Annotated in this window: 224 protein-coding genes and 3 tRNA genes (1 of these 227 cut by a window edge); 65 read left to right on the top strand and 162 right to left on the bottom strand. The window is 68.2% G+C overall.

Features of this window, described 5'->3' with window-relative positions; genetic code table 11:
- Both glpX and ACFQQC_RS13350 read right to left on the bottom strand, forming a co-directional pair.
- Positions 1–81: the 5' portion of a class II fructose-bisphosphatase gene (gene glpX / locus ACFQQC_RS13355; protein WP_376862924.1), read on the bottom strand. It extends 879 nt beyond the left edge of the window; 81 of the gene's 960 nt are visible here — the first part of the coding sequence; it begins with the start codon at positions 79–81; its stop codon lies off the left edge, out of view.
- Between the two features lie 59 nt (positions 82–140).
- Entirely contained in the window at positions 141–596 is a 456-nt protein-coding gene (locus tag ACFQQC_RS13350) for a hypothetical protein (protein ID WP_376862923.1), read from the bottom strand.
- Positions 597–672: 76 nt separating this feature from the next.
- On the opposite strand from ACFQQC_RS13350, the gene phaC reads away from it, so the two are divergent.
- From phaC to ACFQQC_RS13335, 3 genes are read left to right on the top strand one after another with little or no spacing between them, the layout of a single operon-like run.
- Positions 673–2,667 carry a class I poly(R)-hydroxyalkanoic acid synthase gene (gene phaC / locus ACFQQC_RS13345; protein WP_376862922.1) on the top strand — a complete coding sequence of 665 codons (1,995 nt, stop codon included), beginning with the start codon at positions 673–675 and terminating at the stop codon, positions 2,665–2,667.
- Positions 2,664–3,044, top strand: coding sequence for a hypothetical protein (locus ACFQQC_RS13340; RefSeq protein WP_376862921.1), 381 nt, complete (start codon positions 2,664–2,666; stop codon positions 3,042–3,044). Before phaC ends, ACFQQC_RS13340 begins: the two co-directional genes overlap by 4 nt.
- A 35-nt stretch (positions 3,045–3,079) precedes the next feature.
- Entirely contained in the window at positions 3,080–4,240 is a 1,161-nt protein-coding gene (locus ACFQQC_RS13335; protein ID WP_376862920.1) for a serine hydrolase domain-containing protein, read from the top strand.
- 183 nt (positions 4,241–4,423) lie between these two features.
- Here ACFQQC_RS13335 and argC read toward each other — a convergent pair whose 3' ends face one another.
- From argC to rplM, 4 genes are all read right to left on the bottom strand, one after another.
- Entirely contained in the window at positions 4,424–5,356 is a 933-nt protein-coding gene (gene argC, locus ACFQQC_RS13330) for an N-acetyl-gamma-glutamyl-phosphate reductase (RefSeq protein ID WP_376862919.1), read from the bottom strand.
- Positions 5,353–5,568 (bottom strand): hypothetical protein, encoded by a 216-nt coding sequence (locus tag ACFQQC_RS13325; protein WP_376862918.1) that lies wholly within the window; start codon positions 5,566–5,568, stop codon positions 5,353–5,355. The genes argC and ACFQQC_RS13325 overlap by 4 nt, the downstream gene beginning before the upstream one ends.
- A gap of 73 nt (positions 5,569–5,641) precedes the next feature.
- Positions 5,642–6,130: a 30S ribosomal protein S9 gene (rpsI, locus tag ACFQQC_RS13320; RefSeq protein ID WP_376862917.1), complete on the bottom strand. Its 489-nt coding sequence runs from the start codon at positions 6,128–6,130 to the stop codon at positions 5,642–5,644.
- A 2-nt stretch (positions 6,131–6,132) separates the two neighbouring features.
- Positions 6,133–6,606 carry a 50S ribosomal protein L13 gene (rplM, locus tag ACFQQC_RS13315; protein WP_376863231.1) on the bottom strand — a complete coding sequence of 158 codons (474 nt, stop codon included), beginning with the start codon at positions 6,604–6,606 and terminating at the stop codon, positions 6,133–6,135.
- Positions 6,607–6,991: 385 nt separating this feature from the next.
- Between rplM and ACFQQC_RS13310 the strand changes: the two genes are divergently transcribed.
- Both ACFQQC_RS13310 and ACFQQC_RS13305 read left to right on the top strand, forming a co-directional pair.
- On the top strand, positions 6,992–7,663 hold the full coding sequence (locus ACFQQC_RS13310; protein WP_376862916.1) for a hypothetical protein: 672 nt from the start codon (positions 6,992–6,994) through the stop codon (positions 7,661–7,663).
- A 285-nt stretch (positions 7,664–7,948) separates the two neighbouring features.
- Positions 7,949–9,346, top strand: coding sequence for an alkaline phosphatase PhoX (locus ACFQQC_RS13305; protein ID WP_376862915.1), 1,398 nt, complete (start codon positions 7,949–7,951; stop codon positions 9,344–9,346).
- On the opposite strand, the gene ACFQQC_RS13300 is transcribed toward ACFQQC_RS13305, so the two are convergent.
- The gene (locus ACFQQC_RS13300) at positions 9,343–10,413 is read right to left on the bottom strand and encodes a COX15/CtaA family protein (protein WP_376862914.1); all 1,071 of its coding nucleotides are present in this window, start codon (positions 10,411–10,413) and stop codon (positions 9,343–9,345) included. The genes ACFQQC_RS13305 and ACFQQC_RS13300 overlap by 4 nt on opposite strands.
- A gap of 133 nt (positions 10,414–10,546) precedes the next feature.
- Here ACFQQC_RS13300 and ACFQQC_RS13295 point away from each other — a divergent pair, with 133 nt between their 5' ends.
- Together ACFQQC_RS13295 and ACFQQC_RS13290 are read left to right on the top strand one after the other, a co-directional pair.
- Positions 10,547–10,798: a transglycosylase gene (locus ACFQQC_RS13295; RefSeq protein ID WP_376862913.1), complete on the top strand. Its 252-nt coding sequence runs from the start codon at positions 10,547–10,549 to the stop codon at positions 10,796–10,798.
- A complete protein-coding gene (locus ACFQQC_RS13290; RefSeq protein ID WP_376862912.1) occupies positions 10,798–10,998 on the top strand; it encodes a DUF2842 domain-containing protein in 201 nt (66 codons plus the stop codon). Before ACFQQC_RS13295 ends, ACFQQC_RS13290 begins: the two co-directional genes overlap by 1 nt.
- A 7-nt stretch (positions 10,999–11,005) precedes the next feature.
- Here the strand turns inward: ACFQQC_RS13290 and ACFQQC_RS13285 are convergent, their stop codons facing one another.
- From ACFQQC_RS13285 to ACFQQC_RS13250, 8 genes are all read right to left on the bottom strand, one after another.
- Positions 11,006–11,971 (bottom strand): hypothetical protein, encoded by a 966-nt coding sequence (locus ACFQQC_RS13285; protein ID WP_376862911.1) that lies wholly within the window; start codon positions 11,969–11,971, stop codon positions 11,006–11,008.
- A gap of 196 nt (positions 11,972–12,167) precedes the next feature.
- Positions 12,168–12,244 (bottom strand) — tRNA-Pro (locus ACFQQC_RS13280).
- Between the two features lie 55 nt (positions 12,245–12,299).
- Positions 12,300–12,752 carry a MerR family transcriptional regulator gene (locus ACFQQC_RS13275; RefSeq protein WP_376862910.1) on the bottom strand — a complete coding sequence of 151 codons (453 nt, stop codon included), beginning with the start codon at positions 12,750–12,752 and terminating at the stop codon, positions 12,300–12,302.
- A gap of 5 nt (positions 12,753–12,757) precedes the next feature.
- Complete coding sequence (locus ACFQQC_RS13270; protein ID WP_376862909.1) at positions 12,758–13,060, bottom strand: integration host factor subunit alpha; 303 nt, start codon at positions 13,058–13,060, stop codon at positions 12,758–12,760.
- 74 nt (positions 13,061–13,134) lie between these two features.
- A complete protein-coding gene (locus ACFQQC_RS13265) occupies positions 13,135–14,112 on the bottom strand; it encodes a beta-ketoacyl-ACP synthase III (protein WP_376862908.1) in 978 nt (325 codons plus the stop codon).
- Positions 14,109–15,155, bottom strand: a complete 1,047-nt coding sequence (gene plsX / locus ACFQQC_RS13260) for a phosphate acyltransferase PlsX (RefSeq protein WP_376863230.1) — start codon at positions 15,153–15,155, stop codon at positions 14,109–14,111. The genes ACFQQC_RS13265 and plsX overlap by 4 nt, the downstream gene beginning before the upstream one ends.
- A gap of 126 nt (positions 15,156–15,281) precedes the next feature.
- The gene (locus ACFQQC_RS13255; protein ID WP_376862907.1) at positions 15,282–15,794 is read right to left on the bottom strand and encodes a YceD family protein; all 513 of its coding nucleotides are present in this window, start codon (positions 15,792–15,794) and stop codon (positions 15,282–15,284) included.
- A complete protein-coding gene (locus tag ACFQQC_RS13250) occupies positions 15,791–16,321 on the bottom strand; it encodes a ubiquinol-cytochrome C chaperone family protein (protein ID WP_376862906.1) in 531 nt (176 codons plus the stop codon). The genes ACFQQC_RS13255 and ACFQQC_RS13250 overlap by 4 nt, the downstream gene beginning before the upstream one ends.
- 87 nt (positions 16,322–16,408) lie before the next feature.
- Between ACFQQC_RS13250 and ACFQQC_RS13245 the strand changes: the two genes are divergently transcribed.
- Complete coding sequence (locus ACFQQC_RS13245) at positions 16,409–16,885, top strand: outer membrane protein assembly factor BamE (protein WP_376862904.1); 477 nt, start codon at positions 16,409–16,411, stop codon at positions 16,883–16,885.
- Between the two features lie 113 nt (positions 16,886–16,998).
- Here the strand turns inward: ACFQQC_RS13245 and ACFQQC_RS13240 are convergent, their stop codons facing one another.
- From ACFQQC_RS13240 to ACFQQC_RS13155, 18 genes are all read right to left on the bottom strand, one after another.
- Positions 16,999–19,149, bottom strand: coding sequence for a sodium-translocating pyrophosphatase (locus ACFQQC_RS13240; RefSeq protein ID WP_376862903.1), 2,151 nt, complete (start codon positions 19,147–19,149; stop codon positions 16,999–17,001).
- A gap of 177 nt (positions 19,150–19,326) precedes the next feature.
- Positions 19,327–19,752 (bottom strand): hypothetical protein, encoded by a 426-nt coding sequence (locus tag ACFQQC_RS13235; RefSeq protein ID WP_376862902.1) that lies wholly within the window; start codon positions 19,750–19,752, stop codon positions 19,327–19,329.
- A 41-nt stretch (positions 19,753–19,793) separates the two neighbouring features.
- Positions 19,794–20,783, bottom strand: a complete 990-nt coding sequence (thiL, locus tag ACFQQC_RS13230) for a thiamine-phosphate kinase (RefSeq protein WP_376862901.1) — start codon at positions 20,781–20,783, stop codon at positions 19,794–19,796.
- A 5-nt stretch (positions 20,784–20,788) separates the two neighbouring features.
- Positions 20,789–21,313 (bottom strand): transcription antitermination factor NusB, encoded by a 525-nt coding sequence (gene nusB, locus ACFQQC_RS13225; protein WP_376862900.1) that lies wholly within the window; start codon positions 21,311–21,313, stop codon positions 20,789–20,791.
- Positions 21,310–21,774, bottom strand: a complete 465-nt coding sequence (gene ribH, locus ACFQQC_RS13220; RefSeq protein ID WP_376863229.1) for a 6,7-dimethyl-8-ribityllumazine synthase — start codon at positions 21,772–21,774, stop codon at positions 21,310–21,312. Before ribH ends, nusB begins: the two co-directional genes overlap by 4 nt.
- Positions 21,768–22,904 carry a 3,4-dihydroxy-2-butanone-4-phosphate synthase gene (ribB, locus tag ACFQQC_RS13215; RefSeq protein WP_376862899.1) on the bottom strand — a complete coding sequence of 379 codons (1,137 nt, stop codon included), beginning with the start codon at positions 22,902–22,904 and terminating at the stop codon, positions 21,768–21,770. Before ribB ends, ribH begins: the two co-directional genes overlap by 7 nt.
- Complete coding sequence (locus ACFQQC_RS13210) at positions 22,904–23,494, bottom strand: riboflavin synthase (protein ID WP_376862898.1); 591 nt, start codon at positions 23,492–23,494, stop codon at positions 22,904–22,906. The genes ribB and ACFQQC_RS13210 overlap by 1 nt, the downstream gene beginning before the upstream one ends.
- A gap of 52 nt (positions 23,495–23,546) precedes the next feature.
- Complete coding sequence (locus tag ACFQQC_RS13205; protein WP_376862897.1) at positions 23,547–24,176, bottom strand: RibD family protein; 630 nt, start codon at positions 24,174–24,176, stop codon at positions 23,547–23,549.
- Positions 24,176–24,646: a transcriptional regulator NrdR gene (nrdR, locus tag ACFQQC_RS13200; protein ID WP_376862895.1), complete on the bottom strand. Its 471-nt coding sequence runs from the start codon at positions 24,644–24,646 to the stop codon at positions 24,176–24,178. The genes ACFQQC_RS13205 and nrdR overlap by 1 nt, the downstream gene beginning before the upstream one ends.
- Before the next feature lie 6 nt (positions 24,647–24,652).
- Positions 24,653–25,966, bottom strand: coding sequence for a serine hydroxymethyltransferase (glyA, locus tag ACFQQC_RS13195; protein WP_376862894.1), 1,314 nt, complete (start codon positions 25,964–25,966; stop codon positions 24,653–24,655).
- Between the two features lie 37 nt (positions 25,967–26,003).
- On the bottom strand, positions 26,004–26,195 hold the full coding sequence (locus tag ACFQQC_RS13190; RefSeq protein ID WP_376862893.1) for a DUF6898 family protein: 192 nt from the start codon (positions 26,193–26,195) through the stop codon (positions 26,004–26,006).
- Entirely contained in the window at positions 26,196–27,422 is a 1,227-nt protein-coding gene (gene hemA / locus ACFQQC_RS13185; protein ID WP_376862891.1) for a 5-aminolevulinate synthase, read from the bottom strand.
- 175 nt (positions 27,423–27,597) lie between these two features.
- The gene (gene mmsB, locus ACFQQC_RS13180; protein WP_376863228.1) at positions 27,598–28,677 is read right to left on the bottom strand and encodes a 3-hydroxyisobutyrate dehydrogenase; all 1,080 of its coding nucleotides are present in this window, start codon (positions 28,675–28,677) and stop codon (positions 27,598–27,600) included.
- Positions 28,569–29,363, bottom strand: a complete 795-nt coding sequence (locus ACFQQC_RS13175) for a class I SAM-dependent methyltransferase (RefSeq protein WP_376862890.1) — start codon at positions 29,361–29,363, stop codon at positions 28,569–28,571. The genes mmsB and ACFQQC_RS13175 overlap by 109 nt, the downstream gene beginning before the upstream one ends.
- Before the next feature lie 251 nt (positions 29,364–29,614).
- Positions 29,615–30,667, bottom strand: coding sequence for an enoyl-CoA hydratase/isomerase family protein (locus ACFQQC_RS13170; RefSeq protein ID WP_376862889.1), 1,053 nt, complete (start codon positions 30,665–30,667; stop codon positions 29,615–29,617).
- 9 nt (positions 30,668–30,676) lie between these two features.
- On the bottom strand, positions 30,677–31,093 hold the full coding sequence (locus ACFQQC_RS13165) for a PIN domain-containing protein (RefSeq protein WP_376862888.1): 417 nt from the start codon (positions 31,091–31,093) through the stop codon (positions 30,677–30,679).
- Positions 31,074–31,340, bottom strand: a complete 267-nt coding sequence (locus ACFQQC_RS13160) for a type II toxin-antitoxin system Phd/YefM family antitoxin (RefSeq protein WP_376862887.1) — start codon at positions 31,338–31,340, stop codon at positions 31,074–31,076. Before ACFQQC_RS13160 ends, ACFQQC_RS13165 begins: the two co-directional genes overlap by 20 nt.
- A gap of 53 nt (positions 31,341–31,393) precedes the next feature.
- The gene (locus ACFQQC_RS13155; protein ID WP_376862886.1) at positions 31,394–32,533 is read right to left on the bottom strand and encodes an acyl-CoA dehydrogenase family protein; all 1,140 of its coding nucleotides are present in this window, start codon (positions 32,531–32,533) and stop codon (positions 31,394–31,396) included.
- 154 nt (positions 32,534–32,687) lie between these two features.
- Here ACFQQC_RS13155 and hemB point away from each other — a divergent pair, with 154 nt between their 5' ends.
- Positions 32,688–33,698: a porphobilinogen synthase gene (gene hemB / locus ACFQQC_RS13150; RefSeq protein ID WP_376862885.1), complete on the top strand. Its 1,011-nt coding sequence runs from the start codon at positions 32,688–32,690 to the stop codon at positions 33,696–33,698.
- Here hemB and ACFQQC_RS13145 read toward each other — a convergent pair.
- Genes ACFQQC_RS13145 through ACFQQC_RS13125 form a run of 5 tightly spaced genes read right to left on the bottom strand, consistent with a single transcriptional unit; the run spans position 33,695 to position 37,712 of the window.
- Positions 33,695–34,489: an MBL fold metallo-hydrolase gene (locus ACFQQC_RS13145; protein WP_376862884.1), complete on the bottom strand. Its 795-nt coding sequence runs from the start codon at positions 34,487–34,489 to the stop codon at positions 33,695–33,697. The two genes, hemB and ACFQQC_RS13145, sit on opposite strands and share 4 nt — an antisense overlap.
- Entirely contained in the window at positions 34,489–35,277 is a 789-nt protein-coding gene (locus ACFQQC_RS13140) for a TatD family hydrolase (protein WP_376862883.1), read from the bottom strand. The genes ACFQQC_RS13145 and ACFQQC_RS13140 overlap by 1 nt, the downstream gene beginning before the upstream one ends.
- The gene (locus ACFQQC_RS13135; RefSeq protein ID WP_376862882.1) at positions 35,274–36,254 is read right to left on the bottom strand and encodes a DNA polymerase III subunit delta'; all 981 of its coding nucleotides are present in this window, start codon (positions 36,252–36,254) and stop codon (positions 35,274–35,276) included. The genes ACFQQC_RS13140 and ACFQQC_RS13135 overlap by 4 nt, the downstream gene beginning before the upstream one ends.
- Positions 36,251–36,877 (bottom strand): dTMP kinase, encoded by a 627-nt coding sequence (tmk, locus tag ACFQQC_RS13130; protein WP_376862881.1) that lies wholly within the window; start codon positions 36,875–36,877, stop codon positions 36,251–36,253. The genes ACFQQC_RS13135 and tmk overlap by 4 nt, the downstream gene beginning before the upstream one ends.
- A 37-nt stretch (positions 36,878–36,914) precedes the next feature.
- Positions 36,915–37,712 carry a septal ring lytic transglycosylase RlpA family protein gene (locus ACFQQC_RS13125; protein ID WP_376862879.1) on the bottom strand — a complete coding sequence of 266 codons (798 nt, stop codon included), beginning with the start codon at positions 37,710–37,712 and terminating at the stop codon, positions 36,915–36,917.
- 97 nt (positions 37,713–37,809) lie between these two features.
- On the opposite strand from ACFQQC_RS13125, the gene ACFQQC_RS13120 reads away from it, so the two are divergent.
- From ACFQQC_RS13120 to ACFQQC_RS13105, 4 genes are all read left to right on the top strand, one after another.
- Positions 37,810–37,899, top strand: a tRNA-Ser gene (locus ACFQQC_RS13120).
- 182 nt (positions 37,900–38,081) lie between these two features.
- Entirely contained in the window at positions 38,082–39,431 is a 1,350-nt protein-coding gene (locus ACFQQC_RS13115; protein WP_376862878.1) for a tetratricopeptide repeat protein, read from the top strand.
- A gap of 130 nt (positions 39,432–39,561) precedes the next feature.
- Positions 39,562–44,004: a beta strand repeat-containing protein gene (locus ACFQQC_RS13110; RefSeq protein WP_376862876.1), complete on the top strand. Its 4,443-nt coding sequence runs from the start codon at positions 39,562–39,564 to the stop codon at positions 44,002–44,004.
- Between the two features lie 130 nt (positions 44,005–44,134).
- A complete protein-coding gene (locus ACFQQC_RS13105; RefSeq protein WP_376862874.1) occupies positions 44,135–45,775 on the top strand; it encodes a hypothetical protein in 1,641 nt (546 codons plus the stop codon).
- Here the strand turns inward: ACFQQC_RS13105 and ACFQQC_RS13100 are convergent, their stop codons facing one another.
- The 14 genes from ACFQQC_RS13100 to ACFQQC_RS13035 all read right to left on the bottom strand — a co-directional run bounded on the left by ACFQQC_RS13100 (position 45,776) and on the right by ACFQQC_RS13035 (position 58,534).
- Positions 45,776–46,738: a hypothetical protein gene (locus ACFQQC_RS13100; RefSeq protein ID WP_376862873.1), complete on the bottom strand. Its 963-nt coding sequence runs from the start codon at positions 46,736–46,738 to the stop codon at positions 45,776–45,778.
- Positions 46,735–47,847, bottom strand: coding sequence for a GNAT family N-acetyltransferase (locus ACFQQC_RS13095; RefSeq protein ID WP_376862871.1), 1,113 nt, complete (start codon positions 47,845–47,847; stop codon positions 46,735–46,737). Before ACFQQC_RS13095 ends, ACFQQC_RS13100 begins: the two co-directional genes overlap by 4 nt.
- Entirely contained in the window at positions 47,844–49,046 is a 1,203-nt protein-coding gene (locus tag ACFQQC_RS13090) for a hypothetical protein (RefSeq protein ID WP_376862870.1), read from the bottom strand. The genes ACFQQC_RS13095 and ACFQQC_RS13090 overlap by 4 nt, the downstream gene beginning before the upstream one ends.
- A complete protein-coding gene (locus ACFQQC_RS13085; protein WP_376862869.1) occupies positions 49,043–49,915 on the bottom strand; it encodes a HesA/MoeB/ThiF family protein in 873 nt (290 codons plus the stop codon). The genes ACFQQC_RS13090 and ACFQQC_RS13085 overlap by 4 nt, the downstream gene beginning before the upstream one ends.
- Complete coding sequence (locus ACFQQC_RS13080; RefSeq protein WP_376862868.1) at positions 49,912–50,781, bottom strand: hypothetical protein; 870 nt, start codon at positions 50,779–50,781, stop codon at positions 49,912–49,914. The genes ACFQQC_RS13085 and ACFQQC_RS13080 overlap by 4 nt, the downstream gene beginning before the upstream one ends.
- Positions 50,782–50,947: 166 nt before the next feature.
- Positions 50,948–51,187: a DUF2798 domain-containing protein gene (locus ACFQQC_RS13075; protein ID WP_376862867.1), complete on the bottom strand. Its 240-nt coding sequence runs from the start codon at positions 51,185–51,187 to the stop codon at positions 50,948–50,950.
- 14 nt (positions 51,188–51,201) lie between these two features.
- Positions 51,202–52,641 carry an alginate export family protein gene (locus tag ACFQQC_RS13070; RefSeq protein ID WP_376862866.1) on the bottom strand — a complete coding sequence of 480 codons (1,440 nt, stop codon included), beginning with the start codon at positions 52,639–52,641 and terminating at the stop codon, positions 51,202–51,204.
- Between the two features lie 58 nt (positions 52,642–52,699).
- Positions 52,700–53,329 (bottom strand): maleylacetoacetate isomerase, encoded by a 630-nt coding sequence (maiA, locus tag ACFQQC_RS13065; protein WP_376862864.1) that lies wholly within the window; start codon positions 53,327–53,329, stop codon positions 52,700–52,702.
- 5 nt (positions 53,330–53,334) lie between these two features.
- The gene (locus ACFQQC_RS13060; protein ID WP_376862863.1) at positions 53,335–54,675 is read right to left on the bottom strand and encodes an MFS transporter; all 1,341 of its coding nucleotides are present in this window, start codon (positions 54,673–54,675) and stop codon (positions 53,335–53,337) included.
- Positions 54,676–54,756: 81 nt separating this feature from the next.
- A complete protein-coding gene (locus tag ACFQQC_RS13055; protein WP_376862862.1) occupies positions 54,757–55,455 on the bottom strand; it encodes a fumarylacetoacetate hydrolase family protein in 699 nt (232 codons plus the stop codon).
- Positions 55,452–56,513: a gentisate 1,2-dioxygenase gene (gene gtdA / locus ACFQQC_RS13050; protein ID WP_376862861.1), complete on the bottom strand. Its 1,062-nt coding sequence runs from the start codon at positions 56,511–56,513 to the stop codon at positions 55,452–55,454. The genes ACFQQC_RS13055 and gtdA overlap by 4 nt, the downstream gene beginning before the upstream one ends.
- Before the next feature lies 1 nt (position 56,514).
- The gene (locus ACFQQC_RS13045; RefSeq protein ID WP_376862860.1) at positions 56,515–56,838 is read right to left on the bottom strand and encodes a non-heme iron oxygenase ferredoxin subunit; all 324 of its coding nucleotides are present in this window, start codon (positions 56,836–56,838) and stop codon (positions 56,515–56,517) included.
- On the bottom strand, positions 56,835–57,329 hold the full coding sequence (locus tag ACFQQC_RS13040) for an aromatic-ring-hydroxylating dioxygenase subunit beta (protein ID WP_376862858.1): 495 nt from the start codon (positions 57,327–57,329) through the stop codon (positions 56,835–56,837). The genes ACFQQC_RS13045 and ACFQQC_RS13040 overlap by 4 nt, the downstream gene beginning before the upstream one ends.
- The gene (locus tag ACFQQC_RS13035; RefSeq protein ID WP_376862857.1) at positions 57,326–58,534 is read right to left on the bottom strand and encodes an aromatic ring-hydroxylating dioxygenase subunit alpha; all 1,209 of its coding nucleotides are present in this window, start codon (positions 58,532–58,534) and stop codon (positions 57,326–57,328) included. The genes ACFQQC_RS13040 and ACFQQC_RS13035 overlap by 4 nt, the downstream gene beginning before the upstream one ends.
- Positions 58,535–58,695: 161 nt before the next feature.
- On the opposite strand from ACFQQC_RS13035, the gene ACFQQC_RS13030 reads away from it, so the two are divergent.
- Positions 58,696–59,886, top strand: coding sequence for an NAD(P)/FAD-dependent oxidoreductase (locus ACFQQC_RS13030; protein ID WP_376862856.1), 1,191 nt, complete (start codon positions 58,696–58,698; stop codon positions 59,884–59,886).
- Positions 59,887–59,926: 40 nt separating this feature from the next.
- Here ACFQQC_RS13030 and ACFQQC_RS13025 read toward each other — a convergent pair whose 3' ends face one another.
- Entirely contained in the window at positions 59,927–60,703 is a 777-nt protein-coding gene (locus ACFQQC_RS13025; RefSeq protein WP_376862855.1) for an IclR family transcriptional regulator, read from the bottom strand.
- Between the two features lie 193 nt (positions 60,704–60,896).
- Here ACFQQC_RS13025 and ACFQQC_RS13020 point away from each other — a divergent pair, with 193 nt between their 5' ends.
- The 3 genes from ACFQQC_RS13020 (at position 60,897) to ACFQQC_RS13010 (ending at position 64,668) form a co-directional block, all read left to right on the top strand.
- Positions 60,897–61,577, top strand: coding sequence for a DUF305 domain-containing protein (locus ACFQQC_RS13020; RefSeq protein WP_376862853.1), 681 nt, complete (start codon positions 60,897–60,899; stop codon positions 61,575–61,577).
- A gap of 26 nt (positions 61,578–61,603) precedes the next feature.
- On the top strand, positions 61,604–63,451 hold the full coding sequence (locus ACFQQC_RS13015) for an LVIVD repeat-containing protein (RefSeq protein ID WP_376862851.1): 1,848 nt from the start codon (positions 61,604–61,606) through the stop codon (positions 63,449–63,451).
- Positions 63,452–63,564: 113 nt separating this feature from the next.
- On the top strand, positions 63,565–64,668 hold the full coding sequence (locus ACFQQC_RS13010) for a DUF2855 family protein (RefSeq protein WP_376862849.1): 1,104 nt from the start codon (positions 63,565–63,567) through the stop codon (positions 64,666–64,668).
- A 4-nt stretch (positions 64,669–64,672) separates the two neighbouring features.
- Here the strand turns inward: ACFQQC_RS13010 and ACFQQC_RS13005 are convergent, their stop codons facing one another.
- From ACFQQC_RS13005 to ACFQQC_RS12995, 3 genes are read right to left on the bottom strand one after another with little or no spacing between them, the layout of a single operon-like run.
- Positions 64,673–65,476: a DUF1295 domain-containing protein gene (locus tag ACFQQC_RS13005; RefSeq protein ID WP_376862848.1), complete on the bottom strand. Its 804-nt coding sequence runs from the start codon at positions 65,474–65,476 to the stop codon at positions 64,673–64,675.
- Complete coding sequence (locus ACFQQC_RS13000) at positions 65,477–66,115, bottom strand: ChrR family anti-sigma-E factor (RefSeq protein WP_376862847.1); 639 nt, start codon at positions 66,113–66,115, stop codon at positions 65,477–65,479.
- On the bottom strand, positions 66,112–66,717 hold the full coding sequence (locus tag ACFQQC_RS12995) for a sigma-70 family RNA polymerase sigma factor (RefSeq protein WP_376862846.1): 606 nt from the start codon (positions 66,715–66,717) through the stop codon (positions 66,112–66,114). The genes ACFQQC_RS13000 and ACFQQC_RS12995 overlap by 4 nt, the downstream gene beginning before the upstream one ends.
- A gap of 110 nt (positions 66,718–66,827) precedes the next feature.
- On the opposite strand from ACFQQC_RS12995, the gene ACFQQC_RS12990 reads away from it, so the two are divergent.
- Both ACFQQC_RS12990 and ACFQQC_RS12985 read left to right on the top strand, forming a co-directional pair.
- Positions 66,828–68,165 (top strand): NAD(P)/FAD-dependent oxidoreductase, encoded by a 1,338-nt coding sequence (locus ACFQQC_RS12990; RefSeq protein ID WP_376862845.1) that lies wholly within the window; start codon positions 66,828–66,830, stop codon positions 68,163–68,165.
- Positions 68,162–68,953 carry a DUF1365 domain-containing protein gene (locus ACFQQC_RS12985; RefSeq protein ID WP_376862844.1) on the top strand — a complete coding sequence of 264 codons (792 nt, stop codon included), beginning with the start codon at positions 68,162–68,164 and terminating at the stop codon, positions 68,951–68,953. The genes ACFQQC_RS12990 and ACFQQC_RS12985 overlap by 4 nt, the downstream gene beginning before the upstream one ends.
- Here the strand turns inward: ACFQQC_RS12985 and ACFQQC_RS12980 are convergent.
- Positions 68,898–69,491 carry a LuxR C-terminal-related transcriptional regulator gene (locus ACFQQC_RS12980; protein ID WP_376862843.1) on the bottom strand — a complete coding sequence of 198 codons (594 nt, stop codon included), beginning with the start codon at positions 69,489–69,491 and terminating at the stop codon, positions 68,898–68,900. The genes ACFQQC_RS12985 and ACFQQC_RS12980 overlap by 56 nt on opposite strands.
- A gap of 220 nt (positions 69,492–69,711) precedes the next feature.
- Here ACFQQC_RS12980 and ACFQQC_RS12975 point away from each other — a divergent pair, with 220 nt between their 5' ends.
- On the top strand, positions 69,712–70,704 hold the full coding sequence (locus ACFQQC_RS12975; RefSeq protein ID WP_376862842.1) for a helix-turn-helix domain-containing protein: 993 nt from the start codon (positions 69,712–69,714) through the stop codon (positions 70,702–70,704).
- Between the two features lie 78 nt (positions 70,705–70,782).
- Entirely contained in the window at positions 70,783–71,217 is a 435-nt protein-coding gene (locus ACFQQC_RS12970; protein ID WP_376862841.1) for a hypothetical protein, read from the top strand.
- Between the two features lie 25 nt (positions 71,218–71,242).
- On the opposite strand, the gene ACFQQC_RS12965 is transcribed toward ACFQQC_RS12970, so the two are convergent.
- The 20 genes from ACFQQC_RS12965 to ACFQQC_RS12870 all read right to left on the bottom strand — a co-directional run bounded on the left by ACFQQC_RS12965 (position 71,243) and on the right by ACFQQC_RS12870 (position 92,920).
- Complete coding sequence (locus tag ACFQQC_RS12965) at positions 71,243–72,196, bottom strand: hypothetical protein (RefSeq protein ID WP_376862840.1); 954 nt, start codon at positions 72,194–72,196, stop codon at positions 71,243–71,245.
- A complete protein-coding gene (locus ACFQQC_RS12960; protein ID WP_376862838.1) occupies positions 72,193–74,628 on the bottom strand; it encodes a fimbria/pilus outer membrane usher protein in 2,436 nt (811 codons plus the stop codon). The genes ACFQQC_RS12965 and ACFQQC_RS12960 overlap by 4 nt, the downstream gene beginning before the upstream one ends.
- A 3-nt stretch (positions 74,629–74,631) precedes the next feature.
- Positions 74,632–75,399 (bottom strand): hypothetical protein, encoded by a 768-nt coding sequence (locus ACFQQC_RS12955; RefSeq protein ID WP_376862837.1) that lies wholly within the window; start codon positions 75,397–75,399, stop codon positions 74,632–74,634.
- 96 nt (positions 75,400–75,495) lie between these two features.
- Positions 75,496–76,116, bottom strand: a complete 621-nt coding sequence (locus ACFQQC_RS12950; RefSeq protein ID WP_376862836.1) for a hypothetical protein — start codon at positions 76,114–76,116, stop codon at positions 75,496–75,498.
- 2 nt (positions 76,117–76,118) lie between these two features.
- Positions 76,119–76,268: a hypothetical protein gene (locus ACFQQC_RS12945; protein WP_376862835.1), complete on the bottom strand. Its 150-nt coding sequence runs from the start codon at positions 76,266–76,268 to the stop codon at positions 76,119–76,121.
- Positions 76,265–76,852 carry a hypothetical protein gene (locus ACFQQC_RS12940; RefSeq protein ID WP_376862834.1) on the bottom strand — a complete coding sequence of 196 codons (588 nt, stop codon included), beginning with the start codon at positions 76,850–76,852 and terminating at the stop codon, positions 76,265–76,267. Before ACFQQC_RS12940 ends, ACFQQC_RS12945 begins: the two co-directional genes overlap by 4 nt.
- 223 nt (positions 76,853–77,075) lie before the next feature.
- Complete coding sequence (locus ACFQQC_RS12935) at positions 77,076–78,371, bottom strand: MFS transporter (protein WP_376862833.1); 1,296 nt, start codon at positions 78,369–78,371, stop codon at positions 77,076–77,078.
- A gap of 45 nt (positions 78,372–78,416) precedes the next feature.
- The gene (gene gspM, locus ACFQQC_RS12930; protein ID WP_376862832.1) at positions 78,417–78,905 is read right to left on the bottom strand and encodes a type II secretion system protein GspM; all 489 of its coding nucleotides are present in this window, start codon (positions 78,903–78,905) and stop codon (positions 78,417–78,419) included.
- Positions 78,902–80,005 (bottom strand): type II secretion system protein GspL, encoded by a 1,104-nt coding sequence (gene gspL, locus ACFQQC_RS12925; protein WP_376862831.1) that lies wholly within the window; start codon positions 80,003–80,005, stop codon positions 78,902–78,904. Before gspL ends, gspM begins: the two co-directional genes overlap by 4 nt.
- The gene (gspK, locus tag ACFQQC_RS12920; protein WP_376862829.1) at positions 80,002–80,985 is read right to left on the bottom strand and encodes a type II secretion system minor pseudopilin GspK; all 984 of its coding nucleotides are present in this window, start codon (positions 80,983–80,985) and stop codon (positions 80,002–80,004) included. The genes gspL and gspK overlap by 4 nt, the downstream gene beginning before the upstream one ends.
- Positions 80,982–81,569 (bottom strand): type II secretion system minor pseudopilin GspJ, encoded by a 588-nt coding sequence (gene gspJ, locus ACFQQC_RS12915; protein ID WP_376862828.1) that lies wholly within the window; start codon positions 81,567–81,569, stop codon positions 80,982–80,984. Before gspJ ends, gspK begins: the two co-directional genes overlap by 4 nt.
- Positions 81,566–81,922, bottom strand: a complete 357-nt coding sequence (gspI, locus tag ACFQQC_RS12910; protein WP_376862826.1) for a type II secretion system minor pseudopilin GspI — start codon at positions 81,920–81,922, stop codon at positions 81,566–81,568. Before gspI ends, gspJ begins: the two co-directional genes overlap by 4 nt.
- Positions 81,915–82,376: a GspH/FimT family pseudopilin gene (locus ACFQQC_RS12905; protein ID WP_376862825.1), complete on the bottom strand. Its 462-nt coding sequence runs from the start codon at positions 82,374–82,376 to the stop codon at positions 81,915–81,917. The genes gspI and ACFQQC_RS12905 overlap by 8 nt, the downstream gene beginning before the upstream one ends.
- Positions 82,348–82,791 carry a type II secretion system major pseudopilin GspG gene (gene gspG / locus ACFQQC_RS12900; RefSeq protein WP_376862824.1) on the bottom strand — a complete coding sequence of 148 codons (444 nt, stop codon included), beginning with the start codon at positions 82,789–82,791 and terminating at the stop codon, positions 82,348–82,350. The genes ACFQQC_RS12905 and gspG overlap by 29 nt, the downstream gene beginning before the upstream one ends.
- 14 nt (positions 82,792–82,805) lie before the next feature.
- Positions 82,806–84,020: a type II secretion system inner membrane protein GspF gene (gene gspF / locus ACFQQC_RS12895; protein WP_376862823.1), complete on the bottom strand. Its 1,215-nt coding sequence runs from the start codon at positions 84,018–84,020 to the stop codon at positions 82,806–82,808.
- The gene (gspE, locus tag ACFQQC_RS12890; RefSeq protein WP_376862822.1) at positions 84,020–85,531 is read right to left on the bottom strand and encodes a type II secretion system ATPase GspE; all 1,512 of its coding nucleotides are present in this window, start codon (positions 85,529–85,531) and stop codon (positions 84,020–84,022) included. Before gspE ends, gspF begins: the two co-directional genes overlap by 1 nt.
- 4 nt (positions 85,532–85,535) lie before the next feature.
- Positions 85,536–87,575: a type II secretion system secretin GspD gene (gene gspD / locus ACFQQC_RS12885; RefSeq protein ID WP_376863227.1), complete on the bottom strand. Its 2,040-nt coding sequence runs from the start codon at positions 87,573–87,575 to the stop codon at positions 85,536–85,538.
- 44 nt (positions 87,576–87,619) lie between these two features.
- A complete protein-coding gene (locus tag ACFQQC_RS12880; RefSeq protein ID WP_376863226.1) occupies positions 87,620–88,480 on the bottom strand; it encodes a type II secretion system protein N in 861 nt (286 codons plus the stop codon).
- A 199-nt stretch (positions 88,481–88,679) separates the two neighbouring features.
- A complete protein-coding gene (locus tag ACFQQC_RS12875; RefSeq protein ID WP_376862821.1) occupies positions 88,680–91,316 on the bottom strand; it encodes a TonB-dependent receptor domain-containing protein in 2,637 nt (878 codons plus the stop codon).
- An 80-nt stretch (positions 91,317–91,396) separates the two neighbouring features.
- A complete protein-coding gene (locus tag ACFQQC_RS12870; protein ID WP_376862820.1) occupies positions 91,397–92,920 on the bottom strand; it encodes a hypothetical protein in 1,524 nt (507 codons plus the stop codon).
- A 293-nt stretch (positions 92,921–93,213) separates the two neighbouring features.
- Here ACFQQC_RS12870 and ACFQQC_RS12865 point away from each other — a divergent pair, with 293 nt between their 5' ends.
- Positions 93,214–93,870 carry a prepilin peptidase gene (locus ACFQQC_RS12865; RefSeq protein ID WP_376862819.1) on the top strand — a complete coding sequence of 219 codons (657 nt, stop codon included), beginning with the start codon at positions 93,214–93,216 and terminating at the stop codon, positions 93,868–93,870.
- Positions 93,867–94,874: a DUF2891 domain-containing protein gene (locus tag ACFQQC_RS12860; RefSeq protein WP_376862817.1), complete on the top strand. Its 1,008-nt coding sequence runs from the start codon at positions 93,867–93,869 to the stop codon at positions 94,872–94,874. Before ACFQQC_RS12865 ends, ACFQQC_RS12860 begins: the two co-directional genes overlap by 4 nt.
- 57 nt (positions 94,875–94,931) lie before the next feature.
- On the opposite strand, the gene ACFQQC_RS12855 is transcribed toward ACFQQC_RS12860, so the two are convergent.
- From ACFQQC_RS12855 to tpiA, 3 genes are all read right to left on the bottom strand, one after another.
- On the bottom strand, positions 94,932–96,584 hold the full coding sequence (locus ACFQQC_RS12855) for a CTP synthase (RefSeq protein ID WP_376862815.1): 1,653 nt from the start codon (positions 96,582–96,584) through the stop codon (positions 94,932–94,934).
- An 89-nt stretch (positions 96,585–96,673) separates the two neighbouring features.
- Positions 96,674–97,087: a preprotein translocase subunit SecG gene (gene secG, locus ACFQQC_RS12850; protein WP_376862813.1), complete on the bottom strand. Its 414-nt coding sequence runs from the start codon at positions 97,085–97,087 to the stop codon at positions 96,674–96,676.
- 84 nt (positions 97,088–97,171) lie between these two features.
- Positions 97,172–97,921, bottom strand: coding sequence for a triose-phosphate isomerase (gene tpiA / locus ACFQQC_RS12845; protein WP_376862812.1), 750 nt, complete (start codon positions 97,919–97,921; stop codon positions 97,172–97,174).
- A gap of 137 nt (positions 97,922–98,058) precedes the next feature.
- On the opposite strand from tpiA, the gene ACFQQC_RS12840 reads away from it, so the two are divergent.
- Positions 98,059–99,996 carry a peptidyl-prolyl cis-trans isomerase gene (locus ACFQQC_RS12840; protein ID WP_376862811.1) on the top strand — a complete coding sequence of 646 codons (1,938 nt, stop codon included), beginning with the start codon at positions 98,059–98,061 and terminating at the stop codon, positions 99,994–99,996.
- Positions 99,993–101,513 carry an anthranilate synthase component I gene (gene trpE / locus ACFQQC_RS12835; RefSeq protein ID WP_376862810.1) on the top strand — a complete coding sequence of 507 codons (1,521 nt, stop codon included), beginning with the start codon at positions 99,993–99,995 and terminating at the stop codon, positions 101,511–101,513. The genes ACFQQC_RS12840 and trpE overlap by 4 nt, the downstream gene beginning before the upstream one ends.
- On the opposite strand, the gene ACFQQC_RS12830 is transcribed toward trpE, so the two are convergent.
- Positions 101,489–101,683 (bottom strand): peptidoglycan-binding protein, encoded by a 195-nt coding sequence (locus tag ACFQQC_RS12830; protein ID WP_376862809.1) that lies wholly within the window; start codon positions 101,681–101,683, stop codon positions 101,489–101,491. The two genes, trpE and ACFQQC_RS12830, sit on opposite strands and share 25 nt — an antisense overlap.
- Positions 101,684–101,791: 108 nt before the next feature.
- Here ACFQQC_RS12830 and ACFQQC_RS12825 point away from each other — a divergent pair, with 108 nt between their 5' ends.
- The 4 genes from ACFQQC_RS12825 to lexA all read left to right on the top strand — a co-directional run bounded on the left by ACFQQC_RS12825 (position 101,792) and on the right by lexA (position 104,996).
- Positions 101,792–102,382 (top strand): anthranilate synthase component II, encoded by a 591-nt coding sequence (locus ACFQQC_RS12825; RefSeq protein WP_376862808.1) that lies wholly within the window; start codon positions 101,792–101,794, stop codon positions 102,380–102,382.
- A gap of 1 nt (position 102,383) precedes the next feature.
- Entirely contained in the window at positions 102,384–103,421 is a 1,038-nt protein-coding gene (trpD, locus tag ACFQQC_RS12820) for an anthranilate phosphoribosyltransferase (protein ID WP_376862806.1), read from the top strand.
- The gene (gene trpC / locus ACFQQC_RS12815) at positions 103,418–104,209 is read left to right on the top strand and encodes an indole-3-glycerol phosphate synthase TrpC (protein WP_376862805.1); all 792 of its coding nucleotides are present in this window, start codon (positions 103,418–103,420) and stop codon (positions 104,207–104,209) included. Before trpD ends, trpC begins: the two co-directional genes overlap by 4 nt.
- A 94-nt stretch (positions 104,210–104,303) precedes the next feature.
- Positions 104,304–104,996 carry a transcriptional repressor LexA gene (lexA, locus tag ACFQQC_RS12810; RefSeq protein ID WP_141626530.1) on the top strand — a complete coding sequence of 231 codons (693 nt, stop codon included), beginning with the start codon at positions 104,304–104,306 and terminating at the stop codon, positions 104,994–104,996.
- On the opposite strand, the gene ACFQQC_RS12805 is transcribed toward lexA, so the two are convergent.
- Positions 104,990–107,098, bottom strand: coding sequence for a ComEC/Rec2 family competence protein (locus ACFQQC_RS12805; RefSeq protein WP_376862804.1), 2,109 nt, complete (start codon positions 107,096–107,098; stop codon positions 104,990–104,992). The genes lexA and ACFQQC_RS12805 overlap by 7 nt on opposite strands.
- A 61-nt stretch (positions 107,099–107,159) precedes the next feature.
- Between ACFQQC_RS12805 and gltX the strand changes: the two genes are divergently transcribed.
- From gltX to lepB, 3 genes are all read left to right on the top strand, one after another.
- A complete protein-coding gene (gene gltX / locus ACFQQC_RS12800) occupies positions 107,160–108,584 on the top strand; it encodes a glutamate--tRNA ligase (protein WP_376862802.1) in 1,425 nt (474 codons plus the stop codon).
- A gap of 65 nt (positions 108,585–108,649) precedes the next feature.
- On the top strand, positions 108,650–109,951 hold the full coding sequence (gene gltA / locus ACFQQC_RS12795; protein WP_376862800.1) for a citrate synthase: 1,302 nt from the start codon (positions 108,650–108,652) through the stop codon (positions 109,949–109,951).
- 127 nt (positions 109,952–110,078) lie between these two features.
- Positions 110,079–110,864 (top strand): signal peptidase I, encoded by a 786-nt coding sequence (lepB, locus tag ACFQQC_RS12790; protein WP_376862799.1) that lies wholly within the window; start codon positions 110,079–110,081, stop codon positions 110,862–110,864.
- Between the two features lie 3 nt (positions 110,865–110,867).
- On the opposite strand, the gene ACFQQC_RS12785 is transcribed toward lepB, so the two are convergent.
- The 40 genes from ACFQQC_RS12785 to ACFQQC_RS12590 all read right to left on the bottom strand — a co-directional run bounded on the left by ACFQQC_RS12785 (position 110,868) and on the right by ACFQQC_RS12590 (position 146,873).
- On the bottom strand, positions 110,868–111,194 hold the full coding sequence (locus ACFQQC_RS12785) for a hypothetical protein (RefSeq protein ID WP_376862798.1): 327 nt from the start codon (positions 111,192–111,194) through the stop codon (positions 110,868–110,870).
- Between the two features lie 51 nt (positions 111,195–111,245).
- Positions 111,246–112,232, bottom strand: coding sequence for an FUSC family protein (locus tag ACFQQC_RS12780; RefSeq protein ID WP_376862796.1), 987 nt, complete (start codon positions 112,230–112,232; stop codon positions 111,246–111,248).
- A gap of 1 nt (position 112,233) precedes the next feature.
- Entirely contained in the window at positions 112,234–112,932 is a 699-nt protein-coding gene (locus ACFQQC_RS12775) for an alpha/beta fold hydrolase (RefSeq protein ID WP_376862795.1), read from the bottom strand.
- Between the two features lie 4 nt (positions 112,933–112,936).
- Positions 112,937–114,106 (bottom strand): lipid-A-disaccharide synthase, encoded by a 1,170-nt coding sequence (lpxB, locus tag ACFQQC_RS12770; RefSeq protein ID WP_376862794.1) that lies wholly within the window; start codon positions 114,104–114,106, stop codon positions 112,937–112,939.
- Positions 114,103–114,942 (bottom strand): LpxI family protein, encoded by an 840-nt coding sequence (locus ACFQQC_RS12765; RefSeq protein ID WP_376862792.1) that lies wholly within the window; start codon positions 114,940–114,942, stop codon positions 114,103–114,105. Before ACFQQC_RS12765 ends, lpxB begins: the two co-directional genes overlap by 4 nt.
- Positions 114,939–115,724, bottom strand: a complete 786-nt coding sequence (lpxA, locus tag ACFQQC_RS12760; RefSeq protein ID WP_376862791.1) for an acyl-ACP--UDP-N-acetylglucosamine O-acyltransferase — start codon at positions 115,722–115,724, stop codon at positions 114,939–114,941. The genes ACFQQC_RS12765 and lpxA overlap by 4 nt, the downstream gene beginning before the upstream one ends.
- On the bottom strand, positions 115,724–116,188 hold the full coding sequence (gene fabZ, locus ACFQQC_RS12755) for a 3-hydroxyacyl-ACP dehydratase FabZ (RefSeq protein ID WP_376862790.1): 465 nt from the start codon (positions 116,186–116,188) through the stop codon (positions 115,724–115,726). Before fabZ ends, lpxA begins: the two co-directional genes overlap by 1 nt.
- Positions 116,185–117,201, bottom strand: coding sequence for a UDP-3-O-(3-hydroxymyristoyl)glucosamine N-acyltransferase (lpxD, locus tag ACFQQC_RS12750; RefSeq protein WP_376862789.1), 1,017 nt, complete (start codon positions 117,199–117,201; stop codon positions 116,185–116,187). The genes fabZ and lpxD overlap by 4 nt, the downstream gene beginning before the upstream one ends.
- A 12-nt stretch (positions 117,202–117,213) precedes the next feature.
- Positions 117,214–117,807 (bottom strand): OmpH family outer membrane protein, encoded by a 594-nt coding sequence (locus tag ACFQQC_RS12745; protein ID WP_376862788.1) that lies wholly within the window; start codon positions 117,805–117,807, stop codon positions 117,214–117,216.
- Between the two features lie 34 nt (positions 117,808–117,841).
- Positions 117,842–120,178, bottom strand: a complete 2,337-nt coding sequence (gene bamA / locus ACFQQC_RS12740; RefSeq protein WP_376863225.1) for an outer membrane protein assembly factor BamA — start codon at positions 120,176–120,178, stop codon at positions 117,842–117,844.
- A 128-nt stretch (positions 120,179–120,306) separates the two neighbouring features.
- Positions 120,307–121,521 (bottom strand): M50 family metallopeptidase, encoded by a 1,215-nt coding sequence (locus ACFQQC_RS12735; protein ID WP_376862787.1) that lies wholly within the window; start codon positions 121,519–121,521, stop codon positions 120,307–120,309.
- 22 nt (positions 121,522–121,543) lie between these two features.
- On the bottom strand, positions 121,544–122,740 hold the full coding sequence (gene dxr / locus ACFQQC_RS12730; protein ID WP_376862786.1) for a 1-deoxy-D-xylulose-5-phosphate reductoisomerase: 1,197 nt from the start codon (positions 122,738–122,740) through the stop codon (positions 121,544–121,546).
- A complete protein-coding gene (locus ACFQQC_RS12725) occupies positions 122,737–123,555 on the bottom strand; it encodes a phosphatidate cytidylyltransferase (RefSeq protein ID WP_376862785.1) in 819 nt (272 codons plus the stop codon). Before ACFQQC_RS12725 ends, dxr begins: the two co-directional genes overlap by 4 nt.
- Positions 123,555–124,307, bottom strand: coding sequence for a polyprenyl diphosphate synthase (gene uppS, locus ACFQQC_RS12720; RefSeq protein WP_376862784.1), 753 nt, complete (start codon positions 124,305–124,307; stop codon positions 123,555–123,557). Before uppS ends, ACFQQC_RS12725 begins: the two co-directional genes overlap by 1 nt.
- A gap of 29 nt (positions 124,308–124,336) precedes the next feature.
- Positions 124,337–124,894: a ribosome recycling factor gene (gene frr, locus ACFQQC_RS12715; protein ID WP_376862783.1), complete on the bottom strand. Its 558-nt coding sequence runs from the start codon at positions 124,892–124,894 to the stop codon at positions 124,337–124,339.
- Positions 124,895–124,924: 30 nt separating this feature from the next.
- A complete protein-coding gene (pyrH, locus tag ACFQQC_RS12710; RefSeq protein ID WP_376862782.1) occupies positions 124,925–125,668 on the bottom strand; it encodes a UMP kinase in 744 nt (247 codons plus the stop codon).
- A gap of 85 nt (positions 125,669–125,753) precedes the next feature.
- Positions 125,754–126,872: a DUF3089 domain-containing protein gene (locus tag ACFQQC_RS12705; RefSeq protein ID WP_376862781.1), complete on the bottom strand. Its 1,119-nt coding sequence runs from the start codon at positions 126,870–126,872 to the stop codon at positions 125,754–125,756.
- 74 nt (positions 126,873–126,946) lie between these two features.
- Entirely contained in the window at positions 126,947–128,620 is a 1,674-nt protein-coding gene (locus ACFQQC_RS12700; RefSeq protein ID WP_376862780.1) for a ribonuclease J, read from the bottom strand.
- Complete coding sequence (locus ACFQQC_RS12695) at positions 128,617–129,399, bottom strand: type III pantothenate kinase (protein ID WP_376863224.1); 783 nt, start codon at positions 129,397–129,399, stop codon at positions 128,617–128,619. Before ACFQQC_RS12695 ends, ACFQQC_RS12700 begins: the two co-directional genes overlap by 4 nt.
- Positions 129,396–130,145 carry a biotin--[acetyl-CoA-carboxylase] ligase gene (locus ACFQQC_RS12690; protein ID WP_376862779.1) on the bottom strand — a complete coding sequence of 250 codons (750 nt, stop codon included), beginning with the start codon at positions 130,143–130,145 and terminating at the stop codon, positions 129,396–129,398. The genes ACFQQC_RS12695 and ACFQQC_RS12690 overlap by 4 nt, the downstream gene beginning before the upstream one ends.
- Positions 130,146–130,149: 4 nt before the next feature.
- Positions 130,150–131,601, bottom strand: a complete 1,452-nt coding sequence (gene nuoN / locus ACFQQC_RS12685; RefSeq protein ID WP_376862778.1) for an NADH-quinone oxidoreductase subunit NuoN — start codon at positions 131,599–131,601, stop codon at positions 130,150–130,152.
- A 7-nt stretch (positions 131,602–131,608) separates the two neighbouring features.
- Positions 131,609–133,087: an NADH-quinone oxidoreductase subunit M gene (locus tag ACFQQC_RS12680; protein ID WP_376863222.1), complete on the bottom strand. Its 1,479-nt coding sequence runs from the start codon at positions 133,085–133,087 to the stop codon at positions 131,609–131,611.
- Positions 133,088–133,098: 11 nt separating this feature from the next.
- Positions 133,099–135,204, bottom strand: a complete 2,106-nt coding sequence (gene nuoL / locus ACFQQC_RS12675) for an NADH-quinone oxidoreductase subunit L (RefSeq protein ID WP_376862777.1) — start codon at positions 135,202–135,204, stop codon at positions 133,099–133,101.
- A gap of 2 nt (positions 135,205–135,206) precedes the next feature.
- Positions 135,207–135,515, bottom strand: a complete 309-nt coding sequence (gene nuoK / locus ACFQQC_RS12670; protein WP_376862776.1) for an NADH-quinone oxidoreductase subunit NuoK — start codon at positions 135,513–135,515, stop codon at positions 135,207–135,209.
- Positions 135,515–136,141 (bottom strand): NADH-quinone oxidoreductase subunit J, encoded by a 627-nt coding sequence (locus ACFQQC_RS12665; protein ID WP_376862775.1) that lies wholly within the window; start codon positions 136,139–136,141, stop codon positions 135,515–135,517. The genes nuoK and ACFQQC_RS12665 overlap by 1 nt, the downstream gene beginning before the upstream one ends.
- Before the next feature lie 74 nt (positions 136,142–136,215).
- Complete coding sequence (nuoI, locus tag ACFQQC_RS12660; RefSeq protein WP_376862774.1) at positions 136,216–136,707, bottom strand: NADH-quinone oxidoreductase subunit NuoI; 492 nt, start codon at positions 136,705–136,707, stop codon at positions 136,216–136,218.
- Positions 136,704–136,922, bottom strand: coding sequence for a hypothetical protein (locus ACFQQC_RS12655; protein WP_376862773.1), 219 nt, complete (start codon positions 136,920–136,922; stop codon positions 136,704–136,706). Before ACFQQC_RS12655 ends, nuoI begins: the two co-directional genes overlap by 4 nt.
- Entirely contained in the window at positions 136,919–137,152 is a 234-nt protein-coding gene (locus tag ACFQQC_RS12650) for a hypothetical protein (RefSeq protein ID WP_376862772.1), read from the bottom strand. Before ACFQQC_RS12650 ends, ACFQQC_RS12655 begins: the two co-directional genes overlap by 4 nt.
- Positions 137,152–138,216 (bottom strand): NADH-quinone oxidoreductase subunit NuoH, encoded by a 1,065-nt coding sequence (gene nuoH / locus ACFQQC_RS12645; protein ID WP_376862771.1) that lies wholly within the window; start codon positions 138,214–138,216, stop codon positions 137,152–137,154. Before nuoH ends, ACFQQC_RS12650 begins: the two co-directional genes overlap by 1 nt.
- A gap of 6 nt (positions 138,217–138,222) precedes the next feature.
- The gene (gene nuoG / locus ACFQQC_RS12640) at positions 138,223–140,268 is read right to left on the bottom strand and encodes an NADH-quinone oxidoreductase subunit NuoG (RefSeq protein WP_376862770.1); all 2,046 of its coding nucleotides are present in this window, start codon (positions 140,266–140,268) and stop codon (positions 138,223–138,225) included.
- A gap of 40 nt (positions 140,269–140,308) precedes the next feature.
- The gene (locus ACFQQC_RS12635) at positions 140,309–140,764 is read right to left on the bottom strand and encodes a TM2 domain-containing protein (protein WP_376862769.1); all 456 of its coding nucleotides are present in this window, start codon (positions 140,762–140,764) and stop codon (positions 140,309–140,311) included.
- 76 nt (positions 140,765–140,840) lie between these two features.
- The gene (locus ACFQQC_RS12630; protein WP_376862768.1) at positions 140,841–141,374 is read right to left on the bottom strand and encodes a hypothetical protein; all 534 of its coding nucleotides are present in this window, start codon (positions 141,372–141,374) and stop codon (positions 140,841–140,843) included.
- Positions 141,361–141,741 carry a hypothetical protein gene (locus ACFQQC_RS12625; protein WP_376862767.1) on the bottom strand — a complete coding sequence of 127 codons (381 nt, stop codon included), beginning with the start codon at positions 141,739–141,741 and terminating at the stop codon, positions 141,361–141,363. Before ACFQQC_RS12625 ends, ACFQQC_RS12630 begins: the two co-directional genes overlap by 14 nt.
- Positions 141,742–141,743: 2 nt before the next feature.
- Positions 141,744–143,057, bottom strand: a complete 1,314-nt coding sequence (nuoF, locus tag ACFQQC_RS12620) for an NADH-quinone oxidoreductase subunit NuoF (protein WP_331046690.1) — start codon at positions 143,055–143,057, stop codon at positions 141,744–141,746.
- A 5-nt stretch (positions 143,058–143,062) separates the two neighbouring features.
- On the bottom strand, positions 143,063–143,332 hold the full coding sequence (locus ACFQQC_RS12615) for a hypothetical protein (RefSeq protein ID WP_376862766.1): 270 nt from the start codon (positions 143,330–143,332) through the stop codon (positions 143,063–143,065).
- Complete coding sequence (nuoE, locus tag ACFQQC_RS12610) at positions 143,329–143,991, bottom strand: NADH-quinone oxidoreductase subunit NuoE (RefSeq protein ID WP_376862765.1); 663 nt, start codon at positions 143,989–143,991, stop codon at positions 143,329–143,331. The genes ACFQQC_RS12615 and nuoE overlap by 4 nt, the downstream gene beginning before the upstream one ends.
- A complete protein-coding gene (locus ACFQQC_RS12605; protein WP_376862764.1) occupies positions 143,988–145,256 on the bottom strand; it encodes an NADH-quinone oxidoreductase subunit D in 1,269 nt (422 codons plus the stop codon). Before ACFQQC_RS12605 ends, nuoE begins: the two co-directional genes overlap by 4 nt.
- Entirely contained in the window at positions 145,256–145,849 is a 594-nt protein-coding gene (locus ACFQQC_RS12600; protein WP_376863221.1) for an NADH-quinone oxidoreductase subunit C, read from the bottom strand. Before ACFQQC_RS12600 ends, ACFQQC_RS12605 begins: the two co-directional genes overlap by 1 nt.
- A 23-nt stretch (positions 145,850–145,872) precedes the next feature.
- Positions 145,873–146,526 carry a NuoB/complex I 20 kDa subunit family protein gene (locus ACFQQC_RS12595; RefSeq protein WP_376862763.1) on the bottom strand — a complete coding sequence of 218 codons (654 nt, stop codon included), beginning with the start codon at positions 146,524–146,526 and terminating at the stop codon, positions 145,873–145,875.
- Entirely contained in the window at positions 146,496–146,873 is a 378-nt protein-coding gene (locus ACFQQC_RS12590; RefSeq protein ID WP_376862762.1) for an NADH-quinone oxidoreductase subunit A, read from the bottom strand. The genes ACFQQC_RS12595 and ACFQQC_RS12590 overlap by 31 nt, the downstream gene beginning before the upstream one ends.
- A 212-nt stretch (positions 146,874–147,085) precedes the next feature.
- Between ACFQQC_RS12590 and ACFQQC_RS12585 the strand changes: the two genes are divergently transcribed.
- The 4 genes from ACFQQC_RS12585 (at position 147,086) to ACFQQC_RS12570 (ending at position 150,710) form a co-directional block, all read left to right on the top strand.
- A complete protein-coding gene (locus ACFQQC_RS12585) occupies positions 147,086–148,717 on the top strand; it encodes an AbgT family transporter (RefSeq protein WP_376862761.1) in 1,632 nt (543 codons plus the stop codon).
- A gap of 95 nt (positions 148,718–148,812) precedes the next feature.
- Positions 148,813–148,889, top strand: a tRNA-Asp gene (locus tag ACFQQC_RS12580).
- A gap of 172 nt (positions 148,890–149,061) precedes the next feature.
- Complete coding sequence (locus tag ACFQQC_RS12575) at positions 149,062–149,850, top strand: esterase/lipase family protein (RefSeq protein WP_376862760.1); 789 nt, start codon at positions 149,062–149,064, stop codon at positions 149,848–149,850.
- A gap of 26 nt (positions 149,851–149,876) precedes the next feature.
- On the top strand, positions 149,877–150,710 hold the full coding sequence (locus ACFQQC_RS12570) for a hypothetical protein (protein WP_376862759.1): 834 nt from the start codon (positions 149,877–149,879) through the stop codon (positions 150,708–150,710).
- 9 nt (positions 150,711–150,719) lie between these two features.
- Here ACFQQC_RS12570 and ACFQQC_RS12565 read toward each other — a convergent pair whose 3' ends face one another.
- Positions 150,720–151,079 (bottom strand): hypothetical protein, encoded by a 360-nt coding sequence (locus tag ACFQQC_RS12565; protein WP_376862758.1) that lies wholly within the window; start codon positions 151,077–151,079, stop codon positions 150,720–150,722.
- Between the two features lie 244 nt (positions 151,080–151,323).
- Between ACFQQC_RS12565 and ACFQQC_RS12560 the strand changes: the two genes are divergently transcribed.
- The 3 genes from ACFQQC_RS12560 (at position 151,324) to ACFQQC_RS12550 (ending at position 154,908) form a co-directional block, all read left to right on the top strand.
- Complete coding sequence (locus tag ACFQQC_RS12560; protein WP_376862757.1) at positions 151,324–152,928, top strand: DEAD/DEAH box helicase; 1,605 nt, start codon at positions 151,324–151,326, stop codon at positions 152,926–152,928.
- Between the two features lie 109 nt (positions 152,929–153,037).
- The gene (locus ACFQQC_RS12555; RefSeq protein WP_376862756.1) at positions 153,038–154,093 is read left to right on the top strand and encodes a GGDEF domain-containing protein; all 1,056 of its coding nucleotides are present in this window, start codon (positions 153,038–153,040) and stop codon (positions 154,091–154,093) included.
- Positions 154,094–154,131: 38 nt separating this feature from the next.
- The gene (locus ACFQQC_RS12550; RefSeq protein WP_376862755.1) at positions 154,132–154,908 is read left to right on the top strand and encodes a lysophospholipid acyltransferase family protein; all 777 of its coding nucleotides are present in this window, start codon (positions 154,132–154,134) and stop codon (positions 154,906–154,908) included.
- Positions 154,909–154,971: 63 nt separating this feature from the next.
- On the opposite strand, the gene ACFQQC_RS12545 is transcribed toward ACFQQC_RS12550, so the two are convergent.
- The 14 genes from ACFQQC_RS12545 to ACFQQC_RS12480 are packed head-to-tail and all read right to left on the bottom strand — an operon-like array spanning position 154,972 to position 165,394.
- Positions 154,972–155,778: a MetQ/NlpA family ABC transporter substrate-binding protein gene (locus ACFQQC_RS12545; protein WP_376862754.1), complete on the bottom strand. Its 807-nt coding sequence runs from the start codon at positions 155,776–155,778 to the stop codon at positions 154,972–154,974.
- 25 nt (positions 155,779–155,803) lie between these two features.
- Positions 155,804–156,472, bottom strand: coding sequence for a methionine ABC transporter permease (locus ACFQQC_RS12540; RefSeq protein WP_376862753.1), 669 nt, complete (start codon positions 156,470–156,472; stop codon positions 155,804–155,806).
- Positions 156,472–157,461 carry a methionine ABC transporter ATP-binding protein gene (locus ACFQQC_RS12535; RefSeq protein WP_376862752.1) on the bottom strand — a complete coding sequence of 330 codons (990 nt, stop codon included), beginning with the start codon at positions 157,459–157,461 and terminating at the stop codon, positions 156,472–156,474. The genes ACFQQC_RS12540 and ACFQQC_RS12535 overlap by 1 nt, the downstream gene beginning before the upstream one ends.
- Position 157,462: 1 nt before the next feature.
- Entirely contained in the window at positions 157,463–157,846 is a 384-nt protein-coding gene (locus ACFQQC_RS12530) for a HesB/IscA family protein (RefSeq protein ID WP_376862751.1), read from the bottom strand.
- A gap of 8 nt (positions 157,847–157,854) precedes the next feature.
- Positions 157,855–158,256: an SUF system Fe-S cluster assembly protein gene (locus ACFQQC_RS12525; protein ID WP_376862750.1), complete on the bottom strand. Its 402-nt coding sequence runs from the start codon at positions 158,254–158,256 to the stop codon at positions 157,855–157,857.
- Positions 158,253–159,491: an aminotransferase class V-fold PLP-dependent enzyme gene (locus tag ACFQQC_RS12520; protein ID WP_376862749.1), complete on the bottom strand. Its 1,239-nt coding sequence runs from the start codon at positions 159,489–159,491 to the stop codon at positions 158,253–158,255. Before ACFQQC_RS12520 ends, ACFQQC_RS12525 begins: the two co-directional genes overlap by 4 nt.
- Positions 159,470–160,498: a Fe-S cluster assembly protein SufD gene (sufD, locus tag ACFQQC_RS12515; RefSeq protein WP_376862748.1), complete on the bottom strand. Its 1,029-nt coding sequence runs from the start codon at positions 160,496–160,498 to the stop codon at positions 159,470–159,472. Before sufD ends, ACFQQC_RS12520 begins: the two co-directional genes overlap by 22 nt.
- Positions 160,495–161,244, bottom strand: coding sequence for a Fe-S cluster assembly ATPase SufC (gene sufC / locus ACFQQC_RS12510; protein WP_376862747.1), 750 nt, complete (start codon positions 161,242–161,244; stop codon positions 160,495–160,497). Before sufC ends, sufD begins: the two co-directional genes overlap by 4 nt.
- Positions 161,244–161,483, bottom strand: a complete 240-nt coding sequence (locus ACFQQC_RS12505) for a hypothetical protein (RefSeq protein WP_376862746.1) — start codon at positions 161,481–161,483, stop codon at positions 161,244–161,246. Before ACFQQC_RS12505 ends, sufC begins: the two co-directional genes overlap by 1 nt.
- Positions 161,480–161,911, bottom strand: coding sequence for a hypothetical protein (locus tag ACFQQC_RS12500; RefSeq protein WP_376862745.1), 432 nt, complete (start codon positions 161,909–161,911; stop codon positions 161,480–161,482). Before ACFQQC_RS12500 ends, ACFQQC_RS12505 begins: the two co-directional genes overlap by 4 nt.
- Complete coding sequence (sufB, locus tag ACFQQC_RS12495) at positions 161,911–163,377, bottom strand: Fe-S cluster assembly protein SufB (RefSeq protein WP_376862743.1); 1,467 nt, start codon at positions 163,375–163,377, stop codon at positions 161,911–161,913. Before sufB ends, ACFQQC_RS12500 begins: the two co-directional genes overlap by 1 nt.
- Positions 163,378–163,380: 3 nt before the next feature.
- On the bottom strand, positions 163,381–164,517 hold the full coding sequence (locus tag ACFQQC_RS12490) for a cysteine desulfurase family protein (RefSeq protein ID WP_376862742.1): 1,137 nt from the start codon (positions 164,515–164,517) through the stop codon (positions 163,381–163,383).
- Positions 164,514–164,912 (bottom strand): hypothetical protein, encoded by a 399-nt coding sequence (locus ACFQQC_RS12485; RefSeq protein ID WP_376862741.1) that lies wholly within the window; start codon positions 164,910–164,912, stop codon positions 164,514–164,516. Before ACFQQC_RS12485 ends, ACFQQC_RS12490 begins: the two co-directional genes overlap by 4 nt.
- On the bottom strand, positions 164,909–165,394 hold the full coding sequence (locus ACFQQC_RS12480; protein ID WP_376862740.1) for an Rrf2 family transcriptional regulator: 486 nt from the start codon (positions 165,392–165,394) through the stop codon (positions 164,909–164,911). Before ACFQQC_RS12480 ends, ACFQQC_RS12485 begins: the two co-directional genes overlap by 4 nt.
- Before the next feature lie 162 nt (positions 165,395–165,556).
- Between ACFQQC_RS12480 and ACFQQC_RS12475 the strand changes: the two genes are divergently transcribed.
- The 3 genes from ACFQQC_RS12475 to ACFQQC_RS12465 are packed head-to-tail and all read left to right on the top strand — an operon-like array spanning position 165,557 to position 166,937.
- On the top strand, positions 165,557–166,207 hold the full coding sequence (locus ACFQQC_RS12475; protein ID WP_376862739.1) for an alpha/beta hydrolase: 651 nt from the start codon (positions 165,557–165,559) through the stop codon (positions 166,205–166,207).
- Positions 166,208–166,251: 44 nt separating this feature from the next.
- Positions 166,252–166,512, top strand: a complete 261-nt coding sequence (locus ACFQQC_RS12470; protein ID WP_376862738.1) for a type II toxin-antitoxin system Phd/YefM family antitoxin — start codon at positions 166,252–166,254, stop codon at positions 166,510–166,512.
- Positions 166,509–166,937, top strand: coding sequence for a type II toxin-antitoxin system VapC family toxin (locus tag ACFQQC_RS12465; protein WP_376862737.1), 429 nt, complete (start codon positions 166,509–166,511; stop codon positions 166,935–166,937). Before ACFQQC_RS12470 ends, ACFQQC_RS12465 begins: the two co-directional genes overlap by 4 nt.
- A 237-nt stretch (positions 166,938–167,174) precedes the next feature.
- On the opposite strand, the gene ACFQQC_RS12460 is transcribed toward ACFQQC_RS12465, so the two are convergent.
- The 4 genes from ACFQQC_RS12460 to ACFQQC_RS12445 all read right to left on the bottom strand — a co-directional run bounded on the left by ACFQQC_RS12460 (position 167,175) and on the right by ACFQQC_RS12445 (position 170,816).
- Positions 167,175–168,143 (bottom strand): TerC family protein, encoded by a 969-nt coding sequence (locus tag ACFQQC_RS12460; RefSeq protein WP_376862736.1) that lies wholly within the window; start codon positions 168,141–168,143, stop codon positions 167,175–167,177.
- Positions 168,144–168,244: 101 nt separating this feature from the next.
- Positions 168,245–169,198, bottom strand: a complete 954-nt coding sequence (locus ACFQQC_RS12455) for a DMT family transporter (RefSeq protein ID WP_376862735.1) — start codon at positions 169,196–169,198, stop codon at positions 168,245–168,247.
- Positions 169,195–170,400 (bottom strand): exo-beta-N-acetylmuramidase NamZ domain-containing protein, encoded by a 1,206-nt coding sequence (locus tag ACFQQC_RS12450; protein ID WP_376862734.1) that lies wholly within the window; start codon positions 170,398–170,400, stop codon positions 169,195–169,197. Before ACFQQC_RS12450 ends, ACFQQC_RS12455 begins: the two co-directional genes overlap by 4 nt.
- Positions 170,397–170,816: a DOMON-like domain-containing protein gene (locus ACFQQC_RS12445; RefSeq protein ID WP_376862733.1), complete on the bottom strand. Its 420-nt coding sequence runs from the start codon at positions 170,814–170,816 to the stop codon at positions 170,397–170,399. Before ACFQQC_RS12445 ends, ACFQQC_RS12450 begins: the two co-directional genes overlap by 4 nt.
- Positions 170,817–171,113: 297 nt before the next feature.
- Between ACFQQC_RS12445 and tyrS the strand changes: the two genes are divergently transcribed.
- The 4 genes from tyrS to ACFQQC_RS12425 all read left to right on the top strand — a co-directional run bounded on the left by tyrS (position 171,114) and on the right by ACFQQC_RS12425 (position 174,674).
- Positions 171,114–172,370, top strand: coding sequence for a tyrosine--tRNA ligase (tyrS, locus tag ACFQQC_RS12440; RefSeq protein WP_376862732.1), 1,257 nt, complete (start codon positions 171,114–171,116; stop codon positions 172,368–172,370).
- Positions 172,370–172,837 (top strand): thioredoxin-dependent thiol peroxidase, encoded by a 468-nt coding sequence (bcp, locus tag ACFQQC_RS12435; protein ID WP_376862731.1) that lies wholly within the window; start codon positions 172,370–172,372, stop codon positions 172,835–172,837. Before tyrS ends, bcp begins: the two co-directional genes overlap by 1 nt.
- A 153-nt stretch (positions 172,838–172,990) precedes the next feature.
- Positions 172,991–174,142 carry a M23 family metallopeptidase gene (locus ACFQQC_RS12430; protein WP_376862730.1) on the top strand — a complete coding sequence of 384 codons (1,152 nt, stop codon included), beginning with the start codon at positions 172,991–172,993 and terminating at the stop codon, positions 174,140–174,142.
- Positions 174,126–174,674, top strand: coding sequence for a polymer-forming cytoskeletal protein (locus ACFQQC_RS12425; RefSeq protein ID WP_376862729.1), 549 nt, complete (start codon positions 174,126–174,128; stop codon positions 174,672–174,674). Before ACFQQC_RS12430 ends, ACFQQC_RS12425 begins: the two co-directional genes overlap by 17 nt.
- A 227-nt stretch (positions 174,675–174,901) precedes the next feature.
- Here ACFQQC_RS12425 and prfB read toward each other — a convergent pair.
- The 4 genes from prfB to ACFQQC_RS12405 all read right to left on the bottom strand — a co-directional run bounded on the left by prfB (position 174,902) and on the right by ACFQQC_RS12405 (position 180,508).
- Positions 174,902–176,024 (bottom strand): peptide chain release factor 2 gene (gene prfB / locus ACFQQC_RS12420; RefSeq protein ID WP_376862728.1). Its coding sequence is split into 2 segments (ribosomal slippage): positions 174,902–175,954 and positions 175,956–176,024, totalling 1,122 coding nucleotides; the frame shifts between segments, so codons are not numbered across the junction.
- 80 nt (positions 176,025–176,104) lie between these two features.
- On the bottom strand, positions 176,105–178,552 hold the full coding sequence (locus tag ACFQQC_RS12415) for a penicillin-binding protein 1A (RefSeq protein ID WP_376862727.1): 2,448 nt from the start codon (positions 178,550–178,552) through the stop codon (positions 176,105–176,107).
- A gap of 10 nt (positions 178,553–178,562) precedes the next feature.
- The gene (locus tag ACFQQC_RS12410) at positions 178,563–179,297 is read right to left on the bottom strand and encodes an exonuclease domain-containing protein (RefSeq protein ID WP_376862726.1); all 735 of its coding nucleotides are present in this window, start codon (positions 179,295–179,297) and stop codon (positions 178,563–178,565) included.
- Positions 179,298–179,341: 44 nt separating this feature from the next.
- Positions 179,342–180,508: an N-acetylmuramoyl-L-alanine amidase gene (locus ACFQQC_RS12405; RefSeq protein WP_376862725.1), complete on the bottom strand. Its 1,167-nt coding sequence runs from the start codon at positions 180,506–180,508 to the stop codon at positions 179,342–179,344.
- Between the two features lie 517 nt (positions 180,509–181,025).
- Between ACFQQC_RS12405 and ACFQQC_RS12400 the strand changes: the two genes are divergently transcribed.
- From ACFQQC_RS12400 to ACFQQC_RS12390, 3 genes are all read left to right on the top strand, one after another.
- A complete protein-coding gene (locus tag ACFQQC_RS12400) occupies positions 181,026–183,686 on the top strand; it encodes an Rne/Rng family ribonuclease (RefSeq protein WP_376862724.1) in 2,661 nt (886 codons plus the stop codon).
- A gap of 64 nt (positions 183,687–183,750) precedes the next feature.
- Entirely contained in the window at positions 183,751–185,163 is a 1,413-nt protein-coding gene (locus ACFQQC_RS12395; protein ID WP_376862723.1) for a M48 family metalloprotease, read from the top strand.
- 46 nt (positions 185,164–185,209) lie between these two features.
- Positions 185,210–186,007 carry a thioredoxin domain-containing protein gene (locus ACFQQC_RS12390; protein ID WP_376862722.1) on the top strand — a complete coding sequence of 266 codons (798 nt, stop codon included), beginning with the start codon at positions 185,210–185,212 and terminating at the stop codon, positions 186,005–186,007.
- 42 nt (positions 186,008–186,049) lie between these two features.
- Here the strand turns inward: ACFQQC_RS12390 and ACFQQC_RS12385 are convergent, their stop codons facing one another.
- The 5 genes from ACFQQC_RS12385 to ACFQQC_RS12365 form a co-directional block, all read right to left on the bottom strand.
- Positions 186,050–186,322 (bottom strand): hemolysin, encoded by a 273-nt coding sequence (locus ACFQQC_RS12385; RefSeq protein WP_376862721.1) that lies wholly within the window; start codon positions 186,320–186,322, stop codon positions 186,050–186,052.
- Positions 186,313–186,606: an I78 family peptidase inhibitor gene (locus ACFQQC_RS12380; protein WP_376862720.1), complete on the bottom strand. Its 294-nt coding sequence runs from the start codon at positions 186,604–186,606 to the stop codon at positions 186,313–186,315. The genes ACFQQC_RS12385 and ACFQQC_RS12380 overlap by 10 nt, the downstream gene beginning before the upstream one ends.
- Positions 186,607–186,631: 25 nt before the next feature.
- Complete coding sequence (locus ACFQQC_RS12375; protein WP_376862719.1) at positions 186,632–186,910, bottom strand: hypothetical protein; 279 nt, start codon at positions 186,908–186,910, stop codon at positions 186,632–186,634.
- A gap of 47 nt (positions 186,911–186,957) precedes the next feature.
- Complete coding sequence (locus ACFQQC_RS12370) at positions 186,958–187,419, bottom strand: DNA polymerase III subunit chi (protein WP_376862718.1); 462 nt, start codon at positions 187,417–187,419, stop codon at positions 186,958–186,960.
- Between the two features lie 109 nt (positions 187,420–187,528).
- A complete protein-coding gene (locus ACFQQC_RS12365; protein WP_376862717.1) occupies positions 187,529–189,007 on the bottom strand; it encodes a leucyl aminopeptidase in 1,479 nt (492 codons plus the stop codon).
- A gap of 133 nt (positions 189,008–189,140) precedes the next feature.
- Here ACFQQC_RS12365 and ACFQQC_RS12360 point away from each other — a divergent pair, with 133 nt between their 5' ends.
- From ACFQQC_RS12360 to rsmA, 6 genes are all read left to right on the top strand, one after another.
- A complete protein-coding gene (locus ACFQQC_RS12360) occupies positions 189,141–190,274 on the top strand; it encodes an LptF/LptG family permease (RefSeq protein ID WP_376862716.1) in 1,134 nt (377 codons plus the stop codon).
- Positions 190,271–191,401 (top strand): LptF/LptG family permease, encoded by a 1,131-nt coding sequence (locus tag ACFQQC_RS12355; protein WP_376862715.1) that lies wholly within the window; start codon positions 190,271–190,273, stop codon positions 191,399–191,401. The genes ACFQQC_RS12360 and ACFQQC_RS12355 overlap by 4 nt, the downstream gene beginning before the upstream one ends.
- Before the next feature lie 82 nt (positions 191,402–191,483).
- Positions 191,484–193,874: an LPS-assembly protein LptD gene (locus tag ACFQQC_RS12350; protein ID WP_376862714.1), complete on the top strand. Its 2,391-nt coding sequence runs from the start codon at positions 191,484–191,486 to the stop codon at positions 193,872–193,874.
- 100 nt (positions 193,875–193,974) lie between these two features.
- Positions 193,975–195,321 (top strand): peptidylprolyl isomerase, encoded by a 1,347-nt coding sequence (locus ACFQQC_RS12345; protein WP_376862713.1) that lies wholly within the window; start codon positions 193,975–193,977, stop codon positions 195,319–195,321.
- Entirely contained in the window at positions 195,321–196,322 is a 1,002-nt protein-coding gene (pdxA, locus tag ACFQQC_RS12340) for a 4-hydroxythreonine-4-phosphate dehydrogenase PdxA (RefSeq protein WP_376862712.1), read from the top strand. The genes ACFQQC_RS12345 and pdxA overlap by 1 nt, the downstream gene beginning before the upstream one ends.
- Positions 196,323–196,536: 214 nt before the next feature.
- On the top strand, positions 196,537–197,403 hold the full coding sequence (gene rsmA / locus ACFQQC_RS12335; protein WP_376862711.1) for a 16S rRNA (adenine(1518)-N(6)/adenine(1519)-N(6))-dimethyltransferase RsmA: 867 nt from the start codon (positions 196,537–196,539) through the stop codon (positions 197,401–197,403).
- Positions 197,404–197,760: 357 nt separating this feature from the next.
- Here rsmA and ACFQQC_RS12330 read toward each other — a convergent pair whose 3' ends face one another.
- The gene (locus tag ACFQQC_RS12330) at positions 197,761–198,564 is read right to left on the bottom strand and encodes a DUF6624 domain-containing protein (protein WP_376862710.1); all 804 of its coding nucleotides are present in this window, start codon (positions 198,562–198,564) and stop codon (positions 197,761–197,763) included.
- Between the two features lie 319 nt (positions 198,565–198,883).
- Here ACFQQC_RS12330 and ACFQQC_RS12325 point away from each other — a divergent pair, with 319 nt between their 5' ends.
- The 3 genes from ACFQQC_RS12325 to ACFQQC_RS12315 all read left to right on the top strand — a co-directional run bounded on the left by ACFQQC_RS12325 (position 198,884) and on the right by ACFQQC_RS12315 (position 201,688).
- Entirely contained in the window at positions 198,884–199,669 is a 786-nt protein-coding gene (locus ACFQQC_RS12325) for a crotonase/enoyl-CoA hydratase family protein (RefSeq protein WP_376862709.1), read from the top strand.
- 121 nt (positions 199,670–199,790) lie between these two features.
- Positions 199,791–200,333 (top strand): hypothetical protein, encoded by a 543-nt coding sequence (locus tag ACFQQC_RS12320; protein ID WP_376862708.1) that lies wholly within the window; start codon positions 199,791–199,793, stop codon positions 200,331–200,333.
- A complete protein-coding gene (locus ACFQQC_RS12315) occupies positions 200,330–201,688 on the top strand; it encodes a DNA-packaging protein (protein ID WP_376862706.1) in 1,359 nt (452 codons plus the stop codon). Before ACFQQC_RS12320 ends, ACFQQC_RS12315 begins: the two co-directional genes overlap by 4 nt.
- 4 nt (positions 201,689–201,692) lie before the next feature.
- Here ACFQQC_RS12315 and gmk read toward each other — a convergent pair whose 3' ends face one another.
- From gmk to fabF, 4 genes are read right to left on the bottom strand one after another with little or no spacing between them, the layout of a single operon-like run.
- Entirely contained in the window at positions 201,693–202,334 is a 642-nt protein-coding gene (gene gmk, locus ACFQQC_RS12310; protein ID WP_376862705.1) for a guanylate kinase, read from the bottom strand.
- Entirely contained in the window at positions 202,324–203,211 is an 888-nt protein-coding gene (locus ACFQQC_RS12305; protein WP_376862704.1) for a YicC/YloC family endoribonuclease, read from the bottom strand. Before ACFQQC_RS12305 ends, gmk begins: the two co-directional genes overlap by 11 nt.
- A complete protein-coding gene (mltG, locus tag ACFQQC_RS12300; protein ID WP_376862703.1) occupies positions 203,208–204,371 on the bottom strand; it encodes an endolytic transglycosylase MltG in 1,164 nt (387 codons plus the stop codon). The genes ACFQQC_RS12305 and mltG overlap by 4 nt, the downstream gene beginning before the upstream one ends.
- Complete coding sequence (fabF, locus tag ACFQQC_RS12295; protein ID WP_376862702.1) at positions 204,372–205,652, bottom strand: beta-ketoacyl-ACP synthase II; 1,281 nt, start codon at positions 205,650–205,652, stop codon at positions 204,372–204,374. It abuts the gene before it with no gap.
- Between the two features lie 204 nt (positions 205,653–205,856).
- On the opposite strand from fabF, the gene ACFQQC_RS12290 reads away from it, so the two are divergent.
- Entirely contained in the window at positions 205,857–208,121 is a 2,265-nt protein-coding gene (locus tag ACFQQC_RS12290) for a TonB-dependent receptor (protein ID WP_376862701.1), read from the top strand.
- A gap of 7 nt (positions 208,122–208,128) precedes the next feature.
- Here the strand turns inward: ACFQQC_RS12290 and ACFQQC_RS12285 are convergent, their stop codons facing one another.
- The 4 genes from ACFQQC_RS12285 to ACFQQC_RS12270 all read right to left on the bottom strand — a co-directional run bounded on the left by ACFQQC_RS12285 (position 208,129) and on the right by ACFQQC_RS12270 (position 212,008).
- Positions 208,129–209,154, bottom strand: a complete 1,026-nt coding sequence (locus ACFQQC_RS12285; RefSeq protein WP_376862700.1) for a LacI family DNA-binding transcriptional regulator — start codon at positions 209,152–209,154, stop codon at positions 208,129–208,131.
- A 9-nt stretch (positions 209,155–209,163) separates the two neighbouring features.
- The gene (locus ACFQQC_RS12280) at positions 209,164–210,309 is read right to left on the bottom strand and encodes an MFS transporter (RefSeq protein WP_376862699.1); all 1,146 of its coding nucleotides are present in this window, start codon (positions 210,307–210,309) and stop codon (positions 209,164–209,166) included.
- Between the two features lie 261 nt (positions 210,310–210,570).
- Positions 210,571–210,810 carry an acyl carrier protein gene (locus tag ACFQQC_RS12275; protein ID WP_092312098.1) on the bottom strand — a complete coding sequence of 80 codons (240 nt, stop codon included), beginning with the start codon at positions 210,808–210,810 and terminating at the stop codon, positions 210,571–210,573.
- A gap of 181 nt (positions 210,811–210,991) precedes the next feature.
- A complete protein-coding gene (locus ACFQQC_RS12270) occupies positions 210,992–212,008 on the bottom strand; it encodes a polyprenyl synthetase family protein (protein WP_376862698.1) in 1,017 nt (338 codons plus the stop codon).
- 117 nt (positions 212,009–212,125) lie between these two features.
- On the opposite strand from ACFQQC_RS12270, the gene ACFQQC_RS12265 reads away from it, so the two are divergent.
- Genes ACFQQC_RS12265 through ACFQQC_RS12255 form a run of 3 tightly spaced genes read left to right on the top strand, consistent with a single transcriptional unit; the run spans position 212,126 to position 214,086 of the window.
- A complete protein-coding gene (locus ACFQQC_RS12265) occupies positions 212,126–212,884 on the top strand; it encodes a tRNA1(Val) (adenine(37)-N6)-methyltransferase (RefSeq protein WP_376862697.1) in 759 nt (252 codons plus the stop codon).
- A 43-nt stretch (positions 212,885–212,927) separates the two neighbouring features.
- Positions 212,928–213,431: a hypothetical protein gene (locus ACFQQC_RS12260; RefSeq protein WP_376862696.1), complete on the top strand. Its 504-nt coding sequence runs from the start codon at positions 212,928–212,930 to the stop codon at positions 213,429–213,431.
- Positions 213,432–213,474: 43 nt separating this feature from the next.
- Positions 213,475–214,086, top strand: a complete 612-nt coding sequence (locus tag ACFQQC_RS12255) for a TIGR02466 family protein (protein ID WP_376862695.1) — start codon at positions 213,475–213,477, stop codon at positions 214,084–214,086.
- Here the strand turns inward: ACFQQC_RS12255 and ACFQQC_RS12250 are convergent.
- The 3 genes from ACFQQC_RS12250 to ACFQQC_RS12240 form a co-directional block, all read right to left on the bottom strand.
- Positions 214,077–214,568 (bottom strand): MarR family winged helix-turn-helix transcriptional regulator, encoded by a 492-nt coding sequence (locus ACFQQC_RS12250; RefSeq protein WP_376862694.1) that lies wholly within the window; start codon positions 214,566–214,568, stop codon positions 214,077–214,079. The genes ACFQQC_RS12255 and ACFQQC_RS12250 overlap by 10 nt on opposite strands.
- Complete coding sequence (locus ACFQQC_RS12245; RefSeq protein WP_376862693.1) at positions 214,565–215,872, bottom strand: serine hydrolase domain-containing protein; 1,308 nt, start codon at positions 215,870–215,872, stop codon at positions 214,565–214,567. The genes ACFQQC_RS12250 and ACFQQC_RS12245 overlap by 4 nt, the downstream gene beginning before the upstream one ends.
- 98 nt (positions 215,873–215,970) lie before the next feature.
- On the bottom strand, positions 215,971–216,579 hold the full coding sequence (locus ACFQQC_RS12240) for a TetR/AcrR family transcriptional regulator (RefSeq protein WP_376862692.1): 609 nt from the start codon (positions 216,577–216,579) through the stop codon (positions 215,971–215,973).
- Positions 216,580–216,701: 122 nt separating this feature from the next.
- Between ACFQQC_RS12240 and ACFQQC_RS12235 the strand changes: the two genes are divergently transcribed.
- The 3 genes from ACFQQC_RS12235 to ACFQQC_RS12225 form a co-directional block, all read left to right on the top strand.
- Positions 216,702–217,451, top strand: a complete 750-nt coding sequence (locus ACFQQC_RS12235; RefSeq protein WP_376862691.1) for a 3-oxoacyl-ACP reductase family protein — start codon at positions 216,702–216,704, stop codon at positions 217,449–217,451.
- A 158-nt stretch (positions 217,452–217,609) separates the two neighbouring features.
- Positions 217,610–219,277: an energy-dependent translational throttle protein EttA gene (gene ettA, locus ACFQQC_RS12230; protein ID WP_376862690.1), complete on the top strand. Its 1,668-nt coding sequence runs from the start codon at positions 217,610–217,612 to the stop codon at positions 219,275–219,277.
- Between the two features lie 193 nt (positions 219,278–219,470).
- Positions 219,471–223,627: beta strand repeat-containing protein (locus ACFQQC_RS12225; protein WP_376862688.1), on the top strand; the 4,157-nt coding region annotated here is incomplete at its 3' end.

Below are 223,627 nucleotides of genomic sequence, written 5' to 3'. Positions count from 1 at the left end.
GTAGCTGGCGATGGCGGCCAGCTCGGTGACGCGCGCGGCGTCGGCAGCGAGGGTCGATGCGTAGGGGGCCGTGTCGGCCATGGGCGGTCTCCGTGAGCGATGATCCCCGGATTCTGTCGCCCGGGCGATTCTGGAAGGGGTTACTGGCGGTTGATCGGCGGCGGGGCGCGGCCCCGTTCGCGGGCGGCGCGCAGGCGCGCCTCGATCTCGGCCTGGGTTTGGGCGGTGACCGGAGACACCGGGGTGGCGGCGACGCGGTCCCGCACCTCGCGGGCGAAAGTCGAGGCGTCACCCGTGGTCTGCCAGTCGATTCGCGCCGCCTCGCCGTTCAGGGCGCCGGCGCTGACGCGCAGGGTGTTCACCTGCACGGCGATCTGGGTCGGCTCCGGCGCGGGCTCGCCGCGCGGGAAGTCCTCCCAGCGGGGATAGTCCCGGTTCGCCTCGACCAGCGCCTGCACCTGCGGCGCGACCGGCGAGGTCATGTCGGTCTTCGGCGCGAAGGCGGTGCCACAGGCCGACAACAGGCCCGCGCCCGTCAGGACGACGCACAGCGCAGCATTTTTCCGGTTCAGCGCGTTCATTTCAGGGGTGGTCATATGCCATGATCATGACAGGCGGAAGGGCGGCGCGAGTCCTTCTCGTCCAATAATGACGCGCAGCAGGAACCGCAGCATGGCCCGACGCCCGACCGTCCCGCCGCCCGAGGCTCCCTCCGGAGCGCCTCCGAAGGCCCCGCGCCGCGCCGGTCGCCCGACCTCGGCCAAGCCGCCCCGCCCCCGCGCCGCCAGGGCGAAACCCGCGCCGGAAGAGGCGGCTGAACCTGCCCCCGCCCCCGAACCGGAGGCCCGGCCCCAACCGGAAGCAGGCCCGGAAACCGGTCCCGACGCCGCCGCCTTCGGCGCCGAGCAGCGCGAAATGCTCGAAACTTTGTCGCTAAATCTGGCCAAGGCGGCCATGACGGCCCAGAGCGCCATTGCCGAGGCCGCGCTCAGCCAGGCCGATCGCCCCGCCGCCCTGTCGCCCGATCCCTTCAACGTCGGTCCGGCCATGACCTCGGTCATGTCCAGCCTGGCCAGCCGCCCCGACCGGCTGTTCAGCGCCCAGGCCGACCTGTTCAACCGCTACATGGACCTGTGGGCCAGCACCGCCCGCCGCGCCGCCGGCGAGGACGTCCCCTCCGCCGCCATCAAGGACAAGCGTTTCAAGGACCCCGCGTGGTCCGAGAACCCCATGTTCGACATGATGCGCCAGTCCTATCTGGTCACCGCCGACTGGATGAACGGGCTGGTCGCCTCCGTTGACGACGTCGACCCGCGCACCAAGCGCCGCGCCGAGTTCTTCACCAAACTGCTGACCGACGCCTTCTCGCCCTCCAACTTCCTCGCCTCCAACCCGGTCGCCCTCAAGGCCCTGGCCGACACCAACGGCGAATCGCTGGTGAAGGGGATGCAGAATTTCGCCGCCGATCTGGAGCGCGGCCACGGCAAGCTGAAGATCAGCCAGGCCGACGACGGCGGCTTCGAGGTCGGCGTCAATGTCGCCACCGCCCCCGGTCAGGTGGTCTGGCGCGACGACCTGTTCGAGCTGCTCCAGTACGACGCCACGACCGAAACCCAGCACGCCATTCCGCTGCTGATCTTCCCGCCGTGGATCAACAAATTCTACATCCTGGACCTGCAGCCGCAGAACTCGATGATCCGCTGGCTCTCGGCCCAGGGCTTCACCGTCTTCGTCTGCTCGTGGGTCAATCCGGACGTCGACAAGGCCGGCTACGGCTTCGACGACTATCTGGAAAAGGGCGTCTATCGCGCCGTCGAAAAGGTGCTCGAGCAGACCGGCGCCAAATCCGTCAACACGGTCGGCTACTGCATCGGCGGCACCCTGATGGGCGCGGCGCTGGCCCATATGGCGGCCCGGGGCGACGACCGCGTCTCGGCCAACACCTTCTTCGCCGCGCAGCACGACTTCGCCGAGGCCGGCGACCTGCTGCTGTTCACCGACGAGCACTGGCTGGCCGAGATCGAGCAGCAGATGGACGCCGCCGGCGGGGTCCTGCCGGGCGCGGCCATGGCCGAGACCTTCAACTCGCTGCGCGCCAACGACCTGATCTGGTCCTTCTTCGTCAGCAACTACCTGATGGGCAAGGCCCCGCCGGCCTTCGACCTGCTTGCCTGGAACGCCGACCAGACGCGCATGCCCAAGGCCCTGCACATGGACTATCTGCGCTCCATGTACGGCCGCAACGCCCTGACCGGCGGCGACTTCACCCTGGGCGGCGAGACCATCGACCTGTCGAAGGTGACCATCCCCCTCTATTTCCAGGCCAGCCGCGAGGACCACATCGCGCCGATGAACTCGGTCTATCGCTCGGCCCGCGCCTTCTCGAACGCCGACGTGACCCTGACCCTCGCCGGGTCCGGCCACATCGCCGGCGTCGTGAACCCGCCCTCGGCCAACAAATACCAGCACTGGATCAACCCCGCCCTGCCCGCCACCCTCGACGAATGGCAGGCCCAGGCGCAGGAACACCCCGGCAGCTGGTGGAATCACTGGGCCGACTGGCTGCATGAGCGCTCCGGCCCGCAGGTTCCCGCCCGTGATCCGACGAAGGGCCCGCTCAAGCCGGTCGAACCGGCCCCCGGAAGCTATGTGAAAGTGAAATCTTGAAGCGTCTCGACCCCAATCTGCTGCTGGCGCTCTCCACCGCCTTCCCCCTCGCCCTGCTGGTGGCCACCGCCGCCCTGTTCGGCGTGCCGGGGACGTGGATCCGCAACCTCCTGATCGTGGTCCTGTGCACCGGCGGCTTCGTCCTGCTGAATCCGGTCCTGCTCAAGGCGATGAAGATCACGCCGCGCCCGCCGCTGATCCATCCGGACGCCCCGGGCACGGCCGTCTGGGCCGGCCTCTTCCCGCTGATGATCATTGTGGCCGCCGCCGTCCCGGTCTTCTGGCCCGGCCACGACTACGGCCTGCTGGTGGTCATCGCCTCGGTCTGGTTCGCCGCCACGGTCGAGTCCGCCATCAAGGCCATCCGCGCCCGCTGACTCGCCACGCCGCATCGAACTGCTAGGCTGGCCGCATGAAACACCTGCTCGCGCCCCTGATCGCCGCCGCCACGCTCGTCTCAGCCCTGCCCGTCTCGGCCCAGCAGCCGACGCCCGAGACCGCCCCCGCCGGCGTCCTCTTCTGGTCGCCCGCCGACCGCGAGCGGGTGTTCCGCACCATGGACACCGTCCTGCCCCACGCCCCGGTCAGCCGCGGCGACGGCCCGGTCCGCGCCCTGCCCGAGGGCGCGCCGATCGACCTCGACCCGAGCGCCTACATGGCCGACCAGCGCGTCGCCGGGGTGCTGGTGATCCAGGACGGCAAGGTCCGGCTGGAGCGCTACGGCCTCGGCATCGACGCCGACACCCGCTGGGTCTCCTTCTCCATGACCAAGAGCCTGACCTCGACCCTGGTCGGCGCGGCGCTGAAAAGCGGCGCCATCGGCTCGCTGGAGGATCCGGTCACCCGCTACCTGCCCGCCCTCGCCGGCGGCGGCTATGACGGCGTCACCGTCCGCCAGCTGCTGACCATGACCTCGGGCGTGGGCTGGAACGAGGACTATTTCGACCCCAACGCCGACGTCGCCCGCTTCCTGCAGGAGCCCGCCGTCGCCGGTCGTGACCCTGTGGTGAGCTATATGGCCCGCCTGCCCCGCGCCCATCCGCCGGGCACGCAATGGAACTATTCCACCGGCGAGACCAATCTGGTCGGGGCCCTCGTCGCCGCCGCCGAGAACAAGCCGCTGGCCCAATTGCTCAGCGAACAGATCTGGTCCCGCGCCGGCATGCAGGCCGACGCCGTCTGGGCCCTGGACCAGGGCGGGCGCGAGATCGGCGGCTGCTGTGTCTCGGCCGTCCTGCGCGACTGGGGCCGCATCGGCCTGATGGCGCTGGAGGACGGCGTGGTCGGCGGCGAGCGCCTCGTGCCCGACGACTGGTTCGCCCAGGCCGTCACCAAACAGGCCGAGACCGGCACGCCCGGCGAGGGCTACGGCTTCCAGTGGTGGACCCAGGACGACGGCGTCTATGGCGCCTACGGCATCTTCGGCCAGACCATCCGCGTCGATCCCGAGCGCAATCTGGTCATCGTCCTCCTGTCCGCCTGGCCCAACGCCGTGGGCCGCACCCACAGCGCCGCCCGCCGCGCCTTCTTCGATCAGGTGGTGCGGGCCGTGGACGCCGCGCCGCAGGACTGATCCCCCAACGGCTATCGTCATCCCGGGGGCGCGCAGCGAACCCCGGGACCCAGCGGCGCGCGTGAGCGCGAAGCTGTCGCAAGCACACTACTCCAACTTCGACCTTCAGGGTTTCGCCGCCGTCGCGGCGCCGCTCGGTCCCGACTTTCGTCGGGATGACGATAGCAGGGACGGGAGCTGGCCTCAGCTAAGCCCCGCCCCTTCATCCAGACCCAGCATCAGGTTCAGGTTCTGCACCGCCGCGCCCGACGCCCCCTTGCCGAGGTTGTCCAGCAGGGCGACCAGCCGCACCTGTTCCCCGCCACGATCGCCGAAGACGTGCAGGCGCAGCCGGTTGGTGCCGTTCAGCCCCTCCGGATCGATCCCGGTCATGGCCTCGGTCTCCTCCAGCGAGGCGACCTCGACGAACCGCTGGCCCGCATAGGCCTCGACCAGCGCGCCATGCACCACCTCGACCGAGGGCGAGCCCGGCAGGGCCGACAGGTGCAGCGGAACCTCGACCAGCATCCCCTGCCGGTACGACCCCACCGCCGGGGCGAACAGCACCTTGCGCTCCAGCCCGGTGTGCAGGGTCATCTCCGGCACATGCTTGTGCTTCAGCGTCAGGCCATAGGCGCGATAGGCCTCGGCCTCGCCGCTCTCGAACTCGGCGATCATCGCCTTGCCGCCGCCGGAATAGCCGCTGACCGCATTGACCGTCACCGGCAGGCCCGCCGGAATGATCCCCGCCGACACCAGCGGCCGCACCAGACCGATGAAGCCGGTCGGATAGCAGCCGGGGTTCGACACCCGCGTCGAGCCCGCGATCTGCTCGCGCTGCCCCGGCGCCATTTCGGCGAAGCCATAGGTCCAGTCCGGATCGACCCGATAGGCGGTCGAGGCGTCGATCACCCGCACGGCGGGGTTCTCGATCATGCCCACGGCTTCCTTCGCCGCATCATCCGGCAGGCACAGGATCACCGCGTCAGCCGCGTTCAGCGCCTCACGCCGCGCCTCGACGTCGCGCCGCCGGTCGCCCAGCAGCAGCAGCTCCAGATCACTGCGCGCCTCCAGCCGCTCGCGGATCTCGAGCCCCGTGGTGCCGGCTTCGCCGTCGATGAAGATGGTGTGGGTCACTCTACGGGCTCCAGGTAGGCTTCGTGGACGTCGATCGCCTCGCCGTCCTCAAACTCAACGGAATAGATCACGCCGTCCGGAAAGGCGGCGAAGTGACTGCCTTTCGGCCGTGTCTCAAAAACGGCGATGACGTTCGAGCGCGCACCGGGCCGCAACTCAACAGGCGCTGAAGTGACCGTCCGAACGACATCGTCATACGTAAAGCGAGGCATAGGCATCCCAGCCAAAAGAAAAAGGGCGCTCCGGTTTCCCGAAGCGCCCCAAATCCAAACCGCGTGAACGCGATTAGCGCTTCGAGAACTGGAACGAACGGCGAGCCTTGGCGCGGCCGTACTTCTTGCGCTCGACGACGCGGCTGTCGCGGGTCAGGAAGCCGTGCGGCTTCAGAACCTTGCGCAGTTCCGGCTCGTAGTGGGTCAGGGCGTGCGACAGGCCGTGGCGGATGGCGCCGGCCTGGCCCGACAGGCCCGAACCTTCGACGGTGCAGATCACGTCGAACTGGGTTTCACGCTCGGTGACGACCAGCGGCTGGGCGATCATCATGCGCAGAACCGGACGAGCGAAGTATTGCTCCTGGTCCTTGCCGTTGATGGTGAACTTGCCGGTGCCCGGCTTCACCCACACGCGGGCGATGGCGTTCTTGCGCTTGCCGGTCGAATAGGCGCGGCCTTGCGCGTCCAGCTTCTGGACATGGACCGGGGCTTCGGATTCAGCCGAGGCCGACAGGCCCTTCAGGGCGTCGAAGCCGGTGTTTTCGGTGGTGACGTCGGTCATGCTCAGACGCTCCGGGTGTTCTTGGCCGACTTCGAGGCGAAGTCGATGGTTTCGGGCGACTGGGCGGCGTGGCTGTGCTCGGAACCCGAGAACAGACGCAGGTGCGTCATCTGCTTGCGGGCCAGCGGGCTTTCCTTCGGCAGCATGCGCTCGACGGCCTTCTCGAGCACGCGCTCGGGGAAGCGACCGCCCAGGACCTTCTCCGGGGTCGTCGACTTGACGCCGCCCGGGTGGCCGGTGTGACGGTAGTACACCTTGTCGGTGTTCTTCTTACCGGTGAAAACGACCTTGTCGACGTTGGTCACGACGACATAGTCGCCGCAATCGACGTGCGGGGTGTAGTCACCGCGGTGCTTGCCGCGCAGACGGTTGGCGATGAAGGTCGCGAGACGGCCCACCACGACGCCTTCGGCGTCGATGTGGATCCACTTCTTCTCGACCTCGGCCGGCTTCAGCGAAGCCGTGGTGCTCTTCAGCATAACGAGGAGTCCTTGGGAGACGGGCGAAACGGTGTGCTCCCCCGGCTGACCGGAAGAACGGAAGGCGCGCTGATAGAGGAAGCCCGGACGGCGGTCAATGCCGATTTGCGCGGCAGTTTCGGGTTACAACGCTGTAAAACAACAGAAAAGTCGAAACGGTATTAAAATACCATATCGTTTCGGGCGCCTTGGGGCTTGGGGGCGGGTAGGTCGAATGAGGTTCTAGGCTCCAGGGGTCAGGTTTCAGGGGCGCATCCGATCCCAATCTCTTCACCGGCCTCCCAAACCCAGAACCTGAAACCTGGAACCTGAAACCTCCCCTCCCATACGTCCAATTTTGACGTACCGCCGTTCCATAATGCCTCCACACCCGGAGGCTTCCATGACCGACGCAGCCCGAACCGCATCCCCCACCGACCCCGCCGACGCGGGCCTCCACACCGTCCCCGACGAAATCTGGGACCAGGTTCGCGACGACTACCTCTCCGGCTGGTCCGCGCCCGCCTGTTGCCGGCGCTACGGTGTGGGCCTCAGCACCCTGCGCAAGCGGGCGGCCGGCGAGGGCTGGCGGCGGGCCGACCGGCCGTGGAGCCCGCCCAACGGGCTGGAGCACGATGACGAGGGTCTGACGCTGGAGGAACAGTTCGACGGCGATCTGGACCAGATCCCGCTGGGCGAGCTGGCGCTGGTGGCCTTCCAGCGGATGATGCGGGCGGTGCTGCACGGCAAGGCCATGGAGGCCCTGCGCTGGCGCCGCGTCTATACGATGCTGCAGGCCGAGACGGTCGAGATCGAGCGTCGCCGCCGGGCCGCCGAGGTCGAGCGCCTGAAGGCCAACAGCCGTCACAGCAAGGCCTTCGCCGACGCCGTCCTCCAGGGCGCCCGCGCCGACTACGCCGCCGCCCTGATGGAGACGGACGACGCCGGGCCGATAGACGACATAGACGGGATAGACGGCATAGACGGTGTATTTTCACCGTCTCCGGGGGCTCCCCCGTCCCCCCGCATCCTGCCCGGCCTCCCGGGCGGCGCCCCGTTCATGGGCCCGCCATGAGCGCCGCCAGACACCCCAAAATGCTATCGTCATCCCGACGAAAGTCGGGACCCAGCGGCGCCGCGACGGCGGCGAAAGACGGCTGCGTGACGTTCGGGCGCCCGCGCTCTCCCGGCGTTCGCTTCGCGCCCCCGGGATGACGATAGCAAGAAGGAGCCCCCACGCCTCCCTACTCCCTACTCCCTACTCCCTACTCCCTCCGAGACCATCCGCCGCGCCCACTGTCACAGAACCCTGACCGACGCCCGTCATAAGCGCGGCAGTTTTCCTGCCGGAGTGCCTCCCATGCGTTTGAACCGTCGTAACCTCATGGGAACGGGCGGCGCCGCCCTCGCCTTCACCGGCCTGGCCCGGCACGCCTCGGCGCAAGCCACAGCCCCGGGCGAAGAGACCTACGTCAACCAGATCCACGGCTACGGCCCGCTGCGGGAAGACCCCAACAAGCTGCTCGATCTGCCCGAGGGCTTCACCTACCAGGTCATCGCCCAGGGCGGCGACACAATGGACGACGGCCTCTTCGTCCCCGGCCAGCCGGACGGCATGGCCTGCTTCCCGCTGGAGGGCTCGCAGGTCGCCCTGGTGATGAACCACGAGCTCAAGGGCTCCAGCAGCCTGCACCGCAACCTCGGGCCCGGCGGGCTGCATCAGGAGCGGCTGGGCCAGCTGGACGTGTCCAAGGCCTTCGACACCTACAAGGACGGCCGCCCCCTGCCCGGCGGCTGTTCGACCCTGATCTATGATTTGGCGACCCGCCAGTCGATCAGCCACCGCCTGACCCTCGCCGGCACCTCCACCAACTGCTGCGGCGGTCCGACGCCCTGGGGCAGCTGGCTGAGCTGCGAGGAGACCATCGAGACCCCCGCCGACGCCGACGTCACCAAGGCCCACGGCTGGGTCTTCGAGGTGCCCGCCACCGCCACCGGCCTGGTCGATCCCGTGCCGCTCAAGGCCATGGGCCGCTTCGACCACGAGGCCGTCTGCATCGATCCGCGCACCGGCGTCGCCTACCTGACCGAGGACGTGAACGACAGCCTCTTCTACCGCTTCATCCCGAACGTCCCGGGCAAGCTGATCGAGGGCGGCAAGCTGCAGGCCATGGCCTGGAAGGGCGCGCCTTCGGCCGACACCCGCAATCAGGACGGCCAGCGCAGCTGGGCCGTCGGCGACTGGCGCGAGATCGAATGGATCGATCTGGAGGACGTCGAGGATCCCGCCGGCGACCTGCGCATCCGCGGCCACCGCGCCGGCGCCGCCCTGATCGCGCGCGGCGAAGGCATCTGGTGGGGCGACAACGAGATGTACTTCACCGCCACCTCGGGCGGTCCGATCCGCGCCGGTCAGGTCATGCGTCTGGTCCCCGGCCTGAACGGCGCCGCCGACCGCCTTCAGCTGTTCGTCGAGAGCGCGGACAAGAAGGTCGCCAACATGGCCGATAACATCACGATCGCGCCCTGGGGCCACCTGATCCTGTGCGAGGACAACTACTCCTCCGAGATCCGCAACCACCTCAAGGGCGTCACCCCGGAGGGCCAGATCTATGTGATCGCCCGCAACGTCTTCCGCGGCAACTCCGAGTTCGCCGGAGCCTGCTTCTCGCCCGACGGCGAGGTTCTGTTCGTCAACATCATGTACCCCGGCATGACCCTTGCCATCCGGGGGCCGTGGGCGAGCGTGCGGGCCTAGAAGAAGCCCCGCACCCGCGGCCCCGACATGAACAGCCGGGGCTGCGACCGGCGGACCAGCCACAGGTTCACGGTCGCCAGCGCCAGCACCAGGGCGGCGCCCGCCTGATGCAGTCCGCCCAGCCACAGCGGCACGGCGTGCATCAGGGTCACGATCCCCAGCGCCGCCTGCAGCCACAGGGCGACCGCGACCGCGAAGGCGCTCGCGCCCAGCCCCTCGGCCAGCCGCCAGCGCCAGGCCTGCACCGCATAGACGGTGCCGCCGATCAGCAGGGCGTAGGCGAAGATCCGGTGGTTGAACTGCACCAGCGCCTGGTCATGCAGGAAGGCCAGCGCCCCTTTGCCCCACTCCACCGGCGGCAGGACCGCGCCGTTCATCAGCGGCCAGTCGGTGTAGATAAAACCGGCCTTGGCCCCGGCCACCAGCCCGCCCAGCAGGCACTGGAACAGGACCGCGCCCAGCAGGATCGCCGCGCCCCGGCTCCAGCCCTCGGGCGACCGCGAATGCTCCTCGCCGTTCCAGGCCTCCAGCCCGGTCCAGATCAGGCCCATGAAGATGACCAGCGCCAGGCCGAGGTGAACCGTCAGCCGCTCGGGGGCCACGTCGACCCGCTCGCTCAGCCCGCTGGTCACCATCCACCAGCCGATCAGCCCCTGCAGCCCGCCCAGCCCCAGCAGGACCACGCAGCGCCCGATCAGCCGGCGCGGCAGCTTGCGGAACGCGAGGAAGATCAGGAAGGGCGCAGCGAAGACGCCGCCGATCAGCCGTCCCAGCACCCGGTGGAACCACTCCCAGAAGAAGATGCCCTTGAACTCGTCCAGGCTCATGCCCGCATTGACCTGCTGGTACTGCGGGATGGCCTTGTACTTGTCGAAGGCCTCCATCCAGTCGGCGTGGTTCAGGGGCGGGATCCAGCCCATGATCGGCTTCCACTCGGTGATCGACAGGCCCGAGCCGGTCAGGCGGGTCACCCCGCCGACCACGACCATGGCGAACACCATGACCGCCACGGTCCAGAGCCAGATCGCCACCGCCCGGCTTCGATCCCTGCCACCCAAACGCTTCATTCGACGCCTGCTGTTCCGAACGTTACATTGCCGCTAACGCTATTCGGCGCGCGGACCTGTGCGGTATGCCCCCGCAGGACGACGAGCGCGAGTCGCTTTTCGGCGCAGCGTCGCCGCATGGGGAGAAGGTCGTTTGCAGTACGCCGATATCGTCACCGCCGTTCTGGGCGCCTTCGTGCTGGCCTGGCTAGCGGATCTCATGACAGGGCGGCGGGGCCTGCTGGCCACCTCGCTGGTGGCCGCCACGGGCGCAATCGCCGGCTGGTTCCTGGCCGTCCGCGTCTTCGGCGTCTCGACCATGGATCAGTGGATCTGGGTGCTGTGGTCGATGATCGGCTCGGTCATCGCCCTGGTCGCCTTCTTCCTGTTCCGCAGCAAACGCTGATGGGCGGCCGCACCCGTCGCTTCATCGCCATGATCGGCCTGCTGGTCTTCCTGGCGGTCTGGATCTGGGGCGTCATCGCCCTGCGCGGCCTGTTCGGCCCCAACATGCTGCTGGACCTGCTGTTCTTCGCCGTCGGCGGCATCGGCTGGGGCGTGCCCCTCTACCCGCTGTTCAAATGGGCCGAGAGCGGCAAGGACTGATCAGGGCTCAGGGCTGCGGATCCAGCACCGCAAAGGTCGAGTTCACCGCGTCCAGCACCAGCACGCGGTCGACGAACAGCTTGTTGCCGGTCATGCCGCCCAGCCCCGACGACCGCATGGCATTGGCCTGCGCTTCATCCACGCCCTCGATCCAGGCCACCTCGCCCAGAGGGATCACCGTCTCCCCGAAGGCCGCGACGCTGCGGGTCGGGGCGACATGGGCGGTCAGCGTCCGTCCCCACGAGTTGACGCCGAAGCTCGTCGCTCCGACCCCGCCGTTGGTCTTGGCCATCCAGTCGTCCTGACTGGTCAGCAGGGAGAAGGCGCTCGAACCGGTGTCCAGCATGATCGCCTTGGCCTCGCCGTCGATTGTGAGCCCGGTCAGCACCACGCCGCGCGGCGTGAAGATGAACGGGCGCATCTGCCCCTCGGCCACCAGCCCCTCCGGCGCTTCATCGCCCACGAAGATGCGGCTGCGCGGATAGTCGATCACCAGCGTCCGGCCGCGCAGCAGGTCCGCGCCGACCGTGCCGATCACATCGACATGCTCCGGCTCATCCCAGCGGATGCCGCCGTTCGAGCCATCATCGACGATGCGGACCTGACGGGCGTCCGCTCGGACATCTCCCATCGCGAAGGCGAAATGCGCGACCCGGCCATCCGCGCCGACCGTCTGCCCGGGAAGCCGTTCGGACAGGCTCTCCAGCTTGCCCTTCATCAGGACCGTGTCGGGCGCGCCCAGATCGAACTGCATGTAGAGGGTCTTGGGGCTCCCCTCGACGCGAACCGGCAGCAGCAGCGCCGCATGCGGCTCAACCCGATCCCCGAACCGGGCTTCGCTCCACTGGAACGGAACCTCCGTATTCGCCCCGGTCAGGACCAGTTCGGGCGACTGAACCGGCGACTGTACCGGCGACTGGGCCAGCGCCGGCGCGCCCAGGGACAAGGCCACCACCGCGAAAAGGGCTTGCACCCAATAGACCGCCCGAAACATCAACCGCCCCCACCACACTGATCGCCAGCCCGCGATCCTCAAGGGCTAACAGCCGGTCCGCCGGGCGACACCTTAAACTTCCTCCACAATGGCGAAGCTCGGACCGCCGAAGCGTGCAGTTGCAAAGGGGCCGTCCGAAGACGACCCCTTCAACCAACCGATTTTCTTTCGAAAATGGTCGGAGCGACAGGATTCGAACCTGCGACCCCTTGACCCCCAGTCAAGTGCGCTACCAGGCTGCGCCACGCTCCGAGAGGCGCTCCCTATAAACGGGGTCGCGCCCGGCGCAAACCCAAAAAAGCAGCTGTCACGCCGATCGCGAAAGCACGGCTTCCAGACGGGCCTTCGCCCCCTCCAGTTCCGCCAGCGCCTGACGCAGACGAACCGTCGATACAGGAGCCGCGACCGGAGACGGAGTCGGCGCCGCGACGGGCTTGGCCGCCACGGGCTCCACGGCCACGCCGTCAGGCTCGAAGCTGACCAGACCTTCCGGATCCCCCCAGGCGGCGATGCGCTTGAGGCCCTGTTCCTTGTACAGGCGCTGCACGCCCTTGATGGTCATGCCCTCGTCGTGCAGCAGCCGCTTCACGGCCTTCAGCACCACCAGGTCCTGCGGGCGATAGAAGCGCCGTCCGCCCGCCCGCTTCAGCGGCGCGACGAAGGTGAATTTGGTTTCCCAGAAGCGCAGCACATGCTGCGGCGCGCCGATCTCCTCGGCGGCTTCCGAAATGGTTCTGAAGGCGTTGGGGCTCTTGGCCACGATGATCAGTCGGCGACGACGGCGTCGTGCACCCGGCCCTTCATGATCTGCGAGGCGCGGAAGCTGATGACCCGGCGCGGGTTGATCGCGGCCGGTTCGCCGGTCTTGGGATTGCGGCCCATGCGGGCGCGCTTCTCGCGGACCTGGAACACGCCGAACCCGGACAGCTTCACGGTCTCGCCGCGCTCAAGCGACTCGACGATGAGCTCCAGGGTGCGCTCGACCATCTGCGAGCACTCCTGACGCGACAGTCCCACTTCCTCGTGGACGGCTTCGCACAGATCGGCCCGGGTCAGGGTCTGCGTCACGGCTTACTCCCCCTCTTTCGTCAATGCGTCGCATAAGAGGGCAAGAGCCCTGAAATGAAAAGACGAAATGCGCGTTACAGACGAATCGCGCAGGCGCCCCAGGTCAGGCCGCCGCCCATGGCCTCCATCACGATCAGGTCGCCACGCTTGATGCGCCCGTCCTTGATCGCCGCGTCGAGCGCCAGCGGGATGGAGGCGGCGGAGGTGTTGGCGTGCAGGGCGACGGTCGAGATGACCTTCTCCTCATCCAGCCCCAGCCGGTCGCCGACCCCGCGGATGATCCGCTGGTTGGCCTGATGCGGCACGAACCAGTCGACCTCGGGCACCTCGATGTTCGAGGCCTCACAGGCGGCGGTGATGGCTTCGGCGATGTTGATGACCGCGTGGCGGAAGACCTGGTTGCCGGCCATGCGCAGGTGACCGACCGAGCCGGTCGTGGCGGGGCCGCCATCAACGTACAGCAGGTCGGTCTTGGAGCCGTCGCAGCGCAGGGCGAAGCCCAGCAGCCCCTGATCGGCCTTGGTCCCCTGCCCTTCGCGCGGCTCGACCACCAGCGCACCGGCGCCGTCGCCGAACAGCACGCAGGTCGACCGGTCGTTCCAGTCCAGCAGTCGGGTCATTTCCTCGGCGCCGATCACCAGGGCGCATTTGGCCAGACCACGCGCGACGAAGCCGTCAGCGACGCTCAGCGCATAGACAAAGCCCGAGCAGACGGCCTGGACGTCGAAGGCGATGCCGACCGGCGCGCCCAGCTTGCGCTGCACGATCGCGGCGGTGGCCGGGAAGGTCATGTCCGGCGTGGTGGTGGCGACGATGATCAGGTCCACGTCCGCCGCGGTCTTGCCGGCGTCGATCAGCGCACGCTTGGCGGCCTCGACCGCCAGATCGCTGGTCGGCTGGTCGTCACGGGCCTTGTGACGCTGCTTGATGCCGGTCCGCTCCTGGATCCACTCGTCCGAGGTCTCGACGATAGCGGCCAGATCGGCGTTGGTGACGATCTGCTCGGGAAGGAAGGAACCGACGCCGGTCACGGCGCTGCGGGTGACGCTCACTGGGAAGTCTCCTTGGCCGCGTCCGCTTCGGGAGCGGGCGGCTGCTCAAGCACGGCGTTCAGCCTCTGCAGCTTCACGCCCACCTTGCTCATATAGTCGCTGCGGGCCAGATCGACAGCGATGCGGATGGCCGAACTGAAGCCCGCCGCCGTCGCGCCGCCGTGGCTCTTGACCACGATCCCGTTCAGCCCCAACAGCGGCCCGCCGTTGATGGCGTTGGGGTCGATCCGGGCGCTCATCTTCTTCAGCGCCGGATAGGCCAGCGCCGCGCCGGCCTTGGACAGCAGGCTGGACGTCAGGGCCTCCTTCATCAGCGAGCCGATGAATTTGGCGACGCCCTCGGCGGTCTTCAGGGCGATGTTGCCGGTGAAGCCGTCGGTCACGACCACATCCACCGTGCCCTTGGCGATGTCGTCGCCCTCGACGAAGCCGCGATAGTCCAGACCGAAGTCGCCTTCACGCAGCAGGCGCGCGGCCTCGCGGACCTCCTCGTGGCCCTTCATGTCCTCGGAGCCGACATTCAGGATGCCGACGGTGGGCGTCTCGACGCCATGGACGGCGGTCATGAAGGCTTCGCCCATGATGGCGAACTCGACCAGCTGCGCCGCATCGCTCTCGACGTTGGCGCCGACGTCCAGAACGGCGGTGATGCCCTTGTGCGTCGGCCAGCTGGCGACGATCGCCGGACGCTCCAGCCCCTGCACGGACATGCGCAGGATCAGCTTGGAAATGGCCATCAGGGCGCCGGTGTTGCCGGCCGACACGACAGCCGCCGCCTCGCCGGTCTTCACCGCCTCGATGGCGTTCCACAGGCTGGAGCCCTTGCCCCGGCGCATGGCCGTGGCGGGCTTCTCGTCCATGGCCACCACCTTGTCGGTGTGGCGCACCTCGCACAAGTCGTCACCGAGGCCGCAGCGGGCCATTTCGGCGCGGATGGCGCTCTCGTCGCCGTTCAGCAGGAAGCGGAGGCCCTCGCCGCCATGGCGTTTGCGGTACTCACAAATGCCGGCGACCACGACCGACGGGCCGTGATCCCCGCCCATGGCGTCAAGCGAGATCAGAATGGGGGATGGCAAGCCGTTTAGACTCCGACGCGCCCGCTCACGCGGCGCTGGGCTGGGTGCGACGATAACGCCGCACCGGGGGGATGCAACCGGGCGGACGCTGCGTCAACCTTCGTCGGAAGACTTCAACTGTTTCAGCACCGCGAAGGGCGAGATTTCCTTCGGCTCGGGCGGCTGGACGAATTCGGCCCCCGGCTTGCGCGGGAACGGGTCCAGATGCAGGGCCAGCTGTTCGACGACGTACTGACCCAGGTCGATCTGACCGTCCTCGACCACGTCCGGCGTCTCGTCCTCCATCGTGATCACGATCTCGTCGGACTCCTCATCGACCGGCTCGGCCAGCTGGACCGAGAAGCCTTCGTCGATGTCCAGCGGCAGCGGCTCCAGCGTGATTCCACAGGTCTGGGCCAGCTTCGCCCGCACCCTGCCGCCCAGCGTCCAGCCGGCGGCGGTCGGGACCAGATCGACGTCGGCCTCGAACGAATCGAGCGACGCCAGATCCAGCGCCTTCGCGATTCGACGCATCGCGGCGTCGTCCGGCTTGAGCGTGCGTTTCACGCCCGAGCCGATCTGATGCAGGCGGACGGGTTCGCTGTAGGGCAGTTCGGGGATGCTCATGCCTTCACCTCGGCCCATGCGGGCGACTTCATCGCGTCATTGAACGGTTGGGCCGCCAGCTGCGCGCGGCTGGTCAGCGCGTAGGTCGCCAGCGCCTTGCCGTCATCGGCGGCTTCGCTTTCGAGAACATTGCGGGCCAGACGTTCGGCCAGCAGGGCGGCGTCGCCGTCCCGCAGCGGCTGCTCATAGGCCGTCATCCGCCCGTAGAGCGACTCCGCCAGCTTGCGCATCTTCTTGCCCACCGAAATGTCGCCCACGCCGAGCTCCCGCAGGGTGTGGTCCAGCGCCGAGACATAGGTGTCGAACAGTTGCTGGCCGAAATCGCCGCCCTGCTCGGTCCCCTCGTCCTTCAGACGCATGGTCAGCAGCAGCATGTGCAGGGTGTAGAGCTCGAATCGCGCGTCGATCCGGTCCGGCACGCCCAGCACCGTATAGAAGCGCGGTTCCCGGGCCTGACGGACGATCAGATCATAGAGACCATCGCCGACGCGCTCGCGGCGCAGGGATTTCAGAAGATTTTGCAGCATGTTTCACGGCCCCTTTTCCGCCGCGCCGTTGAACTAAGGCTCGGGTCCGGTTAGGTCAAAGACCTTGTTCTGTCGCAGGCGCCGCTCATGCTCCGTTCGAAGCTCCTTTTCGCCGCCCTGTCGGCCACTGTCCTGACCGCCGGCTGCGCGCCCGTGGTGGGCCAGAATGGCTTCCAGGCCGTTGACGCCCGCCCCGCCGACATCGTCGCCGGCACGGACACCCGCCAGACGGTCCTGACCAAGCTGGGCTCGCCCTCGACCACCTCGACCTTCGAGCGCGACACGATCTGGTACTACATGACCCAGGTCACCGAGAAATATACCTACAACCTGCCGCAGGTGACCCAGCGGACGGTGACCGAGATCACCTTCAACGACGCCGGACAGGTCGCCGCCGTGCGCACCCTCGGCCTCGAGGATGGCCAGCAGATCGCCATGAACGGTCGCGAGACCCCGACCCGCGGTCGCCAGCTGACCATTCTCGAACAGCTGCTGGGCAACGTGGCCCGCGGCCAGCTGCCCCGGACCGAGGAAGACATGCCCGGCCAGCGCCGCCCGGACTAAGGTCTCGGCGCCACACTGGATATCGAAAGGCCCCGGAGATCGCTCTCCGGGGCCTTTCTCGTGGTGGCCAGTGGCGAAGGGTTGGCGCCGTCGCCGACGCCAACCCCCAACCGTCAGCCGATCTTGCCGCTCGCCAGCACCGCCAGCAGGAGCAGGGCGACGATGTTGGTGATCTTGATCATCGGGTTCACCGCCGGGCCGGAGGTGTCCTTGTAGGGATCGCCCACCGTGTCGCCGGTCACCGCGGCCTTGTGCGCCTCGGAGCCCTTGCCGTGGACCGCACCGTTCTTGTCGGTGAAGCCCTCTTCAATGACCTTCTTGGCGTTGTCCCAAGCGCCGCCGCCCGAGGTCATCGAGACGGCCACGAACAGGCCGGTCACGATCACGCCCATCAGCATGGCGCCCAGGGCGGCGAAGGCGTTGGCCTTGTCCGGCTGGATGAACAGGATGACCGTGAACAGCACGATCGGCGACAGCACCGGCAGCAGCGACGGCACGATCATCTCCTTGATCGCCGCGCTGGTCAGGATGTCGACGGCCTTGCCGTACTCGGGCTTGACCTGACCGGTCATGATGCCCGGGTTCTCGCGGAACTGACGGCGCACCTCGGCCACGACCGACTCGGCCGCGCGACCGACCGCCGTCATCGACATGCCGCCGAACAGGAAGGGCAGCAGCCCCCCGAACAGCAGGCCGACCACGACGTAGGGGTTGGTCAGGTCGAAGGCGACCGTGCCCAGACCTTCGAAGAAGCTGCCCGGCAAGGCCTCTTCCGCGAAGTATTTCAGGTCCTCGGTATAGGCTGCGAACAGGACGAGCGCGCCCAGGCCCGCCGAACCGATGGCGTAGCCCTTGGTCACGGCCTTGGTGGTGTTGCCCACCGCGTCCAGGGCGTCGGTCGAGTGGCGGACTTCCGGCGGAAGACCGGCCATCTCGGCGATGCCGCCGGCGTTGTCGGTGACCGGACCGAAGGCGTCCAGCGCCACGATCATCCCCGCCACGCCCAGCATGGTCGTGGTGGCGATGGCGATGCCGAACAGGCCGGCCAGCTGGAAGCTGACGACGATGCCGACGATGATGGCAAGGGCCGGAAGCGCGGTGGCCTCCAGCGACACGGCCAGACCCTGGATCACATTGGTGCCGTGGCCCGAGACCGAGGCGTTGGCCACCGAGCGGACCGGGCGGAAGTTGGAGCCGGTGTAGTATTCGGTGATGACCACGATGGCCGCCGTGACCACCAGACCGACCACGCCGGACCAGAAGAGCTGCATCGAGGTGATGACCAGCCCGCCGGACGTCGTGACCGTCGCCGGGGCGATGGTGTCGATGATCCACCAGACCGCGCCGATGGACAGCACGCCGGTGACGATGAGGCCTTGATAGAGGGCGCCCATGATGTTGTTCGACTTGCCCAGGCGGACGAAGAAGCTGCCGATGATCGAGGTCACGATGCAGATGGCGCAGATGGCCAGCGGCAGCAGCATCATCGCCCCGACATAGTCCGTGCCGCGGAAGAAGATGGCGGCCAGCACCATCGTCGCCACGGTCGAGACGGCGTAGGTCTCGAACAGGTCGGCGGCCATGCCGGCGCAGTCGCCGACGTTGTCGCCCACGTTGTCAGCGATGGTGGCGGCGTTGCGGGGGTCATCCTCGGGGATGCCGGCCTCGACCTTGCCCACCATGTCGCCGCCGACGTCGGCGCCCTTGGTGAAGATGCCGCCGCCCAGACGGGCGAAGATGGAGATCAGCGAGGCGCCGAAGCCCAGGGCGACCAGACCGTCGATGACCTCGCGGCTGGTGTTCTCCAGCCCCAGACCGGCGGTCATGAAGGCGTAGTAGCCCGCGACGCCCAGCAGGGCCCCGCCCGCCACGAACATGCCGGTGATGGCGCCCGAGCGGAAAGCGAGGTCCAGCCCCTTGGACAGCCCCTCGGAGGCGGCCTGGGCGGTGCGGACGTTGGCGCGGACCGAGATCAGCATGCCCGCGAAACCGGCCGCGCCCGAAAGCACCGCGCCGATCAGGAAGCCGAGGGCGGCCCATTGGCCGATCAGCAGGTATGCGGCGATCAGGATGACGACCCCGACCATGCCGATGGTCATGTACTGGCGACGCAGATAGGCGGAGGCTCCCTCCTGGATGGCCGCTGCGATCTCGCGCATACGGTCGTTGCCGGTGGGAGCTTTCATCAAGGCGGCGGTCTGGATTGCTCCGTAGAGAATCCCGAGGCCGCCTGCGGCTATGACAAGCCACAGATAGTTAGACATGGCGTTTCCAAACCCTGTGTGTAGGGCGCCCGGACCCTTGGCGCGGCGGGCGTTTTCGCCTCTCTCCGCCTTCCGGTCCCCCCGTGCGCAACGGCGGCCTCAAGGGCTGCCCTTGGGGATAACGGAGGAAGCCTGCCAAATGCGTCGGAGTGACGCAACAGGGTAAGGTGAACGCTGTTAGGCTGCGCGCATGCCCGAGCGCCAGCGCGGCGCCTGGCTGATGATCTCGACGCGGGCGACAGAGCCGCGGCCGCAGATCGTGGCCGCCGAGCGGATCAGGCTGGCGGACATGGCGTTCCCGTCGATGCGGGTCCAGTCGTCGGCGACCGTGAACGGCGTCCGGTGCGCGGCGCGGACAAGGGCGTCACGGAGATAGGCCTCCTTGCCGCGCATGCTCTCCAGCGTGGCCGAGCCGCCGAGATGCAGGCGCATGGAGACGAAGACGTAGTTGCGGATGCGACCGCCGGCGATGACCGGCAGGCCCACGCCCGAGATGTTGACCGAGGCCCCGCCCGAGGGCTTGTCCTCGGAGGCAGCGGCGGACGAGGCGACCGCCACGGCGGGCAGGACGGCGGCGGCAGAGATGAGATCGCGACGGCGCATGGCCGCATGCCTAACCGCCACGCCTTGAGATTTCGTTGCTCTCAGCGGTGGCTGAAGCCCGGGGCGGCGATCTCGACCGGCTTGCCGGCGAAACGGGCGGTGACGCCCTTTCCTTCCACGACCCGGCCGAGGCAGGTCAGCCAGATATGGCGGCGCTCGGCCTCGCGACGCAGCGCGGGCTCGTCCTTGGCCGCGGCCGTGAAAGCGATCTCGTAGTCGTCGCCGCCGGTGGCCAGCCGCTCCAGCGCCGCCTCCTCGTCCACGCGGGTGGCGAACCAGGCCTGGCCGGCGGGCGACAGGGGCGTGACCTCCAGATCGATGTCGATGCCGACGCCGCTGGTCGAGGCGATATGGCCGAGATCGGCGATCAGGCCGTCGGAGACGTCTAGCGAGGCGGTGGCCATGTCGCGGATGACATCGGCGAAGATCAGCCGCGGCAGGGGCGCGCGGTAGTGGTCGACCAGCGCCATCAGCCGCTCGGGCTCCAGAGACAGCTTCTCCTGCGCCGCCTGCAGGCCTAGCCAGCCGTCGCCGATGAAGCCGGTGACGAAGACCAGATCGCCGGGGCGAGCGCCGCCGCGGCTGACGGTGCGGCCCTTGGGCGCCCAGCCCATCAGGGTGGCGGAGAAGGTCGCGGGACCGGGGGTGACCACGGTGTCGCCGCCCAGCAGGGCTACGCCGAACGCCTTCTGATCGCGGGCCAGCCCCTCAACGAACAGCTCGCGTTCAGGCCAGCCGCATCGCTCGGACCAGCCGCAGGACAGCAGGTAGCCGAAGGGCTCCGCGCCCTTGGCGGCCAGATCGGACAGGTTCACCCGCAGCAGCTTCTGCGCCACCGTGTCCAGCGGATCGGTGGGCAGGAAGTGAACGCCCTCGACGATGGTGTCCTTGGTCAGGACCAGATCATAGCCGGGGCGGGTCGGCAGGACCGCAACGTCGTCCTTCAGGTCGCGGGCCCATTCGGGATGGGCCAGCGGGGCGAACAGCCGCCGGATCGTCTCGAACTCACCGGCGACATCGATTCCCGCCATTCAGATCAGCCGCGCACATCCCGGGCGACGCCGTCCAGCGCCGCATTGACGAACTTGGCCTCGGACTCGTCGAAGAAGGCCTTCGCCAGTTCGACATACTCGTCGATGATGATTTCCTTGGGCACGTCGCGGCTGGCGGTCAGTTCCCAGACGCCGGCGCGCAGCAGGGCGCGCAGGGTCGAGTCGAGACGCTCCATCCGCCAGTTCGAGGCCAGACGGGCCTTCACGGCTTCGTCGATGCTCCGCTGCTGGCCGACCACACCGCGCACGATGTCGGCGAAGTAGGCCTCATCGGCCTCGGCCAGGGGTTCACCCTCGATGTCGGCGTCGAAGCGGTGGTTCGAGAACTCGGTGATGACGGTGTCGACACCCTCCCCGGCCAGCTCCATCTGATAGAGGGCCTGGACGGCGGCGAGGCGGGCGACAGTGCGCGCGCGGCGCTGACGCGATGTCAGGGCCGGTTCGGCGCGGGACTTTTCGGCCTCGGCGAGTTGCTCGAGGACGGATTTGAGGCTGTTCGGTTCGGTCACGAGCCCAGTCCTACGCGCAGGCGCTTGCGCAAGGCAATGAGGTCGAGTGCGGCGCGTGCGGCGCCACCGCCCTTGTCACCCTCGCTGCGACGGGCGCGCGCCCAGGCCTGATCCTCGTCTTCCGTGGTCAGGATGCCGTTGCCGATGGCCACACCCTTGAGGCCCAGCTGGGTGATTCCGGCGGCCGACTGATCCGAGACGATCTCGAAATGGTAGGTCTCGCCACGAATGATCGTGCCCAGCGCGACGTAGCCGTCATAGCGGGGCGCGGTCGGGAAGCGGCCGGCTTCCTCGGCCATGGCGATCACGGTCGGCACTTCCAGCGCGCCCGGGACCGAGACCACGTCAAACTCGACGCCTTGCGCGCGCAGGGCGTCCTTCGCCCCGTCCAGCAGGGCGTCCGCCAGGTCGTCATAGAATCGCGCCTCGACGATGAGGACGCGGATAGGGGTCGTTACGATTGGTCTTCTCCGTCCATGTCGCGCCAGCCGACGATGCGGAGGCCGTAGCCTTCAAGCGCGGTGGGATTGGGGCGGGTCGAGGACATGACGATCATGTCCCGAACCCCGAGGTCCAGCAGGATCTGGGCGCCGACGCCATAGTTCCTGAGCGAGCGATCCACGGCCACAGGCTTCTCGACGCCGGCCAGACGCTCGGCCAGACCCTGCAGGTCCGGGTCGCGCAGGAAGACGGTGACGCCCGCGCCGTCATGGTCGCTGATCGCCTTGAGGGCCTGCGGAATGTAGCTCTGCCGGGCCTCGACGTGGCCCAGCAGGTCGGCGGCGAAATCGACCTGGTGCATGCGCACGAGGGTCGGCTTGCCCGGCTCGATCTTGCCGTGGACCAGGGCGACGTGTTCGGCGCCCTCGATGGTGTTCTTGTAGAGCATCAGCCGGAACGGGCCGCCGTGAACGCTTTCGAACGGCGTATCCATGACCCGCTCGACGAAGCGCTCGGTGCGGCGGCGGTAGGCGATCAGGTCGGCGATGGTGCCGATCTTCAGGCCATGCAGCTGGGCGAAGGCGATCAGGTCCGGCATGCGGGCCATCTCGCCGTCGTCCTTGATGATCTCGCAGATCACGGCGGCCGGGGTCAGGCCGGCCATGCGGCTGATGTCCACCGAGGCCTCGGTATGGCCCGCGCGGACCAGCACGCCGCCGTCGCGGGCGACCAGCGGGAAGATGTGGCCCGGCGTCACGATGTCATCGACGCCCTTGGTCGGGTCGGTGGCGACCTGGATGGTGCGCGAGCGATCGGCGGCGGAAATGCCGGTGGTGACGCCGTCCTTCGCCTCGATCGATACGGTGAAGGCGGTCTTCATGCTCTCGCGGTTGTCGGCGGCCATCGGCGGCAGGCGCAGCTGGCGGGCGCGGTCGCCGGTCATGGCGAGGCAGACCAGTCCGCGGGCCTGCTTGATCATGAAGTTGATCTGGTCCGGCGTGGCGAACTGGGCCGGAATGATGATGTCGCCCTCGTTCTCACGATCCTCGGCGTCGACGAGGATGTAGGGCTTCCCGTTGCGGGCGTCCTCGAGGATGTCCTCGATGGGGCTGATCGGGCTGTCGTTCATGTTTGCGGCTGCCGTTTGCATCAGGCCGTCTCCTGCCACCGCGCGAGGTATCGCGCCAGCATGTCGATCTCGAGATTCACAACATCGCCGACTTTCAGGCCGCCGAGCGTGGTCGCTTCCCAGGTGTGGGGGATGATGTTCAGGCCGAAGACCTGACCGTCGACCGCATTCACGGTCAGGGAAACGCCGTCGACGGTGATCGAGCCCTTGGGCGCGATGAAGCGGTGCAGCGGGGCCGGAGCCTCGATCTCGATGCGGTGCGAGCCGCCGTCCGGCGTGATCGAGACCACCTTGCCGAGGCCGTCGACGTGGCCCGAGACGATGTGGCCGCCCAGTTCGTCGCCCAGCTTGGCGGCGCGTTCGAGATTGACCCGATGCCCCTCGGTCCAGTCGCCCAGATTGGTCTTCGACAGGGTCTCGCCCGAGACCTCGACCGCGAACCAGCCGGGGCCTTTCTCGGTGACGGTCAGGCAGCAGCCTGCGTGGCTGATGGAGGCACCCAGATCGATGCCCGAGGTATCCCAGACGGTCTCGACCTCATAGCGGCGGTCGCGGGCGGTCTGCTCGACCTTACGGACCCGGCCGATGTCGGTGACGATTCCGGTGAACATTCAGGCGGCCTTGGACGTGAAAAACAGGGTGCAAACAGTGCAAATCGTACAATCAGCGGAGGACGTCGTAGCGTTCCCACAGATCGTCCCCGACGGGTTCGGCGGAGAGACGCCGGAACTTGGGGGCGTCGGCCAGCTTCGCAAGGGCCAGGGCGGCCACGCAGGGCAATCCGTCCCCGCCCAGAAGGATCGGCGCCCGGAACCACTCGATCCGATCGACCAGACCGGCGCGCAGGAAGGCGGCGGCGACCTGCCCTCCCCCTTCGATCAGAACCGATTGCGCTCCGGCCTTCGCAATGGCGGCCAGAGCGGCTTGGGGCGACGGACGCCCATCCTCGGCGGCGATGCGCTCGACGCGGGCGGACCCCACAGGCGCGGGCTCGGCCAAGGTGAGAATCAGGGTGTCGCCGGAGGCCACCTTCGCGGTCGCCGGCGTCCGGAGGGCGCTGTCGAGGACTACACGCAGAGGCTGGTCCACCGGGCGGCCCGGCAAGCGGGCGGTCAACTCGGGATCGTCGGCCAGAACCGTGCCGACGCCGACCAGAATGGCATCATGGGCGGCGCGCAGGCGGTGGCCTTCCAGCCGCGCCGCCTCGCCGGTGATCCATTTCGACTCGCCCGAGCCGGTCGCGATCCGTCCATCGAGGGAGCTCGCGACCTTCAATGTGACGGTCGGGCGCATCAGCGGCCGCCGGTCTCGTCGTCCAGACCCTCGTCGCCGAGGAAGCGGGCGAAGTCGCCGGTGTGGCGGAAGTCCTTGTAGACCGAGGCGTAGCGGACATAGGCCACCTCATCGACCGACTTGAGGGCCTTCATGATGAAGTCGCCGACGGTCGAGGACTGGATCTCGGTCTCGCCCAGGCTTTCCAGCTGACGGGTGATGCGGCTGACCAGCTGTTCGATCTGCTCGGGCTGGACCGGGCGCTTGCGCAGGGCGATGCCCAGCGAGCGCTCCAGCTTGTCCCGGTCGAAGGGCGTGCGACGGCCGTTGCGCTTGAGGATGACCAGCTCGCGCAGCTGGACACGCTCGAAGGTGGTGAAGCGCCCGTTGCACTGCGGGCAGGACCGGCGGCGGCGGATGGCCGCGCCGTCGTCAGACGGGCGGCTGTCCTTCACCTGGGTGTCCTGGTTTCCGCAGAAGGGGCACTTCATCGGCGCTTATCCGTAGATCGGGAAGCGGTGGGTCAGTTCACGCACCTGGGCCGCGACCGCCGCCACGACGGCCGGATCGGCCTCATCGCCGCCGTTCATCGAGGAGACGACATCGGCGATCCATTCGCCGATCTGGCGGAACTCGGCCTCGCCGAAGCCGCGCGTCGTGCCCGCCGGAGTGCCCAGACGGACGCCCGAGGTGATGGTGAAGGGCGCAGTGTCGAACGGCACGCCGTTCTTGTTGCAGGTCATCAGCGCCTTTTCGAGCTCATGCTCGGTGGCCTTGCCGGTGACGCCCTTGGGCCGCAGGTCGACCAGCATCAGGTGGCTGTCGGTGCCGCCCGAGACGATGGCCAGGCCGCGGTCGATCAGGACGGCGGACAGGGCCTGGGCATTCTTCACCACCTGCTGGGCGTAGAGCTTGAACTCGGGCTTGAGCGCTTCACCAAAGGCGACGGCCTTGGCGGCGATGACGTGCTCCAGCGGGCCGCCCTGCAGGCCGGGGAAGACGGCCGAGTTGATCTTCTTGCCCAGGTCAGCGTCGCGCGACAGGATCATGCCGCCGCGCGGACCGCGCAGGGTCTTGTGGGTCGTGGTGGTGACCACATCGGCGTGCGGGATCGGATCCGGATAGACGCCGCCGGCGATCAGGCCCGCATAGTGGGCCATGTCGACCATCAGGTAGGCGCCGACGCTGTCCGCGATCTCACGGAAGCGCTTGAAGTCGATGTGACGGCTGTAGGCCGAGGCGCCGGCGAGGATCAGCTTGGGCTTCTCGCGCTCGGCCATCTCGGCGACGTGGTCGTAGTCGATCAGATGGGTGTCTTCGGTGACCTTGTAGGTCACGGGACGGAACCACTTGCCCGACTGGTTGGCGGGCGAGCCGTGGGTCAGGTGGCCGCCGCAGGCCAGATCCATGCCCAGGAAGGTGTCGCCCGGCTGCAGCAGGGTGAAGAAGACGGCCTGATTGGCCTGGGCGCCCGAGTGCGGCTGGACGTTGGCGAAGGCGGCGCCGAAAAGCTCCTTGGCGCGCTCGCGGGCCAGGTCCTCGGTGATATCCACGAACTCGCAACCGCCGTAGTAGCGGCGGCCCGGATAGCCCTCGGCGTATTTGTTGGTCAGGACCGACCCTTGCGCGTCCAGCACCGCCTTCGAGACGATGTTCTCGGACGCGATCAGCTCGATCTGCTCCTGCTGACGGCCCAGCTCACCCTGGATGCCCTTGAAGATATCCGGATCGGCGTCCGCGAGGGATTTCGAGAAGTAGTCGGCGTGGGTGTAGGCGGTCACTGGGAATCCCCGGAATTGGCGGCGCTTCATTTAGGCCTGTGAGGGGACAACCACAACATCTTGTGGCTCAGCCTGTGGCCAGCGCCCGCTTGAGCTTGGCCAGGGCGACGCGCTTGAGGCCTTCCGGTTCATGCACCGGCCCCATGGCGGAGACCTCGCGGCCGGTGGCCACGTGGATGGCCGAGCATTTCAGATAGGGGCCGTTGCGGGTCAGCTCGAAGATGACCTCGCCCAGATCGGGATCACTCGCCCCCGGCAATCAGGCCACCGCGGGCAGACGCACCACATTGCAGTGCGTCCACAGGGCATCCATCGCCTTGACCAGATCGTCCATCATCGCGTCGGTGTGGTTCGGCGACGGGGTGAAGCGCAGGCGCTCCGTGCCCTTGGGGACGGTCGGATAGTTGATCGGCTGGACATAGACCCCGTACTGCTCGAGCAGCATGTCCGAGATCATCTTGGTGTGCACCGGATCGCCGACGAAGACCGGGACGATGTGGCTGACGCTCTCCATCACCGGGATGCCGGCGGCGGCGAAGCGGGCCTTGAGGGTGGCGGCGCGCTCCTGGTGGGCGTCGCGCAGTTCCGGATGGGCCTTCAGGTGGCGCACCGAGGCCAGGGCGCCGGCGGTCAGGGCGGGCGGCAGGCTGGTGGTGAAGATGAAGCCCGAGGCCCAGCTGCGGATGGCGTCAACGATCACGCTGTCGGCGGCGATATAGCCGCCCATGACGCCGACGGCCTTGCCGAGGGTGCACTCGATGATGTCGATCTGGTCGAGGACACCGTCGCGCTCGGCGACGCCCGCGCCGGTCTGGCCATACAGGCCGACGCCGTGGACTTCGTCCAGATAGGTCAGGGCATTATACTTCTTCGCCAGCGCAATCGTGCCGGCCAGGTCGGCGATGTCGCCGTCCATCGAATAGACGCTCTCGAAGGCGATCAGCTTGGGCGCATCGGCGGGCGCGGCCTGCAGCAGGGCCTCGAGATGCTCCAGATCGTTGTGCGCGAAGATGTGACGCTCACCACCGCCGTGGCGGATGCCCGCGATCATCGAGGCGTGGTTCAGCGAGTCCGAGAAGGTGATCAGGCCCGGCAGGATCTTCTGCAGGGTCGACAGGGCGGCCTCGTTGGCGACGTAGCCCGAGGTGAACAGAAGCGCAGCTTCCTTCCGGTGCCAGCTGGCCAGCTCGGCCTCAAGGTCCACCGCCGAACGGGTGGTGCCCGAGATGTTGCGGGTGCCGCCGGCGCCGGCGCCGACCTCGTCGATCTCGACCTGCATGGCCTCCAGCACCGCCGGGTGCTGGCCCATGCCGAGGTAGTCGTTCGAGCACCAGACCACGACGTCCTGCTCGGAGCCGTCCTCGCGGCGACGCTTCGCCAGCGGAAACTGGCCACGGACGCGCTTCAGGTCGGCGAAGACGCGATAGCGCCCCTCCCCCTTCACCTGCTCAACGGCGGTCTCGAATGCGGCCTTGTAGTCGAACAACCCTGCGGCTCGTCTGGTCTTTGACAACTCGGGGGTATGTGCGCCCCGGGCCGGCGAAAGTCTATCCGAAGGACAGGCTAAATCGCCGCAACCTGCTAATTGATAACGGTTCTCAGTATCGATCGTGCGCATGAGCGATCCTCTCTGGAAGGACCTTGCCATGCCTTGCGATGGATCAAGACTTGGGCAAATCGTCCAACTTGCCGCGCAGCATCTGCAGGATGGCCGAGAAGTCGCGGTCGCCGTAGCCGAGGCCGTTGAACATCTGGAACAGCGCCTCGGTCTGGGCGCCCAAGGGGGTTGAGGCGCCGGACTTGGCGGCGGCGTCCTGGGCCAGCTTCAGGTCCTTCAGCATCATGGCGGCGGCGAATCCGCCCTCATAGTTGCGGTTCGACGGCGCGGTCGGGACCGGCCCGGGCCAGGGGTAGTAGGTCGTCGTGGACCAGCTCTGGCCCGAGGATTTGGCGACGATGTCGAACATCTTCACCGGGTCGAGGCCCAGCTTCTCGGCCAGGCCGATGGCCTCGCAGGTGCCCAGCATGGTGATGCCGAGGATCATGTTGTTGCAGATCTTGGCCGCCTGCCCCGCCCCGTGGTCGCCGGCGCGGAAGGTGGCGCGGCTCATCGGCTCCAGCGCCGCCTCGATGCGGGCGAACTCGGGCTCGTCACAGCCGACCATGAAGGCCAGGGTCCCGGCGTCCGCCGCCATGGTGCCGCCCGAGACGGGCGCGTCGGCGAAGGCGTAGCCCGCCTCCTTCGCCAGCCCGGCGACCTTGCGGGCGGTGTCCACGTCGATGGTCGAGCAGTCGAGCAGCAGGGCCGAGGACGGCGCGGCGCCGATGATCTGTTCCGAATAGACCTTCAGCACATGCGGCCCGGCGGGCAGCATGGTGATGACCACATCCGCGCCCTTCACGGCCTCGGCGACCGAGGCGACCGGAGTGCAGCCCGCGGCGGCGGCGCGGTCCAGCGCGGCCTGCGACAGGTCGAAAGCCAGAACGGTATGGCCCGCCTTGGCCTGATTGGCGGCCATGCCCCCGCCCATGTTGCCCAGGCCGATGAAGGCGATGGTGGTGGTCATGGCGCGTCTCCCTTTTGGTTTTGAGGGAGGGTTAGCGAGGGCGAAGGCGGAAGGCCAGAAGGAACCTAGATCGGCTTGCGGAACCGATAGACGAAGCGGTCGGTCTTGCCCCGGATGCTCTCGTCGAAGACCGACAGGGTGTGGTCGTCCGAGGGAACGCGGACGGCGCTCGATTCACCGTCGAAGATGAAGCCCGCGGCCTCGACCTGACGGCGGAGCTCGGCGGCTTCGATGCGGTGCAGGCTGCCGGCGACCGAGATGCCGGCGCCGGTCGCCGCCTGATGGTCGAGGATGACGTAGAGGCCGCCCGGCTTCAGCACCTCGAACACCCGGCGGTTCATCGCCGCCACATCCACGCCGAAACGTGGGATGGTGAAGTCGTGGTACTCTTCGCCCATGAAGACGACGTCCAGCGGCTCGTCGAAGGTCATGGTCTCGAGCGCGCCGGTGACGCGGGTGGTGTTCGGATAGGTCGAGGCCAGACGGTCGGCGAGGGCGTTTTCACGGCCCGCCGTCTGGTTCGGCACGAAGGCGTAGACATGGCCGCCCGCGCCGACGACGGGCGCGAACAGGCGGGTGAAATAGCCTTCCTCGGGCCGGATGTCGGCGATGGCGTGGCCCGGCTGCAGGTTCATCATGGCCAGCATGTCGGCCGGCTTGCGCAGCGGATCGCGGGCGACCTCTTCCGGCAGGCGACGGCTGTCCGACAGGGCGGCGGCGTAGCGGCTTTCCGGCGTGGCCTGCACGGCGGGGCTGGTCGCCGGGGCGATGATCGTCCGCTCGGCGGTGTCGCTGGCGATGATGACGCAGCCCGACAGGGCGACGGCGCAGACGGTGGCGAGGACGACGGTACGCAGCATGGTTTCCTCCAGAAGACGCGCTGATACGCCGCCGATTTCGAGCCGGATGCAAGCGTTTCCCTCTCCCGATGGGAGAGGGCTTGAGCGCACGACGCGGAGCGTCGTCCTTGCGCGAAAGGGTGAGGGTCGATCGTCGGCATTCGGCGATGAGCCGCGTCACTGTTCCGGGCAGCCGGCCCGGGCCGGACTGAACCAGCCGCCCCTCATCCGACGGGGCTCCGCCCCGCCACCTTCTCCCATCGGGAGAAGGATTAGGTGAGAGGCTTCCACGCCTCATCATCCGGCAAGGGCGCGAACAGCGCATCCAGCGTCGCGTCGGTGACGCCCGACAGGTCGGCGGGCGACCATTTCGGGGCGTTGTCCTTGTCGACGATGACGGCGCGGACGCCTTCCTGGAAATCGTGGGTGGAGACGACACGACCGCCTAGGGCGAACTCCATCGCCATGTTGTCGGCGAAGCTGTCCAGCTTCGCGCCCAGCCGCATCTGGCGCAGCGAGACCTTCAGCGACTGGGGCGATTTGGTTTTCAGCGTCGCCAGTTGCGCCAGCGCCCAGTCCGAGCCGTCGGCCTCCAGAGCCGCAAAGATCTCCTCGACCGTGTCGAAGGCGAACAGGCGGTCGATGGCCTCCAGATGCGCCTCGATCGGGGCCTCGCCGGGATCGTCTTCCAGCCCGTCGGCGACGTCGATCGGATAGGCCGGATCAGCGGACAGGATGGCGCGGAAGGCCTCCAGCGCATCGGTCGGCAGATAGTGGGTGTGGATGCCCAGGAAGACGGTGTCCGCCGCCTTCAGGCGGGCGCCGGTCAGGGCCAGCCAGATGCCCGTCTGTCCGGGCAGGCGCGGCAGGAACCAGCCGCCGCCGACATCGGGGAACAGGCCGATGCCGGTCTCGGGCATGGCGTAGGTGGTGCGTTCGGTGGCGATGCGGACCGTGGCGGGCTCGGAGATGCCCACGCCGCCCCCCATGACGATGCCGTCCACCAAGGCGGTCACCGGCTTGGGATAGTCGAACAGCAGGTGGTTCAGCTGGTATTCGGTGCGGAAGAAGGCCTTGGCCTCCGACGCGTCCCCTGCCCCGCTCTCGGCGATCATGCGGATGTCGCCGCCGGCGCAGAAGCCGCGTTCGCCCGAATGGTCGATCAGGACGGACTTCACCGCCTCGTCCTCGCGCCAGGCCAGCAGGGCCTCGATCATGGCGTCGCACATCGGTTTGTTCAGCGCGTGCAGGGCCTTGGGCCGGTTGAGGGTGATGATCCCGACGCCGGAAGAGACGTGGGTGAGGATTTCGGCTTCATCGGTCATGCGCCGGGATTAGCCGCGAAGATCGAAGACGGGAAGCCCGGCGGCGATCGCGGCGGCGAGAAGCTCTCCGTCACGAGATACAACCGCCGCATCCTGCTCCATGGCCAGCCAGAGGTAGCCGGCGTCAAACAGGCTCAGGCCTCGGCTGGCCGCGATATGGGCCAAGGCCTGAACGCCCTCACGGCCAACCGGAGGCGCGGACGCTATTCTGAAGCTGTCGAGCACGGCGAACGCGCCCGCCAGATCGAAGCCGGGCTCCCGGCGGGTCTGGCGAACCAGCAGGTTGCCGATCTCCCACTGGAAAACGTGAGGAGCGACGGGATCGGAAGTCTCAAGCCGATCCAGCAAATCCATTGACGAGGGCGTAGCCTGCGACGCGAGCAGCCAGGACGCCGCCGCCGACGCGTCAACGACCAGCTTCGTCACGCGCAATCGCCTTTAATTCTTCCCACGAGAGCGAAGCCCATTCGGGGTCCGGGGCCTGCCTGTCGCGAAAGGCGCGCGCCCGTTCCGCCACGCTCAAAGCGCTGGGCTGATGTGCGACAGGCTCAGGCGTCAGCCGCGCCACAGCCTTGCCATGGCGCGTGATGACAATGACCTCGCCTGTCGCTTCGACGTCGTCGAGCAGGGCCGAGAGGTTGGTCTTGGCTTCAAGGACGCCGACGGTGCGCATGGCAAAATCCTGACCACAATTCTGGTCAGAATATCACAGGTTGCTCAGCCGACCTACTGCCGCATCATCTCCCGCGCGGTGATCATGCGCATGATCTCGTTGGTGCCTTCGAGGATGCGGTGGACGCGCAGGTCGCGGACGATCCGCTCCAGCGGATAGTCCTTCAGGTAGCCGTAGCCGCCGTGCAGTTGCAGGGCCTCGTCGGCGATCTGGAAGCAGGCGTCGGTGGTGAAGCGCTTGGCCATGGCGCACCATTTGGTCTTTTCCGGGTGGCCGGTGTCGATGGCCCAGGCGCCGCGCAGGACCATCAGGCGGCAGGCGTCCAGTTGGGTGGCCATGTCGGCCAGCTTGAACTGGGTGTTCTGGAACTCGGCTAGGGCCTTGCCGAACTGCTTGCGGGTCGAGACGTACTCCTGCGCCGTCTCCAGCGACAGGCGGGCGCCGCCCAGCGAACAGGCGGCGATGTTCAGGCGGCCGCCGTCGAGGCCCATCATGGCGTAGCGGAAGCCGTCGCCTTCCTTGCCCAGCAGGTTCTCCACCGGGATGCGGCAGTCGTCGAAGCTGACGATGGCGGTGGGCTGGGAGTTCCAGCCCATCTTCTTCTCCTGCGCGCCGAACGACAGGCCGGGCGTGCCGAGATCGACCACGAATGCCGAAATGCCCTTGGCGCCGGCGTCGCCCGTGCGGGCCATGACGACGTAGACATCCGAGGTCCCGGCGCCCGAGATGAAGGCCTTGGAGCCGTTCAGCACCCACTCGTCGCCCTCCAGCCGCGCGGTGGTGCGCATGGCGGCGGCGTCGGAGCCCGAGCCCGGCTCGGTCAGGCAGTAGCTGGCGATCTTCTCCATCGTCACCAGCGACGGCACATAGCGGGCGCGCAGATCGGCGGAGCCGAAGCTGTCGATCATCCAGGTCGCCATGTTGTGGATCGAGATGAAGGCCGCGGTGGAGACGTCGCCGCGCGACAGCTCCTCGAAGATCAGCGCCGCCTCGACGCGGCCCAGGGCCATGCCGCCGTGTTCTTCGCCCGTATAGATGCCGCAGAAGCCCATCTCGGCGGCGTGACGCATGACGTCGACAGGGAAATGCTTGGCCTCGTCCCACTCGGCGCTGTGCGGGGCCAGTTCGGCCTCGGCGAAGGCGCGAGCGGCCTCCTGGATGGCGCGCTGGTCGTCGGTAAGGGCGAAGTCCATGATTACTCCCGCAGGTCTGTCGGCCTCTGACGGGCCGGTTCGCGCCGCTTCTATCCAACCGCTTCCGTTCCGTCATCCTTGGGCAAGCCGCGACAGGCTGCGAAAAACGCCAGCCGCACTGTTTTTTCCGGCCCGACAGGCATAAGTCCGCGCCATGACCCAGCCCTTCCCGCCCGCCGCCTTCCCCTACGCCCGTCCGCGTCGCCTGCGCTCCAGCCCGTGGGTGCGCAAGCTGGTCGCCGAGACCACGCTGACGCCGGCCGATCTGGTCTGGCCGCTGATCGTGCATGACGGGAAGGAAGACCGAATTCCGGTGGCCTCGATGCCGGGCGTGTCGCGCCTGAGCCCCAAGGCCGCCGCCGAGGCCGCGAAGGAGGCCCGCGATCTGGGCATTCCGCTGGTCGCCCTGTTCCCCAATGTGGATGGGGCGATCAAGGACGGCGTCGGGACAGGCGCGACCGATCCGGACGGGCTGATCCCCGACTGCATCAAGGCCATCAAGGACGCCGTGCCCGAGATCGGCGTCATGACCGACGTGGCGCTGGACTGCTACACCGACCACGGCCACGACGGCGTGGTCGAGGGCGACCGCGTCCTGAACGACGCGACGCTGGAGCGTCTGGCCGAACAGGCCTTCATCCACGCCCACGCCGGGGCCGACATCGTCGCCCCGTCCGACATGATGGACGGCCGGGTGCAGGCGATCCGCGAGGCGCTGGAGGCCAATGGCTACGCCGACACCCTGATCCTGTCCTATGCGGCCAAATACGCCTCGGCCTTCTATGGTCCGTACCGCGACGCCGTGGGCTCGGCCAAGCAGCTGCGCGGCGACAAGAAGACCTATCAGATGGACTACGCCAACACCGAGGAGGCCCTGCGCGAGGTGGCGATGGATATCTCGGAAGGCGCCGATGCGGTGATGGTCAAGCCGGGGATGCTGTACCTCGATATCGTGCGGCGGGTGTCCGAGACCTTCGGCCTGCCGACCTTCGCCTATCAGGTGTCCGGCGAATATTCGATGATGCGCGCTTCGATGGCCAACGGCTGGCTGGACGAGGACCGCGCCATTCTGGAGAGCCTTCACGCCTTCAAGCGGGCGGGCGCGGCCGGAGTGCTGAGCTACTTCGCCCCGCAGGCGGCGCGACTGCTGAACGGCTACGGCTAGACCCGGGCGCTCCAGCCGTCGAAACCGACTTCGACGTTGTCCGGAACAACCGCCGACAAGGCCTTGTAATCCAGATCAATATGCAGGTTCGTCAGGACCGCGCGCTTCACCTGCGCCCGCTCGATCCAGTCCAGCGCCTTGTCGACATGGGCGTGGGTCGGGTGGGCCGTCCAGCGCAGGGCGTCGACGATCCACAGGTCGCAGCCGCGCACGGCCTCGATAGCCGCCTCGTCCAGGTCGGAGACGTCGCTGGAATAGGCGATGCCGCCCATCCGGTAGCCGACCGAGCGGATCGGGCCATGGACCTGGTCGAAGGTGACGACCGGCACATTCCCGCCCGCGCCTGACACTGACCAGGGCGCGCCATGCGGCGGGATGTCGTGCGGCTCCAGGATCGGCGGATAGCCCTCGACCATTTCGAAGATGTAGCCGAACCGGTCGGTCAGGGCCGCGCGCGTCGGGGCGTCCATGAAGGCCGGGATGCGCTTGCGGGCGCGCAGGGCGAAGACGCGCAGGTCGTCTATGCCGTGGGTCTGGTCGGCGTGGTCGTGGGTGTAGAGGACGGCGTCGATGTGCCGGACCTGCGCCGCCAGCATCTGCTCGCGCAGGTCGGGCGAGGTGTCGATCAGGACGCTGGTGACGCCGTCCGGGCCGTGGCGGCGGATCAGGGCCGAACAGCGGGTGCGGCGGTTCCTTGGCTCGGCCGGATCACAGGCGCCCCAGTCGCCGTCGCCGCGCGGCACGCCCCCGGAGGAGCCGCTGCCCAGGATGACGACTTCCAGCTCGTCCATCAGGCGCCTTCCGGTCTCGGGATACGGTCGAACAGGGCGAAGAAGGCGTCGGTCGTGCGCGCCTCGGCCTCGTCGCGCGACCAGCCCCGGATCTCGGCCAGCTTGTCCAGCACGTGGCCGACGTAGGCGGGCTCGTTGCGACGGCCCCGGTGCGGGATCGGCGCCAGATAGGGGCAGTCGGTCTCGACGATGATCCGGTTGGCGGGCATGACGGCGACGATGTCGCGCACCTCCTGCGCCGCCTTGAAGGTGGCGATGCCGGAGACCGAGAACCAAGCACCAAGTTTCGCCGCATGTTCAGCCAGTTCCGGACCGCTGGTGTAGCAATGCATGAGGAATTTGAAGGGCGCCTTCGCCTGTTCCTCCTCGAGGATGGCGGCCATGACGTCGTCGGCCTCGCGGGTGTGGACCACCAGCGGCAGGCCGGTCAGGCGGGACGCCTCGATGTGCTGGCGGAACACCGCCGCCTGCTCCTCGCGCGGGCTGAGGTCATAGTGGAAGTCGAGGCCGCACTCGCCGATGCCGACCACGCGCGGCCGCTGCGCCAGATCGACCAGACGGGCGGCGGTCAGGTCGGTGTAGTCCTTCGCCTCGTGCGGATGGACCCCGACCGTGCACCAGATGTCGTCATGGGCCATGGCCAGACCGTGCGTCGCCTCGAAGGTCGACAGCTTGTCCGAAATCTCGACCATCATCCGCACCCCGGCCTCGCGGGCGCGGGCGATGACCTCGTCCCGGTCCTCATCGAACTGGGGGGCATGCAGGTTGACGTGGCTGTCGATGATCATCCGCGGGCGGCCTTGGTGCGTTGCAGGTCCGCCAAGGCTCCGGCCAGCACATCGGCGCGGTCCAGATTGATGGCGGCGGTGCGGTCGGGCAGTTCGGACAGCCGGGTCCACAGGTCGGCCCATTTGGCGCCCGACGCCCCCTCCTCGATGGCGCGCACCTTCACGGCGGCGATCAGGCGCTCCATCAGGGTCTCGAACCGCTCCTGCCCCTCGGCGCCGCGGAATTTGTCGGCGATGGCCAGGGCCTCGGCGCGGTCGACGTGATCGGCATTGACCCAGTCCTGGGCGATCTGGTCGGCTTCCAGAGTGGCGCCGGACGCCAGCGCCAGAGCCTGCCCGGGCGAACCGCCGGCCATGTTGGCGATGCGCGAGGCCTCGGCCGAGGACACCCCCGTCCGGTTGCGGACCATCTCCTCCAGCGCATGCTGCGGCCAGACCGGGAAGGCCAGACGGCGGCAGCGCGAGCGGATGGTCGCCAGCAGGCGGCCCGGCGCATGGGTGACGAGGAACAGCACGCCGCGCTCAGGCGGCTCCTCAAGAACCTTCAGCAAGGCGTTGGCGGCGTTCAGGTTCAGGTCGTCGGCGGCGTCGATGATGGCGACGCGATAGTGGGCCTGGGACGGGCTCTTGGAGAAGAACTCCGGCAGGTCGCGGGCCTGATCGACCGAGATGGATTTCTTGGTCTTGCCGCCCTCAACCAGCCGCTCCAGCACCAGCAGGTCCGGGTGCGACTGGGCCGCGATCTGGCGCGATATCGGATCGTAGGGGTCGGCGCCCAGCGGGCCGCGCGACGGGTTCGGCGCCGCGCCCAGCAGGCGACGGGCGGCCCGATAGGCGAAGGTCGACTTGCCCGAACCCTCGACCCCGCACAGCAGCCAGGCGTGGTGCAGGCGTCCCCGCGCCTGAGCATCGACAAAGGCGGCCTCGGCGGCGGCGTCCGGGATCAGGTCGAAACGGTCCCGCGGGTGCTCGCTCACAGCAGCCGGCCCTCGATGGCGGCCCAGACGCGGGCGGCCACCGCCTCCTCATCGCCCGTGGCGTCGATCACCACACAGCGCTCAGATTTTTCCTGTGCGATTTCAAGGAAACGTCGGCGGAGCCTCTCATGGAACTCCAGCCCTTTGGACTCGAACCGGGTCTCGAACAGACCGCGTCCGAAGGCGCGCTCCAGACCCACCTCCACCGGCAGGTCGAAGATCAGGGTCAGGTCCGGCTGGGTGTCGCCGACGATGGCGGCGTCCAGGGTCTCGATGAAGTCGGCGGGCGCGCCCCCGCCGGCGCCCTGATAGGCCCGGCTGGAATCAGCGAAACGGTCACAGACCACCCAGCGGCCGGCCTCCAGCGCCGGACGGATGGTCTTCTCCAGATGGTCGCTGCGGGCGGCGAACATCAGCATCGTCTCGGTCAGCGGCGACCAGCGGCCCGCGTCGCCGTTCAGGGCGATGTTGCGGATCTCCTCGGCGCCGGTCGAGCCGCCGGGTTCGCGCGTGCGGATCGCGTCGATGCCATGCTCGCGCAGCCGTTCCAGCAGCCGGGCGACCTGCGTGGATTTGCCGGCGCCTTCGCCGCCTTCGAACGTGATGAATCTGCCGTGGGTCACGGGGGCACAATGGCGACCCCGCCGACTGAGGCAAGGGTCAGCGGCTCGATATCAACAGGGCGTCCGCATATCCGCGCGCCACGACGGCCTGACGGGCGCTTTCGGCGGCGTTGGGATCGGGCCAGGGGCCGATCAGGACGCGGTAGGTCGGCGAATCGCCGCGCGTGGCGACATCGACCGTGGCCCGATCCCCGAGACGATCCGCCACACGCCGCGCGGCGCGGCGATCAGCGAACGATCCGGCCTGGATCCAGTAGGCGCCGGTCTCCGCGGCGGGCTGCGGGCGGGGCGCCGCCGGAGCGGGCGCGGCGGCGGCGTACTGCACCGGCTGGCTCGAGCCCAGACGCGGCGCAGGGCCCAGATAGCGCACCCTCACCTCGCCCACGCCCCGCTCCAGCATGCCGAGCTGGTCCGCCGCGCCGCGCGACAGGTCGATGATGCGATTGTCCACGAACGGCCCGCGATCATTGATCCGCAGCACCACGCTGCGCCCGTTGGCCAGATTGGTCACCTCGACCAGTCCCGGCAGCGGCAGGGTCTTGTGGGCGGCGGTCATGGCGTACATGTCGAACCGCTCGCCGGTCGCCGTCGGACGCCCGTTGAACTGGTCGCCGTACCAGGAGGCCAGACCGGTTTCGTCATAGTTCGGCTGCTCAGCCGGGCGATACCACCGCCCGCGGATCTGGTAGGGCCGCATGGTGCCCGAAACGATCGGCGCCGGATCGGTCACCACCGGGATGCGCGCCCCGCCCGACGACCGCGCGCCGGTCGCGCAGGCCGCCATCAGGGGCAACAGCGCCACAATGCATGCGCCCTTGAGAAATCTTGCCGTCATCGTCCCGATCCTTGTGGAGATCCGGATGCCACACGGACATTTCCGCTTTGGTTAACGGGACGTTTGAGGGTATGCGGCGTGTCCGCTCACTGGACACGGACAGGTGGCCGAGTGGTTTAAGGCAGCGGTCTTGAAAACCGCCGTAGGTGTGAGCCTACCGTGGGTTCGAATCCCACCCTGTCCGCCAGCCGATTGATCCCTGGAACCCCATCTGCATCAGCGTGAGCTTTCATGAGCCGGCGCCCGCCGCGCCCGCGGCAGGAGCAGGCCGGGGCAAGGCCGCAATCTGAACCTTCGACTTGTCGCCGTCGCGGCGCGCCAGCATAGAAGAACAGCGAAACTCGACATTTCTATCTGCGGGGCGACCAGTTGGCGGCGGGCAATCGGATTGATGGCTGGAAGGCCATCGGCGCCCATTTCGGACGCGACCGCACCACCGCCATGCGCTGGGCCCAGACGCGTGGCCTGCCGGTGCGACGCATCCCCGGCGGAAAGACAGCCACGGTCTATGCCCTGCGCGACGAGCTGGATCGCTGGGCCAGCCAGCAGTCGGACGATGATGTCACCGGTTCGATGACGCCTGCGCAGGGCGTCCCCGCGCCGGTGAAGCGGTCGGGTCGTTCGCGCCTCCTGCTCATGACCGCTGCCCTCGTCGTGTCGGGTCTCGCCGCGGCGGGTGTCGCCGCCCTCGTGCTGACCGATCAGCCCGACCCGGCCGAGGCGGAAGCGGCGACCCTGCCCCTCCCCTCTGATCCGGCGCTCGCGACCCTCTATCTGGAGGCGCGGGACGACTGGGCGGTGCGCACGCCGGAAGCGCTGATCCGGGCGATCGAGGCGCTGGAGACCGTCACCCGTCGCGACCCTGACTTCGCGCCCGCCTTCTCGGCCCTGGCCGACGCCTATCTGCTCAGTCGCGAGTTCGGCGCCATGCCGGACGCCGAGGCCTTCGAGCAGGCGCGCACCGCAGCCCATGCCTCGCTCCGGCTGGAGCCCGATCTCGCGAGCGCCCACCGGTCCATCGGCTTCATCCAGTACTGGGCTGACAACGATCCCGCCGCCTCCGGGCGCTCGTTCCGCCGCGCCATCGAACTGAGCCCCAACAGCGCCCAGACCCATTTCTGGTACGGCAACGTCCTGTCCGACAACGGCGCGCATGACGCGGCGCTGCGCGAGTTGAACAAGGCGCGTTTGCTGGAGCCGGGGTCAGTCGCCATCCAGACCGACCTTGCCTGGGCCAAATGGGCCGCCGGTCGTCAGACCGCCGCCCGCGAGGCCCTGGACCGGCTTGCCGTCAGCGCACCGACATTCCCGGTCGTGCAGGACTGCCTGTCCATCCTCTACCTCGCCGAGGGGGATGTCGGCGGCTACGTCCGCGCCTTCACACGGTATGCCGAGTTGCGCGATGACCTCGCCCTGCGAAACAAGGCCGCCGCGCTTCAAGCGGCCTGGGCCGACAGTCCGGAAACGACCCGCCGCCTGCTTCTCTCCACGGCCTTGTCCGACGTCGAGAATGGCGCGGCGCGCAATCGTGCCTGGGCGGCGTTCGTCGCTTCGACCTCGGGAGACCGCGCGGCGCTGCTCGACATCCTGACCCGTGCGGATCGCGCGCAGGAGCGATGGGGGGGCGCGGGCACCACCGGCGTGATCCGCCGACGCTGGTCCCGTGACCCCGAGATCCTGCGACTTCTGGACCGACGCCGACCCCATCCGGTCGAGTAGCGAACGGCGATAAACCGCAACTTGCAACCATTTGCGACACCGTGCCCGCCCCGGCGATCGCGCAGGCTGGTGCGCGCCTGAGGGGATGCGATCCGCATGTCGCGTTCCGGGTTGAGCACGGAAATTCGCCATGGCCCTGACCACCAGCCACACCATTCGCCAACTGCGCACGGGCGACGCCGGCGTCGGCGGCAACACCCGTCTGACCGGAATTCACGACGGCGAAGCGGGCATCGTGACGGTGTCCCTGTCGGGCGAGTTCGACGTCACCCAGAGATCGGAATTCCTCTTCAGAACATGGGCCACCGCTGCAGTCGACGGCGTTCAGGGAACCTCCATCGCCCGGCTCAACAACGGCACCTATGTCGTCACCGGACAGGACGCGGACAGCGTGGTGCGGGTGTCGATCGACGCTTTCGGCGGCCTTATCCGCCACGACGACATCGGCGACACCGGATCGGTCGAGGCGCGCGTCGTCGCCCTGAACAACGGCGGCTATGCGATCCTCAGCGCCGATCAGGTCACCCCGGGCGATTTCAATCTCGAGCTACGCTATTATTCGGCCGCCGGTGTCGAACAGGCCAACATCACGCTCGACGGCTCCGCCGCCATTGATCGTCGCGGCGAGATGGCCCTGCTGTCGAATGGCAACATCGCCGTGACCTGGTCTCGTCAGGTCGGTTCCGACATCGACCATTTCTACGCCATCTATTCGCCCAACGGCGCCATCGTCAGGCCGCCGACCCAAATCGCCGGTGTCGGGGGCGACATCGGCGATCCCTCGATCGCGGCGACGCCGGGCGGCTTCGTGATTGTCCACAACGTCGCGGCGGCCGGGGGTACGGCCGTGGTTCTCAATGATTTCAATGTGAATGGCGTGGCCGGAGCGACGGCGATCGAACCGGTCGGTTCGAACTTCCTGGACGCGCCGTCGGTCCTGACGCTGTCGAACGGCATGCTGGTCGTCTCCAGCCGCTCGGGCCAGAGCGAGCACACGATGATGCTGTTCGGCGCGACCAGCGCACGCACGCTGATCGACACCCGGGAGGGCGTCAGCTTCCTGGGCTCGTCCGATCTCATCTCGGCAGGCGCCGGTCGCTTCGTCAACGCCTTCATCAACCCCTCGACCGGCAGCGCCTCCAATCACCGGACGACCCTTGCCGGTATGGACGTCCTGCGAACGGTAACCGGCGACGGCGCGGCCGACGTCTGGACCGGTGATGACATCGTCAGCATCGTCAACAGTGGCGGCGGCAACGACACCCTGAACGGAGGGAATGCGGCCGAGACGCTCAACGGCGAGGGCGGCAACGACATCATCAACGGCGGCGGTGGGGACGACCTCCTTTCTGGCGGAGCCGGCAACGACACCCTGATCGGGGGCGCGGGCGAGGATACAGCGGATTACAGCCGCGCCGCCTCCGCGGTCATCGCCCGGCTGGATACCGGCACGGCCAGCACCGATGGCAATGGCGGAGCCGATACGCTGGTCGCCATCGAGAACCTGATCGGCTCGGCATTCAACGATCAGCTCCGGGGCGACAATCAGAGCAACCGGCTCGTCGGCGGGGCGGGCGCCGATACGCTCATCGGCCTGGGAGGCATTGATGTGCTCGAGGGCGGCGCGGGCGCGGCGAACACCCTGATCGGCGGCCTGGGCGATGACCGGTACATCGTATCCGCCGCGGGGGATTCCATTTTGGAGCTGGCGGGAGAAGGCACGGACACCGTCGAGACGGCGCTCGGCTCCTTCACGCTCGCCGCCCATGTCGAGAGACTCTTCTACACAGGAACCGGCGCGTTCACCGGCACGGGCAATGCCCAGGACAACATCATCCTCGGCGGCCCCGGGGGCAGTCTGCTGAGTGGCGGGGGCGGGAACGATATCCTGGAGGGCCGCTCCAGCGGAGGCCGGGACACGGTGACCTACGCCTCTGCGGCCGCCGGCGTGGTCTCCAGTCTCACTGACGGCATCACCTCTACGGACGGTGACGGCGGGCGGGACACCCTGGTGAACATCAGCAATCTCATCGGCTCGGCTTTCGCCGACAGCCTGACCGGGAACACTCTGAGTAACAGGCTGCAAGGTGGTGCGGGGAACGACATCCTGAGCGGTCTGGGCGGCGCTGACACTCTGATAGGCGGCGCCGGCAATGACAGCCTGCGCGGCGGCGACGGGGTCGATGCGGTTGACTATTCGGGCGCCGCCGGCAGCGTCAGCGCGAACCTCGGCACAGGCCTTGCGGCCAGTGACGGAGACGGCGGCGTCGACACATTCAACAGCATCGAGAACCTGATCGGGTCCGCCTTCAATGACCTTCTGGTCGGCGACGCCGGCGCCAACGACCTGCGGGGCGGACTGGGCGCTGACATCCTTCAGGGGCTCGAAGGCAATGACCGGCTCGACGGCGGGGCGGGCGCGGCGAACACGCTTCAGGGCGGCCTCGGCGATGACCACTATGTCGTCTCCTCCGCCGCCGACATGATCATCGAACTGGCCGGCGAGGGAATGGACCTTGTGGAGTCGCTGGTCACCACCTTCACCCTGCCCTCCAATGTCGAGCTTCTTATTTTCACCGGGACAGCCAACTTCACCGGTACGGGGAACTCGGAGGCGAACAGCATCGTCGGCGGGCGAGGAGACGATACGCTGGACGGAGCGGGCGGGAATGACCTCCTGCGTGGCGGAGCGGGCAATGACACGCTGATCGGCGGCGCCGGGACCGACATGGCGGATTACGGCGCGGCGGCGGGCCGGGTCGTGGCCAGTCTGACAGCGGGCGTGGCGTTGAACGATGGCGACGGGGGTTCGGACGCGCTCTCGGGAATCGAGAACCTGACCGGCTCGGCCTTCAACGACGAACTGACCGGTTCGGGGGGCGCTAATCACCTGTTCGGCGGACGCGGCGCGGATACGCTGCTGGGGCTGGCGGGAGACGACGTCCTTGCGGGCGGAGCGGGCGACGACGTGCTGGACGGCGGCGCGGGCATCGACCTGCTGGACTACCGTCAGGCCGCGTCGGGCGTACGCGCCCAGCTGAACACCGGGACCGCATCCAACGACGGCGACGGCGGCACGGACATCATCCGGGGCTTCGAGAACATCATCGGCTCAGCCTTCAACGACATGCTGGTCGGGGATGCGGGCGCCAATGTCATCCAGGGCGGCCTGGGCGCCGACCTGCTGATGGGCGGTGCGGGCGACGATATCCTGCACGGCGGTTCGGGGGCGGGGAACGAGCTCTACGGCGGTCTGGGCAACGACTATTTCGTGCTGGACGCCAATGACACGGTGGTTGAGTTCGCCAACGAAGGCATCGACACGGTCGAGGTGCGTATCGATCGTTACAATCTCGGCGCCAACATCGAGAACCTGATCTATGGCCGCTCCGGCGCCTTCACCGGCACCGGCAATGCGCTGGACAACATCATCACCGGCGGCGCCGGCAATGACGTCCTGCGCGGCCGCGGCGGCAACGACACCCTGAATGGCGGCGCGGGCATCGACACGGCCGACTACAGCCAGGCCACCGCCGCCATCAAGGTTCGCCTGGACTCGGTCATCACCCTCGATGATGGCGAGGGTGGACAGGACCACCTGAACTCGATCGAGAACATCACCGGGTCGGACTACAACGACCTGATCGTGGGCAACGCCGGAAACAACACCCTGATCGGCGGCCTGGGCAGCGACGTCCTGATGGGCGGGGCGGGCAATGACATCATCATGGGCGGCCAGATCCAGGCCAATCAGGTGCACGGCGGTCTGGGCAACGACTATTACATCCTCGACGCCCCTGACACGGTGGTCGAACACGCCGGTGAAGGCATCGACACCGTCGAGGCCCGGATCAGCACCTACACCCTCGCCGCCAATGTCGAGAACCTGATCTACACCGGCCCGGCCAGCTTCAGCGGATCGGGTAATGCCCTGAACAACCGGATCACCGGCGGCGCGAACAACGACTATCTGCGCGGCATGGGCGGCAATGATACCATCGACGGCGGGGCCGGGGTGGACACCCTGTACCTGCGCGGCCTGCGCGCGGACTACACCATCACCGTCGAGGGCGAGGGCTATCGCATCGCGGACTCGGTGGCCGGCCGTGACGGCTCGACCTTCGTGCTCAGCATGGAGCGGCTGATGTACGGCAACGGCTCGACCCAGGTGCTGACCTATCCGACCCCGACGCCGGTGGAGAGCGGCCCGCTGGTCCTGCCGGCCCTGACGGAGGAGGTCACGGTCAAGACCGCCGAAGCCGGCCCCCAGGTCCAGCCGGGCGCCGAGGCGCACATCGGCAAGGCCGACATGGCCGACCTGCCGCTGGTGCGACCGGGCCTGCTGGACGACGGTTTCGTGGACTACAAGGCCGCGATCGCCGAGCCGCTGGTGCGCCCCGATGTGTTCAACGACGGCCTGCCCGGACTGGGCGGCGGCGGCCACGGCGGTGGGGAACTGCCGGGTCTGGAGTTCCCGGCCCCGGAGCTGTCCGGCTTCGACACGCCCATCAACCTCGACATCTTCCACCGCTCCCAGATCGGCAAGGCCACCGACCACGACGTCTGGAACTGAGCCGGGCCAGAACGACAAAGCCCCGTCGGGCGACCGGACCACCAGCCGCAAAGGCCGTTCAGCCCCTCCACGGCCGACTGCGCTTCGATTAGCGCTTGCGTCGGGGCCGCTTCCGGTGAGGACTGGGCGGATGCGCAGTCCTGCAGCCATCGGCGGCCTTCTCGGCCTCGTCGCCCTCGCCCTGACCGCCTGCCAGTCGGCGCAGGATCTGGTGCGCGGACGGATGACCGCCGAGCCGGACGCGCTGACGCAGCTGGCGCTGGAACAGACGGTAGAGGGACGCGGCGCCCTGTTGTTCGCCTTCGGGGATTTCGGCGGGCTGGACACGGATGCGATGGAGACCGTCGCCGTGCCCTGGCGGCTGACCTCGGCGGCGCTGGTGCTGGCGCAGTCGCCACAGGAGGTGTCGCCCGCGTCCCTGAACCGGGTCATGGCCCGCTATGGCTTCCTGCATCCCGCCGTCATCGCGAACTGGCCCGTGGACGCGGCCCCGCCGCCGACCATCGCGACCCTCGGCATCACCCTCGGCGTTGGCGGTCGAAGCCTGCCGCCGGTCGAGCTTCAGATCGGCAACATCGGATGCGCAGCCTGCCATGCGGCGCCGATCTATGACGGCGAAGGGCGACCACAGCCTGACCGGATCTGGCTGGGCGCGCCGAACCCGTCCCTCGATCTGGAAGCCTATACGCGCGACCTGTTCGCGGCCCTGCAGGCCGGGCTGGAGCAACCGGACACCCTGATCGCGGCCACGCGTCGGCTGCATCCCGACATGAGCGAACGGGAGGTGCGGACCTTGCGCGATTTCGTCCTGCCCCGGGTGCGGGCGCGGATGGCGCGGATCGATCCGGCGGAAGGTCCCCTGCCCTTCTCCAACGGCCTGCCGGGGGCGACCAACGGCGTGGCGGCGCTGAAGCTGCAGCACGGCCTGCTGGCGGACGATCCCGACGCGAGGGCGCGGGAGACCGGCTTTACGTCCATCCCCCACCTCGCCGACCGCAGCTGGCGCAGCGCCCTGTTGTGGGACGGCGCCTATGCCCCGCCGGGGCAGGCTCGCTTCCGCCCCATGACCCGAAGCGATCTGACGGACGACCACCGCGACGCCCTGGCCGCGATCACCGCCTACTTCACCGTGCCCAGCATGGGCGTCTCGGGTCGCCAGGCCCACGCCTCCATTCCGGACGTCGAGGCGACCTGGCGCTTCGTCGAGACCGTCAGGCCCCAGCCCTTCCCCGGCCGGATCGACGCCGCCCGGGCCGCGCGAGGCCAGGCGGTCTACGCCGGCAGTTGCGCCAGCTGTCACGGCGCCTATGAGGAGACGCCCGACGGGCCGCGCCTGTCCAGCTTCCCGAACTGGGCCGGCGACGTCGGCACCGATCCCGTCCGCGCCCTGATGATGGACCGGACGCTGGTCGACCGGGTCAATGCGTCGCCACTGCGGCGATCAATCTCGGCGGCCCGAACGGGCGTCTACGCCGCCCCGCCCCTGACTGGCCTGTGGCAGTCCGCGCCCTATCTGCACAATGGCTCGGTCCCCAGCCTCGCCGCCCTGCTGGGTCTCGAGCCGCGTCCCGAAAGCTTCCGCGTCGGCGGACACGCCCTGGATCTGGAGCGCGTGGGCCTGGCCTATCCGGAGGGCCACCGGCCCTATTCCCAACCCGTCCGGGTGGACACCGACGCGCGGGGACTGGGCGCGGGCGGCCATGACGCCGAGTTTGCGGGTCTCAGCCGGGAGCAGAGGCTGGACCTGCTGGAATATCTGAAACGGCTCTGATCAGACGATAAGGTCGTCGACCGACCGCCGGGCCGGCGCGGGCAGATCGCCGATCGGCAGGCCGAGCCGGAAGACGGTGACCAGCCGCGTCCCCGCGGGGCGACCGAAGCGCATCGCCAGCGCGGCCTCCGCCTCCGGATCATCGGCCAGCACGGTCATCGGCGCGGCGGACAGGCCCAGGCGGGCCATCTCCAGCCAGACCCGGTGCCAGCGACGTCCCGTATCGAAGGGCGGCTCATCCGCTGGGCGATGGAACAGGGCCACGGCGGCGGCGCTGCGCACCACGGCGGCCTCTCCGGTCAGGGCGCCGGCCATGCCGAGCCGATCCAGCGTCTCGAACACGCGCGGGCGCAGGACGATCCCGGCGCCGAACGCCTCCATGCCGGACATGCCCATGGCCTCGGCGTTCAGCCCGTCAACGGCCCACAGCGGGTGCCCGCGCGACAGCCGCATCCACGCCAGCAGCTCGCGCCTGAAGCCGTGATCGCGGAACCCCTTCAGACTGGCGACATCATTCAGCGCGGCGACGGCGGCGATGTCGTCGGCTTCGGACAGAACGGTCAGGTCCGGCGCGGTGGCCGTCAGGGTCTCCAGCACGCCCGGAGCGGGTGATTCGGCGAACTTGCCACGCCAGGTGCGGCGGGTGCGCAGGACCGGCGCCAGCGGGTCAGGGGACGCCGATCCCGTCGCTCGCAGGCGTGCGATCTCGCCGTCCTCTCCTGCCTCAGCCACGAAGGCCAGTCCCCGCGCCCCGGCGGCGATCAGGAACCCTTCAACGGCCGAGCCGTGACTGGCGGCGACGTCACGACCGGTCGGATCGCCGACCGGAAGGGTTCGCCCCTCGGCCTGCAGCACCGCCACCGTCCCGGCGTCGATCCGGCGCCAGAGCGTTGGCTGGACGTTGTGCACCGTGGGCGACAGGGCCGCATCGGCGACGATGTCGGCGAAGTCCTCCGGCGTCATGACAGGGCCCTGCTGAACAGGTGGGTGCGGTGAAGCCGTTCGCCACCGATCCGCTCGAACTGGCGCAGGCTGGCGCCGTTGACGTCGGCGATCCAGGTGCCGCCGCATTCCTTGTAGCCCCGCGCCTTCAGGGCGCCGAGCACGCGCCAGAGCATGGCGGGATTGACGCCCTGCCCCTGCACCTCGGGCTTCACGGAGTAGAGGATGATGACCGCCCGCTTCGGCCGGAACTGCATCTTCAGCCAGGCCCAAAGGGCGCGCGGGCCGTAGGTGGCGCCGGCGTCGCGGACAAAGGGGTTCAGGTCGGGAATGCAGATGACCACCCCCATCGGTTCGCCCTTGTAGTGGATAACCGACGACAGGGCGGGATCGAGGATCCACATCATTTCCCCCGCCTGGAAGTCGAACTCCTCGGCGGTCAGGGGGACGAACATCGGATTGCCGTCGAAGCCCGCGTTCAGGCACTGGCGCGCCTCTTCGAGCCGAACCTTGAACTGGCGTCGGTCGATCGGGGCGAAGGTCCAGTCCGGCGAGTTGAGGATCGCCCTGGCGCCCGGCGTCAGCAGGCTGTCGCGGTTGGCCCGTTCCGGCCAGATGCGGAAAGTCGACATCGGGAAGACGGCCGCATAGCCCATCGCCTCCAGCCGGGCTGGAAGCCAGGACGGCGACCAGACCATGTCGGTGAAGGGCGCATGCTCGAAGCCCTCCGTGACGAGGCCGATCTGCTGCATGGCGGTCAGGTTGAAGGGACCGGCCACCTCCGTGTCGCCATGCCGCCGCGCGAAATCCTCGATCGCGTCGAACAGCAACCGCAGGGCCTCGGGATCATCGGCGGCGTCGAGGAAGCCGAAATAGCTGCGCGACAGGCTATGGCGGGCGTTCGAGGCCGGGTGTCGATGCGCCGTCGCCCGCGCGACCGGTCGCCCGTCGCGCAGCACGACCAGCGCCTCCAGTATTCCGCCGGCCTTGAGCAGCGGGTTCTTCGTCGGATCCAGATACCGTCGCAGGTCCGACTTCATCGGCGACACATAGGGCGTGTCGCGCGGATAGACCTCGAACGGCACGCGGAAGAACAGGTCGAAATCGTCCCGGACCAGCGTCAGGCTCATGCCGCGTCTCCCGCATCCTGTTTCGCCACCAGCGCCGCCATCTTCCGGAACAGGGCCAGCGACCGCTCGTCATCCTCCGGCAGGGCCGAACCGGCCAGACCCACCAGGGCGATCTTCAGGGGATGCTCGAGGATCAGCACCGCATGGGTGGCGGCGTGCCGATGCAGCAGGTCGATCATCTGCTCCCGCCCCTCGCGGGTCGCCTCGGCGCCGATCCGTTCCAGACGCGCCAGCACGGCCAGCCCCTCGGCGTCGAAGGCCTCGCGCAGACGCTCGGGAGTGTAGGCCGCCAGATCCGCGCCCTCGGCCAGCACCAGTCCCTGCAGGGGCGCGGCCCTGGAGGCCGTGGCGAGAAAGCCTTTCAGGTCGGAGACATCCGCCTCGACCAGGGCCTGATCGAACAGCCGGCGTTTCTGGTCGCTGCCGCCCGAGCGCAGGCGCAACAGGACCGACAGGGCCAGCAGGGCCGAGACGGTGACACCGACCACGCCCCCGGCCTCCAGCAGGGTCTCCGGCATCCGCAGCCTCAGCAGGGCCCCGCCCAGCAGCAGGGCCGTCGCCCCGGCCAGCGCCAGTTCCTTGACCGTATCGGTCCAGCGCTGCGGACCGGACGCCCCGGCCGCCGCCGCATAGGCCAGCCCCAGCATGCCCAGCGCGCTCAGCCCGACCTCGCCGAACAGACCGAAATCTGTCAGCACCAGCACCCCGGTCAGCAGCAGGGCGCGGGCGTAGGAATCGAGAGTCGCGTTCTCCATCGGAGCCAGAGCCTTGCGGTCCCGGAACAGGATGAGACCGAGAACCAGCGCCAGCGCCATAGGCACATAGAAGGCCAGGCTGAACGCCTCCTCCATCCCCGCCCCGACCAGAAGCGCCGCCAGCAGGCCCAGCACGGCGCCGCCGCCGATGACGATCTTCAGCGACAGGGGCGCATGTCGTCGCAGCAGGATCTCCGCCAGCACCAGCGCGCCCAGCGGCAGGGTGCAGGCCAGCGCCAGACTGGCCAGGCCGAAGCCCTCGATCCCGGTCGCCATCGCCAGCGACCGGCAGGCGTAGAACACCCCGGCCAGGCCGAAGACCAGCATCAGCACCGTCTGCACGGGCGAGCGGGCCGGACGCCGGATCAGCACGGCCGCGACCGACAGTGCGCCCAGGGCGCCGAAGCCGTCGACCAGCATCTGGAAATCGGCGGCGGTCGTCATGCCAGCAGACGCCGCATCATCCGCCGTACGACCCAGCCCTTCAGCCAGGCCAGCGGCGCCGGCAGGGGGCGCTCGATGCGGGCGTCCCGCACATTCAGGAACCAGCCGCGGCAGTCGGTGCGCGTCCGACGCCCCATCAGCAGCGACAGCGCCTCCCCGGCCATCAGGGCGCCGGCGGTCACGACCATGGGGGCGAAGCTCATCCGCTTGCGCTTGCCCGCCGCCATCTCCGCCGCCGCCTGCAGGTCCACGTGGGCGTGGGAGGAGGAATGGGTCAGGACCGACTCGATCTCCTTCATGAAGGCCTCGCCGGCCTGTTCGGCGGTGATCTCGCGCCAGGGTGTGCCCACGGTCGGATAGCCCAGCCGCTCCTCGGGCCGGGGGTCCGTCGGCCGGACGCGCACGACCGACGGCAGGGGCGAGGCCCAGGCGTCGATCACCGTCGCGCCCTGACGCCGCGCGACCCGGTACAGCTCCACCGTCGCCGCCACGTCGTCACAGCCATTGACGATCACCGGATAGTCCCGCGCCAGCCGCTCCAACTGGTCGGTCCAGTCGCCGCCCAGCACCTCCAGCCGCAGGTATGGGTTGATCTTCAGCAGACCTTCCGCCGTCACCTCGGACTTGGGCCGGTCGACGGTGTCGGTGAAGGCGAACAGCTGACGATTGAGGTTCGACACCTCGAAGTCATCAAGATCGGCGATGGCGATCCGGCCCACGCCCGCGCGCACCAGCATCTGCACGCAGGCGCCGCCCATGCCCCCGACACCGGCGACGAAGACCGCGCCATCGCGCAGCCGGGTCTGCTCTTCCTCGCTGACGAAGCCGAGATTGCGGGTCGTCATCTCATCGTAGAAAGCTTGCGTCATGCGGTCTCTTTCCAGGGCCGCAGCACGCCCCAGGGACGGCTGGCGGACAGCCAGTAGACAAGGGGAAGGAACACCATACGCGCGGCCATCAGCAGCGCCACGCCGCCCAGCCCCATCGCCGTCGTCGGCGGCGCGACCTTGGCGAGGTATCGACCCGCCGCCGCCATATCGATCCGTCCCAGCTGCAACAGGTCGTCGCCGCGTCGGTAATCCAGCTGATCGCGGCAGAAGGCGTTGTAGCGGTCCTGCCGATGCGGCGCGGCCTGCTCGAAGGTTTTCTTGAGCGCGTCCGAACCGCCGGTGTAGGCGTCGGTGATGACGAAGCCGGCCTCATCGAACCCCGCCTCCTCGCCGACACCGAACGCCGAACGGTGCCGCGCCATGATCTGTCGGGCCAGGCTGAGGTGATCGAAGCTGCGGCGGGTTCCGGGCCGGGGCGACGGGAAGACCTCGGAAAAGGTCTCGGCCACCATGCCGACCACCGCGGGGACCTGGCTGACATTGGACACCCAGAGCGCCCGCCCCTGCCCGGTCAGGAACATCAGCACGCAGGTCAGGCCGTAGAGGGTCGAGGAGAGCCCGCGCCCGCGCAGCGCCGGATCGACCATGACCAGACCCAGATGCATGACCCGGGTCGGGCGGCCCGCCAGCTCCACATCCAGAAGCGACAGGATGTTGAACGCGACCGGCCGGCCACGCTCCGCCCCGGCGGCCTTCTGGTAGACGACGGTGACGACGCAGTTGCGCAGGCGTTCGACATCACCGCCCAGCACGCCATAGGCCAGATCGCTTTCGCCCAGCGTCAGGGCCGCGACCGCGCGCAGATCGGCGACCAGCTCAGCCAGAGCCTCCGCGGGCAGGGCCATGCCGGGCCGCTCGACAATGCGGACGGTGAGACCCTGTCCCGATCGCCAGCGCAGGTTTATCATTCACCACCCAACGTCGCGTCCGGCCCGGTCGATGCGCGACACTGCAACACCGCTTCGCCCTTATCGCAACGATTGTGATGATTCCGGAAACGGTCCCCGACGATCAACCGGAGCAGATACGGGCGGTCAGGCGTCGAACAAGGGGAAGAAGAAGCAACAGCGTCGGGAAGGCCGCGAGCCAGGACAGGCCCCAGGCCGACAGCCAGACCGGCAGGAAGGCGTCTGTCAGGCCGACGCCGCGCAGGGTGGAGACGGCGGACACCACCATCGTCATGACGATGGACAGCAGCAGCGCCATCACCAGGGGGGCGAAGCGGGCCGGCAAACGGGGAGGAGTGCTCACCGGCCCGCCTCCCGTCAGAACTTCAGTCCGACGATCAGACCGGCGTAGGACTGATCCTTCGCGCCGCTCTCTTCCAGGAAGTCCCCTGCCCGGGTGTAGTTGACCACGCCGCTGACGGTGACGAACGGGCTCACCTGATAGGTGGTGAAGGCCGCATAGCGCCAGCCGACGTAGGCGGAATCGCCTTCCGTTCCCGAGCGCAGCAGCTGGCCGGACAGCAGGTAGACGCCGTCCTCCTTGCTCTGACGCCACAGGCCGGCGGTCACCAGCCCCACGGTCGTCTTGGGCAGCGGCTGGAACGTCACCTGCGGCTGGATCGTCACCAGGTTGGAGACGCCCAGATCCGTGCGCAGCGAGATCGGCGGCACATAGAGCTGGTTGTAGGTGCCCAGCGTGCCGTCGTTACGGTCGTCGTCACCCGAGGCGGCGTCGAAGCGCACGGCGACGCGCGGCTTCCAGGCGTGGTCGAAGGTGCGGCCGACGGTGGCCGAGACGTACCAGGCCTCGATGTCCAGACCGCGGAAGTCGCCGGTCTGGAGCACGCCCTCGACGTCATAGTCCCACGGGGCCACGCGACCGTTCAGCCGAGCCGAGAAGGTGTCCCGGTCATCGCGCCCGGCCAGGCCGGTGTCGAAGGCCACGCCGATGCGGTCGGTGTTGGCGTAGAGGAACTCCAGCCGCGAGGCGGTCGGGCCGGTCCCGAGAGTGCGCGCCGCCGTGGCGCCGTACAGGCGGTAGTCATAGTTGGTGGCGTCGTCGAACGAGGCCTTGCTCTCGCGGATCGCATAGCCGCCGAACAGGCCGCCGGACCAGCCGGTCGGGTTGTCATAGATGACCCGCGCCATGTCGAAGGCGGTGCGGGCGTTGGCGCCCTCGCGCGGTTCGAAGATGCGGGAGGCGCCGACGGCGAACTCCTGACGGCCGACGCGGACGCGGACCGCGCCATCCCCGAGCGAGTGTTTGGTTTCAAGGAAGGCCTGGTGCACGTCGGCGCGGCTTTCCTCGGTAAAGGGCTCGCCGCTGTCGAGGCCATGGGTGCGGGCGTCCTGGATGTCGACGAAGGCGCGCAGGTTGGGCGTCAGCCGCCAGTCGGCCCACAGGCGCAGGCGCTGTTGCAGGTTGCCGTCGTCGTCCTGGAGGCCGCGACCGAAGCGTTCATGGCCACGATACTCGGCGCGCCAACGGGCTTCGCCGCCGAGGCTGAGCCAGGTGGAGCCCACCGGGATGGCCTTCATCTGCGCCCAGCCGGAGGCGTCATCGCCGACGGTCCGGTAGGCGGACCAATCCTCGTCGTGATTGATCGGACGGAAGGCCGGAGCCGGACGCGCGGCCGGGGCCGCGGCGGGCGCGGCCTGCACGGCCGGCGGCGCGGTGATGATCGGCGCATCGGCGGCGGGCGCTTCGGGCGAGGCGGCAAGGATCAGGGCGGCGGCGGCCGCGGAGTTGAGCAGCATAGGTTTCCCCTCTGGAGCAGGCCCGGTTGGCTCCGGGCTCCGTTGCGTTTGTGAGCGACTATTCGGCGTCGGGCTGGGCGCCCGGCGCTGCGGATTTGAAGGCGTCGAGCTGAAGGCAGGCGGCCTCGATCTCGAGCAGGCGCGGCCAGCGCAGATCGACGTTGAACCGGCGGGCGTTGCCGAGCTGGGGCACGATCAGGATGTCGGCCAGCGTCGGCGCGGCGCCGAAGGCGAAGGGACCGGGATTGTCCGCCAGCAGGCGGTCAACCGCATCCAGCCCCTCCTCGATGACCACGGCGGCCCAGGACTGGACCGCCTCCTCCGCCAGACCCAGTTCGCGAAGGTTCTGGAGCACCTTCAGGTTCTGGACCGGGTGGATGTCGCAGGCGATCACCTGGGCCACGGCGCGGACGCGGGCCCGCTTCAGCGGATCGGCGGGCAGCAGGGCGGGCTCCGGGTGGAGCTCGTCCAGATACTCGCAGATCGCCAGCGACTGGGTCAGGACCGCGCCGTCGTCGGTGACCAGGGTCGGGAGCAGACCTTGGGGGTTGAGCGCCAGATAATCCGGCGCCCGTTGCTCGCCCTTGCGCAGGTGGTGGAAGACCTGCTGCGGGGCGAGCCCCTTGAGGTTGAGGGCGATCCGCACGCGCCACGACGCAGTGGAACGGAAGTAGCCGTGCAGGATCATGGTTGTCAGGCTCCGGGAGCGTTGCGGCGCACGGCGCCGAGGGTGAAGACGGCGATCGAGGCGATCACGGCGGGAACGACGGCCAGCAGGATGAGCGACTGCGGGCTCCAGGCCTGGGCCAGCAGCATGCCGCCGACCAGCGGACCGACGATGGCGCCGATCCGGCCGACGCCCAGCGCCCAGCCCACGCCCGTGGCGCGGATGGCGGTCGGATAGACGGCGGCGGTCAGGGCGTTCATCCCGATCTGGGCGCCGACGACGCCGAAGCCGGACAGGGCCGCGCCGGCCAGCAGAACCGTCAGGTTGGTGCCGCCGAAAGCCAGCAGGGCGATGAAGGCGGCCGAGGCGGCATAGGCCACGCCCAGCACCAGATAGGGGCTGATCTTGTCGATCATCCGACCCAGCACGATGGCGCCGACGACGCCGCCGAGGTTCAGGGTGGCCGTCGACAGGATGGCCAGCGACAACGGCAGACCGGCGCCCTTCAGTAGGGTCGGCAGCCAGTTCACCAGGAAGTACATGACCAGCAGGTTCATGAAGAAGGCGACCCACAGCAGCAGGGTCGTGACCGTGCGGCCCTCACGGAACAGCTGGAAGATCGAGAAGCCCTTGGCGGCGGTCGACTGCTCGTGCTTCAGGCCATCGATGAACTCGCTGACCGAGGCATTCGGGTCGATCTTGTGCACGATCGGGGCGATCTTCGCTTCCGGCGCGCCCTTGGCGACCATGAAGCGAACCGATTCCGGCAGCATGAACCACAGCACCGGCAGCAGCAGCAGCGGCAGGACGCCGCCGACGACGAAGACGGAGTGCCAGTCGAACTCGGCGATCAGCCAGGTCGAGACCAGGCCGCCGATGGTCGAGCCCAGCGGGAAGCCGCAGAACATCACGGTGACGAGCGTGGCGCGCAGGCGGGCCGGGCCATACTCGCTGGTCAGGGCGATGATGTTCGGCATGGCGGCGCCGAGGCCGATGCCGGTGATGAAGCGGTAGATCAGCAGCTCGTTCATCGAGGTGGCGAACGCCGTCAGCAGGGCGAACAGGCCGAAGATGAAGGTCGAGATCAGGATGACGGTCTTGCGGCCGAACTTGTCCGCGGCCGGGCTGAGCGTGAAGGCGCCGACCGTCAGGCCCAGCAGGCCGATGGCGAAGATCGGACCGAAGGCGGACGGGGCCAGACCCCAGTCCTCGGCGATCTTGGGCGCGACGAAGGCGATCGACTGGGTGTCGAAGCCGTCGAGCATGGCGATGATGAAGCACAGCGCCGTAACGCCGAACTGCAGCGGACCGAATTTGGCCCGGTCGATGACGGCGTTGCCGCCGCCGGTCCCTGAAAGTGTAGCCATTTGAGTTGCCTCCCCGGAGGACGTGCGGATCTTCCCTGCCCGCTTCGTCCTCGATGTTGATGTTTGGATTTGGTGTCGCGATCAGGCCGCTTTCGGCCCGACCTTGATTTCAAGCGGCGTCAGTCCGTCGATGGTGACGACGATGTCATCCCCTTCGACCACCGCCCCCACGCCCGCAGGGGTGCCGGTGTAGATCAGGTCGCCCGGCTCGAGCTTCCAGAGCTTCGAGGCGAAGGCGACGATGTCGTCGACCGGCCAGATCAGCTCGGCCAGATCGGCGTCCTGCTTGGTCTCGCCGTTGACGGTCAGTTTGATCGCGCCCTTGGCCGGATCGAAGTCGCCCTCGCCCGCCTTGTGGATCAGGCCCAGCGGCGAGGATTGCTCGACGTTCTTGCCGGTGTCCCACGGCCGGCCCTGGGCGCGAGCGTCCAGCTGGAGGTCGCGGCGGGTCATGTCGAGGCCGGTGGCGTAGCCCCAGACGTGATCCTTCGCGTTCTCGACGGCGATGTCGCGCCCGCCCTTGCCGATGGCGACGACCAGTTCGGCCTCGTAGTGGAAATTCTCGGTCTCGGTCGGATAGGCGATCGTCACGCCCGACGGGACGACGGTCTCGGCCCAGGCGGTGAAGAAGAACGGCGGCTCACGGTCGGGGTCGCGGCCCATCTCGCGCGCATGGGCGGCATAGTTGCGGCCGACGCAGATCACGCGGCGGACCGGGAAGTCGTCTCCGGTCGTGGTCGCGGCCAGCACGGGGGCCGGGGTCTCGAACAGCAGGCTCATGCGTTTTCTTCTCTGTAGAGGTTCAGTTTTTCCTGACAGGCCTTGTCCGAGTAACCGAACAGAACCAGTTGCTCTGTCGCCTTGAAGACGACCTGCTTCCACGACGGGACGACCAGGATTTCGCGGGGGTTCAGGGCGATGGTCTCACCCTCGATGACGGCTTCACCCGAGCCTTCGACAACCACGAAGATGGTGCCGTCGGTCGAGCGGCGCGGCTGGGTCTCGAAGCCAGCGGGCATCAGGCGAACATGGGCCGAGATGGTGGCCATGATCGAGCCGCCGTTGACCGGGTTCAGGAACTCCAGCGCGTGACCCAGATGCGGATCGATGTCCGCACCGCTGTTGGCCAGACCATCCAGCGCCGGACGCCAGTCGCTGTAGGGATAGTGGAACAGCGGCTGGTGGGCCGGGCGGCGGTCCGCCGTGTGGCCCTTCAGCGGACGCATGTTGCGGCCGTAGCGGTTGATGCTGTCGCCGGGCGGGACCTCTTCGGGGAACTGGTCCTCGGGATAGCCCTCGGCGAAGCTCGCGTCGAAGTGACGGACGGTCGGGATGTCGAGGCCGTCCAGCCAGATCATCGGCTTGTCGGTCGGGTTGCCGTGGTCGTGCCACTGACCGCCCGGGGTCAGCACCAGATCGAACGGACGCATCACCGCCTTCTCGCCGTCGACCGAGGTGTAGGCGTTCTCGCCCTCGATCACGAAGCGAAGGGCGCACTGGGTGTGCTTGTGTGCCGGGGCGACCTCGCCCGGCAGGATCAGCTGCAGGCCCGCGTAGAGGCTGGGGGTGATGCCCGAGTGGCCCGGCAGGCCCGGGTTCTCCAGGATCAGCACACGGCGCTCGGCCTGTTTGGCGCTGATCAGGTCGCCGGCGCGCATCAGGTATTCGCGAGCGTTGTCATAGGACCATTTGTGCACCTTGGCCGGGCTGTCCGGCTTGGGCAGAACCAGGGCGGCCAGCTTCTCCCACAGCGGATAGAGGCCTTCCGGCTCCATCTGCGCGTACAGATCATTCAGCTGGGCCTGCTGGTCGTTCTTCAGCGGTTCGGCAGTATGCATTTCAGCTCTCCACGCCGACGTGAAGCAGGCCGTCTTCCAGCTTCACCGGGAAGGTTTTCACAGCGATCGTGCAGGGCGCGCCGACGGCGGCGCCGGTCTTCACATTGAAAGTGCCCTGATGCAGCGGGCACTCGATCAGTTCGCCGTCCAGATAGCCGTCGGCCAGGCTGGCGGCGCCGTGGGTGCACAGGTCGGCGGTGGCGTAGTACTCGCCGTCCACCGCGTACAGCGCGATCTTCAGCCCACCGACGACGGCCTGGGCCACGCCGTACTGCTCAAGATCCGAAGGGGGCAGCGTCGGCTGCCAGGTCAGGGTGGCGGTCATGCGGGGTACACGAGACTGTTGGGGATCATTTCGGAATCGAAGACCACGATCCGCTCGGCGAACCGCAGCCGGCCCTCGTCCAGCACGACCCTGTCGTGGCAGACGGCGGACAGGACGATGTCGGAGGTCTTGTCGATAAGCGTCTGGACCAGCAGCAGATTGTGCCGGACCTGAACAAAGCCCTCTCCCTCGCCGACGATGCGCGGCGCGGTCGGGAAGCGGCGGTAATAGCGCGGGGCGTACATCTGGGTCCGCGTCAGGCCGGTGACCCGGTCCTTCAGCATGCCACGGCTCTCGGCCTGCATGGTGCAGAGCGAATAGCCCGCCTCGTAGTTCTCGCGCGGGATCACACGGTACAGGCAGTCCTGGGTGAAGAAGTCCGGCCAGTCGTGCAGGCGGACGTCATCCAGGGTGGCGTAATAGTCGTCGAACAGGTCGCGGATCGCATCGCGCGTGATCGCGGCGGGGCGGGTCAGGGTCTCGGTGCTCACAGGCCCATCACCTTGCGCCAGTAACGATACATGCCGCGCACAGCGGTTTCGGTGACCTGGTGATCGGTCGGCGCGATCTCGCGGCCGCCCATCTGCAGGATGAAGTGCTCGTCCGGCGAACCGTAGGCGCCCTGCTGGGTCATCTCGAGGACTTCACCATCATCTGCCGAGACGAAGCCTGCCGGACCGAACAGATTGGCCTGACGCGTCCGGCGCAGGCGCATCTCCGGCGTGTCGTCGGCGTAGCACCAGTGGGTCCAGTGGAAGTCGAAGCCGCCGACGCCCTTGGGGACGATCTGACGGGTGGTCAGGCTGTTGACCTGCTGCTGCAGGATCACCGACGGGAAGATGGTGATCATCCCCACGGTCTCTTCGCCGGGGAACTCCTGCACCACGTCCATGACGCGGGGATCCTCGAGCACCAGATCGCCCTGGAAGTTGCGGATGTCGGCCATGGCCTCGGTCTTTTCCTGCTCGCCCTTGCGCGAGATCAGGATGCCGTGGCGGCCCTCGTCATCGATATCGACGGCGGACTTCTGGTCGGCGCGGAACAGACCGAAGGTGGCGAAGAACACGTGCAGCAGGCCCGCGTGGTACGGGTCCTTGATGTTCTCCTGCATCTGTTTCCAGTTGGCCGGAATGTGCTGACGGTTGTAGCCGAGCACCTCCAGCTTCCGGCCGTCGTAGACGCGGGTGTAGTGCTTCCAGAACTTCTCGCCGAGGTACTCGCGGAAAGGCGGGGTCTCGTCCGAGAAGGTCGCCCAGACCACGCCGTTCACTTCCTCGACGCGCAGCTTGTTCAGCCCGTTCTGCGACAGGTCGAAGTCGGCGGGCATGCCGCCCTGACGCTTCACGCCGCGACGGAAGGGCACGCCCTGCAGGTCGCCGTTCAGCGCGTAGGACCACTGGTGATACGGGCAGATCAGTTCCTGCGAATGGCCGAACCGGGCCTGGCAGAATTTCACGCCCTTGTGGGCGCAGCGGTTCTCGACAACCGAAATCTCGTTCTCGGCTGAGCGGACCATGACCACCGGCTTTTCGCCGAGCGTGGTCGTCTTCCAGTCGCCGACATTCGGCAGCTCGCACTCCAGACCCACGTACAGCCAGTGCGGCCCGTACCAGATCTTCTGGAGCTCCTCAGCGTAGGTCTCAGGGTCCGTATAGACCCAGTAGGGCACCGCGGCGTCGGCGTCGGCCGGCCACACCCTGCCCTCAGGCGGACGAACGGAAATGTTCAAAATCACGGCTCCCGGCACTGCAATTCCATCGACGATCTGAGGTCGCCGTTGACCGCACTGATGTCGTGGTTTTTGATCTATGTCAAACGCGTTGCACATTGTGCATTGCACACAAGGATCGAAACGACATGGACGAACGCATCGTCATCCTGGGCGCAGGTCACGCCGGCGGCGCCGCCGCCATCGCTCTTCGCGAGCTTGGATTTTCCGGAGAAATCAATCTGATCGGCGAAGAAGCCGAGGCGCCGTACGAGCGCCCCACCCTGTCGAAGGAGTTCCTGTCAGGCGCGGACGCGGAGCCGGTCTGGCTGGCGGACGATGCACGATGGCGTGATCTCAATGTGCAATTGACGCTCGGGGTCAGCGGAATCGCCATTGACCGCGAGATGCGCCAACTGACCCTCTCGAACGGCTCAACCGTTCCCTATGACCGGCTCATCCTCGCCACCGGCGGACGAGTGCGTCGGCTGGATACGCCCGACCATCCGCGCATCCACCATCTGCGCACGACGGAGGACGCCCGCGCGCTGGCGAAGGCTGCCAAGCCGGGCGCGCGCGTCGTCATCGTGGGCGGCGGCGTGATCGGTCTGGAGGCCGCCTCGACCCTCGTCGAACTGGGCCTGACCGCGACCGTGCTGGAAGCCGGCGACCGGCTGCTGGGCCGCAACATCCCCGAGGAAGCCGCCGGCTGGCTGGCCGCCGCCCACGCGCGAATCGGCGTCGATGTCCGTCTGGACCGGTCGGTGCGCAGCATCGAGCATCGCGCGGATGATCTGAAGATCCAGCTGGACGGTGGCGAGACGCTGGAGGCGGACCTGATGGTGGTCGGCATCGGCATCATCCCCTGCGCCGAACTGGCCGAGGCCGCCGGCTTGCCGACGGCGGGCGGGGTTCTGGTCGATACCAGTTATCGGTCGCCGGGCGATGAGCGGATCTTCGCCATCGGCGATCTGGCGGTCCGCTCCTGGGGCGACGGTCCAGCGCCGCGCCGGATGGAGACCTGGGCCCATGCCCAGACCTCGGCCCGCGCCGCCGCCCTTGCGATCCTCGGTCAACCCGCCGAGCCCGAGCCGGCCCCGTGGTTCTGGACCGCCCAATGCGGCCACATGCTGCAGATCGTCGGCGATCCCGGCGCGGGCGACACGGTGATCGCGCGGGGCGACGGGGTGAGACTCTACGTCCGTAACGACGTGTTGGTCGGCGCGGTCTGTCTGGACCAACCCCGCGACTTCGGCACGGCCAAGCGGCTGATCGGCAAGGCGCTGGTCGCCGAGCGCGCCAGCGACCCGGCCGCCGACCTGCGCAAGGCCGCCGCCTGATACCGGGCCAAAACCTGAGCCCGATCAGACCGATTCTGGCCTAAGGGGCCGGTCGGCGACCGCCGATGGCGGCGGTGATCTCGTCGCAGACGGCGATCAGGCGCCTGAGCACCTCTTCGTCGCGATCGGGACGGAAGGCGTCGGTGGCGAGCACGGTCGCCGTCAGCGTCGCCTCCTCCTGCAGGTCGAAGATCGGCACGGCGGTGGCCCGCAGGCCGGGGATCAGGGTGCCGCTGACGCCGGAGTAGCCGTCCGCCCGCACCCGTTTGCGGATGGCGTCGACATCCACGGGCGTCAGTCCCCGGTCCTCGGCGGTCTCCCGCTCGATCATATGGCGGGTATGATTGTCGGGACGGAAGGCCAGGAAGACATGGCCCGTGGCCGACCGGAGCAGCGGCAGGGGCGAACCGACCATCAGCGAGGTCGAGATCGGCGGCGAGCCCATGACCCAGCGCACCACGATGGGGCCGCTGGGGCCGAGCGAGGCCATCTGAACCGTGCGACCGGTCTCGTGGACGAAATCGGTGATCCGCTGGTTGGCCTCCTGGAAGGCGTCGATGCGGCTGAGCGCGCCGAGGCCGAGCCGCAGGGCCGCGGGGCCCAGATCATAGCGGCCGCTGCCGCCGTCCTGACGGGCCATGCCCGCCGCCACGAGGCTGGCCAGATAGCGGTGCGCCTGGGAGGGCGACAGATCGGACGCGGCGGCGATGGTCCCGAGCGGCTGCGGCTCCTCATACGAGGCCAGGGCGTCCAGCACGCGCAGACCGATGCCGACCGACTGGATGCCCGCGCGGCGCTTGGTCGTCTCCTTGGTCACGTCAGGCCTCTCCCGGATGCCGCGCCGTGCGAGGCGCCGATTCAACTTGCGACAGACTAGCATCAGAGCGGGGGGCGGATGGAAGCGGCGCGACCGATCCTCCGCCTTGCTTCCTTTTAATCCTTCGCCGCTTGCCCCTGCTGAACAACGCCCTAGTCTGCCCGCTTCGATGTCGCGGCTGGGGGAGTAGCGTTTGTCGTATCTGGCCGGATTGCTGGCGGCGGCCCTGTTGGCGCCGCAGAGCGCGCCTCCGATCTTCCAGCCCGGGGCGCCGGGCGCGCCCTCGCGCGTGATCACCGCCGATCAGGCCCTCGACCTGGCCCGGACCAGCTATACCGCCGAAGACGTCGCCTTCATGCAGCACATGATCGTCCACCACGCCCAGGCGGTGGAGATGGTCAGCCTGCTGGAGATCCACGGCGCGAACCCGCGCGTCAAACTGCTGGGCCGTCGGATCGCCCTGTCGCAGGACGCCGAGATCGAGCTGATGCGCGACTGGCTGACCGAGCGCAACCAGTCGACCGAAATGCAGATGGATCACTCCGGTCACGGGATGGACCACGGCGGCATGGATCATTCGGCGCACGCCGGTCATGCAGGCCATGCTCCGGCGCCGTCCGAGACGCCCTTGATGTCCGGCATGCTGTCGCCCGCTCAGATGGCGCGGCTGGCGGCGGCGCGCGGCGGCGAGTTCGACCGGCTGTTCCTGACCGGCATGATCCAGCATCACCAGGGCGCGATCGACATGGTGGCCGAGTTGCTGGAGCACCCCGACGCCGCCAACGACACGCTGCTGTCCGACTTCACCACCGCGGTTGTGGCGGACCAGTCCACCGAAATCCTACGCATGCAGTCCCTGCTCTCCGACCTCTGATCCGCCTTCCAGCTGAAAGACCGGCCATGACCATCAGAAAGACCCTGCTGTCCTCCGTCGCCGTTCTCGGCGTGCTTCTGACCGCGGGAACCGCCGCGGCGCAGCAGTCCTCGGCAGGCGGCCAAACCCAGACCATCACCGCCGACGCCCGCAGCACGCTCTCGCCGGGCCTGAACGATGCGGGCCAGGCCGCCTCGGGGATGGTGCTGGAATACACGCTGGGCAAGCCGGAAGGCTTCGTCGATCCGGACATCGGCTTCTCGCCGCCGACCAGCCAGGCCGAGGGCGAGGCCCTGATGCGCAGCGCGCGCGGCAACCCGAACTTCAGCCCGCTGGGCATGGCGAACACCGATCTGGCCCTATCGAACGGCAAGCTGTTCGTGGGCAATTTCAACGGCTTCAACGCCTATGACCTGACCACCGGCGGCGCTCCGCAACTGGTGATGTCCGTGGTCTGCCCCGGCGGACAGGGCGATGTCTCGGTGCGCGGCAACCTGCTGTTCATGTCGGTCGAGGAAGGCCGCGGCCGGCTGGACTGCAGCGCTCCGACCCAGAACGGCGAGGTGCTTCCGGATCGCTTCCGCGGCGTGCGCATCTTCGACATCAGCGACCTGAACGCGCCGCGCCAGATCGCCGCTGTCCAGACCTGCCGGGGGTCCCACACCCACACCCTGGTGCCGCATCCGACCGATGCCAATGTGCTCTATGTCTATGGTCAGGGCACTTCGAGCGTTCGCAAAACCGAAGAACTGGCCATCTGCACCGACGGCCAACCCGACGCCAATCCGGAAACCGCCCTGTTCTCCATCGACGTGATCAAGGTCGAGCTGGACCGGCCGCAGGACGCCGCCATCGTCAACCGTCCGCGCATCTTCGCTGACGCCACCACGGGCCGCGTCGCCGGCCTGTGGCGCGGGGGCCGCGCCGGGATCGCCAGCCAGAACACCGCCCAGACCAACCAGTGCCACGACATCACCGTCTATCCGGAGATCGGTCTGGCCGGCGGCGCCTGCAGCGGCAACGGCATCCTGCTGGACATCTCGGATCCCGAAAATCCGGCCCGGGTCTCGGACATCTTCGATCCGGACATGGCCTACTGGCACTCGGCCACTTTCAACAACGCCGGCACCTCGGTCGTCTTCACCGACGAGTGGGGCGGCGGCATCGCCGCGCGCTGCCGGGCTGAAGACCCGGCGACCTGGGGCTCGAACATGATCGCGACGATCGAGAACCGCACCCTGACCGGCCGCAGCTTCCACAAACTGCCCTCGGCGCAGGGCGCGACCGAAAACTGCGTGGCCCACAACGGCAACATCATCCCGGTGCCCGGCCGCGACCTGATGGTCCAGGCCTGGTACCAGGGCGGCATCTCGATCATGGACTTCACCGACCCGGCCAAGCCGGTCGAGATCGGCTATTTCGACCGTGGCCCGATCAGCGCCGAGCGTCTGTATGTGGGCGGTTCCTGGTCGGCCTACTGGCTGAACGGCCGCATCTATTCGGCCGAAATCGCCCGCGGCCTGGACGTCCTGCGTCTGGTTCCGAACGAACACCTGTCGGCGGCGGAGATCGCGGCGGCCGAGGCCATTATCGCCGAGGAGATCAACCCGCAGCTCCAGACCCGCATCAGCTGGTCGGACACGCCGGACGTGGCCCAGTCCTATCTGGACCAGCTGGCGCGCAGCAACGCGCTGGAAGCTGATGTGGCCACGCGCGCCGGCGCCGTCGTGACCGGCTGGCGCGCGGGCGAGGTCGACAAGCGGGCCGCCAGCCGTCTGGTCGCCACCCTGCGCACGGCCTCCGAGAAGGCCCAGCCGGTGGAACGCACCCGGATGACCGCCCTGGCCGACCTGCTCGGCCGTATCTCGGCCTGATAAAAGACGGGGCGGCTCGCGACAGCGGGCCGCCCCGATCCTTCTCCTGCGTCAACCGCCGTTCCTGATAGTCTCGGGCAAAAGCCGGACGAAACAGACAGGGACGAGACGCCATGACCGACGCCGACCACCGCCTGATGACCCGCAAGGCGGACCTGGGCGAGACGCTGAAGTCGCCGATCCCCGATCACGGTGAACTGGCCGAAGGCGAAGTTCTGCTGGCGCTGGACCGGTTCTCCCTGACCACCAACAACATCACCTATGCGGCCTATGGCGACGCCATCGGCTACTGGAAGGTCTTCCCGACCGGTCGTGACGACCACGGTCTGATGCCGGTGTGGGGCTTCGCCGACGTGGCGGCCTCGCGGGCGGAAGGGGTCGAGGTCGGCGCGCGGGTGTTCGGCTACTTCCCGATGGCGGACACGCTGCTTGTGCAGGCCGAGAAGGTGTCGCGCGGCGGCTTCGCCGACGCCTCGCCCTGGCGCAAGGCGGTGCCGGATATCTACAACCGCTATGTCCTGTGCGCGGCGGACCGGCACTACGATCCGGCGCTGGAGAACAGCGAGGCGATCTTCCGGCCGCTGTTCGTGACCTCCTACACGGCGGTCGACTTCCTGAGGGACGCGGGCTTCTTCGGCGCCAGGCGGATCGTGGTGTCAAGCGCCTCGTCCAAGACCGCCTATGGCGCCGCATGGTGTCTGGAGCAGGATGATGTGGAGGTCGTGGCCCTGACCGGAGCGCGAAACCGCGCCTTCGTCGAGAGCCTCGGCTGCTATGACGTCGTCCACGGCTACGACGATCTGGAGACCATTCCAGCGGATGTGCCGACCCTCTACCTCGATCTGGCCGGCGATGCGGCCCTGCGTCGGCAGGTCCACGCGCATTTCGGCGAACAGCTGACCTATGACTGTCTCGTCGGCTCGACGCAGAGCGACAGCTTCACAATGAATGATCCCGAGCTGGTCGGGCCGAAGCCCGTCTTCTTCTTCGCCGCCACCTGTCTGGACCAGCACCGCGAGCGCGGAACACTGCATGCCTTCTATGAGCGGTTCCTGGCGGATCAGAAGACCTTCTTCCAGCGTGTGATCGACCCGGCCTCGCCGTGGATCCGGATCGTCGAGCATCAGGGGCTGGACGCCGCCGCAAAGGTCGTGCGGGCGTTGGCGGACGGCGTATCGGACCCGGCGGAAGGCGCCGTGGTGCGGATCGCGCGCTAGGCCTTCACTCCGACCGGGGCGGACGCGGGAAGAACAGGCTGGTGCGGGCCACATAGGCCGCGAAGGCCTCGGGCCGGGTACGCTTCATGTGCGCCTCCAGCGGCGGGATGCCGGACACCCGCGTCAGCAGCCAGTAGATGTAGATCGGCGCGGTCAGGGCCAGCCAGCCCCACGGCCACTGGCCCGTCAGGTTGATCGCCATGACCGGCCAGGCGCACCAGCCCAGCCACTCGAAGAAATAGTTGGGGTGCCGCGACCAGGCCCAAAGGCCGGTGTCGCAGATCCGGCCCTTGTTTGCCGGGTCGGCCTTGAAGACGGCCAGTTGCCGATCCGCCGTCGCCTCGCCCCACAGGGCCGCCAGCATGATGACCACCGCCAGCAAATCCTGCGGCGTGGGCCCCGGCGCCGGATTGCGCGCCGCCACCAGCAGGCTGACCGTCAGCACGGCGCCCGCGCCGGCCTGCAGCATCAGGAAGCCGAACAGACGCGGCTGGGCCTTGTCGCCCCACTGACGCTTCAGCCCCTCATAGCGCTCGTCCGGCGCACCCTTGAGCGCCCGCTCGAGCAGGTGCCCGCCCAGGCGCAGGCTCCACAGGGCGATCAGGCCGGCCACCGCGCCCTGCCGGAAATGAAGTTCGCCCTGCGTCAGCGGCCACAGAGCCACGAGCAGCCCGGCGAGCCCGAGCCCGAAGACCCAGAAGGTGTCCACCCACGCCCCCTGCCCCGTCGCCCGCTGCACCGCCCAGGCGGCGGTCATCACGATGATCAGGACAAGCGCCGAGGCGCCCCAGAGCAGGAGTTCAGGCATCTACAACCGGACAAAGGGCTGGATCAGGCGACCGAACCAGCCATCAAGAATGATCTGGCCATCAAGGGCCGCAACGCAGAGACAGGGCTCGTCCGAGATCACACGTGGCTGATGCAGGGTGTCCTCATCGGCCTCCTCGAAGTCGCCCGGGAAGTAAGGCTGATTCCCCGCCGCATACGCCCCTGAAATAACACAGGTCAGCTCAACCCCGCCGTGCGTGTGTCGTGGCGTGGCCTGGCCGGGCTGGATCCGCAACAGGATCACCCGCGTGTCTCCATCTCGCGGAGCGTGTACGTGCCGCACCTCCACGCCGCCGCCCAGCTTGCGCCAGCGCCCGAGCGGATAGCGGCGCAGCGGCTCGGGCAACTCCGGCATATCGTTCAGCGGCGGCGCGGCGGTCACCTCGCCGGTGTCGGCGTCGATCCGGGCCATGGCGCGGGACAGGGCATCCTGCTGCAGGGGCATGGGATCAAGGTCATCCAGAATGACGCCGCCGACGCCCTGCAGGCGACGGACCCAGGCGTCGGCGTCAGGGCGCATGGCCAGACAGGCGGAGACGACCACGGCCTCCGGCGGGCTCAGCGTGCCGGCGGCGTAGGCCAGCAGACGTTCTTCAGACGGGGACGGACGGGCGTTCATCGGCCGCCCTCCTGCTCGAGCGTGAGGCGAAGTTTCAGCATGGCCTTTCGAATGCGCGATTTGACCGTGCCCAGCGGCAGGCTGAGACGGTCGGCGATGGCGGAATGGGGTTGGTCGAGGAAGAAAGAGAGGTGCACGACCTGGGCCTGTTCGGGCGTCAACACAGCCAGGGCCTGCCGAATGCGGACGGCGTCCTGACGCTCCTCCAGAAGGTCGTCGGGACGGTCCGGATCAATCGGCGGCGGGGCCAGGTCCAGCAGCGGCGCGCGCGCATCGCGCCGCAGGGCGTCCAGTCGCCGGTTGCGGGCGATGGTGAAGATCCAGGTGGAGGCCCGGGCCAGCCGCGGATCGAACAGGTCCGCCTTGCGCCAGACGATGAGCATGGCTTCCTGGGCGAACTCCTCGGCCGCTCCGTCCGCCGCCCCACCGCGGATCAGCCAGGACTTCAGGCGCGGAGCGAAATGTTCGAACAGGCGCGCAAAGGCCTCGCGGTCGCGCGATTGCGCCACCGCCACGATCAGCCGGTCGAAATCCCCCGCGCCGTCAGTCACGCGGGCCGCGCGGACGGAAGGAGGGCTCGAGGTCGTGACGGAGCCGTACATGCGACATCCTACGTCTTGTGCCCGCAGATGGATCACCCGTCATCCGGAATGCGTTGGACAACGTAACAAGGACAACAGGCCTGCGCGCCGTCCTGCCAGAGACCCCGTCCTTGACCGTCACCGCCCCCGCCTCCAGTCCGCGCCGTTTGCGCATCGCCGTGATCGGTTCGGGAGTCTCGGCCCTGTCCTGCGCCTGGCTGCTGAACCGCCGCCACGAGGTGACGCTGTACGAGCGCGAGGAGAGACTGGGCGGGCACTCCAACACCGTCACCGCCCGCCTGCCCGAGGGCGAGGTGGCGGTAGACACGGGCTTCATCGTCTTCAACGGCGCCACCTACCCCAATCTGTGCGCCCTGCTGGATCATCTGAAGGTTCCGACCCGCGAGACGGACATGTCGTTCGCCGTTTCGCTGGAGCAGGGGAAGTTCGAATACGCCGCCCCTGCCCTGTTCGCCCAGCGACGGAACATCTTCCGTCCGCGCTTCTGGAAGATGCTGGCCGAGCTGGTGCGCTTTTACCGCCGCGCGCCTGGCGACATCGCCGCCATGGACGATCCGAACATCAGCCTGGGCGAGTATCTGAAGTCCCAGAAATTCGGCGCGGCCTTCCGGGATGACCACCTGCTGCCCATGGCCGCCGCCATCTGGTCCTCGCCCGCGCAGAGCCTGAACGATTATCCGGCCGAAGCCTTCGTCCGGTTCTGCACCAACCACGGCCTGCTACAGTTCCTGAACCGCCCGATGTGGCGGACCATCATTGGCGGCAGTCGGGTCTATGTGGAGAAGCTGGCGCAGGCGCTGGGCGACGCCATCCGCCTGAACCGGGAGGTCGTGGCGGTCCGTCGGGTCGCGGACGGGGTCATCGTGCGCGACAGCCGCGGGGACGAGCAGATGTTCGACCATGTCGTCATCGGCGCCCACGCCGATCAGGCCCTCGCCATGCTGGCCGACCCCAATCCCGAGGAGAAACGCCTGCTCGGCGCCTTCCGCTACAGCCGCAACCTGACCATCCTGCACTCGGACCCCGGCCTGATGCCCACGCGCCGCCGGGCCTGGGCCAGCTGGAACTATATGGGCACGCACAACGGCCTGTGCGTCAGCTACTGGATGAACAAGTTGCAGGGCCTGCCCGGCACGGACCTGTTCGTCACCCTGAACCCGCCCCGCCCGCCGCGTCCCGAGACCCTGCTGCGCACCGAGGTGTACGAGCACCCGATCTTCGACAAGGCCGCGGTCGCCGCGCAGAAGGAGTTGTGGAGCCTGCAGGGACAGGGCGGCGTCTGGTTCTGCGGCGCCCATTTCGGCGCGGGCTTCCACGAGGATGGTCTGCAGTCCGGTCTGGCCGTGGCCGAACAGCTGGGCGGCGTGCGTCGCCCCTGGGAGGTCGCTGACGAGAGCGGCCGGATCCACCTGACGCCCGCGCCTGCGCCGGAGCGGCTGCCGGCATGACCTCCGCGGGGAGCCTGTATCGCGGCGAGGTGATGCACCGGCGGGTGCGCCCCCGCGAGCATGCCTTCCGCTACCGGCTGTTCTGGATCCTGCTGGACATCGACCGGCTGCAGGAGGCGGCGCGGACGACGCGCCTGTTCTCGATCGGCCGCTTCAACCTTCTGTCCTTCCATCCGCGCGACCATGGCGACGGCTCATCGACCACCCTGCGCGACCAGGCTCTGGCGAAGCTGGAGGCGGCGGGGATCACGGACGTGGACGGACCGATCCGCCTGCTGACCCTGCCCCGGATGCTGGGCTTCGTCTTCAACCCGATCAGCGTGATCTACGCCCACCGGTCCGACGGCGCCCTGGGCGGGGTGATCTACGAAGTCACCAGCACCTTCGGCGAGCGACGGTCCTATGTCCTGCGGGCCGCCGGCGGCGAACTGTTCCGGCACGGTTGTGACAAGACGCTGCACGTCTCGCCCTTCATGCGGATGGACATGACCTACGCCTTCAAGGGCCGGACGCCGGGCGAGGTCATGCATCTGAGCATCGACGGCCACGATCCGGAGGGTCTGCTGATCGCCACGGCGATGCAGGGGAAGCGTCGGCCGCTGACCGACCGCGAAATCCTGAAGGCCGCGCTGGCCCTGCCCTTCGAGACGCTGAAGGTCGTCGCGGCCATTCACTGGGAAGCCCTGCGTCTGTGGCTGAAGGGCGTGCCCCTGGCGCCGGACCCGGCGAAGGTCAGGCCGGCAGACGGAACGGAGACAGGGCGGCGAACAGCTGCTCGCGACTGCTGACCCCGATCTTCAGATAAGCGCGGCGCACATGGGTGCGCGCGGTCTCGACGCTGATCTTCAGCCGCTCGGCGACCTCGTCGATATTGTAGCCGTCCACCAGTTGCCGGACCAGACGATCCTCCGCCGGCGTGAGGCCGAAGACCGAACCCGTGTCCGCCCAGATGTGGGTTTCGGGGCTCTGGGTGATGATCAGGACCGAGACCATTTCGGACCCCGCCATCGGCTCCAGCCGCATGACGGCATGATCGCCGTCCAGCTCGATCGCATGCGCCTGGGGCGCGTCGTCCAGATCGCGAAGGGCCGCACGGAGGCGTTCGATCGCCCCCTTCTGAGCCAGGGCCAGCCGTCCGTTGACGATCGACAGGCTGCGGGATCGGCCCAGCAGCGCGCCGCCCTGCGTATTGGCGTCGCAGACCTCCAGCGTCTCCCGGTGCATGAAGAAGCCGGGCGTCGACAGATTTCGGAACCACTGCAGCAGGTGCAGCGAGGCCCCCGCTTCGGCCCGGGGCCCCGCGGGCCACGGTCCACTGGCAATCACAACACGAGCATCTGACACGCTCTATTCCCCCTTGTGTCTCAAAAAGGGAATAACCTTCGCCGTATGCCCAAGTGTGGGTATTGCTGCATCAGTCTCAAGGTTGAGACTGATGCACCGCTTTTCGCTAGAGGGTTGTTAGGCTGACGATCTTTCGGACCCATATGTCCAAAAGGCCAAGGTTCGGCCGGAAGTCCCCTCCCCACCGCCAGAGCTTCAACTGATGATCGAAGCCTTCCGCTTCACCACGACAGGACGGGATCCCGAGAGCGCCGTGCAGGCCTATCGCGAACTGTACTCGATCGGCGCGGACGTGCTCGACAATACGGACGCCTTCTCCGCCGACATCACCGCCCACCGCCTGGACCGGCTGATCCTGTTCAGCCGCCGGCTGCGCGGCGTCGGTCATGCCCGTCCGCCGCAGAGGGTCGTGGACAACAAATTCTCGCACTTCGTCGCCCATATGGTGGTCGAGGGCGAACTCCTGGGCGCCGAGGACAGCCGCTTCACCCGCGCCGGACCGGGCGACATCGTGCTGCAGGACCTGCGACTGCCCAGCCAGAACCGCATCCCGGACGGTCACATCATCACCGTCAGCGTCGCCCGGGATCTGGTCGAGGCCGCGGCGGGCACCTCGAACGGCCTGCACGGACGCCTGCTGCCGCCGGAGCGCAGCGGTCTGCTGGGCGATCACCTGCTGTCCATCTCACGCCGCGTGGACGATCTGGCCTACGACGCCCTGCCGACTCTGAACCGGACCTTCGTCAGCCTGCTGGGATTGGCCGTCGCGCCGACCGGGGCCGGCCCCACCGCCTCGCGTCGACTGGGCGAGCTTGAACGCCGCGCCGCCGCGCAGCGGGTCATCGAACGCGCCCTTACCAATCCCGAACTGGACGCCGCCTACATCATCGGCGAGACCGGCATCTCCCGCGCGACCCTCTATCGCCTGCTCAAGCCCTACGGCGGCGTGGATCACTTCATAAACGACCGGCGCCTGACCGCCGTGCGGGTCACATTGACGAACCGCAGCGACATCACGCCCATAGCGGAACTGGCGCGGCGCTACTGCTTCCGGGACGAGGCGGACCTGCGATCCCGGTTCCGCGACCGGTTCGGCATGACCCCCACCGCCTTCCGCCAGATGATCGACGACCCGGCTCGGGAAATCGAAGCCATCAAGCGTCGTTGGGCTTCCTGGATGATCGAAGTACGGTAAACGCTGGTTGACCATCCCTCTAAACGGGACTTTCAGCGCCGGTTCGTAATGTGGAGCCTCATTCAGAGGGCTCTCCCCATGACTGCGCAACTGAAGCGGCTCAAGATTGCCGGCGTCGCGATGATCGCGGGCCTGATGGCCGCCTCCCCCGTTCTGGCCGGCGGCGTGACCATCGGCATCAATGCGCGCGCGCGCACCATCTGCAAGGTCGAGGTCGGCGCCGTGATGCTGCCGACCTTCCAGGCCGGTGAGAATGCGCTCGGCCGCATGACCGAGCTCTGCAACAACGTCGAGGGCTACCGCCTGATCCTGCTGCATCCGGCGGGTCTGGAAGACGCCTTCGCGGTCGTGGACGGCGTTCGCGTGCCCATCTCCGCAGCGGCGACGCAGACCGTCATCGTGGACAGCACCCACGCCGCCTTCCGCGAGCGTGACCTCGGCATCGTCCTGTCGTCGACGGAAGGCAACCTGAACCTGGCGCTCCGCGCCGAGGCCAAGGGCATGATCTTCTAGTCAGCCCCCTGACCCGATCAGGCGTCTAGACTGAACAACTGTCCGACACCGTCGCGCTGAGGCGCGGGGCGAAGGTGACCGTCACCGTATCGCTGTAGGCGCCCGCGGGCTGCGAAGCGATGTCTTCGGGGCGCACCGTCACCTGCAGCGGATGACCACGGCCGCCAGGATCCTGCGTCCGGTCACACACCAGGGTCGAACCGGGCTGAACCGGCAACCCGCCCAGACGCATGGAGTAGCGAAGGCCTGCGGTGTCCACGTCGCTGCGGCGCATGACGCCACGTTTGGACGCGATGCTGACCTCATAGGGCGACGTCGCCTGGGCGGTGATCATCACCTGTCCCGACGCCGCCGGCCCGTCGGCCGACAGGGTTCCAAGATTGATTTCGCCCCGGCGGATGCCGACCGAGCCGATGTAGGCCGAGATCATGTCCGGCGTCGCCAGATCCAGGGCGACCCGACCGGCCTGCTGGACTTCCGGAGCGTCCAGCCGCTCGTCACCCGAGTAGCAGACGTAGCGGACCTCGAGCGGCTCGTAATAGTCGCCGGCCGCGACCGGACGCCCGGCGGGCACCTGCAGCCGGAAGGTCTCGGTGACGACATCGCCGGACGGGCCGGGCTTGAAGCTGACCAGTGCGCCGTTGGTGTTGTTCGGCTGCTCCGCGCCGCGGAAGAAGACCGGACGCGAACTGTCCCTGGCCCAGTCGACATCATAGCCGCGCGGCCCACCGGCGCCGAAGCGGGACTGGCCGCCCTGCGGGTCCGGATCGACCAGCAGGAAGCGCACCGCCGTGGCCGACGGGTCGAGACGACGCACCCGGATTTCGAACGGCCGACTGATCGGGGCGCCCGAGAACGGATCGTACTCGACCGACATGCCGGTGCTGACGCTCTCGAAGCCGGCACAGCCGGCCTGGGCGATCCCGGGGACCACGGCGAACGCGACGACGGCCGCGCAGGACAGGGCAGCGAACTTCATCGGGCGGCCTCCGGCGAAACAGCGCCCAGGCGAACCAGGCCGTCGGCGCTTGCAGGGATTTCAATCAGGTAGGTTTCAGTGGCGTCCGTACCAACCACGATTCTCCACGTACCCGCGCGGAGCCCCTGGACGGCGAAACGGCCGGAGGTGTTGGTGAACATGCGCACGCCCGGACGATCCGGCTGGCTGACCTCATAGGCCATGCCGACCTTGAGCGAGGCGGGATTGCCGTCCGCGCCCAGAAGCTGGCCGCTGGCCGAGACGAAATAGTCCGAGCCGACGGTGATCAGATAGCCCGAACGGTACGGCGGCATGACCTCCACCGCGCCCGAACCGATGTCGTAGCCCGTCGGCGCGTCAGGGACGTCGAAGGTGATCGTCCGCGGCGAATAGGCGCTGAGCTCGGGCGTAACGGCCCCGCCCAGCATGCCGGAACGGGCGGTGTAATACTCATCCCGCGGCTCGACGTAGATCTGGGCGCCCTTCAGCGTCTTGTGGCCGTCGAACAGGGCGAAGCTGTCGTAGACCGGACGCGACACGCCGAAGCGGCCGTCCGCATAGACCAGCGAAGCGCCGGCCCGCAGGCTGGTCCGCTGATCGACGATCTCGCCGCCGTTGCTGTCGAACGAGGTCAGGTGGGAACCACCGACTTCGGCGCGGTTCAGGATGCTGGTGAAGGAGCCGTTCACGCCGGTGGCGGTCTCGGAGGTATCGAGGTTCGCCGCCGCGCTCCACGAGTTCACCCCACGGCCCCGCGACGTCTGGTAGCCGAGGCGGGCGCGCTCGCGCTGGGTGTCGATCTCGCCGGTGACGCTGGAGTACTGCCCCAGACGATAGGTCAGGCCGACACGCAGGCCGACCTCGGACTCGCCGCGACGGTCCTCATAGACGGCCTCGGCAGTTAACAGCACCTTGCTGCTGGCGCGCCAGCCGTAGCCCGCGCGCAGCGACGCCTGATCCTCGTTGTCATCCCGACCGACCGAGTAGAAGACGTCAGCGGTCACATATTGCGTGCTGCCGATCGACTGCGAATAGGTGAAGCCGGCTTCGTACTCGAACGGATTGTTCGCCAGCTCGACGCCCGGCGTGGCGAAGTCTTCGCTGGTCGTCTGGAAGGTCGCGCTCAGCGAGCGGGAGCCGTTCGGGTCATCGATGCCGAACACCCGCTCATAGCCGATATTCAGCGCATAGCCCTCGCCGACATCCTCGATGGACGACACCGCCAGATCCAGACCGATGGTGCCCCAGCGGCTGGCCCAGACCGTCTCGCCGCCCACGACGGCGCCGCGGCCGCTGGCCTGGAAATTGGCGCCGGCGGTGAAAGAGTCCGTAAAGCCGCGGCGGAAGAAGCCCGAAGCCGTGGCTTCGCTCGTATACTCGCGCCCGTCGGGCCCGAAGTCGGTCAGCCCCCCGGCATAGACGCCGAATTCGGTGAGACCGGCGGCCAGCAGACTGCGATCGAAGAAGATCGAGAAGGAGAAGACGCTTTCGACGCCGGTGTCGTCCCGGATCACCAGGCGAACGTCGTTGCTGCCTTGCGCGAAGGGGAAGTCGCTGACGTCGTAGGAACCGGGGTTCAGCCGGGTCTGCTGGACCGAACGCCCGTTGATGAAGACCTCGACCGTCGAGGGGCGCACCAGGGTGAACGACCGCTGGCCGCGCGGCTGGATGTTCCGCTGCGGTTCCAGATCGGCATAGACGCGCTCCAGCGACAGACCCGCCATGGCGCTAGAACCGGAGAAGCCGCGCGACTGCGGACGCAGGTCGCCCAGCGTCCAGCGGGCGGTGCGCGCCGTGTCGTCATAGACCAGCCGGGTGCCTTCACGGATGAAGTCCTCGCCGATCGTCGCCTCGTTCTCCAGCACGAAGCCGCGCACCCGGACAGCGCTGTCGATCAGCAGGCTGGGGGTGCCGAAGCCCACGTCGTCACCGACGTGGACGTAGTCGGAGGTCAGGAAGCCGGTGACATAGGCCGAGACGTTGGCGGGCGCGATGACCGGGGCGTTCTGCCTCTGGCGGGACCCGGAGATGCTGATCGCGGTCCGCGGGCGCGCGTCCGGATTGATATCCATCTGCAGGCCGAAGGTTCCGGGGTCATAGGCGACCGGAAAACCGAGCGCGGTCAGATCCCCGGCTTCAATCTGCCGCCGGCCGGCGACTGCCGAGGCGAGACCCTGCCAGGCCGCCGGAGACAGAACCGGACGCAGCAGGTCCAGCAGCGGATCCACGTCGATGAGGATGCGATCATCCGCGGTCAGCGTGTAGGAAATCTCGCCGAGGATGAACGCCCCGTCCTTGAGCGGTCCGCCCAGAGGAATGTCCCGACCGGACGGGTTTAGCCGCTCCTCGACCCGTCGCGGCGCGGTCTGGATGACCTCGGACGACAGGGCCGGGGCTTCATTGACCCAGGTCGGTGGCAGAGCCTCCATCATGGACTAGCGGTCCTCCACAGGCGTGAACTCGACCGAGACCGTGCCGTTGGGCTGCGCCAGACGGATGTTCAGCGGGAGGCGGCGCTCGGCGCCGACGGGCACAATGCCGAGCCCCATGACCTGCTGCAGCTGCTCGGGCTCCCAGGTTTCGCGGAAGATCTCGTCGCCGTTCGGCGCGCGCTGGATCAGGGTCAGGCGGCTCTTGCCGAGATAGCCGTAGGTGGTTCCGGTGTTGGCGACGGTCAGGACCGGATAGCCCGAACCATCCTCACGGGTTTCGATCGTCGCCGAACGAACCGCCAGATCAGGCCGGGTCGCGGGCGAGCCCACGCTCACCAGAACCTTGAAATTGTACAGAACCTGGATGGCGTTCTGATTTTCGGGGAGGACGACCGGCAGTTGGGCGACCGTCACGAAATAATGCTTGCTGCCCGCGATCTCGGGATCGCCGACCCACTGGATGCGGAAGGCCTGGGACTGGCCCGGCTGGACCGTCACCTGGGCCGGGAAGATCAGCAGATCCTCGGCCTCGACATCCGTCTCGGTCAGTTCGCCGTTCACAATGGTCAGTTCGCGCGCGACCAGTTCCACCGGAACGGTCGTCGAGAAGGTGTTCTGCAGGGTCAGCACCGTCGACGTCCGGCGGCCGGACGACAGCAGATCGATGATCACGGGCTGCACGTTCAGGGCGGTCGCGGGGATGCCCGAACCGATCAGAATGGCAGCTGAAAGAAGAACGCCGGCAAAGCGGCGGACGGCAACCGCGAACATAAGCGTGACCCGAACTGTGAGAAAGAAACCGGACCGGCCCCTTGCAAGGACCGGTCCGGCGGGATGTCCCCGGGTGACCCGGGGACACAGTCAGGCTTAGGCGCCCGGGGCCACGATCACGTTGACCGAGCCGGTGTAGGCGCCGGCGGCGATCCTGCGGTCGGTGACGGCGTTCCAGTTGGTCGCGGTGGCGCTCGAACCGCCGGTGGCGGGTTGCGGGGCGCCGGCCGAGGCGGCTTGCTGGAAACGAACGTGGGTGTTCGAGTCGCTCAGGCTGATGTGACCGCCGAAGCGCTGGGCCACGGTCGAGGCGCCGTCGGTGCTGGTCGAATCCAGGGCCAGACCGTTGATCGAGGCGTCCAGGTTGTAACGGATGAACTGGGCGAAGCCGCCTTCCGTCAGGCCGTTGCCGGTCGAGCCGGTGCGGGCCAGGACCGAACGCTCGACGGTCACCGAGTTGTTGACGCCGTTGCAGAACGCGATGATGCGGGCGCCGTTCAGGGCGTCAGCGATCTCGGTGGTGACGGCGGTGCGGACGCGGGCGTCGGCATCGGTCAGGTCGCTGGCCAGCGAGACGGTGGTCGACTGGGCCGACACGCCGCACTTGGGAGCGACGGTGCCGTTGATGGCGACCGATTGGCTGTCCGACTGGGCCGAAGCCGTGCCGGCGATGGCGAAGGCGGCGACCGAGGCCGCGGCGAAGAGGATACGCTTCATGGTTAGTTCTCCGTGTGGAAGAGACCGCCGGAGAGACCCGGCGTGGTGGTCGAGCAGGCAAAACGCCCCCCGAGGATTTCGACGGTCGCCTTGGCGATCGCCGAATGGCTGAGGGCGCGCGCGGCGCCCCGGTCGAGGCGGAGGGCGATCATGCGCGCGCTCCCACGACGACGGTGATGGTGTCGGAATAGTCCCCGGCCGCGAGACGCTGGGTCAGGGCGGACTGATCCGGCCAGTCGATGGTCAGGGTGACGGCGCCGGGCGTGGCGATGCCCTGCCCCGACTCCAGGCCCTGCCCCGGAATGCTGGTCGCGAAGTCGCAGGTCCCGCCCGCGACGACGTCGCTGGACAGGCAGCGCTCACTCTGGACCGCGCCCGCACTGGTATCCAGGGTGACCCGGACGCCGTAGGTCTTGGAGAAGGCGTAGCCCGACTGATCCGGCGCGCTGGTCGTGTTGGTCAGCGCGCCACGCTCGGCGACCAGGCCAACGGCGAAGGGCGTATTGCAGTCCAGCGGCAGGGCGACGCTGAACGTCTGGGCGACCTCGACGTCGGCCGGAGCGGACCGCAGCAGCGGCACGGCCGACGGCGCGAACCCGCACCGCTCGGGGATGACGGCGGAAATCTCGACCTCAACCGATCCATCCTGGGCGGCGGCCGATCCGGCGCCGCCGACGACGGCGATCAGGGTGATGGCGGCGACCAGCGCGCCCGAACGACGGGCACGGGGGCTCACCCACGCCGGCTCACCGCCGACATTTACGTGCTCGTTCCGTTGCAAGTTGTCTTCCCCCTGCGCCCCGATTGAGCCGGCGCATCGCGAACAGGAAGGTTGCAGTTAAGAAGACGTTAAGCGCCTCCCAAATTGGGTATATCGCTGTGGAAGACAAAACTTTCTTCAACGTTCTTAGATATTTCGCTCAACAGGCGAAAGAGTCCCGCACTGGAACGAACGGCGATCAAACCGTGCCGTTTTGGGAATGGGCAGGTGATTTCCACCGGCTGCCCCCCAGCAGGGCGAGGGGAATCACCATTACTGAAACCGCAACCACAACGAGCGTGAGCGCGGACACCAGTCCGCCGCCGTCGGACTGCCGATCACTCAGCCAGCCGGTGATCCACGGGCCGGCGCCGACGCCGACGATCGACGTGGTCGCCAGAAACAGTGCATTTACAGCGCCGCGCAGGCGCTCCGGCGTCTGGGGCTGGACGGTGATCAGCGATCCCGCGGCGGCGACCCCGCCCCCGGCGACAAGCGCGCACAGGGCCGCGAACCCGAAGGCCGGGGACGGCGCAAGATTCAGCCCGAGAACCGCCGCCGAGGCCAGAAAAAGCCCCCCCGCGATGATCCTGGCCGGACGCGTTCCGGGACGGGCTAGCACCCAGCCGGCGGTGAGATGCCCCGCCGGCGCGGAGACCAGAACGATCCCCCCGGCCGTGACCGCAGCCTGGGCGACGGACAGGTCGAACGCCCGCGCCAGCAAGCTGGGCATCCATGCGCCGAGCGCCTGAACCAGCAGCACACAGCCGGAACCGACGACGAACAGGCTCAGGATCGCCCGCCCCTTCCCGAACATCCAGCCGAGCGCATCGTTCAGGCCGGAGGCGCCCTCGGACGGCCATCCGCCTGTCCGGCGCGAGAGCAGCAGCAGGCCGGCGACCAGCAGGGCGTTCGGCGCCACGAGGAGCAGGCTGACGCTGCGCCAGGGCTCCAGCCCGAATACGGTCTGTCCTCCCACCATGAACAGGATGAACCCGCCCAGGAACAGGGCGCCGCTGCGTCCCGACGCCGAACCGCTGGTGAACAGGGACAGGGCCTTTGAGCGTCCCATCAGCACGCCGGGAGAGCCCAGAACGATCAGGGCGGCCGGCGCGAAGGCCGCCTGCCCCACTCCCAGCATCATCCGACCCGCCATCAACAGGGGGAAGGTGTTCGCCAGGGCGAAGATAACGCCCCCGATGGTCCAGACCACGACGCAGAAGGCCATCAGCCGGAAGGGATCGACCCGTCTGGCCCAATGGCCCGCCGCCAGCATCACCACGGCATAGGTGATGGCGAAGGCCGGCCCCTGCAGCAGGCCCAGCTGCGCATCCGACAGCCCAAAGCTGGCCTTGAGCGGCGCCGCGAGCACAGAGGGCACGGCGCGATCCACGAAGGCCGCGAACTGGACGAGCGCCAGCACCACCACCGTGCCCAGACCGACGACGGGCGCGGCCCGGCTCGCCGTCGATTGATATTGCTCTGTCTTGTGCACTGATACGCCCCGATACCTGTCCCATAACGGAACAGGACGGCAGCGTCAGCAGGCTTGCTGACTCAGGGCGCCGTCGATGTTCAGGGTGGCGTCGGCGTTCTCCATCACGCCGAGACTGCACACCTTCACGCCGTGATCCGCCTCCAGCCCGGCCAGCCAGGCGAAGGTTTCACGTCCCGGAGCCTGCGACATCTGGATGCCCAGACCACCGCCCGCGGCCATGGTTGTGACCACGTTCAGCCCCGCGGCCCCGGCGGTCCGGCGCACCAGAGGCTCCAGTCCCTCGCCGCCGGCGGCGGCCTGTGGCGCGGCGGACGGGGCGATGATCCGAAGGCCCGACCGGACCTCGGCCAGGGTCGCCTCCGCCTCGATGCGGCGATCCGCCGCCTCGCCCTGCCAGGCCTGGACCGGCCGGACCACCGCCAGCCAGACCAGAACGGCCGCAGCCAGGACCGCCATGACCATCAACATCCGGCGCTCGCGCACCGTGCGGCCGTCCCACCAGCCGTGGGCGCGGGAAAGAAGGGCGCTCATCGGGCGGCTCCGATCGTGATGTCGCTGACGACGCGACCGGCGTTGTCCTCGGTTCCGGTCTCGGTGACGGTCAGGCCCGAAGCGCGCATGGCGGCGTCGATGGTCTGCACGTCGCTGTAGTCGGGATGAGTGACAGCGGCCTTCATCCCGTTCTCCGGATCAACCACCAGCATGTCCAGTTCGGCGTCCGTCACCCCCTCAACGGCGGCGAACAACGCTGCGGTGGCGGCCATGACGCCGCCCGGCGGCGGGGCGGCGCGCACCCGCCCGCGCAGGGCGGCGACAGGATCGGGCGTCCGCGACAGTTCCGGATCGACGCGCGCGATCTCGCTCAGGGCCTGATCGTCCGCCCGGGCGGCGGCGATGTCGTCCCGCGCGGCGGCGGCGATCATCAGCACCAGCGGCGACACGAGCACGGCGGCGGCGAGGACCAGCGCGCGCCGCCAGCCTCGACGGCTCTCGGCCTTTTCCCGCGCCCGCACGGGCGTCAGATCGAGCGGCGGATTGAGGGCGGCCCGCACCAGCGCGCGCTCGACGGCGACGGGATCATCCACCGGCTCGACCACTCGCCCGTGCGCCACCAGATCGACCAGATCCGGCTGAACCGAGGCCGCGAACCGGCGCCCTCTCAGGGCGATAGCGCCGCCGAAGGCCACGGCCGTCAGGCTTTCGTCCTCCGGCTCGGCCAGGGTCAGCACGTCCGGAACCAGTGCATCCGCCTGCAGCCCCAGCCCGGACAGATAGTCGCCCCAGGCCTCCAGCAGAGGCTGGGCCGTCACCGCCACAAGGCGCGGCTCACCTGCGACCGGAACCGGGCCCAGCGCCACCGACAACCGGTCCGGCGCGGCGGCCAGATCCTCCTTCAGCGCCCACAGGGCCGCCGTGCGCTGCTGGGCGGCGCTGCCCGGCGGCAGGTCGAGCCAGCGGATCAGGACGTCGGCGCCGGGCGCGACCGCGATGGTGCGCATCGGCTCCGGGCGGTCCACCGCGTCCAGGGCCAGTGTTCCGCGCTCCAGCACATAGCCCCCCGCTCCGATCAGGAGATAGGGCGCCGGCTCCCCGGACAGGGGCGGGATCAGGACAAGACGGGTCGGCTTCATTCTTCAGGGGTCCAGCGCTGGATGACGGTGCGGACGGCGCCGTCGGGACGGGCCTCCAGCAGGGCGGTTTGCACGGCGCGGGCGCCGGCATGGTCAACCTCCACCCTCAGGCGGAAGAAACGGGTCAGGACGACGGCCTGGGCGCGCGTGTCGTCGTCCGGAGTGAAATTCGACAGGCCCGGCTGGCCCCAGAAGGCCTCGCCGTTCGGCCAGCCGTCGCGGGGGCGCCGGGCGATCACCGCGCGCGCCTGCTCCGGCGTCACCTGACCGAGCGTCAGCATGGTGATCAGAGGGGCCTGACCGGCCGTCAGGGTATTCACGTTCAACGGTGACAGCTGGCTGGTCGGCAGGGCGCAGAGATAGGGGCGCAGACGGCGATAGATGTCCTCATCCACCCCCTTCACCGCGCGCAGCTCGCTGACCTCGACCATCATCACACCGGCGGTGCGATAGGGGGTCGACAGGCCCGCATAGGCGCCGTCCTCGGCGCCCAGCGGCAGGGCCTCGTTGTCGGCGTCCAGCCAGTCGGTCAGGGCGTCCGCGACAGCACGCATCCGGCTGTCCGGCACGCCGACGGCTCGCCCCAGCGCGCGAAACTGGGCCGCGCCTTCGGGCCGGGCCACCAGATCCTCGCCCACGCCCAGCACCACGCTGTTCAGATTGAAGCAGGCCTGACCGTCCGAGACCGTGACGCTGATCACGCCCGTCTGGGTGGGGAAGTCCAGACGCCGGCCATTCCACTCGGGCTCCAGCGGCGTCCGCGCGGGATTGGCCTGCATCAGCTGCCGGATGCGGTTGCGGGCCATCAGCTCCGCGCCCGAGGCCAGCCACTGGGCCTGACCGCCCGTCTCGGCATTGGTCGCGCGGCGCACCGAGAAGCGCACGTCATCCAGCAGGGCGACCGCCACCACCGACATCACCGCGACCAGCAGCAGGACGGTCAGCAGGGCCATGCCCTCTCGATCCTTGCGACGGCTCATCGGCCGCCTCCGACAAGAAACAGCTGCTCGACCCGGCCATAGTCCTGCAGGGTCATGGTCAGCCGAACCGCGTCTGGCAGCGGACGATCCGGCGTGGAGGTGAAGGCGGGCGCCGCCTCCCCGTCCCGGACGAAGGCGACGGTCACATCGCGGACGCCGCGATACAGCACCTGCGGCGGGCCGGGCCGCGCGCCGTCCAGTTGTTCGGCGACCCGACGCTCGAGCCTGTCCTCGACCAGTCGGTACTCAACGCGTTGAAGCGAGGGACGCGCCCGCTCGCCGGGATTGCTCCAGCCCGCCCGGGTCAGGCACAGGACGGGATCCGCCGCCGTCATCGGCCCGATCATGGCCTGCGCCGCGGGTCGGCCGGTCGTTCCGCGCGCCCGCCGTCCCGTCGCCTGACCGATGTCGGCCCGCAGCAGGGCGCGCATCCGCTGCAGGTCGCCGACGCGGTCGCTCTGTTCCTTGACCGCGAACCGGTTGTCCACGGTCACCGCCAGCACCGCCGCCCCAGCCGCCGCCAGCATGGCGAAGATCAGCAGGGCGATCAGCACCTCCACGAGGGTGAAGCCGGCGCGCTTCATGGATTGCGCCTGCGGAACAGGGTGCGCTCGGCCGCCTGCCCTTCCTCATCGCGCACGCGCACGTCGATGCGCAGCAGTTCGGGATCCTCGGTGGCGACGATCGCGCGGGTCCACTGCCAGCGACGGCCGCCCAGATCAGATGCGCCGGTGGTCTCGCCTTCCCCCAGCGCCGGGGCGACGGCCGCCTCGACGGCGACATTCTCGGCGACCATGCCGCCGAGGGTGCGGGTCTCCACGCGCTGGGCCGAGCGGGTGCTTTCACCGGACAGGTTCAGCAAGGCCATCGCGGCCAGGCTGAACACCGCCAGGGCCACAAGCATCTCGACCAGGGTGAAGCCGCCGCGCTCAGCCATCGACGCGCACCTCGCCGGCGCCGTCGACCGAGATGGTCCGGCTGCGCCCTTCGCGGGCGAGGGTCAGGGTCGCGGGATCGGCCACGCCGGACGGATCAAACACGACGCGCACCGCGGGATCGGCGGGCGACACGGTCGCGCCCTCGCTCCAGTCCTCGGCCCGGAACGGACCTTCGCCCAGCGGCGTCCACTGCAGGCCGTCGAAGGTCGAGAAGGCATAACCGTTCGCACTCGCCTCCACGGCGACGGAGCGGTTGGTCAGGATGGCTTCCTCGCGCGCACGGACCAGCCGGGCGGCGAACCGCTCGGCCTCGGTCGCCACCGCCGGCCTGGGGTCCGGCAGGGTCAGGACCACAGCCCCCGCCGCCAGTCCGATGATGGCCACGACCATCAGCAGCTCGACGAGCGTAAAGCCCTGACGGGTCTTACCGCCAGTTGCCGATGTCGGCGTCATTGCCCTCGCCCCCCTCGCGGCCGTCGGCGCCGAACGACCAGACGTCGAAGGCGCCGCCGTGACGGCTCTGGCGGCTGAACTGATAGTCCGCGCCCCACGGATCCTGCGGCAGGCGACGGATGTAGCCGCCCTGACGATAGCGTTCCGGATTGGCCAGACCGGCCGGCGCGGTCACCAGCGCGTCGAGGCTGTCCGGGAAAGCCAGGTTGTCGAGGCGGTAGGTCTCGATGGCCTGTTCCAGGGTGGCGATATCCGCCCGCGCCTTGCCGACCATGGCCTTGTCCTGGCTCGGCAGGACATTGATCACCACCACCGTGGCCAGCAGGCCGATGATCACGATGACCACCATCAGCTCGACCAAGGTAAAACCGGAACGCTTGCGCCGCTGTTCGATTTTCGTCTCAGATTCAGTCATCTCGAAGCTACTCCTCAACCCATAGCGAGGGTGTTGATCTGCAGGATGGGCAGCAGGATCGACAGTACGATCACCGCCACGACACCGCCCATGACCACGATGATCGCCGGCTCCAGCAGGCTCAGCATCACGGCGGTGAAGGTGGAGAACTCGCGCTCCAGATAGTCGGCGGCGCGTTCCATCATCGGCTCCAGCCGCCCGCTGCTTTCGCCCGAGGCGGTCATGTAGACGAGGATCGGCGGGAAGACGTCGGCGCGGCGCATGGCGGCGGACAGCCCCCCGCCCTCGCGCACCGCCTCGGCCATGGTCTCGGTCGCCTGACGCAGGCGGCGGTTCGACACGGTGCGGGCGGTGATGGTCAGTCCCTCAAGCACCGGCAGGCCGGAGGTCAGCATGGTGGACAGGGTCCGCGCCATCTTGGCCCCGTGCAGGTCGCGGGTCAGCCGGCCGATCAGGGGCAGCTTCAGCAGCAGGCTGTCGGCCTTCAGCCGGATCGCCGGATTGCGCAGGGCGACGGCGCCCAGCACGACCGTCAGCGCCAGCAGCAGGATCATCAGCCAGCCCCAGTCGCGCATGCCGTTGGACACGCCGATCACCACCCGCGTCAGCAGGGGCAGGGTCTGGTTCATGCTGTCGAACTGGTCGACCACCTTCGGAACGACGAAGGCCATCAGGGCGATGATGACGCCCAGCGCCACCACGGCCAGCACGGCCGGATAGACCAGCGCCGTGATCACCTTGCCGCGCACCTGCTGGTCGCGTTCAAGGCCGTCCGCGAGCCGCTCCAGAATGGGCTGCAGCGCGCCCGACTGCTCGCCTGCGGAGACCATGGCGCGATACAACGGCGGGAAGGCCTGTCCCTGCAGGCCCATGGCGTCCGACAGGCGGCGCCCCTCCAGCACGCCCGCGTGGACGCCTTCCAGTACCCGGCGCACGGCGGGGCGATCGGCCTGCAGGGCGATGGTGCGCAGGGCCTCCTCCAGCGGGCTGACCGAGACAAGGGTCGCCAGCTGACGCGTGGTCAGGGCCAGAGTGCGGGCGTCCAGCTTCGCGCCCTTCGCTGACGGCGCAGCAGTGCGGGCGGCGCCGGTTCGCGCGGGCAGGATCTCCAGCGGCATCAGCCGCCGCTTGCCCAGCGCCGCGTGCGCGGCGGCCTCGTCCGCGGCGATTACCGCACCGGAGACCGTGCGTCCGCCCGCGTCCACCGCCACATAGTCGAAGCTCGCCATCAGGCCGCTACCTCGCCGGCGACCGGCTCATGCGCCTCGCTGGTCTCCTGACGGGTGACGCGCACCGCTTCCTCGACCGAGGTGACGCCGGACAGGACCAGATCGCGCGCCCGCTGGCTCAGCGTCCCGGCGGTGGCGAAGGCGGCGGCGGCGATGGCCTCCTCCCCCGCTTCCGACGCGATCAGACGGCGCACGGCGTCATCGACGCGGATGGTCTCATACAGGCCGACCCGGCCGACATAGCCGGTGTTCTGGCAGTGGGGGCAGCCGTGGGGCCGCCAGACAATGTCGCCCTTCTTGATCCCGGCCAGTTTCGCGGTCGCCTTGTCGGCGGGCTCGGCGGTGCGGCACTCGCTGCACAGGCGGCGCACCAGCCGCTGGGCCACGATCAGCCGCAGGGTCGAGGCCAGCAGGAAGGGCTCGATCCCCATGTCGCGCAGACGGGTGATCGCTCCGACCGCGTCATTGGTGTGGACGGTCGACAGCACCAGATGGCCGGTCAGCGAGGCCTGGACGGCGATCCCCGCCGTCTCCACGTCGCGGATTTCCCCGACCATGACCACGTCCGGGTCCTGACGCAGGATGGCCCGCAGTCCCGCGGCGAAGGTCATGCCGACTTTGGTGTTCACCTGCGTCTGGCCGATGCCGTCGATGGCGTATTCGACCGGGTCCTCGACCGTCAGGATGTTGCGCGTGGCGTCGTTCAGCAGGCTGAGGCCCGCATATAGCGAGGTCGTCTTGCCCGAGCCGGTCGGCCCGGTGACCAGGATGATGCCGTTCGGCTCCTTCAGCGCGGCGCGGAAAGCCTCCAGCGCGTCCGGGGCCATGCCCAGCTGCTCCAGCGACAGCCCCGCCTGATCCTTGTCGAGGATGCGCAGCACGACCCGTTCACCCGCCCGCGACGGCAGGGTCGAGACCCGCACGTCCAGCGTTTTGCCGCCCAGCGCCAGCGGAATGCGCCCGTCCTGCGGCACCCGCTTCTCGGCGATATCCAGCCGCGCCATGACCTTGATCCGCGAGACCAGCAGCGGGGTGATGCGCGGGCTCAGCGTCAGGGCCTCGCGCAGCACGCCGTCCACCCGCATCCGCACGATCAGGGCGCTCTCGAACGGCTCGAGGTGAATGTCGGAAGCCCCGGTGCGCACGGCCTCGGCGATCACGCCGTTGATCAGGCGGATGACAGGCGCATCATCGGCGGTGTCCAGAAGGTCGGCGGCGGCGGGAATATCGTCGATCAGACCGTCCAGCCCGCCGGGCATGGCCAGATCATCGCCGTCGGCGGCGTTCAGGTGGTCGCCCGCATAGACTTCCGACAACTGCCGATCAAAGGCCGCCTGCGACAGGGGCTCGATCCGCAAGGGGCGGCCCAGCGCGCGCCGGGTCTCGATCAGCGCCGACGGGTCCGCGCCCTCGCGCAGGCCGACGACCGCGATCTCGCCCGCATCGAGCAGGATCACGCCGTGCCGCTTGGCGAAGCCGTAGGGCAGCGTCGGATTGACCAGGGTGATCACCGGATCACTCCTGCGGCGCGATGGCGGGCGCCGCCGGCGGCAGCGGCGTGATCACCACCTCGCCCGGCACCAGCGACGGCGACGGCGCGACCGGCGGCTGGGCGCGCATATAGTCGCGCAGCATCTCGTCCAGGCTGGGCTCACGCGTCGGATCGTTGGCCAGCTGCTGGTTGCGCATATAGCCCCAGCGATCCGCGGCCAGCTGCTGGGCGTCGGCGGTCGAGCGCACGATGGTCGGACGCAGGAAGACCATCAGATTGGTGCGTCCGCGCTGGTTGCTGGTCGAGCGGAACAGGCCGCCGATGACCGGCATGTCGCCGAGCCCCGGCACCTTGTCGACGGCCAGACGGTCGTTCTGGTCCAGCAGGCCGCCGGCCACGGCGATGTCGCCGTCATCGACCACCAGCGTGGTCTCCAGCTCGCGCTTGTTCAGCACCAGATCGTTGCTGGAGGCGGTCAGCACCCCGTTGATGCTCGACACCTCCTGTCGCAGGTGCAGGGTGATCGAGCCGCCCGCGTTGATCTGCGGCCGGACCACCAGTTTCACGCCCACGTCCTGCCGCTGGGTCGTGCGGAAGGGATTGGAGTTGCCGTCCAGCAGGGCCTCGCCGGTGGTGATCGGCACCTCCTGACCCACGAGGATGGTCGCTTCCTCATTGTCGAGGGTCATCAGGGACGGGGTCTGCAGCAGGTTGGAGCCGCTGTCCGTCTTGGCCGCATTGATGATGAAGCCGAACAGGCCGTCCCCGATGGTCCCGCCTCCGCCGCCGACGAAGCCGTTGGCGCCGAGCAGGGAGTTGAGGGCGAGGTTCTGCAGCTGCTCGCGCAGTGGATCGTCCTCATCCAGCTGGCTGGCCGCCGCGCCGCCGACGATGGGCAGCAGGGGCGTGGCGCTGTTGCTGTAGTTGGTCAGGCCGATCGGCGCGCCGTCCTCCCCGGCCAGCAGCCACTGAACGCCCAGCTCGCGCACGGCGGTATCGCTGAGTTCGACCACCACAGCCTCGATCAGCACCTGCTGGCGGCGCTGGTCCAGTTGGCGGATCACCTCGGCCAGCATGCGTTGGGTGTCGGCCGACGCGGAAATGACCAGGGCGTTGGCGCCGGGGAAGCGGGCGATGGTGGCGCGCTGGCCGGGCGCGGCGGGCGCCACGGCCGAAGCGCTGGCGACAGCCGCCGCGCCCTCGCCGCCCGTCGTCGCAGCCGGGGTCGCATTGGCCTGCGCCGGCGTAATGGGCTGGCCGACGATCTGCTGCAGCACCGGCAGGAGTTGCTCGGCGTTGGCGTGCTGCAGGAAGATGACCTGCACATCGTCAGCCGAGCGGGCGCGACGGTCGAGATCCTCGACCAGCGGACGCACCCGGGCGACCGCGGCGGGGTCGCCCCGCAGGACGATGGAATTGGAGCTGTCGACCGGCGTCACCGACACCATCCCCTGCCCCGGCTGGCCGCCCGGCGGCGTCAGGACCGACTGCAGGACGGCGGCGATCTCGCGCGCCGAGGAGTTCTCCAGCGTCACGACCTCGAAACTGGACCGGTCCACGTCGATACGGGCGACCAGCGCCCGGATACGCGACAGGTTGTCGGCGAAATCGGCGACGACGACGCTGTTGCCGCCCGGATTGGCCAGCACCTGCCCCTGCGCGCCGACGAGCGGGCGAATGGTCTCGGCGGCCGAGGCGGCGTCGATGTTACGCAGTTGGAAGACTTCGGTGGTGAAGCGTTCGCCGCCCACCGTGGTCGGCCCCTGCGCCGCGCCCTGCGCCGGGCTGATGCGATAGGCGCCCGAGCCGGTCTGGGTGACGACCAGACCGTTGGCCCGCAGGGTCGACAGGAAGACCTCGAACAGCTCCGAGCGGGACAGCGGGCGCTCGCTGGTGACCGTCACCGTGCCGGTCACCGCCGGGTCGACGATGAAGGTCCGACCAGTCATCCGGGCCACGTCCTGGATGAAGGCGCGGATGTCGGCGCCCTGCACGTTCAGGGTCTGGCGCGCACTGGCCTGGGCCAGCGCCGGCGCGGCGGCCAGCGGCCCCTGGGCGATCATCAGTCCGGCCAGAACGGCGCAGACGGCGTTGCGGCTGATGCGGGTCACCGGGCGGTCCTTATGGTGGTGGTGCGCGCCTGCCCGCCCCGCTCGAAGCGGATTTCGGCGGAGGGCGCGGTCGCGAGATTGCGGCGCAGATCGGCGATCCGACCGGCGCTGTTCAGTTCGATGCCGTTGACGGCCAGGATGACGTCCCCCGCCTGCAGGCCCGCGGCGCTGAGGGCCGGCGCCTCGCCGGACGCATTGACGGTGAAGCCGTTCACGGCCAGCCCGCGCATCCGGGGGCGCAGCGAGGCCTGCCCCATCAACTGGGCCGGATCGACGACGGCGACGGCGGGAGCCGGCGCGGGTGCTGATGCGGGCGCGGGCGGGGCCACGACCTGATCGCCGGTCGGCGGCGGCGGAGGCGGCGCAGCGCCCATGGGAGCGTCCGCGAAAATCATGCGGCTCAGGGCGCCGTTGCGCGACAGGACGACATGATCCGGCCCGACCGACTGCAGGGTCAGACCCGGCTCGACCTCCTCGCCGACCCCGACCGAGACCTGACGTCCGTCCGCCATCCCGATGATGGCCGAGCCGCCGCCGACGCCATCGGCGCGAATGCCGAACAGCCGCATCTGGCTGCTGCCCGTCGCGGTGTCCTCGGCCATGCTCGACTGGCCGCCGGTGCGGAAGAAGGCGTCGAAGCGCTGGAAGATGGAGGTGTCGGCGGGACGGCTCGCGACGGGCGCATCGACGGAAACGGATGCGGACGGCTGGACGAACAGCCAGACCAGACGCCCGCCCTGAACCAGCAGGACCGCGACCAGCACGCCTTCAAGGAAGGGCCGCAGCCGGACGGGCCGGGACGCCACGTCCTGCGCGAAGGCGCGGGCGGACGAAGTCCAGTTGCGAAGAACAGCCATCACGGAAGGACGCCCGAAAAGGGCCCCGACGGCCCGAAAACGTCCCTAGACCAATCGTCCGGGTTCGGGCTTCACGGCTAAATGAAGACCCCGAGAACCAAGCGTGACAAACCCGCCGCCTGCGGACAGGTTGTCATGGAAGCGCAGCAAAGAAAAAGGACCGACTCCGGATGGAGTCGGTCCCATTCTGTCGTCAGGATCAGAAGCGGGCGGTCAGGCTGACCGAGCCGCTGGTGCCCAGGTCGTAGCCGTTGATGATCACCCGGTTGCCGCCCTGCTCCTGGTATTCCAGGAACTCCTCGCCCAGCAGGTTGCGCAGCTGGACGGCGAAGCCGTACTCGCGACCCGCATAGTCGAAGTCCTTGCGGAAGACGAAGTCGAGCGAGATGCCCGGCTCCTGGATCAGGTCCGGCTCGCCCGGACGGCCGCGGGCCGAGGTGCGCTCCGACACATAGTTGGCGATCAGGGTCGCCTGCGAGCGCGCGGTGTCGTCTTCCCAGCCCAGTTGCACGTTGGCGACGTGCTCGGACTGGCCCTGCAGACGGCTGCCGTCGATCACGTAGAACGAAGCGGGCTGGGCCACGCCGAGGCTGTTCTGGGTGATGACGGTGTCACCGTCCTTCACGTTCACCTCGGAGTCCGACCAGGTGTAGTTGGCCTGGACCAGCCAGCGCTTGTTGGCGATGAAGTCCATGTCCGAGCCGAACTCGAAATACTTCTTCGCCTCGATCTCGGCGCCCATGATCGTGGCGTTCGGCGCGTTGAGGAAGGTCTGCGAGATCGACGAGCCCTGATCGATGACGCTCGACTCGATGGGCTTGTCGAGGTCCTTGTAGAAGACGCCGGCGGTCACGAACTGGTCGCGGGCGAAATACCATTCCCAGCGCGCATCCAGGTTCAGGATCTCGGTATCGACCAGGTAGGGGTTGCCGATGAAGGTTCGGTCGCTTTCGACATCCGTGTACTGCTGCGGAGCCAGCTCACGGAACTGCGGACGGCCGATGGTCTTCGAGGCGCCGAAGCGAAGCTGCATGTCCTCGGCGAAGTTCCAGGTGATGGTTCCGGCCGGAAGGACGTAGTTCTCGTCGATCTCGGTGGGCAGGAAGCCGGTCGTGCCGCCGAACAGATCGCGCGGGGTGACCGTTTGCTCGCCCTGCTCGAAGCGGACGCCGAGGTTCAGGTTCACCAGCGGAATGACTTCCGCCGCGACCTGCGCATAGGCGGCCATGGTCTTCAGCTGACCGTCGAAGGCCGCCGCGCCGTTGGTGCCGGTGATTTCCTCCAGCTGGAGGTACGGCCCGATGTTGATGTCCGAGAACAGGTAGTCGACACGCGACTCCAGCTGGTCCGCGCTCAAACCGTTCGGAGCGATGAAGCGCAGGGTGCGCTGCTCGGACTCGCGGTTGTTGTCCGAGTAGGCGACGCCGACCGAGAAGACGGCCTCACGCGCATCCGACAGCGGCAGGGTGTAGTGCAGATCCGCGCCGGCCGAGACGATGTCGTCGTCCAGTTCGCTGAACGAGATCGCATTGGTCTCGATATCGTGGATCCAGTCGCCGGCCACGTTCTGGCCATAGCCGAAGCGGGTCTCATACGGCGCATCGCGCGACGTCAGGGCGTAGCCCGCACGCCAGTCGAACTCCCACTCGCCGGTGGCGCCGAAGCTGTGCTCGCCGGTCAGCTGCGTCGAGTACAGTTGGCGAACGAACCACTCGGTGTTGTCGGTGCGACGCTGGCCGCCCGAGGCGTCGTCGAAGCCGGCCTCCGAACGGGCTTCCTTCGTGACATTGCGGACGTAGAGGTTGGTCCACTTCAGCGTGCTGGTGTCGCTGGTCAGGCTCAGGGCGCCGAGGAAGTTCAGCGTCAGGTCGTTCTGGTTCGACTGGAACGCATAGTCGTTGGCGGTCACGAACTGGCCGGCGTCGAGACGACCCGACTGACGGATCCCGTTGCGACCGGTCCAGCTGTTGTCATAGGAGGCGACGAAGACGCCGCCCAGGGTGCCGAAGCTGGTCTCGGTGCTGGTGCCGCCGGTGAAGCGCAGGCCGAAGTTGGCGGGCGTGGTCTCGCGCTGCAACAGACGCAGCGGCGCGTTGACCAGCGACTGGCCCATCTGGCGCAACTGGCTGGCGCTGAAGTTGCCGGCGGAAATCCGCTGGCCGGTGGCGAAGCCCAGCTGGAGCGGACCCGGCACGTCGCGGGTGCCGTCGTCGAAGCTGGTGAAGTCCGTCCGCGAACCGAAATAGATCAGCGCGTCCTTGCCCGAGGTCTCGGTGTTGCCGCTGACCGAGGCCTGCATGCTGAAGAACGGCTCGGCCGGGGTATCGATCGTCTGCAGATCGACCACACCGCCGCCGAACTCGCCCGGATAGGCGACCGAATAGGTCTTCTGGACGGTCAAGCCGGACAGGATTTCCGACGGGAAGAGGTCCAGCGGAACGACGCGTTGCAGCGGCTCCGGGCTGGGCAGAGGCGAACCGTTCAGCAGGGCCGACGAATAGCGCTCGCCGAGACCGCGCACGTAGATGAAGCGGCCCTCAACGACCGACAGGCCCGTCACGCGGGCCAGGGCGCCGGCGGCGTCGGCGTCACCGGTGCGCTCCAGATCCTCGGCGGTGAGGAAGGCGGCGACCTCCGGGCTTTCGCGGTTGGGCTGGGGAATATAGCGGCCGAGGACGACGACTTCGCCCAGCTCGGCGCCCTGATCCACCTGCGGCTCGGCCTGCTGGGCCGGCGTCTGAGTGGTCGGCGCGGTCTGGGCCAGGGCGACGCCCGGCGCGACCATGGCGGTGGTGGCGAGCAGCAGCCCGCCGAGGGAGAGTTTCACGGTCTTCATGGTCTGCGCCTCGAAGGAATCAACGGAAGGGATCGGCGATGCGGGCGGCGACCCGAAAGTCGCCGCCCGCTCCTCCGTCATCAGCAGCTCGAACCGGCCTGCAGGCCGCACGTCCAGCCGGTGAACCAGGTGTCGGCGGCGTTCTGCACGGCGCCGATGTAGGTCACGTTCTGGAACCAGCTGTAGACCGCCGGGGCGTTAGTCACCGGCACGGCGCTCTCGTTCGTGCCGTTGATGAAGGCGAGGCTCTGGGCCTGCAGGGTGGCGCCGGCCGGAGCCGTCATGGTCGACGTGCCGGCAGCAGTGTTGTTGATGTTGGTCGCGGTGATGAACACCGCCTCGGTCGCCGCGGCGTTGACGTTCGAGTCGTTCTCGTACGGACGCGAGCAGGCGAAGTAGACCGAGCGGAAGACCGGGTTGTTGGCGACGGTCTGGGCGTCGTCGATGTCCAGGCAGGCCGCGGCCGAAGTCGACGGATTGGTGACCACCGAGTTGATGATTGTCGGGTTCACGCCGGTGTTCAGCGTCAGCACGGCGTCAGCGGCCACGGCGGCGTTGCGGCCGACGATGGTCCAGTTCGAAACGCGCGGGCGGGTGTAGTAGGTGGTGCCCGACGGAGCGGCCGACCACTCGAAGCCGCGGCTGCCGTTGGTCACGGCCGTCGCGCGCTGGGTGATGATGCCGAACTGGGCGCCGCCCTGCCAGCCGGTGTCGACGTCGAAGCCGTCGTCGTCGGCGCCGTTGATGACGATGTGGCGCAGGTTGACGGTGCCGCCGAAGATTTCGATGCCGTCGTCCGAGCTGTTGTAGGCCTGGATGTATTCAACCGTGGTGCCGGTGCCGACGCCGGCCAGGGTCAGGGCCTGCAGCTCGTTGTTCGGCGAGATTTCGAAGCCCGAGTAGCGGATCTGGACGTAACGCAGGCGGCCCGAGCTGTCGCCGGCGGTGTTGCCGCCGTAGTTGGCGCTGGTGCCTTCGATCTGGCCGACGCAGGCCACGTTCGGAGCCGTGACGCCCACCGGGCAGACGGCCGTCGGCGCGCGGCCGGCGAGGACGACGCCGCCCCACTGCCCCTGCGAGCTCTCGGTCGTGGTGCCGTCGATGTTGGCGCGGCTGGTGAAGATGATCGGGTTGGTCGCGGTGCCTTCAGCGAAGATCTGCGAGCCGCGGTTGACCAGCAGGTAGTCCGAGCCGGCCGAGCCGTACAGGCGGACGCCCGCTTCGATGGTCAGGATGCCTTGCTGGCTGCCGGCGACCGGAGCCGAAGGATCGGCGCCCATGTCGGTGCCGACCTGGGTGCGGTTCGAGATGGCGTAGACGGTCCCGGCGCGCAGCGGAACGGTCAGGTTGCCGGTGATGGTGGTCGGCAGCTGGCAGGCGCGCAGGGTGCCGTTGGCGACGACGCCGACGTTGGCGAAGCCGGTCGGGCAGTCAGCAGCCGGGGTGCCCGGCGTGACCGGCGGGGTGACCGGAGGCGTGGTGGGGCCGGTGCCGCCGCCGAAGTCGCCTTCGCCCGGCGAGGCCACTTCAGACGAGCCGCAGGCCGCCAGAGCGAGAGCGCTGGCCGACAGGGCCAGGAGCGTGGTCAGTTTGAAGCCGTTCATCGTTTTCACCGTGTCTGGTCCGAAGGAACTCACGGCAGGTGAGACCGAACGCCCATGCGCCCGATCGTGACGAAGCCCGTCCCCCGCCTGCCCTGCCCGTGGTTAGAAGCCGGATATGACAGCGGGGCCGCTGGAGCGTGACGGTTCCGGCGCGCTTACATGAAGATGTCGTATCGCCTTGATGAAAGACGATCCCGACACCCCATTTTCGTCACAAAGCGCCTCGGGCCTTTGGTCTTGCCGTGACGGGACCAGCCGCCTATCCGACCCTGAAACCACGCGTGGGAGGCGTCGTGAGCAACACCACTGTCACAGTCGCCTTCGCCATCGCCGGGGCGCTGGCCGGCCCTCTTTTGGCCCTCATCAGCCTGCGCCTGCCCGAGGCCGGAGCGGCCCCGCGCCCTCATGCGCCGATCCGCTACGCCGCGTTCGCCCTCGCCGGCGCGGGGATCGGATGCTGGGCCGCGCTCTCGCAGATGACGGTTTCGGCCGCCCTGCTGACTGCGGTCCTCGGCTGGCTGCTCCTGCTGATTGCGGTGGTGGACGCCGAGCATTTCTGGCTGCCGGATCAACTGACGCTGCCGCTGGGGGCCGCCGGGATCGGCGCCGCCATCCTGCCGAACGGAACGGGATTGCTGAACGCCGCCATCGGCGCCGCCGTCGGCTTCGCCGCCCTGTGGCTGCTGGCCTTCGCCTACCGAAGACTGAGGGGCCGTGACGGCCTTGGCGGCGGCGACCCCTTCCTTCTGGCGGCGGGCGGCGCCTGGGTCGGCTGGATGGGCCTGCCGTCGGTCCTGCTCTGGGCCGCGGCCTCGGGGCTCAGCCTCGTCGCGGCGCGCCTGTTGCTGAAGACGCCGCTGCGGGGCGACGACCGGCTGGCCTTCGGCGTCTTTCTGGCCATCGGCATCTGGATGACCTGGATCTTCGGCCCTCTGGGCGTCGGTCGATGAGCCGCCTCGACGCCGCCACGGCCTCGCGATTCGCCCAGATCGCCCTGGGCCACATCACCCGGGAATATCCCAACCGGCTGGACCACGTCCTGACCGGGCGGCGCGATCTGAAATCGCCCCGCGACCTGCACCCCATCTTCTTCGGCAGCTACGACTGGCACTCCTGCGTCCACGGCTGGTGGACCCTGTTCACCCTGCAGCGCCTCTATCCGGACAACCCCGAGACGCCGCGCATCTGGGCGCTGGCCAATGAGTTGTTCACCCCGGAGAACGTGGCTGCCGAGGTCGCCTATCTGGAACAGCCGTCCAGTCGCGGCTTTGAGCGCCCCTACGGCTGGGCCTGGTTGCTGATGCTGGCCGCGGAGATGGATCGGCACGACAGCGAGGACGGGCGGCGCCGCGCCGCGACCCTGCGCCCCCTGGCCCGCGCCATCGCCGATCGCTTCCACGCCTTCCTGCCGCTGGCTCCCTATCCGGTCCGGGCGGGAACCCACTACAACACCGCCTTCGCCCTGCGCCTGACGCTGGACTGGGCCGAGGCGAACGATCCGGTGCTGGCCGCCCTGTGTCGCGACAAGGCGCTGCTCTGGCACGCCGAGGATCGGGATTGTCAGGCCTGGGAGCCGTCGCAGGACGACTTCCTGTCCCCCGCCCTGATGGAAGCGGCCCTGATGCGCCGCTTCCTGCACGCGCACGACTTCCAGGACTGGTTCAGGATCTTCCTGCCCCGGCTGGGCTCGCAAAAGCCGGCGACGCTGTTCACGCCTGCCCGGGTCACCGACCGTTCGGACGGCAAGATCGCCCACCTCGACGGCCTGAACCTGAGCCGGGCCTGGTGCTGGCGGGAGATCGCCTCCGCCCTGCCCGAAGGCGACATCCGCGCCGTGATCGCCCGCAAGGCCGCCGCGGCCCATCTGGACGCCGCCCTGCCCCATGTCGCGGGCGACTATATGGGGGAGCACTGGCTGGCCAGCTTCGCCCTCCTGGCCTTGCTGGCCGACTGAAACGAAAAAGGCCCCGACGTTTCCGCCGGGGCCTTCCGTTCCAGGATTTCAGCGCGATCAGACCAGTCGGCTCTGCACCAGCGCCGCCTCGATGAAGCCGGCGAACAGGGGGTGCGGGGCGAACGGCCGGCTCTTCAGCTCCGGATGGTATTGCACGCCGATGAACCAAGGGTGGTCCGGACGCTCGACGGTCTCGGGCAGGACGCCGTCCGGCGACAGGCCGGCGAAGATCAGGCCGCCCTTATCCTCGATGGCCTCGCGGTAGTTGATGTTCACCTCATAGCGGTGGCGGTGCCGTTCGCTGATGTCGGTCGCGCCGTACATCTCCGCGATCCTGGACCCGGCCTTCAGCGTCGAATCATAGGCGCCCAGACGCATGGTGCCGCCCAGATCGCCGCCTTGCTGACGCAGCACCCGCTGGTTGCCCTGGGTCCATTCGGTCATCAGGCCGACCACCGGCTCGCTGGTCGGGCCGAACTCGGTCGAGGACGCCTTGGGGAAACCAGCCAGGTTCCGGGCCGCCTCGATCACCGCCATCTGCATGCCGAAGCAGATGCCGAAATACGGGATGCGATTCTCGCGGGCGAAGCGGGCCGCCTCGATCTTGCCTTCCGAGCCGCGCTCGCCGAAGCCGCCCGGCACCAGAATGGCGTGGGCGTTCTGCAGGCGGGCGTTGCAGGCGTCGCGGTCGCCCTCGAAAGTCTCGGCCTCGACCCAGTCGATGTTGACCTTGACCCGATTGGCCACACCGCCGTGGTGCAGGGCCTCGATCAGGGATTTGTAGGCGTCCTTGAGGACCGTGTACTTGCCGACCACGGCCACGGTGACCTCGCCGTCCGGATTCAGGCGGCGGTCGACGATGTCGGTCCAGCGCGACAGGTCCGGCGCCGGCGCGTCGGTCATGCCGAAGTGGGCGAGCACCTCGGTGTCCAGCCCCTCGCGGTGATAATCCAGCGGCACGGCGTAGATGTCGGCCGAATCCATCGCCTGGATGACGCCGCTTTCGCGCACGTTGCAGAACAGGCCGATCTTGCGCTTCTCGTCGGCCGGGATCGGCTGTTCGCAGCGGCACAGCAGGATGTCCGGCTGGATGCCGATGGAGCGCAGCTCCTTCACCGAGTGCTGGGTCGGCTTGGTCTTCATCTCGCCGGCCGTCTTGATGAACGGCAGCAGGGTCAGGTGGACGAAGCAGCTCTGGCCGCGGGGCAGGTCCTGGCCCAGCTGGCGGATCGCCTCGAAGAACGGCAGGCCTTCGATGTCGCCGACCGTGCCGCCGATCTCGACCAGCACGAAGTCCACGTCCTCGCCGTCATCGGTCAGGGCCTGGCTGAGGCAGAAGGATTTGATCTGGTCGGTGACGTGCGGGATCACCTGCACCGTCGCGCCCAGATAGTCGCCGCGACGCTCCTTCTCGAGGATGGTCGAATAGATGCGGCCGGTGGTGATGTTGTCCGACTTGGCCGCCGAGACGCCGGTGAAGCGTTCGTAGTGGCCCAGGTCGAGATCGGTCTCGGCCCCGTCGTCGGTCACGAAGACCTCGCCGTGCTGATACGGGCTCATCGTGCCCGGATCGACGTTCAGATAGGGGTCGAGCTTACGAAGGCGAACCTTGTAGCCGCGCGCTTGCAGAAGCGCGCCGAGAGCGGCGGAAGCGAGGCCTTTTCCCAATGAGGAAACCACGCCGCCAGTGATGAACACGTAACGGGCCATGGGAGATCACCTTACCGCCGATTCGGGCGGACAGTTCTGGAGACTTTGAGGGCGGGAGAGGAAGGCGGGGATAAAGTCCCCGCACATCCTTATTGAGCCGGAGCGGGCTGGGCCGGGGTCGAGTTCAGGCTCGACTCCAGATCCTGCAGCGACGGCGCGGTCGGTTGGGCCGGAGCGGCCGGGTCCGCGGTCGGCGCCTGCTGTTGTTGCTGGGCGGACGGCGGCGGCGTGGCCAGATCACCGATCGAGTCGGCATCGACGATCGATCGGTTGGACCGCTCGACATTGCCCAGGATCGTCAGCGACAGGGCGCAGATGAAGAACAGCGAGGCCAGCACCCAGGTCGTCTTGGTCAGCAGATTGCCTGCCCCACGCGCGCTCATGAAGTTCGAGGGACCACCGCCCATGCCCAGCGCGCCGCCTTCGGAGCGCTGGAGCAGCACGACCGCGGCCAGCGCGATCGAGACGAGGATCATGGCGACGAGGAGAATGATCTGGAGCATGACGGCCGATATGTGTGGCGCACCCGCGCCGATCAAGCGGCGGCGTCTATCACCAAGGAGAAGACTAGGGAATAGGCAGACCGATCAGACGGCCCGGATGATGCCGAGGAAATCCGCCGCCTTCAGCGAGGCGCCGCCGACGAGGGCGCCGCCGACCTCGGGGGTCGACAGGATGTCGCGGGCGTTGTCCGGCTTGACCGAGCCGCCGTACAGGATCGGTTGCTCCGCCACGCCGAGCCCCAGACGCTCGATCATCGCGGCGCGGACAGCGCGATGCACCTCCTCGATCTGCTCCAGCGTCGGCGTCAGGCCGGTGCCGATGGCCCAGACCGGCTCATAGGCGACAGCGAAGGCCTGCCCGGCCAGGGCCAGCGGCAGGGAATGGATGACCTGATCGCGCACGACCTCGACGGCCCGCCCCGCTTCACGCTCCTGAAGCGTCTCGCCGACACAGATGATCGGCGACAGACCCGCGGCCAGCGCCGCCTCGGCCTTGGCGAGAACCAGCGCATCGGTCTCGCCATAGCCCTGACGACGCTCGGAGTGGCCCAGGATCGCCAGGGTGGCGCCTGCGTCCTTAAGCATCGCCGCCGACACATCGCCGGTATAGGCGCCCGAGGTCTCGGCGCGGCAGTCCTGCCCGCCCACTTCGATCGCTCCGTCACCGGCGGCGCGCGCCAGACGTTCGACCAGGGTGGCCGGCGGGCACAGGGCCACCCGGCAGTTCGCAGGTTCGGATTTCAGGGCGGCGTCCAGCGCCTCCACCTCGGCCAGGCTCGCGCCCAGCCCGTTCATTTTCCAATTGCCGGCGATCAGCTTCACGGATTGTTTCATCCGCTCTCTCTAGGCGGCGTCGCGTCGCAAGCCAAGCCGCCGACAAAAGGAAGCGGCGCCATCGTCTTGCCGTGCTGGCCTTTCACGCCCTATAGGCCGAGGCGGCCCACTTCGCCGCCCTTCCGTCAGGATCGACCATGCTCACCGCCACCCGCAAATTCGCCAAGTCCAAATGGGCTATCGGTCTGTTTGTCTTTCTGGCCCTGGGCCTTCTGGTCACCGGCGGCGCACAGATGGGCGATTTCTTCGGCAGCTTTGGTCCCAAGCATGTGATCAGCGCCGGCAACCGCAGCGTGGACGCCGCCCAGTTCCGCGCCGACATGGACGCCGAGCGCCAGCGCACGCAGGAACAGGCCGGGCGTCCGGTCAGCTTCGAGGATCTGGTGGCCGGCGGCCGCCTGACCTCCGCCCTGGACCAGCAGGCCAATGTCTACGGCTTCATGGCCTGGGCATGGGACGCGGGCATTCGTCCGGGCAAGGAACTGGCCCTGCGCCAGATTCGCCAGATCCCGGCCTTCTTCGATCAGGTCAGCGGCCGCTTCGATGAAGCCCAGTACGAAACCACCCTGCAGCGCGCCAACCTGACCCGCGAGCGTTTCGAACAGGAAACCCAGGACCAGATCGTCCTGCGTCACTACGGCACCGCCATTCAGGCCGGCCTGCGCCTGCCCCGCATCTACGGCGCCGTTGTCGCCAACCAGGTCGGCCAGACCCGCGAAGGCCGCTGGTTCACCGTCACCCAAGCCATGGCCGGAACCGTCGCCGCGCCGACCGACGCCCAACTGACGACCTTCATCCAGCAGAACGCCAACGACTTCCGGGTGCCGGAACTGCGCAAGGCGACGCTGGTCGTCTTCAGCAACCCCGCTGACGGTCAGGGCGAAATCGCCGAGGCGCGGATCGAGGAGCGCTTCAACTTCCGCCGTGACGCCCTGTCGCAACCGGAGACGCGTTCGTTCGTCACCCTGACCGCGCCGAACAAGGCCGCCGCCGACCGCATCGCCGCCGCCCTGCGCGCCGGCCAGACGCCGGAAGCCGTGGCCCAGGCCAACAACATCCAGCCGGTGGTCGAAACCGACCGTCCGCGCACCGCTGTCGGCGATCCCGCCGTCGCCGCCGCCGTCTTCGGCATGACCCCGAACCAGATCTCCGATCCGATCCAGGCCCGCGTCGGCTTCGTGGTGGCCAAGCTGAACGGCGTCACCGCCGGTCGCGCCGTCACCGTCAACGACGTCCGCGCCCAGATCATCGACGAGCTGCGCGCCGAGGACATCCGCGGGGCCGTCTATGAGCGTGTGTCGGCCTATGACAAGGCGCGTCAGGCCGGCAAGACGCTGGAAGCCGCCGTCGCCGAGATCGGCGCCCGCACCCTGTCCCTGCCGGCCGTCACCCAGGACGGACGCAGCATGGAGGCGCAGGCCGGCCAGTTCCCACCCGAGGTGCTGCAGACCATGTGGCGTCTCGGCCGCAACGGTGAGAGCGAAGTCATCCAGGACAGCCAGAACGGCTACTTCGTGGTCCGCATCGACGAGATCACCCCGCCGGCCCTGCTGACCCTCGAACGGCCGGACGTGCGCGCCCAGATCGCCGCGACCTACACCGCCCGCGAGAACGCCCGTCGCCTGACCACCCTGGCCAACACCCTGTCCGCTCGCGTCCGCGGCGGCGAGGACATCGCCGCGGTCGCCAGTTCGGCCGGCGCGACGCTGGAAACCGGCGCCAATGTCAGCGCCCAGGATCAGGCGCGTGGCCGTGGCGTCATCGCCGGCCTCTTCACCAGTCCGGTGAACCAGGTCTTCTCGCAGCAGCAGACCGAGGACAGCTATGTGATCGGTCGCACGGACCGCATCACCGCCCCGGTGGCCGCCACGGCCGCCAACGCCGCCGAAGGCTTCCGGGGTCGTCTGACCAGCGAAGGCCTGAGCGCGCTCGGCGAATCGGCGATCCGCTCGGCCGCGACCAAGGTCGGCGCGACCTTCGACGAGGCTCTGGCCCGCGAGGCGCTGGGGCTCCCGGCTGAAGCCGCCGCGACGCCGGCGGGAGCTCCGGCTCCCGCGCCCGCCCCGGCGCGATGACCACGAAGGACACCGCCGCCGCGGTTCAGGCCTTCCACGACGGCTGGTCCTCGGGCCGGCCGCAGGTGGTCGTTCGTCGTCTGGTGGACGATCTGGAGACCCCGGTTTCGGCCTTCCTGAAGGTGGGCCGGGGCCGTCCCCACGCCTTCCTGCTGGAGTCGGTCGAGGGCGGCGCGGTCAACGGCCGCTATTCCATCATCACCCGCGAGCCGGACGTCGTCTGGCGCTGCCGGGACCGCAAGCCGGAACTGGCGCGCGGAGAAGCCGCCATCGCTTCGGGCGCCTACAGTCCTGACGGCGACGATCCGCTGGCCTCGCTGCGGGCCCTGATGGCCGCGTCGCGCTTCGACCTGCCGGAAGACCTGCCGCCCATGGCCGCCGGACTGTTCGGCGTGTTCGGCTATGACATGGTCCGGCTGCTCGAGCCGCTGGGCGAGCCCAATCCCGATCCGCTGAACCTGCCGGACGCGGTCCTGACCCGCCCGGCGATCGTCGGCATCTTCGATTCGGTGAAGCACGAGATCGTGCTGGTCTCGGCCGCCTATCCCGACAGCGGTCAGGACGTCAGCGCGGCCTTCGACGCCGCCGTCGCCCGGCTGGACCGGTTCGAGGCCGACCTGCGCACGCCCCTGCCCGCCCTGCCGGTCCCGTTCGAGGCGCCCGGTCCCGACTTCGCCTCCCCCGTCGACGAAGCCGCCTTCGGCCAGATGGTGGCCCGCGCCAAGGACTACATCGGCGCCGGCGACATCTTCCAGGTCGTGCTCAGCCACCGCTTCTCGGCGGATTGGGATACGGACCCGCTGGCCTTCTACCGCGCCCTGCGCCGCCAGAACCCGTCGCCCTATCTGTTCTTCCTGGACTTCGGCGACTTCCAGTTGGCGGGATCGAGCCCGGAAATCCTCGTCCGGCTGAAAGACGGTCGCGTGACCATCCGCCCGCTGGCCGGGACCCGCCCGCGCGGCGAGACGCCCGAGGCCGACAAGGCGCTGGAGGCCGAACTGCTGGCCGATCCCAAGGAGCGGGCCGAGCACCTGATGCTGCTCGATCTGGGCCGCAACGACGTGGGCCGGGTGTCCGCGCCGGGCACGGTCGAGGTCACCGAGAGCTTCGTGGTCGAGCGCTACAGCTCGGTCATGCACATCGTCTCGGACGTGCAGGGCGTGGCCGATCCCAAGCTGGATGCGGTCGACACCCTGCTGGCCGCGCTTCCGGCGGGCACCCTGTCGGGCGCGCCCAAGGTCCGGGCCATGGAGATCATCGACGAGCTGGAAGAGGTGAAGCGCGGCGTCGGCTACGGCGGCGGCGTGGGCTACATCTCGGCGGGCGGCGAGGCGGACATCTGCATCGTCCTGCGGACCGCCCTGTTCGCCGACGGCCAGATCCATGTGCAGGCGGGCGCCGGCGTGGTCGCCGACAGCGATCCGGCGGCGGAGTATGCGGAGACGAAGGCCAAGGCCCGTGCGCCCATGCGGGCCGCGGACGAGGCGTGGCGCTATCCGTTCGGCAACAGGTCCTGAGCCACCGGCGGGGCGTCCGTGAAGCGGACGCCCGGTCCGAGGATCATCACCCCGGCCATCAGGATCGCCGCCGTCGCCGCCAGGGCCGCCGCGCCCAGCGCCGACCACGGGCTGAACACCTCAACCGGCGTCGTCAGCAGCACGCGCGCCTTCTGGATCCCGTCGGCCATTCGAGCCTCCCCCGTCGAAGCGTCCCAATTCGACCCAACAAGGTTAACGCCATCTTACCGCACCCTCGGTGCTTGGCCTGACGCCCTCAACTCCCTAGAACCTGAGCCATGATCCTCGTCGTCGATAACTACGACAGCTTTACCTACAACCTCGTCCACTACCTCGCGGAGCTGGGCGCGGAGACTAGGGTCGTGCGCAATGACGACCTGACCGCCGCCGAGGCCTGGGCGCTGAAGCCCGAGGCGGTGCTGCTGTCGCCGGGCCCCTGCACGCCGAACGAGGCGGGCATCTGCCTGGCCCTGCTGGACACCGCCCCGCTGGACATGCCGATCTTCGGCGTCTGCCTGGGCCATCAGTCGATGGGACAGGCGTTCGGCGGCGACGTGATCCGCGCCAAGGCTCTGATGCACGGCAAGACCTCGCCCATCCTGCATGAGGGCAAGAGCGTCTTCCGCGGCCTGCCCTCGCCTTTCACCGCGACCCGCTACCACTCGCTGGCCGTAAAGCGGGAGACCCTCCCGGACGTGCTGGAGGTCACCGCCTGGACCGCCGATGGCGAGATCATGGGGCTGGCCCACAGGACGCGCCCGATCCACGGCGTCCAGTTCCACCCGGAATCGATCGCCACCGAGCACGGCCACGACCTGCTGGCCAACTTCCTCGACCTGGCGAACGTCCGCCGGACCGCGATGGTCTGACGTGGCGGACGTAAAGCCTCTGCTGGCGAAGCTGGTCGACGGTCAGGTGCTGTCGGACGCGGAGGCGCACGCCTTCTTCGCCGCCTGTCTGCGTGGCGAGCCGACCCCGTCGCAGGTCGCCGCCGCCGTCACCGCCCTGCGCATTCGCGGCGAGACCGTGGGCGAGATCGCGGCCTTCGCCACCGCCATGCGCGAGGCGGCCCTGACGCTGGACCATCCGTGGGAGGTGATCGACACCTGCGGCACCGGCGGCGACGGCCAGCACACCTACAACATCTCCACCGCCGCCGCTCTCGTGCTGGCGGGCGCGGGGCTGAAGGTGGCCAAGCACGGCAACCGGGCGCTCAGCTCCAAGTCCGGCTCGTCCGACGTGCTGTCGGTGCTGGGCGTCAATCTGCAGGCCACCGAGGCGCAGCAGCTGCGCGCGCTGGACCGGGCGGGCATCGCCTTCCTGTTCGCACCCACCTACCACGGCGCCATGCGTCACGTCGGACCGGTGCGGACCGAGATCGGCTTCCGCACCGTGTTCAACCTGCTGGGGCCCCTGTCCAATCCGGCGCAGGCGAAGCGTCAGGTCATGGGCGTCTATGATCCGCGCCTGCTCGAGCCGCTGGCCGAGGTGCTGGGCCGTCTGGGCGCGATCCGGGCCTGGACTGTCCACGGCCAGGGCCTCGACGAACTGACCGTCACCGGCGAGACCGAGGTGGCGGAATGGAAGGACGGTGCCGTCCGCCGCTTCACCGTCACCCCCGAGGACGCGGGCCTTTCCCGCCATGACATTTCGGCCATCCGCGGTGGCGACGCCGAAGAGAACGCCGCGGCCCTGCGCGCCCTGCTGGACGGGGCGACCGGCGCCTATCGCGACGTGGTCCTGCTGAACGCCGCCGCCGCGCTCGTGGTGGCCGACAAGGCCGCCGATCTGGCCGAAGGCGCGGTCCAGGCCGCCGCCGTCATCGACGACGGTCGTGCATCGAAGGCGCTGGCTGCGCTCGTCGAGGCCACCAACACCCCCATCAACAGCGAAGAGGAGTCGGCATGACCGATGTGCTGGAACGGATCGCCGCCTACAAGCGCGAGGACGTCGCCGCCCGGAAAGCCGCTCTCCCACAGGACGCGATCGAGGCCCGCGCGGCCCTCGCCTCCGCCCCGCGCGGCTTCCGCGCCGCGCTCGAAACCCATGTCGAGAACACCGGCCGCCCGGCCCTGATCGCCGAGATCAAGAAGGCCAGCCCGTCCAAGGGCCTGATCCGCGCCGACTTCGATCCGCCAGCCCTCGCGCAGGCCTATGAGCGCGGCGGCGCCACCTGCCTGTCCGTCCTGACCGATGGCCCCAGCTTCCAGGGCGACGACAGCTTCCTCGCCGCCGCCCGCGACACGGTCGCCCTGCCCTGCCTGCGCAAGGACTTCCTCGTCGATCCCTGGCAGGTGGCCGAGAGCCGCGCGCTGGGCGCCGACTGCATCCTGATCATCCTGGCCATGATCGACGACAAGCTGGCCGCCGAACTGCTGGCCGAGGCCGAGCGCTTCGGCATGGACGCCCTGATCGAGACCCACGACGAGGCCGAGATGGCCCGCGCCTGCAAGCTGGGCGGCGATCTGGTCGGGATCAACAACCGCTCGCTGCGCACCTTCGAGGTCGATCTGGAGACCACCGAACGCCTCGCCATGCTCAGCCCGGTGAAGGCCCTGCTGGTCGCCGAAAGCGGCATCTTCACCCCGGACGACGTCCAGCGCGTCTCGGACGCCCACGCCCAGGCCATCCTCGTCGGCGAAAGCCTGATGCGTCAGGACGACGTGGAAGCGGCGACGCGGACCTTGCTTCGGTAACCCTGCCTTAACCGGAACACCTCAGGAACAGTTTCTGGACGTTTGCGGTTTGTTCCGCTAGCGTTCTGGAAACCGGATTCGTCTCGAGGGCCGCATGCTCACCCGCAAACAGCACGAACTGCTCATGTTCATTCACGAGCGGATTCAGGAGACCGGCGTGTCTCCGTCGTTCGACGAGATGAAGGAGGCGCTGGATCTGGCGTCCAAGTCGGGCATTCACCGGCTGATCACGGCGCTGGAGGAACGCGGCTTCATCCGTCGCCTCGCCCACCGCGCCCGGGCGCTGGAAGTCACCAAGCTGCCGGAGCAGGCCACGGCCGGAGCGCCGCGCGGCCACGCGGGCTTCAAGCCCGGCGTGATCGAGGGCGGCGGTCGTCCCAAGGCCGCCGAACCGGCCAATGACACCCGCGAACTGTCCCTCATGGGCAAGATCGCGGCGGGCACGCCCATCGACGCCATCGAGCACGAGACCGCACGCTATCCGGTGCCGGAGGCCATGCTGGGCTCGGGCGAGCACTACCTGCTCGAGATCGAGGGCGACTCGATGATCGAGGCGGGCATCCTCAACGGCGACATGGTCATCATCAAATCGACCGAGAACTGCTCGTCGGGCGAGATCGTGGTGGCCCTGGTCGAGGGCGAACAGGCGACGCTGAAGCGCCTGCGCAAGAAGGGCGCATCGATCGCGCTGGAGCCCGCCAACCGCAACTATGAGACCAAGATCTACGGCGCCGATCAGGTCGCTGTTCAGGGCAAGCTGGTCGGCCTGATCCGCCGCTATCACTGACCCTCGGCGTCGCCGTAGCGCGACCACGGTCGATCGCCACGCACGTCGGACACCCACAGGGCCCGCCAGCGGTTCGCCGCGGCCGGCCCTTCGCGTTTGAGCTCCACGGCCCCGCCGCGCGCGTAGTCTAGGCCGTCCAGCACCAGCTTTCCGGCACAGGACTCGGGCAAGCTTGTCACGACCGTCCGTACACTGACGACCCACGACGACCGGCACAGGGCGTCCATCTGTTCCGCCGTCGGCGCCCGCCGGCCCCACCACAGCGCGACCGGCCCTGACGGCTCCGGCGCGCAGGAGAATCGGCCGCAGGTCCAGCCCTCCGCCGGCCGATCCACCACCTCCAGCCCCCGCCGCCGGCTCCAGACATCGACCGCGAACTGACGCACGCCCGGGCGCGCCACCACGGCCCGCCCGTCCTCCACCCATGCCGCCTGCAATCCGCCGTCGCCGATCCAGACATCGGGCGGCGCAGCCCTCGGCCAGATCAGCACCGCGCAAGCCAGCGGCAGGCCCAGCCATCTCAGCGGCCCGCGCCACAGGCAGCAGAACAGGATGCCGAGAAAGGCCAGTGGCAGGACGATGTCCGGCGCGCTGGCGATGGTCCGCACCGCGCCCGGCAGCCCCGCTGTCCACGTCCCGATGGCCAGCATCGCCTCGATCCCCTTCGACGCCAGCCAGAGGAAGGGCGCGCCCAGCCCCACCGGCTCCAGCAAGGCTCCCAGCGCCAGGGCGGGCATGATGATGAAGTCCGACAGCGGCGCGGTCGCCAGATTGGCCGCCAGTCCGTACATGGCCGAGCGGTTGAAATGCTGCATGGCGAAGGGGCCGGTGGCCGCCCCGGCGACAAGGCTGGCCAGCACCGCCGCCATGATCCACGCCCCGGTCCGCTGGACGATCAGGATCGGCAGGGGCGCCGAAATCTCCCGGGGTCGGCGCGGCCAGGCCTCGACCAGCGCCACCAGCGCCGCCGTGGCCGCGAACGACATCTGGAAGCCCGGCGTGACGATGGCTTCGGGCTGCATCAACAGGACCGCGAAGGCCGCCACCGCCAGCGCGTGCATGGTGATCGCCTGCCGGTCCAGCAGGACGGCGAGGAAGGCGATGGAGGCGGTGATGGCCGCCCGCTCCGCCGGGGGCGGTGCACCGGACACGATCAGATAGGTCCCGACCGCCAACAGGCCCGCCCAGGCGGCGACCTTCTTGCCCGACACCCGCAGCGCCAGCCACGGCCACAGGGCCACCACCAGGCGCACAAGGAAGAAGGCGAAGCCGCCGACCACGGCCATGTGCAGACCCGAGATCGACAGGATGTGCGCCAACCCCGAGTCGCGCATGACATCGACCTCGGCCGGATCGAGCCAGGCCTCGTGCCCCGTGGTCATGGCCGCCGCCACGCCCCCGGCCCGCTCCCCCTGCCGCGCCACGATCCGCTTCGCCAGATCAAAGCGCTGCGCGTTGACCCACATCACCATCCGCAGCCGCAACGGCGCCTCAGGCAGGACGGCGGGCCGGGTCTCGCCCAGCCCAAAGGCCACGCCGCCGATCCGCTGGAAGAAGGCTGTGCGGCCGAAGTCATAGGCGCCGGGACTGGCTGGAGCCGGCGGCGGGTTGAGGATGGCGAACAGGCGGATCGCCTGTCCCGGCTCGGGCGGCGCCGCGTCCCGAACGGTGGCGCGGATGCGCACTGGCGTCTGTTCAGGTGTCAGCCCCCGAATGCGAACCGGCGCGATGATGACCCGCGGCCCGGCCGAGCCCGGGCTGTCGACATCGACCACCCAGCCCTCGATCACCGTCGGCCGTTCCAGCACTGGAGCGATCGGCGCGGTCATCGCATCGGTCCTTAGCTTGGCCGCCGCCAGCCCCAGCGCGAAACAGGTCAGCACTAGCAGGATCAGGCTCCACACCCGCGCCAGATGCAGCCGTCTCCCGATCAGCCATCCTCCGCTCGCCAGAACGGCAAACACCAGCAACGGCCAGACCGGCGGCTCACTGCGGAAGGCGAAACAGGTCGCGCAGCCGCCGCCGAACGCCACCGGGCTCCACAGCCGCCATCGCAGGTTCTGCGCGGCGATCTGGGCGGACAGGAAGTCGCCAATCCTCACCCGGACGCTAGGCTTTGCGGCAGGCGGGGGTATAAGGGCGACCCGATCGGATCGACCTGTAATGACCTCCTCCCCTGCTCCCTTGTCCGAAGTGGTCACCCGCTTCGCCCCCTCGCCCACCGGCTTCCTGCACATAGGGGGCGCCCGCACGGCGCTTTTCAACTATTTGTATGCACGACGACACAACGGGAAGTTTCTCGTCCGCGTCGAGGACACCGACCGCGAGCGCTCCACCGACGAGGCGGTGAAGGCCATTTTTGACGGCATGGCCTGGCTGGAGCTGTTCGCCGACGAGGAGCCGGTGTTCCAGTTCAGCCGCGCCGAACGCCACCGCGAGGTCGCGAACCAGCTGCTCGAGACCGGTCACGCCTACCGCGACTTCCTGACCGCCGACGAGACCGCCGCCCTGCGCGATCAGGCCAAGGCCGAGGGCCGGACCTTCGAATCGCCCTGGCGCGACCGCGAGCCGACCGTCGATGATCTGCTGAAGCCCCACACCGTCCGCTTCCGCCGTCCGGCTGACGCGCCCGTGGTCGTGGACGACGCCGTGCAGGGCACGGTGCGCTGGGACACGGCCTCGCTGGACGATCTGGTCATCCTGCGTTCGGACGGCGCTCCGACCTACAACCTCGCCGTGGTCGTCGATGACCACGACATGGGGGTCACCCACGTCATCCGCGGCGACGACCACCTGAACAACGCCGCCCGCCAGAGCCTGATCTATGACGCGCTGGGCTGGACCCGTCCCACCTTCGCCCACATCCCCCTGATTCACGGCCCGGACGGCGCCAAGCTGTCCAAGCGGCACGGGGCGCAGGCGGTGCATGAGTATGCGGAGATGGGCTACCTGCCCGAGGCCATGCGCAACTATCTGGCCCGCCTCGGCTGGGCTCACGGCGATGATGAACTGTTCTCGGACGAACAGGCGCGCGAGTGGTTCGATCTGGCCGGCATCGGCAAGGCGCCGTCGCGGCTGGACTTCGACAAGCTGGCCCACGTCAACAGCCACTGGATCCGGCTGGCCCAGGATGATCGCCTCGCCAAGATGACGCTGGACGTCCACCTGTCGCGCGGCCACGCGCTCGGTCCCGACGACGAGGATCGCCTGCTGCGCGCCATGCCCTTCGTGAAGGATCGCGCCAAGACCACGCTGGAACTGGCCGACCAGACCGCCTTCGCGCTGAAGCCGCGTCCGCTGGCCATCGATGAAAAGGGCCTCGGCCTGCTGTCCGGCGAGTCGGGCGAACGCATCGGACGCCTGCGCGACCGGCTCAAACTGTTTGGCAGCTGGGACGTCTTCGCCCTTGAAGCCGAGCTGAAAGCCTTTGCGGAAGACGAGGGCGTAGGCTTCGGAAAGATCGGTCCGGCGACCCGTGCGGCCCTCACCGGAGGGGCCGCTTCGCCCGACATCGCGAAAACGTTGGCGGCATTGGGGCGAGAAGAAAGCCTCGGGCGCTTGGATGATGCGCTGCAACAGACTAAGTGACGTTCACAAATGAAACGCGGTCCGTCGCCTCCCCGCGCGAGACCGCTTCTGACAAAGGGGCTGAAATGACCGAACAAGCCAAACCCGCCGGTACGGCGACCCTCAACTACGCCGGAAAGTCCGTTGAGCTTCCGGTGCTGTCGGGTTCCACCGGCCCGGACGTCATCGACATCCGCAAGCTCTACGCGGGCACCGACGCCTTCACCTTCGACCCGGGCTTCACCTCGACCGCCTCGTGCGAGTCGGGCCTGACCTTCATCGACGGCGACGCCGGCGTGCTGCTGCACCGCGGCTATCCGATCGACCAGCTGGCGTCGGATTCGAACTTCGTCGAGGTCTGCCACCTGCTGCTGCACGGTGAACTGCCGACCGCCGCACAGTACGAAGAGTTCAAGAACAGCATCACCATGCACACGATGCTGCACAGCCAGTTCGACCGCTTCTTTGAGGGCTTCCGTCGCGACGCCCACCCGATGGCGATCATGGTCGGCACCGTCGGCGCCCTGTCGGCCTTCTACCACGACAGCCTGGACATCCATGATCCGGTCCAGCGCAACATCTCGGCCATCCGCCTGATCGCCAAGATGCCGACGATCGCGGCCCGCGCCTACAAGTACCACATCGGCCAGCCCTTCATTTCGCCGCGCAACGACCTGTCGTACGCCGAGAACTTCCTGCGCATGTGCTTCGCCGTTCCGGCCGAGGACTATCAGGTCGATCCGCGTCTGGTGCGCGCCATGGACCGCATCTTCACCCTGCACGCCGATCACGAGCAGAACGCCTCGACCTCGACCGTCCGCCTGGCCGGTTCGTCGGGCGCCAACCCGTTCGCCTGTATCGCCGCCGGCATCGCCTGCCTGTGGGGTCCGTCGCACGGCGGCGCCAACGAAGAGGCGCTGAACATGCTCAAGGAGATCGGCACCCCGGACAAGATCCCGGAGTTCATCCAGGGCGTGAAGGACCGCAAGTACAAGCTGATGGGCTTCGGCCACCGCGTGTACAAGAACTACGATCCGCGCGCGAAGGTCATGCAGCAGTCGGCCTACGAAGTGCTGGAAGCCACCGGTCGCGCCAACGATCCGCTGTTCGTCGTCGCCAAGGAGCTGGAGAAGGTCGCCCTGTCGGACGAATACTTCACCTCGCGCAAGCTGTTCCCGAACGTCGACTTCTACTCGGGCATCACCCTGTCGGCGATGGGCTTCCCGACCACCATGTTCACCGTCCTGTTCGCCCTGGCGCGCACGGTCGGCTGGATCGCCCAGTGGCAGGAAATGATGGAAGATCCGGGCCAGAAGATCGGCCGTCCGCGTCAGCTGTACACCGGCCCGACGCAGCGCGATTACGTCGCCATCGACAAGCGCGGCTAAGCTGGCGCCAACGACATCAGACGCCGGGGCCTCCGCCCCGGCGTTTTTTGTTGTCCGGACACGATTTCGCGCCTGTCCGGACGTCTTCGCCATTGAAGAGAACGACGCGACGCGGTCCGATGACGACATGACGCAAGACACCGACACCACCCCTGACGCCGCCGCCGAGACCAGGCCCCAGCCGGGGCTCTTCGCGGAGCTGATCGACACCGCCCGCACCATCGGCCTGGGCCTCGCGGTCGCCGTGGTCATCCAGACCGTGCTGTTCCAGCCCTTCACCATTCCCTCTTCGTCGATGGAGCCGGGGCTGGTCACGGGCGACTATGTGGTGGTGTCCAAGTCCGCCTATGGCTGGAGCCGGGCCTCCCTGCCCTTCAATCCGCCCCTGCCCGAGGGCCGGCTGTTCGGGAAACAGGCCGAGCGCGGCGACGTCGTGGTCTTCCGCCGCCCCAGCGATCCGGACCAGACCTGGGTGAAACGGGTCATCGGCCTGCCGGGCGACCGGGTGCAGGTCATGGGCGGCGTCGTCTTCGTCAATGGCCAGGCCATCCCGCGCACGCCGCTGCAGATCGTCCGCGACCACGACAATCCCGCCCGCTCGGTGCTGGAGGTGCGCGAAACCGCCCCCGGCGGCGCCACCTATGTCACCTACGACGGCGGCTCCGGCATGCAGGGCGACGACACCGGCGTCTATATCGTGCCCGAGGGCCAGTATTTCATGATGGGCGACAACCGCGACAACTCGCTGGACAGCCGCTGGTCGCCGGAAATCGGCGTCGGCCTGCTGCCCGCCGACAACATCGTCGGCAAGGCCGAGATCATCGTCGCCTCGTGGAAGCCCGGCGCCGGCCTGTTCAAGCCCTGGACCTGGTTCAATCTCCAGAAAGGCCGGTTCTTCAAGTCGATCGACTGAGGCTCAGCGCCGGTATTCGTCGAAACTGATCACCCCGTCCCGGTTAGCGTCCAGCCGGTCAAAGGCCGCGCGCGAGCCGTGCTGGGCCTGCGTCTGGGCCAGTGAGGGCGCGGCCACCGCGCCCAGCGCCAGCCCCGCCGCCAGCGCCGCCGCCGCATGCCACAGGCGGGGCTTGCCGCGCGGCGTCGCGCCGATCTCCCGCTCCATGAAGGCGCGCACCGCCTCGCTGACGGTCACGCCGTTCTCGCGGCAGCGGGCGGCGAAGGCCGTCTTGGCGCCGTGCGGCACCCGCACCTCGATGGTTTCGCTCTTCTTGGGCGCCTTGCTCATGGCCGGTCCTCGCATTCGGTAGCGGAGGATGGGGCCGGAGCGTCGCGGCGTCTAGATCAGATGCAGGTCGCGGAAGCGGGCGATCAGGTCGTTCAGGTCCCGGTGCATGTGAACCAGCCCGATGGCCGCCGCGCCGCGCGCCAGATCACCGTCCGGCTCGCCGCCGCCCAGCTTCAGGGCCGGGTCCGGGTCGTCCAGCGCCTCGACCGCCTGCCCCCGCGACAGGCCCTGCAACCGCTCCACCGCCGCAGTGGCCGCCAGCGCCCAGGGCCCGAGATGCTCCAGCGCCCCCTTCGCTTGGAAGCCTCGCCCGAGGATGACGATGTCGCTGCGCACCCGCCAGAAGGTCCGCACCAGCGCCGCCCGGTCCGCCGTCTCCTTCTGCGCGCCCGGCAGGTCGATGACATTGCTGGCCGCCTGCCCCAGCGCATCCAGCCGCTTCTTGAGGTCGGCGTGTATCTTCAACCGCTCCGCCACATCCGCCTCGCCCCGGATCACGAGCTCCAGCACCTCCGCCGCCTTCGCCGCCGCCTCACGCGCCTGCAGCCTGAAGGTCTGGCGGGCATGGCGGGGGAAGAGCAGCAGGATCGAGACCACCCCCACGCCGCTGCCGACGAGGATCTCCAGCACCCGGTCCAGCGCCAGTTGCGCCGGCCCCTCGGGGCCCGCGGCGCCGGCGATGACGATGGCCGCGGTCACCGGCGCCACCTTCAGCCAGGGCCGTCCGGTGGCGAAGAAGGCCAGTCCGGCCGTGCAGGCCGCCAGCGTGGCCATCATCCAGTTCACGCCCTCGGGCCGGACGAAGGCCGCGGCCCCGCCGATCATGGCCCCGACCAGCGTCCCCACTGCCCGGTCCCGCGCCACCGTCAGCACGCCGCCGCCGACGCTGGCCTGAATGACCACAATGGCCGAGATCACGCTCCAGTAGGGATGCGGCAGCTTGAACGCCGTCGCCAGATAGAAGGCGACCACGGCCCCGACCGCCATCTGCAAGGCGGCGCGGACCTCGGCGGCCCGGCGGGGGCTGAGGGCCCGCATCTCAGGACCGCTCCATCCAGCGCGCCAGCGCCCCGCTGACCAGCTCCGGCGCCTCGATCGGCGTCAGGTGGCCACAGCCGGGCGCGAGCACCAGTTCGGCGTCCGGTAGCAGAGCCGCCATCTCCCGATGCCCCTCGGCCGGAGTGATCTGATCGACCTCGCCGCACAGCACCAGCGCGGGACCGGCGAAGGCGCGCAGGGCCGCTTCCCCGTCCTGCCGGATCAGCCCGCTCTGGCGAATGAAGACCTCGGCGCCCAGCCGCTGCGTCATCGCCTGTACCCGCCCGGCCATCTCCAGGTTCGCCGCATGCTCGGCCGACATGTAGGTCTTCAGCAACCGGTCGCCGATGCCCAGAAACTTGCCCGAGGCCGTCGCCAGTCGGGTCAGATGCGCCCGCTCCGCCGCCCGCTCGGGCGTATCGGGCCGGAAGGCGGTGTCCAGCAGGGCCAGCCGCGCGATCCGTTCGGGCGCCCGCATCAGCATGGCCTGGGCCACATAGCCGCCCAGAGAGAAGCCCGCGACCGCCACCGGCCCGTCCGCCAGCCCGAACACCGTCTCGACCAGGGCGTCCATCGTCTCGCCCCGGGTGATGTCAGCGACCCGCACGTCGAACCGCCCGGACAGGGCCGCGACTTGATCGCGCCACAGGTCGGCATCGTTCAGCAGGCCGGGGATGAGGATCAGCACCGGCCCCGGCATGCGGTCAGACCCCTGCCCGCGCCGCGATCACCCGCAGCACCGCGTCCGCCGCCAGGCTGGACGGGTCCGGCGCGTTGCGGCCCATCAGGTCCAGCGCCGCCGTCTGACGCTCGGACTGCGCGCGGCGCGCCTCGGGATCGGCCAGCAGGCGGCCCACCTCCGCGGCGAAGTTCTCCGGGGTGGCGTCGCTCTGGATCAGTTCGCGAGCGATCTCTTCGTCCGCGGCGTGGTTGAACAGGGTCGCGTACTTGCCGGTGAAGAACGGCTTCATGATCGCATAGCTGAGCGGCTGGAAGCGGTAGCCGATGACCATGGGCGCCCCGGCCAGCGCCAGTTCGGTCGAGACCGTGCCGCTGGTCGCCAGCGCCACCGTGGCGGCCTTCATCGCGTCGTACTTCTCGGCTTCGGACACCAGATGGGCGCGGAACGGCCAGGTGGCGACCCGCGCCGTCACATCGTCAGCCACGGTGCCGGCGGCGATGACGGCCACCTCCAGCGTGGGATTGGCGCGCTTCAACTGCGCCACCGCCGCCTCGAAGACGGGCGTCATCAGGCGGATCTCGGACGGACGGCTGCCCGGCAGGACCAGCAGCAGGTCCGCCTCCGGCGCGATGCCCCGGCGGCTGCGGAAGTCGGCGGGATCGGCGCGGCTCATGTCCACATGCAGGGCCTGTGAGCCGACGACCGTGGTCTCCAGCCCTTCGCGCTCGAACCAGGGCGCGTCGAAGGCGTAGAGCGCCAGCAGGTGATCAACCGAGGCCGCCAGGGTCTTCGCCCGGCCGGGGCGCGAGGCCCAGACCTGCGGCCCGACGTACTTGATCAGCGGCACGCCCGGCAGCGCCTCTTTCAGCGCCTTGGCGACGCGGATGGTGAACCCCCAGCTGTCGATCAGGACGACCGCGTCCGGCTTTTCGGCGACGGCGTGGGCCACGGTCTCGGCCACCCGGCGCTTGACCAGACCATAGGCCTTCAGCCCCTCCAGCCAGCCCAGAATGGACAGGTCGGCGATGTCGAACGGACTGTCGACGCCCTCGGCCGCCATCTTCGGTCCGCCCACGCCGACGAAGGTCACGTCGGGGCCCAGCCGACCCCGCAGGGCCTGCGCGAGGCCGGCGCCCAGCGCATCGCCCGAGGCCTCGGCGGCGATCAGCATGACCTTCAACGGACGGCTCATTTGTCCTCGCCCCAGACGTACAGGCCCAGACGGTCCGCCGCCTCGATCAGTGACGGGCGATCGATCAGGATCAGCTTGCCGGTCACGCCGCCCACCCCGGCCAGACCGGCGGCGGCGGCCATCTCGATGGTGCGCGCGCCCATGACCGGCATGTCGACGCGCAGGTCCTGGATCGGCTTGGGCGCCTTGCCCAGCGCGCCCTTGCGGGCCGACGGCGAGCCCCGCAGGTCGGCGGGCAGGCCGGCGACGCGCATCAGCATGGCGTCGGTGCCCTCCTGAGCCTCCACGGCCAGCACCAGACCGTCACAGACGACCGCGCCCTGCCCGATATCCAGCTCGCCCGACTTCTCGGCGACGTACAGGGCCTTGCGCAGGTCGGCGAGTTGCTCGGCCGTCGGCTGGACCTTGCCCAGCCCGCCGGACGGCAGGGTCTCGCCGCCCAGAATGTCGTCCGCCCCCTCGACGGCATAACCCTCGGCCTCGAACACCGACAAGATCTTGCGCAGCAGGGCGTCGTCGCCCTGGGTCGCGGCCTTGATGATCCCGGGCAGCAGGGTCGCGCCCTTGAAGTCGGGCTTCAGCGTCTTGAAGTCCGGGCGGCTGACCGTGCCCGCCAAACAGACCGCCTTGCAGTCGGCCTTCTTCATCGCCGTCAGGATCTTGCCGATCTCGGCCATGCCGACGTCGATGCCCGGGTAATGGGCCAGATGCGGATCGGCGAAGCCGGCCAGCCGGATCACGAAGACCGGACGGCCTTCCGCCTCACAGCGCGCGGCCACGGAGAGGGGCAGCGCCCCGCCCCCCGCGATCAGGCCCAGCTTGCCGCCCATGCTCATCGCTCCGGCAGGGCGACCGGGCGCCGGGTGTCCTCGCGGATGAAGGCGATGATCTCCTGGATCTCCGGCAGGTCCGCATAGGTCGCCGCGGCGGCGGTCAGGCGGTCGGAGAACAGGCCCTCGCCCTCGAAGATGTCACGATAGGCGGCCAGCAGGCGACGAATGGCGTCCTTGCCGTAGCCCTTCCGCTTCAGCCCGATCAGGTTCAGGCCGTGCAGGCGGACATGATTGCCCCAGGCCGAGCCATAGGGAATAACGTCCCGCGTCACGGCGGACAGACCGCCGACGATGGCGCCCTGCCCGATCCGGCCGAATTGGTGCACTGCCGCCAGTCCGCCGAGGAAGACCTTGTTCCCCACGCGCGCGTGGCCGCCCAGGGTGGCGTTGTTGGCGAAGGTGACGTTGTCGCCGACGATGCAGTCATGGCCGATGTGGGCGCCGGTCATGAACAGGCCGTTGTCGCCGATGGTGGTCAGCTTGCGGTCGCCGGGGGTGCCCCGGTTGAACGTCGAATGCTCACGAATGACGTTATTGGCGCCGATCTCCAGCGCCACAGGCTCGCCCTTGTAGCCGCCATGCTGCGGGTCGCCGCCCATCACCGCGAAGGGATGGATGGTGGTGCCGGCGCCGACCGTGGTGTCCTGCTGGATCACCACATGGCTGGCCACGCGCACGCCTTCGGACAGGACCACGTTCGGTCCGATGATGGACCAGGCCCCGATCTCGACCCCGTCGGCCAGCCGGGCCGAGGCGTCGACCTGTGCTGTCGGATGGATGGCCATCAGGTCGCCGGCTGCTCGACCTTGACGACCATGGCCATGAACTCGGCCTCGGCCGCCAGCTTGCCGTCGATGAAGGTCTCGCCACGGAATTTGTAGGCGTCGCCGCGGGCCTTGATCACCTTGACCTCCATGCGCAGCTGGTCGCCCGGCCGCGCCGGCTTGCGGAAGCGCACGCCGTCGATGGACATGAACATGATGACCTTGTCGGCCACAGCCACGTCCAGGGTCTTGGACATCAGCAGCGCCCCCGTCTGGGCCATGGCCTCGACGATCAGCACGCCCGGCATGACCGGATCGATCGGGAAGTGGCCGGGGAAGAAGGGCTCGTTGTGGGTGACGTTCTTGATGCCGGTGATCGAGGTGGCGGGCACGAAGGCCTCGGCCTTGTCGACCAGCAGGAACGGGTAACGATGCGGCAGGCGCCGCATCACCTCGGCGTAGTCGATGTTGAGGTCGTCGCTCATTCTTCCGTCTTCCCGCGCGGTTTGCCTTGGGCCTGTTTGGACACCCAGACGGTCTCGCGCAAGAATTGCCGAATGGGTTTCGCGGGATAACCCGACCAGGTCTCGCCCGGCGGGATATCGGCCAGCAGGCCGGCGCCGCCCGCGACACGGGCGCCCTCGCCGATCTTCAGATGGTCGCCGACCCCGGCCTGGCCACCGAAGATCACATTGTCGCCGACGATCACCGAGCCGGAAATCCCGGTCTGGGCGGCGATCAGGCAGTTGCGACCGATGACGCAATTGTGGGCGATCATCACCAGATTATCGACCTTGGTGTTCTCGCCCACGACGGTGTCGTCATAGGCGCCCCGGTCGATGCAGGAGTTGGCGCCGATGGTGACCCCGTCCTGCAGGATGACGCGGCCCAGCTGGGGCACGTCCACCGGCCCGGTGCGCGACCCGGCGGCGCCGAAGCCCGCCTCGCCGATGCGCACCCCCGCATACAGCTTCACCCTGTCGCCGATCAGGGCGAAGCCGATGCTGACATTGGGGCCGATGTGGCAGTCGCGTCCGATCTGGACGCCCGGTCCGATCACCGTATTGGCACCGACGCGCGTGCCGCGTCCAATGCGGACGCCCTCGCCCAGCACCACACCGGGCTCCAGCACCACGCTGTCGTCCTCGACGGCTTCGGCGGGGTTGGCGGCGCGGGTCAACGCATGCGGGCGGTGGAACAGCAGGGAGGCCGCGGCCCAGGTCGCCTGCGGCGTCGGCGACACCAGCACCGCGGCCGTCTCGGGCGCCGTCCCGGCGGCCGCGGCGGGCAGGATCACGCAGCCCGCGCCGGTCGCCTTGAGCTGTTCTGCGAATTTACGGTCGCCCAGAAAGGCGACATCGTTCGATGAGGCTGTCCCCAAAGGCGCAACGGCGGAGACCTTTCGATCTCCGCCGCGCAGGACTTCAGCCCCGATCCGTTCAGCCAACCCGGCGACATCCAGTGTCGTCAGGCTTTCGAAAAAGCGCGGATCAGGCATTCGATACCGGTCTTACTGCTGCAGTTCGGCCGGAACCGGGCTGCGCGAGAAGGCCGGCAGGGTCGGCAGGGCCTGGTTGAGGCGTTGAATGGCGGGCGCAGTCAGGTCCATGGCCGGGTTGATCGCCAGAACAGTGCTGCCGTCCAGCAGGATGCTGCAGGCCTTCTCCTGGTACAGGGCCGCCAGGATCGGACGGGCGGCCGTCACGATGGTCTGGGTCTGCAGGCTCTCGGTGTAACGCAGTTCGTTCGAGCGGGTCTGTTCCAGCTGCTGGGCTTCCTGCAGGCGGGCCTGCCAGGCGCGGGCGCGGGCGCCGTCCGGGTCAGCGGCCTGACCGCCCTGTTGCAGCGCCGTCGCCTCGGTCTGCAGCGCGGTGCTGTACGGCGTCAGTTCGCCGCGCACTTCCTCGCCCAGGCGTTGCAGGCCGGTGACCAGCGACTGGCCGGCGGTGCTGCCCGCCAGCAGTTGCTGCGGGTTGTAGACGCAGACGCCGGCGACGGGGGCGCCGTGGTTCAGGGCCGCCGGAGCTTGCGCCTGGGCTTGAGCAGAAGCGGCGCCAGCGGTCAGGGTGGCGAGGGCGAAGGCGCCCAGAGCAATCATTTTCATAATCAGGCCTTTGGTGCGGGACGTCGTCCCACGGTTAGAATTGGGTGGACGTCGAGAAGCGGAAGGTTTCTGTCTTGTCGTAGTCTTCCCGGCTGAGGATCTTGCTCAGGTCGAACCGGATCGGCCCCATCGGCGAACGCCAGTGGATGCTCAGACCGGCCGAAGCCCGCAGTTCAAGGTCATCGACGATGTTGGCGTCCCGCACGCCCGTGGACGTGACGGTGTAGCGGTCATCCAGGACCCCCAGGGTGCCGACGTCGGCGAACAGCGATGTCCGGATGCCGTACTCTTCCGGCAGGTAGTTGGGGACGGTCAGTTCCAGCGTGCCGATGACGTAGAAATTGCCGCCCAGCGCGTCGGTCGTGCTCAGATCGCGCGGACCGATGCCCGCGGTTTCGAAGCCGCGGAAGCTGTTGCCGCCCTTGAAGAAGCGGTCGTTGATGCGGATCGGATCGCCGCCCCAGCCCGACACATAGCCGGTCTGCGCCTGGGCCGTGACGACCCAGTTGGGGGCGATGCCCCAGAAGGCCGACACGTCAGCCTCGGTCTTCACATAGTTCACGTCACCGCCGATGCCGGCGAAGTCCTGACGCAGCGAGCCGGTCCAGCCGCCGGTCGGACGGACGGGATCGTTCCGGCGGTCCACGAGCAGGGTATAGCCCGCCGACGAGTTGATGAACGAACCGACCTGATCGCACAGGGCGTTCGAACCGATGCCGTTCGTGCCGCAGTAGTTCGACGGCACGATGATCTCGTCGCTCTTCAGGAAGTAGCGGGTGCTGAACAGGGTGTAGCCGTTCAGCGGATAGGACAGACGCAGGCCGCCGCCGGTCGAACGGTAGTCGTAGGACGAGTACTCGCTCAGATCGTAGCGCGAGTGGAAGGCGTCGAAGCCGGCGCGCAGGTCACGTCCGAGGAATTTCGGCTCGGTGAAGCGGAAGTCGATCTGCTGACGCAGCGAACCCCATTCCAGACGGGCGACCACGTTCTGGCCGCGACCGCGGAAGTTCCGCTCGGTGATGCCCAGGTTCAGCACGAAGGAGTCGACCGAGCTGAAGCCGGCGCCGACCGAAAGCTCGCCGGTGGGCTGTTCGGTGACGGTGACGTTGACCACCGAACGGTCCGGGGCGGAGCCTCGGGTTTCCTCGACGGTCACGTCCTTGAAGAAGCCCAGCGCACGCAGGTTGTTGCGCGACCGCTCCAGCAGGGTGCGGTTGAAGGCGTCGCCTTCGCTCAGCATCATCTCGCGGCGGATCACGTTGTCCAGCGTGCGGGTGTTGCCGATCACATTGATCCGGTCGACGTAAACGCGCTGGCCTTCACGGATGTTGAAGGTCACGTCGATGGTGTTGGTTTCCGAATTCGCCCGGTACTCCGGCTCGATCTCGACGAAGGCGTAACCGGCCGAACCGGCGGCGAACGTCAGCGCGTCCACGGCGGTCTCGATCTTGTCGCTCTCGTAGAGGTCGCCCTCGCGGATCGGCAGCAGGCGCTTCAGGAAGTCCGGGTTCAGCCGGTCATTCTCGGTGACGACGTTGACCGTCCCGAAATTGTAGCGTTCGCCCTCGTCGACCGTCAGCGTGACCGCGAAGCTCGAATCGTCCGGCGCCAGCTCCGACACGGCGGACAGCACGCGGAAGTCATAATAGCCGCGGTTGGTGTAGAATTTCCGCAGCTGCTCGCGGTCATAGTCGAGGCGGTTGGGGTCGTAGTTGTCGTTGGTCGAGAACAGGCGCCACCACTGGCTCTGCTTGGTGACCATGACCTCGCGCAGGTCGTTGTCCGAGAAGGCGCTGTTGCCCAGGAAGGTGATCGCGCGAACGCCCGTTTCCGGACCCTCGTTGATCTCGAACACCACGTCGACGCGGTTCTGTTCCAGCTGGACGATCTTCGGCGTCACGGTCGCGCCGATGCGGCCCGACAGACGGTACAGTTCGACGATCTTGCCGACGTCTTCCTGGATGCGGGCGCGGGTGTAGATGCCGCGCGGCTTCAGGGTAACTTCCTCGGTCAGCTTGTCCTGCCCGATGGCGCTGTTCCCCTCGAACACCACCTGGTTGATGATCGGGTTTTCCACGATCTCGACGATCAGATCGCCGTTCGGCTGGACGCCCAGTTGCACGTCGGCGAACAGCTGGGTGCGGGTCAGGGTGCGGACCGCGACGTCCAGCACGGCAGCGTCGACGACGTCGCCCGGCTGGATCGGCAGATAGGACAGGACCGTCGTCTGGTCGATGCGCTGGTTGCCGCGCACCAGGATGCGGTTGACCTGCACCCGGTCTTCCTGTGCCGCCGAAGCCTCGGCCTGCGGCGCGGCGGCGGGCTCGGCCACCGTCACGACAGGCGCAGCCGGGGCCGCGGTCTGGGCCATGGCCGGACCGGCGAGACCGGCGGCTACCGCCAGCGCCAGAAGGCTGGGGCTCGCGGCGCGGGCGATGTGGAGGGCGGACACGTCTTTTCGGATCATACGGGAAACCATCGGGGGCTGGCGTTGGCTCATCAGGCGAGCCCGCCGAGGAATTTGAACAAACTCAGTTTCTGGAGATCGTTCCAGGTTGCGAACAACATCAATCCCGCCAGCAAAGCAAGACCGACCCTGTAACCGACCTCCTGAACCCGGGCGGGGACTGGCCTGCGCGCCACAGCCTCATAGCCGTAGAACATCAGGTGCCCCCCATCGAGGACGGGAATCGGCAGCAGATTAACAATACCCATTCCGATCGAAATTATGGCTGCAAACTGCAAGTAGGTCAGCAGCAGGTTCATCATCAGCACGGCGGGCGGCGCTTCGTAGGAGACCGCCTGCTTGGTGACGCCCCCGGCCGCCTTGGCGATGCCGAGCGGTCCGTTGAGCATGTCGCCGGATTCCTTGCCGACGAAGATGCGGCCCAGATAGCGGAAGGTGGTGGTCACGACCGACACCGTGGTGTCCACGCCCTTGCCCGCGGCCTCGACCGGGTTCAGCCGACGATAGCTGTAATCCTCACGCAGCGGGGCCAGAGCGAGGCCCACCCGGGCCACGCGCATGCGCCCGGCGACGGCGTCATCCTCAAGCTGACGCACCGGCGTCGCGATCAGGGACACCACCTGTTCGCCGCGCTGGACGGTGAAGGTCAGTGGATCATTGGCCGACAGCAGGATGGTCTGCGTCACCTCGCTGCTTTCCGCGACCGGGCGGCCGTTGATGGCGGTGATCAGGTCGCGCGGCTGGAAGCCGGCGGCGGCGGCGGGGCTGTTGGGGGTCACCTGCGCCACGCGCGGCGCGACGATCTGCTCGCCGATCACGCTGAACAGCAGGGTCAGCAGCACCAGCGCCAGGGCGAAGTTCGACAGCGGACCGGCGGCCACGATCAGGGCGCGCTGCCACACCGGCTTGAAGTGGAAATAGTCCTTCACGGCGGCCGAGCCGTGCTCGGCGGAGACGCGCGACTTCAGCTCGTCCAGACCGGCCTGGTCCGGCACGCTGGAGGCGTCCAGATCGCCCGAGAATTTCACATAGCCGCCCAGAGGGATCCAGCCGATCCGCCACTCGATCCCCTTCCTGTCCGTACGGCTGAACAGGGCGCGGCCGAAGCCAATCGAGAACCGGTCGACCTTCACGCCGAAGGCGCGCGCGACCAGGAAATGGCCCAGCTCATGGATGGTGACGATGAACGTCAGCACCACCAGGAACGGCACGATGTGAATCAGCGCCTGGCCGATAAAGCCCGTCATGCCGAAAAGTATCCTCCGCCGCTCAGGCTGCCGCCGCCAGACCGCGAATGATCGATTCCGCCGCCAGTCGCGCCCGAGCGTCCACGGCCAGAGCCGCGTCGCAGGCGCTAATGGAACCGGAATCCACCCCCGAGGCCGTCACGCGCGACAAGGTGTCGGCGACGACTGCGGCAATATTGAGAAAGCCCAGTCGGCGGTCAAGGAAGGCCAGGGCCGCGACCTCGTTGGCGGCGTTGAAGACGATGGGCGCCACGCCCCCCGCCTGCAGCGCCTGCCGGGCCAGCTTCAGCATCGGGAAGCGCGTCTCATCGGGTGCCTCGAAGGTCAGCCGTCCCAGAGCCGCCAGATCCAGCTTCGGCGCCGGCCAGGCGATGCGGTGCGGCCAGGCCAGGGCGCAGGCGATCGGCGTCTTCATGTCCGGCGGCCCCATCTGGGCCAGGGTCGAGCCGTCCACGTATTCGACCGTGCTGTGGATGATCGATTCCGGGTGCACCACCACGTCGATCCGCTCGGCGGGCATGTCGAACAGATAGGCCGCCTCGATCATCTCGAGACCCTTGTTGGCCATGCTGGCGCTGTCGACCGAGATCTTGGCGCCCATGCTCCAGTTGGGATGGGCCACGGCCTGTTCCGGCGTGATCGAGCCCATGTCAGCCCCCGCGAGCGTCCGGAACGGCCCGCCCGACGCCGTCAGCGTCAGTTTCGCCACCTGCTCCGGCGCCTCGTGCGGGAAGACCTGAAAGATGGCCGAATGCTCGGAATCGACCGGAATCAGCCGTCCGCCCGACGCCTTGACCCGTTCGATCAGGGCCGGGCCGCAGCAGACAAGGCTTTCCTTGTTGGCCAGCGCCAGCGTCGCGCCGGTGCCCGCCGCCGCCCAGGCCGAGCGCAGGCCCGCCGCGCCGACGATGGAGGCCATGACCCAGTCCGCCGGGCGGGTCGCCGCCTCGGTGATCGCCGCCTCACCCGCCGCCGCCTCGACGTCGGTTCCGGCCAGGGCGTCGCGCAATTCGTCCAGACGGGCCGGGTCGGCCGTCACCGCCACCTTCGGATTCCAGCGCCGCGCCTGTTCGGCCAGGCGTGCGATATTGGCGCCGCCGGTCAGGGCCTCGACCTCGAAGGCCCCTGCCCCGCCCGCCTCGGCCTGTTCCATCAGGTCCAGGGTCGAACAGCCGACCGAGCCCGTGGAGCCCAGCACCGTGACGCGCCGCCGGATCATCCGCTGTGCCCGGCCAGAAGGATGACGATCAGTCGTCCGCAAGCCACCACCACGACGGCGAACATCAGGCCGTCCACGCGATCCAGCAGCCCGCCGTGACCGGGGATCAGATTGCCGGCGTCCTTGACCCCGTAGCGACGTTTGAGCGCCGATTCCCACAGGTCTCCCGCCATGGTCGCCAGCGACGCCGCCAGTCCCAGCACAGCGCCCCAGACTGGTCCGATGCCCATGTCGAGGAAGGTGGCCAGCAGGGCGCCGGCGACGGTGCCCGCCACCAGACCGCCGATGAAGCCCGACCAGGTCTTGTTGGGCGAGAACCGCGGCCACAGCTTGGGCCCGCCGAAGGTCGATCCGGCCAGATAGGCCATGATGTCCGAGGCCCAGGCGACGGCGAAGGCGAAGACCGTCCAGTACAGGCCCTGCGCCGTGTTTCCGTCGCGCAGCCAGATGAGCAGGATGGCGGGCCACCCGAGGTAGAGAACCCCGTAGGCGGCATCCAGCGCCTCCTGCCCCCGACTACGGGCGAACAGGCCGGCGGCGGCGGCGCAGAAGACCAGCATGACCAGCGCCAGCGACAGCTGGCCGACGTGGGCGGAGATCACCGCCGCCAGCAGGCCCAGACCCACGGCCCCGGCCATCAGCCGCCAGGCCGTCGCGGCGCTCATCATCGCCCATTCGATCGCCAGCAGCACGCAGGCCGCCAGCATCAGACCCAGGAACCAGAACCCGCCCGCCCAGATCGCCAGCACGGCGGCGGGCGCCAGCACGACGGCGGAGGCGGCCCTCAGACCGATATCGCGCGCCCGCACCGCCATCAGACCGCCGCCTTGGCGGCGGGACGCCCGCCGAAACGGCGGTCCCGGCTGCGGAACTGCTCGACCACATCGGCCAGCGCGTTCGGACCGTAGTCCGGCCAGAGAATGTCCTGATAGACCAGCTCGGCGTAGGCGGCTTCCCACAGCAGGAAGTTCGACAGCCGGTATTCGCCCGAGGTCCGGACGATCACATCCACCGGCGGCCCGCCCGCGGTCGACAGGCCCGCGCCCAGCGTCGTCTCGTCCAGCGGCTCGACCGCCTCGCCCGCCTGCACCCGCTCCACATAGCGGCGCGCGGCGTCCACGATGTCGGCCCGGCCGCCGTAGTTGAAGGCGACCTGCAGGATGAATTTGTCGTTGTGCGCCGTGCTGGCCTCGGCCTTGTCGACGATCTTCGCGATATCGTCCGGCAACCCCTCGCGACGGCCCAGCACCCGCAGCCGCACCCCGGCCTTCTCCAGCCGCTTCAGGTCGCTGCCGACATAGGTCCGCACCAGACCCATCAGGTCCGACACCTCGTCCGCCGGACGCTGCCAGTTCTCGGTGGAGAAGCCGAACACGGTCAGGCAGCGGATGCCCAGCTTGGGCGCCGCCTCGATCGTGCGTTTCAGCGCCTGAACCCCCTCGCGGTGCCCGATAGCGCGCGGCAGACCGCGCGCCTCGGCCCACCGGCCGTTGCCGTCCATGATCAACGCGACATGGCGCGGCCCCGCGGGAGTCAGGGGCTCAGGACTGAGGGGTTCGGCGCTCATGCGTCGGTTATCCTGTGGCAGATCCGCCGTCAGACCTGCATGATCTCAACTTCCTTGGCCTTCAAGGTCTCGTCGATGCGCTTGATGGCCGCGTCCGTGTCCTTCTGGACATCGGCTTCCATCTTCTTCTGCTCGTCCTGGCTGATGTCCGAAGCCTTCTCGGCCTTCTTCAGGTCATCGTTGGCGTCGCGGCGCACGTTGCGCACGGCGATCTTCTGCTGCTCGGCGTACTTGCCGGCCAGCTTCACATATTCCTTACGGCGCTCCTCGGTCAGCGGCGGGATCGGGATGCGCAGGGTCTGGCCGTCGACGATCGGGTTCAGGCCCAGGCCGGCGGCGCGAATGGCCTTCTCGACCGAAACCACCATCCCCTTGTCCCAGACGCTGACCGAGATCATGCGCGGCTCAGGCACGCTGATGGCGGCGACGGCGGTCAGCGGCGAGGTCGAGCCATAGGCCTCGACCCGGACCGGATCCAGCAGGCCCGCGTTGGCGCGGCCGGTGCGCAGGCCGGAGAACTCCTCCTTCAGGGCGTCGACCGCCTTGTCCATGCGGTCGCGGTAGGTCTTGAGATCGGGCTTGGCCATGATCGTGTCTCTCGTGTTCTTGTCGGTTTGTCAGGCGGCCTTGCCGTCGGCGCTGATGACGGTGAAATGACCCTTGCCGGTCAGGGCGTTACGGAACGAGCCATCCTCGCGAATGGAGAAGACCACGATCGGGATGCCCGAGTCACGCATCAGGGCGACGGCCGAGGCGTCCATCACCTTGAGGTCACGCGCCAGGACATCGTGATAGGTCAGGGTGTCGTAACGGGTCGCGGTCGCATCCTTCTTCGGGTCGGCGGTATAGACGCCGTCCACACTGGTGCCCTTCAGCAGGGCGTCGCAGCCCATCTCGGCGGCGCGCAGCGCGGCGCCCGAGTCGGTCGTGAAGAACGGCGCGCCCACACCGGCGGCGAAGATGACCACGCGACCCTTCTCGAGGTGACGCAGGGCGCGGCGGCGCACATAGGGCTCGGCCACGGCGTTCATGGTCAGGGCGCTCTGCACCCGGGTCTGCACGCCGATCTTCTCAAGCGCGGCCTGCATGGCCAGGGCGTTCATCACCGTTGCCAGCATGCCCATGTAGTCGGCCGAGGCGCGGTCCATGTCGCCAGCCGCCTTCGACAGGCCGCGGAAGATGTTGCCGCCGCCGATGACCAGACAGATCTCGACGCCCTCGCGGGCCACGTCGGCGATGGCGCCGGCCACGTCGGCCACGGTCTTCATGTCGATGCCGTAGCCCTGATCGCCCATCAGCACCTCGCCCGAGACCTTCAGCAGGACACGTTTGTAGCGGAACTCGGACGGGGCGTCGGGCATGGGGGGCGGACCTTGGGCGGGGGAATCGGCTCCTTATAGGAAGCTCGTCGCCCGCTTCAAAGCCCGGAAGCGGTCTGTCGGCGGATCACTGACCGCCGGAGGGATGCGCGCCGCGCCATGCCGCGACCCGATCCACGGCATTAGCCCACAGCGCGCCGTAGAACAGACCATAGTCCTGCAGGTGATAGCTGCCGGCCAGCCGGGTCAGATTATCGCTGTAGGTCGGCCCCGCCGTGGAGGCCAGATCGACCTCCAGCATCCCCGCGTGACAGCGCGCCCCGGTCAGCCCCTGATCCAGCGGCGGCAGGACGGTCCGGGTCTCCGGATAGGGTCTGGCTGGGAACGGCAGGCTGCCGGGATTGGCGCTCGCCGGCTCCGGCGTCTCCGCATCCCCTGCCCGCCAGCTCAGCGGGTTCACGCACAGGGCCGGCGCCTGTTCGTCCCGCTTCAGCGCCCCGCGCCACCAGTAGGTCTTGTCGTTGATGACGATGCGCGACAGCCCGTTGCCGATCTTCCCGGCGTTCCAGCTGACCACGCAACCGGTCTGGCGGGCGCTGTCGCAGACCGGCAGGCCAGCATCGCCGAAGTCCGCCGGCACATAGCCGCCGATCAGATAGGCCACGACAAGCCGATCCTGCAGCGGCGTACCCAGCACCTCCTCCTGAACCAGCCGGATCGCATGCATCGTGCCCTGACTGTGCGAGGCGAGGATAAAGGGCCGCCCGTCGTTGTGCTCGGCCACGAAGGTCCGGAAGGCGGCGCGGAGGTCGGAGTAGGCCGGCGCCACCGCCCCGTCGTCACTCAATCCCTTCAGCGTCGCCTGCCGGTAACGCGGCGCATACAGGCGGCAGCAGCCGTTGAAGACGCTGATCTGCGCCCCCTGCACCGCCGGGTTCAGCGGCGCCGCGGTGTTCGGAGCGTCCCACGGCACGTTCCAGACATCGCTCGCCGAACTCGTGGTCGGATGGATGAAGAAGACATCGGCGGGCGCGTCCGCCTCGCCTACGGGAGTCAGTCCCCGCGGAACCGACCGCTGCGGCCCGTCCTGCCCGGGCAGAGCCAACCAGGCTTCGGGCCGACCATAGTCCGGGGCGGGCGGCGGCGCGGTCTGTGCAAACGATTGCGGCGGTCCGCCCGCACAGGCGCTCGTCCCGACCAGGGTCAGGGCGATCAGGGTGACCAGAGAAACATGACGCAGGCGCATGGGCGGTCTCCGACGGCTGTAGGCCCCAGTGAACCGCCCTGCCGCTACGACAGGTCAACCGCCATTCCGCGCCGTCAGAGCCGCAGGATGATGGTCTCGACGATGGGGCGACGGTCCCAGATCTGCTGGCTGGCCTTCTTCAGCACCCGGGAGATGGCCTGTTCGATGACCTGATCGTCCTCGAGCGCCTCGCCCTTCAGCTTCATCACCGTCTGTTCGACCCGTTCCGCCAGATCATCCAGCGCGTCGCCCAGCGGGGCCTCCTCGTCGCCGGGCAGACCGATGCCGCGCACGTCGATGTCGCTGACGATCTTGCCGCGCCGGTCCATGGCGAAGCCGACGATCAGGATGCCGTTGGTCGAGGCGTGACGCCGCTCGTGCAGGGCCTCGCCCTGTTCGGTGACCAGACGCCCGCCGTCCACATACAGCCGGCCGCTCGGAACCTCGTCGATGATCGCCGCCGGACCGGGCGCCAGGCGCACCATGTCGCCGTTGCGCGGGGTCACCGCTTCCGGAACGCCCATGTCCTTGGCCAGATTGGCGTGTTCGGCCAGGTGGCGGCGCATGCCGTGGGTCGGGACGGCGATCTTCGGCCGCGCCCATTCGTACATCTGCTTCAGTTCGTCGCGGCACGGGTGGCCGGAGACGTGGATGCCGCGGTGATCCTTCTCGGTGTAGAGGCGCACGCCGCGGTCCGCGAGCTTGTCCTGCAGACGCCCGACCGACAGCTCGTTGCCCGGGATGACCCGCGACGAGAAGATGCAGTGGTCGCCGTTCGACAGCTTCACATAGGGATGGGTGCCCTCGGCCACGCGCGACAGGGCCGCGCGGACCTCGCCCTGGCTGCCGGTGCAGAGATACAGGATCTCGTCGGCCGGCCAGACCCGGGCCTCCTGCTCGCTCAGGAACGGCTTGATGTCGTTCAGCATGCCGACGTGCTTGGCGGCGGCGGTGATCCGGTGCATCGACCGGCCGGCCAGCAACACCCGGCGTCCGGCGGCCTCGGCGGCGCGGATCACGCTGTCCATCCGCGCCACGTTCGAGGCGAAACAGCCGACGGCGATCCGGCCCTTCAGCCCGCTGATCAGTTCCGACAGCGCCTCGCGCACGCCGCCCTCTGACCCCGCCGAACCTTCGACGAAGACGTTGGTGGAATCGCAGACCATGGCCAGCACGCCCTCGTCGCCGAGGCGCGAGATGGCGTCGGCGTCGGTCACGCCGCCGACGACGGGATCATCGTCGATCTTCCAGTCGCCGGTGTGCAGCACCGTGCCCAGCGGCGTCTTGATGGCCAGACCGTTCGGCTCGGCGATCGAGTGGGTCATGGTGATCATCGTCACCTGGAACGGTCCCAGGTCGATGGTCCCGCCCAGCGGCACCTCGATCAGCTCGACCTGATCCAGAATGCCCGCCTCGCGCAGCTTCTCGCGGATCAGATAGGCGGTGAACGGCGTCGCATAGACCGGCGCCTTCATCCGCGTCCACAGCCAGCCCAGGGCGCCGATGTGGTCCTCGTGGGCGTGGGTCAGGACGATGCCGCGGATCTTCTCGCCTTCGAGGAAGGCAGGATCGGGCACGATCACATCGACGCCGGGCGTCGACAGGTCGCCGAAGGTCACGCCCACGTCCACGATCAGCCATTGCCGGTCGCGCTCGGGGCCGTAGCCGTACAGGTTCAGGTTCATGCCGATCTCGCCCGACCCGCCCAGCGGCAGGAAGACGAATTCGTCGTCAGCTTGTTTTTTCATATGTCCCTGGAAGTGGTGTTCCGCCGCCAGATTTCCAGCAGGCCGCGGATGGTCAGGTCCGGATCAAACCGGTCGATACTGTCGGTCGCGCCCTCGAACAGGGAGACCACGCCCCCCGTGCCGATGACGGTCATGGGCTTGCCCCACTCGGCCTTGATCCGGGCCACGAGGCCCTCGATCAGGGCGATGTAACCCCAGAAGACGCCGGACTGCATATTGGTCACGGTGTCCTTGCCGATCACCTTGTCCGGCTTCTGGATGGCGATGCGCGGCAACATGGCCGCCGCCTCATGCAGGGCCTGCAGGCTCAGGTTCACCCCCGGCGCGATGATCCCGCCCTCGAAGGCGCCGTCGGCGGCGATGACGTCGAAGGTCGTGGCCGTGCCGCTGTCGATGACGATCAGGTCGCCCGGATAAAGCAGATGCGCCCCGATGGCGTTGACCAGCCGGTCCGCCCCCGCCTCGCTCGGCTTGAGGATGCGCACCGGTATGCCCAGCTCGACATTGTCGCCGATCACCAGCGGTTCGCTCGACAGATAACGGCGCGACAGGTTGCGCAGGTTGAAGATCGACTGCGGCACCACGGACGAGATGATGCATCCCGTCAGGTCCGCCAGCGCCAGTCCGCGCGTGGTCAGCAGCTGGGCCAGCCACACCGCATATTCGTCCGCCGTGCGCTGCGAGTCCGTCGACGCGCGCCACTGGGCGATCCACTCGCTCCCGTCGTGCACGGCGAACAGCGTGTTGGTGTTGCCCTGTTCGATCGCCAGCAGCATCAGTGGGTCTCCCCGAAGAACACATCGCCCGCCGAAATCAGCCGCAGCGAACCATCCGCCAGCCGCAGACGCAACGCCCCGTCCGGCGCAACGCCCTCGGCCCGGCCCTCGATGGTCTCATGGCCCAGCCGCGCCACGGCGGGACCGTCCAGCCCCGGCGTCCGCGCCGCCCAAGCGTCGAGGATCGGCTGGAACCCCAGCGTCTCCCAGCGCTCGAACCAGACCCCGAAGGTCTCGGCCAGTTCCTCGGCCGCCCGCTCCACCTTCGGCGGGGCGATGTGGCCGGCGGACAGATGGTGCGACAGGGCCGTGGCGGGGCGCTCGGTCCCCTCCGGCGCCTCGGCCAGATTGACCCCGATCCCCACGGCCAGCCACAGGCTCCCATCGGCGTGGGCGCCGGACTCGACCAGGATGCCGCTGGCCTTCACGCCCGCGAGCATCACGTCATTGGGCCATTTGATCGTCACCACGGACGGCGGCGCATAGCGGTCCAGCAGGTCCGCCACGGCCAGGGCCGCGATGAAGGTCACCTGCGCCGCCTCGGCGGGCGGCTTGCGGGTGGTGGTCAGCAGGGTGCTGAACAGATTGCCGGTATGGCCTTCCCACGCCCTGCCCCGCCGACCGCGCCCGGCGCTCTGGCGTCGGGCGGCGATCCACAGCGGTTCGGTCTCGCCCGCCTCGGCCCGGCGGCGGGCCTCGGCGTTGGTGGAGTCGATCTGGTCGAGCAGCAGGACCGGCGCGGTCGCCAACGGCCTAGCTGACCCCGAAGCCCGTCGCGGCGCGCGAGGCCAGCGGTTGGAGCCAGATCAGGGCCACGATGACCAGCGGGAAGCTGAAGGCGGCGGCCGCCAGGGCGATGGTCTTGGCCTCCACCGGCGCGGCGTCGGTCGGCGCGGTCCCTTCCGGGGCCGGGTCGAACCACATCACCTTGATGATGCGCAGGTAGTAGAAGCCCGCCACGACCGAGGCCACCAGACCCGCGACAGCGACGGCCGGCATGATGCCACCCGCATCGGCCGCGGCGCCGAAGACATAATACTTGGCCCAGAAGCCCGACAGCGGCGGCATGCCCAGCACCGACAGCGACAGGATGGTCAGCGCGATGGTGGTCAACGGACGCTCCTTGCGCAGCCCGGCCAGGTCCTGGACCTTGCGGATCGGACGGCCGTTGCGGCTCAGCGACAGCAGCAGGCCGAAGAAGCCGAACTGGTCGATGATGTACAGGGTCATGAACATCAGCATGGCCTCGACGCCCAGCGTCGTGCCCGCGGCGATGCCCAGCAGGGCGTAGCCGATGTTGGCGATCGACGAATAGGCCAGCAGGCGCTGGATGTCCTTCTGGACCAGACCCCCGAAAGCCCCGACGGCGAAGCTGATCAGCGAGATCAGGATCAGCACCTGCGCCCACTGCTGGTGCGAGTTGGCGAAGGCGCCTTCCAGCGTGCGGGCGATCAGGACCATGGCGGCCATCTTCGGGGCCGAGGCGAACAGGGCCACGACCGGCGTCGGCGCGCCCTCATAGACGTCCGGGGTCCACATGTGGAACGGCGCGGCCGAGATCTTGAAGGCCAGACCCGAGATCAGGAACACGAGGCCGAAGACCAGACCCGTCGACGGGTTGGTGGCGGCGTAGGCGGCGATGTCCTCGAAGCGCATCGAACCGGCGAAGCCGTAGATCAGGCTGGCGCCGTACAGCAGCAGGCCCGACGACAGGGCGCCCAGCACGAAATACTTCAGGCCCGCTTCCGACGCCTTCAGGTCGTCGCGGTGATAGGCCGCCAGCACATACAGGGCCAGCGAGTGCAGCTCGATCCCGACGTACATCGAGATCAGGTCGCCCGACGACGCCATCATGCCCATGCCGGCCGAGGCCAGCACGATCAGGACCGGATATTCGAACTTGGCGATCTTCTGGCGGTGCATCCAGCCGTTGCCGAGGATGATCGCCACCGCGCTGGACAGGAAGATCACGGCCTTGCCGTAGACGGACAGCGGATCGGCCACATAGGCGCCGTTGAAGGCCTGCCCCAGCGGACCGGTGACGGTCACCGCCGTCGCGGCCAGCAGCAGCAGGACCGACAGCCACGACACGACGCGCGTGCTGCGCTCGCCCGAGAAGGCGCCGATCATCAGCAGCACGAGGCCGCCGACGGCGAGCGTGATCTCGGGAGCCGAGAGACGGAGGGCGGAAATCAGATCAGGCATCATGGTCTCAGCCACCGATCGCGAGTTGATAGGCGGACGTCAGGCCGCTGACGGCGGCATTGGTGTAGTCCAGCACCAGACCGGGCTGCACGCCCAGCCAGATGGTGCCGACGATCAGGGGCACGAAGATCAGCAGCTCGCGCTTGTCGATGTCCGCGATGTCCTTGAGCTTCGGATTGGTGATCTCGCCGAACATGACGTTGCGATACAGCGTCAGCGCATAGACCGCCGAGAAGATCACGCCCGAGGCGGCCACCAGCGCCGTCCAGGTCGACACCTGGTAGATGCCGGTCATGGTCAGGATTTCACCGATGAAGCCCGAGGTGCCCGGCAGGCCGACGTTGGCCATGGTGAACATCAGGAAGATGGCGGCGAACCACGGCATCCGGCTGGTCAGACCGCCGTAGAAGGCGATCTCGCGGGTGTGCATCCGGTCATAGACGACGCCGACGCAGAGGAAGAGCGCGCCCGAGATCAGGCCGTGGCTCAGCATCTGGAAGATCGCGCCCTGAACGCCCTGATCGTTGCCGGCGAAGATGCCCATGGTCACGAAGCCCATGTGGGCGACCGACGAATAGGCGATCAGCTTCTTGATGTCGGTCTGACGGAAGGCGATCAGCGAGGTGACGACGATGGCGATGCCCGACATCGCCCAGACCAGCGGCGCGAACATCTGCGACGCCTGCGGGAACATGGGCAGGTTGAACAGCAGGAAGCCGTAGCCGCCCAGCTTCAGCAGGATGCCGGCCAGGATGACCGAACCCGCCGTCGGCGCCTGAACGTGGGCGTCGGGCAGCCAGGTGTGCACCGGCCACATCGGCATCTTCACCGCGAACGAGGCGAAGAAGGCCAGCCACAGCCAGGGCTGCACGGTCGGCGAGAAGGCGTACTCCTTCAGCTCCGGGATGCTGGTGGTGCCGGCCTCATGGGCCATCCACAGCATGGCCAGCAGCATCAGCACCGACCCCAGCAGGGTGTAGAGGAAGAATTTGTAGGCCGCGTAGATCCGGTTCTGACCGCCCCACACCCCGATGATGATGAACATCGGAACGAGGGTGCCCTCGAAGAAGATGTAGAACAGGAACAGGTCCAGCGAGGTGAAGACGCCGATGACCAGCGTCTCCAGCACCAGGAAGGCGATCATGTAGTCGCCGACACGGTCCTTGATCGAGTTCCAGCTGGCCAGAACGCAGATCGGCATCAGGAAGGCGGTCAGCAGGACGAACAGGATCGAAATCCCGTCCACGCCGAGGTGGTAGCTCGCGCCTGAGAACCAGGCGAAATGCTCGACGAACTGATAGCCCGCGCTCTGCGGGTTGAAGGTCGCGACCAGCACGACCGACACAGCCAGCACGGCCAGGGTGGTCGCCAGTGCGATCCAGCGGGCGGCGCTGTCGGAACCGCCCTTCCCGCCCAGGCGGGTCAGCAGCAGCAGGGCCGCGCCGACCAGCGGAAGGAAGGTGACGATGCTCAGGATGAAGGGGATCTGGGGCAAGATCAGGCTCCCCACGCGGTAAGGGCGAAGGCCAGGAAGAGGCAGAGACCGATGAGCATCACGAACGCATAGAAATAGACGTAGCCGGACTGGAAGCGGGCGAGCCCGCCGGCGAATTTGCGGGACAGCCAGGCGACACCGTTGGGTCCGCCGCCGTCGATGATCTTCACGTCGGCGACCTTCCAGAAGAAGTCGCCCAGCGCCTTGGCGCCCTTCACAAACACGAAGTCATACAGCTCGTCGACGTACCACTTGTTGTACAGGAAGGCGTGAACCGCGCTGCCGCGATCGGCCATGCGGCGGGCCATGCCCTCCTTCACGACGTAGATCCAGTAGGCGACGAAGGTGCCGATCAGGGTCATCACCAGCGGCGACCACTTCACCCAGGTCGGGACAGCGTGGGCCTCATGCAGGACGTGGTTGTGCTCCGCGGTGAAGATCGCGCCGCGCCAGAACTCGTTCTCGTGGTGCCCGGTGAAGAAGGGCTCGAACACCATGCCCGCGAACACGGCGCCGACCGACAGGACCAGCAGCGGCACGATCATCACCCAGGGGCTCTCGTGCGGCTTCAGCGGGCCATGATGGTGGTGGTCGTCGTGGGCGTGATCGTCATGATCCGCCAGCGGCTCGTCATGGGTCTCGATCTGGGCGTGCGACGCATGGGCGTCGTGCGCGTGGCCATGGGCGTGATCGTCGTGATGGGCGTTCTCTTCCTTCCACACAGGCTTGTTGTGGAAGGTCATGAACACCAGACGCCACGAATAGTAGGCGGTCAGGCCGGCGGCGAGGATGCCGACGAAGAAGGCGAACAGGCCGATCGGCGAGTGGTTCGACGCCGCAGCGGCGAAGGCGCTCTCGATCACGATGTCCTTCGAGTAGAAGCCCGCCAGACCGCCGATGCCGGGGATGCCCAGGCCGGTGATGGCGATGGTGCCGATGGTCATCACCGCATAGGTGATCGGCAGCAGCTTCCACAGGCCGCCCATCTTCCGCATGTCCTGCTCGTGGTGCATGCCGTGGATCACCGAACCGGCGCCCAGGAACAGCAGGGCCTTGAAGAAGGCGTGGGTGAACAGGTGGAACATGGCCGCCTCATAGGCGCCCACGCCCGCGGCGAAGAACATGTAGCCGAGCTGCGAACAGGTCGAATAGGCGATGACCCGCTTGATGTCATTCTGGGCCAGACCGACGGTGGCGGCGAACAGGGCCGTCACCGCGCCGATGGTGGCGACGATGGCCGAAGCGCCCGGCGCATACTCGAAGATCGGCGACAGCAGGCAGACCATATAGACGCCGGCGGTGACCATGGTCGCCGCGTGGATCAGCGCCGACACCGGGGTCGGGCCTTCCATCGCGTCCGGCAGCCAGGTGTGCAGGAAGAACTGCGCCGACTTGCCCATCGCGCCGATGAACAGGAGGAAGGCGGCCAGGTCGAGCGCCGACCAGTTGTGGCCCAGGAACTCCCAGCCCTTGCCGGCCATGGTCGAGATCATCGGGAACAGTTCGGCGAACTGGATCGTGCCGAACATCCAGAAGACGGTGAAGATGCCCAGGGCGAAGCCGAAGTCGCCGACGCGGTTGACCACGAAGGCCTTGATGGCGGCGGCGCTGGCCGAGGGCTTCTTGTACCAGAAGCCGATCAGCAGGTACGAGGCCAGACCCACGCCTTCCCAGCCGAAGAACAGCTGCATGAAGTCGGCGGCGGTCACCAGCGCCAGCATGGCGAAGGTGAACAGCGACAGGTAGGCGAAGAACCGCGGCTTGTCCGGGTCCTCGGCCATGTAGCCCCAGGAATAGAGGTGAACCAGCGACGAGACGCTGGTCACGACCACCAGCATGGTGGCCGACAGGGCGTCGATCCGGATCGACCAGTTCGACACGAAGTCGCCGACGTGGATGAACGGCGCCAGGGTGATGGTGAAGGGCTCGAGATGGCCCCAGGTCCACTGGCCGAAGACCGTCCAGGAGACGGCGCAGGCGAAGAACAGCAGGCCCGTGGTGATGGACTGCGACAGGACATTGCCCAGACGGCGGCCCGACAGGCCGACGATGGCTGCGCCGAGCAGCGGGGCGAAGATCCCGAGGGTGACGAGAAGCTGGAGGTTCACGATCAGCCCTTCATGACCGAGGCGTCGTCCACGGCGATGTCGCCGCGGTTACGGAAGAAGGTCACCAGAATGGCCAGACCCACGGCGGCTTCAGCGGCCGCGACGGTCAGGACGAACATGGCCATGATCTGCCCGGACACATCGTTCAGGTAGCTCGAGAAGGCGACGAAATTGATGTTCACGGCCAGCAGGATCAGCTCGACCGACATCAGGATGATGATGACGTTCTTGCGGTTCACGAAGATGCCGAAGACACCGATGGTGAACAGAATGGCGGCGACCGCCAGGTAGTGCGACAGGGTGACGACCATCAGACCAGATCCTCGGGATTGACGCCCGCGCCGGTCGAGACCGACTTGACTTCCATGGCCTTCTTCGCGTCGCGACCGACCTGGTCGGCGACGTTCTGGCGCTTGATGCCGGGCTTGTGGCGCAGGGTCAGGACGATGGCGCCGATCATCGCGATCAGCAGGACGATGCCCGCTGCCTGGAAGAAGTAGACGTAGTCGGTGTAGAGCACCCGACCGATCGTCTCGATGTTGGAGGCGTCGGCGGTCGCGGCGACCGGGCCGACCGCATCAGCCGCGACGCCGCTGGTCGCGACGGTCAGCGAGATCAGGATCATCTCCGCCAGCAGCACGCCCGCCACGATGATCGCCAGCGGCAGATACTGCGCGAAGCCCTCGCGCAGCCGCAGGAAGTCGACATCCAGCATCATGACGACGAACAGGAACAGCACCGCCACCGCGCCGACGTAGACGACGACCAGCAGCATGGCGAGGAACTCCGCGCCGAGCAGGATGAACAGACCCGCCGCCGTGAAGAACGTCAGGATCAGGAAGAGCACGCTGTGCACGGGGTTCTTCGAGGTGACGACCAGAAGGGCGCTCACCACGGCCACCGCCGCCAGCAGATAGAAGGCAATGCCTTGCAACATCGGAGGCCTCAGCCCCTTTCGGTTATGGGCGGCAATCCCGACTGGAATCGCCCTCCCCGTTTCGCGTCTGCGCCTTAACGGTAAGGCGCGTCGAGTTCCAGATTCTTGGCGATCAGCCGTTCCCAGCGATCCCCGTTCGAGAGCAGGCGGTCCTTGTCGTACAGCAGTTCCTCGCGCGTCTCGGTCGTGAACTCCGAGTTCGGACCTTCGACGATCGCGTCCACCGGGCAGGCCTCCTGGCACAGGCCGCAGTAGATGCATTTCACCATGTCGATGTCGTAGCGGGTCGTGCGGCGGCTGCCGTCGGCGCGCGGTTCGGCCTCGATGGTGATCGCCTGGGCGGGGCAGATGGCCTCGCACAGCTTGCAGGCGATGCAGCGTTCCTCGCCGTTCGCATAGCGGCGCAGGGCATGCTCGCCGCGGAAGCGGGGCGACTGCGGGTTCCGCTCGAACGGATAGTTCACCGTCATCTTGGGACGGGCCATGTACTTCAGGGTCAGGCCGAAGGCGCCGACGGCGTCGATGAGCAACGCGCCCTTCGCGGCCTGTACGAGACGGTTCATCATTGTTGCGCACCTCCGGCACGCGGGCATTCGCGGGCGTAACGCTCGCTCTGTTTATCCATCGCCTCGCAGCGGCGAAGGCGCTCGGCCTCCTCACGCTCGATGCGTTCCTGCCGCTGCTGCCACTGATAGGCCGACACAGGCAGGGGTTCGTAGGGTTGCGCGGCGCAGGCGCCGAGCGTCAGGGTCGCCAGGACTAGGGCGGTCAGACGGATCATCGGCCCCTCCTCACCACGCGGTCGCAGCCGTCGGGCTGGTCGTCGCGGTCGCTGCGATCGTCCCGGCAGGCCGGGTGGTTGCGCGCATTGCGGTCACGCGCCCGCTCGGCCCGGGCCATGTCGCCCATGGGGGAGCTGACGTCCGGCTGGATCGGCCGGAAGACGCTCGTGCACCCGCCGGCGGCCAGGGCCGCCAGCATCAGGCCGGAAAGGGCGAGCGCGCGGATCATCAGCCGCCCACCGCGAACACGCGCCAGGCCGCGGTGAAGACGACCGCCACCAACGAGGTCGGCAGGAAGATCTTCCAGCCCAGACGCATCAGCTGGTCATAGCGGTAGCGCGGCACGAAGCCCTTCACGATGGCGAACATCAGGAACCAGAAGACGATCTTGGCGAAGAAGGTCAGCAGGTAGATCGCGTACTCGATCCACGCCGGCAGGGCGTCCAGCCAGGCCTGCGGCACGCCGGGGTTCCAGCCGCCGAAGAACAGGATCGAGATCATGGCGCACATGAAGACGATGTTCACGTACTCGCCCATCATGAAGAGCAGGTACGGGGTCGAGCTGTATTCCACCTGATAACCGGCCACGAGTTCCGACTCGGCTTCAGGCAGGTCGAACGGCGGGCGGTTGGTCTCGGCCAGGGCCGAGACGAAGAAGACGATCATCATCGGGAACAGCACGAGGATGGTGGGCCAGGTGTCCGCGCCGCCGCCGAAGACGAACCAGTTCCAGATCCCGCCCTGCTGGGCCGAGACGATCTCGGACAGGTTCATCGTGCCGGCCAGCAGGATGACGTTGATGATCACCAGACCGATCGAGACTTCATACGACACCATCTGCGCCGCCGAGCGCAGGGCGCCCAGGAACGGATACTTCGAGTTCGAAGCCCAGCCGCCCATGATGATGCCGTAGACGCCCAGCGAGCTGATCGCGAGCACATACAGGATGCCGATGTTCAGGTCCGAAATGACCCAGCCCGGCGCGAACGGAATGACCGCCCAGACCATGAAGGCCGTGATCACGGTGATGATCGGCGCCAGCAGGAAGACCGACTTGTCGGCGCCGGCCGGGACGACGATCTCCTTCAGCACGAATTTGATCATGTCCGCGAAGGACTGCAGCAGGCCGAAGGGGCCGACGACGTTCGGGCCCTTGCGCATCTGGATGCCGGCCCAGACCTTGCGGTCGGCCAGCAGCAGGAAGGCGACGGCCACCAGCACGCCGACGGTGACGAGCAGGATCGCGCCTGTGGTGGCGAGGGTCCAGCCGAGAGGAGTGGTCCAGAAGTCCATAGAGCCTTACTCCGCGGCCATCGCGACCGGGGCGATCCGCTGGGCGGACAGCTCGGCCATCGTCACGCTGGCGCGCGTGATCGGATTGTTCAGGTAGGGGTCGCGCACCGTCGAGGCGAAGGCGATGTCGCCCAGGTCGCCCTTCTTGCCCAGCGCCGCCACGTCGAACGACGCGGGCTCCGGCAGGTAGTCGATGCGGCCGAAGGTCGGATGATCCGCCATCAGCGTCGAACGCAGGGCGTCCAGGGTGTCGTACGGCAGGGTCTGGCCGACCGAAGCCGACAGCGCGCGCAGCACGGCCCAGTCTTCCTTGGCCTGGCCCTTCGGGAAGACGACGCGCTCGGCCATCTGCACCCGGCCCTCGGTGTTGACGTACAGGCCCGACTTCTCGGTGTAGGCGGCGCCTGGCAGGATCACGTCGGCGCCATGCGCGCCGCGGTCGCCGTGGCTGCCCAGATAGACGCGGAAGGCGTCCGAGGCGGTGACGTTGATCTCGTCGGCGCCCAGCAGGAACAGTACGTCCAGCGCGCCCGGCTTGACCATCTCCAGAGCCGTCTTGCCGCCCTCGCCCGGGACGAAGCCCATGTCGAGGCCGCCCACGCGCGCGGCGGCGGTGTGCAGGACGTTGAAGCCGTTCCAGCCGTCCTTGACCAAGCCGACCTTCTTGGCCAGCGCGCCCAGGGCGTTCAGCACGGCCGGGCCGGTCTCGCCGGTCAGGGCGCCCGCGCCGACGATGATCGCCGGACGCTCGGCCTTGGTCAGGAAGTCGACCGCGGCCTTCGGCAGCTTGCCGACGGTCTTCGAACCGGCGCCCAGCCAGTTGTAATCGAACGTCAGATTGGCCTGTTCGCCGATCAGGCCGATCTCGGTCTTGCCGGCCAGCCAGGCCTTGCGCAGACGGGCGTTCAGCAGCGGGGCCTCGGTGCGCGGATTGGCGCCGATGACCAGAACGGCATCAGCGTTTTCAATACCTTGCAGGCCGGAGTTGAACAGCCAGCCTTCGCGGGGGCCGACGCCGAGCGCGGCGCCGTCCTGACGGCAGTCGGTGTTGGCCGAGCCCAGGGCGCGGAACAGGTCCAGCGCCGCCTTCATCGATTCCGCGTCCTGCAGGTCGCCGGCGATGACGCCGATGCGGTCGGCCGAAGCGGCGGTCAGCTTGGCGGCCACGGCGCCCAGGGCCTCATCCCACGAGGCGGCGCGCAGGCGGCCGTTCTCGCGGATGTAGGGGCGGTCCAGACGCTGGCGTTGCAGGCCATCGACGGCGTAGCGGCTGACGTCCGACAGCCACTCCTCGTTGATGCCTTCGTTGACGCGCGGCAGCACGCGCATCACTTCCGAACCCTTGAAGTCGGCGCGGATGTTCGAGCCCAGCGCGTCCATGACGTCGATGGTCTCGGTCTTCTTCAGCTCCCACGGACGGTAGTGGTACTGCCACGGGCGGTGCGTCAGGGCGCCCACCGGGCACAGGTCGTTGACGTTGCCCGACAGCTCGCTGTCGATATTTTTTTCCAGATAGGTGGTGATCTCGGCGTCCTCGCCGCGCGAGATCATGCCGATGTCCGGCACGCCGGCCACTTCGGTGATGAAGCGGACACAACGGGTGCACTGGATGCACCGCGTCATGAAGGTCTTCACCGTCGGACCCATGTTCTTTTCTTCGACCGCGCGCTTGTTCTCGGCATAGCGCGAGCCGTCACGGCCATAGCCGACGGCCTGGTCCTGCAGGTCGCACTCGCCGCCCTGGTCGCAGATCGGGCAGTCCAGCGGGTGGTTGATGAGCAGGAACTCCATCACCCCTTCGCGGGCCTTCTTCACCATGGGCGTGTCGGTGAAGATTTCCTGGCCGTCGGCGGCCGGGAGCGCGCACGAAGCTTGCGGCTTCGGCGGTCCCGGCTTTACCTCGACAAGGCACATGCGGCAGTTGCCGGCGATCGACAGCCGCTCGTGATAGCAGAAGCGCGGAATTTCATGACCGGCGCGCTCGGCGACCTGGAGCACGGTCATACCGGGCTCGAACTCGGTCTCGACGCCGTTGACTTTCGCGATGGGCATTACCCGCGACCTCTGCGTTTCTTAACTTAAGCGGACTTGATCAGAACCAGGACTTGTCGCCGACGACGTAGTCGCGGTGGAAGTCCTCGTCGGATTTGACCAGGTAGATGATGAATTCGATGAAGGCGATCAGACCGATGATCATCGGCGGGATCGCGATCAGCACCCAGCCAATGGTGCCGCACAGCAGCATGATCACGCCGGCGGTCGTCTTGCCGAGATAGAATTTGTGGATGCCGAGCCAGCCGACGAAGAGGGCCAGCAGGGCGGCGACGATCTTGTTCTTGTCGCTGCTCGACGCGATGCGCTGGGTCGAGGTGACGTAGATGTTGGTGGCGACGCCATCGACCACTTCAAAGTCGACGTCCGAGCCGGCCAGCGTGCCCGTGGTCTCGCCCATCAGGCCGCCGCGGGTGAAGGTGTAACGGCCGCCGTCGTCGCCGCTGATGAGGCCCGAGCCGGCGTAGTCGTCAAAGTTCAGAATCTTGCCGCGCATAGTCAAACTCCCCTTTTGAACAAGCTACGGACCGGCGACATCGCCGCGTCCATCGAAAGGCACGTCACCACGGTCATCAGCGATGCTCCGCGGCCAACTCGACCGTCTGCGAGGCGGTCGTACCGTCCGGCAGGGTCGTGTTGATGGTGATGGCGTCCCCGTCAAGGACGAAGCGGGTGACCGGATCACCGGACTGGTTCATCCAGCGGTCGGCTTCCGGCGTCGGCGCGTCGAGCGGCTTCCAGCTGATCAGGTCGCCGTCCACGCGGCACTGGCCGCCCCGGCGTCCGCCGTCGACCGGCGCGCGCCAGGACAGGTTCACCACCTGCCCGTCGATGCCGTCCACCTGCATGGCCGAAACCTCCTGCCCGTGGATCGCCGCCATCCCCGCCTGACAGACGCGCCGCAGGTCGGCGGCGGTCAGCACCGCCGGCACGCTGGCCTCCCCGTCCGAGGCCGGGTTGGTCGCCGACACGGTTTCCACCGGGGTCGAGGCAGGCGCGTCCGTCCGCTCGCCGCAGGCGGCGAGGGTCAGGAAGGCCAGCATCGAAACGGCGGTCAGGCGCATGCCCGAAAGAAATTGGTGGTTGGAAAGGTCAGCCGAAAACATTCGCCACCCTCCTCTCAGGCCGACCAGAACCGATAATGGACCAGTTCATCCGCTTCCAATGCGGAAGAATGAGCGCGGCGATCATGACCGCCGGGACGATCAAGGCCCACGGACCGAGTATCGGATACTGATCGTAATTTCCGTTCTCCACCAGCACGTGCCACGCCTGCCGCGCAACTCCCAGGCCGAGCCCGACCAGCAGCGGCCAACGGCTCATCCGCCACATGGCGATAACCGCCCAAGCCCCATAGACCGCATTGAAAGCAGCCATCGGAAACTCGCCGCGCGCGACCCAGCCCGCCACCGCAAGAGCGCCGGTGACGCTCCAAAGAGCGACGACAACAAGGATCGAGATCGGCGGACGCATCGTTACTCCGCGGCGATCGCGTGGCCGGCGAAGTTCGCGCGGCGGCTGCGGTAGGTGGAGATGCGGTCCTCGATCTCGTGGCGGAAGTGACGGATCAGACCCTGAACCGGCCAGGCCGCCGCGTCACCCAGGGCGCAGATCGTGTGACCTTCGATCTGGGTCGAGACTTCCAGCAGCATGTCGATTTCGGACGGGTCGGCCTCGCCGATCGCCATCCGCTCCAGCACGCGCCACATCCAGCCGGTGCCTTCACGGCACGGCGTGCACTGGCCGCAGCTCTCGTGCTTGAAGAAGTAGCTGATGCGGGCGATCGCCTTCACGATGTCGGTCGACTCGTCCATCACCGTGACACCGGCGGTGCCCAGCGACGAGCGCAGCTCGCGCATCGAGTCGAAGTCCATCAGGGCCACTTCGGCCTGCTCGCGGGTGATCACCGGGCAGGACGCGCCGCCGGGGATGATGGCTTTCAGATTGCCCCAGCCGCCGCGCACGCCACCGCCGTGATCCTCGATCAGCTGACGCAGCGGGATAGACATGGCCTCTTCGACCACGCACGGCGTGTTGATGTGCCCGGCCAGCGACATCAGCTTGGTGCCGGTGTTGTTCGGGCGACCGAAACTGGCGAACCAGTCCGCGCCGCGGCGCAGGATCGTGCCGACCACGGCGATGGATTCCACATTGTTCACGGTCGTCGGGCAGCCGTAGAGGCCTGCGCCGGCCGGGAACGGCGGCTTCAGACGCGGCTGACCCTTCTTGCCTTCCAGCGACTCCAGCAGGGCCGTCTCTTCACCGCAGATGTAGGCGCCGGCGCCGTGGTGGATGTAGACGTCGAAGTCCCAGCCGTGGACGTTGTTCTTGCCGATCAGCTTGGCCTCATAGGCCTGCTTGACGGCGGCTTCCATCCGCTCGCGCTCCAGCACGTACTCGCCGCGCAGGTAGATGTAGCAGGCATGGGCCTGCATCGCGAAGCTGGCGATCAGGCAGCCCTCGATCAGCAGCTGCGGATCGTGGCGCATGATCTCGCGATCCTTGCAGGTCGCGGGCTCGGATTCATCGGCGTTGACGACCAGGTAGTGAGGACGATCCTTCACTTCCTTGGGCATGAAGGACCACTTCAGACCGGTCGAGAAGCCGGCGCCGCCGCGTCCGCGCAGGCCCGAGTTCTTGACGTTGGTGATGATCCAGTCCCGACCGAGGTCGAGCATGTCCTTGGTCGCGTTCCACGCGCCGCGCTTCTTCGCGCCCTCAAGGCCCCAGTCCTGGAGACCGTAGAGGTTGGTGAAGATGCGATCCTTGTCTTCGAGGATACCGACCATGGTTCCTAGAGTCCTTCCGCCAGACGGCGCTTGTGGTAGCGGGTACGCAGGTAGGTTGCGGTCAGGAACGAGACCCAGCCGGCGGCGACGAGGCCATAGGCGACCACCATCAGGGCTTCGATTTCCGGCAGCGCGTCGTAACGCGTGGCGACGACATAGCCGGCGCCCAGCAGGATCAGCGCAAGGCCGCCCAGCCGGAACGGACGGCCGACAGCCTTGAGCTCGGCCCGGTAGGCCGCACGGCCCTCCTCCGTGTCGAGATCATGCTGGCTCATGCGGTCACCGGATCGCTGTTGGGCAGCTTCTTGATCGGCTTGGCGGCCGAGCCGTCATACAGTTTCGGATCGGTCAGGGTCAGGGCCCCGCCCACCGGCTCCGAGGTGTGACGACCGACGCGCGACCCCGGCTTCGGCTTCTTGCCGGCGGCGAAGTCGTCGATGATCTTCGCCAGATCGTCCGGCGTCAGGTCCTCGAAATAGTAGTCGTTGATCGCGGCCATCGGGGCATTGGCGCAGGCGCCCATGCACTCGACCTCTTCCCAGGTGAAGCGGCCGTCGGCGCTCAGCGTCTGCTTGGGCCCGATCTTCTTCTTGCAGACGTCCATCAGGTCGTTGGCGCCGCGCAGCATGCACGGCGTCGTGCCGCACACCTGGATCAGCGCCGCCGTGCCGACCGGCTCCAGCATGAACATGGTGTAGAAGGTCGCGACCTCCAGCACCCGGATGTAGGGCATGCCCAGCAGCTCGGCGATCGCGCGGATGGCGGGCTCCGAGACCCAGCCTTCCTGCTTCTGGACCAGCCACAGGATCGGGATCACCGCCGACTGCTGGCGGCCTTCCGGATATTTGGCGATCCACCAGTCGCACTTGGTCTTGGTCGCCTTCGAGAAGGCGAACGAGGCCGGCTGTTCCTTGGCGAGACGACGAACGCTCATCGGTCCACTTCTCCGAAAACGATGTCGAGCGAGCCGAGGATGGCGGACACGTCGGCCAGCTGGTGGCCACGGTTCATCCAGTCCATCGCCTGCAGGTGACGGAAGCCCGGGGCCGAAATCTTGACCCGGTACGGTTTGTTCGAGCCGTCGGACACCAGATAGATGCCGAACTCGCCCTTCGGCGCCTCGACGGCGGCGTAGGACTCGCCCTCCGGCGTCCGGAAGCCCTCGGTGTAGAGCTTGAAGTGGTGGATCAGCGCTTCCATCGAGCGCTTCATCTCACCGCGGCGCGGCGGGACGATCTTGTTGTCCTCGACCATCACCGGCTCACCGGGGCAGTTGCGCAGCTTGTGGATGCACTGCTCCATGATGCGCACCGACTGCTTCATCTCCTCGACGCGGCAGAGGTAGCGGTCCCAGCAGTCGCCGTTCTTGCCGACCGGCACATCGAACTCGAGGTCCGCATAGCACTCGTACGGCTGGGCCTTGCGCAGATCCCAGGCGATGTCCGAGCCGCGCAGCATCACGCCGGTGAAGCCCCAGTCCAGGGCCTCCTGCTTGGACACCACGCCGATGTCGACGTTGCGCTGCTTGAAGATGCGGTTCTCGGTGACCAGCGCCTCGATGTCCTTCAGGGCGTCGGGGAAGGTCTGGCACCAGCGACCAATGTCGTCGATCAGGTCCATCGGCAGGTCCTGGTGGACGCCGCCCGGGCGGAAGTAGTTGGCGTGCAGACGGGCGCCGCAGGCGCGCTCGTAGAACACCATCAGCTTTTCGCGCTCTTCGTGGCCCCACAGCGGGGGCGTCAGGGCGCCGACGTCCATGGCCTGCATGGTCGCGTTCAGCAGGTGGTTCCCCACCCGGCCGATCTCCGAATACAGCACCCGGATCAGTTGGGCGCGGTAAGGCACCTCGATCCCGAGCAGCTTCTCGATGGCCAGACAGAAGGCGTGCTCCTGGTTCATCGGCGCCACGTAGTCGAGACGATCCAGATAGGGCACGTTCTGGAGGTAGGTGCGCGCCTCCATCAGCTTCTCGGTGCCGCGGTGCAGCAGGCCGATGTGCGGGTCGACGCGGGTGACGATCTCGCCGTCCAGCTCCAGCACCAGACGCAGCACGCCGTGCGCGGCCGGGTGTTGCGGGCCGAAATTGATCGTGAATTTGCGATCGTCCATCTGACGCGCGTGCGCCGTCCGGCCATCGTCCATGTCGTCGAAGACGTCGGTGGCGCCGATCGGAGCCGGAATGCTCGAACCCTCAGCCATCACTTCACCTTCTCGTCGCCCGGCAGAACCGGGGCGGGGTACTCGGCGCCTTCCCAGGGCGACAGGAAGTCGAACTGACGGAACTCCTGGGTCAGCTTGACGGGTTCGTAGATCACCCGCTTCTGCTCCTCATCGTACCGCACCTCGACATAGCCCGTCATCGGGAAGTCCTTGCGCAGCGGATGCCCCTGGAAGCCGTAGTCGGTCAGGATGCGGCGCAGGTCCGGGTGACCCGAGAACAGCATGCCGTACATGTCGAACGCCTCGCGCTCGAACCAGTCGGCGCACGGATAGACCGACACGGCGCTCGGCACCGGCTGGACCTCATCCGTCGTCACCTTGACGCGCACGCGCACGTTCCGGGTCAGGGACAGCAGGTGATAGACCACCTCGAACCGCTCCGCGCGATCCGGGAAGTCCACGCCGCACAGGTCGATCAGCTGCTGGAAGCCGAAACGCTCTTTCAGCGCCTTCAGCACGTCCAGGATCTGCTCGCGCTCGGCGACCAGGGTCAGTTCCCCGAACGCCACCTGCGCCTGCACGCCCAGCTCGGCCACCATCTCGGCGCCCAGCGGCGTCAGGGCCGTTTCCAGCTCTTGCTGCTTCACCAGAGAGGTCATCGCTCGATGGTCCCCGTACGACGGATCTTCTTCTGCAGCTGCAGCAGCCCGTACAGCAGCGCCTCCGCCGTCGGCGGGCACCCGGGCACGTAAACGTCCACCGGAACGACCCGGTCACAACCGCGAACAACGCTGTAGCTGTAGTGATAATAGCCGCCGCCGTTCGCGCAGCTGCCCATCGACACCACGTAGCGCGGGTCGGGCATCTGGTCGTAGACCTTGCGCAGGGCCGGGGCCATCTTGTTGGTCAGGGTGCCGGCGACGATCATCAGGTCCGACTGACGCGGGCTGGCGCGGGGCGCCATGCCGAAGCGCTCGACGTCGAAACGCGGCATCGACATCTGGATCATCTCGACGGCGCAGCAGGCCAGGCCGAACGTCATCCACATCAGCGAGCCGGTGCGGGCCCACTGGATCACGTCGTCCAGCGAGGTCGTCAGGAAGCCGCGCTCGCCCAGTTCGGCGTTCACCTGCTCGAAGAATTTGTCGTGGATCGCGGGATCATAGCCCTCGACCATCGAGCGGGCGCCCATGCCATAGGCGACCGGCGACGAGGCGCCCGGCCCGACCGGCGACGCGCCGGAATTGCCCATGCCGATCAGCGGGACGTTGTTGGTGGTCACTCCCATTCGAGCGCGCCCTTCTTCCATTCGTAGATGAAGCCGACGGTCAGAACGCCGAGGAAGATCATCATCGACCAGAAGGCGAACACCATGCCCGCCTGCGACAGGTCGAACATCGACACCGCCCAGGGGAACAGGAAGGCCACTTCCAGATCGAAGATGATGAAGAGGATCGACACCAGATAGAACCGCACGTCGAACTTCATGCGCGCGTCGTCGAACGCATTGAAGCCGCACTCATAGGCGGACAGCTTCTCGGAGTCGGGGTTCGTGGGGGCCATGATCCAGGCCGCCAGCATAAAGACGAGCCCGATCACCGCCGCGATCCCGAGAAAGATCACGATCGGCAGATATTCGAGAAAGAATGCATTCATCCGTATGGACCTCGTCCGCCGGTTTGGGAGAGGCGGAATCGGCGCTTTCTAGACCCGGATCGCCCAAGGTTCAAACCCATGCGGCAAAAGGATTTTCCTGAGAATCGTTCGCAATTTTCAGGACAGTTGGTCGCACGTCGTTCCCCTTGCGTCGAAACGTCCCGTCGCGTCCCTTCGCGTCACGTAAACTTCATCGTCGGGGACACAGACGAATGGCCATTGGCGCGCGCGTATTGAACACAGTCGAGAGGATCGGGAATCGCCTCCCCGACCCCGTTTTCCTCTTCCTCTGGCTGATCCTCGGACTGGTCGTGCTCAGCCTCGTCGGCTCCGGGCTGGGCTGGTCCGCGGTCAATCCAGTCACCGGGGACACCCTCGCCGCCCAGAGCCTGCTCTCCGCCGAAAACCTTGAGCGGCTGATCATCGGCATGCCCAAGACCCTGGCCGAATTCCCGCCGCTGGGGATCGTCATCACCATCATCTATGGCGCCTCGGTCGCCGAGCGGTCCGGCCTGTTCGCCACGGCCATTCGCGGGGCCCTTCTGAACGCGCCCAAGGCCATCCTGACTCCCGTGGTCGTGATTGTCGGCATGATGTCCCACCACGCCTCGGACGCCTCCTATGTGGTCGTGATCCCGCTGGCCGCCGTCATCTTCGCCGCCGCGGGCCGCCATCCGCTGGCCGGTCTGGCCGCCGGCTTCGCCGCCGTCTCCGGCGGATACGCGGGCAACCTCTTCCCCGGCGCCTCCGACGCCCTGATCCTGGGCATCACCGAGCCCGCCGCCCGCCTGATCGATCCCTCCTACTCGGTGAACATCGCCGGCAACTGGTTCTTCATCGTCGGCGTCGTGGTCGTCTTCACCCCCATCGTCTGGTTCCTGACCGACCGGATCATCGAGCCCCGGCTGGGCCAGTGGACCCCGACCTCGGCCAAGGACGCCCCCGCGGCGGACGAGAAGACGCCCCTCACCGCCCCCGAGAAGCGCGGCCTGGCCTGGGCCGGCCTCGCCGTTCTGGGCATGATCGCCCTGTGGACCGCCATCACCCTCCTGCCCGGCTCCCCCTTCGTCGATCTCGAGGCCGAGGCGGGTCAGGAGTACAATCCCCTCTACCGCTCGCTGGTCGCCTTCTTCGCCATCACCTTCTTCGTGGCGGGCGGAGCCTTCGGGGCCGGCGCCGGATCGGTGAAGTCGCACCGCGACATGGTGCGGATGATGGTCGAGGGGCTGTCGCAGCTGGCGCCCTATATCGTGCTGGCCTTCTTCGCCGCCCACTTCGTGGCCATGTTCAACTGGTCGGGTCTGGGGCCGATCCTGGCGGTCAACGCCGCCGCGGGCCTGCAGGAGGTCGCCCTGCCGACGCCCCTGCTGCTGATCACTGTCGTTCTGGTCTCCTGCTTCTTCGACCTGTTCATCGGTTCGGCCTCGGCCAAATGGTCGGCGCTGGCCCCCATCGTGGTGCCGATGTTCATGCTGCTGGGAATCAGCCCGGAGATGACCACCGCCGCCTACCGGATGGGCGATTCCGTCACCAACATCGCCACCCCGCTGATGAGCTACTTCCCGCTCATCCTGACCTTCGCCCAGCGCTGGGATCCGAAGTTCGGCCTCGGATCGCTGATGTCGACCATGCTGCCCTATGCCGGGGCCTTCCTCGTCGCTGGCCTGCTGATGGTCGCCGCCTGGGTGGCGCTGGACCTGCCGCTGGGGCCGGGCGTGGGCGTTCACTATGAGCCGCCTCCGCCCGCCGAGGCGATCCAGACCCCGGCGGAAGGCGGTCTGACGGGTCCGTCGGCCCCGCCGGAGGCCGCCGCCGTGGCCGGTCCGGGGGTTGAAAAACGCTGATCCGAATTTTTCCGCAAACGAGCTGTTGACGCGCCCGGCGAGCCCGCCTAAACGACGCCCCTCGCCGCGGCGCACCAGCGCTTCGGCCGGGAAACGCGGGTGTAGCTCAGTTGGTTAGAGTGCCGGCCTGTCACGCCGGAGGTCGCGGGTTCGAGCCCCGTCACTCGCGCCACTTTCTCACGAAAGTGGCGCACCTCGTTTCTCTCCATTGTCCCTGACGATGACCACACGGCCGCTCCTTCGGGAGCGGCCGTTTGTGTTTCGGGCCCTGCCCCGCCAGCGCCACGGTTCCCACTCTCACAAGTTTCGGCTACACTCTCCGTAAGGTTGTGCGGAGCGACGCCATGCAAGCGCCCTGGTTTCCGATCGTCCTGATCCGCGGATTCGCGGCGTCGAAGTCCGATATCGAGGGGGCGGTCGATCAGGCCTTCCTCGGCTTCGAGCAGGGCTCGACCAAAACCCGGCAGGACTCCAGCGGCGCCATCCGCCCCTTCTTCTTCGAGTCGGTCGTGGTCCGGCTGATGAAGGATCATGATTACGATCCCAGCTACCGCTCCAACCTGCCCGGCTACGACTCGGACGAAAAGGTCGACTGGAAGTCGATCTGGCTGCACCGCTACTATGACCTGGCCTCATCGACCTACGATGGCGAGCGCCTGCCGCTGGAGGACTACGCCCTCGACCTGCGCCGCCAGATCCTGAAGATCCGTGACAAGGTCTGTGGAACCGACGCTGCCGCCCGCATGGCGTTCAAGGTGCATCTGGTCGCCCATTCGCAAGGCGGACTTGTGGCCCGCTCGTACCTGCAGAAGATCTGCCGCCAGAAGCCCTACCTCGACGACCCGGCGCTGGACCTGGGCTCCGGGTCGCTGGTGGCCAGCCTGTTCACCTACGGCACGCCGCACAACGGCATCGAGTTCCTGGGCCAGAACGTGCCGGACCTGGGGCCCGTCTCCGTGCTCCAGACCCGCAACTTCAATCGCAAGGTCATCCGCGGCTACCTCGGCCTGGGCGCCGGGCCCAAGGGCCAGCCGAAGGAAGCCCGCGATCTGGACGGCGCGCTCGAGGTCGACCGGACCTTCTGCATCATCGGGACCAACTGGAAAGACTATGACCAGCCCAGCAACATCTGACGGGAGAGCTGAGCGACGGCCTGGTCATGTGCAGCAACGCCTACACCGTCGATGATTCAGGTGATCAGCGTCAGCACTCGCCCCGCGCCTACATCTCGCGCGCCCACGGCGGCCCGCTGGGCATGGTCAACTCCGAGGAGGGCTACCAGAACCTGAGGCGCTTCCTGTTCGGCGACTGGCGGGTCGATGTGGACGTGCGGCTGGACGCCATCCGGGTCCCCGACAATGTGGCCGGAAAGCTCAGGACCGGACAGACGGCGACGACCAACTATGTACTGGACGTGATCGCCACCGTCCGGGGCCAGCAGGTCCGCCTGCACGAACGCCGCAACGAAACAGCCTCCGGCGTTCGTTTCCCCGCCGCCTTCACGAAGAAGGCCGACAACCGGCTGATCGACTTCATCGCGCCGGAGATCGGACCTGACGGCCAGCCGAAGGGGCAGAAGGAGTACGACCCCCAACGCACGGCCGCGTCCCTCTATCTGATGTCGCCGCTGAGCGCCGAAACCGGACAGGGCCGCGCCATGGAGTTCGCCCTTCAGCTCAGCCTCGAGAACCCCGTCTTCGAGATCGACCGTCGCTTCTGGTTCGACGAGCATATCCAGGGCGTCAGCGCGCTGAACGAGCTTCTGCATTTCCGGATCGAACCCACGACCGGCGCGGTCCTGGTGCGCCACGGCGGTCAGGGACAGGGCGTGGCCACGCCGGTGGATGCGGTGACCGATCCCGGCATGCAGGCGGCGCGCGAGGGCTTCAACGGCGTGGTGCGGTTCGGACCGGCCGACAATGCGTCCCTGCCGTCCGGCGGGGCGCGCGGACGGGTCTTCCTGAAGGTCTACAGGCGGAAGATTCTGGACTGACGTCCGGTCTTATGGGCGACCGGCGACCAGCACGTTCTGAACGCGGCGGCCCAGCGGATCACGCGAGTGCCAGGAGTCGCCGATATCGGCCTCGATCATCGCCGTGCAGAAGCGCGGGATCAGCATGTTGGGGCGCATATTGGTCAGGCAGACCCGCTCGCCCTGCACGCTCCAGCGCGCCGCCAGGCGACGGCCGTCGGAGAACTGGGCGGCATAGCTGCCGTCGGCGTTGAACCAGTGCTTGACCCATCCGCCGTCGGGATAGCGGGACACCACGGTGTTGCCGAAGGCGGCGTTCATATCGGTCCGGCCCGGACCAGCGGCGAGACACACGACCGCAATGGTCGCTACGGCAAGCGCACGCAACATGCAGAGACCCTCACTAAGACCCTTCCCAAGGCGAGGGCACTATTAACAATCCGTTAGGTCCTGCCAACCCCCGAACGGCGCCATACGAATAGTTGACTATCACGCAGGGGCTTCTATATGCGGCCCACGTTACGGGACAGGATTGGCGAATTCGCGCCGCCCGCTCGCCCACGGCACAGGGCGGTTCCGAGACATCGCACGACGGCCCGATGCGCGGGGCGTCCTTCCATCGTCCCAAGGACCCATGACTGAATTTTCGCAACTGGGCCTCTCGCCCACGACCCTGCAAGCGGTCGCCGACACCGGCTATACGACCGCCACCCCAATCCAGGCCCAGGCCATTCCGGTCGCTCTCGCCGGCCGCGACGTGCTGGGCATCGCCCAGACCGGCACCGGCAAGACCGCCGCCTTCACCCTGCCGATGGTGGACCGTCTGGCCTCGGGCCGCGCCCGCGCCCGCATGCCGCGCGCCCTGGTGCTGGCCCCGACCCGCGAACTGGCCGACCAGGTCGCCGAAAGCTTCGCCAAATACGCCAAGGGCACCAAGCTCAACTGGGCCCTGCTGATCGGCGGCGTGTCGATGGGCGACCAGGTCGCCCTGCTGACCAAGGGCGTCGACGTCCTGATCGCCACCCCGGGCCGCCTGCTGGACCTGTTCGAGCGCGGCAAGATCCTGCTGACCGGCGTCGAGCTGATGGTCATCGACGAAGCCGACCGCATGCTGGACATGGGCTTCATCCCGGACATCGAGCGCATCTTCAAACTGACGCCGCCGCGTCGCCAGACCCTGTTCTTCTCGGCCACCATGCCGCCGGAGATCACCCGCCTGACGACCCAGTTCCTCAAGGATCCGACCCGGATCGAGGTTTCGCGTCCGGCCCAGACCGCCGACACCATCACCCAGCACATCACCCGTCTTCCGACCTCGGACCCGAAGGCCAAGCGCACCGCCCTGCGCATGCTGATCGAGCGTGGCGATGTGCAGAACGGCATCGTCTTCTGCAACCGCAAGTCGGAAGTCGATATCGTCGCCAAGTCGCTGAAGACGCACGGCTTTGATGCCGCGCCGATCCACGGCGACCTGGACCAGTCCCTGCGCATGAAGACGCTGGCGGACTTCCGCTCGGGCGCGCTGAAGCTTCTGGTGGCCTCCGACGTCGCCGCGCGCGGTCTGGACATCCCGGCCGTCAGCCACGTCTTCAACTACGACGTCCCGCACCACGCCGACGACTACGTCCACCGCATCGGCCGCACCGGCCGCGCCGGGCGTCTGGGCGAGGCCTTCATGATCGTCACCCCGTCGGACGACAAGTCGCTCGACAAGGTGCTGAAGCTGATCAAGAAGGATCCGGTCGAACTGCCGCTGGACGGCGTCGATTTCTCGGCCATCAAGGACCAGTCGCGTCGCGACGGCGGTCGTGACGGCGGTCGGGGCGACAAGCGCGGCCGCGGCCGTGACCGGGGCGACCGCCCTGCCCGCGCCCGCCGCGAGGACGCCGCCGAAACCGTCAACGAGACCGCCGTAGAGGACGTCGTCGCCCCCGCCGTCGCGGCCGAGACCGAGGCCGCTCCGGCGCGCCGCACCCGCAGCCGCCGCAGCGCCAAGCCCGCGCCCGAGGTCGTCGCCGACGTCGCCAGCCCGGCCGAAATCGTCGCCGAGGTCGAGTCTGAAGCGCCGCCTGCCTCCCCTTCCACTGGTCGCGAACCGCGCCGCGAGCGGGGCCGCGGCCGGGGCTCGGAGCGTCGCGACGCCGCCTCGACGGAAGAGCCGCGCGCCGGCAACGGCCGCCCGTTCGGCGACGCGGATATTCCGGCCTTCCTGCGCCGTCCGGTGACCATCAAGGGCTGAGTTTTTCGCGGGCCGAATGGCCCCGCTTAACCCCCCGTTACCTACCCTCGTTCTATCGTCCTGCCCTGCGTCGGTCAGAAGGGATCGATGCTTCGGGGAAGAATTCCGCATGGCCTCATCGGTCGAAACCACGCTGCGTGAACCGGGCGCCTACAACCTCTCGCGTCGTGTCATTGATGAGATGGAAGCCGCCGGCGTCTGGCCGACCCCGCTGAATTTCGAACTCTGGCTGCACTACCTCGGTGATCCCGACGGCGCCCTGGGCCGCGAGATCCAGCGCCTGCTGGCCGAGCAGGAGCCCTTCACCGAGGCCACCGCCGACATGCTGGCGGCCGAATACCTCCCGCGCGGTCGCCTGACCGAGGAAATCCGCGACGCCGGTCGGGTGCTGGACCGCGAGCTGTCCAGCGTCGCCGAAGCCATCTCGCGCGCCCACAAGTCCCAGTCGGCCTATGGCCAGACCCTCGACAAGGCCGCCAGCAGCATCGAGTCCGCCGGCGACGGCGCCGCGCTGAAGTCCATCGTCGGCAACCTGACCACCGCCACCCGCCGCATCCAGCGCGAGAACGAGACGCTGGAGAAGCGCCTCGACGTCTCGACCAAGGAAGTCGCCCGCCTGCGCGAGCATCTGGAGCAGGTCCGTCGCGATGCGATGACCGACGCCCTGACCAATCTGGCCAACCGCAAGGCCTTCGACGAGCATCTGGCCGCCGCCTGCGAACAGGCCAATGCGACCAACGAACCGATGATCCTGGCCGTGCTCGACGTCGACCACTTCAAGCGATTCAACGACACCTGGGGCCATCAGACCGGCGATCAGGTCCTGCGCTATGTCGCCAGCGTCATCGGCCGCTTCGGCCAGCTGCCGCGCATCGCCGCCCGCTATGGCGGCGAGGAGTTCGCCGTGATCTTCCCGCGCGAGGACGCCGGCCATGTCGCGACGGCGCTGGAAGCGATCCGCAAGGAAATCTCGTCCCGCTCGTTGCGTCGCCGCTCGACCAATGACGAACTGGGCGCCGTGACCATCTCGGCCGGCTTCGCCCTGCACCGTCCGGGCGACACCGCCTCCACCCTGCTGGAGCGGGCCGACACCGCCCTTTACGCCTCCAAGCGCGCGGGCCGGAACCGGGTCACCGCCGCGGACGTCCTCGAACAGGCCGCCTGAGCCCTTGGCGGCCCGTCGAAACCGGGCATAGTCCGGCCATGCGCAGTTTCGCCTTCGCGATCGCCTACTGGTCGCTGTCCATCACCTACACCCTCGCCGCCTGTGTCGCGGCGCTGGCGCCCGGCCGTCAGGCGACCGGCTGGATCATCCGCCGCTACGTCCGCCGCATGGTCTGGGCCATGCGGGTGCTGGCCGGTATCCGTATCCAGTATCGCGGCGAGGACCGGCTGCCGAAGGGCGCCTTCATCATCGCCTCAAAGCACCAGAGTTGGGGCGATGGCTTCGCCACCTACGACCGGTTCACCGACCTGGCCTTCGTCACCGGCGACCATCTGGAGAAGTTTCCGCTGCTGGGCACGGTCCTGCGCAAGCTGGGGGCCATCGTGGTCAACAACTGCGGCGGCCGCGCCGCCCGCGAGGCCCTGAAGCACCGCGCCGCCGACGCCCATGCCGAGGGCCGCAAGATCCTCATCTACCCCGAGGGCAATCTGGCCAAGGTCGGCGAGAAATTCCGTTACCGTTCCGGCGTCTGGCACATGTACCGCGACTTCAACATGCCGGTCGTGCCCCTCGCCACCAATCTGGGCCTGTTCTGGCCACAGGAGGCGTTCGAAAAGCATCCGGGTACGGCCACGCTGGAGTTCCTCGCCCCCATCCCCACCGGCCTGCCCAAGGACGAGTTCCTCGCCCGCCTCGAGGCCGCTGTCGAAGGCCGCACCGCCGAGCTGATCGCCGAAGCCACCGGAAATCCGGTGACACCCGCGGTTCAGGTGCCGACGCCGGATGAGGTGCGCAAAGCCGAAGGCAGGGGCTAGGCTCTGGGTTTCAGGTTTCAGGGCGCCTCAAGTCCCCAGAACCTGAAACCTCGAACCTGAAACCTAAGCGGCCGGAATCACCGCCCCCTCATACCGCTGGGCGATGAAGTCCTTGACCGGCTGGCTGCGCAGGGCGCGGGCCAGCGCCTGGACGCGCGGGTCGTTCTGATTGTCCGGACGAGCCACCAGATAGTTGATGTAGGGGCTGTCGGCGCCTTCCAGCGTCAGGGCATCGGTGCGCGGCTTCAGGCCGGCGTCGAGGGCGTAGTTGGTGTTGATCACCGCCCCGTCCACCTGCGGCAGGATGCGCGGGATGGTCGCGGCCTCGACCTCGCGGAAGACGAAGCCCTTCGGATTGCCGGTGATGTCGCGCACCGTCTGCAGCGGGTTCTGGCCGTCACGCAGGGTGATCAGCCCGGCCGCCTGCAGCAGCAGCAGCGAGCGCCCGGTGTTCGAGGCGTCGTTCGGCAGCACGATCTGCGCCCCGTTCGGCAGGGCGGCCAGCGCCGTGTGCTTGCGCGAATACAGGCCCAGCGGCTCGACGTGCACGCCCGCGACGGTGATCAGGCTGGTCCCGCGCGCGGCGTTGAACTCGTCCAGATAGGGCTTGGTCTGGAAGTAGTTCACGTCCAGGCGGCTCTCGGCCAGCTGGGTGTTCGGCTGGACGTAATCGTTGAACACCTTGATCTCGATCGGCACGCCCTCGGCGGCGAGGATCGGCTTCACGACCTCCAGGATTTCGGCGTGCGGCACGGCGGTGGCGCCGACGATCAGGGCGCCGCCCTCCCCGCCCTTCTTCTCACCGCCCGCGCCACAGGCAGCGAGCGTCAGGACGGCGGCGGCGGAGAGCAGGAGCGAACGACGGATCATGGCGTGAGCCTTTCGGGGGGAGCGATCAGCGGTGGGAGACGGCGGTGACCAGACGGTCGCCGATCATCTGAAGGATTTGAACCAGCACCAGCAACAGGACGACGGTCACGACCATGACGTCCGTCTGGAAGCGCTGATAGCCGAAACGCACGGCCAGGTCGCCCAGACCACCGGCCCCGACCACGCCCGCCATGGCGGTGTAGCTGACCAGAGCAATCGCGGTGACGGTCGCCCCGGCGAAGACGCCGGGCAGGGCCTCGGGCAGCAGGGCGCGAGTGACGATCTGGAAGGTCGAGCCGCCCATGGCCTGCGTCGCCTCGACCACGCCCTTGTCCACCTCGCGCAGGGCCGTCTCGACCAGTCGCGCATAGAAGGGCGCCGCGCCGACGACCAGCGGCGGAATGGCCCCGGCCACGCCCAGCGAGGTCCCGACCAGCAGCACCGTCACCGGCAGCATGACGATCAGCAGGATGATGAAGGGCACCGAGCGCAGCACATTGACGACGAAGGACAGCACGGCGTTCAGCACCGGATTGGCCGCCAGCCGCCCCTTGCCCGACAGATACAGCAGCACGCCCAGCGGCACGCCCAGCACCACCGTCAGCACCAGCGATCCACCCAGCATCAGCAGGGTGTCGATGGTCGCCCGGCCGATCTCGGTCCAGTCAATGTTCTTGGCCACATTATCGAACATCAGACCGCCTCCACCCGCACGCCGCGCGCAGTCAGTTGCGCCGTCGCGGCCTCGGCGTCGCCGCCGGTGAAGGCCACGACCAGCTGGCCATAGGGCTCGCCCCGGATGCGGCTGATGCGGCCCGACAGGATCGAATAGTCCACGCCCACCGACCGCGCGACGCGGCTCAGCTCGGGTTCATAGGTCGAGGCGCCGCGGAACGTCAGCTTCGCCAGCTTTGCGCCGGCGGGCACGACGGAGGCGTCGAACGCCTCCTCGCCCTCGGCCAGCATGGCCTGGGTCACCGGATGCTGCGGGTGCAGGAAGACGTCCGCCGTCGCGCCCTGCTCGACGATCCGGCCGTCCTTCAGCACGGCCACGCGGTCGCAGACCCGGCGCACCACCTCCATCTGGTGGGTGATCAGCACGATGGTCAGGCCCAGCTCGCGGTTCAGCTGATCCAGCAGGGTCAGGATGTCCTCGGTCGTCTCCGGGTCCAGCGCGCTGGTCGCCTCGTCGCACAGCAGGACCGAAGGCCCGCAAGCCAGCGCCCGCGCGATACCGACCCGCTGCTTCTGCCCGCCCGACAGCTGGGCCGGATGCTTGTTCGCATGCTCCGACAGGCCCAGCCGCGCCAGCAACTCGCTCACCCGCGCCTTCACCTCGGCGTCGGGCCGTCCTTCCAGACGCAGCGGAAAGGCCACGTTGTCGAAGATGGTCTTGGCGTTCAGCAGGTTGAAATGCTGGAAGATCATGCCGATCCGACGGCGCGCGGCGCGCAGCTCGGCCGGGTTCAGGGCGGTGATTTCCTGCCCGTCCACGAACACCTTGCCCGCGTCCGGCGTCTCCAGACGGTTGATGGTGCGGATCAGGGTCGACTTGCCGGCGCCCGAACGACCGACCACGCCGAAGACCTCGCCCTTGGCGATCTCCAGATCGGCGCTGTCCAGCGCCACGCGCTCGCCCGCCGCGCTGCGATAGCGGCGGGTCACCCCCTCAAGGCGGATCATGTCAGTCGGCCTTCAGGGGAACGATGGTGACGCTCTCGCCACAACCGCAGGCGTCGGTCTCGTTGGGATTACGGAAGACGAATTTCGAGGCCAGCTTGGTCGTCTCGAAATCGATCTGGGTGCCGATCAGATACAGCACGGCCTTGCCGTCGATCACCACGGTGGCGCCCTTGTCGGTCACCACCTCATCCAGCGGCCCCACCTCTTCGGCGAAGCCGAAGGTGTACTCCTGACCGGCGCAGCCGCCGTTCTTGATGCCCACGCGCAGGCCCTTCACCGGCTTGTCGGCGGTCAGTTCCATCACGCGCGCGGCGGCTGCGTCCGTCAGGGTGACGATCGCGGGGCGCGGACGGCGCGGACGGGGCGTGGCTTGCAGTTCGCTCATCCCGGGCCTCAGAACATGTTGAGCGCGAGCTTGGCCTCGTCGCTCATCTTGGAGGGATCCCACGGCGGATCGAACACGATCTCGGCGCGGGCCGAACGGATGCCCTCGACCTTCATCACAGCCTGCTCGACCCAGATCGGCATTTCACCGGCCACCGGGCAGCCCGGCGCGGTCAGGGTCATCTCGACGGCCACGTCGCGCTCGTCCGACAGGTCGACCTTGTAGATCAGGCCCAGCTCATAGATGTCGACCGGGATTTCCGGATCATAGACCGACTTCAGCGCCTCGATGATGCCGTCGGTCAGATGGTCAAGTTCCTGCTGGCTGATCTTGCCGGACTCGACCGCGGCGGCGCGGCCGCCGTCGTCCTCGACAGCAGGGGCTTCAGCAGGGGTCGTCTGGTCGGTCATGCAAAGAACTCACGCGCCTTGATCAGGGCGTCGGCGAAGGCGTCGGCGTCCTCAAGGGTGTTATATAGGGCGAAGCTGGCCCGGGCGCTCGACGTCAGGCCAAATCGTTTGGCCAGAGGCTCCGCACAGTGCAGTCCGGCCCGCACGGCCACGCCGTAACGGTCCATCACCTGGGCGATGTCATGGGCGTGGGCGCCCTCGACGGTGAAGGTCAGGATCGCGCCCTTCCCTTCCGCCTCGCCGATGACCTTCAGCCAGTTCACCCCGTCCAGCCGCGCGCGGGCATGGGCGTACAGGGCGCGCTCATGGGCGTCGATGGCGGCGCGGTCGTACTGGTTCAGCCATTCGATGGCCGCCCCCAGCCCGATGGCCTCCAGGATCGGCGGCGTGCCCGCCTCGAACCGGTGCGGCGGCTTCGCGTAGGTGACGCGCTCCATCTCCACCGTCTCGATCATCTCGCCCCCGCCCTGATAGGGCGGCAGGGCCTCCAGCGCGGCGGTCGTGCCGTACAGGGCGCCGATCCCGGTCGGGCCATACAACTTGTGGCCGGTGAAGGCGTAGAAGTCGCAGCCGATGGCCTGCACATCCGGCAGGCCGTGCACCGCCCCCTGACAACCGTCGATCAGCACCTTGGCGCCGACCGCGTGGGCCATTCGGGTGATCTCTGCGACCGGATTGATGGTGCCCAGCACGTTCGACATGTGGGTCACCGCGACGATCTTCGTCTTCGGCCCCAGCAGCTCGGCATAGGCCTCCATGTCCAGCGACCCGTCGTCCAGCAGCGGGATCCACTTCAGCACCGCCCCGCGCCGCTCGCGCAGCAGATGCCAGGGCACGATGTTGGAGTGGTGCTCCATCTGGCTGACGATGATCTCGTCGCCCGGCTGGATGGACTGGCCCAGGCTGGACGCCACCAGATTGATCGCCTCGGTCCCGCCCTTGGTCCAGACGATGTTGTCCGGCCCCTCGGCGTTCAGGAACCGCGCCACGCTCTCGCGCGCCGCCTCAAAGGCCTCGGTCGTCTCGTTGGCCAGGGTGTGCAGGCCCCGATGGACGTTGGCGTAACTGCCTTCCATCGCCGCCGTCAGGGCGTCGATCACCGCCCGCGGCTTCTGCGCCGAGGCGGCCGAGTCCAGATAGACCAGCGGCTTGCCGTTCACCGTCCGCGACAGGATCGGGAACTGGGCGCGGGCGGCGTAGGGGTCAAAGCGGGTCACAGTCGTTCCGTCAGCCATGCCCTCGCCGCCTCTCTCGCGCCTTCGTGCGCGATGCGGTCCACGACCTCGATCAGGAAGGCCTCAACCAGCAGGGCGCGGGCCTCATCGGCCGGAATGCCGCGCTGCTGCATGTAGAACAGGGCCGCCTCGTCCAGATTGCCGACGGTGTTCCCGTGCGCGCACTGGACGTCGTCGGCGTAGATGATCAGCTCCGGCTTGGCGTCGATCTCGCCGCGCTCGCCCAGGATCAGCGCATGGTGCTGCATCCGGGCGTCGGTGCCGTCGGCCCCGCGCTCCACGATGATCTTGCCCTGGAAGACGCCGCGCGCCGTGTCGCGCACCACGCCCTTGGTCAGCTGGCTGGTCAGGCCGTCGGCGGCCACGTGATCGACCACCGTGGTCAGGTCCGCATGCCGCTCGCCCGACAGCGCATAGGCGCCGTCCAGACGCACGTCCGCGCCCTGCGCGAAATGAAGCAGCTGGGTCTCGATCCGTTGCAGCTTGGCGCCGGTCGTCAGCACGGTCTGGCGATAGACGCCGCCCGCCTCGACCCGCACCTCGGCCTGGGTCACCGAAATGGCGTCCGCGGGCTCCTCGATCAGCACCACGCGGATCACCTCGGCCCCGCGCGCCACGTCCAGCTCCAGCCGGTTGTGCGCCACATAGGCCGAGCCGGTCCCCTCGTGGGTCTCCAGCAGCAGCAGCTTCGCCCCGGCCCGCGCCGAGATGCGGGCGGTCGCCGCATGGCCGGTGCCTTCAGCCTTCGACACGAAGCGCAGGCGCAGGGTCTGCTCGCCCGACGCCATCAGAGTGTCCACGCCCACGGCCCGGCCGTTGACGAACACCATGGCGTCACCGCCCAGCGCCTCGAACGGCCCGCCGCCCGCGACCGGCAGCGCCGCCGACGGCGACGGCTCCGGCGCCTCGCGCAGATACTTCCGAAGGTCCGAATATTTCCACGCCTCGACCCGCCGCGACGGGAAGCTGGACGCGTCCTTCAGATCAATGAGGGGAAGCGCGTTCACGCCGCCTCCGCCACATACTTGTCATAGCCCTCGGCCTCGAGCTGCAGCGCCAGCTCCGGGCCGCCTGAGGCGACGATGCGGCCGGCGGCCAGCACGTGCACCCGGTCGGGTTTGATGTAGTCCAGCAGGCGCTGGTAGTGGGTGATCACCAGCATCGACCGCTCCGGCGACCGCAGGGCGTTCACGCCTTCCGACACGATGCGCAGGGCGTCGATGTCCAGGCCCGAGTCCGTCTCGTCGAGGATCAGCAGCGACGGCTCCAGCAGGGCCATCTGCAGGATCTCCATCCGCTTCTTCTCACCGCCCGAGAAGCCGACATTCAAGGGCCTCTTGAGCATGTCGAAGTCCATCTTCAGCGCCTGCGACGCCGCCTTGACCAGCTTCAGGAAGGCGGGGGCCGAGACCTCCTCCTCGCCACGCGCGCGCTTCTGGGCGTTCAGGGCGGTGCGGATGAAGGTCATCGCCGGCACGCCGGGGATCTCCAGCGGATACTGGAACGACAGGAAGACGCCCTTGGCCGCGCGCTCCGCCGGATCGAGCTCCAGCAGATCGGCGCCGTTCCACTGGACCGAGCCTTCGGTCGCCTCATAGCCCGGACGACCCGACAGGGCGTAGCCCAGCGTCGACTTGCCGGCCCCGTTCGGCCCCATGACGGCGTGCACCTCGCCCGCCGGCACTTCGAGCGTCAGCCCCTTGAGGATCGGCTTCTCGCCGACGGTGACGTGGAGGTTGGAGATGGAGAGCATCAGATAATCACGCTGGTATCGACAGCCGACAGATGGCCCTTGGCCTCGGTCAGCGCCTTGAGAAGATCGTCGTAGTTCAGGTCCCACGAGGCCCCGCCATGTCGGGGGCGGAGTTCAACAGCGAACCCCGCGCCTTCAATGCGAACCTCAGCGAACACCTCGTCATCTTGAAGAAGCTCGCAGGTCAGGAAATCTCGTTCAGGCGGTGAAGCGAGAAGCAGCTCGATGGCGGAACTCATCCCACGCTCCTTTCGGCGAGCTCAGAGGCCGGCAAGGTCCAGGCGGCGGGCAGCACCCCGAAATTGCCGAACTGCATCAACTTCTTCCCGGTCCGGTTCCCGACCAGAAGGGCGTACTGCTGGGGATCGGGCCAGTCGAACCAGTCGCGATCCGCGAGGAACCACAGCTCGTCGCCGACCCGCGCCCACCAGCGGACGTCGGGATCGAGGCCGGCCCTGGCGGGTTCGCCCTGCAGCGGCTCGAAATCCTTCAGGGGCCGGAAGTCCGCCTTCGCCTCCGCCCGCGCGGAAAACGCCTGCCACTCGGCCTCGTCGCGCCCGGCCAGCGCATAGGTCACCGCGACCATGCGCTTCGGCTGCCAGTCATAGGGCGGAACACCGATGGTGGCGTCCGCGGTCGGCTTCCTACGTTCGAACCAGCCGAACACTAGCCCACGCTCCCTTCCAGCGAGATCGCCACCAGCTTCTGCGCCTCGACGGCGAACTCCATCGGCAGTTCCTGCAGCACGTCGCGGACGAAGCCGTTGACCAGCAGGGCCACCGCCTCCTCCTGCGACAAGCCGCGCTGCTGGGCGTAGAACAGTTGGTCCTCGCTCAGGCGGGTCGTCGTCGCCTCGTGCTCCAGCTGGGCCGAGCCGTTGCGGGCCTCGATGTAGGGAATGGTGTGCGAGCCGCATTCCTTGCCGATCAGCAGGCTGTCGCACTGGGTGAAGTTGCGCACGCCCGTCGCCTTCGGATGCACCGACACCTGGCCGCGATAGGTCGAGTCCGACTTGCCCGCCGACACCGCCTTGGCGATGATCCGCGACTTCGAATTCTTGCCCAAGTGGATCATCTTGGTGCCGGTGTCGGCCTGCTGATGCCCGTTGGTGATGGCGATCGAGTAGAACTCGCCCGAGCTCTCCTCACCCTTCAGGATGCAGGATGGGTATTTCCAGGTGACGGCGCTGCCGGTCTCCACCTGCGTCCACGACACCTTCGACCGGTCGCCGCGGCAGTCCGCGCGCTTGGTAACGAAGTTGTAGATGCCACCCTTGCCCTCGGCGTCGCCGGGGTACCAGTTCTGGACGGTCGAGTATTTCACCTCGGCGTCGTCCAGCGCCACGATCTCGACCACCGCCGCATGCAGCTGGTTTTCGTCGCGCATCGGCGCCGTGCAGCCCTCCAGATAGGAAACGTAGCTGCCCTTGTCAGCGATGATCAGGGTCCGCTCGAATTGGCCGGTCTGGCTGGCGTTGATGCGGAAATAGGTCGACAGCTCCATCGGGCAGCGCACGCCCGGCGGGATGTAGACGAACGACCCGTCGCTGAAGACCGCGCTGTTCAGCGCCGCGAAATAGTTGTCCGACACCGGCACGACCGAGCCGAGGTACTGACGCACCAGCTCAGGATGTTCGCGCAAGGCCTCGGAAATCGGCATGAAAATGACGCCGACCTTGGCCAACTCGGCCTTGAAGGTCGTCACCACCGACACGCTGTCGAACACGGCGTCCACCGCCACCTTCGGCGCGCCCTGCACCCCCGCCAGCACTTCCTGCTCCTTCAGCGGGATGCCCAGCTTGGCGTAGACTTCCAGCAGCTCCGGATCGACCTCGTCGAGGGACTTCGGCCCCTCCTTCTTCACCGGCGCGGCGTAGTAATACAGGTCCTGATAGTCGACCGGCTCATACTTCACCGCCGCCCAGGTCGGCTCCTCCATGGCCTGCCAGCGCTCGAAGGCAGCCAGCCGCCATTCCAGCATCCACTCCGGCTCGCCCTTCTTCTCGGAGATGAAGCGCACGATGTCGGCGTTCAGCCCCTTGGGCGCGAACTCCTGCTCGATGTCCGAGGTGAAGCCGTGCGCATACTTCTCCAGCGCGGCAACGGCGTCGACGGTTTCCTTAACGGCGGCCATGACTTACGCGACTTCCTTCGCGCGTTCGCTGACGCGCGACTTATGCTTTTCGTACGCAGACACCCAGGCGTCGGCGAAACGGGTCCAGTCCTGTTCGGTGGTGCCCCAGCCGCCCGAGACCCGCACCCCGCCCGTGGCGAGATCGTGCAGCCCCATGGCGCTGATGGTCTTGGACGGCTTGGTCTTGCCCGACGAACAGGCGCTGCCCGCCGAGATCATCACCCCGGCCAGATCCAGGGTGATCAGCTGCTGCGGGCTGTCCCAGCCCTCGACCGCCATGAACAGGGTGTTGGGCAGGCGCTCGACCGCGCCACCAATGATCACGGCGCCCGCCGCCTTGGCCCGCGCCTCGGCGGCGTCGCGCCAGCCGACGTGGGCCATCGCGTCGTCAAGATCACGCGCCGCACAGGCCGCCGACACGCCGAAGCCCGTCAGGCCCGGCACATTCTCGGTGCCCGCGCGCATGCCGCGCTCCTGTCCGGCGCCGTGCAGGATGCGCACCGCCTCGCGGCCCGGCTTCAGCACCAGGGCGCCGACGCCCTGCGGCCCGCCCAGCTTGTGCGCCGACAGGGTCAGGCTGTCCGCGTCCAGCGTCCGCATGTCGACCGGGATCTTGCCCGCCGACTGGATCGCGTCGACGTGCAGCCAGCCACCCGCGGCCCGCACCAGCTTCGCCGCCTCGACGATGGGCTGGATCACGCCGCTTTCGTTGTTCGCATGATGGATGGCGACCACGGCCACGCCCGGACGCGCCAGCGCCTCGGCCAGCCAGTCCAGATCGACCACGCCGTTCGCATCGACCGGCAGCACCTCGACCGGCGCGCCCGACGCCAGCGCCGCCTCGGCCACGCACGGATGCTCCGTCGCGCTGACGATCAGCCGCTCGCAGCCGCCCTTCAGCGCGCTGACGATGGCCTGCGCATTGGACTCGGTCCCGCCCGACGAGAAGGTGATCGCGGTCGGATCGGCGCCGATCAGCTCGGCCACCTGCGCCCGCGCCGTCTCGATGCGCGCCCGCGCCCGGCGACCGGCGGCATGCACCGCCGACGGATTGCCGTTGTCGGCCAGGGCCTTGGCCATGGCTTCCTGAACTTCCGGACGAACCAGACCCGAGGCGTTGTAATCCAGATAGACGCTCATTGGCCGCGCCCCTCATCAACAGTGACGTTCAGGAGTTCTGCGGTCCGAATGAACGGCTGGGGAGACATGCCGAGATGCCCATGAGGCTCCATCTGGACAACGCCCTTCACTCGAAGGGTGACGCCGCCGCTATCGCTCATGGGATACGGACGCTGCCGCCAGGTCGCATCGAGAAATCGATCGGCCAGGGGCCCGCTTGCACTCGCCCCCAGTCCAATACGGACCTGGCAGCTATCTGCTTGCAGGGCCTCGCCATGCACGAAGTCCGTAAAGTAGCGCCCCTCGACAATCACTTCCGTGCCGACCGGAATGCTCCGGAGGTCATCGCAGGGCGTCAGGGTCCGGGTCGGCTCACCCAGCATGGCGACCAGCATGAAGGTCAGGAGGCCGGTCATGCCGCCACTCCCGCGACCGGAACCTTGAACGCTTCGGAACGGCGGCGCGCGCCGGTCCGGCGCAGCACCACGTCCTCCAGCGACACCGCCGCCAGATAGGCGTGGATTTCAGCGCCGAGGTCTTCCCACAGGTCGTGGGTGATGCAGCGCTCGCCGCCCAGCATGCAGCCCTTCGGCGTGCCATGGGCCACGCAGCGGGTGGCGCGGATCGGTTCGTCCACGGCCAGCACGATATCCGCCACCATGGTCACCTCGGCGCCTTGCGACAGGCGATAGCCGCCGCCCGGACCACGCACGCTGGACACCAGTCCGCTCTTGCGCAGGCGAGCGAACAGCTGCTCCAGATAGCTCAGGGAAATCTCCTGCCGGGTGGCGATTTCGGCCAGCGAAACAGCCCGCGCCTGACCTCCGGCGTCGCGTCCGTTCCGGGCCAGATCGGCCATCGCCATCACGGCGTATCGTCCCTTGGCCGACAGACGCATTCGCACACCCTTAAAAACCGCGCGCTTTTCGGGGCTCCTGTGCTAGAACCCGCGCCTTCGCAAAGGCGTCGACGCGCGCGGTGGACTTAGAAAGTCCTACTGCTGCGGTCAAGTATTACGCAGCTGCGAAATGATGTTTGAACACGGGAATTCGCTCCGCCCATGCCTGAAGTCATCCTGCCCGGCGCCTCTGGCCGTATCGAAGGCCGCTATTCCCCGGGCAAGCGTCCGAATGCGCCGATCGCCCTGATCCTGCACCCGCACCCCAAGGCCGGCGGGCACATGAACAACCCGGTCGCGGTGACCCTGTACCAGCTGTTCGTGAAGCGCGGCTTCGCCACCCTGCGCTACAACAGCCGCGGCGTGGGCAAGTCCCAGGGCGAGTTCGACTCGGGCATCGGTGAACTGGCCGACGCCGCCACCGCCCTGGACTGGCTGCAGGCCAATAACCCCGCCGCCACCCAGACCTGGGTCGCCGGCTACCAGTTCGGCGCCTACATCGGCATGCAGCTGCTGATGCGCCGCCCGGAAACCGACGGCTTCATCTCGGTCTCGCCGCCGTCGAACATGTACGACTTCTCCTTCCTGGCCCCCTGCCCGGCTTCGGGCCTGTTCCTGCACGGCACCGCCGACAGCATCGTCCCGCCGGTCGAGGTCGAGCGCGTCGTCAACAAGCTGCGCACCCAGAAGGGCATCGTCATCGACTACGAACTGGAAGAAGGCGCCAGCCACTTCTGGCAGGACCACATGGACGCCGTTGAAACCCGCGTCGGCGCCTATCTGGACAAGCGTCTGGAAGAAAAGCCGGCCTGACGCCGCGAGTGGCGACCCTGTTCCATGTCTGGTAGAATAGCCGGATGGACAGGGTCACCGTTTCGGACGCCGCTACCCATCTGGAAGAGCTCGTCTCCCGCGCAGAGGCGGGTGAGGACGTCGAGATCGTCCTCAATGGCCGCGTCGCCGCTCGCCTGACCGCCGCCCCACGCCGCCTGCTCCCGCCCGTCGACTCCCAGCCCTTCGACTGGGCCGCTGTTGAGGCGACCAGCAGGAGGATGTCCCGCCAGAAGGAAAGCGCCGGCGACTTCTTCCGGCGACTGCGCGACGAAGCCGCCTATTGAGCCTCTATCTCGACGCCTCGGTTCTGGTCGCCTCCCTGACCGAGGAAGCAAGAACCCGCGAAGCGCGGCAACTGATTGCCGCATACGACCGGTTCGACATTGCGCTCAGCAGTTGGACTCTTGTCGAGACCCTCTCCGGATTGTCCAAGAAGGTGCGGACCGGCGACCTGACCAGCGCCGACTTCGAGGTGCTGTCAGGTCAGGTTCACACCCTGCCGAACAGTTTCTCCCGCACGCCTGTCAGCGAGGAGCACCTGCTCTCGGCGATGCGTTTGGTGCGATCCCTTTCGACGGGTCTGCGTGCGGGTGACGCGCTGCATCTGGCCATCGCCGCGGACTTCAACCTGACGCTCGCGACCTTCGACAAGGGACTGGAAGCGGCGGCGGCAATGGTCGGCGTGTCCGTACTTCAGACCCCAGCCTGATCCCACACGACCAATTTTGACGCACCGGCATGTCAGACTGAATTCCGCTCTTTGACATCGCGGTCCGTGACGCTCCCTCAGGGTCGAGCACAGGCTGGATGCCCCGCCGCGCCACAAACCTCGCCGTGCCCCTCTGCGCGCACCCGGTTTCGCGCCCGAAGCGCTCCCTCACGGTTGAAGCGGCCGTCCTGCACCCCGCCTGACGCGAAAAAGTGCACGATGTGCACTCCATTTTTTTCAGAGTGCACTTTTCTCCCGTCGGGTCCGCCACAGCGACCAGACCACCCCGCCCGTCAGGATCAGGGCCGTCACGCCCAGCGAGATCGCCGGCGGGATCTTCTCCAGCCCCAGCAGGGGCGCGGCGAACACCTTGCCGCCGATGAAGACCAGCAGCAGGGCCAGCGCCTGCTTCAGATAGGCGAAGCGGTGGATCACCGCCGCCAGGGCGAAATACAGCGCCCTCAGGCCCAGAATGGCGAAGATGTTGGAGGTGTAGACGATGTAGGGGTCGGTCGTGATCGCGAAGATCGCCGGCACCGAGTCGACCGCGAACACCACATCCGCCAGCTCGATCGCCACCAGCGCCAGGAACAACGGCGTCGCGTGGAGCGCCAGCTTCCCGCTCGACGTCTCCTGCCGCACGAAGAAGTCATGGCCGTGCAGCCTGTCCGTCACCCGGATATGCCGCCGCAGCCAGTGCAGCATCGCATTGTCCGAGATGTCGGTCTCGGTCTCGCGCCGGCTGGCGAACATCTTGATCCCGGTGAACACCAGGAAGGCGGCGAAGATGTACAGCACCCACTCATAGCGGCTGACCAGCGCCGCCCCGCCCGCGATCATGATGGCCCTGAGGACGATCACCCCCAGGATGCCCCAGAACAGCACCCGGTGCTGATAGAGGCGCGGAATAGAAAAGGCGCTGAAGATCAAGGCGATGACAAAGACATTGTCCATCGCCAGGCTCTTCTCGATGGCGAAGCCGGTGAAGTACTCCAGCCCGCGCTCGCCCCCCAGCCGCCACCAGACGAAGCCGCCGAAGGCCAGGGCGATGGCGATGTACATGGCCGACAGGGACAGGCTCTCGCGCACCCCGATCTCGTGATCCTTGCGGTTCAGCACCCCCAGGTCGAGCACCAGCAGCGCCAGCACCACCCCCATGAACCCGACCCACATCCAGATGGGCTGGCCCAGCCACTCGGCTGTCATCGTGTCCCGTATCCCTGTCGCTGCGGAGCCTGAGCGCCCCGCTCCCCGCTTCCAACGATGTCAGGGCCTCAGCGTTGCCGCACCGGGCGAAAGGCCGCAGGTCAGTGGTCGCCTTCCGCCGCCGCCACGGCCGCCGGGCGGTGGGCCCGTACGCACCAGAGGACGCTGACCACCATCATCACCATGGCGACGATCTCGATGACGGTCGGCCCCCGCCCCTCCCACAGATAGCCATAGGCGAAGGCGAACAGGGTCTCGAACACGATCATCTGGCCCAGCATGGACAGCGGCAGCAGGCGGCTGGCCTGGTTCCAGAAGGCGTTGCCGACGATGGAGGCCAGGATCGCCACCCCCATGCTGGCCGCCGCCAGCCGGGCCCACTGGTCACCCGTCTGGCCATTGGCCTCGGCGATGGCCGGGACCGCCAGCAGCAGGGCGAACCCGCCTGTCACCACACCCGTCAGCAGGGACCAGTCATGGGCGCTGACCTGCGGCAGGCGCGCCATCCATCGGCTGTTGCCGATCGCATAGGCCGACCAGCTGACCAGCGCCGCCAGTCCGCAGCCGAGACCCAGCAGCACCTGTCCCACATCCCGGTTCAGCGCCTCGCGCGACAGGCTCTCCCAGCCGATCAGCCCCACCGCCAGTGCGGCCAGCAGGATCGGCGGCCCCACCTTGCGCAGCGGCGGCGCGTCCTTGTCCTTCAGCCCCCAGACCGCCACCACCACCGGCACCATGCCGACGATCAGGGCCGAGGCGGCCACGCCGGCGAAGTGGATGCTGACCACCAGGAACAGGTAGTAGACGATGTTCCCGGCCAGGCTCAGCCAGGCCAGCGCCCGCCAGGCCTTCCAGTCCAGCAGCGGCGCCACCTTGGTCCAGCGCGGCGCCAGCAGGGCCGCGGCCAGCAGGCCATAGGCGAGGTAGCGCCCGGCGCTCATCAGCATGGGCGAGGCGTCCGGCGCGAACTTGGGCGCCAGGAAGACCAGACCCCACATGGCCCCGGCCCCGAGGCCGCAGCCGACCCCGACCAGCCGGTTCGTCGAACCGCTCATCGGTAGATCAGGAAGGGCTCGCGCGTCTTCAGCCAGGCCTGCTCGTCCGGGGTCGCGATGGCGTCCAGATCGTCAGGCGTCGAGGCCGGGTTATCGACCCATTCGCGCAGGCCCGGTCCACCATTGATCACATCGATCGGCAGCTTGCCGAAGGCGTATTCATAGGGGAAGTCGCGCCACAGGTCGTAGTCCGGATACAGCCGCCGGACCGCCTTGAAGCCCAGCGCCTGCACCCGCCAGGGCTGGAAAGCCTCATGGTCATAGGCCGGGTCGTCGACGTGGATCTGGACCCCCGAGCACAGCTTGCCGACGTGCTTGTGGAAGGTCGGCTCGAACCACATGTCGCGCAGCACGCAGCCCTTCAGCCACTGCGGCGCGAAGGCCTTCATCTCGGCGATCACGGCGCGGGCGTCGATGTCCGGCGCCCCGAACAGCTCCAGCGGCCGGGTCGTCCCCCGCCCTTCCGACAGGGTCGCCCCCTCCAGCATGACGGTGCCGGCATAGGCCCGGGTCATGGACACGTTCGGCGCATTGGGGCTGGGGTTGATCCAGCTCCGCGCGCTCAGCGGCCAGCCGTAGCCGGGCCCTTCTGCGGGCTCCCAGCCCTCCATCTCGATGACGCGATAGGCTACATCCAGCTTGAAGTGGTCGATGAACCACAGGCCCATCTCGCCCAGCGTCATCCCGTGCCGCATCGGCATCGGTCCGGCGCCGACGAAGCTCTCCCAGCCCTCGACCAGCGTCGTGCCCTCGACCGGCCGTCCGGCGGGGTTCGGGCGATCCAGCACCCAGACCTCCTTGCCGTGCTCGGCGGCGGCTTCCAGCATGTAGAGCAGGGTCGTCACGAAGGTGTAGATGCGGCAGCCGACGTCCTGCAGGTCGATCAGGACGACGTCGAACGTCTCCATCCAATCGCCCCGCGGCCGCCGGACCTCGCCATACAGGCTGAAGACCGGGATGCCGTGCACCGGATCGGTATAGTCCGGGCTCTCCATCATATTGTCCTGCAGGTCGCCCTTCATCCCGTGCTGCGGCCCGAAGGCGGCGGTCAGGGTGATGTCCGGGTGCGCCGCCAGCGCGTCCACCGCATGGGTCAGGTCCTGCGTCGTCGACGCCGGATGCGCCACCAGCGCCACGCGGCGCCCCCTGAGCGGCGCGCTCAGGGCGGGATCGGACAGCAGGCGGTCGAGACCGAACTTCATGGGAGCTCCGGGGCCGGCAGGACCAGCGCGAACGAGTCGGGATGGTGGAAGTCCGGCTTACCCGGCGCATGAGCCAAGGCCCAATAGGAGATGTTACCCTCGATGTCCTCGATGACCGCCGATAAACCGATGAACGCCGCCTTGGGCGGAAGATCGAGGTCAGCCTCTATAACGATGTAATCCTCATCGCCGTCCTGCAGACGGACAGCCACTTGCGCCTCAGCCGGCTTCATTCCGGACCGATAGCTTTCAAAATGGTACGAGGCCCACTGGCATGAGGGTGACATATTGAACTCGAGATAGCCGTCCCCTGTCGGGATGAAGGCTTCGAAGCATGTGTGCTGCCAGAGCCCGTCAGCGCGCTCCCCTGCAACGACTGCCGGCCATGGAACTCTCGAGAAGTCGTGCTCAACCATGAACCTCAATCGCAAGCGAGGTCCTCGTTGCTCCAACTCGACCCGGATACGCTCCACAGGGCTGGAGGGTGTCGCAGGATGTTTTGTAAGTGAAACCAGCATCCCTCCTCGATACCCCGCCCTTGACGCCGGTCAACCGTCGCGGCTACCCAGACGCCCATGTTCGCCCGCGCCACCCTGACCGGCCTGTATTACCGCCCCTCGATCTGATCGAGCGGCCCGCGAACCCCTGCGCCGCACCTGCCGGCGCGCAATACCCCCGAGACGCTCGCCGGCTTCCCTGCTAACGGAGCCTCCATGAGCGACCAGACCTTCAAGTCCGACTTCCTGCGCACCCTCCAGGCGCGCGGCTACATCCATCAGATCACCCACCCGACCGAGCTGGACGAAGCCGCGTCGAGCGGGATCGTCACGGCCTACATCGGCTTCGACGCCACGGCGCCGAGCCTGCACGTCGGCAGCCTGATCCAGATCATGATGCTGCGCCGCCTTCAGCAGGCCGGGCACAAGCCGGTCGTCCTGATGGGCGGCGGCACCACCCGCGTCGGCGATCCGACCGGCAAGGACGCCTCGCGCCCGCAGCTCACCGACGAAACCATCCAGGCCAACATCGACGGCATCAAGCAGGTCTTCGCCAAATTCCTGACCTTCGGCGACGGCCCGACCGACGCCGTCATGGTCGACAATGACGAGTGGCTGTCGAAGTTCGGCTACATCCAGTTCCTGCGCGACTTCGGCACCCACTTCACGGTCAACCGGATGCTCGCCTTCGATTCGGTCAAGCTGCGCCTCGAGCGCGAGCAGCCGATGACCTTCCTCGAGTTCAACTACATGCTGATGCAGTCGGTGGACTTCCTGGAGCTGAACCGCGCCCGCAACGTCACGCTCCAGATGGGCGGCTCGGACCAGTGGGGGAACATCACCTCCGGCGTCGATCTGGTGCGCCGCGTGGACCAGAAGGCCGCCTTCGGCCTGACCACGCCCCTGCTGACCACCGCCTCGGGCGGCAAGATGGGCAAGACGGCCCAGGGCGCCATCTGGCTGAACGCCGACAGCCTCAGCCCCTACGACTACTGGCAGTTCTGGCGGAACGCCGACGACGCCGACGTGGGCAAGTTCCTGCGCCTGTTCACCGACCTGTCGCTGGACGAGATCGCCGCGCTGGAAGCCCTCGAAGGCGCGCAGATCAATGACGCCAAGAAGGCTCTCGCCGACGCCGCGACGACCATGCTCCACGGCGCCGAAGCCGCCGCGACGGCCCGCGCCGCCGCCGAGAGCGCCTTCGAGAAGGGCCAGCTGTCCGCCGACCTTCCGACCGTCGAGATCGCCCGTGACGAGGTCATCGGCGCCATGCTGGCCGCTGTCGCGACCAAAGCCGGTCTGACCGCCTCGAACGGCGAGGCCCGTCGCCTCGCCCAGGGCGGCGGCCTGCGCCTGAACGATGAAGCCGTCGCCGACGGCGCCCGCCTGATCGACGCCGCCGACGTCAACTCGGACGGCGTGTTCAAGCTGGCCGCGGGCAAGAAGAAGATCGTTCTGGTGAGGCCCGTCTGATGACCGAGATCACCGAAGGCACGAAGGCCCCCGCCTTCGACATGGCCACCGCCGACGGCGGGCGGGTCACGCTGGCCGGCCTCAAGGGCAAGGCCGTCGTGATCTACTTCTATCCCAAGGCCGACACCCCCGGCTGCACCACCGAGGGCCAGGACTTCTCGGCCCTGATCGGCGAGTTCGAGGCCGCCAACACCGTGGTCATCGGCGTCTCGCGCGATCCGGTGAAGAAGCTGGCCCGTTTCGCCGACAAGCGTGACCTCAAGGTCGTGCTGGCCTCCGACGAGCCCGAGGACGTCACCCTCGGCTATGGCGTCTGGGTCGAGAAGAAGCTCTATGGCCGCGAGTATATGGGCATCGAGCGGGCTACCTTCCTGATCGACGCCGAAGGCGTTGTCCGCCGCGTCTGGCGCAAGGTCTCGGTCAAGGGCCACGTCGCCGAGGTTCTGGCCGCCGCCCGATCCCTCTGACCCGCGGCGGATACGCCTGTCAGGCGAATAACGGCGTCATATCGCGAAGTTCTTCGCCTCCTAACCGCCCAGCGTAGTTAACAAGTCGTGAAGAGACTTGTCGTCTCTCCACAGTCGTGGCTGATAACGCCCCGGACGTGGGGGCGTTTGAGTATGAGTGAACTGGACGCTGAAGGCAGACAGTCGCTGATCGGGCGATGGTTCCCGACGCGATACCTCTATCTGCGTGACGGCGATGACGTGAAAGCCTGGGCGCTGACGCCGGGTCGTCAGATGGCCGCCGCCATCGGCGCCGTCCTGCTGGGCGGCTGGGTGCTGATCGCCTCGGGCGGCTTCGCCCTCGACATGGTTCGCCAGAGCCAGGCTGACCGGACCGTCGCCCGCAGCCGCGCCGAGGCCCAGCGCCTGAACGCCGACCTGCAGGCCCGGCTCGACTCCGCCGTCATCCGCATGAGCTCCAGCACCGGCTCCATCGACGAGATGGCCCATCTGGTGGAACGCCGCCATGCGGCGCTGACGCGGGTCATGGGTCTGTTCCAGGGCGTCGACGGCGCCCAGCAGGCGCTGATGCCCGCCCCTGCCCTCAACGCCGACCGCAACACCCCCCTGCAGCGCGTCGTGGCCGTGCGCATGGATCAGGAGCGGCTGATCGCCCGCACCGAGGCGGTGGCCAGCACCCGCGCCGAACGCCTGCGTCTGGCCTTCCGACTGGCCGGCCTGAACCCGGCCGCCTACGCCGCCAACGACACCGCCCTGGGCGGCCCGCTGATCGAAGCGCGCGATCCCCGCGCCCTCGCCGCCGTTCTGGACGTGGACGAGGCCTTCGCCCTGCGCATCCAGCATGCCTCCGACAATCTGAACGACATGCGGATGCTGGCTGACGCGTCCGAGGGCCTGCCGTTCCGCCGTCCGACGAACGCCCGGACCACCTCCGGCTACGGCGTCCGCTTCGATCCGTTCAACGGTCGTCCGGCTGTGCATCAGGGTCAGGACTTCGCCGGTCCCCTGAACACCCCGATCCACGCGACGGCTCCCGGAATCGTGTCTTTTGTTGGCGTTCGTTCAGGGTATGGCAACGTCGTTGAGATAGACCATGGTCGCGGTTTCAAGACCCGTTTCGCCCATCTGAACTCCATGGCCGTGCAAACGGGCCAGCATGTCACGCTTGGCCAGCGCATCGGCGCCATGGGAACGACCGGACGCTCCACCGGCGTTCACCTGCACTATGAGGTGTGGATGAACGGCCGCCCGCAAAACCCAGCCCGCTTCATGAGAGCCGGAGACCAACTTGTTCAACAAGACTAAATCCCCCGCCCCGCAGCCCCAGTCGCGCGCCGACTCCGGCTCCTCCATCCCGCCGCTGCCGGACCTGCCGGCTCCGGGCGCCCCGGCCGCTGCGACCACCTCGCCGCGTCCGGCCGCGCCCGCCGTGGCCCAGCGCGGCCTGTCGACCCTGTCGTCGGACCTGCAGTTCGAAGGCAATGTCTCGGGCGCCGGCGACCTGCAGATCGACGGCCAGGTGAAGGGCGACGTCCGCGTCGGCCGCCTGATCGTCGGTGAGACCGGCGCGGTCGAAGGCAATGTCGCCGCCGACTATGTCGAGGTGCGCGGCCGTGTCGTCGGCGCCGTCTCCGGCAAGCAGGTCAAGCTGATCGCCACCGCCTATGTGGACGGCGACATCACCGCCGAGCAGCTGTCGATCGACATCGGCGCCTATTTCCAGGGCCGCGTCCTGCAGGGCCGCCGCGAAGCCCCGGCGCCCGCCGCCCCGGCTCCGGCTCCGCGTCCGGTCGAAGCCGCCCCGCAGGTCATCGACATGAAGCCCCCTGCCGCCTGAGGCGACGGACGGCTCCAGAACGAGAAAGGCCCCGGATCGCTCCGGGGCCTTTTGCTTTTGGCGGGCCGCCTTGGAGGACGGAGCCCGGCTAGTGATTAGTGGCTAGTGGTTAGTGGATGCGGCGGCAAACGCCGGAGGTCGCTTTCCCGAGAACTGCTCTCGATCCAAGGCCAACCACTAACCACTAACCACCAATCACTTTCCGGCAGCCTGCCGGCCGCTGTCCCTCACTCGACCGTGCTGCCCCGCGTCTCGCCCACGCGAGCGGCCAGTGCGGCGCCCATGAAGGCGTCCAGATCGCCGTCGAGCACCCCCTGGGTGTCCGAGGTTTCGACGTTGGTCCGCAGGTCCTTCACCATCTGGTACGGCTGCAGGACGTAGCTTCGGATCTGGTGACCCCAGCCGATGTCCGTCTTGGCGTCGGCCAGCGCCTGGGCGGCGGCCTCGCGCTTCTGCAGTTCCAGTTCGTACAAGCGCGCGCGCAGCATCTTCCAGGCCTGTTCGCGGTTCTGGTGCTGCGAACGACCGGCCTGACAGGCGACGACCGTATTGGTCGGCACGTGGGTCAGACGCACGGCGGAGTCGGTCTTGTTGATGTGTTGACCGCCCGCGCCGGACGCGCGATAGGTGTCGGTGCGCACGTCCGACGGATTGATGTCGATCTCGATGGCGTCATCGACCACCGGCGACACCCCGATCGAGGCGAAGCTGGTGTGGCGTTTGGCGGCGGCGTCATAGGGGCTGATGCGGACCAGACGGTGCACGCCCGATTCCGACTTCAGCCAGCCATAGGCGTTCGGTCCGGTGATCAGGATGGTGGCCGACTTGATGCCCGCCTGTTCGCCCGATTCCTCGGCCTCGATCTCGACCTCATAGCCATGGGCGCGGGCCCAGCGGCTGTACATGCGCAGCAACATCCCGGCCCAGTCGTTGGACTCGGTGCCGCCGGCGCCGGAGTTCACTTCCAGATAGGCGTCGTTGCCATCAGCCTCGCCGGACAGCAGGGCTTCCAGCTCGGCGCGGGCGGCGCGGTCCTTGATCGCCTTCAGGTCGGCGCGCGCGCCGTCCAGGGCGGCCTCGTCGCCTTCCTCGTCGGCCATGTCGGCCAGCATGACCCCGTCCTCGAGGCCCTGCTCCATTTCCTTCACGGCATTGACCTGGGCTTCCAGTCGCGAGCGATCACGGCTGACGGCCTGGGCCTGTTCAGGATTGTCCCACAGCGTCGGATCCTCGACGCGGGCGTTCAGCTCATCGAGCTTTCGAAGGGCGACATCCCAGTCAAAGACGCCTCCTGAGCAGAGCGATGCTCTGCTCGATGTCGGCCTTCATGGCCTCGACATCCGGTCTCATCGCAATCTCCGGCGATACGTAAAGTGAGGCGCGGACATAGAGCGCGCCGGGCGAAAGGGGAAGGGCCGAAGCCCCATCCCTTAGTACAGACCGTCCAGATCGGCGGCCGGCTCCTTGCGGGGCGGCGTCGGCGTGGTCGGCGGCGGCGTCGCGGGCGACGTCTGACCAGTGGCCTCCTCCTCCTCGCGGCGCAGGATGTCGTTGTAGTTCTGCGGACCCAGCGGGATCTCGGGCGCGGGCGCCTGCTCCTCCTCGCGGCGACGCTCGGTGCCGGGGCGGAAGGCTTCCTCGATACCGTTCACGGTGCGGAAGATGGCGTTCTTGGGCCGCACGAACGGACGGGCCGGACGCTCGCGCAGGGCGACCTGCATGAACTCGTTGAACACGGGCACAGGGCCGGTGGCCCCGGTTTCGCCCGACCCCAGCGGCCGGTTGTCGTCGAAGCCGATGAAGACGCCGACCACGATGTCGGACGAGAAGCCCACGAACCACGCCGAGCGGTACTCGTTGGTCGTGCCGGTCTTGCCGCCGACCCAGCGGCCGAGGCCGCGGGCGCCGGTGGCGGTGCCGCGCTGGACCACGCCTTCCAGCATGGAGCTGATCTGATAGGCGGTGATCGGGTCGATGACCTGTTCGCCACGCCCGTCCAGCCGGGGCGATTCCTGCCCGCTGAAGGCCCGACCACAGTCGCGGCAGCGACGCTGGTCGGCGCGGAAGATGGTCTCGCCATCCCGGTCCTGCACCATCTCGATCAGATAGGGGGTCACCCGGCGGCCGCCGTTGACGAAGGCGGCGTAGGCGGCGGTCAGCTGGTAGGGCGTGGTCTCCCCGGCGCCCAGCGACACCGACAGGTTCGGCTCCATCTTGCCGACGCCCATCTTGTCCGCCAGCGCGACGACGTTGGTCATGCCGACGTCCTGGGCCATGCGCACGGTCATCACGTTGCGGGACAGCTCCAGACCGCGACGCAGGGTCTGCGGGCCGTAGTACTCGCGGCTGTAGTTCTCGGGGCTCCAGCGCCCGCCATTGGCTCCGCCGGCGAAGCTGATCGGAGCGTCCAGCACGATCGACGACGGGGTGTAGTCCCCTTCCAGCGCCGCCGCATAGACGAAGGGCTTGAAGGCGGAACCGGGCTGACGACGCGCCTGCGTCGCGCGGTTGAAGCTGGACAGGCCGTAGGAATAGCCGCCGACCATGGCCAGCACCCGGCCCGACTGGGGCTCGATGGCCACCAGGGCGCCGTTGACGCGCGGCACCTGTTTCAGGGCGTACTGGCCGTCCCGGCGTTCAACGAAGATCAGGTCGCCGCGTTTCAGCGGACGGTTGGCGTTGGCCCAGGCGGCGTCGGCGGTCAGCAGATAGCCGGTGTTGTCGTCCTTGGCGCTGCGGATGCGCACGCTGTTGCCGGCCACGTTCTCGACCGCGGCGGCTTCCCAGCTGCGGCGTTCGGGCGGACGGGTGCCGCGCAGGGCCTCGGCCTGCCAGCCGTCGGCGAAGTCGGTCGTGCCCCAGGCCCCGCGCCAGCCGTGACGACGGTCATAGTTCTCCAGCCCCTTCATCAACGCGTCGCGCGCCGCCGACTGCAGCTTCGGATCCAGGGTGGTCCGCATGTAGTAGCCGCCGCGGTTCACCTGTTCGGCGCCGAACTGGCGGATGGCCTGGCGGCGGGCTTCCTCGACGAAGAAGTCGGCGTCGGCGTACTGGGCGCGACGCGGCGCGTCCTGCGCGGCCAGCGGACGGGCCTGCGCCTCGGCGACCTGCGCCGGGGTCAGGAAGCCGTTGTCGCCCATCTCGCCCAGCACCCAGTCACGACGGCCCTTGGCGGCGTCCGGATGGCGCTTGGGGTGGTAGTTGTTCGGCCCCTTGGGCAGAGCTGCGAGAAAGGCCGCCTCGTCCGGCGTCAGCTGGGCCAGCGACTTGCCGAAATAGTTGTAGGCGGCCGCGGCCACGCCGTACGAGCGATAGCCGAGGAAGATTTCGTTCAGGTAGAGTTCGAGGATCTGCTGCTTGCTGAGCGTCGCCTCGAGGCGGTTGGCGAGGATCGCCTCCTTCACCTTGCGGTTGATGCTCGATTCGTTGGTCAGCAGGACGTTCTTGGCGACCTGCTGGGTGATGGTCGAACCGCCCTCCAGACGCCGCCCGGTGGCCGCGTTGAAGACGTTCTTGAACATCGCCCGGCCCAGACCCGACACATCGACGCCGCCATGCTCGAAGAAGCGGCTGTCCTCGGCGGACAGGAAGGCCTGGATCACCGGCAGCGGGATCTGCTCATAGGGCACATAGATTCGGCGCTCGTCCGAGAACTCGCCGATCAGGGTGCCGTCGCCCGCATAGACACGCGTCGCCGTCGCCGGACGGTAGTCCGCCAGCTCGGACGCGTCCGGCAGGTCATGGAACAGCCAGGCGGCGTAGATGGTCACGACCAGCCCCGCCAGCGTGATCGCGCCCAGCAGGCCGACGCCCGCCAGCACGAACCACCGTTCGGCGATTTTGAGACCCTTGATGTTCGGAAGGCGCGGCTGCGGCATGGAAACCGCTTTAGCCCGCGTCGGTCCCGTTCGCCAGAGCGCCTGTGGATGCCGAGGCGCGACGTTCCAGCTCCTGTCGCGCCGCGGCCACGACATCGGCGTCCATGTCAGACTGGCCGGACATCCAGCGCAGATAGTCTCCCGGCGCCTCGGACCAGCGGCTGCCGCGATGCTTGCCGAACGGAATCCTGTCCAGCCGACGGGGTTCCCGGGTCCACTGGATCATCTGCTCGACCGTCGCCTCCTTCAGCAGATCGATCAGCAGATGGGCCGTGACCCAGGCGTCCGGCCCCGCCCGGTGGGCCGGATTGGCGACGGCCGGATCGAGCCGCAACTGTCGCCAGTAGCGCAGCACCTGATTGGAATGCCCCGGCGCCTGCGGCCAGACCGCCTTGGCCGACCGGACTGTGCAGATCCACGGAAGACCGCCGTGCGCCGTGTCGGCGATGAACCCGCGCTCGAAATTGGCGGCATGGGCCACCATCACATCGGCGGGCTCGGCGAACATCTCGCGCAGCGCGTATTCGTCGCAGTGCGGATCGGCGTCAGTGAAATCGTCCGGCGTCAGGTGGTGCACGGCCATGGCGTGCACCGAAATCTCGCCACGGGGCCGGAACAGCTTCGTCACCGGCGGCAGGGCGCGCCAGCCCTCCCCGTCCCTCACGACGTCGACAATGCCGACCTCGATAATTTCGGCGGTCCGGTCTCCACCGGTGGTTTCCAGATCCACGACACGCAGGCGCATGAGACCCAGATAGTCGCTTCAGGCCGCTTTCGCGACAGTCCGTCTCAGGGCTGGCCGGCTTCGCTGTTCGACGCGACCTGCAAGGCGCCGGTCGGGGCGGCGAAATAGGCGTCGATGCCCGCCGCCACGGCGCGCATCAGGCGACGACGCGCGCGCGGATCGGTCAGGAGGCGCTCGTCCTCGGGATTGGTGATGTAGCCCATCTCCAGCAGGACCGCCGGCACGTCCGGCGACAGCAGCACCGCCAGACCGGCGTCCCGGTGGCTGCGGCGCAGCAACGGATGGTTCGCGGCCTCGATCTCGCCCAGCAGGCTGCGGGCCAGCACCGCCGAACGATTCTGGGTGGCCCGCTGGGTCATGTCCAGCAGGATGCGGTCCACGGAGGCGTCACGGCCCGGCAGGTTGAGGCTGCGGTGCCAGTTCTCATCGCGGGTGATCTCGCGCACGGCGCGACCGGCGCCCTGCTCCGAAAGCGTATAGACGCTGGCGCCGCGGGTGGCCGGATCGGCGATGGCGTCGGCGTGCAGGGAGATGAACAGATCGGCCCCGGCCTGACGGGCGATGGCCGGGCGGCGGTTCAGGCCGACATAGACATCGCTGTCCCGCGTCAGGCGCACCCGATAGCGGCCCGAGCGTTCCAGTTCCTGCTTCAGCGCCAGCGCGGCCGCCAGGGTGACGTCCGCCTCCTTCGCCTGCGCGCCCAGGGCGCCGGGGTCGCGACCGCCATGCCCGGCGTCGATATAGATGAGAGGACGTTCCGCCGGACGCGGGGCCGTGCGCGGCGCATTGCGGCGTGGGGCCGTCGGCGCCCGACCGGTGGCCTTCAGGTCGATCACATAGCGATAGTGGTTCACCCCGTCGCCCGGCGGCAGCAGGAAGCGGCGCTCGATCTCGGCGCTGGACGCCAGGTCGAGCTCGACCCGCGAGGCCCCGCCGGCGCCGGCCACGCGATATCCACGCACCAGCCCCAGGCCATCTCCGGACATGCCGCGCGGCGCGGCCACGCCGGACAGGGCCACGACGACCCGTCCATCCGATCCCGGCTGGATCACCTGCCCGCGCGACGTCCGGTCCAGATCGACCACCACCCGGGTGCGCTCGGCGTCGCCGCCGAAGCGGACACGAATGACCTCGCCCGCCGCGCCCGACGCCAGACCCCGGCCCGCGACCAGCACGGCGGTGCAGAAGACGATGAAGGCGAGCGCCGTCATCGCCCACTCCCGGACGCCCCACTGCGACAGCCTGATACGCGACAAGGCGTTCATTGAACTGGATAACCCACCATTGTGGTGAGCCACCCTGCACGAACGTCCTCGCCAACGGGTTAAGGCCGATGCGGCTTTTAATTCACATTTCCAGTGACTATGCTTTGTCCGCTCGCGAATGATCGCGTCCGTCCGCTCAGTCGGGCCGGGACGCGCCCTCCTCGCAGCGCTGCTTTCACTGATCCGAGGATCGCCCGGCCGTCAAAGGCGCCGCCGATCCAACGAACCGGGCCCGCAACGCCGCCTTATAGACAGGCGCGGAAAGGTCCAGGACCGAACCGACCCATGGGCGCATACGCCAGCCTCAACCTCCGGTCAGATGTGACCGACTTCGCCCGCGGCGCTCGCCGTGGCGACGAGGCATCGACGGCGCGCGCCACCCTCACCCCCATTCGGCGAGCCGCCGCGTCCCTCAGCCACGCGCTGACCGGACCGGCCCGAGCGCGCCAGAGAGAGACTACCGATGTCAAAGACCATGTTGATCGATGCGGCGCACGCGGAAGAAACCCGCGTCGCGATCGTCGAGGGCCGTCAGGTCGAGGAATTCGACTTTGAGTCCCGCGCGAAGCGCCAGCTTCGCGGCAACATCTATCTCGCCAAGGTCACCCGCGTAGAGCCCAGCCTGCAGGCTGCGTTCGTGGAATACGGCGGCAATCGCCACGGCTTCCTGGCCTTCAACGAGATCCACCCCGACTACTACCAGATCCCGGTCGCCGACCGCGAAGCCATCATGGCCGAGGCGCACTCGGACGAGGATGACCACGACGATCTGGGCCGCGACAGCGATGACGGCGACCACGAAGGCGGTCTGGCCGACGAGGAGCGGCTGAAGCGCCGCCTGATGCGTCGCTACAAGATCCAGGACGTCATCAAGCGCCGCCAGATCCTGCTGGTGCAGGTCGTCAAGGACGAGCGTGGCGGCAAGGGCGCGGCCCTGACCACCTGGCTGTCGCTGGCCGGTCGCTACTGCGTGCTGATGCCCAACACCGGCAAGGGCGGCGGCATCTCGCGCAAGATCACCAACACCTCGGACCGTCGTCGCCTGAAGGCCGCCGCCGCCGCGCTGCAGGTGCCGCAGGGCATGGGCCTGATCATCCGCACGGCGGGCGCCAAGCGCACCAAGGCCGAGATCAAGCGCGACTACGAATATCTGCTGCGCCTGTGGGAGACGATCCGCGAGACGACGCTGGCGTCCAACGCCCCGGCGATGATCTACGAGGAAGAGAACCTCGTCCGCCGCGCCGTGCGCGACATGTTCGACAAGGATTTCGACGGCATCCAGGTCGAGGGCGTGCAGGGCTTCAAGGAAGCCCGCGACTTCATGCGGGTGCTGATGCCCTCGCAGGCGAAGAAGGTGCACCTCTATCAGGGCTCGCGCCCGCTGTTCGCCTCGAACGGCATTGAAGAGACCCTGACCCAGATCCACCAGCCGGTCGTGAACCTGAAGTCGGGCGGCTATCTGGTCATCAACCAGACCGAGGCGCTGGTCGCCATCGACGTCAACTCGGGCCGCGCAACCAAGGAGCGGAACGTCGAGGCCACGGCCTTCAAGACAAATATGGAGGCCGCCGCCGAGGCCGCCCGCCAGCTCCGCCTGCGCGACCTCGCCGGCCTGATCGTCATCGACTTCATCGACATGGATGAGTCGAAGAACAACCGCGCCGTCGAGAAGGTGCTGAAGGACGCGCTGGCCAAGGATCGCGCCCGGATCCAGATGGGCCGCATCTCGGGCTTCGGCCTGATGGAAATCAGCCGCCAGCGCCGTCGTCTGGGCGTGATCGAGGGCGCCACCGAGATCTGCCCGCACTGTCAGGGCGCCGGCCGGGTCCGCTCGGCGGAAAGCGCCGCCCTGGTCACCCTGCGCGCCGTGGACATCGAGGCCGGCAAGAACGGCGCGGGTTCAGTGAACCTGCGCGTCTGCACCGCCGTGGCCCTCTACATCCTGAACCACAAGCGTGACTATCTGCAGAGCCTGCTGATCCAGCGTGGCCTGAACGTGGTCATCCTGATCGACGACACCCTCGGTCAGGGCGAAAGCACCATCGAACGGACCGAGACCAACGAGGACTTCACCCCGCCCGAGAGCGCCGAGCCCTTCATCGACCTGGACGATGACTTCGACGACAGCGCCTGGTCCGACGAAGAGGACGAGGAAGACGACGAAATCATCGAGGACGATGAGGACGAAGCCGATCTCGACCGCGAGGACGAGGACGACGACCAGCCGCGCGAGCGGGCCGAGCGTCATGACGGCGAGCGTGGCCGCGGTCGACGCCGCCGTCGCGGCGGACGTCGTGACGACTCCGAGGCCGGTCAGGCGGAAGCCGCGCCTGCTGCCGGCGAGGACGACGAGGACGATGGCGAAGGCGGCCGTCGCCGTCGCCGTGGTCGCCGTGGCGGACGCCGCATGCGCGAGGAAGGCGGCGCCGAGCGCGATTCCTTCTTCTGGGTCCGCGGCCGCACGCCCTCGCTGGACGATCCCTATGTCTGGTTCGACCCGATCAACCCCGAGCGTCCGTCGCGCACCGAGGCCGCCACGGCGCAAACCGAGGCTTCGGACGTCGATGAAGTCATCGGTGAACGCCCCGAAGGCGAAATCGGCGGCGAGCGCAGCGGTCGTTCGCGCCGCCGTCGCGGTCGCGGTCGCGGCCGGGATCGCGGCTCGGACGCCGGCCTGACCCACGAGGTGAAGACCGAGACCCGCGCCACCAACGAAGGCATGCCCGCGGACGGCTCGCCCGACACGCCGGCGGCGGTCATCATCCCGGACGCCGAAGCCGAGGCCGCGCCGGTCGTCGCCGAGGAACCCAAGCGTCGCCGCGTGCGCCGCAAGGTCTCCGCCGCGGCCACGGAAGCCGCCGACGAAGCGCCGCTGTCGACGGTCGAGCCGAACGAGATCGAACCGGTCGACGAACCCGTCGAGCTGGACGTCGCGCCGAACGCGGTCGTGACGCCCGAGCCGGAAGCCGAGGCCGAAGCCATCTCCGAGCCGATCGTGGCCGAGGTCGCCGAGCCGGTCGAGGCGCCGAAGCCTGAGGTCGATGTCGCCGCCCTGATCGCGGAAGACCCGAACCAGATCGCCGCACCGCCTGAAAAGCCGAAGCGTGGGTGGTGGCGCCGCTGAAAGGCCGTGATTAGATTGTGACCATCTCGATGGACGGGGGCGTCCGGGTTCACAGGAGTTCACCATGAGCTGGCTGTCTCGAAGCACCGCCCGTCTGATCGGCGCAACCGCCGTCGTCAGCCTCATGCTGGCGACGGCGTCGCCTGCCTCGGCCCAGAGCGCGATCCGCGACACCGAGATCGAGGCGATCATTCACGACTGGTCGGCCCCCGTGTTCACCGCGATGGGGCTGGAGCCGGACGAGATCGAGATCCTTCTCATCAACGAGAGTGATCTGAACGCCTTCGCCACGCGCGGGCGGATCATGGGCGTCAACACCGGCCTCATCCTGCGAACCCGCAACGCCAACGAGCTTCTTGGCGTCATCGCGCACGAGGCCGGGCACATCAAGAATCGCCACACCCTGCGCGACGGCGCCCAGCAGGCGGGCATGCAGCCGCTGCTGATGACCATGGCGCTGGGCGCCCTGGCCATCGCCGCAGGCGCCCCCGACGCCGGCGCTGTCCTGCTCGGCAACAGCCAGTATTTCGGCACCCTCAGCGCCCTGCGCTACATGACCCACCAGGAAGGCGAAGCCGACAACACCGGCGCCCGCGCCCTGGAACGGGCCGGTGAATCGGGTCGCGGCCTGCTGACCTTCTTCGAGAATTTCCGTTCGCAGGAAGTCTTCTCGGACGCCCGCCGCTACCCCTATTTCCGCAGCCACCCGCTGTCGTCCCAGCGGATCGAGAACCTGCGCCGGCTGGTCACCGAACAGTCGAACTATGGTCGTCAGGACAGCCCCGAGCGGGTCGCCCAGCACGCGCTGATCCTGGCCAAGATCCACGCCTTCATGGACCCGCCGAACACGACCCTGCAGTCCTATCCCGAGACCGACACCAGCCTGCCGGCACGCTATGCCCGCGCGATCGCCTGGTACAAGGACGGCCAGACGGACCGGGCGCTCGCGGCGATCGACGTGCTGCTGCAGGAAGAGCCCGAGAACCCCTACTACTGGGAACTGCGCGGTCAGGTTCTGTTCGAGGAAGGCCGCCCCGCCGAGGCCATCAGCGCGCACCAGCGGTCCGTGGACCTGAAGCCGGACGCCCCCCTCCTCCGCATCAACCTGGCGCACGCCATGATCGAGACCCAGGATCGCGAACAGCTCGCCCTTGCCGTCGATCAGCTGAAGCGCGCGACGGCGATGGAATCGGACAACTCCATGGGCTGGCGGCTGCTCTCGCAGGCCTATGCCACCCAGGGCAAGGAAGGCGAGGCGCGACTGGCCTCCGCCGAGATGTATTTCGCCCTCGGCGCCGAGCAACAGGCCACCCAATTCGCCCTGCGGGCCCGGGACATGCTCGAGCCCGGCAGCAATGAATGGACCCGCGCGATGGACATCGTCTTCGCCTCCGGCGCCACCCAACAGGATGTTGACGACCTGGACCGTCGCAACAGCCGCAATCGATCGGTCGTCGCGCCCCCAGCGACCAGTTGACCCTCACGCCCGCCAGAACGCCTGCCAGAACGCCTGAAAGCACCGCATGACCGAAGAGACGCCTGAAATCCGCCCGACGGAACCCTCCGCCCTGTCCCGCTTCCTGCAGGGCCCCCGCGCGGGCGTGACGGCGCTGGCGGTGTCGGTCGCGGCGCTGGGACTGGCGGTCTTCCCCTATTTCGGCGGTGGAACCTCCGACGCGGCGATCCGCAGCTATCTGCTGAACCATCCCGAAATGCTGCAGGAGATGAGCAACGCCCTGCAGGCCAAGCAGAACAGCGCCCTGTCGGACGCCATCACGCGTCAGGCCGCCGCAAATCCGACGCTGCTGGCCGCTGACAGCCGCGACGCCGCCTTCGGTCCGGTCGACGCCAAGGTGACCGTGGTGGAGTTCTTCGATTTCCGCTGCCCCGGCTGCAAGGCGACCGCGCCGGACATCCTGCGCATCATGCAGGCCAATCCGGACGTGCGTTTCGTGTTCAAGGACTGGCCGATCCTGGACCGGGGCGATCCGTCCGGACCGTCGCATTATTCCGCCCGTGCGGCCCAGGCGGCCCATGATCAGGGCAAATACCTGCCGGTCTTCCGCGCCCTGATGGCCGAAGGCGACCTGAACCCGGCCTCGATCGACGCCATCCTCGTCGCCAATGGCGTGAACATGGACACGGCGCGCGCCGCGATCGCCAGCCCGGAGATGACCCGGCATCTGGTCGACACCGACACCGCCGCTCTCGCGCTGGGCCTGCAGGCCACCCCGACCTTCTTCGTCAACGGCCGCGCCCAGTCCAGCATCCAGCCGGACGCCATCGAGGCCGCGATCCGCGAGGCCAAGGCCGCCCGGTAGGACTGAAGGCTCCAGCCTGACGCCGGAGCCTTCAAACCCGTTCTAGCCGCAGTCGACGCTGCGGATGATCCCAGTCGCCTCGTCGAAGCGGACGTTCAGGCGGTCAGGCCGGTAGTCGCGCGTCGTCGGACAGGTCGTGCAGACGATCCGCACATTGGCGCCCGCCGCGAAATCCACCGCGCCGACATGGCTGCCGATCAGGGACCGGGCGCCGGCGGCGTCGCAGGTCTTCGGCGCGTCCGGATCAAGCGTCGGCTGGACCGGAGCGCAGGCTCCGGCCAGTCCGATCACCGCCGCCAGCGCGATCAGCCGCATTTGACCTGGCGGATCACGCCCGTCGCTTCGTCATAGACGATGTTCAGGCGCTGCGGATTGTAATCCATGGTCACCGGGCAGGTGGTGCAGGTCACGCGCCAGGTCTCGCCCGCCGGCTGCTGCGGCAGCTGCGCGCGGTTAGTGCCCACCAGCCGCTGGTACTGGTCGGCCTTGCAGGTCGCCGGGCCGTCTTCCGGCGGCGGCGCGACGGGGTCGGAGCCTGCGGTCGGCGCGCAGGCGGCCAGAAGTCCGGCGGCGGCCAGGCTCAGGATCAGGGTTCTCATCGGAGTTCTCCTTTGGAAGATCGGCTCAGCCGCACCGGACCTGTTCGATCAGATGGGTCTGCTCGTTGTAGAAAATGTTCAGCCGGTAGGGCGAATAGTCCTCGGTGACCGGGCAGGTGGTGCAGGTCACGCGGCGGTTGACGACATCCACAGGCACGGGGATTTCGGAGCGGGGTCTTCCCACAAGGTTCTGCAGGTCGCCCGCCCGGCACAGGTCGGCGTTCTGGTTTGCCGGCGAGCGGGTGCCGATGGGCTGGTTCTGCCGGGCCTCCTCGACCGCAAGCGGCGCGGGCGCGCGGGCCACGTCCGACGACGCCGAGGAACAGGCGGCGGCCAGCGCGGTCAGGGCGATCAGGCCGCCTTTTCCCAGCGCCCCTCGGGCGATTGCTTCCAGTAGGCCAGATTGGCCCCGGCGTCCTTCAGCATCTTCCATCGCGCCCGCGCGCCTTGCAGCGAGGTCTCGTCGCGTCCGTCGAAGAGGATGAAGCATCGTTCCAGGGTCTCCGTGTCGCCAAGCTCTGCCCCGTCCAGGATGAACAGCGCCTGAGCGGCGTTCGGGTTCTCAAGTGTTTCGGTCAGCAGCACCGGCTGGCGGTCGGCATTGGGCTCGGAGGCGCGGCCGTGGGCCAAGAAGCTGCTGTCCCGCCAGGTCCAAAGATGCTCGTCCATATCGTCCAGCAACCGCGCGTTCGTGGCCCGGACCAGCGCCCGCCAACCCCGCTCGCGCGTCTTCTCCAGCAGACCGGGCAGCACGTCGCCCAGGCTGGAGCGCTCCAGATGATAGAACCAGATTTCGGGCGACGGCGTCGTCATGGCGTCCAGAATGACGAAACCCCGCCCGCATATCCAGTGATCGCGGACGGGGTTGTCGAGTTTGCGGAGAATGCAGGGCCGCCCCGGTCAGGGCGCGCCCCTTGCCCAATCAGGACTCGTAGGAATCCTTGACCATCCGGTCGAGCGTGCGAACGCCCCAGCCCACGGCGCCGTCGGGCACGGTCGGGCTCTTGCTGTCCTTCACCCAGGCGGTCGGGGCGATGTCGATGTGCGCCCACGGCGTGCCGTTGGTGAAGCGTTGCAGGAACAGGGCGGCGGTGATCGAACCCCCGGCGCGACCGTTGCCCATGTTCTTCACGTCGGCGATCGGGCTGTCGATGTGGCGCTCGTAGGCGGCCGGGATCGGCATGCGCCAGGCGTTCTCGCCCACCTTCGGACCGGCCGCCAGGAAGTTGTTCGCCAGCTCGTCCGAGTTCGAGAAGACGCCCGCATACTCCAGGCCCAGCGCAACGATCATGGCGCCGGTCAGGGTGGCCAGATCCAGCATGAATTTCGGCTTGAAGCGGTCCTGCGTGTACCAGAGGCAGTCGGCCAGGACGAGGCGGCCTTCCGCGTCGGTGTTCAGGATCTCGACCGTCTGACCCGAAAGGGATTCGACGATATCGCCCGGGCGGGTGGCGTTGCCGTCCGGCATATTCTCGACCAGACCGATGACGCCGACGGCGTTCACCTTGGCCTTGCGACCGGCCAGGGCGTGCATGAGGCCGACCACGGCGGCCGAGCCGCCCATGTCCCACTTCATCTCTTCCATGCCTTCAGCGGGCTTGATCGAGATGCCGCCGGTGTCGAAGCAGACGCCCTTGCCGACGAAGGCGATGGGCTGATCGCCCTTGGCGCCGCCGTTCCACTTCATGATGGCGACCTGGCTCTCGCGCACGCTGCCCTGACCGACGGCCAGCAGGGTGCGGAAGCCCAGCTTCTCAAGCTCCTTCTCGCCGAGGATCTCGACCTCGAGGCCCAGCTTCTCCAGACCCTTCACGCGCTTGGCGTACTCAGCCGGGTAAAGGACGTTGGCGGGTTCGGCGACCAGATCGCGGGAGAATTCGACGGCCTCGGCGACGGCCGCATAGGAGGCGCCATAAGCGTGTTCGGCGGCCTTCGGGTCAGCGGCCACGACGCGGATCGTCTCGATCGACGCCGCCTTCTCGGCCTTCAGCGTCGTGCGGTACTTCAGGAAGCGGTAGCTGGCCAGACGGGCGGCGAAGGCCGCGCGCGCCGCCTGATCGGCCGACAGGTGGCCGACGTCGATGGTGAGGATGGTCGCGCCCGACATCTTCACCGCGTGATAGGCGGCGCCGGCGGCGGCTTCGAGCGCCAGATCATCGAACTTGTCCGGCGCGCCCGCGCCGGTCAGCACCACGACGTTGGCGTCAACGCCATGCGGCGCGGCCACGATCAGGGTGCTGTTCGCGCCACCGGTGAAGCGGCTGGCGCCCATGGCCTTCGTCAGGGCGCCCGACGAGGCGGCGTCCAGCTGACCGGCCGAACCGGCCAGCGCGCGGCCGTCGTGGACCAGGACGGCCAGAACCTCGGCGGAGGCGGCCGAGGCGACGAATTCGATCTTCATTTACTGCTCCCGCCGGGATGAAAGCCCCGGTCTTGTGCGAGTGGGATTGTTCGCGCGGTTTCACCGGCGCAAACGGGTGTGTATTAGATGCGCTCCCTCGCCGCTGGCCGCAACGGGCGATTTCCGTTCCTTCATGACATTGATTCAAGGCTACCTTTTCCGGCAGATCGGCCGCCCAGTGCTGGCGGCGTGCGCTGCGCTGGCTGGAATCGGCATTCTCAGCCAGAGCCTCGACCAGCTCGAGTTCATCGTCGAGCGCGGTCAGAGCGTCTGGGTCATGGTCAAGCTGACCCTGCTGGCCCTGCCCCAGCTGCTGGCCGTGATCATCCCCATCGGCCTGTTCGTCGGCGCCCTGACCGCCCTGACCCGCCTGCAGCGCGAGCAGGAGCTGACCGCCATCTTCGCCTCGGGCGTGACCCGGTGGCAGGCGATCCGTCCGATGATGAAGCTGGCGATGATCGCCGCCGTGCTGACCCTGTTCATCACCACCGTGGCCCAGCCGTGGGCGCAGCGGGAGGCGCGCAACGCCACCTTCGCCGTGCGCAGCGACCTCGCCGCCCTGCTGGTTGAGGAAGGAAACTTCGTCCAGGGGCCGAAAGGCCTGACGGTCTATGTCCAGCAGATCGAACAGAACGGCCTGCTGAAGAACCTGTTCGTCTACATCCAGGACGGCGACAAGACGACCACCTGGGACGCCGCCGAGGCCCGGTTCAGCCGCATCGATGGCCAGCCCTACCTGACCCTGCTGAACGGCTCCTGGCAGCGCTACTCGTCGCGCGGGGTGCTGGAATATCTGTCCTTCGGCCGCCAGGATCTGCCGCTGGCCCAGTATGTCGATGTGAACGACACCGTCCGCTACAAGCCGTCGGACCTGTATCTGCCCCAGCTGCTCAACCCGTCGCCCCGCGATCTCGATCGGGTCGGATCGGCCGGCGAACTGACCGCTGAAGCCCATTCGCGCCTGTCGTCGCCGCTCTACGCCCTGGCCGGCATGGCGATGGCGCTGGCCGCCTTGATGGGCGGTTCGTTCAGCCGCACCGGATACAGCTTCCGGATCGCCAAGGCCGCCGCGGCGTTCCTGACCGTCCGCATCCTCGGCTATGGCATCGTGGCCGGCAGCGCCTGGAACGGATGGCTGAACGTGCTGCAGTATCTGCTGCCCATCGTCGCCACCGCCATCGCCCTGCGCATCCTGTTCCGCGCCCTGAAGCCTCGCCGCAGGCGGCGCTGGTTCGGGATCGGCGGCCTGAAGGCGACCTCCGCATGAGCTCCCGTCTGTCCCTGCCCGCGCCCCGCCTGCGCCTCGGCCGCATCGAACGCTATGTGCTGGTCCAGCAGGCGCGGTCCCTGGCTGTCGCCCTGGGGGTCATCGCGGCCCTGATCATGCTGATCGACTTCGTCGAGATTTCCCGCGGCGTCGGCTCGGACGTGGACCTGCCCGCCCTGCGCATTCTCGGCCTGATGCTGCTGAAATCGCCGCAGGTGATCATCCAGCTTCTGCCCTTCGTCTTCCTGTTCGGAACGCTGGCGGCCTTCGTCGGCCTGAACCGGCGCAGCGAACTGATCGCCATGCGCGCGGCGGGGGTGTCGGCCTGGCGCTTCGTCCTGCCCGCGGCGGGCTTCGCCTTCCTGTTCGGCATCCTGACCGTCACCGCGCTCGGCCCCGCCGCCTCGGCTGCGGACGGCCTGTTCCAGCGTGAACGCAGCCGGCTGTCCGGCTCGGTCGCGGGCAATGACGCGCCGCAGGCCGTCTGGATCCGAGAAGGCGACGACACCCGCCAGATGGTCATCCGCGCCGACCGTCAGGACCGCACCGGCGGACGCCTGCTGGGCGTGACCTTCTTCATCTACGTCAACGACGGCGAGGGCCTGCGGACCTTCTCCGAGCGGATCGACGCCGCCTCGGCCTCGCTCAGCGCCGGACGCTGGCGGCTGGTGGATGCGGTCGGCGCCCAGATCGGCCAGCGCGCCGTGCGCTACGCCACACTGGACCTGCCATCAAGCCTTGCCGATCAGGAAGCGTTCGAGCGATTCGCCCGCCCCCAGTCGACCTCCTTCTGGTCCCTCCCCGCCCAGATCGCGCGGATCGAGAACGCGGGCTTCTCGGCCACCGGCTATGACCTGCGGCTGCAGCAACTCCTGGCGACGCCGCTGATGTTCGCGGCCATGTCGATCCTCGCCGCGGCCTTCTCGCTGCGCCTGATGCGCCTGGGCGATCTGGCCCGGATGAGCGCCTCCGCCGTGGTGCTCGGCTTCGCCTTCTTCTTCGTCAATCAGGCGGCCTCGGCGTTCGGTTCGGCCGAAGTCATCCCCGCCTGGCTGGCCGCCTGGCTTCCACCGTTGCTGACGGCGCTCGCCGCCTTCACCTTGCTGTTCTATACCGAGGACGGCTAAGCGATCCGTCGCTCCCCCCGGCCTGCCTTTTCTGAAGTGATCCTGCATGCAGCGTGACCGCCGTCGGCCCTCTACCGCAGCCTTGCGTCGCCGGCTTCTGGCCGGGGCGGGCGCGGTGGCGCTGATCGCCTGCAACGGGCTGGCCCACGCCCAGACCACGGCGCCGCAGTCCGCCCCTCCCGCACAGCCGGGACCGGATGGCCTCGTGCCCAACGCCGCTTATATCGAGGCCGATTCGACCACCCGGACGGGCGACACGATCGTCGCCACGGGAGGTGAGGAACGGGTGCTCGCCCGTTTCCGCAACACCACCCTGCGCGCCGGCGAAGTCAGCTATGATCTGACGCAGGGCGTCGCCAGCGCCCGTGATCGCGTCGAGTTCACCGATCCCGGCGGCAACCAGATCTTCGCCAGCCAGCTTCAGATCGATTCCGACATGAAGGCGGGCGTCGCGGTCGATTTCGCCACCCGCTTCCGTAACGGCGCCAGTCTGATGGCGGCTACGGCGGTGCGACGCAGCGAGAACGTCAACGAGCTGAACTACGCCATCTTCACCCCCTGCCCGATCTGCGACGAGGACGGCTCCACCCAGCAGCCCAGCATTTCGATCCAGGCGGAGAAGGTCGTCCAGGACGAGGCCCTGCGCGCCATCCTGTACCGCAACGCCGTCTTCCGGATCGGCGGCGTGCCGGTCTTCTACCTGCCGCTGTTCTCGCACCCCGATCCGACCGTGGAACGGGCCTCGGGCTTCCTGGTCCCCACCCCGCGTTTCGACCAGGACCGCGGCGTCAGCATCGAAGTCCCCTACCTGCATGTGATCTCGCCGTCGGAAGACTGGCTGATCAGTCCGCAGATCAACACCAACGTCGCGCCGTTCCTGAACCTGCAATGGCGCCGGCGCTTCTCTGACGGGACGATCGTCGTCCGCGGCGGCTATACCCACGAGCGCAATTTCGGCAATTTCGACACCGACAATGATGGTCAGGTCGAGGAGCATGTCCGCTTCGGTGATCGGACCAACCGCAGCTATCTGCTGGCGCACGGCGACTTCGATCCGGCCGGTCCGTGGCGCTGGGGCTTCACCGCCGAACGGACCTCGGACAAGACCCTGTTCGACCGCTACGACATCCGCGAGCCCTATCAGGACAACGGCCTGTACTACGGCGATGAGCGCCGCCTGATCTCCCAGCTCTACGCAGAACGCCAGACCGAGCGGTCGTACCTCTCCGTCGCCGCCTTCTCGATCCAGAGCCTGCGGGTGAAGGAATTCGACTTCGACGCCCCGGCGCTGAACGTCTTCGAGAGTGATGGCGAACTACCCTATGTCGCGCCGCTGATCGAGGCCCGCTGGGAGCCGAACGGTCCGGTGTTCGGCGGTCGCCTGCGACTGCGGGGCTCCGCCGTCTCCCTGTATCGCGAAGAGTATGTGGGCAGTCCGGTGCTGCGTCCCGGCGCGATCCCCGTCGGCCCCACGGCGGGCTTCTCCGGCATCGACAGCCGCCGGGTCTCCGGTCAGGCGGAATGGCGCCGAACCATGATCTCGCCCATCGGCGTGCGCTGGGAGCCTTTCGTCGATGTCCGGGCGGACGTCTATTCGATCAGCGACCTGCCGCCGATGCTGGGCGCCGAGGACGACACCGTGACCCGCAGCCGGGCCACCGCCGGTCTGGACGTCTCCTGGCCGCTGATCCGTCGCATCAACGCCGGGGCTGACCTGATCATCGAGCCCATGGCCCAGCTGTCCGTCTCGACGGACCCGGATCTGGATGTCCGCATCCCGAACGAAGACAGCGCCACACTGGAGCTGGACGAAAGCTCCCTGTTCCGCACCGACCGCTTCCCCGGCTACGACCTGCTGGAAGGCGGCATGCGCTTTACGACGGGCGCCCGCGCGACCCTGCGCTGGGGCGAAAGCCGTCAGGCCAGCCTGTTCGTCGGACGCAGCTTCCGCGATGTGGAGGAATCGGCCTTCCTGATCCCGGTGCCCGACGCCCCCGCCCAGCTCTACGACCCGACCGGTCTGGCGGCGGACACCTCGGACTGGGTGGTGCAGGGCAGCTTTTCGCCCTCGGACCGCATCCGCGGCTGGGCCCACGCGACCATCGATTCCTCGGGCGATATCCGACGCGCCGAGGCGGCCATCGACGGTCGCTGGGGGCCGCGCAATCTGGCGACGATGACCTACATCGTGGATCGCTCCAACCCGCTCTCGGGCCCCGAGAACCGCAACTACGAGTTCGTCCAGGTCTCGGGCCAGCAGTTCATTTACGGCAACTGGGGTGTCGCCGCCTCGGGCATCGCCGATCTGGAACGCGACCTGATCACCCGCTCCGAAGTCGGCATCCTGTTCGACGACGACTGCTTCCGCTTCGAGCTGGGGTGGCGCCGGGACAACACACAGGTCCGGCCCAGTGGACCGTCCGAGGGCATCTATATCCGCCTAAACCTCGCCACTTTCGGCGGTACAGGGTAAGGACAGGGCGACGGGCGCTGACCGACGCGCGACTCAGGCTGCGCGAAGACCGCGCATTCCGGGTCGAACCGGCGGCGCCGCATGAGGAATCAGGACTGACATGCGTTTGCAGCGTTACTTGACGGGCGTGGCCATGGCCGCGCTGGTGGCCGGCTCGGCCGTCGCACAGACCGCACCGGGGCAGCAGGCTCCGACCGCCGCAGGTACGCTGAACCCGGCCGCCGAAGGCGCGCCCGCGGCCGCTCCGGCCGCCGCGCCGCAGTTCCAGATGACCGACGGCATTCTGGTCACCGTCAACGACAGCGTCATCACCGGCTTTGATCTTCGCCAGCGCATGCTGCTGCTGATCGCCATGACGCAGGTCCAGCCGACCAACGAGAACCTTCCCGCCATCCAGCAGCAGGCGCTGAACGCCCTGATCGACGAGCGGCTGCAGATTCAGGAACTGGCGAAATATCCGGACCTGGTCGTCAACGACGAGGAGGTCGATCGCGAGATCGCCTCGATGTCGCAGGAAGTCGGCGCCACGCCCGAGGCCTACCTCCAGTACCTCGCCCAGGGCGGCATTCGCCCGCAGACCGTCCGTGAACAGCTCCGCACCCAGATCGGCTGGTCGCAACTGGTCGGCGGCCGCTTCCAGGGCCGGGCCCGCGTCAGCCGCTCCGCCGTCGAGGCCGCGGTCCGCCAGGCCAATGAGGCCGCGACCAAGAAGCAGTATCTGGTCGGCGAGATCTACATCGAGGCCGCCCGCGTCGGCGGTCAGCAGGCCGCGATGAACGGCGCCACCCAGCTGGTCGCCCAGATGGTTCAGGGCGCGCCCTTCCAGAACGTGGCCCAGCAGTTCTCCTCCGCCCCCTCGGCCACCCGCGGCGGCGACGCCGGCTGGATCGCCGAAGGCACCGTCCAGCCCGCCCTTCAGCAAGCGCTGGACCAACTGGCCCCCGGCCAGCTTTCACGGCCGATTCCGGTCGAGGGCGGGGTTTACATCATCTACATGCGCGACAAGCGGGATGGGGCTTCGGCCAGCCTGGTGTCGATGAAGCAGGTGATGGTCGAACTGCCGGAGACGGCGTCGGAGGCGGATGTGGCTGCGGCGACGCAGCGGCTGGAAGGCATTCGCGGTCAGCTGACCTGCGACAACATCCTGGGCCGCGCCCGTTCGGAACAGGGCCTGCTGGGCGCCGATCTGGGCGAGGCGGACGTGCAGAACCTGGCCCCGCAGTTCCAGCAGGTCGCCCGCTCGTCGGAGATCGGCACGATCAGCTCGCCGGTCCGCACCCCGCTGGGCGTGCACCTGCTCGCGGTCTGCGGCCGTCGCGTCGGCGGGACCGAGGCCCCGGACGCCCGCGTCGTCGAGAACCAGCTGTTCCGCCAGACCCTGGCGACCCTGGGCCGCCGCTACATGCGCGACCTGCGTGAAGACGCCCTGATCGAGTACAAGAACTGATGACCCCGTCGCCCGCCCCGCTGGCGCTCTCGATGGGGGAGCCGGCGGGCGTCGGGCCCGAGATCATCGCCCGCGCCTGGGCCGCCCTGAAAGCGGAAGGCCCGGTCTTCGCCGTCATCGGCGACGCCGCCCTGCTGCGCGCCCAAGGCCAGCCGGTCCAGCCCATTCCGCACATCAGCGAGGCGCCCGGCGTCTTCGCCCGCGCCATTCCGGTGCTGGACCAGCCCCTGCCCGGCCCGGTCACGCCCGGCGTCCCCAGCCCCGCCAACGCCGGCCCCGTCGCCGACTGGATCGAGCAGGCGGTCAATCTGGCGATGTCCGGCGAGGCTTCGGGCGTCGTCACCGCCCCGATCGCCAAGGCGCCGCTCTACGCCGCCGGCTTCCGCTTTCCGGGCCACACCGAGTTCATCGCCGAGCTGACCGCTGACGCCCCGTTCAGCGGCACACGCGGCCCGGTGATGATGCTGACGGCGCAAGACCTGCGCGCCTGTCTGGTGACCATCCACTCGCCGCTGGCCCAGGTGCCCGAACTGGTCACCGTCGAGCGCATCCAGCGCACCGCCCGCGTGGTTCATGAATCGATGAAGCGCGACTTCGGCATCGCCCGCCCGCGTCTGGCCGTCGCCGGCCTGAACCCGCATGCGGGCGAAGGCGGCGCGCTGGGGCTGGAGGAGATCGAGGTCATCGGCCCGGCGCTGGAGGCGTTGCGCGACGAGGGCCTGAACGTGGTCGGCCCCCTGCCCGCCGACACCCTGTTCCATGAAGAGGCCCGCGCGACCTATGACGCCGCCCTCTGCCTGTATCACGATCAGGCCCTGATCCCGGTCAAGACGCTGGACTTCTGGGGCGGGGTCAATGCGACGCTGGGCCTGCCGGTCGTGCGCACCTCGCCGGATCACGGCACCGGTTTCGAGATCGCCGGAAGGGGCGTGGCCCGGGCCGACAGCCTGATCGCGGCGATCCGGCTGGCGGGGGTGATGGCGGCGGCGCGCGCGGGGTAGCTCGTCCTGCTTTCGTCATCCTCCGGCGCTCCGAAGGAGCGACCGGGGGACCCAGCAGCGCGCGAGAGCGCGAAGCTGTCGAGAGCGCCGGTGCTTCAACTTGCAGACTTCAGTGTTTCGCCGCCGTCGCGGCGCCGCTGGGTCCCCCGGTCTGCGCCGCTTCGCGGCTTGCCGGAGGATGACGATAGCAGCGGGGCGCCCTATGAACCCCTCCATGGACCTGACCCTCCGCGAACACCTCGACGCCCACGGGCTGGCCGCCAAGAAGAGCTTCGGCCAGCATTTCCTGCTGGACCTGAACGTGACGCGGAAGATCGTGCGTTTCGCCGGGCCGTTCGAGGGGCGGCCGGTGATCGAGGTCGGCCCCGGCCCCGGCGGGCTGACCCGGGCGCTGCTGGAGAGCGACGCGGGCAAGGTGGTGCTGGTCGAGAAGGACCCGCGCTTCATCCCCCTGCTGAACGAGCTTGATGACGGCGCCGGGCGGCTGACCGTGGTCGAGGCCGATGCGCTGAACGTGCGCGAGGACCAACTGGTCGAGGGGCCGGCGCATCTGGTGTCCAACCTGCCCTACAATGTCGGCACGCCGCTGCTGATCAAATGGCTGACCGGGCCGTGGACGCCCGCGTCGCTGACGCTGATGTTCCAGAAGGAGGTCGCCGAGCGGGTGGTGGCCCGGCCGGGTGACGACGCCTATGGCCGTCTGGCGGTGATTTCGCAGGCGGTGGCCGAGGCCAAGCTGGTCATGCACCTGCCCGCCGCCGCCTTCACCCCGCCGCCGAAGGTGGCCAGCGCCGTGGTGCATCTGGTCCCGCGTGAGGATCGCCCGGACCGCGAACTGCTGAAGGCGCTGGAGCGGGTCACCGCCGCAGCCTTCGGCCAGCGCCGGAAGATGCTGCGCTCCAGCCTGAAACAGCTGGGCGGAGCCGAGCTGTGCGAAAAGGCCGGGATTTCGCCGGAGGATCGGGCCGAGGTGATCGACCTGGACGGCTTCCTGCGGCTGGCGCGGGCGTTCGCGGGGATCGAACAGCCGACGGCGCCGACGGACGGCGGGGCGGTGCTGATGCGGCGGAAGAAGACGTAGAAAGCCTTCTCCCCCAAGGGGAGAAGGAGAAAAAGGGCCGCCCCTTCCGGAGCGGCCCTTTGCATTGTTCAGCCTGTGCGGCCGATCAGGCGCGCGCCCCCATGAGGGCGGAAGTCGCGTCCGTCAGAGCCGCGTGCGGCATGAGACAATGAGACATTCGACCACCTCCTTTCGAGTGTTGAAACAACAGGGGGGGAGATGGGTGTGGCGGGGGTGCGGAGCAAGCGGGGCGGTATGGAGGCAGGGACGCGTTCGCGGAGAGTGGTCAGGTTCGGCTTTCGCCCCTTAGCCGAGCTTCGCTTCCCGACCCGTAATGAACATCGGAAGTCGCTACGACGGTCAGCGGGCCACCTTCCGTCACGTCGGCTGCACCCACACATCTGCGATGGTGTATTCGAAGTCAGGCGTCATCGGCGTCATGTATGGACCAATGGACGCGCCAGCGGTGAACTTGGCGAGGTCTTGCTGCATCGTGGGCAGACCGATCGAAACCCGCCGCTCGTCCGTCTCATCCGCCGTGTCGCTAAGAGGTTCATAAAGCGAACCACCGTTTTCGCTCGGCCCCATGATCGTGCCGTAGATTTGGGGCCTCCCTCCGATCACCTCCAAACGGTCCATCAGGTGAGCAAACATCCGAGGGTTCAACCGATCCTCTCGAAAAACTCGTTCGATGGCGGGACGCTGAGTCATCCGCCAGTCGTTCGAACCATCGTCATGCCCGAAGACGAACATGAACATTGCTGCTGCCTCGTCCCCCACCATGCCGCGCGTCGGCCACCCATTTTTCTCGATGATTGAAAGCAGTTGCTCATGAGAGCGAGCGCGGAACGCTACATACTCCACCACCTCCGCAGGGGCTTCTGGCTCAGCAGCCCAGTGAGTGTAGACCTCGACATCGTAAAAACTGCGCCGACCGGAACGTCTGATGTCGGCGAGATGCCGCTCATACTCACCCTTTAGGTGAGGACGACTTCGTGCTTGAGCGACAGTCGCCAACATCGCCTGATCTTGTTCGAAGAGGGCCTGTATCTCGCTTGCCAGCGCGACATTGCGGGACTGACGAGAGGCCGAGCCCTGATCGATTGGTCCGATGTTCGATGCACATCCGACTGAACCAAGGAGTAGCGTCAGGGTAGCCGCGCTGACCGCGAGCATTTTCATTTGGGACGACCTTTACTCTCAGTATGCGGAACAGAACGGCACAATGAGGAGGTCTGTGCCAAGCCGATGGCGGGGGTATCAGGCGGCTTGCACGATGTCCCGTTAACTGCGGGCAATGTCCGCTTTCCACCCCTTGCCGACCTTTTCCCTGTCCGCTTCCGGCGCGTGAGGTAAAGAGCCCCTCCACCGCTTCGCGGTCCCCTCCCCATCGCTGTGCGACGGGGAGGAGACTTTGCCCCGCCCCCTTCCCGCAGTTGGCCTATCTTCCCTTCCGCACGGTCAGCCCGCTAACACCAAGGTTCAGTCCGGAGGGAAAGCCATGACCGAGCGCCTGAGCATCGACTTCGAGGACGGCGTCGCCGATGTGCGGCTGAACCGGCCCGACAAGCTGAACGCGCTGGACATGGCGATGCTGGAGGCGCTGGGCGAGGCGCCGGCGCGGCTGGCGGCCCTGCCCGGGCTGCGGGCCGTGGTGCTGTCGGGCGAAGGGCGCGGGTTCTGCGCCGGGCTGGACATGGAGACCATGGCCGGGCTGGCCGGGGCGGGTCTGGATATCGTCAGCCGCACCCACGACCTGGCCAATCTGTTCCAGCAGACCGCATGGGGCTGGCGCACCCTGCCCGTGCCGGTGATCGCGGCGGGGCACGGGGTGGTGTTCGGCGGCGGGCTGCAGGTGTTTTCCGGCGCCGACATCCGCATCGCCCGGCCGGACGCGCGACTGTCGGTGATGGAGATGAAATGGGGGCTGGTGCCCGACATGGCGGGCTTCGCCCTGTGGCGCGGGCTGGTGCGGGACGATGTGCTGCGCGAGCTGATCTACACGGCGCGCGAGTTCACCGGCGAACAGGCGGTGGAGCTGGGCTTCGTCACCCGTCTGGCCGACGACCCGCACGCCGAGGCGATGGCGCTGGCGCGGGAGATCGCCGCGCGCAATCCGGACGCCGTGCGCCGCGCCAAGGGTCTGGCCAATCTGGCGCGGGATGAGGGCGCGGGCGCGATCCTGCTGGCCGAAAGCGTGGAACAGGCCGCGCTGGTCGCGTCACCCAATCAGGTCGAGGCGGTGATGGCCAATCTGCAGAAACGGGCGCCGAATTTCGCGGACTGAGCGGGCGCCGAGGCGCTGAGCCATCATAATTCGGTCAGGTAAGTCCTTGATCTGACAGCGCTTGGTCGATCGCCGAGCGTCATCTTCCATCACCCCTTTCAGACGGGGGGATAATGGACGGATGGACCCGACGATCGCCCCTCGCCCCAAACCGCCGCGCCGCCGGGCCTGTTTCGGCCCCGAGGTCTGGGAGCGGCTGAGGGAAGACTATCTGGCCGGAGACAGCGCCGGGGTGTGCAGCGCGCGGTACGGGCCGAGCGTGCCGTCGATCCGCCGGCGCATCTGGAAGGAAGAATGGACCAGGCGATCGGTGGCAGCGGCGCGGGACGCGGAAATCCTCGCGCGACGGGACGCCGAGCTGGTCGGGATCGAGACCGTGGAAGCGGAGGTCGAGGTCGCGCCGCCGATGACTCCGATGGAAGCCGCGCGGGCGGTCATGGACGAGGCGGTGCGGCTGGCCCGGCTGGGACGGATCAGCGAGGCCGCCGCGACCGCGCGGGCGGCCGAGGTGATGGCGCGGGCGGCGGAGCGGTTCGGTGACGGGGGTGGTCCCCTCCCCCCTGCCCCAGCGGGGGAAAATCTGGATGACGCGGCGGCGTTCGAGGCGGTGAGGCGGAAGGTGCTGGGCGATCTGGCCTCTCTCCCGACGGGAGAGGGAGGGTGACGGTCGATCGCCGGGAGCGGCGGCTCACGCCGACGGAAACAGCCGACCCTCATCCGACGGGGCTCCGCCCCGCCACCTTCTCCCATCGGGAGAAGGAACTGGAGAAGCGCCTGTCCGCCCTGACGGCGGAGGAGCGACGGCGGCTGGCGGCGGACTGGGTAATGCTGGCGCACGCGGGGCAGCGGGCGCCGGAGACGGAATGGCGCACCTGGCTGCTGCTGGGCGGGCGCGGGGGCGGCAAGACGCGCGCGGGGGCCGAGTGGATCGCCGACCGGGCGCGGGAGGGGGCGTCAGGCGGGGGCCGGATCGCCCTGGTAGGGCAGAGCCTGCATGATGTGCGCGAGGTGATGATCGAGGGGCCGTCGGGGCTGCGCGCCCTGCCCCGCTACGCCTTTGGCGGGCGACCGCGATGGGAGGCCAGCCGGCGGCGGCTGGTGTGGCCGAACGGGGCGGTGGCGACGGCCTTCTCGGCGGAGGATCCGGAGAGTTTGCGCGGGCCGCAGTTCGGCGCAGCCTGGGCGGATGAATGGTGCGCGTGGCGGCGACCGGAGAGCACCCTGGCCCTGCTGCGGATGGGACTGAGGCTGGGGATGCGGCCGCGACTGGTCATCACCACGACGCCGAACCCGTCGGCGGCGCTGCGGCGGCTACTGAAGGAGCCGGGGCTGGCGCGGTCGGACCTGCCCACGCGGGTGAATGCGGCGCATCTGGCGCCGGCCTTTCTGGACGGGCTGGAGGCGCTGTACGGCGGGACCAGGCTGGCCGCGCAGGAGTTGGAGGGGCGGGTCGTGGAAGGCGACGGGGCGCTGTTCACGCTGGAGATGGTGGAGGGGGCGCGGCGTGACGGCGCCCTGCCGGACCGCTTCGAGCGGGTGGTGGTGGGGGTGGACCCGACCTGTTCGACGGGCGGGGACGCGTGCGGGATTGTCGTCGCCGGTCGAAGTCGGGGAACCGCCGTCGTGCTGGCGGACCGGACGGTGCGGGGACGGTCGCCGCAGGGCTGGGCCGGGGCGGTGGCGAAGGCGGTCGCGGACTACGGCGCCGTGCGGGTGATCGCCGAGGCCAATCAGGGCGGCGAGATGGTCGAGGCGGTGCTGAAGGCGGCGGGGGTCGGCTGTCCGGTGAAGCGGGTGCGGGCGACGCTGGGCAAGCGGGCGCGGGCCGAGCCGGTGGCGGCCCTGTACGAACAGGGCCGGGTCCGCCACGCCGTCGGTCTGGACGCGCTGGAGGAGGAGCTGATGGGGCTGGGGTCCGACGGCGGCGACAGCCCGGACCGGGCGGATGCGCTGGTCTGGGCGGTGACGGACCTGCTGATCGACAACGCCGGACTGGGGCCGAGGATCAGGCAGCTTTGAGAGGTCAGACCGCCTCGTTCAGCAGGGCGTTGCGGTAGCCCTCGACCCAGAGGTTACGGCGGCGGCGGCTGCGTTCGGCGTGGTAGATGTGGGCCAGTTCGGCGTAGCTGCGGTCGAAGTCGTCGTTGACGAAGACGTAGTCGAATTCGTCGCAGTGCTCGATCTCGCCCTTGGCGTTGCGGATGCGGCGCTCGATGACCTCTTCGGCGTCCTGCGAGCGGGTGACCAGACGGCGGCGCAGTTCCTCGAGGCTGGGCGGCAGGATGAAGACGCGGACGGCGTCCTCCGGGCATTTGAAGGCGATGTCGCGAGCGCCTTGCCAGTCGATGTCGAACAGGACATCGCGACCCTCGGCCAGGGCGCGGTCGATGGGGGCGCGCGGGCTGCCGTAGCGGTTGCCGTGGACGTCGGCCCATTCGAGGAAGGCGTCCTCGTCGATCAGGCGCTGGAACTCGGCCTGGCTGACGAAATTGTAGTCGCGGCCCGCGACCTCGCCCGGACGGATGTCGCGGGTGGTCATGGACACCGACAGCTCCAGCTTGCCGTGGTCCGCCATCAGGCGGCGGCAGAGCGACGTCTTGCCGGCGCCCGAGGGGCTGGCGACGATCAGGAGGACGCCCCGGCGGGGCGTGCGTTCATTCGACATTCTGGACCTGTTCGCGGAGCTGTTCGATGACGGCCTTCAGCTCAAGGCCGATTCCGGTGAGCGCGGTCGTAGCCGATTTTGAGCAGAGGGTGTTCGCCTCGCGCATAAATTCCTGCATCAGGAAGTCGAGTTTCCGCCCGGCGGGGGGTTGCTGCAACAGGGTGCGGGCCGAGGCGACGTGGGCGGTCAGGCGATCCAGCTCCTCGCGCACGTCGGCCTTGGTGGCGAGCGCGGCGGCCTCAAGGAAGATGCGGTCCTCGAGACCCGGCGCGTCGGGGGCCAGTTCGGTGATGCGGCGGGTGAAGCGCTCGCGGATGGCGTCGGTCTGGGCGGCGGCTCCCCGTTCGGCGTCGGCGATCAGTTGCTCGATGCGGTCGATGAAGCCGGTGATGACGGGCAGCAGTTGCTCCCCTTCCCGCTCGCGCGAGGCCTTGAGGGCGTCGAGGGCGGCGTCGATGCTGGCGGCGATCTGCGCCTCGATGGCGGCGCGGGCGTCGACGTCGGCGTCCTCCTCGGGCGCTTCCAGCACGCCGCGCAGGCTGAGCAGGCCGTCGGCGGAGGGCGGCGTCGCGCCGTCCTCGGCCAACTGGTTGGCCAGCTGGAGATAGCGGGCCAGCACCTCTTCATTGACCTTGAGCGCGGCGGCGCCGGCCTCGGCGCGTCTGGCCTGAACGCCCAGGGTGACCTGACCCCGGTTCAGCTTCGCCTGACCGGAGGCCTTGGCGAGACGTTCGAGGTTGTCGAAGCCGGGCGGGCCGCGGAAGCGGACCTCCAGATTGCGGCCGTTGACCGAGCGGGCCTCGACCGACCAGCTCCAGTCGCCGTCCGCCCCGTCGGCCCGGCCGAAGCCGGTCATGCCGGAAATGGGCTTGCTCATTGGGCGGCCCCCTGGCTTGGCGCCGGTTGCTGCGGAATGCGGATGACCTGGGCGCCGGCGGGGACGTTGACACCCGGGGGAACGCCGGCAGGCGCGCCGTCCGGGGCGGCTCCGGGCGTCGCTGGGGTGGCGGGCTCGGGCGGGAGGCCCTGGCGGCGGCGCTCGATGGCGCGCCAGCGGGCGACATTGGCCAGATGCTCCGGATAGGTGCGGGCGAAGGCGTGGCCGCCGGTGCCGTCGGCGACGAAGAAGATGTCCTCGGTTGTCGGCGGATTGAGCACGGCGGCGATGGCGTCGCGGCCCGGATTGGCGATCGGCGTCGGGGGCAGGCCGTCGATCTGGTAGGTGTTCCAGTCGGTGTGCGCATCGATCTCGGAGCGGCGCAGGCCCCGGCCCAGCGGACGGCCCTTGGTGATGCCGTAGACGATGGTCGGATCGCTCTCCAGCCGCATGCCCATGCGCAGGCGGTTCGAGAAGACCCCGGCGACGCGCGGGCGCTCGGCGGCGACGGCGGTCTCCTTCTCGACGATGGAGGCCAGGATCACCGCCTCGTCGAGGGTGCGCACGACGCTGTTGGGGCCGCGCGTAGCCCACAGGCGGTCGAGGTTGTCGTCGCGGGCGCGCTGCATCCGGGCGATGAGCGAGGCGCGGGTCTCGCCGCGCGAAATTTCATAGGTGTCGGGCCAGAGAGTGCCCTCCTCCGGCACCTCGTCCACGGCGCCGGTGAGGATCGGCTCGCGCATCAGGATATCGACGGCCTGGGCCGAGCTCCAGCCCTCGGGGATGGTCACATAGTGGCGCACCACCTTGCCCGAGACGAGCAGGGCCAGCACCGAGCGCAGCGAGGCGCCGGACGGCACCTCATACTCGCCGGCGCGCAGCTTGCGGTCGGCGCCGGTGATGCTGGCGGCGGCCTTGAACATGTCGGTCGAGCGGATGACCCCCGCCGCCTTCAGATTGGCGGCGATGGCGCTGACCCCGGCCCCGCTGGGCAGGGTGACGATGGTCACCTCGCCCTGACGGGCGGACGGTCCGGGCGCATAGAAGACGCTCCACGCCGCCACCAGGGCGGCGATCACGAACAGGCTGAAGGTCGCCGTCGCGGCCAGGAAAGCCGTCTTGCGTCCCGATGAACCCTTCTCCACCGACCGACGGAACACTCAGTCCACCTTCTTGAAGATGACCGAGGCGTTGGTGCCGCCGAAGCCGAAGCTGTTGGACATCGCAACGTCGATCTTCATCGGCTTGCCCTTGTGCGGGACCAGATCGATGGGGGTCTCCATCTCCGGATTATCGAGGTTGATGGTCGGCGGGGCGATCTGGTCGCGGATAGCCAGCACCGAGAAGATGCTCTCGATGGCGCCGGCGGCGCCCAGCAGGTGGCCGGTCATCGACTTGGTCGAGGAGACGGCCAGATCCTTGGCGTGATCGCCGACCAGACCCTCGATGGCCTTCAGCTCGATCCAGTCGGCCATGGTCGAGGTGCCGTGGGCGTTGACGTAGTCGAGGTCCGAGGGCTGCAGGCCCGCGCGCTTCAGCGCCGCCTTCATGGCCCGCAGACCGCCCTCGCCGTCCTCGGACGGGGCGGTGATGTGGTAGGCGTCGCCGCTCATGCCGTAGCCGACGACCTCGGCGTAGATCTTGGCGCCGCGCGCCTTGGCGTGCTCGTACTCTTCCAGAACCATGATCCCGGCGCCTTCGCCCATGATGAAGCCGGCGTGGTCCTTGTCGTAGGGACGGCTGGCCTTCTCGGGCGTGTCGTTGAAGGCGGTGCAGAGGGCCTTGCAGGCCAGGAAGCCGGCGATGCCGATGGGCACGATGGAGCTTTCAGCGCCGCCCGCGACCATGACGTCGGCATCGTCCAGCGCGATCATGCGGGCCGCATCGCCGATGGCGTGGGCGCCGGTGGCGCAGGCGGTGACGACCGAGTGGTTCGGGCCCTTCAGGCCGTGGCGGATCGAGATCTGGCCCGAGGTCAGGTTGATCAGCGACATGGGGATGAAGAAGGGACTGACCCGGCGCGGGCCCTGCTCCTTCAGGATGATGGCGGTGTCGGCGATAGGGCCGAGGCCGCCGATGCCGGAGCCGACCATGACGCCGGTCCGCTCCTTCTGCTCGTCCGTCTCGGGCTTCCAGTTCGCGTCGGCCAGAGCCTCGTCGGCGGCGGCGATGGCATAGACGATGAAGTCGTCGACCCGCTTGCGGTCCTTCGGCGACATGACCTTTTCAGGATCGAAGACGCCCGGCTCGCCCGCGACGCCGCCGCCGCGTCCGTCCACCGACGGAATCTCGCCCGCGATGGTGCAGCCGTAGCCTTCGGTGTCGAAGCTGGTGATGGGCCCGATGCCGGACCGGCCTTCCACGATACCCTTCCAGGTATGTTCGACACCCCAGCCGAGCGGGGTCAGGAGGCCAAGGCCGGTAACGACGACGCGACGCATTCCTGCATCCTTCACAGTGAATCTCGCGCGAGAGAATAGAGAGTGGGGAGCGGAACCGCTAGGCGGGCGTGACAACGGCGTTGTCTGACGCCGCAAGCCCCAGAACGGCCAAGCTGCCTTGAGAATCGTTACGGTATAACATATCGAATGCGCTGGCGGCGCTGCACGGCCCGTCCGTCGTTCCTCCAGCGTGAAGTTGTACCCTTGCGTTACCTGTCCGCGATCTCTGTCCCCGCCCTTCTGGTCGCCCTCGCCTCCCCCGCCTTCGCCAGTGACGAGGAGCAGGACCGCGCCGTCGCCCTGTCCCCCGTGATCGTGACCGGCGAACGGTCGGCAGACGCGGCCTCCCTGCTGTCCACCGCCCCCCGCGAGGTGCTGGACGGGCGGGCGCTGGAGCGGGATCGCGCCCCGACCCTCGGCCAGACGCTGGCGCGCATCCCCGGCGTGCAGAACAGCGGCTTCGGCCCCTCCGCCGGACGTCCGGAAGTGCGCGGACAGGCCGGTCCCCGCGTGGCGCTGGTGGTCAACGGCATGCAGTCGCGTGACGCCTCGGCCCTGTCCGGGGACCACGCCGCGCCGATCGAGCCTTTCCTGGCGGACCGGATCGATGTGCTGAAGGGGCCCGCCGCGGTGCTCTACGGCGGTTCGGCCATCGGCGGCGCGATCGAGGTGACCGACGGGCGTATTCCCATGACCGTTCCGGCGGATGACTTCTCCGGACGCGCCCAGTTCAGCGGCGGCTACAACAGCGACCTGACCGCCATGGTCCGGCTGGACGGCGGCCGGAACGAATGGGCCTGGCATGTGGACGCCCTGTACCGGGATCGCCCGGACCTGCGCATTCCCGGCGGCTCGAAGGCCGACGCCTGCCGCAGCTGGGCCGATCTGGTCTCCAGCGTCGACATGCAGACCCTGTGTCAGGTGCGCCTGGCGACCCCGGTCTGGGTGCGCGACCCGCAGACCGGACGCTGGGTCGACGGCACCCCGCCCGAGCGGCAGATCATCACCGACCGCAATCCGGGGGCCGACGGCCGCCTGCCCAACAGCGCGCAGACCACCACCGCCTTCACCCTCGGCGGCAGCCGGATCGCCACGGACGGCTATTTCGGGGCCAGCGTCCAGCACTACGCCAGCGACTACGGCGTGCCGGGCTTCGCCTACATCACCTCGGCCCATCCGCAGCCGTCGCCGATTGATCTGGAGGTCGAGCTGACACGCTATGACTTCCGGGCGGGCTTCTACCCCCGCGCGTTGGGCGTGGATCGGGTCGATATCCGCCTGATGAGCAGCGAGAGCGATGACCGCGAGGTCATCGACGGCGCCGTCCACACCCGCCTGATCAATCAGGCCGACGACTTCCGGGTAGACGTGACCCACACGCCCTGGCTGGGCCTGACGGGCGTCGTGGGCCTGCACGCCAGCCGCCGTGACCTGACCACCGAGGGCGCCAAGGCCTATCTGCCGTCCGTGGCGATGACCGAGGACGGCGTCTTCTGGGCCGAGCAGTTCGTCTGGCGCGACCTGACCATCAAGGGCGGCCTGCGGCACGACCGGATCGTCTACAATGTGGACGAGGCGACGATCCGCGACGGGCGCGGCCTGGGCTCGCTGGCGCGGGACCGGAGCTTCAACACCACCAACGCCTCGATCTCGGCGCGCTACGACCTGCCCTTCGGCCTGTACGCCGAGGCCCGATACGACAGCGCCGAGCGGGCCCCGTCGCTGATCGAAATGTACGCCAACGGCGACCATTTCGGCATTCTGACCGAGGAACAGGGCGACTCCCGGCTGGACATCGAGAAGGCCGAGAACGTCGAGTTCGGACTGGGCCTGCGGGCCGGTCGCTACAGCCTGACGGCCAATGCCTATCGCACCGACTATGAGAACTACATCTATCTGGGCAACACGGGCGTCTCGCGGACCCTGCCCGTGCGGGAATGGCGGCAGGGCGACACCCTGATCGAGGGGCTGGAGGTTCAGGCCTCGGTCCGCTTCGATGCGACGCCGTGGGGTGATTTCGAGCTGAGCGCCTTCGGCGATCAGGTGGAGAGCAAGCCGCGCTTCACCCTGCCGGACGGCTACAGCCCCTTCACCTCGTCGCGGACCACCCCGGCGTGGGACAAGGAGTATTTCCGGCGCAATCTGGATGGCGACTTCCTGCCCCGCATGCCGGTGTCGCGCTACGGCGCGGAGGTGGTCTGGGCGCTGGGGCCGTGGAACGCCGCCCTGGGCGCCGTGCACCATGAGGCGCAGGACAAGACCGCCAAGAACGAGGCGCGCTCCAAGGCCTACACCCTCGTTGACGCCCATCTGGCCTACGCCCTCGAGGCGCCCGGCGGGCAGTGGGAGGCCTTCGTGGACGCCAGCAACCTGCTGGATGAGGAGGCCCGGCCGCACAACTCCTTCCTGCGCTACCGCGCCCCGCTGGGCGGTCGCGCGGTGACGGCGGGGGTGCGAGTGGCCTTCTGAAGACGCCTCAGGCTTCCCGTGTCGAGCCCCGCTCGATCAGTTCGAACGGCAGGACGGTGTCGGCGTTGACGACGGCGCGGCCCCGGCTTCGGAAGGCCTTCATCAGGTCTTCCAGCGCCTGACCGGCCAGGGCGGCGAGCGGCTGACGCACCGTGGTCAGGGTCGGCCAGACACGGGTGGCCAGAAGGGTGTCATCGAAGCCGCAGACGGCAATATCGTCGGGCACACGGAGCCCGCGGCTGTTCAGCACCCACAGGACGCCCGCCGCCATCTCGTCATTGGCGGCGACGATGGCGGTGGGCGGCTCCGGAAGCGCCAGCAGCCGCTCGGCGCCCGCGATGCCCGAGGTGAAGCCGAAGTCGCCCGGGACCTCCAGCGTGGCCTCGACCGGCAGATCGTGGTCGCGCAGAGCCTGTCGATAGCCGTTCAGGCGGGCGAGACTGTCGGAATGATCCATCGGGCCGGTGATCACCCCGATACGGCGATGTCCGGCCCGGATCAGCAGGGCGGTCAGGGCCGATGAGGCGGCTTCATTGTCGATGCGGGCGGTCGTCATGCCCGGAATGGGCGCGGCGGTGACCAGCCCTGCGACCGGGACCGTGATCGCCCCACGCGCCTCAGCGTCCAGCCGCTCGGCGAAGGGCGGGATCAGGATCAGGGCCTCCGCGCCCGCGCTGATTGCGTCCTGAGCCAGCAGGGTCAGGCCGGGCTCTTCGGGCGGGACGGGTCGCAGGATGAGTTGCAGCCCCCTGCCCGCGGCCTCGGCGGCGATGGCGGCGACGAGGCCGGTCAGAAAGATGGAGTCGCTGGACGGATAGATGACCCCGACCCGGGACAGGCTGGCTCCGACCAGACGGCTGGCGGACAGATTGGGCGCATAGCCGAGGGCGGCGACGGCCTCGCGCACCCGCGCCCGGGTGTCTTCGCTGACCCGGCCCCGGTCGTTCAGGACATTGGAGACGGTCATGGTCGAGACGCGGGCGACCCGCGCCACGTCCTCCAGCCTGACCCGATCCCGCTGCACCCGGCTCATGTGACCAGACTAGCCCCCCTGACGCGATGTCGTCACGGCGCGGGCGAAGAGCGGGACCAGCGCCAGAAGCACGGCCAGACACCAGAAGGCCGCGGGCAGGCCGATCACATGGGCCACGGCGCCGACGCCCGCCGGGCCGACCAGAATGCCTGCGTAGCCGGTGGTGGTGATGGCCGCGACGGCCAGACCGGACGGCATGGCCTTCTGCGCGCCCGCCAGGCGGAACAGGACCGGGACGATGTTGGACGCGCCCAGCCCGATCAGGACGAAGCCGCTGATCGCCAGAACCGGAACAGGGACAAGCAGCAGCAGGGCGAAACCGGCGAGCGCGACGATCCCGCCCCAGAACAGGGTGCTGAAATCACCGATCCGCGCCGTGACCGCATCGCCGACCAGACGACCGGTCGTCATGGCCAGGGCGAAGACGATGTAGCCGACGCCGCCCTGAGACAGCGGGACCAGACCGGCGCCGGTCAGCAGCAGGGCGCTCCAGTCCAGGATCGCCCCCTCGGTCAGGAAGGTGGACGCCGCCAGCAGGGCCAGCAGCAGAACGACGCCGCGCGGGACGGCGAACAGGGGCGCCCCCTCCTCGGCCGGAGCGGACACCATCAGACGCGGCCAGGCGAGCAGGACGGCGACCGCGACGACGCCGGCGCTGGTCAGGGCGCAGATCAGGGGCGACAGGCCAAGCGACAGCAGGAGGGTCACAACCCCCGCGCCCGCGAAGCCGCCGATGCTGAACAGGGCGTGGAAGCCGGACATCAGGGGCCGGTCGCCGCCCCTCTCCACCTCGACGGCGTGGATGTTCATGGCCACATCCAGCGACCCCAGTCCCGCGCCGAAGACGAACAGGGCGAGGCCGAGGGTCAGCGGCGTGTCGGCGATCGCGAGGAAGGGCGTGGCGGGGGCCATCAGCAGGCCGCTGACCACGATGATCGGCCGCGGACCGTGTCTGGCGCTGAGCACACCGGTCAGCCCCATGGCCAGAACCGATCCGACGCCGAGGCAGAGCAGAAGCAGGCCCAGCATCCCCTCATCAATGCCCAGCCGCGCCTTGGCGAAGGGCACCAGCGGCGCCCAGCCGGCCAGACCGTAGCCCCCCGCCAGAAAGGCCAGTCGGGTCGCGAGCCGCGCGGGTCGGAGATCGGATGTCATGGAAGGCGCCGGAAAACTGGAAGAGGCCGGCCGGCGTTGAAGGGACGCGCGACCGACCTCGGGGCGACATCAGGAACACCCGACGTCTGCGATCTTCCTTTTTGATTTATCGATAAACCACAAGCGGAAAAAATCCGGAACGGAGGGCCTCAACTCCCGCCCCGACCGCGCTCAGGACGGGCGGCGTGTGGCGCGCATGGAAAAGCCGCCGCGCAGGGACTGCGCGGCGGCTTCTTTACCGTTCGAAAGAACCGTCGGGGCTTAGCCCGCCAGCTTCTCGTCGATGAACTTCACGGCGTCGCCGACGGTCTGGATGTGCTCGGCGGCGTCATCCGGGATCTCGATGTCGAACTCTTCCTCGAAGGCCATGACCAGTTCGACGTTGTCGAGCGAGTCGGCGCCCAGGTCGTCGATGAAGCTGGCCTTTTCGGTGACCTTGTCCGGATCGGCGTCCAGGTGGTCGATGACGATCTTGCGGACGCGTTCCAGGGTGTCGGACATGGTGTCTCTGCCTTCTGATGCCGCCATGGCGGCTGTTGTCTCAATCCTTGCCGTACGGCGACGGCGTCGGTGGCGCAAGTCTTGAACGAAGACTCAAGCCGACCGGTTGCAGCGCTCTAGCACAGCCTCACGGTGGGGAAATAGCCAAAACCCTGTCAGCGGCAGGGTTTCGGGACGCGCTTCAGGCCACCCGGCTGACGGCGAAATCGGCCAGCAGCTCCAGCGCGGTCTTCCACTCGCTGTCCGGCAGGACCGACAGGGCGTCGCGCGCCTTGTCGGCGTAGTCCCAGGCCACGTCGAGGGTGGCGGCGACGGCGCCGGCGCCCAGCACCAGCTCACGGGCGCGGGCGAAGTCGTCCTCGCGGCGGTCGCCCTTGTTGATGGTGCGCTCCCAGAAGCCGTCGTCGTGGCCCTTCGTCCGGGCGGCGGCGAGCAGCAGCGGCAAAGTGACCTTGCCTTCGCGGAAGTCATCGCCGGTGTTCTTGCCCAGCGCCTCGGCCTGACCACCGTAGTCCAGGGCGTCGTCCGCCAGCTGGAACGCCAGACCCAGGTTCAGGCCATAGTCGCGCAGGGCCTTCACCTGTTCCTCGGAGGCCCCTGCCCCCACGGCGCCGGATTCGGCGGCGGCGGCGAACAGTTCGGCGGTCTTGGCCGAGATGATCTTCAGATAGGTGTCCTGATCCAGACCCAGATCATGGGCGCGGGTCAGCTGCAGCACCTCACCCTCGGAGATCACCGCCGAGGCGGTGGCGAGGATGCCCAGGGCGCGCATCTGGCCGGTCTCGACCATCAGTTCGAAGGCGCGGGCGAACAAGAAGTCGCCGACCAGCACGCTGGACGGAGCGCCCCAGATCAGGTGGGCGGCCACCTTGCCCCGGCGCAGGTCCGAGGCGTCGACGATGTCGTCGTGCAGCAGGGTGGCGGTGTGGATGAACTCGACCGAGGCGGCCAGACGCACCGGGGCGTCCATGCCGTTCGGGGCGCCGGCGGCGCGGGCGGCGGCCACGGCCAGCAGCGGACGCAGGCGCTTGCCGCCCGCCGCCACGATGTGATCGGCCAGCAGCGGAATCACCGGCACGTCGGACTGCATCCGCTCGACGATCAGGGCGTCGACCACGGCCATGTCGTCGCGCGACAGCCGGATCAACGGCTCCACTTCCCCCTTGCGGCGGATCTCGGCGACGGTGACAGCGTCCAAGGGAATACTCGTTCAGGCGGGGCGCGGCGGAAGGATCGCGCCGGAAAATCCGGTCGCCGCCTTGCCCGGCGACGATGCGGCGCACAATGGTGATCGGGCCAACAGGGGTCAAGCCGCGTGACCGTCACATCCGCAACTGAATCTGCATCGGAAATCGTCGAGAACGGGCTTCTCGGGGGGCGTGTCCGCTTCCTGCAGCCGGCGAAGGGCTATCGCGCCGGAATGGACGCCGCCCTGCTGGCCGCCGCCTGTGACGCGGCGCCGGGCGAACGGGTGATCGAGGCCGGCTGCGGCGCGGGCGCGGTGCTGATGCAGATCGCCGCACGGCGGCCGGGCGTCAGCCTGACCGGGCTGGAGCGCGATCCGGCCATGGCGGCGCTGGCGCGGCGCAATGCGGAACTGAACGCGGCGGACGCCGTGGTGGTCGAGGGCGATGTGGCCAAGGGCTTCCGGGCGCTGGACCTGCCGGTGTTCGACCGGGCGGTGTCGAACCCGCCCTTCTTCGACGACCCCGGCGCCCTGCGCGCGCCCGCCCCCGGCAAGACCGGCGCCTGGATGGCCGACGACGGGCTGGGGGCCTGGACGAAATTCCTGCTGAAGTCGGTGCGCGAGGGCGGGAGGATCGTGGTCATCCACCGCGCCGACCGACTGGCCGACCTGCTGGCGGGGCTGGGCGAGACGGCGGGGTCGTTCTCGATCCGCCCGGTGCATTCGTTCGCGGATGAGCCCGCCAAGCGGGTGCTGGTGCAGGCCATCAAGACCGGCAAGGCGCCGCTGAGGCTGTTGCCGCCGCTGAGGCTGCACGAGCGCGGCGGGGCGAAGCACTCGGCGGAGGCGGAGGCGATCCTGCGGGGGGAAGCGAGGCTGGAGTGGTAGGGTGCGGAGGGGCCCGCGCCGCCGTGCATCAGAGATGGAAGTGATGAGCCGGACGTTTATTCAATCGAGAGCGGGGACAGTCGCGACGCTCTCCGTCCTGATGTTTTGCGCCCTGATCTGCGTCTTCGGGATGTTCGTGACCCCGATGTCAGGGCTGCTTTTCTCCGAACCTTTCAGTTCGCTTGTCGCCCTTCTCGCCCTGACGCTAAGCGGGTTTGCCGCGACACGTGTCATCCCATGGGACGGAGTTGCTCTTGTTCTGCTGTTCGCCGGCATCGGGCAGGAGATCGCCCACGGCGCACGTTGGAGGTTCGCTCCACGTTATCGCCTCTGGGTCTGGATCGCCGCGTTTGCGGTCGTCGTAGTGATTGGCCAGAGGACGCTGGTCCCCATGGATGACATCATGCGGGCGGCGGGTGCCAAGGATCGCTATGCCCTGGCTTTCACGGTCTCCTACGGAGCGGTTTACGTCATCGCAGTGTTGGCGGTCATGAGTCTGTTCCAGCCGAAGCCGCGTCCGGGTGAAGAGGCCGCTCAGACGGTCTGACACGCCCTTCTCCCGCCGCCCCCGACAAGCTATGCCAGCCCCCATGTCCCTGCGCCCCCTCTTCGTCACCCAGGTCTATGAAGCCTCCCTCGCCGGTTCGGCGGGGTTCGAGGCGTTCAATGCGGAGCTGGTCGACGCCTGCCGGATGCTGGCGTCCGAGGACATGGCGGGGCGTCAGTGGTGCAGGGCGCACGGCTATCGCGGCTACACCTCCTACGGCTCCCTGACCGACCTGCCGGTGCGGCTGCCGGAGTTCGCCGAGCTGAAGCGTCACCTCGACAAGCACGCGCAAGCCTATGCCAAGGCTCTGAATTTCGATCTGGCCCGCAAGCCGCGGCTGGACAATATCTGGGTCAATATCCTCAAGCCCGGCGGCGGCCACACCAGCCATATCCACCCCCACGCCTTCCTGTCGGGGACCATCTATGTCGAGGTGCCGGACGGCGCCTCGGCGCTGAAGCTGGAGGATCCCCGGCTGGCGATGATGATGGCCCGGCCCGGCGTCAGCCCGGACGCGCCCGAGGCCGAACAGCCCTTCGTCTATCTGGCCCCCAAGGCCGGCACGATCCTGATGTGGGAAAGCTGGCTGCGCCACGAGGTGCCGGTCAACGCGGCGAAGACCGAGCGCATCTCGATCAGCTTCAACTACGCCTGAGGATCGTCAGCCTCCACCGTGGCCTTGAGCCGGTCGAAGAAGGAGCGCTGATCCAGAGCCTGATCCAGACGCTCCAGCCGGGCGGCGACGTCGTCGGCCTCGCGGTTGATGGCCTCGGCTTCGCGGTTCATGGCCAGCCATAGAGGGGTCAGGCGAGCGACCAGGGCCTCGCCGTCCGGGGTCAGGGACTGGCGACGACGACGGGCGTCCTGAGGATCCGGCAGCGCCCGGACATAGCCCGCCGCCTCGAGCGAGCGCAGCGACTGGCTGACCGAGACATGGGTGATGCGCAGCGCGGCGGCGAGGTCGCCGACGGTCATGGGTCCGTTCTGGACGATCTGGTTCAGGACGCCGAACCACCGCTGCTCGAAGGTGATGCCAAGGTGGGCGTAGACCCGGCCCACGTCGCGGTCGATCCGCTCGGACAGACGCCGCAACTGGGCGCCGATGGTCGCGCCGTGGCCGCCCTTCAGATCGGTCATGCCGTCGCCTCAACGAGGGCGCCGATCTGGGTGATCCGCTCGGCGCCCTCGGGATTGCCGCGATGACGCGCCTTGGCCGCCTCGACCTCGAAGACCAGACGCGGTCGCCCCCCTTGCGGTCTCGCATCGAACAGGGCGCGGGCGGCGGCGACGCTGTCGTCCCGCGCCGTCGCCGTCATGGCCATGCCCAGATGATAGCCGGCCGTCGCCGGGCCGGGTCCGCACAGAATGTCCTTCACCGCGACGTTCATCCCCCAGTAGGCATCGACTTCGCCATTGCTCAGCAGGGCGAAGGTGTAGCCGAGATCCTCATAGCGCCAGACCTCGCCGGCGATTCCGAGGTGGCCGCCGTCGTGGCCGAGAATGCGATGACCGTTGATGGAGTCCACCATGACGCCGAGGCCGTAACGGAGGCGGCCCAGATCGAACAGGCCGGTGGTCGCCGCCCTCTGCATGCGGGGCGACAGCAGCCGACCGTCCGCCAGGGCGGCCATGAAGATCGACAGGTCCTGGACGGTCGAATAGCCGCCGCCGCCCGGATTGCCCCTGAACTGGTTGACGAAGACATTCCTGCGCCAGGCGCCGGGCGTCGTCTCGTCGCGGGTGTATCCGTCGGCGCGGTTCGGAACGACGAGGTCGAGCGGCCAGTAGCCGCTGCCGGTCATGCCCAGAGGCTGGAAAACGGTGCGCCCGATGTGGTCGGCGTAGGCCTCGCCGGTCAGGGCCTCGATGATCAGGCCCAGCAGCACATAGCCGCCGTTGGAATAGCCGGTCCGCTCTCCGGGCGTGAACTCCAGCGGCTTGTTGGCGAACAGGGGCAGGAAGTCGCGGGTCTCGACGAAGGCCTGGGACGGCTTTTCCGCCATCTCTTCCCAGTAGCTGCTGACGCCGGAGCTGTGGGACAGCAGCTGACGGGCCGTGACCTGTCCGGCGATGGCGGGGGCCGGATAATCGGGCAGGTAGCGCAGGATCGGGGCATCGAGATCGATCCGCCCCTGCTCCGCCAGACGCAGCACCGCCGTGGCTGTGAACATCTTGCCGATGGAGGCGATGTTGAACCGGGTGTCGATGCGGTTCGCCACGCCGAACCCGCGATCCGCCTCCCCCACCGCGCGCTGATAGACGATCCGGTCGCCGCGCTTCAGCATCAGGGCGCCCGAGAAGTCCGCATCGATGATCGCCTGCTCCACGGCGGCGTCCAGTTGCGCGGCGATGTCGGGGCCTCCGTCACGCGCCAGTGCTGAACCGGCCCAGCCCAGCGCACCCAGCCCGGCGGCCGCGCCCACCACTCCCCGTCGTGTCATCCGACCGCCCATGTCATGCCCCTTACGCAACAATGTAGGTGCCTACATATATTAGAGACAATGGACGGCGCAATCCCGCGGATTGCCGATGTCCCGGATCAGTTGCGCGTGACGCCCGCCAGCCCGTCCCATGCCAGCATGGCGGCGCGGGCGGTGGCGTTCAGTTCGTCGGGGCCGGCGCCTTCGCGGGCGCGGAAGGTCATGCCCTGCTGGACCGTCAGGTAGAAGGCGGCGATGGCGGCGGGATCGGCGGTCGGGGCGATCTCGCCCGCGGCCCGCGCTGCCTCGAGCCGGTCGCGCATCGACGCCATCGAATCCGTGCGCACCTGCTTCACCTCACTGCAGGCCTTGTCCGGCAGGGCGTCGGGGTTGACGCCCGACAGGGCCAGAAGACAGCCCTGCGGCCGCCCGCACTGGCCGCTGACGGCGGCGGTGGCCAGCAACAGGCCCTCGACGGCCTCGCGCGCCGTGGGGGCGTCGCGCATCGAGGCCCACAGGCTCGCGCCCTCGGTCTCAGTGTAGAGCCGGACCGCCTCACGGAAGAGATCCTCCTTGCTGCCGAAGGCGGCGTAGAGGCTGGGCGCATTGATGCCCATGGCCGAGGTCAGGTCGCTCAGGGACGCGTCGGCATAACCCTTCGACCAGAACACCTTGAGGGCGCTGGAGAGGGCTTCGTCGCGATCAAAATTGCGGGGACGTCCCGCCATGGCGGCTTCCGGACCTTATTTTGGAATAGTTGATACATAATCCCTTGCGCGGATCAGGCAAGCGTCCCAGCTATTCTGTACCAATCGATACAGATTGGCGACCGCTTCCAAGGATCATCGAAATGACCGCCTCTCTCCCCCTCTCCGGCAAACGCGCCCTCGTCACCGGCGGCAGCCGCGGCATCGGCGCCGCCATCGCCAAGCAGCTGGCCGCCGACGGCGCCGACGTCGCCATCACCTATGAGAAGTCCGCCGAGAAGGCCGAGGCGGTCGCCGCCGAGATCCGCGCCCTCGGCCGCAAGGCCGTGGTGGTGCAGGCCGACGCCGGCTCGACCGAAGGCCCGCAAAAGGCCGTGGACGGCGCCGTCGCCGGTCTGGGCGGCCTCGACATCCTGGTGAACAACGCCGGCATCGCGGGCGAGTCGATGTTCGCCGACCAGTCCATCGACCAGATCGACGCCCTGCTGAACGTCAATGTGCGAGGGGTCTTCCTGACCTCGAAAGCCGCCCTGCCCCACCTCGGCGACGGCGGCCGGATTATCTCGATCTCGAGCGTGCTGGCCCACCGCGTGCCCTTCCCCGGCGTGACGGTCTACTCGGCGACCAAGTCGGCGCTGGAGGCCTTCACCCTGGGCCTGTCGCGTGAGCTGGGACCGAAGGGGATCACTGTCAATCTGGTCAAGCCGGGCGCGACCGACACTGACATGAACCCCGCCGACGGCCCGAACGCCGCGGGCCTGCTGGCCGGCATTCCGCTGGGCCGATTCGGCCAGCCGCAGGACATCGCCTCGGCGGTCGCCTTCCTGGCCGGACCGGGCGCGGGCTTTATCACCGGCACAAGCATTCTGGTCGACGGCGGCATCGGGGCCTGAGGGCGTCCCGTCCGGAGGCGGCGGCCCGCCTCCGGACGCCAGTCCACGGCCATCAAACCGCCGCCTGCGTCGCCTAGTGATTTGCCCTGAAGCCGCGCGGTCGCTACATCCCGCGGCAATCTCCCCATTCGATCGAACGACAGGGCGCACCGCACCTCATGGCGCAGCAATATATTTTCCAGATGCAGGGCCTGACCAAGGCCTTTCCCGGCGGCAAGAAGATCTTCGAGAACATCTGGCTGAGCTTCTATAACGACGCCAAGATCGGCGTCGTCGGCGTCAACGGCTCGGGCAAGTCCACCCTGCTGAAGATCATGGCCGGGCTGGACAAGGAGTTCAGCGGCGAGGCCAAGGCGGCCGACGGCGTGAAGCGCGGCTATCTAGAGCAGGAGCCCCAGCTGGATCCCGCCCTGAACGTCCGCCAGAACGTCGAGGCCTGGTGTGAGGAGAAGCAGTGGGTCAACCGCTTCAATGAAGTGGCCGCCGAACTGGGCGAGAACTACACCGACGAACTGATGGAGGAGATGACCGCCCTCCAGGAGAAGATCGACGCCGGCGACGTCTGGGACATCGACAGCCGCATCGAAATGGCCATGGACGCCCTGCGCTGCCCGCCGGACGACTGGGAAGTCACCAACCTGTCCGGTGGTGAGAAGCGCCGCGTGGCCCTGGCCCGCCTGCTGCTGTCGAAGCCCGACATGCTGCTGATGGACGAACCGACCAACCACCTGGACGCCGAATCCGTCGCCTGGCTGCAGCACCACCTGGAGAATTTCCCGGGCTGCGTGATCCTGGTCACCCACGATCGCTACTTCCTGGACCAGGTCACCAAGTGGACGCTGGAGCTGGACCGCGGCCGCGGCCACCCGCACGAGGGCAACTACTCGTCGTGGCTGGAAGCCAAGCAGAAGCGCGTCGTGCAGGAGCAGTCGGAATCGGAAGCCCGCCAGCGCGCCCTCACCCGCGAACTGGAATGGGTCCGCTCGGGCGCCAAGGCCCGTCAGGCCAAGTCCAAGGCCCGTCTGGCCGCCTATGAGAAGATGGTCGCCGAGCAGGAAAATTCGGCCAAGGCCCAGTCCTTCGCCGTCATCCAGATCCCGCCGGGACCGCGCCTCGGCAACGTCGTGCTGGAGGTCGAGGGCCTGCAGAAGTCGTATGGCGACAAGGTCCTGTTCGACAACCTGACCTTCAAGCTGCCGCCCAACGGCATCGTCGGCGTCATCGGCCCGAACGGCGCCGGCAAGTCGACCATGTTCAAGCTGATCACCGGCCAGGAACAGCCCGACGGCGGCACCATCAAGGTCGGCGAGACCGTCAAGCTGGCCTATGTCGACCAGTCGCGCGACGACCTGAAGCCGGACGACACCATCTGGCAGGCCATCTCGGGCGGCACCGACATCATGATGGTCGGCAAGCGCGAGATTAACTCCCGCGCCTACGTCGGCTCGTTCAACTTCAAGGGCGGCGACCAGCAGAAGAAGGTCGGCCAACTGTCCGGCGGTGAGCGCAACCGCGTCCACCTGGCCAAGACTCTGGCCTCGGGCGGCAACCTGATCCTGCTCGACGAACCGACCAACGACCTGGACATCGAGACCCTGCAGAACCTCGAGGAGGCCCTGGAGGAGTTCGCCGGCTGCGCCGTGGTCATCTCCCACGACCGCTGGTTCCTGGACCGCCTGGCCACCCACATCCTGGCCTTCGAGGGCGACAGCCACGTCGAATGGTTCGAAGGGAACTTCGAAGCCTACGAGGAAGACAAGAAGCGCCGCCTGGGCGCCGACAGCCTGATCCCGAGCCGGATCAAGTTCCAGAAGTTCGGGCGCTAGTCGTCCGGCTTACCCTCCCCTGCCCCGGCCGCACGCCGGGACAGGGAAAGGCGGGAGCTCGCGAATTCCCCTGACGGGAGAGGATTGATCCCTCACCGGAATTTTTCGCGCGATCTTCAGACAAGCGTCGCCTTTGCGGTTGTCGGATACCCGCGATTTCCTCTAACGGTTTGTCGTTCAGGGGGATTCAAACATGCCGACTTACGAAGGTACCGGTGCGTCCGAAGGCATTCTCGGCACCGATCAGGACGACATCATCTTCGGCAACGCCGGTAATGACCAGATTTCCGGACGGGGCGGCAATGACCAGTTGCACGGCGGCGTCGGCGATGACGTCATCTGGGGCGACGACGGCAACGACCTGATCTGGGGCGACGACGGCAACGATATCCTGCACGGCGGCGCGGGCGCCGACACCATGTACGGCGGCTGGGGCGCGGACGGCTTCATCTTCAGCACTGGCGACACGCTTTACGGCGAGGAAGGCAACGACCAGTTCCGCCTCGATGTCGGCGGCAGCATGATCGGCGTCACCCTGGACGGCGGCTCCGGGTTCGACATCGTCAATCTCGAGAACATCGGCTCAGCGCTGACCATCCGCATGAACGACGCCGTCAACGGCGCCGTCTCGCTGCTGTCGATCGAACGCCTGCTCCTGGGCGGGTCCTTCGGGCACACGGTCCATGGCGGCTCGGGCGGCGAGGAGATCGTCGGCGGCCGGGGGGCAGACATCTTCTACGGCGGCGGCGGCGGTGATCGCCTCTACGGCGGCGACGGCGACGACATCCTGCGCGGCGAAGCGGGCGATGACTTCCTCGACGGCGGCATGGGCAACGACATCATCGAAGGCGGCGATGGGATCGACACCCTGACCCTCACCTTCATGAGCTATGCGTTTAGCATCGATCTCAGCATCACCGGGCCGCAGAATACCGGCTACGGCATGGACACCATCTCGGGCATCGAGGTGGTGATCGGCAGCGTCGCCTCGGACACCATTCGCGGCGGGGCCGGTAACGACCGGATCGAAGGCGGCGGCGGCAATGACGTGCTGGCCGGCGGGGCTGGCGATGACATTCTGATCGGCGGCGATGGGACGGACACACTCGACTACTCCCGCGCCGCCAACGGCGTGACGGTGTCGCTGGCGAACCAGGGCGTGGTCGACGCCGGCGCGGACGGCATCGACACCATCAGCGGCTTTGAATATCTGCGCGGTTCGAATTTCGACGACGTGCTGACCGGCGACAGCGGGCGCAACGTCTTCTGGGGCGGCGCCGGCGCAGACCGTATCGACGGCGGCGGCGACTGGGACGACGTATATTACAAGGGTTGGGGCCAGGCGGGCAGCGGTGACGGCGAACTGGTCACCGATATCTGGAGGGATATGGCCGGCGTCATCTATGTGCGCACGGGCGACGGCAAGCTCGACACCCTGATCAACATCGAGACGATCTGGTTCGAGAGCACCTACAGCTACTACACGGCGACGAACATCGGCATCATTCACCAGGGCGGAGCCGCGGCCGAAACCTTCTACGGCGGGTCGGGCATGGACACCCTGCGCGGCGGCGGCGGCGACGACATCATCTACGGCGGCCCGGCCGACGGCTCCTACGACCAGAACGACACCCTGTATGGCGAGGACGGCGACGACCGGCTGTTTGGCGGCGGCGGCACCGACACCCTGTACGGCGGAGACGGCAACGATCAGCTGACGGGCGGAGCCTTCGGACGCAACCAGCTGTACGGCGGCGCAGGCGACGACACCTATTACCTCGGCGACAACGAATACACGTCGGACTCGATCTTCGAGGACGTCAACGCGGGGATCGACACCATCGTCCTCAGCGGGCGGAGCGCGGGTCTGGCGGCGAACGTCGAGAACCTGGTCTGGATCGGTTCGCTCGGAAACACCGGAACCTACGTCTATCAGGGCGTCTACGGAAACAATCTCAACAACATCATCACCGGCAACATCGCCGACAATTTCATGTCCGGCGAAGGCGGCGCGGACGTGCTGCACGGCGGGGACGGGAACGACATCCTCTGGGCTGAAACCCGCAGTGAATACGACAACGTCGCCGTTGGTAACGACACCCTGAACGGCGACGCCGGAAACGACACCCTGTACGGCGGCCGCGGTAATGACCAGCTCAACGGCGGCGCGGGCGACGATATCGTCAAGGGTGGCTACGGGGTCGACACCATCACGGGCGGCGACGGGATCGACACCCTGTCGGGCGGCGAGGACAATGACGTCATCTCCGGCGGCGCAGGCAAGGATACGCTCAACGGAGACCAGGGCGATGACCGCCTGACCGGCGGTCTGGGCGACGACATCCTGGACGGCGGGTTCGGCAACGACGTCGCCGTGTTCTCGGGCCTGCGATCCGCCTACACCATCTCCGTCCAGGGCGGGATCGTGACGGTGACCGGTCCGGACGGGGTGGACACCCTGACCAACATCGAGCGTCTGGTCTTCAGCGATCAGGAAATGAGCCTGGCCGGCCTGGTCGGCACCCCCGGCGCAGACACCCTGCAGGGCACCGCGGGGGACGACCATCTGTTCGGCGCTGATGGTAACGACATTCTCATCGCCAGCGCCGGCAACGACATCCTGGATGGCGGCGCCGGCACCGACACGGTCGACTACCGCAATGCGACCGGCGGCGTCACCGTCGACCTGACCCTGACCACGGTCCAGAGCGTCGGCGGCGGCATGGGATCTGACCGGCTGGTCTCCATTGAGACAGTGCTCGGCTCCGCCCATGCCGACCATCTGAGCGGCGGCGCAAACTCCCGTCTGGATGGCGGAGGCGGCGATGACGTCCTGACGGCCCGGGAGTACCACGTCTCCATGATCGGCGGCGACGGTTCGGACACCCTCGTGTTCAACCCCACAACGCCGCTCCCGACAGGCTGGTCCGCCGGTTTGGTCATCCAGGGCGGGGCAGGCTCCGACACACTGGATATCAGCGGGGACACGCTCGGTATCTGGATGGGCCTGTACGGCTCGGAACTGACGCTGCGGTTCGGCGATCAGTACTCCGGCACCTCCTATGCGCTGAGCGGGCTGGAACGGTATCTGACCGGTTCCGGCAATGACACCATCATGCTGACGAACCACACCAGCACCGTCCATGTGGATGCGGGGGCGGGCAACGACACGCTCTATGGATCGCAGCTTTCGAGCTCGGTCCTGCACGGCGGCGACGGCAACGACACCATCGGGGCAGGCTCGGACTTCTACACCGTCGGGCGCGGCGGCGCGGGGAACGACCGCCTTTACGCCAACGAGAACTCGGACGTTTACGGCGATGAGGGCGACGACACCTTCAGCTTCGCCGGCGCCGTGCCGACCACGGGGGCCTACGCCCTGATGGACGGCGGATCCGGTTCGGATACGCTGCAGGTCTCCGGCCAGCAGACCGTCAATCTGACGACCGGCTTCTATGGCGTCGGAACCAACCGACTGGCGGCCCTGACCTCGATCGAGAATGTCACCGTCGTCCTGGGCTACAGCGGAAACGGCGGTCCGATCACCGGCAGCGATGTCGCCAACGTCATGACGGCCCAGTCGTTGGACAGCCAGGTCTACAGCGTCAGCTTCTCGGGCATGGGCGGCAATGACGTGCTGAACGGCGAACGGGGCGCCGACGTTCTGGATGGCGGCAGTGGCGACGACCTGATCACGGGCGGCGCGGGTAATGACACCATCACCGGCGGAACGGGCGTCGACACGGCGGTCTACACGCGTCCCCGGTCCGCCTACACGATCACGGTCAACGGCTCGACGGTGACGGTCAGCGGCCCCGAAGGCACCGACACCCTGACCGGCATCGAATGGCTGCAATTCGCCGACCAGCGGGTCGAGATGATCATTCCGATCATCCTGACCGGCGGCGCAGGGGCCGACACCCTGACCGGCGACATCCTGGATGACGTCCTCGACGGCGCCGGCGGCAACGATATCCTCCACGGCGGCGCGGGCAATGACTCCCTCACCGGCGGCACGGGCATCGACCAGATGTATGGCGGTGCGGGCAATGACATCATTCGCGGCGACGCGGGGGACGCCCTGAATGGCGAGGACGGCGACGACACCCTGGTCTTCACCGGTGGCGGCGCGGCGACCGGAGCGATCGTTTCCGGCGGCGCGGGCATCGACACCGCAGTGCTGCGCGGGGCGTCGAGCACGACGGATCTGGCGGCGGGAACCGCGACGGTCGGCGGGACGGCCGTGGGCGTCTATGCGGTTGAGAATGTCCGCGTCGAGGGAACCGGGGCCGGGTCGCACACCGTGCGCGGCAACGGCGGGGCCAACCGCTTCGAGGTCAGCGCCCAGGG

Source organism: Brevundimonas sp. GCM10030266 (assembly GCF_042666595.1).
Lineage (GTDB): Bacteria > Pseudomonadota > Alphaproteobacteria > Caulobacterales > Caulobacteraceae > Brevundimonas.
Note: the sequence above shows the minus strand (reverse complement) of the source record. Positions and strands in the feature narration are given on the sequence as shown.

Excerpts from the sequence above, each read along its gene's own strand:
- ACFQQC_RS13350 (WP_376862923.1), bottom strand. The coding sequence starts at position 596 with ATGACCACCCCTGAAATGAACGCGCTGAACCGGAAAAATGCTGCGCTG.
- phaC (WP_376862922.1), top strand. The coding sequence starts at position 673 with ATGGCCCGACGCCCGACCGTCCCGCCGCCCGAGGCTCCCTCCGGAGCG.
- ACFQQC_RS13335 (WP_376862920.1), top strand. The coding sequence starts at position 3,080 with ATGAAACACCTGCTCGCGCCCCTGATCGCCGCCGCCACGCTCGTCTCA.
- ACFQQC_RS13325 (WP_376862918.1), bottom strand. The coding sequence starts at position 5,568 with ATGCCTCGCTTTACGTATGACGATGTCGTTCGGACGGTCACTTCAGCG.
- rpsI (WP_376862917.1), bottom strand. The coding sequence starts at position 6,130 with ATGACCGACGTCACCACCGAAAACACCGGCTTCGACGCCCTGAAGGGC.
- ACFQQC_RS13310 (WP_376862916.1), top strand. The coding sequence starts at position 6,992 with ATGACCGACGCAGCCCGAACCGCATCCCCCACCGACCCCGCCGACGCG.
- ACFQQC_RS13305 (WP_376862915.1), top strand. The coding sequence starts at position 7,949 with ATGCGTTTGAACCGTCGTAACCTCATGGGAACGGGCGGCGCCGCCCTC.
- ACFQQC_RS13300 (WP_376862914.1), bottom strand. The coding sequence starts at position 10,413 with ATGAAGCGTTTGGGTGGCAGGGATCGAAGCCGGGCGGTGGCGATCTGG.
- ACFQQC_RS13290 (WP_376862912.1), top strand. The coding sequence starts at position 10,798 with ATGGGCGGCCGCACCCGTCGCTTCATCGCCATGATCGGCCTGCTGGTC.
- plsX (WP_376863230.1), bottom strand. The coding sequence starts at position 15,155 with ATGGGCGGGGATCACGGCCCGTCGGTCGTGGTCGCCGGCATTTGTGAG.
- ACFQQC_RS13255 (WP_376862907.1), bottom strand. The coding sequence starts at position 15,794 with ATGAGCATCCCCGAACTGCCCTACAGCGAACCCGTCCGCCTGCATCAG.
- ACFQQC_RS13250 (WP_376862906.1), bottom strand. The coding sequence starts at position 16,321 with ATGCTGCAAAATCTTCTGAAATCCCTGCGCCGCGAGCGCGTCGGCGAT.
- ACFQQC_RS13245 (WP_376862904.1), top strand. The coding sequence starts at position 16,409 with ATGCTCCGTTCGAAGCTCCTTTTCGCCGCCCTGTCGGCCACTGTCCTG.
- ACFQQC_RS13240 (WP_376862903.1), bottom strand. The coding sequence starts at position 19,149 with ATGTCTAACTATCTGTGGCTTGTCATAGCCGCAGGCGGCCTCGGGATT.
- ACFQQC_RS13235 (WP_376862902.1), bottom strand. The coding sequence starts at position 19,752 with ATGCGCCGTCGCGATCTCATCTCTGCCGCCGCCGTCCTGCCCGCCGTG.
- thiL (WP_376862901.1), bottom strand. The coding sequence starts at position 20,783 with ATGGCGGGAATCGATGTCGCCGGTGAGTTCGAGACGATCCGGCGGCTG.
- ribB (WP_376862899.1), bottom strand. The coding sequence starts at position 22,904 with ATGCAAACGGCAGCCGCAAACATGAACGACAGCCCGATCAGCCCCATC.
- ACFQQC_RS13210 (WP_376862898.1), bottom strand. The coding sequence starts at position 23,494 with ATGTTCACCGGAATCGTCACCGACATCGGCCGGGTCCGTAAGGTCGAG.
- ACFQQC_RS13205 (WP_376862897.1), bottom strand. The coding sequence starts at position 24,176 with ATGCGCCCGACCGTCACATTGAAGGTCGCGAGCTCCCTCGATGGACGG.
- nrdR (WP_376862895.1), bottom strand. The coding sequence starts at position 24,646 with ATGAAGTGCCCCTTCTGCGGAAACCAGGACACCCAGGTGAAGGACAGC.
- glyA (WP_376862894.1), bottom strand. The coding sequence starts at position 25,966 with ATGAAGCGCCGCCAATTCCGGGGATTCCCAGTGACCGCCTACACCCAC.
- ACFQQC_RS13175 (WP_376862890.1), bottom strand. The coding sequence starts at position 29,363 with ATGCTGCGTACCGTCGTCCTCGCCACCGTCTGCGCCGTCGCCCTGTCG.
- ACFQQC_RS13170 (WP_376862889.1), bottom strand. The coding sequence starts at position 30,667 with ATGACCGATGAAGCCGAAATCCTCACCCACGTCTCTTCCGGCGTCGGG.
- ACFQQC_RS13160 (WP_376862887.1), bottom strand. The coding sequence starts at position 31,340 with ATGCGCACCGTCGGCGTCCTTGAAGCCAAGACCAACCTCTCGGCCCTG.
- ACFQQC_RS13155 (WP_376862886.1), bottom strand. The coding sequence starts at position 32,533 with ATGGACTTCGCCCTTACCGACGACCAGCGCGCCATCCAGGAGGCCGCT.
- hemB (WP_376862885.1), top strand. The coding sequence starts at position 32,688 with ATGACCCAGCCCTTCCCGCCCGCCGCCTTCCCCTACGCCCGTCCGCGT.
- ACFQQC_RS13145 (WP_376862884.1), bottom strand. The coding sequence starts at position 34,489 with ATGGACGAGCTGGAAGTCGTCATCCTGGGCAGCGGCTCCTCCGGGGGC.
- ACFQQC_RS13140 (WP_376862883.1), bottom strand. The coding sequence starts at position 35,277 with ATGATCATCGACAGCCACGTCAACCTGCATGCCCCCCAGTTCGATGAG.
- ACFQQC_RS13125 (WP_376862879.1), bottom strand. The coding sequence starts at position 37,712 with ATGACGGCAAGATTTCTCAAGGGCGCATGCATTGTGGCGCTGTTGCCC.
- ACFQQC_RS13110 (WP_376862876.1), top strand. The coding sequence starts at position 39,562 with ATGGCCCTGACCACCAGCCACACCATTCGCCAACTGCGCACGGGCGAC.
- ACFQQC_RS13105 (WP_376862874.1), top strand. The coding sequence starts at position 44,135 with ATGCGCAGTCCTGCAGCCATCGGCGGCCTTCTCGGCCTCGTCGCCCTC.
- ACFQQC_RS13100 (WP_376862873.1), bottom strand. The coding sequence starts at position 46,738 with ATGACGCCGGAGGACTTCGCCGACATCGTCGCCGATGCGGCCCTGTCG.
- ACFQQC_RS13095 (WP_376862871.1), bottom strand. The coding sequence starts at position 47,847 with ATGAGCCTGACGCTGGTCCGGGACGATTTCGACCTGTTCTTCCGCGTG.
- ACFQQC_RS13090 (WP_376862870.1), bottom strand. The coding sequence starts at position 49,046 with ATGACGACCGCCGCCGATTTCCAGATGCTGGTCGACGGCTTCGGCGCC.
- ACFQQC_RS13085 (WP_376862869.1), bottom strand. The coding sequence starts at position 49,915 with ATGACGCAAGCTTTCTACGATGAGATGACGACCCGCAATCTCGGCTTC.
- ACFQQC_RS13080 (WP_376862868.1), bottom strand. The coding sequence starts at position 50,781 with ATGGCCCTGCCCGCGGAGGCTCTGGCTGAGCTGGTCGCCGATCTGCGC.
- ACFQQC_RS13070 (WP_376862866.1), bottom strand. The coding sequence starts at position 52,641 with ATGCTGCTCAACTCCGCGGCCGCCGCCGCCCTGATCCTTGCCGCCTCG.
- maiA (WP_376862864.1), bottom strand. The coding sequence starts at position 53,329 with ATGATCCTGCACGGCTACTTCCGTTCCACTGCGTCGTGGCGCGTGCGG.
- ACFQQC_RS13060 (WP_376862863.1), bottom strand. The coding sequence starts at position 54,675 with ATGGCTACACTTTCAGGGACCGGCGGCGGCAACGCCGTCATCGACCGG.
- ACFQQC_RS13055 (WP_376862862.1), bottom strand. The coding sequence starts at position 55,455 with ATGAGCCTGCTGTTCGAGACCCCGGCCCCCGTGCTGGCCGCGACCACG.
- gtdA (WP_376862861.1), bottom strand. The coding sequence starts at position 56,513 with ATGCATACTGCCGAACCGCTGAAGAACGACCAGCAGGCCCAGCTGAAT.
- ACFQQC_RS13045 (WP_376862860.1), bottom strand. The coding sequence starts at position 56,838 with ATGACCGCCACCCTGACCTGGCAGCCGACGCTGCCCCCTTCGGATCTT.
- ACFQQC_RS13030 (WP_376862856.1), top strand. The coding sequence starts at position 58,696 with ATGGACGAACGCATCGTCATCCTGGGCGCAGGTCACGCCGGCGGCGCC.
- ACFQQC_RS13015 (WP_376862851.1), top strand. The coding sequence starts at position 61,604 with ATGACCATCAGAAAGACCCTGCTGTCCTCCGTCGCCGTTCTCGGCGTG.
- ACFQQC_RS13010 (WP_376862849.1), top strand. The coding sequence starts at position 63,565 with ATGACCGACGCCGACCACCGCCTGATGACCCGCAAGGCGGACCTGGGC.
- ACFQQC_RS13005 (WP_376862848.1), bottom strand. The coding sequence starts at position 65,476 with ATGCCTGAACTCCTGCTCTGGGGCGCCTCGGCGCTTGTCCTGATCATC.
- ACFQQC_RS13000 (WP_376862847.1), bottom strand. The coding sequence starts at position 66,115 with ATGAACGCCCGTCCGTCCCCGTCTGAAGAACGTCTGCTGGCCTACGCC.
- ACFQQC_RS12995 (WP_376862846.1), bottom strand. The coding sequence starts at position 66,717 with ATGTACGGCTCCGTCACGACCTCGAGCCCTCCTTCCGTCCGCGCGGCC.
- ACFQQC_RS12985 (WP_376862844.1), top strand. The coding sequence starts at position 68,162 with ATGACCTCCGCGGGGAGCCTGTATCGCGGCGAGGTGATGCACCGGCGG.
- ACFQQC_RS12975 (WP_376862842.1), top strand. The coding sequence starts at position 69,712 with ATGATCGAAGCCTTCCGCTTCACCACGACAGGACGGGATCCCGAGAGC.
- ACFQQC_RS12970 (WP_376862841.1), top strand. The coding sequence starts at position 70,783 with ATGACTGCGCAACTGAAGCGGCTCAAGATTGCCGGCGTCGCGATGATC.
- ACFQQC_RS12965 (WP_376862840.1), bottom strand. The coding sequence starts at position 72,196 with ATGAAGTTCGCTGCCCTGTCCTGCGCGGCCGTCGTCGCGTTCGCCGTG.
- ACFQQC_RS12960 (WP_376862838.1), bottom strand. The coding sequence starts at position 74,628 with ATGATGGAGGCTCTGCCACCGACCTGGGTCAATGAAGCCCCGGCCCTG.
- ACFQQC_RS12955 (WP_376862837.1), bottom strand. The coding sequence starts at position 75,399 with ATGTTCGCGGTTGCCGTCCGCCGCTTTGCCGGCGTTCTTCTTTCAGCT.
- ACFQQC_RS12950 (WP_376862836.1), bottom strand. The coding sequence starts at position 76,116 with ATGAAGCGTATCCTCTTCGCCGCGGCCTCGGTCGCCGCCTTCGCCATC.
- ACFQQC_RS12945 (WP_376862835.1), bottom strand. The coding sequence starts at position 76,268 with ATGATCGCCCTCCGCCTCGACCGGGGCGCCGCGCGCGCCCTCAGCCAT.
- gspM (WP_376862832.1), bottom strand. The coding sequence starts at position 78,905 with ATGAGCGCCCTTCTTTCCCGCGCCCACGGCTGGTGGGACGGCCGCACG.
- gspL (WP_376862831.1), bottom strand. The coding sequence starts at position 80,005 with ATGAAGCCGACCCGTCTTGTCCTGATCCCGCCCCTGTCCGGGGAGCCG.
- gspK (WP_376862829.1), bottom strand. The coding sequence starts at position 80,985 with ATGAGCCGTCGCAAGGATCGAGAGGGCATGGCCCTGCTGACCGTCCTG.
- gspJ (WP_376862828.1), bottom strand. The coding sequence starts at position 81,569 with ATGAAGCGCGCCGGCTTCACCCTCGTGGAGGTGCTGATCGCCCTGCTG.
- gspI (WP_376862826.1), bottom strand. The coding sequence starts at position 81,922 with ATGGCTGAGCGCGGCGGCTTCACCCTGGTCGAGATGCTTGTGGCCCTG.
- ACFQQC_RS12905 (WP_376862825.1), bottom strand. The coding sequence starts at position 82,376 with ATGACGCCGACATCGGCAACTGGCGGTAAGACCCGTCAGGGCTTTACG.
- gspG (WP_376862824.1), bottom strand. The coding sequence starts at position 82,791 with ATGACTGAATCTGAGACGAAAATCGAACAGCGGCGCAAGCGTTCCGGT.
- gspF (WP_376862823.1), bottom strand. The coding sequence starts at position 84,020 with ATGGCGAGCTTCGACTATGTGGCGGTGGACGCGGGCGGACGCACGGTC.
- gspD (WP_376863227.1), bottom strand. The coding sequence starts at position 87,575 with ATGATCGCCCAGGGGCCGCTGGCCGCCGCGCCGGCGCTGGCCCAGGCC.
- ACFQQC_RS12880 (WP_376863226.1), bottom strand. The coding sequence starts at position 88,480 with ATGGCTGTTCTTCGCAACTGGACTTCGTCCGCCCGCGCCTTCGCGCAG.
- ACFQQC_RS12875 (WP_376862821.1), bottom strand. The coding sequence starts at position 91,316 with ATGAAGACCGTGAAACTCTCCCTCGGCGGGCTGCTGCTCGCCACCACC.
- ACFQQC_RS12870 (WP_376862820.1), bottom strand. The coding sequence starts at position 92,920 with ATGAACGGCTTCAAACTGACCACGCTCCTGGCCCTGTCGGCCAGCGCT.
- ACFQQC_RS12860 (WP_376862817.1), top strand. The coding sequence starts at position 93,867 with ATGAGCCGCCTCGACGCCGCCACGGCCTCGCGATTCGCCCAGATCGCC.
- ACFQQC_RS12855 (WP_376862815.1), bottom strand. The coding sequence starts at position 96,584 with ATGGCCCGTTACGTGTTCATCACTGGCGGCGTGGTTTCCTCATTGGGA.
- secG (WP_376862813.1), bottom strand. The coding sequence starts at position 97,087 with ATGCTCCAGATCATTCTCCTCGTCGCCATGATCCTCGTCTCGATCGCG.
- tpiA (WP_376862812.1), bottom strand. The coding sequence starts at position 97,921 with ATGAAACAATCCGTGAAGCTGATCGCCGGCAATTGGAAAATGAACGGG.
- ACFQQC_RS12840 (WP_376862811.1), top strand. The coding sequence starts at position 98,059 with ATGCTCACCGCCACCCGCAAATTCGCCAAGTCCAAATGGGCTATCGGT.
- trpE (WP_376862810.1), top strand. The coding sequence starts at position 99,993 with ATGACCACGAAGGACACCGCCGCCGCGGTTCAGGCCTTCCACGACGGC.
- ACFQQC_RS12830 (WP_376862809.1), bottom strand. The coding sequence starts at position 101,683 with ATGGCCGACGGGATCCAGAAGGCGCGCGTGCTGCTGACGACGCCGGTT.
- ACFQQC_RS12825 (WP_376862808.1), top strand. The coding sequence starts at position 101,792 with ATGATCCTCGTCGTCGATAACTACGACAGCTTTACCTACAACCTCGTC.
- trpC (WP_376862805.1), top strand. The coding sequence starts at position 103,418 with ATGACCGATGTGCTGGAACGGATCGCCGCCTACAAGCGCGAGGACGTC.
- lexA (WP_141626530.1), top strand. The coding sequence starts at position 104,304 with ATGCTCACCCGCAAACAGCACGAACTGCTCATGTTCATTCACGAGCGG.
- gltX (WP_376862802.1), top strand. The coding sequence starts at position 107,160 with ATGACCTCCTCCCCTGCTCCCTTGTCCGAAGTGGTCACCCGCTTCGCC.
- gltA (WP_376862800.1), top strand. The coding sequence starts at position 108,650 with ATGACCGAACAAGCCAAACCCGCCGGTACGGCGACCCTCAACTACGCC.
- lepB (WP_376862799.1), top strand. The coding sequence starts at position 110,079 with ATGACGCAAGACACCGACACCACCCCTGACGCCGCCGCCGAGACCAGG.
- ACFQQC_RS12785 (WP_376862798.1), bottom strand. The coding sequence starts at position 111,194 with ATGAGCAAGGCGCCCAAGAAGAGCGAAACCATCGAGGTGCGGGTGCCG.
- ACFQQC_RS12780 (WP_376862796.1), bottom strand. The coding sequence starts at position 112,232 with ATGCGGGCCCTCAGCCCCCGCCGGGCCGCCGAGGTCCGCGCCGCCTTG.
- ACFQQC_RS12775 (WP_376862795.1), bottom strand. The coding sequence starts at position 112,932 with ATGCCGGGGCCGGTGCTGATCCTCATCCCCGGCCTGCTGAACGATGCC.
- lpxB (WP_376862794.1), bottom strand. The coding sequence starts at position 114,106 with ATGAGCCGTCCGTTGAAGGTCATGCTGATCGCCGCCGAGGCCTCGGGC.
- ACFQQC_RS12765 (WP_376862792.1), bottom strand. The coding sequence starts at position 114,942 with ATGAGCATGGGCGGCAAGCTGGGCCTGATCGCGGGGGGCGGGGCGCTG.
- lpxA (WP_376862791.1), bottom strand. The coding sequence starts at position 115,724 with ATGGCCATCCATCCGACAGCACAGGTCGACGCCTCGGCCCGGCTGGCC.
- fabZ (WP_376862790.1), bottom strand. The coding sequence starts at position 116,188 with ATGAGCGACGACCTCAACATCGACTACGCCGAGGTGATGCGGCGCCTG.
- lpxD (WP_376862789.1), bottom strand. The coding sequence starts at position 117,201 with ATGCCTGATCCGCGCTTTTTCGAAAGCCTGACGACACTGGATGTCGCC.
- ACFQQC_RS12745 (WP_376862788.1), bottom strand. The coding sequence starts at position 117,807 with ATGAAAATGATTGCTCTGGGCGCCTTCGCCCTCGCCACCCTGACCGCT.
- bamA (WP_376863225.1), bottom strand. The coding sequence starts at position 120,178 with ATGGCCCAGACCGCGGCCCCGGCTGCGCCTGTCGTGACGGTGGCCGAG.
- ACFQQC_RS12735 (WP_376862787.1), bottom strand. The coding sequence starts at position 121,521 with ATGACGGGCTTTATCGGCCAGGCGCTGATTCACATCGTGCCGTTCCTG.
- dxr (WP_376862786.1), bottom strand. The coding sequence starts at position 122,740 with ATGATCCGGCGGCGCGTCACGGTGCTGGGCTCCACGGGCTCGGTCGGC.
- ACFQQC_RS12725 (WP_376862785.1), bottom strand. The coding sequence starts at position 123,555 with ATGGCGGTGCGGGCGCGCGATATCGGTCTGAGGGCCGCCTCCGCCGTC.
- uppS (WP_376862784.1), bottom strand. The coding sequence starts at position 124,307 with ATGAGCGCCGAACCCCTCAGTCCTGAGCCCCTGACTCCCGCGGGGCCG.
- frr (WP_376862783.1), bottom strand. The coding sequence starts at position 124,894 with ATGGCCAAGCCCGATCTCAAGACCTACCGCGACCGCATGGACAAGGCG.
- pyrH (WP_376862782.1), bottom strand. The coding sequence starts at position 125,668 with ATGCCCGACGCCCCGTCCGAGTTCCGCTACAAACGTGTCCTGCTGAAG.
- ACFQQC_RS12705 (WP_376862781.1), bottom strand. The coding sequence starts at position 126,872 with ATGCGCCTGCGTCATGTTTCTCTGGTCACCCTGATCGCCCTGACCCTG.
- ACFQQC_RS12700 (WP_376862780.1), bottom strand. The coding sequence starts at position 128,620 with ATGAAAAAACAAGCTGACGACGAATTCGTCTTCCTGCCGCTGGGCGGG.
- nuoN (WP_376862778.1), bottom strand. The coding sequence starts at position 131,601 with ATGCCTGATCTGATTTCCGCCCTCCGTCTCTCGGCTCCCGAGATCACG.
- nuoK (WP_376862776.1), bottom strand. The coding sequence starts at position 135,515 with ATGGTCGTCACCCTGTCGCACTACCTGGCGGTCGCCGCCATTCTGTTC.
- ACFQQC_RS12665 (WP_376862775.1), bottom strand. The coding sequence starts at position 136,141 with ATGTTGCAAGGCATTGCCTTCTATCTGCTGGCGGCGGTGGCCGTGGTG.
- nuoI (WP_376862774.1), bottom strand. The coding sequence starts at position 136,707 with ATGATGAACCGTCTCGTACAGGCCGCGAAGGGCGCGTTGCTCATCGAC.
- ACFQQC_RS12655 (WP_376862773.1), bottom strand. The coding sequence starts at position 136,922 with ATGATCCGTCTGACCGCCCTAGTCCTGGCGACCCTGACGCTCGGCGCC.
- ACFQQC_RS12650 (WP_376862772.1), bottom strand. The coding sequence starts at position 137,152 with ATGATCCGCGCGCTCGCCCTTTCCGGCCTGATGCTGGCGGCCCTGGCC.
- nuoH (WP_376862771.1), bottom strand. The coding sequence starts at position 138,216 with ATGGACTTCTGGACCACTCCTCTCGGCTGGACCCTCGCCACCACAGGC.
- nuoG (WP_376862770.1), bottom strand. The coding sequence starts at position 140,268 with ATGCCCATCGCGAAAGTCAACGGCGTCGAGACCGAGTTCGAGCCCGGT.
- ACFQQC_RS12635 (WP_376862769.1), bottom strand. The coding sequence starts at position 140,764 with ATGCGCGGCAAGATTCTGAACTTTGACGACTACGCCGGCTCGGGCCTC.
- ACFQQC_RS12630 (WP_376862768.1), bottom strand. The coding sequence starts at position 141,374 with ATGTTTTCGGCTGACCTTTCCAACCACCAATTTCTTTCGGGCATGCGC.
- ACFQQC_RS12625 (WP_376862767.1), bottom strand. The coding sequence starts at position 141,741 with ATGCGTCCGCCGATCTCGATCCTTGTTGTCGTCGCTCTTTGGAGCGTC.
- nuoF (WP_331046690.1), bottom strand. The coding sequence starts at position 143,057 with ATGGTCGGTATCCTCGAAGACAAGGATCGCATCTTCACCAACCTCTAC.
- ACFQQC_RS12615 (WP_376862766.1), bottom strand. The coding sequence starts at position 143,332 with ATGAGCCAGCATGATCTCGACACGGAGGAGGGCCGTGCGGCCTACCGG.
- nuoE (WP_376862765.1), bottom strand. The coding sequence starts at position 143,991 with ATGAGCGTTCGTCGTCTCGCCAAGGAACAGCCGGCCTCGTTCGCCTTC.
- ACFQQC_RS12605 (WP_376862764.1), bottom strand. The coding sequence starts at position 145,256 with ATGGCTGAGGGTTCGAGCATTCCGGCTCCGATCGGCGCCACCGACGTC.
- ACFQQC_RS12595 (WP_376862763.1), bottom strand. The coding sequence starts at position 146,526 with ATGGAAGAAGGGCGCGCTCGAATGGGAGTGACCACCAACAACGTCCCG.
- ACFQQC_RS12590 (WP_376862762.1), bottom strand. The coding sequence starts at position 146,873 with ATGAATGCATTCTTTCTCGAATATCTGCCGATCGTGATCTTTCTCGGG.
- ACFQQC_RS12585 (WP_376862761.1), top strand. The coding sequence starts at position 147,086 with ATGGCCATTGGCGCGCGCGTATTGAACACAGTCGAGAGGATCGGGAAT.
- ACFQQC_RS12575 (WP_376862760.1), top strand. The coding sequence starts at position 149,062 with ATGCAAGCGCCCTGGTTTCCGATCGTCCTGATCCGCGGATTCGCGGCG.
- ACFQQC_RS12570 (WP_376862759.1), top strand. The coding sequence starts at position 149,877 with ATGTGCAGCAACGCCTACACCGTCGATGATTCAGGTGATCAGCGTCAG.
- ACFQQC_RS12565 (WP_376862758.1), bottom strand. The coding sequence starts at position 151,079 with ATGTTGCGTGCGCTTGCCGTAGCGACCATTGCGGTCGTGTGTCTCGCC.
- ACFQQC_RS12560 (WP_376862757.1), top strand. The coding sequence starts at position 151,324 with ATGACTGAATTTTCGCAACTGGGCCTCTCGCCCACGACCCTGCAAGCG.
- ACFQQC_RS12555 (WP_376862756.1), top strand. The coding sequence starts at position 153,038 with ATGGCCTCATCGGTCGAAACCACGCTGCGTGAACCGGGCGCCTACAAC.
- ACFQQC_RS12550 (WP_376862755.1), top strand. The coding sequence starts at position 154,132 with ATGCGCAGTTTCGCCTTCGCGATCGCCTACTGGTCGCTGTCCATCACC.
- ACFQQC_RS12545 (WP_376862754.1), bottom strand. The coding sequence starts at position 155,778 with ATGATCCGTCGTTCGCTCCTGCTCTCCGCCGCCGCCGTCCTGACGCTC.
- ACFQQC_RS12540 (WP_376862753.1), bottom strand. The coding sequence starts at position 156,472 with ATGTTCGATAATGTGGCCAAGAACATTGACTGGACCGAGATCGGCCGG.
- ACFQQC_RS12535 (WP_376862752.1), bottom strand. The coding sequence starts at position 157,461 with ATGATCCGCCTTGAGGGGGTGACCCGCCGCTATCGCAGCGCGGCGGGC.
- ACFQQC_RS12530 (WP_376862751.1), bottom strand. The coding sequence starts at position 157,846 with ATGAGCGAACTGCAAGCCACGCCCCGTCCGCGCCGTCCGCGCCCCGCG.
- ACFQQC_RS12525 (WP_376862750.1), bottom strand. The coding sequence starts at position 158,256 with ATGACCGACCAGACGACCCCTGCTGAAGCCCCTGCTGTCGAGGACGAC.
- ACFQQC_RS12520 (WP_376862749.1), bottom strand. The coding sequence starts at position 159,491 with ATGGCTGACGGAACGACTGTGACCCGCTTTGACCCCTACGCCGCCCGC.
- sufC (WP_376862747.1), bottom strand. The coding sequence starts at position 161,244 with ATGCTCTCCATCTCCAACCTCCACGTCACCGTCGGCGAGAAGCCGATC.
- ACFQQC_RS12505 (WP_376862746.1), bottom strand. The coding sequence starts at position 161,483 with ATGAGTTCCGCCATCGAGCTGCTTCTCGCTTCACCGCCTGAACGAGAT.
- sufB (WP_376862743.1), bottom strand. The coding sequence starts at position 163,377 with ATGGCCGCCGTTAAGGAAACCGTCGACGCCGTTGCCGCGCTGGAGAAG.
- ACFQQC_RS12490 (WP_376862742.1), bottom strand. The coding sequence starts at position 164,517 with ATGAGCGTCTATCTGGATTACAACGCCTCGGGTCTGGTTCGTCCGGAA.
- ACFQQC_RS12485 (WP_376862741.1), bottom strand. The coding sequence starts at position 164,912 with ATGACCGGCCTCCTGACCTTCATGCTGGTCGCCATGCTGGGTGAGCCG.
- ACFQQC_RS12480 (WP_376862740.1), bottom strand. The coding sequence starts at position 165,394 with ATGCGTCTGTCGGCCAAGGGACGATACGCCGTGATGGCGATGGCCGAT.
- ACFQQC_RS12475 (WP_376862739.1), top strand. The coding sequence starts at position 165,557 with ATGCCTGAAGTCATCCTGCCCGGCGCCTCTGGCCGTATCGAAGGCCGC.
- ACFQQC_RS12470 (WP_376862738.1), top strand. The coding sequence starts at position 166,252 with ATGGACAGGGTCACCGTTTCGGACGCCGCTACCCATCTGGAAGAGCTC.
- ACFQQC_RS12460 (WP_376862736.1), bottom strand. The coding sequence starts at position 168,143 with ATGACAGCCGAGTGGCTGGGCCAGCCCATCTGGATGTGGGTCGGGTTC.
- ACFQQC_RS12455 (WP_376862735.1), bottom strand. The coding sequence starts at position 169,198 with ATGAGCGGTTCGACGAACCGGCTGGTCGGGGTCGGCTGCGGCCTCGGG.
- ACFQQC_RS12450 (WP_376862734.1), bottom strand. The coding sequence starts at position 170,400 with ATGAAGTTCGGTCTCGACCGCCTGCTGTCCGATCCCGCCCTGAGCGCG.
- ACFQQC_RS12445 (WP_376862733.1), bottom strand. The coding sequence starts at position 170,816 with ATGGTTGAGCACGACTTCTCGAGAGTTCCATGGCCGGCAGTCGTTGCA.
- tyrS (WP_376862732.1), top strand. The coding sequence starts at position 171,114 with ATGAGCGACCAGACCTTCAAGTCCGACTTCCTGCGCACCCTCCAGGCG.
- bcp (WP_376862731.1), top strand. The coding sequence starts at position 172,370 with ATGACCGAGATCACCGAAGGCACGAAGGCCCCCGCCTTCGACATGGCC.
- ACFQQC_RS12430 (WP_376862730.1), top strand. The coding sequence starts at position 172,991 with ATGAGTGAACTGGACGCTGAAGGCAGACAGTCGCTGATCGGGCGATGG.
- ACFQQC_RS12415 (WP_376862727.1), bottom strand. The coding sequence starts at position 178,552 with ATGCCGCAGCCGCGCCTTCCGAACATCAAGGGTCTCAAAATCGCCGAA.
- ACFQQC_RS12410 (WP_376862726.1), bottom strand. The coding sequence starts at position 179,297 with ATGCGCCTGCGTGTCGTGGATCTGGAAACCACCGGTGGAGACCGGACC.
- ACFQQC_RS12405 (WP_376862725.1), bottom strand. The coding sequence starts at position 180,508 with ATGACGGCGCTCGCCTTCATCGTCTTCTGCACCGCCGTGCTGGTCGCG.
- ACFQQC_RS12400 (WP_376862724.1), top strand. The coding sequence starts at position 181,026 with ATGTCAAAGACCATGTTGATCGATGCGGCGCACGCGGAAGAAACCCGC.
- ACFQQC_RS12395 (WP_376862723.1), top strand. The coding sequence starts at position 183,751 with ATGAGCTGGCTGTCTCGAAGCACCGCCCGTCTGATCGGCGCAACCGCC.
- ACFQQC_RS12390 (WP_376862722.1), top strand. The coding sequence starts at position 185,210 with ATGACCGAAGAGACGCCTGAAATCCGCCCGACGGAACCCTCCGCCCTG.
- ACFQQC_RS12385 (WP_376862721.1), bottom strand. The coding sequence starts at position 186,322 with ATGCGGCTGATCGCGCTGGCGGCGGTGATCGGACTGGCCGGAGCCTGC.
- ACFQQC_RS12380 (WP_376862720.1), bottom strand. The coding sequence starts at position 186,606 with ATGAGAACCCTGATCCTGAGCCTGGCCGCCGCCGGACTTCTGGCCGCC.
- ACFQQC_RS12370 (WP_376862718.1), bottom strand. The coding sequence starts at position 187,419 with ATGACGACGCCGTCGCCCGAAATCTGGTTCTATCATCTGGAGCGCTCC.
- ACFQQC_RS12365 (WP_376862717.1), bottom strand. The coding sequence starts at position 189,007 with ATGAAGATCGAATTCGTCGCCTCGGCCGCCTCCGCCGAGGTTCTGGCC.
- ACFQQC_RS12360 (WP_376862716.1), top strand. The coding sequence starts at position 189,141 with ATGACATTGATTCAAGGCTACCTTTTCCGGCAGATCGGCCGCCCAGTG.
- ACFQQC_RS12355 (WP_376862715.1), top strand. The coding sequence starts at position 190,271 with ATGAGCTCCCGTCTGTCCCTGCCCGCGCCCCGCCTGCGCCTCGGCCGC.
- ACFQQC_RS12345 (WP_376862713.1), top strand. The coding sequence starts at position 193,975 with ATGCGTTTGCAGCGTTACTTGACGGGCGTGGCCATGGCCGCGCTGGTG.
- pdxA (WP_376862712.1), top strand. The coding sequence starts at position 195,321 with ATGACCCCGTCGCCCGCCCCGCTGGCGCTCTCGATGGGGGAGCCGGCG.
- rsmA (WP_376862711.1), top strand. The coding sequence starts at position 196,537 with ATGGACCTGACCCTCCGCGAACACCTCGACGCCCACGGGCTGGCCGCC.
- ACFQQC_RS12330 (WP_376862710.1), bottom strand. The coding sequence starts at position 198,564 with ATGAAAATGCTCGCGGTCAGCGCGGCTACCCTGACGCTACTCCTTGGT.
- ACFQQC_RS12325 (WP_376862709.1), top strand. The coding sequence starts at position 198,884 with ATGACCGAGCGCCTGAGCATCGACTTCGAGGACGGCGTCGCCGATGTG.
- ACFQQC_RS12320 (WP_376862708.1), top strand. The coding sequence starts at position 199,791 with ATGGACCCGACGATCGCCCCTCGCCCCAAACCGCCGCGCCGCCGGGCC.
- gmk (WP_376862705.1), bottom strand. The coding sequence starts at position 202,334 with ATGTCGAATGAACGCACGCCCCGCCGGGGCGTCCTCCTGATCGTCGCC.
- ACFQQC_RS12305 (WP_376862704.1), bottom strand. The coding sequence starts at position 203,211 with ATGAGCAAGCCCATTTCCGGCATGACCGGCTTCGGCCGGGCCGACGGG.
- fabF (WP_376862702.1), bottom strand. The coding sequence starts at position 205,652 with ATGCGTCGCGTCGTCGTTACCGGCCTTGGCCTCCTGACCCCGCTCGGC.
- ACFQQC_RS12285 (WP_376862700.1), bottom strand. The coding sequence starts at position 209,154 with ATGAGCCGGGTGCAGCGGGATCGGGTCAGGCTGGAGGACGTGGCGCGG.
- ACFQQC_RS12280 (WP_376862699.1), bottom strand. The coding sequence starts at position 210,309 with ATGACATCCGATCTCCGACCCGCGCGGCTCGCGACCCGACTGGCCTTT.
- ACFQQC_RS12275 (WP_092312098.1), bottom strand. The coding sequence starts at position 210,810 with ATGTCCGACACCCTGGAACGCGTCCGCAAGATCGTCATCGACCACCTG.
- ACFQQC_RS12260 (WP_376862696.1), top strand. The coding sequence starts at position 212,928 with ATGAGCCGGACGTTTATTCAATCGAGAGCGGGGACAGTCGCGACGCTC.
- ACFQQC_RS12255 (WP_376862695.1), top strand. The coding sequence starts at position 213,475 with ATGTCCCTGCGCCCCCTCTTCGTCACCCAGGTCTATGAAGCCTCCCTC.
- ACFQQC_RS12250 (WP_376862694.1), bottom strand. The coding sequence starts at position 214,568 with ATGACCGATCTGAAGGGCGGCCACGGCGCGACCATCGGCGCCCAGTTG.
- ACFQQC_RS12245 (WP_376862693.1), bottom strand. The coding sequence starts at position 215,872 with ATGACACGACGGGGAGTGGTGGGCGCGGCCGCCGGGCTGGGTGCGCTG.
- ACFQQC_RS12240 (WP_376862692.1), bottom strand. The coding sequence starts at position 216,579 with ATGGCGGGACGTCCCCGCAATTTTGATCGCGACGAAGCCCTCTCCAGC.
- ACFQQC_RS12235 (WP_376862691.1), top strand. The coding sequence starts at position 216,702 with ATGACCGCCTCTCTCCCCCTCTCCGGCAAACGCGCCCTCGTCACCGGC.
- ettA (WP_376862690.1), top strand. The coding sequence starts at position 217,610 with ATGGCGCAGCAATATATTTTCCAGATGCAGGGCCTGACCAAGGCCTTT.